The sequence below is a fragment of the Streptomyces sp. CAU 1734 genome, assembly GCF_039888735.1.
Taxonomy (GTDB): Bacteria; Actinomycetota; Actinomycetes; order Streptomycetales; family Streptomycetaceae; genus Streptomyces.
In genome coordinates this window covers 1-230,686 of the sequence record NZ_JBDQQP010000013.1, presented here as the reverse complement: position 1 = coordinate 230,686, position 230,686 = coordinate 1, and the positions used below count along the sequence as shown (strand labels likewise).

The window sequence follows — 230,686 nt, the reverse complement described above, 5'->3', positions numbered from 1 at the left end:
GCAGGGACGGATCGCCGCGGGTGACCGGGCTCGAAGTGATCTTCCGGGACGGCGGGCTCTGGTTCGGCATGATGCCGGGCTCCCTCAAGGCGCTCGACCTGCGGCGGGATCCGCGCTTCGCGCTCCACGCCAATCCGGGGGAGGGCACCACGATGGACGGCGGCGACGTCAAGATCTCCGGCCGGGCGGTGGAGCTGACCGACCCGGCCGAGCTCACCCGGTTCGCGGAGGCGATCGGCCACCCGGAGCCGTTCCATGTCTTCCGGGTCGAGCCGTCCGATGTGGTGCGGACCTCGGTGGAGGGCGATGAGCTGGTCGTACGGTCCTGGCACCCGGGTACGGGGACGGTGGTCCGCCGCCGCCGCGGCTGATGCCCGGGGGCGCGGGCCGGGGTCGTCCGCCGCCGTATGTGATCTGACCCGGGTTGTGGATCCGCCCCGTATCCGGCGGCCCCGTGCCGGGAGCACGGCGCGGCGGACGGCCGGTGTCCCCGGGATGCCCGGCAGCGGCCGGGCCGGGGTGACGATCGCCGGACGGCACCGAGGGGGCTCCGTCCGGCCTCCCCCGTCCGGCAGGGCGACCGGCAGGGAGGCCGGTGGGGGAGACCGGCCGGGGATCAGCCGGCCGTGCCGTCCGGCAGCCCCATCGGATTGGGGAAGCGCAGCACCCGCGCCGCGGCCCGGGCCAGCGGGAGCAGCGCCCCGGCCAGCGGCGCCAGGTCGGTGCCGGCCCAGGGGCGGGCGGCGGCGAGCTCCGTCGCCTCCTCGATCTCCGTATGGGTGCGCAGCCCGTGCGCGGTGGCCCGGCCGTCCGCGTCCAGCAGCCCCCGGCCGGCCAGCCGCCGCCCGGCCGCCGCCCACTCCTCGTCCGACCAGCCCCGGTACGGCTGGAGTTCACCGCGCGGCAGATCGATACCGGCCCGCAGCACCAGGATCTCGCAGCCGTCGAGATCCGCGGCGACCTGAGCCGCCACATAGCCGTCGCCCCGGTGCTCCCGCAGTACCGTCGCCGCATGCCAGAGCCGCTCCAGCGGGTCCTCGGGCCAGAGCAGTGCCGCGTTGGCCGCCGCGAGGGAACGGCCCGCGCAGTCCGGGGCGCTCGCCGCCGGGGCCAGCAGCTCACCCGCCAGCGCCGCCTCGGCCTCAAGGCCGGTCAGCAGCCTGGCGAGCGCGGCCCGGGCGCCCCGGCGGCGCACATCCAGCGCCTCGGCCGGGGTGACCACCTCCCAGACGGCGGGTACGGCCTCCGCGACCATGGAGGGCGCGTACGAGCAGAACGCCCCCGTCACGGCCCCCGCGCCCACCGCGCCCAGCGGCGCGGCCCGGCCGGCGAAGTAGCCGTTCCAGAAGCCGTCCAGGCCGGCTTCCTCGAAGGCGCCGGTGGCCTCGGGGGCGAAATAGGTGACGGAGTGGAGCGGCTCGAAGAGGGTCCACAATGTACGAGGAGTGACGGTCGATGTGCCTACGGTAGTCGTCATGCCGCTCATTCTGCCGGGATCGGCACGTCCGGAACGACCGCTCCGGACGGCCCCGCGGGCCCGGCGCGGAGGTCCACTGCGGCGACGAGGCAGAAAGCGAGCGGCCGGGAAGAGTGTTCGGACTCCCCGTTGGGGTGACCCCGGGGACCGCCGTGCTGCCGTGCCGGGCCATGACGCGCGGTGCCGTGCCGGGCCGCCGCCGGCCGCTACTCCGCCGGGGCGCGGGTCGCCGCCGCCCCCTCCAGCACCGCCGCGATCTCCCCGTGCCCCGTCCCCCGCTCGGCGCCCGCGAACGGCGCACCGCCCCGCAGCAGTTCGACGGTGACGACGGCCTCCCCCTCCCGCTCGAAGCGGCGGACCGCCGGCTCCCGGGCGGCCTCCTCGCCGTACGCCCGGGTCAGCTCCGCCCGCAGCGCCTCCGCGATGTCGCGCCCCGCCCACCTCCGCGCCTCCGCCAGCGCCGCCGTCACCGAGGCCCGGTCCGCTCCCGGCAGCAGCTCCCGGACCGCGGCCGGCGAACCCCGGCGCGCCGCGAGCACCAGCGGGGCCGTGCCCCGGCCGTCGGGGAGGGCGGGATCGGCGCCGCCCGCCAGCAGGGCGCGGACCGCCGCCGTCCGGCCGCCGCTCACCGCCAGGGAGAGGGCGGTGTCGCCGAACTCCTCCCGGGCGTCCGGATCCGCGCCCGCCGCCAGCAGGGCGCGCACCACCTGCTCGTGACCCCACACCGCGGCCCCGCAGAGCGGCAGCTCATCGCCGTGCCCCGGATCGGCGCCCGCCGCCAGCAGCAGCTCCACGATGGCGGGTTCGCCGTGCGCCGAGGCCAGATGGAGTACGGTCCGCCCGTCCTCGTCGGTCCCGTCCGCCGGAGCCCCCGCCCCCAACAGCCGTGCCACCGACTCCGCGTCGCCGCCGAGCACCGCGCCGAAGAGCGCGGACGAGCCGTCCACCGGTTCCGTTCCCATACCCCGGAGGGTAGGCATTCCGGTCACCCGGCGCACCCGATATCGGCACTCACCCGGGGGAGGGGCCCGTTTGTCAGGTGTCGCACTCGATGATCGTCCGGCAGAGCCCGCACCGCGCCCGCACCCGCCCCTGTACCGGCAGCCGGACCCGCTGATGGCAGGTGGGGCACGGAAATGAGACAGCCGGGCCGTTCCGTCCGCTCTCGAAGCGGTGACCGGGCTCGGCCGAGTGCCGCTCCAGCGGCCCCGGACCGGCCGTCCGCCCCTGCCCGGCGCCGGCGGAAGCGGGCGTCCCGCTCCCGTACGCCTGCCGCCGTTCCTTGGCGTACCGGTGCCGCGCCGCCCACCCGGCCGTGGTCAGCGGCGGCTGCCGGGCGTCGCGCAGGGCCTGCGCCCGGCCCTTGGTGTACGCGGTGTACCCCTGCGGGCTGGTGAACCAGGGCGAGGGGTCCTCGTCGAAGGCCAGCGCCCGCTTGGCCAGGACGTACCCGAACTCCTCGGGAGTGAGATAGCCCAGCTTCTGGCTGGACACCCGGTCCTCCCGGAAGGCGTCGAGCAGCAGCCATCCCGCGCCCAGATAGGTGGTCGCGGTGTCGGTCAGGATCTCGTTGTCCCGGGTGCCGGGGAAGTGAAGATCCAGCCGGTGCAGCAGCACATGGGTGATCTCGTGGGCGAGTGCCGCGCCGATGTCCCTCCGGTGCCTGCGGAAGCGGTCGTTGAGCTCGATGAAATACTCCGGCCCGGCGGTCAGCTCGACGGTCGCCGCGTGTTCCATCTCCCGGAATCCCACGATCATCCGGGCGTCGGGCAGCCGCAGATGGTGCACGAGCGCGCGGGCCACCCGCTGGGCGCCCAAGTGGAGATCGTCCTCGGCGCCGAAGGAGACATCGGAGGGCAGCACGCTGGGCGCATATGCCCGGACCCCTTCGGGCGAGAGCCGCCGGTACAGCGCGGTGATCGCCGCCCGCACGGTCTCCAGATGCGGGAATCCGTGGACGACCGCATCGCTCCTCGCCACCACGCTCCGTACCCCCCTGCGCTCGCGGGCCCGCCTCAACTCTACGGGGACGGGGCGCCGCGCCCCGCTCTCCCGGCCCCGCCCCGCCGAGCGGAATGTGCGGAAGGTGTGGCGGGCCGCGCACACCGTGTCCGTACCGCCTCCGCAGGCCATCCGCACCCCGTTAACCGGGAGTTCGCACATGCCACACACGTCCGCGCGATACGTGAACACGCGGGAACTCTGGCCGAAATCAATGCCTTGTGGCGCGCTCCGCACCTCCGCATAATCCGGATCATCGCTTTGTCGGGCTCATGTCAGCCGGGGCTTTCGAAGGAGCTTCCGCTGTCCATGTCCCGATTTGCGAAAACCTTCTCAACCCCCCACGAGAGGCAGGCCGTTGAACCTTCTCCGTACGCTGAAGAGAACCGTCGCCGCCGGAGCCGTGCTGCTCGCCGCCGTCAGTCTCCAGCCCACCTCGGCCTTCGCCGCCCCGCCGCCGGTCGTCGGCGGTGTCCGCGCGGCCCAGGGTGAATTCCCCTTCATGGTCCGGCTCTCCATGGGCTGTGGCGGCTCCCTGCTCACCCAGCAGATCGTCCTCACCGCCGCCCACTGTGTGAGCGGCTCCGGCAACAACACCAGCATCACCGCCACCGCCGGAGTCGTGGACCTCCAGAGCCCCAGCGCGATACGGGTCCGCTCCACCAAGGTTCTCCAGGCCCCCGGCTACAACGGCACGGGCAAGGACTGGGCGCTGATCAAGCTCGCCCAGCCCATCAACCTCCCCACGCTGAAGATCGCCAACACGACGGCGTTCGACAGCGGCACCTTCACCGTCGCGGGCTGGGGCGCCGCGCGTGAGGGCGGTGCGCAGCAGCGCTACCTGCTCAAGGCGACCGTCCCGTTCGTCTCCGACGCCTCGTGCCGGTCCTCCTACCCGAGCCTGGTCGCCGCCGAGGAGATCTGCGCCGGCCTGCCGCAGGGCGGTGTCGACACCTGCCAGGGCGACTCCGGCGGCCCCATGTTCCGCCGTGACAACGCCGGTGCCTGGATCCAGGTCGGCATCGTGAGCTGGGGCGAGGGCTGCGCCCGCCCGAACCTGCCCGGTGTCTACACCCAGGTCTCGCACTTCGCCGCGCAGATCACCTCCGCCGCGGCCGGGCTGTAGCCACCCCGCCCGGGGCGTCCCGCGCGGTACGGGTGTGACCCCGCATCCCCGCCCGTACGGCGCGTGACACCACCCCGCGGCACGCGAAACACCCATGAGCGGCGCCCGGCCCACACCGGCCGGGCGCCGTCGCGCGCGCGGGCAACCGGGCGCCTTCTCGCGCGCCGGACCAGGGGCGCGGCACCCGCCCGCCGCGCGCCCCGGACGGTTAGTCCAACACCTCTCCCCGCTTTGTCCATGGGCGAGCACCGCCTCCCCCGCTCAGATTGACGACTACACCCACCGTCATCAATGAGGAGGACGAGCGTGCAAGCAGCAGAGCCCGGACCCAGCCGCAGAACCGTCGTGGCCGTGACCGCCCTGGCCGGCGCGACCGCCGCCATCGGCACCTCGGCGCCCGCGCTCGCCGCCGAGCGGGGCGAGACCGTACTGCGCTCGTCCGACCTCGAAGTCCGCGTCGACAGCGGCTTCCCGCGCATCGTCTCGTACACCGACCGCGACACCGGCGCGAAGCTCCACGGGCAGGAGGAGCCGGTCACCTCCGTACTGATCGACTCCGTCGCCCGCACCCCGGAGAAGGTCACCGCCAGGAGCCGCCGCGACCGGATCGCCTACACCCTCTCCTTCGGCCCCACCCGGATCGACATCGAGATCCGGGTCGACGGCCGGCGGGTGCACTGGCGGGTCACCCGCATCGCCGACACCGGCGCCCTGCGCGTCGGCACCCTCCAGATACCGGGCCTGGCACTGCTCTCGGTCCGCAGCGACCAGCCGAACGCCACCCTGCTCGCGGCCCGGATCCACATCGACAAGGCGGCCGACGGCGACACCCTCGTCAGGGTCACCGCCGACACCCCGGCCCAGGCCAATCCGGTCGGCTGCGCCTACGCCGTCGTCGCCCACGACGGCCTCGGCGGAGCCGTCGAGACCAACACCGTCTGGGACAAGCCCACCAGCGCCGCCGGAACCACCTGGGACAACGGCCGCCTCTTCCGCCAGACCGTCGCCGGGGACGGCTACGTCAAGGCCCAGCTCGTCCCCGGCCAGTGGACCCACCGCGCCGAGACCGCCGCGACCGGCCAGACCGAGCCGCTCCCGTACGCCACCGTCGTCATCACCGGCGACCGCAACGGCGACGGCGTCGTCGACTGGCAGGACGCCGCCATCGCCTTCCGCGACATCATGGTGACCCCGCTCGGCGCCGACGAACAGCATCTGCGGGTGGTCCCGCACATCCCCTTCAACTTCGCCTCGCAGGCCACCAACCCCTTCCTCGCCACCCTCGACCAGGTCAAGCGGATCTCGCTGGCCACGGACGGGCTCCGCCAGTACACCCTGCTCAAGGGGTACCAGTCGGAGGGCCACGACTCCGCCCACCCCGACTACGCGGGCAACACCAACAAGCGGGCCGGCGGCCTCACCGACCTCAACTTCCTCCTCCGCGAGGGCCGCAAGTGGAACAGCGACTTCGGCGTTCATGTCAATGCCACCGAGTCGTATCCGGTCGCCAACTCCTTCTCCGAGACCCTGGTCGACAAGAACAACAAGCAGTGGGACTGGCTCGACCAGTCGTACCGCATCGACCAGCGGCGCGACCTCGTCAGCGGCGACATCATCAAGCGCTTCGCCGATCTGCGGGCCGAGACCCACCCCGGCCTCAACATGCTCTACATCGATGTCTTCCGCGAGTCCGGCTGGACCTCGGACCGGCTCCAGCGCGCACTGCGCGAGCAGGGCTGGCAGATCACCACCGAATGGGGCCACGGCCTGGAGCGCTCCGCCCTCTGGGCCCACTGGGCCACCGAGATCGACTACGGCGGCGACACCGCGCGCGGCATCAACTCCCAGCTGATCCGCTTCATCCGCAACCACCAGAAGGACGTCTTCGCCGACAAGTGGCCCACCCTGCTCGGCATCCCGCGCACGGGGAATTTCGAGGGCTGGGTCGGCAAGACCGACTGGAACGTCTTCTACCGGCTGATCTGGACCGAATCGCTCCCCGCCAAGTACCTCCAGGCCCACCCGATCAAGACCTGGTCCGACCACGAGATCACCTTCTTCGGCCCCACCTCGGTCAGCGACGCCGACGGCACCCGCACGATCACCACCGACGGCCGCACGGTGTACGAGGGCGGGAAGTATCTCCTCCCCTGGGAGCCGCGCCGGGCGGCCAACCCGCCGAAGCTCTACCACTACAACCCGGCGGGCGGCGCCACCACCTGGGAGCTGCCGCGCGGCTGGCGCGGCGAGTCGAAGGTGGAGCTCTACCGCCTCACCGACCAGGGCCGGGTCCATGTGCGCGGTCTCGCCGTCCGCTCCGGCGGCCGGATCACGATCGACGCCGAGGCCGATCAGCCCTACGTCGTCCTCCGCAACCGGGTCCGCACCGCACCCGACCCCGAGTGGGGCGAGGGCACCCCCCTCCACGACCCCGGCTTCAACTCCGGCTCCCTGGAGGGCTGGCGGGTCAGCGGCCCCGCCTCGGTCGAGCTGAGCGCGATCGGCGACTACGAGCTCGTCATCGCGGGCGGCGCGGCGGCCTCGGCCGGCCAGCGGCTCGCCCGCCTCAAGCCGGGCACGTACGCCGCCTCCGTACAGGTGGAGATCGGCGAGCGGGCCGGCGAACGCCGCCGTGCCAGCCTGGAGGTCCGCACCTCGGACGGTGTCACCGCCGCCAACTGGACGGACATCTCCACGGCCGGCAACCATGTCGCCGCCGACCGCAAGCACGGCACCCGCTTCCAGCGGATGTTCACCTGGTTCACCGTCCCCGAGGGCGGCGGCCCGGTCACCCTCACCCTGCGCGCGGCGGCGGGCGAGGCCCGGGTCCGCTTCGACAATGTCCGGGTCGTCGCGGGCCGCGAGACCCGCAAGGCGGGCACGGTCGCGTACGAGAACTTCGAGAACGTCCCCCAGGGCTGGGGCGTCTTCGTCAAGGGCGACGCGGGCGGCGCCACCGACCCGCGCACCCATATCGCCCAGCGCCACGCCCCCTTCACCCAGCGCGGCTGGAACGGCAAGGCGATCGACGACGTCATCGACGGCACCGAGTCGCTGAAGTCGCGCGGCGAGAACGAGGGCCTGGTCTACCGCACCGTCCAGCACCTGGTCCGCTTCGAGCCGGGCAAGCGGTACCGGGTGAGCTTCCGGTACGAGAACGAGACCGCCGGCCAGTACGCCTGGATCACCGGCGTGGACGACCGCGAGACCGACCGCGCCCCGGTCCCGGTCGCGACCTCGCCGACGCTCTGGGAGTACGAGTTCACCGCCCCGGCGGAGGGCGAGGCGTGGGTGGGCCTGCGCAAGACCGCCGACGGGTGGGGGCCGGAGTTCGTCCTGGACTCCTTCGAGGTCCGCGAGGTCTGACCGCTCCGGCCCGGCTCGTGCGCGGATCCGTCCTCAGGCCCGTCCGGGGACTGAGGACGGATCCGGCCGGCCCGCCCCGGCATCGCACCCCGGGCGCCGGCCGGGCCGGCCGAGTCCGCCGAGGAACTCCGAGAGGAGCGTGTGCAGAATCCCCGGCTGCTCCAGGTGCAGATCGTGGCCGGTTCCGGGAACGCAGACGGCCGTGGTGACGGGTCCTTCACGGAGCATGGCATCGGCTTCCGCCGGTGCGATGAAGCCGTCCTGGGCCATGACCACCAGCGTCGGGCACTCGACCCGCAGCCACTCCTCCCGGAAGGAACGCGTGGCGTTCTCCGCCAGCGAGCGGACCATGACCTCCCGGTCGAACCGGGGCCACCAGCCCCCGTCCCGTTCCTCCAGTCCGCTCGCCCAGCCCTCGCCCACCGGCCCGCCGCCGAGGAACCGGACGGCGGCCTCGCGCGAGGCGAACGGCACCGGCCACGAGTCGAGCCACCGTCCGATCACGGCGGGAGCGTCCGGCTTCGCCTCGCCCGGCGACGCCTCGACGAGCACGAGCGCGCGTGTCAGGCCGGGATGCGCGGCGGCGGTGAGCATGGCCGTGTGCCCGCCCAGGGACTGGCCGACCAGCACCGGCCGCCGCAGACCCAGCCGGTCCACGACCGCGCGGACATCGGCGGTGTACGCGGCACGGGAGACATCCGGCGGTCGGCGGTCGCTCCCGCCGTGCCCGCGCTGGTCGACCGCGACCACCCGCCACCGGGGGCTCAGGAGCCGGGCGGTCGCGTCCCACTCACCCGCGTGGCCCGCCAGACCGTGCAGCAGTACGACGGGCTCGCCCGCCCCGCCCCAGTCCCGGCAGACGAGCCGGACACCGTCCCGCGTCACCACGCGCTCGGACCAGGTCATGCGGTTCAGCCCTCCAGTGCATCGGCGCCGCTCCGATCATGCCGCAGCGGGCTCCGGGCCGGGGCGGGCCGGGACGGATGCCGGCCGGGACCGGCGCTTCGGCGCGGGCCGGATCTCAGCCGGATTCGGGCGTCGGGGCGCGTTGGGTGCCGACCGGGCCGGGAGCCGGAGCCAGTTCCGCCCAGACCACCTTCCCCGGCCCCTCCCGCCCGCTCACCCCCCATACCGTCGCGAGCGCCGCCACCAGCGGAAGCCCCCACCCGCCGACCGCGTCCGGCAGGGGGTCCCGCGCCCGTGGCAGTACGTCGGAGGCGTCGTGCACCTCGATCCGCACCCCGCCACCGCCCGGGACGAGGAGATACCGGGTCTCGATCTCCCGCCCCGGCGACACCCGCGCGTGACGGACGGCGTTGGTCAGCAGCTCCGAGAGCACCAGCAGCGCCGATTCCTCGATCGAGCCGAGCCCCCAGGCCCGGAGCGCGTCCCGCAGTTCGGCCCGCGCCCGGCCGACACAGCGATGGCCGCGCCCCCACCTGGAGACCACGGCGCCGGCAATCACGTTCTCGCGCGGTTCCGGTGAATCCTGCGACGTGGTCATCCCGCCCCCTCCGTGAGAATTCTCCGCCCCGGCGGAATGAATGTTCCGGACGGAAGGGCATGTGCCATCGTCATCCGAAGTGTTTGAAGGGTTGGGAATAAGCCCCATCGACTTTTACCGATGAGGCGAGCAATAGTGTTCACCGTGTTGACGCTCCGTCGAAAGCGTTGGCCAATGCCTCGGACCGATTGCGTTGGTCGCGGGGTTTTGTTGTTTAATTCACTCCGACGATAGGGGAGTTGCTTCTACCATCGCTGAAACGGCATCCGAGGTAGCGGGGTGGCGTGTGACCAAAGCTGTTTGTGGACAAGAGAGGTGAAAGGGAGTTCGAATATGGAGCCGGGTGACGAGGAGTCGGCGAAGCCGACGCCACGCACATTGCTGGGCCGGCGGCTGCGCCGGATGCGGATGGGGGAGGGCCTGTCGTTGCGGGCGCTGGAGAGCGAGGTGAGCTACCCCCACACCTATCTGAGCAGGGTGGAACGCGGGGAGCAGTTGCCGTCCCTGGCCTTGGCGCAGGCGCTGGACGCCCACTTCCGTACGCATGAGCTGTTCGTCGAACTGCTCACGGTGGCGCAGGACTCGACGATTCCGGACTACGTTCAGGCGGTCCTGGAGAGTGAGGACAGAGCGATCCGGATCCAGGTGTTCGACAGCAGTCTGATCCCGGGCCTGCTGCAAACCGAGGACTACGCCCGGGAGCTGTTCCGTATCTCGAAGCCCAACGCGTCCCCGGCGGAGGTGGAGGAGAAGGTTGCCACTCGGATGCGACGCAAGCGTCTCTTCGAGAAGTCGGACAAGCCCCTGTACTGGGCGATCATCGATGAGGCGGCCCTCAAACGACCCCTGGGTGGAGCACACTGCATGGCGGACCAGATGAGTCAAATCATCGAAGTCGCCGGAGCCCGGCACATCTCCCTTCAGGTGCTGCCCTTCACTCATGGCGGGCATTCATTGATGGGCGGAACTCTGTCTCTGCTGACGCTCGGAGATGGCACTACCATCGGGTATGCGGAGAGCTTCATCTCTGGCGCTGTGGTGGAGACGCCGCAGCGAGTTCTTGATCTCGTGCAGAACTTCGATGTAGTCCGTTGCCAGGCGCTTTCGGAGGGCGAATCCCTGGATCTACTGCGCAACTACTTGAGAGAGTACAGAGATGACGATGATTCCTGAGGCTTCCACCTTGATCGGCTGGCGCAAGTCGAGCTACAGCAACGGCGACGGTGGTTACTGCATCGAGGTTGCGGACGGCCTCCCCGGCGTGCTCCCCGTCCGTGACAGCAAGAACCCCCAGGGCCCGGCCCTGATATTCACCCGTTCCGCGTGGTCGGCATTCATCGCCCCGCTGCGGGCCGGCCCCTCGCTCTGAGGCCCGGCACCGCCCCGCGCACCGTGCGGCCCGACAGTGGGGAGGGCACGGATCCACAAGAAGCCCGGCCCTCTGTGCCAAGGACATCCGCCGCCGTTCGGGGCAGGCTGGGGAGCACGTCGGGCCCTGCGGGCGGGCGGGCCGCATGCCGGAATCGAGAGGGGTGAACTGGTGCTTTCCAGGAGCCGGAAGCTGCTTGTCTCGGGTGTCAGGGGCGTGGTCGAAGCAGTGGCGGCTGTGCGATTCATTCTCGCTCCGCCTCGGCTTCCCCTTCCGAGAGGCTGCCCGGGAAAGCGGCGGCCGGGGCGGCCGAGTCACCGGAGGCGGCACACCGGTCCGCGCCCCGCACGGGTGGCGTCGTCGCGCCCGCCGGTGAGTTCCGGGGCGTGCGCGCGGTTCGCTGACAGGAACAGGGCCCGCGTCTGACAGGAACAGGGCGCGGGTCCGACAGGACGGACCGGTGCTCGTCCCGCGCGGCGTCGCACCGGAGTTGACGCCCTCGGCCGCGTTCCCGACGGGGACACGGCAACGGCCGACGGGAGCCGCCGGGGTGCCGTCCGGCACCCCGGCGTCGGCCGTCCTTCACTCCATGGGGCGGATTCGGGACGAGTACTCCGCGCCACCCCTCCGCTCAACCCGGGCCATCTGTACGTTCCGTCATGTGCCGCCGAAGAACGGGGACGGAGTTCCCGCCCGCCCGGGTCCCGGCATGTGAGGGGTCCGCCTGATGATTGACACCCCGGTCACCGCCGCGCCGGGTCTGATCCCCTTCTTCGCCGTGATCGCGGTGCTGCTCGCCCTGCCCACCGCCTGGGTCGCCCGGGTGCGCGGCAGGCCTGGCGGGCCGCCGGTGATGCTCGCGGTGGCGCTGGCCGGGGTGCTGGCCGTCGCCCTGCTGCCCGGCAGTGTGGGCACGGGCATGCACGGACTGTGCGACACGGGGGCGCCCGCCCGGCTGCTCACCTCCCCGAGCGCCCTGCTGAACATCGCTCTCTTCGTCCCGGTCTCCGCACTGGGCGTACGGGTCTTCCGCAGGCCCCTGACCGTGATCGCCGTCGCCGTGGTGGGCAGTGGCACCGTGGAGATCGTCCAGGCCAACGGGCCGCTGGGACGGGCCTGTAGCGTCACCGACCTGGCGGCGAACGCGGTGGGCGCCCTCGCCGGGGCCGCCGCCGGGGTGCTCTGGCTGCGGCTGCGCGGCGCGGGGGTCGACCGGGCCGTGCGCGATCTCTGCTGGAGTGCCGGGCTGGCCCTCACCGGGGCGGGACTGCTTTTTGGCTGGTCCGCGGCCTCCGTCTCCACCGTGGACGCGGTCGCGGCCCGGGAGGAGCGCGAGGCGGTGGTCCGGGCGCCGGACGGCGCGGAGGCGTGGCTGGCCTCGGCGGCCGAGGAGGTCTTCGGCGAGGGCACCCGGACCACGGGGACCACCGCCGATCGCGGCGGCGGCCGGACGCGGATCACCGCCCGGACCGACCGGGGCGAGCTGGTCGCCTGGTGGCCGGAGCGGATCCTGGTGCGCGCCTGGTCGACCGGCTACCGCGCGGAGGACGGAAGCCCGGGCGACGCGCGGGTACGCGAACGGGGCGCGGGGTTCGCCGCCCGCTGGTTCCCGGAGAGCGTCGCCGGCAGCAGGGCGTCCGTCGAACGGGTCGGCGGGGCCGGGGGCGGGATCCATGTCCTCACCTACCGCAGATACATCGGGGGAGTGATGATGCCGATGCGGCTGGACATCACCCTCACCGCCGGCGGACGGATCCTGGGCTTCGACTCCAAGCCGCTGCCCGATCCGGTACTGCCCCGGGCCGTCGTCGGCCGGGCGGAGGCCGAGCGGATCGCGGAGGCGGCGACCGGTACGGAGGCCGCCGGGGCCGTACTGCTGGCCCAGCGGCTCCCCGGCGGGTGGCGGCCGGTCTGGATGATGGGCGGCGGCCCGGAGGCGCCGGAGCTCTTCATCGACGCGGTGACCGGCCGGCGGGTGACTCCCGGACGGCTGTGACCACCCGCCGGGCCGGACCCCGGCCACCGCGCCCCGTACCGCCCTCACCCCAGCCCGAACTCCCCGCCCGCCTCCTCCAGCTCCAGCACCCACACCTCGTTCTCGCCCTCCCGCAGCACCGGGCCGGGCACGTACAGCGCCTCCTGGGAGCCGACCCACCAGTACCGGCCGAGGCAGAAGCCGTTCACCCAGACGAAGCCCCGGTTCCAGCCCGGCAGGGTCACCCAGGCGTCGCCGGGCGCGGTGACCGTGACCGTGCCCCGGTAGAGGCCGGCCGGGCCGCCGGCCGGGACGGTGCCGCCGGTCTCCGGGGTGCGGAAGGCGATGCCCGCCACCGCGTCGGGCTCGAAGGCGTCCAGCCGCAGGGCCCGGGCGCGCACCCCGTGCAGATACTGGCGCTCGTGCAGCAGACCGCCGGTGATTCCCTTCGGTTCGCCCACCCGGGGGCCGTAGTTGACCCGGCCCAGCGACTCCACCCACAGCTCGACATCGGCCGGGCCCGCCACGGGCTCGGGCAGGGTCTCGTGGTCCTCGCTGAGCACCCCGGCGCGCACCCCGTCCACGTACACCACCGCCCGGTCCCGCAGGCCCGACGCCCGCAGCGGATAGGGCCGGCGGGGGCCCGGGACGGCGACCCGGTAGCGGACCAGACCCCGGTCCACCCCCAGCTCCTCGAAGGTCGGCGGCACGGGGGAGACTGTCTCCTCGTCGCCGAGTGCCTCCAGCACCTCGCCGAGCGGCGCCCACCGGGTCAGTACGGTGTGGGCCGGTTCGGCCAGCACCGGGGGAGCGGGCGGGATCGCGGGCAGCGGGCCGTCCGCGTACTCGGCGAGGATCTCCCGGAAGCGGTGGAATTTCTCGGTCGGCCTGCCCGCCTCGTCGATCGGGGCGTCGTAGTCGTACGAGGTGACCGTCGGCTCCAGATCGCCGTCCTGGACCGGGCCCGAGCGGTTGGCGCCGGCCCAGCCGGCGAAGTTGGTCCCGCCGTGGGCCATGTAGACATTGACCGAGCCGCCGAGTTCGAGGATCTCCCGCAGCGCCTTCGCGGCGTCCTCCGGATCCCGGGACATGTGGTCGTCGCCCCAGTGATCGAACCAGCCGCACCAGAACTCCATGCACATCAGCGGACCGTCGGGCCGGTGGCGGCGGAGCGTCTCGAAGGCGTCCCGGGCGCCGGAGCCGAAATTGACGGTGGCCAGCACGCCCGGCACCGAACCGCCGGTGAGCATGTGGTCCTCGGGCCCGTCCGAGGTGAAGAGCGGCACACTCACCCCGCAGTCCTCCAGGACGCTCGCGAGATGCCGCAGATACTCCCGGTCGCTGCCCCAGCTCCCGTACTCGTTCTCCACCTGGACCATGATCACCGGCCCGCCCCGGTCGATCTGCCGCTCCACCACCTGCGGCAGCAGCCGGGTGAACCAGCGGTCCACCTCGCCCAGATACCGGGCGTCATGGGTGCGCACCCGGCGCCCGAAACGGCCGGTCAGCCAGTGCGGCAGCCCGCCGTTCTCCCACTCGGCGCAGATGTACGGGCCCGGCCGGACGATCGCCCACAGCCCGGCCTCCCGGGCCGCGTCCAGGAACCGGCCCAGCGCCTCGACATCGTGGTACCTGCCCGGCGAGGGCTCGTGAAGATTCCAGGGGACATAGGTCTCGACACAGTTGAGTCCCATGGCGCGGAGCATCGCCAGCCGGTGGTCCCACTGGGACTCGTGCACCCGGAAATAGTGCAGCGCCCCCGAGAGCAGCCGCACCGGCCGCCCGTCCAACAGAAAATCCGTACCGCCCACACTGAAGTCCGCCATCTACCTACTTTCGACCCCTGGCGGTGGGCCGGTCCATGGACAAAGATCGGCGCTGTTTGGACACAAAAACGCACCACGGCTCACAGCGGAACCTCTGACACCACAGGTGCCGGAGGTGCCCGGCGGCGGGCCCCCGGGCGCGACAGCGAGAGGCCAGAGGCGGATGTATCACACCTGGATGCGGTATTTCACCCCAGGACCGATCCACTACCGCCTCGGCCTCGTCTGTCTCGGCGTGGGACTCCAGCACGGTGTCCTGCCCGCTGTCGGGCCGCGCGTCCTGGACCACCATGTGGCCGTCGTCATCAGCGCGGGCAGCGGCTGGTTCCGGGGCGCGGACGGCACCCGGACCGCGATCACCGCGCCCGCGCTGATCTGGCTCACCCCGGGCGCGCGCCATCACTACGGCCCCGACCCCGGCGGCTGGGACGAGTGCTTCGTCGACTTCTCCGGGCCCGCGACCGTCACCTACACCGAGCTCGGCTACATCGAGCCGGACCGGCCCGTGGTGCCGCTCTCCGATCCGGCCGGGCCGCGCGCCGCCATCAGCCGGATAGCCAGGGCCGCCCGCCGGGACAATCCGCTGCTGGAGGTCGAGACCGGCGCGGCCGTCCATGAACTGCTCGTCGCGCTGCGCCGGGCCCGCGCCGACACCAATCCCGCCGGGGACCCGGTCCTCGGCGCCCTCGCCCGCGACGCCTTCCAGCCCCTCTCGGTCGCCGAGCACGCGGCCCGGCACGGCATGACCGCCACCGAACTGCGCACCGCCGTGCGCCGGGGCGCCGGATGCAGCCCCAAGGACTATCTGCTCTCGATCCGCCTCGGCCGGGCCAAGGAGCTCCTCGCCGCCACGGAGCTGCCCGTCGCGGCCGTCGCCCGCCGGGTGGGATACGAGGACCCCGCCTACTTCTCCCGGCTCTTCACCCGCCGGGTCGGGGTGCCGCCGGTCCGCTTCCGCCGCAGGCAGGGGCGGGCCGTCCCGGGCGGCTGGAGCGACCGCGTACCGGACCCTGAACACCCGCCCACCATCGCCGCCCGTCCCACGTAAGCTCGACGACCATGACCACCAGGAACATCGATGCGAGCGTCATGGCCGAACTGGACCGGCTGAGGGGAAGCATCGACAACATCGACGCCGCTGTCGTATACATGCTCGCCGAGCGGTTCAAGTGCACGCAGGAGGTCGGCGAGCTCAAGGCACGGCACCAGCTCCCGACCGCCGACCCGGCGCGTGAGGGCCGCCAGATCGAGCGGCTGCGCCAGCTCGCGGAGAGCGCGCGGCTCGACCCCGCCTTCGCGGAGAAGCTGCTGACCTTCATCATCGCCGAGGTGATCCGCCACCACGAGACCATCGCGGCCCAGACCGACGCACCCGCCGCGACGCCGGACCGGCCGCACGGCGTGTGAGCGGTACGGGCGGGGCCGGGTCGGCGCTCACCCGGAACCGTCCGGGAGCCCGCCGGCACCCATTCGGAACCGTCCGGGGGTCTGCCGGCACCCGTCCGGAATCGTGCGGGAGCCTGCCGGCATCCACCCGGAACCTGCCGGTACCCATGCGGAATCATCCGGGGGCCTTTCGGTACTTGCCCGGGATCGTCCGGGTGCCGGTGACGCCTCGGGGGAGTGTTTGCTCCCCTCCCGCCCCGTACCTCCCGGATTGACACCCGGATCACCCCGCGGATCCGGCACACCGGTGCGCACCGGCCGGACCGGAGCCCGGGACCGGCCCGGCTCGCGCGCGCCGCCCGTGCGCTCACAGCGGAACGGGATCCACGTGTGCACGGCGCCGCTCATCAGGCAGCATGGCCCCCATGTCCGTACTCACGCGCGACGAAGCGCAGAACCGTGCCCAGCTGCTCGACGTCCACCGGTACACGATCGAACTCGATCTGACACCGGGGGCCGAGGATCCACCGAAGAACGCGGCGCCCACCGCGCCCGCCGAACCCGGTGAGGAGACCTTCGGCTCCCGGGCCGTCATACACTTCACCGCCCGCGCGGACGGGGACACCTTCTTCGAGATCAAGCCGGCCGCCCTGCACTCCGTGACGCTGGACGGACAGCCGCTCGAAACCGCCGCCCTCGACGACAACCGGTTCCCGCTCACCGGGCTCAGCGCCGGCGAACACGAACTGCGGGTCGAGGCGGACATGCGCTACTCCCGCACCGGCGAGGGCATGCACCGCTTCACCGATCCCAGCGACGGTGAGACCTATGTCTACACACAGCTCTTCATGGACGACGTCCAGCGCGTCTTCTCCGCCTTCGACCAGCCGGATCTGAAGGCCGTCTTCGAAGTCACCGTGAAGGCCCCGGCCGGCTGGTCCGTCCTCGGCAACGGCATCGCCACCCACGACGGCGCCGGCACCTGGACCTGTGCCCCGACCCTGCCGCTGGCCACCTATTTCGTCGCCGTCGCGGCCGGCCCCTGGCACTCGGTCCGCACCGAGCACGCCGGGCTCCCCTTCGGCATCCACTGCCGCCGCTCGCTCGCCGAGCACCTCGACACCGACGCGGACGAACTCTTCGAGATCACCCGCCAGTGTTACGACCGGTACCACGAGAAGTTCGAGGAGCCGTACCCCTTCGACTCCTACGACCAGGCATTCGTGCCCGAGTTCAACGCGGGCGCGATGGAGAACCCCGGGCTCGTCACCTTCCGCGACGAATTCGTCTTCCGCTCCGCCGTCACCGACACCGAGCGGCAGACCCGGGCCATGGTCATCGCCCATGAGATGGCGCACATGTGGTTCGGCGACCTCGTCACCATGGTGTGGTGGGACGACCTCTGGCTCAATGAGTCCTTCGCCGAGTACATGGGCTTCCAGATCCTCACCGAGGCCACCCGCTTCAAGGACACCTGGGTCGACTTCGCCGTCAACCGCAAGGGCTGGGGATACGACGCCGACCAGCGCCCCTCCACCCACCCGGTCGCCCCCGACCCGGACGCCGTCCCCGACACCGCCTCCGCGCTGCTCAACTTCGACGGCATCTCCTACGCCAAGGGCGCCTCCGCACTGCGCCAGCTGGTCACCTGGATGGGCGAGAAGGACTTCCTCGCCGGCATCAACAACCACTTCAACCGGCACAAGTTCGGCAACGCCACCCTCGCCGACTTCATCGAATCCCTCGCCCGCGCCACCGACCGCGATGTGCACGGCTGGGCCGACGCCTGGCTGCGGACCACCGGTATCGACACCCTCGGCCAGACCGTGACCGAGGCGAACGGCTCCTGGTCCCTCGGCGTCACCAGGGACGGCTCCCGCCCGCACCGGATCGCGGTCGGCGCGTACGACATCGACCCGGTCGACCAGGAGCGGATGGTGCTCCGGGGACGTTTCGAGCTCGATGTGCCCGCCGGCGGGGCGCCCGCCGAGCCCAGGCCCGGCCGCCGCCCCTCGCTGGTCGTCCTCAACGACAACGACACCACCTACGCCAAGATCCGCCTCGACGCCGGCTCCTGGGAGACCGCCCAGCGCGTGCTCTCCCGGATCCCGGACCCGCTGACCAGAGCCGTCATCTGGAACGCGGCCCGCGACATGGTCCGGGACGGCGATCTCGCCCCCACCGCCTATCTGGAGGCGGCCCGGGTCCATCTGCCGCGCGAATCCGATCTGGCGATCGTGCAGGGCGTACTCGGCTTCGCCGCCGCGCAGATCGCGGACCGCTACCTCCCGGCCGGGGAGCGCCCGGCGGCGCTCGGGGTGATCCGGGAGATCTGCCGCGCGCTGATGCGCCGCACGGAGGACGGCAGCGACAGCGGCCTCCGTCTCATCGCGGTGCGCCACTGCATCGCCGCCGCCGCCCAGCCGGAGACCATCCAGGAGTGGCTGGCGGACGGCAGCGTCACCGGCGGTCCGGAGCTCGACCCGGAGCTGCGCTGGCGCATCCTCTACCGGCTCGCCGTCCTCGGCGCCACCGACGAGAGCGCCATCGCGGCCGAGCTGGAGCTCGATCCCAGCGCCACCGGCCGGGAGGGCGCGGCCCGCTGCCGCGCGGCGCTCCCCTCCCCGGAGGCGAAGGCCGCCGCCTGGGAGCTCCTCTTCACCTCGGACACGCTGTCGAACTACCTCTTCACGGCGACGGCCCAGGGCTTCTGGCAGCCGGAGCAGGCCGAGCTGGTGAGCCCCTATGTCACCCGCTTCTACCCGGCGGCCGTGGCCCTGGCCGCCCGCCGGGGCCCCGCCATCGCCGAGGCGGCCGGGCGGTACGCCTTCCCGGTCCACGCCGTGGACGCGGACCATCTGGCGCTGGGCGAGGAGTGCCTGGCGGACACCGGGATGACCCCGGCGATGCGCCGCAAGCTGGTGGACCAGCTCGCGGACCTGCGCCGCGCCCTGTCCGTCCGGGGCTGACCCCCCCCCCGGCGCTTTCGCCAACGCCCTCCCCCGCCGCCCGGCCGGCGCGGGAGGGCGTTCCCGTCGCCGCCCGCCCCGGCGGAACCTTCTCCGGGCCCCCGGGGCCCGGGGCGGACGCCCCCCACCCGCGACACCGCCGCCGCCCCCGGGGCCCCCGCCCCGGCGGCCCCGGCGCTCCCGTCCGGGTTCAGGGCGCGCACGTGCTTCCTCGCGCCCCCATCCGCCGCAATACCCCTCCGCACCCCGGCTCGTTGGGCAGCGGGCACACCCCTCCCACCCCGGGGGTGACCGGGACCGACCCAACGCCCCCGCCGGAGGACACATCCATGACCCCGCCCAGCCCGCCGCAGGCCCCGCAGAGCGGAGCCGGCCCCGCGGCCCTCCCCCCGCTCTCCGGCGGCACCACCGGGCCCGACGCGCTGCGGCCCCTGCTCGCCACCGTGCTCGACGCGCTCCGCGACGGCGCCGCCGACCGGCGCGGGCCGCTGCCCGCCGGCGGGCCGGGGGCCGTCGCCGCCAGAGTGCGGGCGGCGGCCGAACCCGTACTGCCGGAACACGGCACCGGCGGGGGAGAGGCGCTGCGACGGCTCGTGCACACCCTGGCGCACGGAACCGCCGACCCCGCCGACCCGCTCTGCGCGGCCCATCTCCACACCCCGCCGCTCGCCCTCGCCGTCGCCGCCGATCTCGCCGCCTCCGCGCTCAACCCCTCCCTGGACTCCTGGGACCAGGCCCCCGCCGCCTCCGAGCTGGAGGCCGCGCTCACGGCCGCGCTCGCCGCCGAGATCTACCCGTCATCCGCCGCGCCCACCGGGCCCGCCGCCGTGCTCACCACCGGCGGCACGGAGTCCAATCAGCTCGCGCTCCTGCTCGCCCGCGAGGCCCACCACCCCGGGCTGCGCACCGTCTGCTCCGCCGGAACCCACCACTCCGTACGCCGTGCCGCCTGGCTTCTCGGCCTCCCCGAGCCCGTGGTCTGCCCGGGGGAGGGCCTGGACCCCGCCGAGCTGGAGGCGGCACTCACCCTCACCCCCGGCCCGCATCTCGTCATCGCCACCGCCGGCACCACCGACACCGGCCTCATCGACCCCCTCCCGGCGATCGCCGACCGCTGCGCCCGGCACGGCGCCGAGCTCCATGTGGACGCCGCCTACGGGGGCGGCCTGCTCTTCAGCGCCCGCCACCGGGACCGGCTCGCCGGACTCGAACGAGCCGACTCCGTAACCTTCGACCTGCACAAACTCGGCTGGCAGCCGATCGCCGCCGGGCTCCTCGCGGTCGCCGACCGCACCCGCCTCGCCCCGCTCTCCCTCACCGTCGACTACCTCAACCCCGACGACGACACCGAATCCGGTCTGCCCGATCTCCTCGGCCGCTCCCTGCGCACCACCCGCCGCGCCGACGCCCTGAAGATCGCCGTCACCCTCCGGGCGCTGGGCCGCGACGGCCTCGGCGCACTGGTCGACCGGGTTCTCGCCACCGCCGGCGAACTGGCCGCGCTCATCGAGCGGAACCCCGCACTGGAACTGTGGGAGCGGCCCGCCCTCACCACCGTGCTCCTCCGGCCCGCCGGCGCCGGCGACGCGGACATCGCCCGGATCCGCCGCACCCTGCTCACCGACGGCACCGCCGTCCTCGGCCGGGCCCGCGCGGGCGGACGGCTCTGGCTCAAGGCCACCGTACTCAACCCCCACACCACCACCGCAGACCTCACCCGTCTGACCGCACTCGTGGAAGGCAGCAACCCCGGATGACCGCCCCCGCGCGCCCCGGCCCCCCACCCGAGCCCGATTCCGCTCCCGAGCCGGGGCACGACTCCGAATCCGACCGGCCGCTCGATCTCATCGGGGTCGGCGCGGGCCCGTGCAATCTCTCCCTGGCCGCGCTCGCCGACGGTGTCCCCGGCGGGCTGGCCACCGCCTTCCTGGAACAGCGCCCCCGCTTCAGCTGGCACTCCGGCACCCTGGTCGACGGCAGCACCCTCCAGGTGCCCTTCCTCGCCGATCTGGTCACCCTCGCCGACCCGGCCAGCCCCTGGAGCTTCCTCGCCTATCTCCGCTCGCGCGAACGCCTCTTCCCCTTCTACTTCGCCGAGAAGTTCCACATCCACCGCGCCGAGTACGACGCCTACTGCCGCTGGGTGAGCGACAACCTCACCACCCTCCACTTCGGCCACCGGGTCGACGCCGTCCGCTGGAACCCGGAACGCGCCCTGTTCGAGGTCGACTTCACCCGGCTCGCCGGGACCGGGACCGGAACCGGGGCCGAGGCGGGCGCGGAGGCGGGCGGCGAGGAGACCGTCGGCCGCGCCCACGCCCGTAACATCGTCCTCGGCGTCGGCAGCGAGCCGCACATCCCCGAACCCCTCCGGCCGCTGGCCGACGCGCCGGGCGTCCCCGTCATCCACTCCGCCGACTACCTCGGCCACCGGGCCGGACTCCTCGCCGCGGGGCATGTCACCGTCATCGGAGCCGGCCAGTCCGGTGCCGAGATCTTCCTCGATCTGCTCCGGGCGCGCCCCGCCGGGGCCGAGGGGCTCCACTGGCTGGCCCGGACCGAGGCATTCGCGCCCATGGAGTACTCCAAGCTGGGGATGGAGCACTTCACCCCCGACTACACCCGCTACTTCCACGCCCTGCCCGAGAAGACCCGCGACCGGATCATCCCCGGCCAGTGGCAGCTCCACCGGGGCATCGACGCCCGCACCATCGCCGAGATCCACGACGAGCTCTACCGGCGCACCCTCCACGGCGGCTGGCCCGACGCCGTACTCACCCCGGGCGTCGGCGTCCGCACCGCGGGACGGCTCGCCACCACCCGGATCGAGCTCCATCTCGAACACCTCCAGCAGGGCACCCGTTCCCGTCTCACCACCAACGCCGTGGTGCTCGCGACCGGTTACCGCGAACGCCCGGTCGGCCGGATGCTCGCCGGACTCGACCCGTACATCCGCCACGACTCCTCCGGCCGGCCCCGGATCGACTCCGAGTACCGGCTGATCCTGGACGACTCGGTCACCGGCTCGGTCCATGTGCAGAACGCCGAGACCCACACCCACGGCGTCGGCGCCCCCGATCTGGGGCTCGTGGCCTGGCGCAGCGCCACCATCCTCAACTCGCTGACGGGGAAGGAGCCGTACCCGCTGCCGCACCGCACCGCCTTCACCAGCTTCGGCCTGGAACAGCGGGAGAACACCCGGGTACCGGCCCAGGCGAACCCGCTGCTGCCGCGTCCGGTACCGCTGTCGCGGCGCGGCTGACGGACCGCGCGGGGCCGGCGCCGGTGCGGCCCGGCCCCGCGCGCCCGCTCCGGATGCGACAGTGGTCGGTGAGTACGACGGCCGAGCACACCGCACGAGGGAGCCTCCATGACCACCGGTACCGGAACACCCGTCCCCTTCGGAACCCCCGAGACCCCGCGCGTCGCGGTGCGCGGCGAGGCCCTGCTGGAGGTCGACCCGGAGATCGCCCGTATCGGGGTCGCCGTCAGCGCGCGCGGCACCGACCGGCGCGCCGCTCTCGACGACCTCACCCGCCGCAACGCCTCGGTCCTGGAACTGATCAAGTCCTACGGCGAGGCGGTGGAGAAGGTGGAGACCGGCTCCTTCTCCATCACCCCCGAACCGGCCAAGCGCGGCCGGGGCGAGCGGGTCCGGGCCTACCACGGCCGGGTCCATCTCACCGCCGCGCTGGCCGACTTCACCGCACTGGGCGAACTGGTCACCCGGCTCGGCGATCAGGAGCTCACCCGGGTCGACGGCCCGTGGTGGGCGCTGCGCCCCGACTCGCCCGCGTACGGGGAGGCCCGCCGCCGGGCGGTACGGGAGGCGGTGCAGCGGGCGCGGGAGTACGCGGCGGCGCTGGACGCCGGTCTGGTCGCCCTGGTCGAACTCGCCGATCTGGAGGCCGAGAACGCCGGCGGATACGGCAGGCCGCGCGGCATCATGCACGCGGCGGGGTTCGCGGCGGAGTCGTCCGGGCTGGACAAGGGCCTGCCCGCCCTCGATCTGGAGCCGCAGCGCCAGACGGTTCAAGCCCAGGTGAACGCCCGCTTCACGATGACCCCGCCGAAGCTGTGAACCCCGGGCGGGGGGCCGGCGGAGGCGGGCTTCGCGTGCTCCCCGTATCCGGACGAACACACCCGGAAACGCTCATCGGAGCACCCCTGCGCACACTTCAGCAGTTGTCAAGAGCCGTTCGTGCAAAGGTTGTTGGGCAGTCATGCGCAAGTCAGGTCCTACCGGTGGGTAAGACGTAGGCTCGGGCCATGCGCCGAGCGAAAATCGTTTGTACCCTGGGCCCCGCCACCGACTCGTACGACCAGATCAAAGCGCTGGTCGAGGCCGGAATGGACGTGGCCCGCTTCAATCTCAGCCACGGTTCGTACGAGGACCACGAGGAGCGGTACCACCGCGTCCGCAAGGCGTCCGACGAGACCCGCCGCAGTGTCGGAGTGCTGGCCGACCTCCAGGGCCCGAAGATCCGGCTCGGACGCTTCAGTGAGGGTCCCGTGCTCCTGGAGCGCGGCGACGATTTCACCATCACGGTCGAGGAGGCCGAGGGCGACCGCACCATCTGCGGCACCACCTACGGCGGTCTCGCCGCCGATGTCACCGTCGGCGAGCGCATTCTGGTGGACGACGGCAAGGTGACCCTGGAGGTGACCGGAGTCGACGGTCCCCGGGTCCGCACCACCGTCATCGAGGGCGGGATGGTCTCCGACCACAAGGGGCTCAATCTCCCCGGTGTCGCCGTCTCCGTGCCCGCGCTCTCCGAGAAGGACATCGAGGATCTGCGCTGGGCCCTGCGCATCGGCGTCGATGTCATCGCGCTCTCCTTCGTCCGCAGCGGCCGGGACATCGAGGATGTGCACCGGATCATGGACGAGGAGGGCCGGCGCCTCCCGGTCATCGCGAAGGTCGAGAAGCCGCAGGCCGTCGAGAACATAGACGACATCGTCGCGGCCTTCGACGGAATCATGGTGGCGCGGGGCGACCTGGGCGTCGAAATGCCGCTGGAGCAGGTGCCGATCGTCCAGAAGCGGGCGATCAAGCTGGCCAAGCGGAATGCCAAGCCGGTGATTGTCGCGACCCAGATGCTGGACTCGATGATCGAGAACTCCCGCCCCACCCGCGCCGAGGCGTCCGATGTGGCCAACGCGGTCATCGACGGCACCGACGCGGTGATGCTGTCGGGCGAGACGAGTGTGGGCAAGTACCCGGTCGAGACGGTCCGCACCATGAGCCGCATCGTCGAGGCCGCCGAGGAGGACATCCTGGCGAAGGGGCTGCCGCCGCTGACCGAGCGGAGCAAGCCCCGGACCCAGGGCGGTGCGGTGGCGCGCGCGGCGGCGGAGATGGGCGACTTCCTGGGGGCCAAGTTCCTTGTCGCCTTCACCCAGTCCGGCGACACGGTCAAGCGGCTCTCCCGCTACCGCTCGCCGATCCCGCTGCTGGCCTTCACGCCCGACCCGGCGACCCGTTCCCAGCTCAACCTCACCTGGGGGGTGGAGACCTTCCTCGGGCCGCATGTGGAGTCCACCGACGCGATGGTGGCGCAGGTGGACGAGGAGCTGCTGCGGATCGGGCGGTGCGCGCCCGGCGACATCGTGGTGATCACCGCGGGATCACCCCCCGGGGTGACCGGCTCCACCAATCTGGTCCGGGTGCACCGGATCGGCGAGGACCCCGCTCCGGTGGGCTGACGCGGGCCGGGAGCCCGGCCGTCCGGCTCGGGACAGCGCCTCGAGGCCCCTCACGAGAGGGGCCTCGGTCGTGACCTTGTAATCGCAGGTAAAGTACCCCGGGTGGGATTCGAACCCACGCTGGATGGTGTTTGAGACCACTGCCTCTACCGCTGGGCTACCGGGGTGTCCTTGGAAACAAAGGATGGCGTACACCCTTCGTGCCCCAACCATACAGGAGCTGGGTAGGCTCATGGGGAGCACCCTGCCTTGGAATGAGGAGTCCCGTGACCGCCCCCGACGCGCCCGAGCCCATCGCCGACGACGAACCGTCGCATGTACCTCCGCTGACCACCCGCGTCGTGATCGCGGAGGACGAGGCCCTCATCCGGCTCGATCTGAAAGAGATGCTGGAGGAGGAGGGCTATACGGTCGTCGGTGAGGCCGGAGACGGCCAGCGGGCCGTGGAGCTCGCCCGCGAGCACCGGCCCGACCTGGTCATTCTCGATGTGAAGATGCCTGTCCTGGACGGCATCTCGGCGGCCGAGAAGATCGCCGAGGAGTCCATCGCCCCGGTGCTGATGCTGACCGCCTTCTCCCAGCGCGATCTGGTCGAGCGGGCCCGGGACGCCGGTGCGATGGCCTATCTGGTCAAGCCCTTCAGCAAGAGCGATGTCGTGCCCGCGATCGAGATGGCCGTCTCCCGCTTCACCGAGCTGAAGGCCCTGGAGAAGGAGGTCGCCGACCTCTCCCAGCGGCTGGAGACCCGGAAGCTGGTCGACCGTGCGAAGAGCATCCTCCAGACCGAGTACGGGCTGAACGAACCGGCCGCCTTCCGCTGGATCCAGAAGACCTCGATGGACCGCCGTCTGTCGATGCAGCAGGTCGCGGAGGCCGTCATCGAGGACGCGGCGGAGAAGAAGGCGGCGAAGGAGCAGTAGCGGCCGGCGCGCACGTGCCGGGACGCACGGCCCCGGGCCGGGACGGCCCGGCCGGCGTCCCGGGCGAACCGCCCCGTACGGCGGACGCGTCGGCGCCCGCCCCGTACGGCCGGAGCCGGTCCCCCGGCCGGGGGACCGGCAGCCCGCTTCCGCTCCCGCGGAGAACACCGAGAACACCGAGAACACAAGGGCCCCGCGGGCGTACCGGTAGATGTACGCCCGCCGGGCCGGGCGCGCGCCGGGCACGGCGGTGTGTCAGTCCTCGCCCAGGTACGCCTTGCGCACCGACTCGTCGACCAGCAGATCCCGGCCCGTGCCGGTCAGCACGATCTTGCCGATCTCCATCACATGGCCGTGATCGGCGAGTGAGAGCGCGGCCTGCGCGTTCTGCTCCACGAGCAGAATCGTCGTGCCGGACTCCTTCAGCTCTTTGATCGTCGCCATGATCTTCTGCATCATGATCGGCGAGAGGCCCATCGACGGCTCGTCCAGCATCAGCAGCTTGGGCTGCGACATCAGCGCGCGGCCCATCGCGAGCATCTGCTGCTCGCCGCCGGAGAGCGTGCCGGCCGCCTGCTTCTGGCGCTCGCCCAGGATGGGGAAGAGCTCGTACGCCCGGCGGATGTCCTTCTCGATCCCCGCCTTGTCGCTCCGGAGAAACGCTCCGAGCTGGAGGTTCTCCGCGATCGACAGCCTGGGGAAGATGTGCCGTCCCTCGGGCGAGTGGGCCAGGCCCAGCGCCACGATCTTGTGCGCGGGGACCCCGGAGAGCGGCTTGCCGTCGAAGACGATCCGCCCCCCGGCCGGCTTCAGCAGCCCGGAGAGGGTGCGCAGGGTCGTGGTCTTGCCCGCGCCGTTGGTGCCGATGAGGGTCACGACCTCACCGGCCTCGACCTTGAACGAGATGCCCTTGACGGCCTCGATCTTGCCGTAGGCGACCCTGAGGTCCTCGACCTCCAGCAGTGTGCTCACGGGGCGTCCCCTTCCGGGCTGGTTGTGCCGGTGCCGCCGGCGGATTCGCCGGAGGCACCGCTCTTCTTCGCGGCCGCGGAGCTGTGCGCCTCGGCGGCCTCCACCTCGGCCAGCTCTTCCGCCCCCGGAGCACCCTCGAAGGGGGTGCCGAGGTACGCCGCGATCACCCGCTCGTCGCCCTGGACCACCTCGGCGGTCCCCTCGACCAGCTTCTCGCCCTGGACCAGACAGGCGACCCGGTCGCAGAGGTTGAAGATGAAGCGCATGTCGTGCTCGATGACGAGCACGGCGATGCCCTGGTCCCGGATGGCGAAGATCAGCTCTTCGGCCGCCCGGGTCTCCTGCGGGTTCATACCGGCCGTCGGCTCGTCCAGGAGGAGCAGACCGGGGTCGCTCGCCATCGCCCGCGCGATCTCCAGCTTGCGCTGTTCGCCGTAGGGGAGATTGCGGGCGACATGGTCGGCCTTGGCCTCCAGGCCGACGAAGGCGAGGAGCTCCATGGCGCGTTCGTGCGACGCGGCCTCGGCCTTCTTGAAGCCGGGCCCGCGCAGCAGCGCCGACCAGAGCCCCTCCTTGGTGCGGGTGTGCCGCCCGACCAGAACGTTCTCCAGCACCGTCATATTGGCGAAGAGCCGGATGTTCTGGAAGGTGCGCGCCACTCCGGCCGCGGTGACGAGATGCGGCTTGGGCGGCAGTACGGAGCCCTTGTAGCTGACCTTGCCCTCGGTCGGGACGTACAGACCGGTGAGGCAGTTGAAGAAGGTCGTCTTGCCGGCGCCGTTGGGACCGATCAGACCGACGATCTCGCCGGACCGGACCGTGAGGTCGACCGAGTTGACGGCGAGAAGCCCGCCGAAGCGCATGGTCACGCCGCTGGCGTCCAGCACGACATCGGAGAGGGTCTCGGTGGTGGTGGTCGTCATGCCGTTCACGCCCCCGCCTTGCTGATGCCGGCGCCGGAACCCGCGAGGCCGGGGTCGGGGCCGTCCGGGCCGGCTGTGTCGGTGTCGTCGTGGTACTCGAGCTGGGCCCGGCGGTTGGGGATCAGTCCCTCGGGACGGAAGCGCATCAGCAGGATGAGCGCGATACCGAAGCCGAGGAGCTGGTACTCCTGAAGGAACTGGAGCTTCTCCGGGATCATGTAGAGCAGCGCCGCGCCGATCAGCGGTCCGCTGATGGTGCCCATACCGCCGAGGATCACGGCGGCCAGCAGGAAGGCCGAGTTGGGCGGTACGGGCCCGGCGAAGACATACATCTCCGGGACCACGGTGGACTCCACATGGGCCTGTACGGTGCCGGCCAGGCCCGCCAGGGTGGCGCCGAGGGCGAAGGCGATCAGCTTGACGCGGAAGCCGTTGATGCCCATGGCGGTGGCGGCGGTCTCGTCCTCGCGGATGGCGACCCAGGCACGGCCGATACGGGAGTTGCCCGCGCGGCTGAAGACCACGATGACCAGGATCATCGCCAGCACCATCAGCAGGTAGTAGTTGGCGTAGGCGCCGAGCTCGAACCCGAGGATGGTGTGCGGCTCACCGAAGTTGTAGCCGAAGAATTCCAGATGGGGAATGTTCGGAATACCGTTCGGGCCGTTGGTGATGTGCGGGCCGGAGACTCCGTCCAGGTTGCCCATGGCGATACGGAAGATCTCTCCGAAGCCGAGGGTCACGATGGCCAGATAGTCGCCGCGCAGCCGCAGGGTCGGCGCGCCGATGAGGACGCCGAAGATCAGCGAGGCCGCCGCGCCGGTGAGCACCGATGCCCAGAAGGGGAACTGCACACCGAAGGCGGAGGCGGTGGATCCGGATACCAGCGCGGCCGTGTAGGCGCCGACGCCGAGGAAGGCCACGTATCCGAGGTCGAGCAGACCCGCCAGACCGACCACGATGTTCAGGCCCAGCGCGACGGTCGCGAAGATGAGCACGTTCACCGCGATGAGGGTGTACGTGTCGGTGCTCTGGGTGAACGGGAAGGTGATGGCCGAGGCCAGCGCGGCGATGATCGTCACCTGGCGGTGCTTGGCGGTGAGCGCCGACAGCCGGGCGATGAGCCCGGCCTTGAAGAGCGCGGAGACGCCGAAGCCGACGGTGATCAGATAGCCGGTGAAGAGCTCCGCGTCCTCGGTGTCGATGCCGTACGTGACCACGTACAGCCCGGCGGCGAAGACCGCGATGATGACCAGGATGTCGGCCCAGGAGGGGAGCTCCTTCGGCCGGCCGGCCTTGCGGGTGTCGTCGGGGAGCAGGAAGACGACGGCCACGGGGATGGCGGAGGCCACCGCCGCGACGAAGCCGCCCGGTTCGAGGTTGATCACTCCGCCGAGCTGCACGGCGATGGCGATCACGGTGAACCAGGTGGTGCCGAAGGCACCGAGCGCGGCATTGCGGAGCGCCTTGGTGGATCCGGTCGGGGTGACCCAGCCGAGTCCCTTGACGCCCAGCGAGGCGAGGGCGAAGAGGACGACGAGCGCGCCCGCCGCCAGGGTGAGGATCTGGAGACCACCGGGGTAGCCGTAGACCGTGAGGTCGCCGGGGAAGGCCGAGGTGTACGTCCAGGCGAGGAAGGTGCTCGCGATGGTGGCGAGTCCGCCGGCCGCCGCGATCCAGCGCAGGGTGCCGGCCCGGGATGCGTCGTCGGTCGCGGTGGCGCCGACCGCCTTGGTGTCCGTGGTCATCGCTCTCACGCCCGATCCGCGACGCGCTCACCGAGCAGACCCTGGGGCCTGACGAGGAGCACGACGATGAGAAGTACGAATGCCCAGACGTTGGACCAGGCGCCACCGCCGAGCTGCTGCATTCCGGGGATCTCTTCGATGTACGCGATCGACAGGGACTCCGCGAGGCCGAGCACGACTCCGCCGACCATGGCCCCGTAGATGTTGCCGATACCCCCGAGGACCGCCGCGGTGAACGCCTTCAATCCGAGGATGAAGCCCATCTCGAAGTTGATCTGGCCCTTGTCGAGCCCGTACGCGACCGCCGCGACCGCCGCGAAGGCGGCGCCGATGGCGAAGGCCATCACGATGATGCGGTCGGTGTTGATCCCCATCAGCTTCGCGGTGTCCGGGTCCTGCGCGGTGGCCTGCATGGCCCTGCCGCTGCGGCTCTTGGTCACGAAGACGCCGAGGGCGAGCATGCACAGGGGTGCGAGGACCAGGACGAAGGCGTCGGCCCGCTGGATGATCAGGTCCTCGGTGATCTTGAAGGACTCACCCTTGAACTCGGGGAAGCTCCGGGCCTTCTTGGCGTCCGGGTAGAAGCCCCAGACGAGCTGCTGAAGGGCGATGGACAGACCGATCGCCGTGATCAGCGGAGCGAGGCGTGGCGCGCCCCGGAGTGGCCGGTAGGCGAACCGTTCCGCCGCCGTGGCGACAGCGACGGCGGCTATGGCGCCACCTATGATCATGAGCGGGATCGCGACGAGCAGGGACACCCCGCTCGGGAGCCATATATAGGTGGTCAGGGCGCCGAAGCCCCCGATCATGAAGATCTCGCCGTGGGCGAAGTTGATGAGCTGGACGATGCCGTACACCATGGTGTAGCCGATGGCGATGAGACCGTACAGGGCCCCCAGGGCAAGGCCATTCGCCAGCTGTTGCGGCAGTTCGTTCACCGCGTGGCCTCCGATGAGCGTGTCGGATATGACTCCGCGCGTGGGCGCTGTTTGCGCCCTCGCGCGGTGGGTTTCAGGAATTCAGCCGAGCTGTGGCGGCTGCGGGGATCAGTCCTCGAACGTGGCGCTCTTGACGTCGGTCCACTTGCCGCCCTTGACCGAGTACACGGTGAGCTGCTTGTTCGTGGTGTCGCCGTACTCGTCGAAGGAGACCTTGCCGGTCACACCGTCGAAGGAGACCTTGGACATCGCCTCGGTGACCTTGGCGCGGGCGTCGTCCGGCAGCTTGCCGTCGTTCTCCGCCGCGACGGCCTTGACCGCCTGGATGATGGACCAGGCCGCGTCGTAGGAGTAGCCGCCGTAGGCCGCGTACGGGTCGGAGTAGCCGCCCGCCGCGTAGTCCGCGATGAACTTCTTCGCGGTCTCCAGCTTCTCGACCGGGTAGCCGACGGAGGTCGACAGGTCGCCGTCGTTGGACTCGCCGGAGGCGCTGATGAAGGCGGGGTCGTAGATGCCGTCACCGCCCATGGTCGGGACCTTGGCGCCGGCCTTCTTGATCTGGTCGGCGAGGAGGCCCGCCTCGGGGTACTGGCCGCCGAAGTAGACGGAGTCCGCCTTGGACGCCTTGACCTTGTCGGCGGTGCTGGAGAAGTCGGTCTCCTTCACCGTGACGTGGTCGGTGCCGGCGACCTTGCCGCCGAGCCGCTCGAACTCCGCGGAGAAGATCGCGGCCAGTCCGGCGCCGTAGGTCTGCTTGTCGTCAACGACGTAGACATTCTTCTTCTTGGCGTCGTTGTACAGGTACTGGGCGGCGAACTTGCCCTGGATGACATCGGTGGTGGCGGTGCGGAAGTACGTCTTGAACGGACGGCTCTTCTCGCCCTTGCCCCAGTTGTCGCCCTGGGAGAGCGCGGGGTTGGTGTTGGCCGGGGAGACCTGGGTCAGATTGGCGGCGCTGAAGACACCCTGCATCGACTGCGCGACACCGGAGTTCAGCGGGCCGACGACGCCCAGAACATCCTTGTTGCCCACGAGTTTGGTGGCATTGGCCTTGCCTGAGGCAGGAACTGCCTGGTCGTCGAGGGCTTCGACCTTGAATTCGATGCCAGGGACTTCATTGTTCTTGTTCGCGGTCTTGGCCGCGAGGTCAGCGGAGTTCTTGATTCCCTGGCCGAGTGCGGTGAGCGAACCGGTCAGAGGGGCGTCGACGCCGATGATGACGGTCGTCTTGCCGCTGCCCTCGGAACCCTTCTTGTCGTCGTCGCGCGATCCGCAAGCGGTGAGGGTGAGTGCTCCGGTGGTGACCACGGCACTGAGTATGAGCAAGGAACGGTTTCGCACGATAAGTCCTTTCCCTGGCGCGGCCCCTCCCCTGAGGTGCCGTTTGGTCGCCGGGCCGTACGGAATACATGGGCCGTGCTGGTTGCGCCCGGCGGCGCGGTGACTGGCCGTGACTCTAAGCGCCGTGGGGAGGGTGGGGGAGTACGCGAGTCAGGATGTGACGCTCTTGTTATGCCACGGCCAAGGCTGGGTGCCGGGAGTGGGGCAAATTGGACTATTCCGTAGTCAGGATGGGTGCCCGGAGTACGAGAACGCCCAGTTCCGCTAAGGCCCTTGAGGGGATCATGGTACTGACAGTGGATCACGCGGCCCGAATGTGTCCGGTTGTCGGGGAAGGCGGACGGGCTATCGGAAGTGGGTTGATTTGACATTCCCGAAATAATTACTCTCCGTGACTATTTTCGGGTTGTGGCTCGGGGGCCGCCAGTTCTCCGAACTGCCGGTGGCGCCCTTGAGGGCCTCGCATCGCGCCTTCGTCTGATCGCCGATCAGTTCCAGCGCCGCGGCGCGCCCTTGCCGCCTCTCCTCGGCGCGCGCGGCGGCGAGGACGTCCTCGTGGATCGCGTACTGCTCATTGGAGAGCCCCTTCTGCTCCCAGTCGAGCCCCGCCCATGTGCTGCCCTTGAGGGCTTCGCCGGCCCAGTGGGAGACGAGCGCCGTGCAGAGCTCGGCGGCAGAAGTCCTGCGGGGTACGGGAGTTGGCGCCTCGGCCCCTCCGTCGCGGGAGGGGCCCGCACAGCCGCCGAGCGCGAGTGCGGCCAGGGTGGCCGCGATGACGATCCGGGCCGGGGTGTGCCGCGAGGTGGTCATGGCCCGTACGGTAGGGCGTCACGTTCCGTCACTCAATGCCCACGTTCCGGCTCTTCGCGCCCGTAATCCCCCCGCGGCTTCCCCCGCCGTTCACCCCTTCCCGCGCCCCCTCGGCCCACCCGCTCCCCCCGTCCCCTCCCGCGTGCGGGCCCCGCCCCCCGCTGACAGTGAGTGCCGGTTTGTCACCCCGGACCGTTGCGCCTCAACCGCCGGCGGGGCTCATTCTGCTGCCGCTGCCCGGGGAGCGTCGCCCGATGAGCGGCCCCCGTGGTTTCAGCCCCGCCGGCGGGGCGAGGACGCCGAAACCAAGCCTCGCCGGCGATTGAGGCGCGGCAGCACCGGGTCAGGGTGACCGGAACTCAGCCCCGCCGGGGGTGCCTCCCAGGCGAAGCTCTGGGGGAGTTCGAGGCGCGGGGCCCGGGGCGGGGCCCCGGAACCCGCACTCCGCGTCGGGGCGAACCATCTCGGCCCCGCCTGCCGGGCGAGGACGCCAATCTCAGCCCCGCCGGGGCGCCTCTCAGGCGAAGCTCTGGGGGAGTTCGAGGCGCGGGGCCCGGGGCGGGGCCCCGGTTACGGGAAGGGGCGGGGTGGGGAACAGGCCCCTGCAGGGCCACCCGCCCCGTACGAGCGCCGGCCCCGCCGGCCGGAGAGGCGAACAAACCCGGGCCCCCGGAGAGGCGGGGGTCAGCGCTCCCGCAGCATGCACGTGAGCCGCGCCGTACACACCCGCCGCCCCTCCTCATCCGTGATCACCACCTCGTACGTCGCCGTCGACCGCCCCCTGTGCACCGGCGTCGCCACCCCCGTCACCACCCCTCCCCGCACCCCCCGGTGGTGCGTGCAGTTGAGGTCCACCCCCACCGCGATCTTCCCGCTGCCGCCGTGCAGCATTGAGCCGACGGATCCCAGCGTCTCCGCGAGCACCGCGGACGCGCCCCCGTGGAGCAGCCCGTACGGCTGGGTGTTGCCCTCGACCGGCATCGTGCCGACCACCCGTTCCGCGGAGGCTTCGGTGATCCGGACATTCATCCGATCGCCGAGGGTGCCCGCGGAGAAGAGCGCGGGCAGATCCACCCCGAGCGCGGCGTACTCGTCAAGGACTTCCTGGGGGAACTTCGTGGCTGGCTGCTGCTCGTCCATGGGCACGGCTCCGATCTGTGTGTGCTGCATGCTCGGTGCCACCGTATTGCCCCCGCCTGAGCGAACGCTTAGCGGGTGGGTCGCGCAGACGCCGCGGCCGGCTGTGTTCCGGGTTCGAAGCGGATCACCACGGATTTGCTCGCCGGGGTGTTGCTGACGTCCGCCGTGGAATCGAGCGGCACCAGGACATTGGTCTCCGGGTAGTACGCCGCCGCGCACCCGCGCGCGGTCGGGTAGTGCACCACCCGGAAGCCGGGGGCCCGGCGCTCCACGCCGTCGCTCCACTCGCTCACCAGGTCGGTGTGGGAACCGTCCGCCAGACCCAGCTCCCGCGCGTCCTCCGGATTCACCAGCACCACCCGGCGCCCGCCCCTGATGCCCCGGTAGCGGTCGTCGAGCCCGTAGATCGTGGTGTTGTACTGATCGTGCGAGCGGAGGGTCTGGAGCAGCAGCCGTCCCGCGGGCACGGCGGGGTACTCCACCGGCGCGGCCGTGAAATTGGCCTTCCCGGTGGCGGTCGGGAAGCGGCGTTCATCGCGCGGGGCATGCGGGAGGGTGAAACCGCCGGGGCGGGCGATCCTCGCGTTGAAGTCCTCGAAGCCGGGCACCACCCGCGAGATCCGGTCCCGGATCGCGCCGTAATCCCTCTCGAACTCCTCCCACGGCGTACGCGACCGGGGGCCGAGCACGGCCCGCGCCAGCCGGGCCACGATCGCCGGCTCGGAGAGGAGGTCGGGGCTCGCCGGGGGCAGATTGCCGCGTGAGGCATGGACCATGCCCATGGAGTCCTCCACGGTCACGACCTGCCGGCCGGATGCCTGGACGTCCTTGTCGGTGCGGCCGAGTGTGGGGAGGATCAGCGCCTGCGCGCCGGTCACCGCGTGGGAGCGGTTGAGCTTGGTCGACACATGGACGGTCAGCCGCGCCCGGCGGATCGCGGCCTCGGTGACCTCGGTGTCGGGTGTCGCGGCCACGAAATTGCCGCCCATGGCGAAGAAGACCTTCGCCTCGCCGTCGCGCAGCGCCCGGATGGAGCGCACCACATCGAGACCGTGGTGCCGGGGCGGGGCGAAGCCGAATTCCTTCTCCAGGGCGTCCAGGAACGCGGGGGCGGGACGCTCGAAGATCCCCATGGTCCGGTCGCCCTGGACATTGGAGTGTCCGCGCACCGGGCAGACCCCGGCGCCGGGGCGTCCGATGTTGCCGCGCAGCAGCAGGAAATTGACCACCTCGCGGATGGTGGCCACGGAGTGCTTGTGCTGGGTCAGGCCCATGGCCCAGCAGACGATGATCCGCTCGGACGAGACCACCATCGCCAGCGCCTCTTCGATCTCGGCACGGCCGAGCCCCGTGGCGGCCAGGCTCTCCTCCCACCCGGCGGCCGAGGCGGCGGCGCGGAACGCCTCGTACCCATGGGTGTGCTCGCGCACGAAGGCGTCGTCGACCGCGCCGTCCGTCTCCAGGATGAGCTTGTTCAGCAGGCGGAAGAGGGCTTGGTCGCCGCCGATGCGGATCTGGAGGAAGAGGTCGTTGAGCTCGGTGCCCCGCAGCATGCCGCGGGGTGTCTGCGGATTCCGGAACCGTTCCATACCGGCCTCGGGCAGGGGGTTCACCGAGATGATCCGGGCGCCGGACTTCTTCGCCCGCTCCAGCGCGGAGAGCATTCTGGGGTGGTTGGTGCCGGGATTCTGCCCGGCGACGATGATCAGATCGGCCTGGTGCAGATCCTCCAGGGAGACACTGCCCTTGCCGACGCCGATCGTCTCGGTCAGCGCGGAGCCGGACGACTCGTGGCACATGTTGGAGCAGTCGGGCAGATTGTTGGTGCCGAATTCGCGGGCGAGGAGCTGGAGCAGGAACGCGGCCTCGTTGCTGGTGCGGCCGGAGGTGTAGAAGAGCGCCTCGTCGGGGGAGGCGAGGGCGGTCAGCTCCGCCGCGATGATCTCGAAGGCGCGCTCCCAGCTCACCGGCTCGTAGTGGTCGGCGCCCTCGGCGAGATGAACCGGCCGGGTGATCCGGCCCTGCTGTCCCAGCCAGTAGCCGCTGCGCGAGGCGAGGTCGGAGACCGGGTGCGCGGCGAAGAACTCGGGGGTCACCCGGCGGAGCGTGGCCTCCTCGGCGACGGCCTTCGCGCCGTTCTCGCAGAATTCGGCCGTGTGGCGTCGGTCGCCCTCGGGCCAGGCGCAGCCGGGGCAGTCGAAGCCGTCCTTCTGATTGACCTTGAGCAGGGTCCTGGCGGTGCGTGCCACCCCCATCTGCCGCTGGGCGGCCCGGAGGGTGTGCCCGATGGCCGGGAGCCCCGCCGCGGCGTGCAGGGGCTCCGTCACCCGCGGCGCATCCTGGATCGGGTCATCCGCGGGCGGTCGGCCGGCCATGCTCTTCCCCCTTCGTCCGGGTACGCGTCTCTCCGTACACCATCCTCCTCCGATACTGCCACGCGCCTGTGACAGCGCTCCGTGCCGCCCGGTGTGGACGGCGGTGTCAGTGGTCCGTGGCAGGATCGTCCCCGTGGCTGAGACAGCATCGAAGAAGACCCCAGACGACAACCGTCCGCGCCTGCTCCTCATGGACGGGCACTCCCTGGCGTACCGGGCGTTCTTCGCGCTGCCGGCGGAGAATTTCACGACCGGGAGCGGTCAGACGACCAATGCCGTCTACGGCTTCGCGTCGATGCTGGCGAATACGCTGCGCGATGAGTCGCCCACGCATTTCGCGGTGGCGTTCGACGTGTCCCGCAAGACCTGGCGTTCCAAGGATTTCCCCGAGTACAAGGCCAATCGTTCGGCCACCCCTGATGAATTCAAGGGCCAGGTCGAGCTGATCGGCGAGCTCCTCGACACGATGAACGCCGAGCGGTTCGCGGTCGACGGCTTCGAGGCCGACGACGTCATCGCCACCCTCGCCACCCAGGCGGAGGCCGCCGGGTTCGAGGTGCTGATCGTCACCGGCGACCGCGATTCCTTCCAGCTGGTGAGCGAGCACACCACCGTGCTCTACCCGACCAAGGGTGTCTCGGAGCTGACCCGGTTCACCCCGGAGAAGGTCCAGGAGAAGTACGGACTCACCCCGACGCAGTATCCGGACTTCGCGGCGCTGCGCGGCGACCCGTCCGACAATCTCCCCGGCATCCCCGGTGTCGGTGAGAAGACCGCCGCCAAGTGGATCAATCAGTTCGGCTCCTTCGCCGAGCTGGTCGAGCGCGCCGACGAGGTCAAGGGCAAGGTCGGCCAGTCGTTCCGCGATCACCTGGAAGCGGTCAAGCTCAACCGCCATCTGACCGAGCTGGTCCGCGATGTCGAGCTGCCCAGGGCCGTCACCGAGCTGGAGCGCGCTCCTTATGACCGGGCCGCGCTGAAGGGTTTCCTGGAGGTGCTGGAGATCCGCAACCCCAGCCTCCGGGAGCGGCTGCTGGCGGTCGATCCGGGTGCGGTGGAGGAGGAGGCCCCGGCCCCCGAGGCCGCTGTGGAGCTGGACGGCGCGGTGCTCTCCGCCGGTGAGCTCGGCCCCTGGCTGGAGCGCCACGCGGGGCAGCCGCTCGGTGTGGCCACCGTGGCGAGCTGGGCCCTGGGGGTGGGCAATGTCAGCGAGATCGCCCTCGCCGGCGCCGACGGCCACGCGGCCTGGTTCGACACGACCCAGCTCGACGAATCGGACGACCGGGCCTTCGCCGCCTGGATCGCCGATCCGGCCCGCCCGAAGGTCATGCACAATGCCAAGGACGCCCTGCGGGTCTTCCCCGAGCACGGCTGGCGGATCGACGGCATCACCATGGACACCGCGCTCGCCGCCTATCTGGTGAAGCCGGGCCGCCGCTCCTTCGCGCTGGACGCCCTCTCCATCGAGTACCTCCACCGCGAGCTGGCCCCGGCCGCCGCCGACGGCCAGCTGGCGTTCGGCGCCGACGACCAGGCCGAGGCCGACGCGCTGATGGCCCAGGCGCGTGCCGTGCTCGACCTCGGGGCGGCCTTCACCGAGAGGCTGAAGGAGGTCGGCGCCACCGAGCTGCTCCACGATGTGGAGCTCCCCACCTCCCTGCTGCTGGCCCGGATGGAGCGGCACGGCATCGCGGCCGACCGCGCCCATCTGGAGACGATGGAGCAGCTCTTCGCCGGGGCCGTGCAGCAGGCGGTGAAGGAGGCCCATGCCGCGGTGGGGCACGAGTTCAATCTGGGCTCGCCCAAGCAGCTCCAGGAGGTCTTCTTCGGGGAGCTGAATCTCCCCAAGACGAAGAAGACCAAGACCGGCTACACCACCGACGCCGACGCGCTCGCCTGGCTCGCCGGCCAGACCGAGCACGAGCTGCCGGTCATCATGCTGCGCCACCGTGAGCAGGCCAGGCTGCGCTCCACCGTCGAGGGCCTGATCAAGACGATCGCCGCCGACGGCCGGATCCACACCACCTTCAGCCAGACCGTCGCCGCGACCGGACGGCTGTCGTCGACCGAACCGAACCTCCAGAATGTGCCGGTCCGCACGGATGAGGGCCGCGCCATCCGCCGGGGCTTCGTCGTCGGCGAGGGCTTCGAGTCGCTGATGACCGCCGACTACAGCCAGATCGAGCTGCGGGTGATGGCTCATCTCTCCCAGGACGAGGGCCTGATCCAGGCGTTCACCTCCGGCGAGGATCTGCACAACACGGTGGCGTCCCAGGTGTTCGGAGTGGAGACCGCGGCGGTCGACGCCGAGATGCGCCGCAAGATCAAGGCGATGTCGTACGGCCTGGCCTACGGTCTCTCCGCGTTCGGGCTCTCCCAGCAGCTGAACATCGAGGCGGGCGAGGCCCGCGCTCTGATGGACACCTATTTCGAGCGGTTCGGCGGGGTGCGCGACTACCTCCACCATGTGGTGGACGAGGCGAGGGCCACCGGCTACACGGCGACCATGCTCGGCCGCCGCCGCTATCTCCCCGACCTCAACAGCGACAACCGCCAGCGCCGCGAGGCCGCCGAGCGCATGGCGCTGAACGCACCGATCCAGGGCACCGCCGCCGACATCGTCAAGATCGCGATGCTGAAGGTGGCCGACGCCCTGGAGGAGGCCGGGCTCTCCTCCCGGCTGCTGCTCCAGGTCCACGACGAAATCGTGCTGGAGATCGTCCCGGGCGAGCGCGAGCGGGTCGAGGAGATCGTGCGCCGTGAGATGTCGGCGGCGGCGTCCCTGGACGTCCCGCTCGGGGTCTCGGTCGGCGTCGGCCCGGACTGGGAGTCGGCGGCCCACTGATCCGGACCGGCAGGTATCCGCGCCCGCCGTACCGCACCGGTACGGCGGGCGCACCCGGTCGGGGGTCCGCCACCGGAGCGTGAGCCCGGCCCCCCCCGGGGAGCCTCCTCAGACCCGCTGCGGGGTCCGGTCGCGCAGCCGCATCGCCGCGCCGTGGATCACCAGACCGGCCACCAGGCCCGCCCCGGCCCCGAAACAGAGGGTCGGGATGGCGTCCAGCGGTGATCTCGCCGGGTCCCGGCCGATCAGCCAGACCACGCATCGCACGACTGCTCCCAGCAGGACGCATCCGCCGATCAGCGCCACGGCCTTCCGGCGTTCCCGGGCATCGAGCACCGGCACGCCCGGGGGCGGCCCGGAGGCCGGCCGGCGCCGGAGCGCGGACCGGGCGAACCAGCCGAGCAGAATGAGCGCGAGTGCCGAGGACCCGTACTGCGCAAAGGTGAAGACTCCGTACCCCGCCACCTCCTCGCCGAGCACCGGCACCAGGCGGGTGCCCCAGCGGTCTTGGTGGGTGAAGGCGTCCCAGACGACATGGGTGGCCGCACCGAGCACCGCGGACACGTAGAAGCGGAGTGCGTACGCCGGACCCGGCTCCATCCGGCGGCCCCGGAGCCAGCCGTGCGCCTGTCCCTGCCGGTGCGGGGGGAGCAGGGCCACCAGCGGGTCGCGCACCATCACCCACACCGCCACCAGAGCTGTGGTGACGGCCACATCGGCGGTGAGCACCCCGACCGGTGCATGGGTGAATTGTCCGAACCGCATCGCACCCGGAACCACCGTGGCCGCGAAGTAGGCCATGTCGGGCGAGAGTGAGCCCATCACCAGGGCCGATGTGACAAGCGGACCGCGTGCGGTGCCGTCTCTCCGTATCCCCGGCAGCACCGCAGCGATATGGCTGAGCGTGAACGGCATGGAACGTGGCCTTTCTGTGACACCTATTGATCGCTGATTGAGCGATTGCCGAACGGTAGTTGATCGTTCGCTGGTCGGTGTGGGCCGTGAGCCGCTGCCGGACACTGGACGATGACGCCGTGGCGAAATGGTGAATAACGGTCATGGCCTGGTGTTCCCGGGCGCGCAGTTGACGTAGGGTCGCCTGAGTTGAACGGAATAGCACGGGGGAGCGCGGACAGCCGCCTTCGGGGAGGGAACGGACGCATGGCAGCGCAATTCGGCCGACGGCTGCGCCGGGGAGCCACCACCACTGCGGTGGCCGCGGCCGCCGTCGCGGCGCTCTCCGCCTCGCAGGCGCCGGGTATCACCCACGCCGACTTCGGGGGTGGCGACGCCACCGGCAACGGAGCTCCCGACACGGCCTCGGACTCGGAGACCTCCGCCACCGGCGATTCCCCGTACTACACCGATCTCCCGACCCTCCGCACGCCCAACGGGCCGAACGCCTCGATCAACCTGCCCGCGACGACCGGGTCGGCGGAGTCGGGCATACCGGCCACCGTCCTCACCGCCTACAAGGAGGCGGAGCGGACCATCCAGGCATCGGACCCCGCCTGCCGTGTCCCGTGGCAACTGCTGGCCGGCATCGGCAAGGTGGAGTCGGGCCAGGCGCGCGGCGGCAAGGTCGACGCCAATGGCACCACCTTCTCCCCGATTCTGGGCCCGGTCCTCAACGGTGTCGGCTTCGCCAATATCTCCGACACCGACAACGGCGAGTTCGACGGCGACACCACCCACGACCGCGCGGTCGGCCCGATGCAGTTCATCCCCTCCACCTGGGCGACCTGGGGGCAGGACGCCAACGGCGACGGGGTGAAGAACCCCAACAACATTCACGACGCCGCCCTCGCCGCCGGCCGCTACCTCTGCGCGGGCGACCGCGACCTCACCAAGAAGCACGATCTCGACCAGGCGATCCTGAGCTACAACCGCTCGCGGGAGTATCTGAACACCGTCCTCTCATGGTTCGAGTTCTACAAGCGCGGCACCCACCAAGTGCCCGACGGCGAGGGTGTGCTCCCCGACACCAGCACTCCCGACAGTCCTCCGGCCGGGCCCCAGGGCGCCACCCCGCCCAAGACGAAGCCGCCCACGAGCGCGAAGCCCAAGCCGCCGGCCAAGCCCGGGAAGCCGTCGAAGCCGACCACTCCGCCGACGAAGCCCCCGACCAAGCCGCCCGTCACCCCGCCGACCCCGCCGCCCGCCACCTCCGTCGAGGTCGAGGGCGCCGCCGAGCTGACCACCATGGCCGGGCGCGACTTCGCCCACCGGCCCGCGGTCCGGGCGGAGGACTCCAAGGGCCGCGGTGTCTCGAAGCAGGAGATCCGCTTCGAGATCATCGGTGCGACCGAGGCCCGCTTCCCCGGTGGCAAGACGAGTGCCGTCGTTCTGACCGGCGCCGACGGCAAGGCCATCGCGCCCGTGCTGAAGGCCGGCGAGAAGACCGGTTCCTTCAAGGTCCGGGCCACCGCCGTGGGTCGCGGCCTGCCTTCGGTCAACTTCGCCGCCAAGGTGACCGCACGCGCCGCCGACAACCTCGTCCGCGTCAACGACAAGCCCCTGATCGCCGCTCCCGGCACGGAGTTCGCCGACTTCGTCGAGGTCAAGGCCGCCTACCAGAACGCCGTCGCCGCCGGTGTCGAGATCACGGCCGCGCTGATCACCGACACCGCGAACCCGGTCGAGAACGACAAGGGCCCCTCCTTCGGCAAGGACGCGGACGGCAAGATCATCCGCACCCTCACGGGCCTCAAGACGGACGCCGACGGAGTGCTCAGGCTCCCGAAGCTCTTCGCCGGTGACGAGCTGGGCACCTTCCGGCTCCAGCTCACCGCCGTCGGCGGCGTGAGCATCAACATCGCGCTCACGGTGGAAGCGCCGCCCGCTCCGGAGACCCCCGCCGGCTGATCCTCACACCACCACCTCCTCCTACATTCGCCGCCCCTTCCCCGTTCATCGGCGGAGGGGCGGCGCCATTGGTCTGCCCCGGAGCGCTCTCCTCCCCGGCGGCGCACTGCTCCCCCTCACCCTGCCCCGGGGCCCCGCGACCGCCGCCGTAGCGGCCCGGGCCCGGGCCGCTACGGCCTCAGACCCGCCCCCGGCCCCGGGCGTCGGCCCTGGCCTCAGACCCGCCCCCGGCACCGGCCCCCGGCACCGGCCCCGCACTCGCCCCCGGCCTCAGACCCGCCCCCGGCCCTGGCTCCGCTCCACACTCGCACCCGGCTCCCCACTCGATCCGGTCCCGGCCCCCCGGTCCCGGCCGTCGGTCCCGGTCCGCACTCGCACCCGGCTCCCCAGCCGATCCGATCCGGCTCCCGCCTGACAGATGCTGTCGGCGGCCCCGCTCCCGCGAACCACCCCGCCGCGCGCGTTCCGCCGCTCTGTCCACTCGCTCTCCCCCTTTCTCCGGCTCGCGGGAATCGCCTGCCCCCTCTCCTGGCTGCCCCCTCTCGGCCGTGCGCGCGGTCGGGAGGGCACCACCCTGTCGCCGCTCAGCCCCGTCGGCCCGACCCGCCGCCTCCTCCGGCCCGCCCGAACCCTGAACCAGGAGCCGAACCATTTCCCGACCCCGACCCCGACCCCGACCCCGACCCCGACCTCGAACCCGGCCCGGAGCCGCCCTGCGCACCACCACCCCCGGCGCGGCCGCCGCCCCCACCGCCCAGGGCGGCCTGCCGCGCACTGGTGTGGCGGGTCGCCACCGCCGTCGCGGGATCCTCCGGCCAGGGATGTCTCGGATACCGGCCGCGCAGCTCCGCCCGCACCGACCGATAGCCCTCCCTCCAGAACGAGGCCAGATCGGCGGTGACCGCCACCGGCCTGCCCGCTGGCGAGAGCAGATGCACCAGCACGGGGACCCCGGCGACCACCGGTGTCTCCCGCAGCCCGAACACCTCCTGGAGCTTCACCGCCAGAACCGGCTGCTCACCGCCGTACCCGACACGTATCCGCGAACCACTCGGCACCTCCAGCCGCTCCGGCGCCAGCTCGTCCAGCCGCGCCGCCTCACCGCCCGCCCACGGCAGCAACCGCTGCAACGACTGCCCGGCGGAGATCCGCCCCAGATCGGCCCGCCGCCGCGCACGGGACAGCTCCGGCTCCAGCCACTCCGCAGCACGCTCCAGCAGCGCCGCGTCCGAGACATCCGGCCATGGGGCGCCCCTCACCCGATGGAGAAAGGCCAGCCGCTCCCGAAGCCCTTCGGCATCGCGCGTCCAGTGGAGCAAACCGAGCCCCTCCCGCCGCAGGCCCTCCAGCAACGCCTCTCTCACCAGCGCGGGCTCCGGGCCCCGCAGCCCGCGCGCGGTGAGCTCGATCGCCCCAAGCCGCCGTACTTCCCGGGCCACCACATCCCCGCTCTCCCAGCGCACCTCCTCGCCCGACGACAGCAGATGGGCTGCCGCCCCGCGCGCGGTCTCCTCGTCGATCACCGCGGCCAGCCGCACCCGTGCGGAGGCCGCCGACGCCGGCCGGTCAGCGACCGCGACCGCGAGCCAGGGCGCGCCCCGCAACCCGGACCCCGCGCCCACCTCGGCACCGGTCCCGGAAGCCATGAGAAACGCCCCCTCCCCACGGGCCCGCGCCACCCGTTCCGGAAAGGCGAACGCGGTGATCAGCCCGGCGACCGCGTCATCTCCCGAACCCGCCGCCTGCCGGTCGTCCCCCGTGCCCGCGGCCGCCGGCAGTGCGGAGGCGAGCCGTCGGACCTCGGACCGCCAGCGCGCCCCATAGCCGTCCCCGCCACGCCGCGCGGTGCGCCAGGCGCCCGCGAGATCGTCCCCGTACTCCCGGGGCGGCTCCTCGCTGAGCAGCGCGACCACCTCCGCCGCCCGGCGTGCGCCCACCGACGGCGCGCCGTCCACAAGGGCCCGCGCGAGACGCGGGTGCACCCCGAGCCGGGACATCCGAACGCCCCGCTCGGTCACCCGGCCGTCGGCGTCCACCGCGCCGATCGCGGTCAGCACCGCACCCGCCGCGGCCATCGCCCCGGTGGGCGGCTGGTCCAGCAGCGCCAGCCCGGCCGCCGACGGATCCCCCCAGCAGGCCACCCGCAGGGCGAAGGAGGTCAGATCCGCGATCCGGATCTCGGCCGACGGAAAGCGAGCGCGCCGTACATCGTCCGCCGCCGTCCAGCAGCGGTACACGGTGCCGAAAGCCTCCCGACCGGCCCGCCCGCGGCGCTGCTCGGCGGCCGCCGCCGAGACCGGCACGGTCGTCAGCGAACCGAGACCTCTCGCATGATCCATCCTGGGCTCCCGAGCCAGCCCGGAATCGACGACGACCCGCACACCGGGCACGGTCAGACTGGATTCGGCCACCGAGGTGGCGAGCACCACCCGGCGCCGCCCGCCATCCCCGCCCCGCAGTACCGCGTCCTGCACGGCGGCCGGTGCCCGGCCGTGCAGCTGCAGCACCTCCGCGTCCACACCCTCCAGCATTCCCGCCGTACGGGCGATCTCGCCCGTACCCGGAAGGAAGCAGAGGACATCCCCCTCGTGCCGGGCGAGTGCCGTCCGCACCGTCGCCGCGACATGCCGCAGCAGTGCCGGGTCCACCCAGGTGCCGTGCGCCGGCCGGATCCCGCTCGGCGGCGGTGCGAAGAGCGGCTCGGTGCCGTGGCCCTCACCCCTGCCGCGCACCACCGGAGCCGGGCCCGAATCGTCCAGCACGGTCAGCAGCCCGGCCCATGCCTCCGCGTCGCTCGTCGCCGAAGCCGCGATCAGCTTCAGCTCGGGGCGCAGGGTGGCCCGTACATCGACCAGGAAGGCCAGCGCGGTGTCCGCGTCCAGATGCCGCTCATGGCATTCGTCGAGCAGCACCACATCCACGCCCGCCAGCTCCGGATCGCGCTGCAGTCGCTGGAGCAGTACTCCGGTGGTGACCACCTCGACCCGGGTCGCCGGGCCCGTACGGCGCTCGCCGCGGACGGTGTAGCCGACCGCTTCCCCGACCTCCTGGCCGATCAGCCACGCCATGCGCCGGGCCGCCGCCCGGACCGCCATCCGTCTCGGCTCGGCGACGAGCACCCGCCGCCGCGGGCCCGCTCCGGTCAGACCGGCCAGCGCCAGCGGCACCAGAGTGGTCTTGCCCGTGCCCGGGGGCGCGTGCAGCACGGCGGTACCGCGCCGGTCGACCGCGGCCAGCAGCTCGGGGACGGCATCGCGGACCGGCAGGCGGTCGAGTGCGTCGGTTCGGATCATGCACTCAGTGTCATACGTCCCCGCGACCCGTGTTCCGCACTGTCCACAGGGGTGAGCCGTTCATCCGCTCGTATGACAAATCCCGACCGACCGACCGACCGACCGACCGGCCGGCCGACCGACCGACGGGCCGGCCGGCCCCGCCCGACCCCCTCCATGGAAGAACCGGCCGCACCCGACATCCAAGGAGAGAAACCGGGCCTGGCCGACCCTCACGGAAAGAACCGTCAGTCCCGGACGCAGACGAAGATCGCGGTGCCCGGGATCAGATTCCCCCGCAGCGGCGACCAGCCACCCCACTCCTGGCTGTTCCACGCCGGCCACTCCGGCTCGACCAGGTCGATCAGCCGGAAGCCGCCCGCCACCACGTCCCGGACCCGGTCGCCGATCGTCCTGTGGTGCTCGACATAGAGGGCGCGCCCCTGCTCGTCCTGCTCCACATAAGGGGTGCGGTCGAAATAGGAGGCCGCCACACTCAGCCCCTCGGGTCCCGGTTCGTCCGGGAAGGCCCAGCGCACGGGATGGGTGACCGAGAAGACCCAGCGCCCGCCGGGCCGCAGCACCCGGCGCACCTCGGTGAACACCTTCACCGAATCGGCGACGAAGGGCACCGCCCCATAGGCGGAACAGGCCAGATCGAAGGAACCGTCACCGAACGGCAGCGCCGTGGCATCCGCTTCCACCAGCGGAAGGTCCGCGCCGATCCGCAGGGCATGCTGAAGCTGGCGGTGGGAGAGATCGAGCGCCACCGGACGCGCCCCCTGCGCGGCCAGCCAGCGGGAACACTGAGCCGCCCCGGCCCCGATCTCCAGAATGTCCAGCCCCTTCAGGGACGCGGCCGGCCCCAGCAGGGCCGCATCGGCCTCGTCGAGCCCTTCGGGCCCCCAGACGAAACGATCATCCCCCAGAAAGCCGCCGTGCTCGTTCTGGTAGTCGTCGGCGTTCCCGTCCCACCACACACGGCTCGCGCGGCTGCTCTCGGTGTCCCCCGCGTGACGGCGGGTCGCCTCGGGCTCGGGTTCCATGCTGTATTGGCTCATCTTCACCGTCGTTGTAGTTTGCGTTTCGCGCGTCCAGCCGCTGCCGATCGCGGCCATGATGGCCTTCACAAACACGAGTTGTGCCGGATATGTGGCGATCCGCCCCGGGTGTGCGCCTTCGCGCATTGACCGTCCACCGCTGCCCCCGTATGCTACAAGTTGCGCTGCGGGCCTGCGTGCCTCAGACAGAGCAGGCCGCGCTCGCATCTGTATGTATGTCCCCTCGGTTCACGAGGCGCCTTCGGGCTGATGTTTTCGGGTTTCCCGGGGACATCGATCCGGGTTGGGCGCTTCCTAGGCTGTCCGGTCTTCTGCAGCTGCGATACGGGCTCACGGCGTAGCAGTACCTACGACTTCAATGTCCGTACCGGAGCCCTTTCCCACATGACGAGCAGCACCGAGACCACCGCCACTCCGCAGGTAGCGGTCAACGACATCGGTAACGAGGAAGCCTTCCTCGCCGCGATCGACGAGACGATCAAGTACTTCAACGACGGCGACATCGTCGACGGCGTCATCGTGAAGGTCGACCGGGACGAGGTCCTGCTCGACATCGGTTACAAGACCGAAGGTGTCATCCCGAGCCGCGAGCTCTCGATCAAGCACGACGTCGACCCGAACGAGGTCGTCAAGGTCGGCGACGAGATCGAGGCCCTGGTCCTTCAGAAGGAGGACAAGGAAGGCCGCCTGATCCTCTCGAAGAAGCGCGCCCAGTACGAGCGTGCCTGGGGCACCATCGAGAAGATCAAGGAAGAAGACGGAATCGTCACCGGTACCGTCATCGAGGTCGTCAAGGGCGGCCTCATCCTCGACATCGGCCTGCGCGGCTTCCTTCCCGCCTCCCTGGTCGAGATGCGTCGTGTCCGCGACCTCCAGCCCTACGTGGGCAAGGAGCTCGAGGCCAAGATCATCGAGCTGGACAAGAACCGCAACAACGTGGTCCTGTCCCGCCGTGCCTGGCTGGAGCAGACCCAGTCCGAGGTTCGCCAGACCTTCCTCACCACCCTCCAGAAGGGGCAGGTCCGCTCCGGCGTCGTGTCCTCGATCGTCAACTTCGGTGCCTTCGTGGACCTGGGTGGCGTCGACGGTCTCGTGCACGTCTCCGAGCTGTCCTGGAAGCACATCGACCACCCGTCCGAGGTTGTCGAGGTCGGCCAGGAAGTCACCGTCGAGGTTCTCGACGTCGACATGGACCGCGAGCGTGTCTCCCTGTCGCTGAAGGCGACGCAGGAAGACCCGTGGCAGCAGTTCGCCCGTACGCACCAGATCGGCCAGGTCGTTCCCGGCAAGGTCACCAAGCTGGTTCCGTTCGGTGCGTTCGTCCGCGTCGACGAGGGCATCGAGGGTCTGGTCCACATCTCCGAGCTGGCCGAGCGCCACGTGGAGATCCCGGAGCAGGTCGTCCAGGTCAACGACGAGATCTTCGTCAAGGTCATCGACATCGACCTCGAGCGTCGTCGCATCAGCCTCTCGCTGAAGCAGGCCAACGAGTCCTTCGGTGCCGACCCGGCCTCGGTCGAGTTCGACCCGACCCTGTACGGCATGGCCGCGTCCTACGACGACCAGGGCAACTACATCTACCCCGAGGGCTTCGACCCGGAGACCAACGACTGGCTGCCGGGCTTCGAGACCCAGCGCGAGGCGTGGGAGACCCAGTACGCCGAGGCGCAGACGCGCTTCGAGCAGCACCAGGCCCAGGTCATCAAGTCCCGCGAGGCCGACGAGGCCGCTGCTGCCGAGGGTGGCACCGCCGCTCCGGCCGCCGCGCCCGCCAGCGGTTCCTACTCCTCGGAGTCGGACGACAACTCCGGCGCCCTGGCGTCGGACGAGGCGCTCGCCGCCCTGCGTGAGAAGCTGGCCGGCGGCCAGAGCTGACACGCGCACCGGCTGACGGATAGCTGAAGCAAGGCCCGCTCCCTCCGGGGGGCGGGCCTTGCCGCGTCAGTGGCGGGGAATCCAGCGGGAGCGGAGACCGGAGCCGCCTCCCGCTGAGACGGCCTCGCGCGTACGAATCTCCTGGGCATTCCGGGCCCCTCCGGCCGCGCGGGCGACCCGTGAGGCGGGAATGCCCGTGCGTTACCGCGTGTTGTCACCTGTGAACACGAGGAGGAGCGGTAATCGTGCTGGATCCGCAGGGATTGTATGAATGGGAGCCGAAGGGCCTCGCGGTCGTCGACATGGCGCTCGCACAGGACTCGGCCGGTCTTGTCATGCTGTACCACTTCGACGGATACATCGACGCGGGTGAGACCGGCGACCAGATCGTCGACAACCTGCTCGAATCGCTGCCGCACCAACTGGTGGCCCGCTTCGACCACGACAGGCTCGTCGACTACCGGGCCCGCCGCCCGCTTCTGACCTTCAAGCGCGACCGCTGGGCGGCGTACGAGACCCCCGCGATCGAGGTCCGGGTGGTCCAGGACGCCACAGGCGCCCCCTTCCTGCTCCTCTCGGGCCCCGAGCCGGATGTGGAGTGGGAGCGTTTCGCCGCAGCGGTCGCCGAGATCGTGGAGCGCCTCGGAGTACGCCTTTCGGTCAACTTCCACGGCATCCCCATGGGCGTTCCGCACACCCGTCCGGTCGGTCTCACCCCGCACGGCAACCGCACCGACCTCACCCCCGGCCACCGCAGCCCGTTCGACGAGGCCCAGGTGCCGGGCAGCGCGGAGTCGCTGATCGAGTACCGCCTGATGGAAGCCGGCCACGACGTACTCGGCGTAGCCGCCCATGTGCCGCACTATGTGGCCCGTTCCGCTTACCCGGATGCCGCGCTGACCGCCCTGGAGGCGATCACAGCCGCGACCGGCCTGGTGCTCCCGAGTGTGGCCCATGCGCTGCGCACCGAGGCGCACCGTACGCAGAATGAGATCGAACGCCAGATCGGCGAGGGTGACGAGGAGCTTGTCGCGCTCGTCCAGGGCCTTGAGCATCAGTACGACGCCATGGCGGGCGCCGAGACCCGGGGAAATCTGGTCGCGGAGGCCGTGGATCTGCCGTCCGCCGATGAGATCGGCCTCGAATTCGAGCGCTTCCTCGCCGAACGAGAAGGCGACAGCTGATTCCGGTCCGGCCCTGAACGACAGCGGCGCGCGGGCGATCGGGTGGGATCCCCGGCGGCGCTGTTTCCGCCCGGGCCCGGGCATTAAGCTGCCCATCATGCTGTCCGTGGGCCTGACCGGTGGAATCGGCGCCGGCAAGAGCGAAGTGTCCCGTCTGCTCGAGTCGTACGGGGCGGTCCTCATCGACGCCGACAAGATCGCCCGAGAGGTGGTCGAGCCGGGCACTCCTGGACTCGCCGCGGTCGTCGAGGCATTCGGCACCGGGATCCTCAGGGCGGAGGGCACCCTGGACCGGCCCGCACTGGGCTCACTGGTCTTCGCCGACCCCGACAAGCTGGCGGCCCTCAACGCGATTGTGCACCCCCTGGTCCGTGCGCGCTCCGATGAGCTGGAGCGGTCGGCTGCCCCGGACGCGGTGGTGGTCCACGATGTGCCGCTGCTCGCCGAGAACGCCCTGGCAAGCCTCTACGACCTGGTCATCGTCGTCGACGCTGCCCCCGAGACCCAACTGAAGCGACTGGTCGGCCTGCGCGGAATGCAGGAGTCCGACGCACGGGCGAGAATGGCCGCGCAGGCGACCCGGGAGCAGCGCCGGGCCATCGCCGATCTGATCATCGACAATGACGGTCCGCTGGAGGATCTGGAGCCCCAGGTGCGCACAGTCTGGACGGAGTTGACGCGCCGGGCGGCACGGTAGAGATCACCGGCACCCGCTCGCGTCAGACCCGCGTCAACAGCACCCTGGTGTGGACGCGGGCGGCACTACCATCGCTCCGATGCAGATCGTATTCGCGGCCTTCACTCTGGCGGGCGGCCTGATCGCCGCCCTCGCCGGGGTGTACGGCCTGCGGCAGACCCGCCGTATCGCGAGATCCGGCCATTTCGCCATCGCGCTGGTGAAGCCGGTGCCGCCAGGGGCGGAGCGCGTGCTGCTGGCCTTCGAGACCGCTGACGGGCGGCTCATGGAGATCCCTTCCCCGGTGCCCCTGGCCGAGGGGCGGAGCATCCGGCTCGCGTACGACCCCGGCGACCCCCGCGATGTCGTCGTGGACGGACACCGCCGGACCGGTGTCGACGGGGGTTTCGTGGTGGCGGGGGCGATGCTCACGGCCATCGGAATCGCCCTGGCGCTGCCGGTCTTCTGAGACGCCTCACGGCTTCGGTACGACCGGATCACCCGTCCGCTCGGTCCCGGGTGGACCTCATGTCCGTTCGGCCCGTCCCATCCCTGTCGTTGTCCGTCTCCCGTGTCCGTGATCGCGGCTCGTGGAACAACCGTGCCGGGACCAGTGTTGGGAACACGCAGTGAGGGGAAGGATTCAGCCGTGCCCGAAAGCAGCCCGGAGACCCATGTCATCGACTACCGCGCGGCGGAGCAGTTGCTGGCCGCGCGGGACCCGCGTGGTGCCGTGAAGCTATTGGACTCCGTCATCGCGGCCCACCCCGAGAACACGGCCGCCCGATTGCTGCGAGCCCGCGCCTTCTTCGCGGCAGCGCAATTGCGCCCTGCCGAGCTGGAGTTCGAGCTCGTCCTGGAACGCGAGCCGGACAACGCGTTCGCGCACTTCGCCCTGGCCCGTACCTATGAGCGGACCGCCCGGCCCGAACAGGCGAAACGCCACTTCAGGCTGGCCGCCGCGCTGGATCCGAAACCGGAGTATCTCCAGGCCGCGCGTTTCGACGCCGAGGAATGACCGACGCCGCTCAGGGATTGTCAGACCCCCGGCGGTGCGGTGGGCGCTCGTCGTGGACGGGTTCGTACGGCGGAATGTCGCGTCCGGGCTGGTAGTGCGGTCCCTGGCGGATATGGCGGATCACCACCACCAGATCCACGATGACGATCAGCAGCAGCGCTCCGCAGAGCGCAGCCCACCCCGGGTACCCGGCCAGCGCGAATCCCGCGGTGCCCGCCGCGGTCCAGGCCAGGCCCCAGAGGCCGAGCCAGAGCCGCATCCGCAGTGCACTGCGCGCGGTCGCTGGTTCACTCCCGGTACGCATACGGTCGCCTCTCCACTTCCAGGATGCCTCTCCTGTGCATCCCGGAACGTCACCGTGGCCGATTTTCGCCGTGTGGGTGTCCATCACGCGGTGTGCGCGCGAGACACGGGAACGCGCGCCGGGACCCGGCCGTTCTTCACACCATGAGCGGACGGATGCGCGAGGGGCACCGAGGCACCGGACCAGGGGCGATCACCCCTGATGGATGTGCCGTCGAGCTGTACGATCGCCTGCCCGTGGGCAATGAGCCGGAGATCATCGAGGGCGCGGTGCCGGCCGGGGCGAGCATTCTCGAACTGGGCAGCGGGGTGGGCCGGGTGACCCATCCCCTGCTGGCACGGGGATTCACCGTCACCGCGGTGGACGAATCCCCCGAGATGCTGGCGCGGGTACACGGCGCGCGGCGCACGATATGCGCGCCGATCGAGGAGCTGGCGCTCGGCGAAACCTTCGATGTGGTTCTGCTGGCGTCCTTTCTGGTGCACACCAGTACGCCCGCGGCGCGTGACGCTCTGCTGCGGGTCTGCCGGACCCATGTCGCGGACGACGGCTGTGTGCTCATCCAGCGTGAGGGCGCGGACTGGCACACCAACCTCCCCAGGGAGCGGGTCGATCCCTCCGGCTACACGGTCCGCATCGTGTCATCGGAGCCGGTCGGCGAAGGGGCGTTCTCCGTGTACGCCGAGTACATATTTCCTGACGCCACCTGGACTCAGACCTTCCTCTCCCGCCCGCTGACGGAGGAGGAGTTCGAACGGTGTCTGGGTGAGGCGGGCCTGGTGGTGGACCGTTGTCTGACGGATGACGGCACCTGGATACGGGCCCGCCCCGTGTAGCGCGCGGGCCCATGGGGCCGCGAATCGGTCGTTGAGTGAATCCGTCGCCCCTGGCCTCACTGGGCATCACAGGCATACCGTGTTATTGGGCATTTTGTGCGGTTCGCCTGGATGGAAGCGGGTGCCCTGATGATCGAGGAACTGGTGATCGCGGGAGTGGCGGCGGTGTCCGGTGCCGCGGTCTACGCGACGGCGGCGGCCCGAGTGGTGAAGCAGTACGAGCGAGGCGTCGTCTTCCGGCTCGGGCGGCTGCACGGAGAAGTCCGGCGTCCCGGCTTCACCATGGTCGTCCCCCTGGTCGATCGCTTGCACAAGGTCAATATGCAGATCGTGACCATGCCCGTCCCCGCGCAGGAGGGCATCACCAGGGACAATGTCACCGTCCGCGTCGATGCCGTCGTCTACTTCCGGGTGATCGAGGCGGCGAACGCGATCATCGAGGTCGAGGACTACCGGTTCGCCGTCTCCCAGATGGCCCAGACATCGCTCCGCTCGATCATCGGCAAGAGCGACCTCGATGATCTGCTCTCCAACAGGGAGAAACTCAACCAGGGGCTGGAGCTGATGATCGACAGCCCGGCCATGGGGTGGGGTGTGCAGATCGACCGGGTCGAGATCAAGGATGTCTCCCTGCCCGAGGCCATGAAGCGCTCCATGGCGAGGCAGGCGGAGGCCGACCGTGAGCGCCGGGCCCGGGTGATCAACGCCGATGCGGAGCTCCAGGCGTCGAAGAAGCTCGCTCAGGCGGCGGGCGAGATGTCGAAGGAGCCCGCGGCTCTCCAGCTGAGGCTGTTGCAGACCGTGGTCGCCGTCGCCGCGGAGCGGAACTCCACACTGGTGCTGCCGTTCCCGGTCGAACTGCTCCGCTTCCTGGAACGAGCCCATCCGGAGCAGAACAGTGTGCCTCAGCTCCAGGACAGGGACCCGGACCAGGTGACGGGACGGAGCGGTACGGCCGACGCCGCGCCGGAATCGCTCACCGCCGAGCCGGAGCCGGAGCCGTACGTTGCGGATACGGATACGAATACGGGCATGGCGGCGGACACGGGCGGCGGCGAGGAGCGGGACCCCGCGGCAGGTCCTTGATCCCGTCCGCCACCCGCCACCCACCCCCGGGGCGCAGGTGCCCGCGCACCCGGTCGGATCGCCTGCGGGGGACGCGGTCGCCCGGCCCGCGATCACTGTGTGACCAAGGCCCTGAGCAGCCACAACGCGGTCGGAGAAGGGCATTGTCAGACCCCGCCCGTATGGTCGGTGTCGAGCAGTCCGGATGCCTTCGAAAAGAGAGGGGGGAGTGACACATGACGTCCCGCGCACAGGAATCACTGTCGGCGTGTGCCGCTGTCTTCCTCCCGGCCGAGCTCCCGCGCGAGGGCCGGATCGCCTTCTGGAATCCGGACGGTCCGCCGCCGCCCGGAGCCGCGGGGGAGATCACCGTCGTCCGTGACGGGCTCGCGGCCCCCGCAGCCGAGGCCGCGGACCCCGGTGCCGGCAGCGGGCACGGTACGGTGCCGGCCGTACTGCTCTCCGTTGTTGAGGCTCTGCCCCTGCTGGTCCGGGCCCGGCGGTATCCCGGCGCCCATCCGGCCGCGGCCTGCTGGGGCGCCGCCGCCCTGCATGCCCTGCACCTCGTCGCTCGCGGCAGACTGCTGCCCGGTCTGACCGGATCCGATCACGACGCGTGGCGGGCCGGCCCGCTGGACGCGGACGACATCGCGCAGCTGAGATCGATCGCCGCCGCGATGCCCCACGAGGCGTACGCCATCCCCGTACCGGGATCCCGCCCGGTCAGGCTGTCCGAGCCGGAGGCCCTGATCCGGGCCTTCTTCGACGCCGTCGCGGACACCCTGCCCCGGACTCCGGCCGCGGCGCATGCGGCGGGCCCGCCCTTCGCCGCCGCCGAGCCCCAGCGGCTGCCCGGAGCACACGAGTGGGCAGCGGAGGCGGCGGCCGGGATGGACGCCGGAGTGCGGGTCTCCCTGCGGCTCGATCTCTCCGCTTTCGAGCTCTTCGACGCCGGTGCCGGCACCGATGGCGTTCCCGGCACCGAGCCCGGCACCGGGCAGCCCGTGCGCAATGCCGCCACGGCCGTCGTGCAGGTGCACAGCCTCGCCGACCCCACCCTCGTCATCGACTCCGCCCGGCTCTGGGCCGGAGACGGCGGCACACGCTTCGGCCCCCGTGCCCGCATCGACGCCCTGCTGGCCCTGCGCCGCGCGGCCAGGGTCTGGGCACCGCTCACCGGCCTCCTGGAGCGCGACGTACCGGATGTGCTGCCCCTCACCGAGGAGGAGCTGTACGAGCTCCTCGGGCCCGGCGCCGCCCGGCTCGCCGCCGCCGGGGTCACCGTCCACTGGCCCAGGGAGCTGGCGCGCTCACTCTCCGCCGCGGCGGTGGTGCGGGCCGCACCGGGGTCCGCGACCGACGGCACCCCGTTCTTCGACAGCACGGAGCTGCTGAAGTTCAACTGGCAGCTGGCGCTCGACGGGGATCCGCTGACCGAGCACGAAATGGACACGCTCGCCGAGTCGCACCGTCCGATGGTGCGGCTGCGGGACCAGTGGGTGGTGGTCGACCCCGATCTCGTCCGCAAGGCGCGCAAGCGGGAGCTGGGGCTGTTGCAGCCCGTCGACGCGCTCGCCGTGGCCCTGACGGGTTCCGCCGAGGTGGACGGCGAGACGGTGGAGGCGGTGCCCACCGGCACCCTGGCGGTGCTGCGCGACCGGCTCATGTCCGGTACGGCTCCGGTCGCCGCTCCGGAAGGACTCACCACCACGCTGCGCGACTACCAGCTGCGCGGGCTCGGCTGGCTCGATCTGATGACCTCGCTCGGGCTCGGCGGCTGTCTCGCCGACGACATGGGCCTCGGCAAGACGGTCACCCTGATCGCCCTTCATCTGCGCCGCGCCTCCCCGGTCCCCACCCTGGTCGTCTGTCCCGCCTCGCTGCTGGGCAACTGGCAGCGGGAGATCAACCGCTTCGCCCCCTCCGTACCGGTGCGCCGTTTCCACGGCGCGGAGCGCACCCTGCCCCCGGCCGGCGAGGGCGGATTCGTCCTCACCACCTACGGCACGATGCGCTCCAGTGCGGAGCGGCTCGCCGGGGAGCGCTGGGGGATGGTCGTCGCCGACGAGGCACAGCACGTCAAGAACCCGTTCTCGGCGACCGCCAAGGCGCTGCGCACCATTCCCGCACCCGCCCGGGTGGCACTGACGGGCACCCCCGTCGAGAACAATCTCTCCGAGCTGTGGTCTCTGCTGGACTGGACGACACCCGGACTGCTCGGCCCGCTGAAGTCCTTCCGGGCACGCCACGCCCGGCCCGCCGAGCTGGGCGAGGACACCGACGCGGTCGAGCGGCTCGCCCGGCTCGTCCGCCCCTTCCTGCTCCGGCGGAGAAAGTCCGACCCCGGCATCGTGCCCGAACTCCCGCCGAAGACCGAGTCCGATCACCCGGTCGCGCTCACCCGGGAACAGGCATCCCTGTACGAGGCGGTGGTGCGCGAGGCGATGGCCCTGATCGGGAGTTCCGAGGGAATCGCCCGCCGGGGTCTGGTGATGAAGCTGCTCACCGACCTCAAGCAGATCTGCAACCACCCGGCTCAGTTCCTCAAGGAGAACGGCCGCCCGGGCAGCGGTGCCCGCGCCCCGATCGCGGCGGCGGACCCCGGTTCCGGCGGCCGGCCGGCCGCCGGACCGCGCCTCGCGGGACGTTCCGGCAAGCTCGCGCTGCTCGATGAGCTGCTGGACACCATCCTGGCCGAGGACGGCGCGGTCCTGATCTTCACCCAGTACGTCGCCATGGCCCGGCTGATCTCCGCCCACCTCACCTCCCGGGCCATTCCCTCCCAGCTTCTCCACGGGGGCACCCCGGTCGCGGAGCGCGAGCGCATGGTCGACCGGTTCCAGTCGGGCGAGACACCCGTCTTCATCCTCTCCCTCAAAGCGGCGGGCACCGGACTGAATCTGACCCGCGCGGGCCATGTCATCCACTACGACCGCTGGTGGAACCCGGCGGTCGAGGAGCAGGCGACGGACCGGGCGTACCGCATCGGCCAGACACAGCCCGTGCAGGTGCACCGGCTGATCGCCGAGGGCACGGTCGAGGACCGGATCGCCGAGATGCTCGCCGCCAAGCGCGCCCTGGCGGACGCCGTCCTGGGGTCGGGCGAGACGGCCCTGACCGAACTGACCGATCGTGAGCTGGCCGATCTCGTCTCCCTGAGGAGGCCCGCATGACTCCGCCGCCCGAGGGCACCGGGCAGGCGCCGGATCGCGGCCGCCGCTCCGGCCGCCGCCGCACCGACCGCCGTCCGCCCCGCCATGACGACCACCGGCGCACCTTTCCCGCCAGGCAGGCCCGACCGGGGGAGGTGTCCCCGGTCACCTGGTGGGGCAACGCCTGGATGGAGGCCCTGGAGGAGACGGCTCTGGACCCGGCCCGCCTCGCCCGGGGGCGTGCCTACGCGGGGCGCGGGTCCGTCGACGCGATCACCGTCTCCCCGGGCCGGGTGACCGCCTATGTGCACGGCACCCGAGCGCGCCCCTACCGTACGGAGATCCGGGTCCGCACCCTCACCAACGAGGACTGGGAGGCCCTGCTCACCGCGGCGGCGGCCCGCCCCGACCACATCGCCGCCCTGCTCGACAAGGATGTGCCCAGAAGTCTCGCCGCCACGGTCGATCTGCTGCCCGCCGCGGGTGATCTGATCCCCGACTGCTCCTGCCCGGACGACGGCTACCCCTGCAAGCATGCCGCCGCTCTCTGCTACCAGACCGCGCTTCTGCTGGACGAGGACCCCTTCGTCGTCTTCCTTCTCCGGGGCATGGGGGAGCGCGACATCCTCGCCGCCCTCGCCCACCGGAACGCCACCCGCGCCGCGGCCGAGCAGGCCGCCGCGACCGCGCCCCTGCCGACCGTCCCCGCCGATGAGGCGCTCGCCCCGCGCAGCCTGCCCGCCCTGCCGCCACCGTTTCCCGCGCCCGAGCACCCGGGCAGGCCACCGGCGTACCCCCAGGCGCCGGGCGCACCCGATCCGCTCGCACTCGATCTGCTGGCCTCGGAGGCGGCGGCGCGCGCTCACACACTGCTCACCACCGGAGTTGACCCCACCGCCGATCTCTCCGTCTGGCAGGACGCGGTCCGCCTCGCCGCCGCGCACCCCGGCTCCGGGCTGACCGCCTCCACCCGCGCGCTCTACCGGGATCTGGCCGCCGCCACCGGTCGCACCCCGACGGACCTGGCCCGCGCGGTCGCCGCCTGGCGGCAGGGCGGCCGGGCCGCGCTGGAGGTGCTGGAAGAGCCCTGGGACCCGCCGGCGGGTCCCTTCGACCGGGCCCGGCCCACCCTCCTCGCGGCGGGTCTCCCTCTCTTCCGCCCCTGGCGCAACCATCTCTCGACCACCTCGCTCCAGCTGAGATTCGGCCGTGACGGCCTCTGGTACGGCTATGAATCCGATACCGGAAGGGAGGACTGGTGGCCGCGCGGCACCCCGGACACGGATCCGGCCGGCGCACTCACCGCCCTGCTCGGCGGTTGACCGATACGCTCGGAGGCCGGAGCATCGCATCGGCCGAAGGGGGCCTGGTGGAAGCCGAGTTGGTGGCATTGGCGGCGGCGGGGGCGACCGCGCTGGTCCAGCAGATGGTCACGGAGGGCTGGCAATCGGCCAGGGCCGGCGTGGTGCGGTTCTTCGCACGCGGCGCGGCCGACCCCGACGGGGTGGCGGCGGAGCTGGAGAGCGCCCGCGCGGAGCTGGTCGAGGCGCACCGGGCGCGGGACGAAGCGGCGGCCGCCGATGTACTGGCCGAGTGGCGGGCCCGGATGCGCCGCGCGCTGGCGGCCGATCCCCGGGCCGCGGCCGAACTGCGGGCGCTCCTCGCCGAGGTGGCACCCGGCGAGGACGCCGCCCCGGCGCTCACCGTCCACACCAACAACATCACCGGCGGGACCCAGCACGGCACGGTCATTCAGACCGGCACCACCGGGAGCATTCACTTCGGCGGCCGGAACAACTGACTCCGGACCGGACCATGACGGGAATCCACCGGTTTCCGGCCGCTGTTCAGCCGAAGTCGGCCGGGGGACAAGGGGGCGCTGCCTAAGGTTGGCGCATGACCATCGAGGACCCGACACGGGAACTGCTGGCGGACCCCTATCCGGTGTACGCACGGCTCCGCGAGAGCGCCCCCGTGCAGCGGATGACCGGACCGGAAGGGCTTCCTGTCTGGTATGTCACCCGCTACGACGACATTCGCGAGGCCCTTGCCGACCCCCGCCTCTCCCTGGACAAGCGGAACGGCCTGCCCGGCGGCTACCGGGGATTCAGGCTGCCGCCCGCCCTGGACGCGAATCTGCTCAACATGGACCCGCCGGACCACACCCGGATCCGGCGGCTGGTGACCCGGGCGTTCACTCCGCGCCGTATCGAGGAGCTGCGGAAGCCGATCCGGCGCATCGCCGACGAACTCCTCGACACCATGACATCACCCGGCCGCACCGACCTGATCGCCTCCTACGCCGGACCGCTTCCCATCGTGGTCATCTGCGAACTGCTCGGTGTGCCCGTGGACTCCCGGCACGACTTCCGCACCTGGACGGACGATCTCTTCGTACCCGACCCGGCCCACCCGGAACGGGCGGGTGAGGCGGTCCGGAGCATGATCGAGTTCTTCACCTGGCTGCTCGCCCACAAGCGCTCCCATCCCGGTGAGGATCTGGTCTCCGCGCTTGTCGCCGTACGGGAGCGGACCGGGCCGGAAGGCATTGACGACCGGCTCGGCTCGGATGAGCTGATGTCCCTGGTCTTCCTCATTCTCTTCGCCGGATACGAGAACACCGTCCAGCTCATGGGGACATCGGTGCTCGCCCTCTTCAACCATCCCGACCAGATGGCCGCGCTGCGGGCCGACCTCTCCGGAATGCCCGCGGCGGTCGAGGAATTCGTCCGCCACGAGAGCCCCCTGGCCCTGGCCCTGCGGCGCTTTCCGCTGGAGGACGTGACGATCGCGGGGGTCACCATCCCGGCGGGCGAGACGGTCATCCTCTGCCTGTCCGCGGCGAACCGGGACCCGGCCCGGTTCCCCGACCCCGACCGGCTCGATCTGAGCCGGGACACCACGGGTCATCTCGCGCTCGGCCATGGCATCCACTACTGCCTCGGCGCCCCGCTGGCCCGGCTGGAGACCGAGGTCGCGCTCACCGCCCTGCTGGAGCGCTTCCCCCGGCTGGAGCTGGACACCGAGGCGGACGAGCCGAAATGGCGGCCCTCCATCAGAGCTCGCGGGCTGATCACCCTGCCGGTCCGGTACTGACTCAGCGGACGCTCGGAGCCGCCGCCCCGATGAACTCCGACAGCGTCTCCCGGGCCTGCTCCGAGCGGTGCGCCCGGTCCTCCTCGTCCGGTGCCTCATGCATGCAGTTGGTCACCTCGAACGCGGCCGCGGCGAGCTCCAGCGCCTGGCTGTCGTCACAGACCAGCTGCACCCGGATGAGGGCCTGGTGGGCGCTGGACCTCAGCCGGTAGGAGTCGAGCCGAGCCTCCTCGGCCGCGGCGCTTCCCGGCACTTGTCTGGCCCGGTACCAGCGGTCGTTCTGGCCGCGCCGGTAGTCCACGACGGCCCCGGCGAAGGCGCTGTACGCGGAGATGCGTTCCTGGCGCAGCTGCTCGGCACGGGTGAGTGCCGCGGTGCGCTCGGTGGTCCGGCGCTGGAACATATGGGTGACCACCGAGCCGAGCAGGGTGCCGATGACCGCGATGACGGCTATCTCCATGGTGCTTACTCCCCGGGGACGTTGAAGGGGCCGGAACGGTGGGAAAACGACGAGGTCCGAGGGCCGGCGGGGTTCCCGCCGGCCGCCCGGGAGCCCCGGTGAACGGCGTTGGTGGCTTGATCGTGTGATGCAGGCCAATCAGATCATCGCAGTGGAGAAGTGCGTCAAGCCCATGGCTCACCACGGCGCCGCCGTGTCGGATCGGAGGCATCCCGCCCGGATCGGCCGGGCGGGAGGCTCGCCGTGCGCCGGCCGGATCCCCGTCCGGTGAATTCCCCTCCGGAGAGGCGTGGTTGCGGTGATCCGCCGGCTCCGGGAGGCCGGGCCGGCGGGCACGGATGACGCCGGCCGGCCTGTCGATGGATGATGCATGGTTTTCGGTTATCTGTTCGGTTGGAGTTCATTGGCGCCCTGTACGAGATTCGCGGCCGGGTCCGCGAGGAGCGCGAGCCCGAAACCGGGCTTCCCGTGATCGTGGCGTTCCGGTGGAGGTCCGGAATCCTCTCGTGAAACCCGCTCCGGGCCGGGGCGGCCCAATTCCGCTTCGGCGGGACGGACTCGGACTGCCGTTCCGATTCGGCATTTGCCGCCGGTCCGGCCACCGGGTCCCGGGCGCCCCGGTCCCGGCCGGCGGTCACCGGACCGCCGTCGCCGGACTGCCGGTCCGCGCACCTGCGGGGACGGTTCCAGGGCCGTGAAATGCCGGTTTCCGTCCGGCCCGCACTCCTCCGTGGGCGGTGGTCCGGGCCGCGGGGGGTCTCTGCGGCGGCGGGAGCCGGCGGTGCGGTCCGCCCGTGTGCCGTGTGCGGCAACGGTGCGGCGTGACCATGGGCACCGGGCCGGTTACGCCCCCGGCCGCTCGCATTTACGGGCCCGGAATCGCGTCCGGGCCGTCCGCATGTTCACTTCCCGTCCATTCCCTCCCGATCCCTCATTCGATAGCGTGGGGCCGTTTCTCGCAACGGCGTGCGGGCCGGTGTTTCCACCGGAACACCGTTTACATAGCGCCGAGTTGGAGGGCATCCATGAGTTTCAGTGACAGGTCGGGGAGCAGGGGAGGACACTCTCGGGCGCGTGCGGGAACGGCTTTCGCCGGTTGTCTCACGGTGATCGCGGCAGCACCGCCCGCCGCCCCGCCCGACGGTGGGGTGTCGGCCAGCGTGCTGGCGCGCGGTGTCTCCGCCGGCACGCTGCAACTCAAGGCCAAGGGCGTCACCGATGTGATCGTCCGTACGATCACCATCGCCCCCGGCGGCTCCACCGGCTGGCACCACCACGACGGTCAGCTGCTGGTCGTGGTCAAATCCGGCACACTGACCCGGGTCCTCCAGGACTGCTCGGTGGAAGTGGCGCATGCCGGATCGGTCTTCATCGAACCGTCCGGCGCCCGGAACCGGCACATCGGGCGGAACCTCGGCACGGAGCCGGTGGTGTTGTACGCGACCTATCTGCTGCCCCAGGGGAGCCCGCTCTCCGTCGAGGCGGAAGCCCCGTCCTGCGCCGGGCACCCGGGCGAATAGTTCCCGGTACAGGGCCTTCCCACCCCGGACGGCGAGTAGTCGCCAACTCCTCGACACCCCCCTCTCGGCGATGATGAACTGATGAAGCTTGAAGCGATCACCTGGGAGCGGCTGACCGAGGCCGTCGCCGACAAGGCGGCGCGGATCGGTGCCGAGGACGGCAGTCCCTGGGTGCGCATCGCGGTGGACGGCGCTCCCGCCGCGAGGGGCGGGGAGTTCGCCGAGCGGATCGGCGAGGCGCTGCGGCTGCGCGGCCGGAGTGTTCTCGTTGTCGGCACCGGCGGGTTCCTGCGTCCCGCGTCGCTGCGGTACGAGTTCGGGCGGGAGGACCCGGACACGTATTACAGCGGCTGGTTCGACACCGGAGCCCTCTGGCGGGAGGTCTTCGCGCCGCTGGACGCGGGCGGCAGCGGGCTGGTGCTGCCCGACCTGTGGGATCCCCTGGCCGACCGGGCGACCCGCAGTCCCCGGGTGGCCCTGCCGCACGGCGGAGTGCTGCTGGTGCACGGGCCGTTTCTGCTCGGGCACTGGTTCCCCTTCGACCTCACCGTGCATCTGCGGTTGTCGGGTGCCGCCTTGCGGCGGCGGACGGAGGAACACCGGCAGTGGACACTGCCCGCGTTCGAACGATACGAGACGGAGGTGATGCCCCAGGAGACGGCCCATGTGCTGGTACGCGCGGATGATCCGGGACACCCCGCCTGGGGCGGGGTTCACTGAGCGGGCCGGGCCGTGTCCGGCCGGGGCGGCCGGCCGCCGATCAGTGAAACCGCCTCCGCTCCGGCTCGGCAGCCCTCCACCGCCGCGGCCCGGGCGCCGGCACCCGCGAGCCGCGCCGCGAGAAACGCCCCGCAGAAGGCATCGCCCGCACCGGTCGAGTCGACCGGCCGGGCGGCCGGTGCCGGCACCCGGGCGACGAGTGCGCCCGCCTCGGCGATCAGCGCGCCCTCCGGGCCCAGGGTGACCGCCACCAGCGGCACCCGGCGGCTCAGCGCCACGGCCGCCTCGGCGGCCCCGGGCAGACCGGTGAGGGAGCGGGCCTCGGCGAGGTTGGGGATCAGGACATCCACACCCTCGTACTCCGCCAGCAGCCGGTCCGCGCCCAGGGTGTCGATGAAGCCCGCCGACGCCGGATCGACGCTCACCGGGATACCCCGGGAGCGCGCCGTCCGGAGAGCGAGTCTGGCCAGCCCGAGGCTGCTCTCGCAGAAGAAGAGATATCCCGACACATGGAGGTGACCAACACCGTTCAGCAGTGCGGGCGACCAGTCGGCGGACGACATGCGCCGCACCGCCTCGCCGTCGGTCAGAAAGGTGCGTTCGCCGGCCGGATCGACCAGGACGATGACGGTGGACGTCGGAGCGGTGGTGTCGGCGGTGAGGCAGGGGCGGACCCCGTGCGCGCGCAGTTCCTCCTCGTGCCGTCCCCGCTCGTCCCGGCCGACCCGTCCCAGCAGCCGCACCTCCGCACCCCCGCGGCGGGCCGCCCAGCAGGCGGCGTTCGCCCCGGCGCCACCGGGAAGGAACCGGATCCGTGCGACGGTGTCGGTACCGGTGGCGAGGGGTGCGGTGTACTGGGCGACCACATCGGTCACCACCTCACCGACCACGAGGAGCGTGGAGCCGCCGCCCCGGGAGGCCGGCTCTCCGCCGGCGGGCGGCCCGGGGAGGCGCGCTGATGTGCGGCCGGGCACGCCGCCGTTGTCCGGGCTCCGGTTCACCATCTCCGCGTTCACCATGTCCGGGTTCACCGCGTTCCGGTTCGGCATGCGCCTCCGGCCCGGGATGGTCCGGTTCGGGATGGTCCGGTTCGGGATGTTCCTCCGGTTCGGAGGGTTCCGGCCTGTGACGCCCCGGCCGGTGATGTTCCGGTTCGCGTGGGCGGGTTCACCCGGTGGCGGTTCACAGTGCCGCCGCGATCCGGGCGGCGAGATGTGCGTTGCCGCGCACCGCGGCGATGTTCGCCTCCAGGGACGCCCCGGCGGTCCGCCGGGTCAGGAAGTCCAGCAGAAAGGGGGTGACGGCCTGGCCGGTGATGCCCCGTTCCCGGCATTCGCCGAGTGCGTCCCGGAGCACCCGGTCGTGGAGCGCCGGATCGAGTTGCTCCGGCTCGGGGACGGGGTTGGCCACGATCAGCGCCGACTCCGGGGGACCGAGTGCCTCCCGGGCCCGCACCACGTCGGCCACCTGCCCGGGGGAGTGAACCGTCCAGTCGACCGGCTCGCCTGAAGAGGAGAGGTAGAACCCCGGAAACCACTCCGTGCCATAGCCCAGGACGCCGACGCCCAGCGTCTCCAGGCGCTGAAGGGTCGCCGGGACGTCGAGTACGGACTTGACGCCCGCACACACCACGGTGATCGCGGTCTCCGCGAGGACCCGCAGATCCGCGGACTCGTCCTGATCCCGGGTCCACTCGCGGTGCACCCCGCCGAGCCCGCCGGTCGCGAAGACCCGGATCCCGGCCCGTGCCGCGAGAAAGGCGGTCGCCGACACGGTCGTCGCCCCGCTCGCACCCGCCGCCAGCGCGGGCGCGAGATCCCGGCGGCCCAGTTTGCGCACCCCGCCCTCGCGCGCGATCCGTTCCAGCTGCGGTCGCTCCAGGCCGATGCGGATCCGGCCGTCGAGTACGGCGATGGTGGCCGGCACCGCGCCGCCGGCGCGCACCAGCTCCTCCAGCTCGGCAGCGACGGCGAGATTGCGGGGGCGCGGCAGGCCATGGGCGATGATGGTCGACTCCAGGGCCACGACCGGCCGCCGGGCGGCCAGCGCTTCCCCTACCTCGTCGGTGACGTCCGTGATGTCGGTGAGCGGCATGTCCCATCATTGGCTCGCGGACAAGCCGCCCAAACCCCGTCAGGCGAGGGCTCTGCGCACCGCCAGCGCGGCCATCGGCAACAGCAGACAGGCACCGGCGAGATTCAGCCAGCCGTACCCCGCCTGCGCCACGATCAGTCCGGCGAGCACACCGCCGATACCCGCCGAGGCGTTCATCGCCAGATCGGAGAATCCCTGCGCGGCGGCGCGAGCGGCCTGCGGCACGGCATCGGTGAGCAGCGCGGAGCCCGCCACCACACCGGCCGACCAGCCGAGCCCGAGCAGAAAGAGCCCCGCGCCGATCCGGGCATGGCTCGATCCCGCCGTGCCGGCCAGCAGCGCCGCCACCGCGAGCAGCCCCACCGCGAGACCGATCACCGTGATCCGGCCCATCCGGTCCGCCAGCCACCCCATGATCGGTGAGAAGGCGTACATCCCCGCGATATGGCCGCTGATCACCAACCCGATCAGCTCGATGTCCGCACCGTGATGGCTCAGCGCCACCGGAGTCATCGACATGATCGCCACCATCGACGTGTGCGCCCCGGCGATGGTGACCACCGCGAGCCGCGCCATCGGGGAGGCGCGCACGGCCAGGACCCCGGCTCGCAGCGAGTGCCCGCGCGGTGTCTCCGCGGCCGGGTTCAGCGCACGGGCGGTGATCAGCGGATCCGGCCGCAGCAGTGCCTGGACGACCAGGGCGGCCAGCAGAAAGACCCCGGCCGCCCAGACGAAGGCACCGGCCTCGGCGGGAATCCCGAGCCCCGCGACACTGCGTCCGGCGGGCGCCGCGATGTTCGGGCCCAGCACCGCGCCGAGCGTGGTCGCCCAGACGACCAGCGAGATCGCCTGCCCCCGCCGCTCCGGCAGGGCCAGATCGGCGGCGGCGAACCGCGCCTGGAGGTTCGCCGACGCCCCCGCTCCGAACGCCGCCATCCCGAGGAGCAGCAGCGCGAAACTCTCCATGACGGCGCCCAGAACCACCAGACCCGCACCGGCCGACCCGATCAGATAGGCCGCCACCAGACCCGGCCGGCGCCCGCGAGAGGTCATCAGAGCCGCCAGCGGCACCGAGAGCACCGCCGTACCGGCCACCACCGCGGTCGGTCCCAGACCGGAGAGCGACTCCCTGCCGCTCACCCGCTCCGCGAGGACGGCGGCCAGCGCGATCCCGATCGCGACCCCGAGTCCGCCGAGGATCTGACTGACGGCCAGGACCGCGGTGGTGCGCCGCCGCAGGGAAGCCGGAGGTTCCATGGCCGGCGGCGACGCGGACCGGTCCCCTCCGGCGGCTCCCCGGGCCGTGGCGGCGGCCCCCGGTACGGCGGCATCGGATATGTCAGGCACGTCAGGACTCATGCTCACTCGCGCAGTGTGTCAGCCGGATCCCCTGTGTCCCCCGCCACCCCCGGACTTCTGCCTGGTCAGCCCGCCGCCCGCCTGCCCGCCGCCCGCCGGCCGGCCGACGGCGGTGTCGGGCGCGGCCGAGGTCAGAACAGCGGTTCCGGCAGCACCCCCTCCAGCGCCAGCAGGCGCCGCTTGGTCTCCAGCCCGCCGCCGAAGCCGCCGAGCCCTCCGCCGGTCTCCACCACCCGGTGACAGGGCACCACCACCGGCAGCGGATTGGAGCCCATCGCCGCGCCCACGGCCTGGGCGGCCCCGGGCTGCCCGGCCCTGGCCGCCAGGTCTCCGTATCCCACGACGGTGCCGTACGGCACGGAGTCGTACAGCTCGCGCAGTACGACACGGTTGAATCCGCCCGACAGAGACCAGTCGAGCGGCAGTGCGAACCGCTTGAGCTCCCCCTTGAAGTACGCGTCGAGCCGGCTCACCGGCTCGGCGAGCAGCCCGGACGCGTCCGCCACCGGGGCGGCTCCGAGCCGGCCGGAGAGCCGGTGCAGCGCCTGGTCCCGTACGGCGTCGTCGGCGTGGAACGCCACCTGGACCAGGCCCCGGCCGGTCGCGGCGAGAAAGAGCGGTCCTATGTCCGAGTCCATGACGGTCCACTCGAAGACGGTCCACTCGAAACTGTTCATGGAATCCACGGTACGGCCGGGCACTGACAACGCCGGAGCCCGCGAACCGGCGACCCCGCGAGACGGATTATCCGGGCCAAAGGTGCGAGTCGGGCGGTTCGCGGTCGCCGGTCCGCGCACGGTCGCCGTCCCGCGCCGCCAGTCCATGATCATCGAGCGGCATTCCGGCCCCGCGGCCATGGGCTCACCGCTTCGGCGGGGAGTCCGGTCCGGCACGCCCGGCCTCCCCGCCGGTGGCCGCGCGGCACCGACTTCCCCCGCTCCCGCGGGAGTTGCGCCGGAGCCCCGCGCGCCCCCGCCGGCCGGTGCGGATCCGGGCGCCGCGGCGCGGTGCCGGCCCGGGCGGGCGGAGCGGAGTCACCACAGTCGTGTACGTGATGTGAACGGACACTCGGCGCAGATCACATGATGGTTGCTGTGCGGGCCAATCTCCGGATAAAAGTTTGCATAGCGGCGTTCGGGACATACTCTCGCCCCCTGAACACACGTTCCACCTGCGGATATGGGACCACCGCCGGGTGAGCACCACTATCACAGGAGTGAAGGACGCACGGCATGGAGGGAACTCTCGATGGCTTCAGTTATGGCTTCGTCACACCGCTAGTCGCTTTTGTCATGGCCTGCCTCGGCGGCGCTCTCGGGCTCCGCTGCACCACGCGGTCGGTCCGCAATGAGAAGTCCTTCAAGGCCGGCTGGCTCGCCCTGGGGGCGCTCTCCATCGGTACCGGCATCTGGACCATGCACTTCATCGCGATGATGGGGTTCAGCATCGCCGAGACGCCCATCACCTACGACCGGCCGATCACCTACGCCAGCCTCGCCGTCGCCATCGTCATGGTCGGCATCGGCGTCTTCATCGTCGGATACCGGGGCGCCACCCCGATGGCGCTGGCCACCGCGGGCATCATCATGGGCCTCGGTGTCGCGTCCATGCACTACCTCGGCATGGCCGGAATGCGTTTCCAGGGCCAAGCCGAGTACAGCGTCCCGATCGTCGTGCTCTCCGTGGTGATCGCCGTCGTCGCCGCGACCGCCGCGCTGTGGGCCGCGGTCTCCATCCACGGGTTCCTGATCAGCCTCGGCGCCAGTCTGGTCATGGGCATCGCGGTGACCGGAATGCATTACACCGGCATGGCCTCGGTCAGCGTCCATCTGCACGGCACCCCCGGATCTGCGGCCCTCGGCGGCGGCGGTGACTCACCCGCCTCGCTGCTGGCGCCTATGCTTCTGGGCCCCGCGCTCTTCCTGCTCGTCGCCGCGGTCGTGGTGATGTTCGACCCGCTGCTCATGGTGGGCGAGGACGATGCGCCGAGGCAGGGGCTGCTGGGCAGGCCCGCCAAGCGCCCGCCCTTGGAGCCCGGCATTCCGGCGCCCAGGGCCGAGGCGCACTCCTTCCCGGAGCGGCCGGCGGACGGCGAACAGTTCGGGCAGCAGTATGTGCGGCCGCTCGGCGCCCCCTCGTACGGACAGCCGCCGGCCCCGCACGGGAACCCTCCGCACGGCGGACAGCCGCCGGCCCCGCCGGCGGGCCCCGTGTACGGACAGCCGGGCGCCGACCGGCAGTACGCCCCGCGACAGCCGGAACAGCCTCCGCAGCCGCAGCCGCAGCCGCAGCCGCAGCCGCAGCCGCGGCCCGAGCGGCCGGGCCCCGACCAGCAGTACGGCCGGCCGCCCGTGAACTCCGCGTACGGACAGCCGGCCGGACAGCCCGGAAATCCGGCGTACGGACAGCAGGAGACCGGCGCCCGGGCGCACGGACAGCAGCCCGCTCCTCAGGGATACGGGCAGCAGCCGCCGGCCCGCCGGGACCAGGGCACGTACGACCCGCACCCCGCCGCCCGCCCGGCCGACGGCCTCCCGCGCAGGGAAACGCCCCGCTCCGACGACTGGTAGCGGGCGCTGCACGGACGCCCTCCCGTCACCCCGCCGCACGGCGCGGGACACCCGCCGCGCACCGGCCGGAATCATCCTCGGACCCATCGGGACCAGGCATGATTCCGGCCGGTCCGGGTTCCGGGACCGCGGTTCGCACCCGGTTGTCAGTGGTGGGTCGTACGGTTGAACCATGCGGCCCGTTTCCAAGATCGAACGTACGATGGCGCCTTTCGAGGTCGTCAGTCCCTTCCAGCCCAGCGGCGACCAGCCCGCGGCCATCGCCGATCTGGAGCGCCGTATCCGCGCGGGTGAGAAGGATGTCGTCCTGCTCGGCGCCACCGGCACCGGAAAGTCCGCCACCACCGCCTGGATGATCGAGAAGCTCCAGCGCCCCACCCTGGTGATGGCGCCGAACAAAACCCTCGCCGCCCAGCTCGCCAATGAGTTCCGCGAGCTGCTGCCCAACAACGCGGTGGAGTACTTCGTCTCGTACTACGACTACTACCAGCCCGAGGCGTACGTCCCCCAGTCGGACACCTACATCGAGAAGGACTCCTCGATCAACGAGGAGGTGGAGCGGCTGCGTCACTCCGCGACGAATTCCCTGCTCACCCGGCGCGATGTGATCGTGGTGGCCTCCGTCTCGTGCATCTACGGCCTGGGCACGCCGCAGGAGTACGTCGACCGCATGGTGCCGCTGCGGGTGGGCGAGGAGATCGACCGCGACCAGCTCCTCCGCCGTTTCGTCGACATCCAGTACACGCGCAATGACGTGGCGTTCTCCCGCGGCACCTTCCGGGTGCGCGGCGACACCATCGAGATCTTCCCGGTCTACGAGGAGCTCGCCGTCCGCATCGAGATGTTCGGTGACGAGATCGAGGCGCTCTCCACCCTCCACCCCCTCACCGGGGAGATCATCAGCGAGGACCAGGCGCTCCATGTCTTCCCCGCCAGCCACTACGTGGCCGGCCCCGAGCGCCTGGAGAAGGCGGTCAACGGCATCGAGGCCGAGCTGGAGCAGCGCCTCGCCGAGCTGGACAGGCAGGGCAAGCTCCTGGAGTCCCAGCGGCTGCGGATGCGGACCACCTACGACATCGAGATGATGCGCCAGATCGGCTCCTGCTCCGGTATCGAGAACTACTCGATGCACTTCGACGACCGCGAGCCCGGCTCCCCGCCCAACACCCTCCTCGACTACTTCCCCGAGGACTTCCTGCTGGTCATCGACGAGTCGCATGTCACCGTCCCGCAGATCGGCGCGATGTACGAGGGCGACGCCTCCCGGAAGCGCACCCTGGTCGACCACGGCTTCCGGCTGCCGTCCGCGCTCGACAACCGGCCGCTGAAGTGGGAGGAGTTCACCCGGCGGATCGGGCAGACGGTCTATCTCTCCGCCACCCCGGGGACCTACGAGCTCTCCCGCGGCGACGGCTTCGTGGAGCAGATCATCCGCCCCACCGGCCTGATCGACCCCGAGGTGGTCATCAAGCCGACCGAGGGCCAGATCGACGATCTCGTGCACGAGATCCGGCTGCGCACCGAGAAGGACGAGCGGGTGCTGGTCACCACGCTCACCAAGAAGATGGCCGAGGACCTCACCGACTACTTCCTCGAACTGGGCATCCAGGTCCGCTATCTGCACAGCGATGTCGACACCCTGCGCCGGGTGGAGCTGCTGCGGGAGCTGCGGGCCGGCGAGTACGACGTCCTGGTCGGCATCAACCTGCTCCGCGAGGGTCTCGACCTGCCCGAGGTGTCCCTGGTGGCGATCCTCGACGCGGACAAGGAGGGCTTCCTCCGGTCCGGGACCTCGCTGATCCAGACCATCGGCCGCGCGGCGCGCAATGTCTCCGGACAGGTCCATATGTACGCGGACAAGATCACCGCGGCGATGGAGAAGGCCATCGACGAGACCAACCGGCGCCGTGAGAAGCAGATCGCCTACAACACGGAGCGGGGCATCGACCCCCAGCCGCTCCGGAAGAAGATCAATGACATCGTCGCCACGATCGCGCGCGAGGAGGTCGACACGGAGGAGCTGCTCGGCAGCGACTACCGCAAGCCCGTGGCGGCGAAGGGCAAGGGGGCCAAGGCCCCTGTCCCGGCTCTCGGCGGCAGGCGGAAGGGCACGGGCAGGGACGAGGTGCCGACCGACCGGCCCGCCGCCGAGCTGGCCGGGATCATCGAGGAGATGACCGAGCGGATGCGGGCCGCCGCCGCCGACCTCCAGTTCGAGGTGGCCGCGCGGCTGCGGGACGAGGTCGGTGAGCTCAAGAAGGAGCTGCGGCAGATGAAGGAGGCGGGCGTTGCCTGAGCCGCGCCGGGCGCGTTCACCCGCGGGCGCGCCCCCGTACCGGCGGACGCGCCCCCGCCGGGTGGTGCGTCATCGGGCCGGGGGCGCCGCCACGCGCCCGGCCGGAAGAGGAAAGGCGAGGTGGGAGCGGGTTCCGAAGAGCCCGGGCGCCCTTGCTGTGTTGCAAGAACGACACAAAATCCGGCCAATTGTGCTGCACTGTTGACGCGACTGCGTAGGGTGCTGCGCAGCCACCCGTATGAGTGGCTGCATGCCAGGGAGAAGGGGACAGCGCGTGACGGTCAATATGACCAAGGGCCAGGCCATCAGCCTGCAGAAGAGCGATGGTGCCAGCCTCACATCGGTGCGGATGGGGCTCGGCTGGCAGGCGGCTGCCCGTCGCGGTCTCTTCGGCTCGCGCACCAAGGAGATCGATCTGGATGCCTCGGCGGTGCTCTTCGCCGACAAGCAGCCGAGGGACGTGGTGTTCTTCCAGCACCTCGTCAGCGACGACGGCTCGGTGCGGCACACCGGTGACAACCTCGTCGGCGGTGCCGGATCGGGCGGTGACGACGAGTCGATCCTCGTGGACCTGTCACGGGTTCCGGTCCACATCGATCAGATCGTCTTCACGGTCAACTCGTTCACCGGACAGACGTTCCAGGAAGTGCAGAACGCCTTCTGCCGCATCGTCGACGAGACCAATGGCCAGGAGCTGGCCCGCTACACCCTCGACGGCGGCGGCCACTACACCGCGCAGATCATGGCCAAGGTCCACCGCGTCAAGGACGGCTGGCAGATGACGGCCCTCGGCAACCCGGCCAACGGCCGGACGTTCCAGGACCTGATCCCGTCGATCCTGCCGCATCTGTAGACATCACCTGATCGTGGACAGCGCCTGTGCGGTTCCCCGTCCGCTGCCGGGGAACACACAGGAACGACGACAGCTCCCGGAGGCGACCGGCCGCCGGGAGCTGTAATGCTCGGCACACCGCGCGCCGTGCCGCGCACCGGCGGCCGGCGGGCACCGGTGGGCCGCGACACAACCGCACAGCACAGCAAGGGGGCAAGGCGATGACGGCCGAGCTGGTCCGGGGGCAGAACCATCCACTGCCCGGCAGTCGCCTGGAGATCCGGGTGTCCGTCGGCCATCCGGTCGTGGCCTGCGTCACCTGCGCCGATGAACACGGTGCCGCGTCCGGTGCCGGGCCGGCCCACCCCGGCGCACCGGCCCTGCCGGGCATCGAGGTCCCGGCGAGCGCCGGCCGCACCCCCTGCTTCACCGTCGACCTGGACGCCGTGCCGCCGGCCGTGCACCAGGTGAATCTCCTGCTCGCGCTCCCCGAGGGCCCCGCCGGACCGGCGTCCTTCGGCGCCACTGCCGCGCCGTTCCTCGCCGTCGTGGGCCCGGACGGAGCGGCGGTCGCCGACTTCACCATCACCGGCCTGGACGCCGAGACGGCGCTGGTGGCCGTCGAGCTGTACCGGCGGCAGGGCGCGTGGAAGGTGCGCGCCGTGGGGCAGGGGTACGCGGGCGGGCTCGCCCAGCTCTTCGACGACCAGGGGGTTCCGCGGGCCCGGGAGCGGGCGGCGGAGATCCGCGAGGCCACGGCTCCGGCCTCCCCGCGCACCGAACCGGCCCCGGCCACGGCCCGCCCGCGCCCCGGAGCCGCCTCCGGCGGGTACTCACCTCCGGCCACCCACCGTCCGGACCCGGCCACCACCCCGGGCCCGGACGGCACCGTTCTCCCGGACGGTGTCACCGCGCCCGGCAGCGGCACCACGCCCGGCAGCGGCACCGTCTCCGGCAGCGACACCATTCCGGACGGCATCGCCGCGTCCGGCGGCACCACGGCCCCGCACGACACCGCCGCCCCGGAGAGCCCCGTACCCACCGGTGCCGCGCAGGCCGCTCCCGTACCGCCGCCCCTGCCCGAGCCGGGACCGGGGCGGAGCGGTCCGGCCCACCGGGGCGCCGGAGCGGCGGACACGCGGGAGACGCCCGTCGCCGGCACCGCGGCGGCGCCGGGCGGACCGATCAGCTACGCCCATCCGCGCCGCCGGCCGGCGCCGCAGCCGCAGGCCGGGCCCGCCCCCGCCGCTCCCGGGGAGCCTCCCCGGCCGGTCGCGGGCGATGCCACCGGCTGGAGCATGGAGGAGCGGCTCTACAACCAGATCTGGGGCATGTTCGAGGATCTGGCGCGTACGGTCGCGGCCTACCGCAGCGCCGTGGAGTTCGCCGAATCCCGGATGGAGCAGGAGCTCGACCGGGTCCTCGCCGACCCCCGGAACCGCATCGGCGGCGCCGGTGACACGGCCCGTGAGGCCGCCCGCGTCAAGTGCGAGCAGCTGACCGCGCGGGCGCGGCAGGCGCTCGACCGGGACCTCGCCCAGCTCTCCGCCGAGTCCGAGGTGGTCGAGCCCGCCCTGCCGCCCGCCCTGGCCCGCTGGGACAACCCGGTCTGGCACGCCTACCGCGTCCCCATGGAGACCCCGATGGCGGTACGCCTCGGGGATCTCCTGCTGCCCGAGGCACCCGAGCTGCGGATTCCGTTCCTGCTAAAGCTTCCGCTCGAACGCGGGCTGTGGGTGGACAGCGGACGCTCCGGTTCCGAGGCGGCGATGCTGCTGGACGAGGCCGGGCTGCGGACGCTCGCCATGGAGTGCGCGGTCGCGCACGCGGCCCGGCTGCTCGCTGTCCATCCCCCCGGTGATTTCACCGTCCATGTCATCGACCCGGCCGGTACGGCGGCGGCGTCACTCGCCCCGCTGGCCGCGTCCGGCGTCCTTGCCGCGCCGCCCGCCGCGGGAGCCCGCGGGGTGAGCGAGACGCTCGCCGGGCTCACCCGCCGGGTGGATCTGGTGACCATGGCGGTACGCGCCGGGGCCGCCGACTCGCTGCCGCCGGATCTGGACCCCGCCGAGCAGCTGCTGATCGTCAATGACTTCCCGCACGGCTTCGACGACCGGGCCGTCACCCAGTTGCGCTATCTCGCCGACGAGGGCCCCGCCGTGGGGGTGCATCTGATGATGGTCGCGGACCGCGAGGACGCCTCGGCCTACGGGCCGGTGCTCGACCCGCTCTGGCGGTCCCTGCTGCGGGTCCCGCCGGTGCCGGATGACCATCTGGCCGATCCGTGGGTACGGCACTCCTGGACGTATCAGCCGCTCTCCGTGCCGAATGGGAGCGCGGTCCTGGGGCAGGTGCTGGACCAGGTGACCGCCGCGCGCCGGTCCTGGGGACGCTGACTCGGGGCTGCCCGGCGCCCGGGAAACATCATTCAGGTGACCGGGATCACGCTGCTGAGCTGGATATTTGAATCTCTCTTTACCAACTTCTTTACCTTTACTTGGCAACTCCGGTACGATCCTATGAGCGGAGGGGAGTATTCCCGAATGCGGCGTGCCCGTCAGTACGGATCACCATTGATCCCGGGGCGCCGGCCCGTGCGGCTAGGACCGCTCAGGTGGAAGAGACCTCCGGCAGCGACGACGCTGATCAAGTAGCCGTACGACGCCGGAGGCGCAGTGGACGTTTCATTCACCCTGTGGGTGCTGACCATTCTCGGTCTGACCGCCCTGATCGCGGTCGACTTCTTCATCGGGCGCAAGCCCCATGACGTGTCGATCAAGGAAGCCGGAATCTGGACGATCGTCTGGATCGTCCTGGCCGTTCTCTTCGGTATCGGACTGCTTGTCTTCGGCAACAGCCAGGCATCCGGGGAGTTCTTCGCCGGCTTCATCACCGAGAAGTCGCTCAGTGTCGACAATCTCTTCGTCTTCGTCCTGATCATGGCGAAGTTCTCGGTGCCCTCCCACCTTCAGCAGCGGGTGCTGCTCATCGGTGTGCTGATCGCCCTGGTTCTGCGGGCCATCTTCATCGCGGCCGGTGCGGCGATCATCGCCAACTTCTCGTGGGTCTTCTACATCTTCGGCGCGTTCCTGATCTACACCGCCTGGAAGCTCGTCCAGGAGGCGCGTGCCGGTGAGGAGGAGGACGACTTCGAGGAGAACCGCCTCCTGAAGTCCATCGAGAAGAAGTTCGGCGTCGCGGACCAGTACCACGGCACCAAGCTCTTCATCAAGAACAACGGCAAGCGCATCATGACGCCGCTGATGGTCGTCATGCTCGCCATCGGCACCACGGACGTCCTGTTCGCCCTGGACTCCATCCCGGCGATCTTCGGTCTGACGCAGGACCCGTACATCGTCTTCACGGCCAACGCGTTCGCCCTGATGGGTCTGCGTCAGCTGTACTTCCTCATCGGCGGGCTGCTCAAGAAGCTGGTTCACCTCAGCTACGGCCTCTCGGTGATCCTCGGCTTCATCGGCGTCAAGCTGGTGCTGCACGCACTGCACGAGAGCGGGGTCAACGTCCCCGAGATCTCCATCCCGTTCTCGCTGTCCGTCATCTGCGGTGTTCTGATCATCACCACGATCACCAGCCTGATCGCCTCCAAGAAGCAGGCGGAGCGCGAAGCGGCCGAGGCCGCCGCGGAGGGCGGGGGCGACGAGCCCACCACCCCGAAGGACAAGGACAGCGTCGAAGCCTGACGACAGTCCAAGGCGGGGGCGTACGGCATCAGCCGTACGCCCCCGCTTCTGTTTTCCGCTCACTCGGACGCGGCCCGGTCCCGTCCCCTCACCGGGCGGCCAGGGCCTCCGTGGGGGAGAGCCGGGAGGCCCGTACGGCCGGATAGAGGCCGGCCAGCGCGCCGATCGCGAGGGTGGCGCCGACTCCGCCCGCGAACGCCCACACCGGCACGGCCACCGGCCACCCCTGAAAGGCCGCGTAACCACCGGTGACCGCCGCCCCCAGCACCGCCCCGCCGAGCCCGCCGAGCGCCGACAGCAGCAGCGACTCGGCCAGGAACTGCGTACGGATCTGGCCCCGGGTCGCCCCCAGCGAGCGGCGCAGGCCGATCTCGGCCCGCCGCTCCAGCACCGAGATGACCATGGTGTTGGCCACCCCGACACCGCCGACCAGCAGCGCCACCGCGCCCAGCCCCAGCAGCAGGCCGGTGAAGGCCCGGCTCGCCGCCCGCTCGGCCGCGAGCGCCTCCGAGGGGCGCGAGACATCCGCCTCATTGGGGGCCTCGGGATTGGCGGTGGCACCGAGCACCGCGCGGACATCCTCCACGGCCGACTTCCCGGCGCGGGTGTAGACGGTGGTGGGATGCCCGTCGAAACCGAGCTCCTCCTCCGCCACCGGCCATCCCACCAGCGCCGCCGTGTCCAGCTCGGGCGCCAGCGGCGAGGGCTCCAGAATGCCGACGACCGTGAACCACACCCCGCCGACGAGTACCCGGGTCCGGGGCCCGGCGGCGCCGATCCCCAGCCGCTCGGCGGCCCGCGGGCCGAGCACCACCGCGGGATACCGCCCCGTGGCCGCGTTCAGCCAGGTGCCGCCGCGCAGCTCGGCGGCGATGGTGGCGCGCAGATCCGTGCGTACGGCATAGGTGGCGATGCTCCCCGTCTCGGCCTCGGGGATCCGGCCGGTGCGGTAGACCTTGGCGCCCGGCACCTTCCCGATCGCCGACACGGACTCCACCGGGCCGATCCGGCCGACCATGGCCTCGGCCTCCAGCGGCAGCCGGGCGTCGCCACCGGCCATCGTCGACCCCGGGGTGACCGTCAGCAGATTGGTGCCCAGTGCGTTGAGCGTACGGTCCAGTCCGGCGCGCGAGGAGGTGGAGATGCCGACCACCGCCACCATCGCGGAGATGCCGATCGCGATGCCCAGCGCCGAGAGAAACGCCCGGAGCGGGCGGGTACGGAGACCGACCGCGCCGACCCTGACCACATCGCCCGGCCCCAGCCGCGCCGGACGCAGCCGTTCGGGCACCCCGGAGCCGGAGCCGGAGAGCGAACCGGTGTCGGGAACGGCGACGGGGGCGGGTGCCGGCGGAGCGCCCGGGGTCATCGGAGTGCCCCCGGGTGCTCCGCACCGGCGGCCGGATGGCCGGCCACTCTGCCGTCCCGCATGCTGATCCGCCGGGGGAACGAGCCCGCGATCTCCCGGTCATGGGTGATGATCACCACGGTGGTGCCGGCCCGGTTCAGCTCGCGCAGCAGCTCCATCACCTCCGTCCCCGAACGGGAATCCAGGGCACCGGTCGGCTCGTCGGCCAGCAGCAGCGACGGTTCCCCGGCCACCGCCCGGGCGATGGCCACCCGCTGGCGCTCACCGCCCGACAGCGCATGCGGCTCATGATCGAGACGGTGGCCGAGACCCACCCGTACCAGCGCCGCCGCCGCGCGCCGCCGCCGTTCGGCCGGGCGGAGGCCGCAGTACAGCAACCCGTCCGCGACGTTCTCCAGAGCCGTGGTGCCGGAGGCCAGATGGAACTGCTGGAACACAAAGCCGATCCGGCCGGCCCGCAGCGCGGAGAGCGCGCCGTCGGTGAGCGAGCCGGTGTCGTACCCGTCGATCCGCACCCGGCCCGAGCTCGGCCGGTCCAGTGTCCCGAGCACATGGAGCATGGTCGACTTCCCCGAACCGGAGGGGCCCGTGACGGCGACGAGCTCTCCCCGCGCGATCCGCAGCGACACCCCGCCCAGCGCGGTGACCCCACCCGCGTACACCTTGGTCACATCGATCAGTTCGATCACTTCGGGATCCCCACGGTCGTGCCCTCGGAGATGCCCGCCCCGGAGACCTCCACCCGGCCGTCGGCGAAGAGACCGGTGGTGACCGGGACATACGACGACCGTGACCCGCTGACGACCTCCACCCCGAAACCGCCCTCGGCGAGCGCCAGCAGCGCGGCGACCGGCACGGTCAGCACGTTCTTCCTGACGTCGGCGGTGAAGTCCACGTTCACCGACGCCAGGGCGTACGCGTCGGCCGCCCGCCGCGCCGCCTTCCCGGTGAGGCCCACCACCACCTCGATCTCGGTCCGGGCCTCCTCCTGTTCCGTCGCCGCCCGGATGACGGTGGAGACCTCCTCGATCCGGCCCGTCACCACCGAATCGTCGGGCAGGGTGATCCCGACCGCCGCCCCCTTCCCGGCCAGCCGCTGTTCATCGGCCTCCAGGGTCACGGTGACGGCCTTCGCCGTACCGGTGTACGAGAGCACCTTGGCGCCGGGGCCGACCAGATCCCCCACCGCGGCCTTCAGCCCGTCGACACGGACCGCACCCGGCGCGAACACCACCTCGCCGGGCCGCACCACCCCGGTCCGGCTCCGGCCGATGTCCTCCTGCCACTCCCGCACGGCGGCGGCGGTCGCGGCGGTGAACTCGCTGTCCACGGTGAATCCGCCGTATCCCAGGGCGTCGAGATTGCGCTCCAGCTGCTTCACGTCCCGGCCCTTCATGCCCGACCGCAGCTCCCGGAAGGCGGGCAGCACGCCGTGGAGCAGCGTCACCGGGCGGTTGTCCACCTCGTAGAGGGGCTTGCCCCGGGTCACTCTGTCCCCGGTGGCGGGCAGATCGGTGATTGTGCCGCTCAGCCGTCCGGTCACGGTCGTCGCCGGGCCGTGGGCCAGCTCGCCCGAGGCCCGGACCACATCCTTCAGAGACTGCCGCGTCACCTCGGTGGTGTTCGGCGGCAGGGTGCCCGTGCTCTCGCCACCGGACGGATCCGGATCGCCGCCCAGACCGAGTGTCGCCGCCGCGACGGCTCCGCCGGCCGCCAGAACGGCGAGTGCCACAACGGTGTTCCGGCCACGCCGGCGCCGGTGACGCGGACCGGCCGCCCTTCCCTCAGGGCCGCTGTCCTGTGCCGCAACCGCCGTCGCCGCTGTTGCCGTTGGGGCGGAAGTCACGGATGGCGCGCCGGCCTCGTCCGTACGCGCGTATCGCGCCTGTCCCATGGCCGGATCCTGTGGGCCGCCGTCCCCGCCGTGCGCGTCCCCGGCCGGTGTCCGCCGGCCGGCCGGACCACGGTCCCCCGGCTGTTCCGCGGTGGTTCCCGCCCTCACGGCCGCTTCCCTTCCGTCCGGGCGCCGCCGAGCAGGCCGTGGCACTTCTCCTCGGCCTTCTCGAAGTCGGGATCCCCCGTCGGCGGTTTCTCCGCGCGGACGGCGCCGCTGCCCGGATCCGGGTCGGGAAACTCCGCGACTCCGTTCTCCCGCATGCACACGGCGAACTTCCGCATCGCCGAGTCGTCGCCGCCCTCGCGCGGACCGGACCTCGAACCTCCCCGGGGCTGAAACTCACGGCAGGCCTTCATCGCCTTGTCCAGTACGGCGGTGTCCTCGCCCTGCTTCCGGCTGACCATGACGCGGCCGTCCACCGGGTCCTCCATCGGGACACCGTTCTTCCGCATGCACCGCGCGAACTTCAGCCCCTGTTCCTCCGGGCTCAGCTCGGCGCCCGCCTCGCCGCCCTTCCCCGCCGAGCCGCCACCGGCTCCCGCGGTGGCCGCGGAAGCCACCTCGTTCCTGTCCCCGCCGTCCGATCCGCAACCGGACAGTGTCACCGCCAGTACCAGCGCCACCGGCAGTGCCGCCATGGCGGTACGGGTGCGTACGCGCATCGCTCGTCTCCTCCAGCCGCGGCCGGAGGCTTCCGGCCGCACGGAAGCGATGGAACGCCCCGCGCCGTTTCCCCCCGGTTTCCGGTGTCCGGCGGCTGTCGTACTAACGGCGAGGAAACACCGCCGGCCCCACCATGGGCGGTGACCGAGGGGCACCAGCGCACCGAGCGGCGGGCGGTGGTGCCGGAAGCGAGCGGGGGAGCGACAGGTGCGTGTACTGGTGGTCGAGGACGAGCCGATGCTCGCCGACGCCGTCGCGGAGTGGCTGCGCGGTGAGGCACACGCCGTCGACATCGTCCACGACGGCGCGGCGGCACTGGAGCGCGCCGCGGTCAACGACTACGACGTGATCGTCCTGGACCGGGATCTGCCGGCCGTCCACGGCGACGAGGTGTGCGCGCGGCTCTCCGCCTCCGGCGCGCTGGTCCGGATCCTGATGCTCACCGCCGCCGCCGAGGTCGCCGACCGGGTCGGCGGACTCGGCCTCGGCGCCGACGACTACCTCACCAAACCGTTCGCCTTCCCCGAACTCGCCGCCCGGGTCCAGGCACTCGGGCGGCGCTCCCGGCCCGCGGTGCCGCCGGTGCTGCGCCGGGCGGGCATCACCCTGGACCCGGCCCGCCGCGAGGTCTTCCGCGACGGCCGCTATGTCCCGCTGTCCCGGAAGGAGTTCGCCGTCCTGACCGAACTGCTCCGCGCCGACGGAGCCGCCGTCTCCGCCGAACAGTTACTGGAGAAGGCGTGGGACGAACACGCCGACCCCTTCACCGGAGCGGTCCGGCTCGCCGTGCTCAAGCTCCGGCGCAAGCTCGGCGGTCCGCCCGTGGTCGAGACCGTCACGGGAGCGGGGTACCGGATCTCATGACCGCCACCCGGCCGGGGCCCCGGCGGCTCGTACCGCGCGCCGTGCCCCTGCGCACCCGGCTCACCCTCATCTACGGCGGGCTCTTCATGGCGGCCGGGGTGGTGCTGCTCGGAGTGACCTACGCCCTCTTCAACAAGGAGCTCAGCGGAGGTGATCTGAAGGTCGTCGGACAGACCGCGGCCATCGTCGAACCGGTGCCCCGGGGATCCGCCGATCCCTCCGTCCGTCTGCCGCCAGGGCCCTCGGCCCGGCCCGAGGCACCGCCGCCGGGCGTCTCCCCGGGCACCGCGCAGCTGTTGAAACAGCAGCGCGGGGAGCTGCGCGAGGCGGCCACCACCTCGATGCTCGCCCAGGGCAGTCTGGTGCTGCTGGTGGTCGGCAGCGCCGCCGCGGGGTTCGGCTGGCTGGTCGCGGGGCGGGTGCTGGCCCCGCTGCACCGGGTGACCGAGACCGCCCGGCGGATCGCCGCCGCCCCGGCGGCGGGGCGGGGGCTCCATGAACGGATCGCGCTGAGCGGGCCCGATGACGAGGTCAAGGTGCTGGCCGACACCTTCGACACCATGATCGAACGGCTGGACCGTTCCTTCGACGGACAGCGGCGCTTCGTCGCCAACGCCTCGCACGAGCTGCGCACTCCGCTGACCCTCGGCCGTGCGCTGGTGGAGGTGGCCATGCACCGGACGTCGGCCTCGGAGGACGTCAGACAGCTCGGCGAGAATCTGCTGGAGATCAACACCCGGCACGAGCGGCTGATCACCGGACTGCTGCTGCTCGCCGATTCCGAGAACGAGATCACCGAACGGCTCCCGGTCGATCTGGCCGATGTGGTCGACCATGTGGCGGCCCGGACCGGGCCGGAGGCGGAACGGCTGGGCATCACCCTCCACCCTGAACCGGCCGAGGCCTGCACCTCGGGCGACGCCCTGCTGCTGGAGCGCCTGGTGCACAACCTGATCGAGAACGGGGTCCGGCACAACACCGGCCGGGGCGGCTCGCTGTGGGCCGTCAGCCGTACCCGCGCGGACGGCTGGGCCGAGGTGGAGGTGAGCAACACCGGTCCCGTGGTGCCGCCCTACGACATTCCGGCGCTCTTCGAGCCCTTCCGGCGGCTGGGCGCGGACCGGCTGGTCAGCGCCAAGGGCGCGGGGCTCGGGCTGTCCATCGTGCGCGCGGTGGCCCGGGCACACGGCGGTACGGTCACCGCGCGCCCGCGCCCGGGCGGCGGCCTGGTGGTGACGGCGACCCTGCCGCCTCCCGGCTGACCGGCTCCCTCCCGGGCCGGGCTCTTCCGGACCGGGGCGGCGCGCGACGGGGTCCGGTCCGGGGCACGGAGGGCGCGGCGGTCATGGGGAGTGCGGCGCGGTCACCGGAGGCTGCGGCGCGGCCGTCACCAGCCCCGCTCCCGCCACTCCGGCAGCTTCGGCCGCTCGGTGCCCAGAGTGGTGTCCTTCCCGTGCCCCGGATAGATCCAGCTCTCGTCCGGCAGGGCGTCGAAGAGCTTGGTCTCGACATCCCGGAGCAGCGAGGCGAACGCCTCCGGATCCTTGCGGGTGTTGCCGATCCCGCCCGGGAAGAGGCAGTCCCCGGTGAACACATGGGGATGGCCGTGCGGATCGTCGAAGACCAGCACGATCGACCCCGGGGTGTGGCCCACGAGGCGGCGCGCGGTCAGCTCGACCCGGCCGACCCGGATGGTGTCGCCGTCCTCGACCGGGACCTCGGTGGGCACGGGGATGCCCTCCGCGTCATGGGCCCCGGCATGGGTGCGCGCGCCGGTGGCGGCGACCACCTCGGCGAGTGCCTGCCAGTGATCCGCGTGGCGGTGGGTGGTGACCACGGAGGCGATGGAATCGTCCCCGATCAGGCTGAGCAGGGTCGGCGCGTCATGGGCGGCGTCGATCAGCAGCTGCTCACCGGTGGCCCGGCAGCGCAGCAGATAGCTGTTGTTGTCCATCGGCCCGACCGAGACCTTGGAGATCATCAGATCCGCCAGCTCGTGCACATCGGCGGGACCGCCCCGCTCCACGACTCCGGTGTACGTCATGTGCCGACCCTAGCGCCGCGCACTGACAACAGGGGTCGCCCCGGGCCGGACACCATGGCTCACAGGGGCGGCAGTGCGGGCAGAGCGCCCCCCACGACCGTCAGCGCGGAACCGTCGCGGCGGCCGGCCAGCCAGCCCATCAGCTCGGGCGCGGCGCCCTCGGCCGACACCGTGGCGCCGCCCGCGCCGCCGCCGGTGTTCCAGATGTGCCCGTCGGCCGTCCGCAGCCCGACCGGCACCACCGCCGGGTGCCCGGCGAACCGGTCCACCAGGAAGTCGATCTCCCGCAGCACGAACTCCTCCGGCAGATCCTCCAGCTCCCGGCCGATGTCCAGATCCACATGGTGGATCTCCACCTCGACGAGTCTGCGGAAGGGCACCCGGGCCGCCTTGTCCACCACGCCGTTGCGGAGCTCCACGGTGCGTGACCAGTCGGCGGGGAGCGACGCCACCGCGTGGAAGCTCTCGGCGCTCTCGCGCAGATCGGCGAGGTGCGCATCGAGCGGCCGGTGCGCGTCCCGCTCGATGTCGGCCTCGCGCGCCGTCGCGCTCTCGTACATCGGGAGTCCCCGGAGAACATTCACGATCGCGTCGGCGTTACGGGAGAGGTGGGCCAGCACATGCCCCCGGGTCCAGCCCGGGAGCCGTGACGGCCCGGCGAGGCCCGCCGCGTCCAGTGCGGCGGCGGCGCTGAGCAGCCGGTCGGTGGCTTTGCGTACGGATTCCAGGTCATCCAGGGGATCGATCATGGGGCCGACGATAGCCCCGCCACTCGTTCGGGTGAAGGAGGTGGATGCCGACCGTAAATCGAATGTACGTGCTATAGCCTGAAGCGAGGCATCCTTGGATGCCGGGCACCCATCGCCGTACGGCACTCTCCGAATGCCGGCGTCACCGATCCGGTGGCCCCCGTAGGCTGGAACGGTCTGGGAAAAGGGGGCCGAGCCCCCGCTTCTCTCTCCAGACCTCTCAAGAAAGGTGCGGACCCGGCGTGGCCGACCGTCTCATCGTCCGTGGCGCTCGCGAGCACAATCTCAAGAACGTCTCGCTCGACCTCCCCCGTGACTCCCTCATCGTCTTCACGGGGCTCTCCGGGTCGGGCAAGTCCTCGCTCGCCTTCGACACGATCTTCGCCGAGGGCCAGCGCCGTTACGTCGAATCGCTGTCGTCCTACGCCCGCCAGTTCCTGGGGCAGATGGACAAGCCGGATGTCGACTTCATCGAGGGCCTCTCCCCGGCCGTCTCGATCGACCAGAAGTCCACCTCCCGCAACCCCCGCTCCACGGTCGGCACGATCACCGAGGTGTACGACTACCTCCGGCTCCTCTTCGCCCGGATCGGCAAGCCGCACTGCCCCGAGTGCAGCCGCCCGATCTCCCGGCAGTCGCCGCAGGCCATCGTCGACAGGGTTCTGGAGCTGCCCGAGGGGAGCCGCTTCCAGGTGCTCTCACCCCTGGTGCGGGAGCGCAAGGGAGAGTTCGTCGACCTCTTCGCCGACCTCCAGACCAAGGGATACAGCCGGGCCCGGGTCGACGGGCAGACGATCCAGCTCGCCGAGCCGCCGGCGCTCAAGAAGCAGGAGAAGCACACCATCGAGGTGGTCATCGACCGCCTCACCGTCAAGGACAGCGCCAAGCGGCGGCTGACCGACTCCGTCGAGACGGCCCTCGGTCTCTCCGGCGGCATGGTCGTGCTCGACTTCGTGGATCTCCCCGAGGACGATCCCGAGCGCGAGCGGATGTACTCCGAGCATCTGTACTGCCCGTACGACGATCTCTCCTTCGAGGAGCTGGAGCCCCGCTCCTTCTCCTTCAACTCCCCCTTCGGCGCCTGCCCCGACTGCACCGGCATCGGCACCCGGATGGAGGTGGACCCCGAGCTGATCGTCCCCGACGAGGAGAAGTCGCTCGACGAGGGCGCCATCCACCCGTGGTCCCACGGCCACACCAAGGAGTACTTCGGCAGGCTGATCGGGGGCCTCTCCCAGGCGCTCGGCTTCTCCACCGACATGCCCTGGGCCGGGCTGCCCCAGCGCGCCCGCAAGGCCCTGCTGCACGGCCACAAGACCCAGGTCGAGGTCCGCTACCGCAACCGCTACGGCAGGGAGCGGGCCTACACCACTCCCGCGTTCGAGGGCGCCGTGCAGTTCGTGAAGCGGCGGCACCAGGAGGCCGAGAGCGACTCCAGCAGGGAGCGCTTCGAGGGCTATATGCGCGAGGTGCCGTGTCCCACCTGCCGGGGCACCCGGCTGAAGCCGATCGTCCTCGCGGTCACGGTCATGGAGAAGTCCATCGCCGAGGTCGCCGCGATGTCGATCAGCGACTGCGCGGACTTCCTCGGCCGGCTGAAGCTGAACGCCCGCGACAAGAAGATCGCCGAGCGGGTGCTCAAGGAGGTCAATGAGCGGCTGCGGTTCCTGGTCGACGTCGGCCTGGACTATCTCTCCCTCAACCGCGCGGCCGGCACCCTCTCCGGCGGTGAGGCCCAGCGCATCCGCCTCGCCACCCAGATCGGCTCCGGCCTGGTCGGAGTGCTCTATGTGCTGGACGAGCCGTCCATCGGGCTGCACCAGCGCGACAACCACCGGCTGATCGAGACCCTCGTCCGCCTCCGTGACATGGGCAACACCCTGATCGTGGTCGAGCACGACGAGGACACCATCAAGGTCGCCGACTGGGTGGTCGACATCGGCCCCGGCGCCGGGGAGCACGGCGGCAAGGTCGTCCACTCCGGCCCCCTGAAGGAACTGCTCGCCAACAAGGAGTCGATGACCGGCCAGTATCTCGCCGGAAAACGGTCCATCCCGACCCCGGACATCCGGCGCCCCGCCGACCCCGGGCGGAGGCTCACCGTCCACGGCGCCCGGGAGAACAACCTGCGGGACATCGACGTCTCCTTCCCGCTCGGTGTTCTCACCGCCGTCACCGGTGTCTCCGGTTCCGGCAAGTCGACGCTGGTCAACGACATCCTCTACACCCACCTCGCCCGTGAGCTGAACGGCGCGAAGTCGGTGCCCGGCCGGCACACCCGGGTCGACGGCGACGATCTGGTCGACAAGGTCGTCCATGTCGACCAGTCGCCGATCGGGCGCACGCCCCGATCGAATCCGGCCACCTACACCGGTGTCTTCGACCATGTCCGCAGGCTCTTCGCGGAGACGATGGAGGCGAAGGTCCGCGGCTATCTGCCCGGCCGCTTCTCCTTCAACGTCAAGGGCGGACGGTGCGAGAACTGCTCCGGTGACGGCACCATCAAGATCGAGATGAACTTCCTGCCGGACGTCTACGTCCCGTGCGAGGTCTGCCACGGCGCCCGCTACAACCGGGAGACCCTGGAGGTCCACTACAAGGGCAAGTCCATCGCCGAGGTGCTGGACATGCCGATCGAGGAGGCCCTGGACTTCTTCGAGGCCGTTCCGACGATCGCCCGTCACCTCAGGACGCTGAACGAGGTCGGTCTCGGCTATGTGCGCCTCGGCCAGTCGGCACCCACCCTCTCCGGCGGTGAGGCCCAGCGGGTGAAGCTCGCCAGCGAGCTCCAGAAGCGATCGACCGGCCGCACGGTCTATGTGCTGGACGAGCCGACCACGGGTCTGCACTTCGAGGACATCAGCAAGCTGATCAAGGTGCTCTCCGGACTGGTCGACAAGGGCAACACGGTCATCGTCATCGAGCACAACCTCGATGTGATCAAGACCGCCGACTGGGTCGTCGACATGGGTCCGGAAGGCGGCAGCGGCGGCGGTCTGGTGATCGCGGAGGGCACCCCGGAGCAGGTCGCCGGGGAGTCCGCCAGCCATACCGGAAAGTTCCTGCGGGACATTCTGGACTCCGAGCGGATCAGCGACGCCGCGGCGCCCGCGCGGGGCCGGACGGCCGCGCGCAAGACCGCGGCGAGGAAAACCGCGGCGAAGAAGACCGCGGCGGTGAACAACACGCCGGCACCCGCGGCGAAGAAGGCGGCGGCGAAGAAGACCGGCGCGAGGACCACCGCGGCGGCGCCGGCCGAGAAGACCGCCGCCAAGAAGGCCGCGGTGAAGAAGACCGCGGCCCGGAAGACGGTGGCGGCGAAGAGCACCACCCGGAAGACGGCCACCGCACGCGTCCGCGGAGCCTGACACCACCGGCACCCACCGGGCCCGGCCCATCGGGCACGGCTTCAGGGGCGCCCCGGGACACACCGTCCCGGGGCGCCCCTCGCCGCTATCACCGCGCGTTCACCCGCCCGCCTCACGCCGCCGGACGGTCACCACCCCGGCCCCCGGCCCGGGCCGCCGCCCGGTTGCTCCACCGGTCGGGCTGTCGTCCGGCAGGGCAGCCGGTCGCCGGTCACCGGGCGAGACCGCCCGCGCCGCATGCCGCCGGACGGTCACCGGGCAGAGCCGCCCGCCCCGGCCGAGCGCTCGTTCGGCCGTGCAGTCCGGTCCTCCCGGTCCTCCGCGCGTCCTGCGGTCCAGGCCGCCCCCGCCGCCCCGCGCCGCCCGCGCCGTCCTGCCGGCCTTCGGTCCGGTCCTCCACGTCGGCCGTCCGCCCCCGCCGTCCGTCCCCGCCGTCCGTCAGGCCAGCTCGGCGGCGAAGGGGGGCTCCGCGCCCCGACGGGAGCAGGTGATCGCGGCGGCCCGGGCGGCGAAGCCCAGAATCTCGCGCCAGGACCGCTCGTCCAGCCCGTCCAGGGCCTCCGCCGACAGCGCGTCCCGGGCGGCCAGCGCATGCAGCAGCGCCGCGTTCACCGTGTCGCCCGCGCCGATCGTGTCCGCCACCGTCACCGGGACCGCCGGTACGGAGACCTCCGCGCCGCCCCGGGTCCGTACCGTCAGCCCCGCCCCGCCGCGCGTCAGCACCACGGCCGCCGGTCCCGCGCCGCCGGCCCCGGGAACACCCCCCAGCCACCGCGCGTCCTCCTCCGAGAGCTTCAGCAGCGACACATCCGGCAGCCAGCCGCCGAACCGCTCCCGGTGGGCGTCCGCGTCCGGGATCACCCCCGGCCTGATGTTGGGGTCGAGCAGGATGAACCGCCCCAGCCCGGCCTCCCGGCGCAGCAGCGCCTCATACGCGCTCGCCCCCGGCTCCAGCACCAGCGAACAGGTGCCGAACGCCACCGCCCGCACCCCGTCCGGCAGGGCCGGCGGCAGCTCGAACAGCCGGTCGGCGGTGCCCCGCGCGTAGAAGCCGTACCCGGCCGAACCGTCGCCGCCGATCGCGGCCACCGCCAGCGTCGTCGGCTCCGGACCGCGCGCCACCAGCGAGATGTCCACCCCGGCCGCGCGCAGCCCGGCCAGCAGCGCCGTCCCGAAACCGTCCGTCGACACCCGGGAGCAGAAGGCGGCCGGCGAACCGAGCCGCCCCAGCGCGAGGGCGGTGTTGTACGGGCCCCCGCCGGGCCGGGGCAGCAGCGCCGGCAGCGGCTCCCCCTCTCCCGGGGGCTTTCCCTCTCCCAGCGGAACCAGGTCGATCAACGACTCTCCGGCGGCGACGATCACCGGCCGAACGTAACCCATCGGCGCCGCGCGCGGGAGGGAGCCCGGCCGCCGCGCGAACGGCACCCGTCGGTATTGTCGGCTCTGTCGCCAACCCGGCTCTGTTGCCAACCGGCCCTGTCGCCGCATCCGGCTCCGGCGGCAGCGGCCCGGCCCCGGTCACGATCCGGAATCCGGCCCGCACACCCAGTGCACCCGTACACCGCGCGCGGCCGACCACCGCGCACCGACCAGTGGAGTCTCCATGCCCGGCCCCTCCTCAGCCGCCCGCCGCACCGTGCTGAAAGGCGCAGCCCTCGCCGGGGCCGCCGGGCTCGGGACCGCCGCCTGCTCCACCGAGTCCAAGCTGGGGCGCGCCGAGCAGCCGACCCCGACCGCACCGGTCCACCTCGGCGCGGCCGACGCCGTACCGGTCGGCGGCGCGAAGCTCTACCGCGAGCAGCGCCTCATCGTGAGCTGCCCGGAAGAGGGTACGTACAAGGCGTTCAGCGCCCAGTGCACCCACGCCGGCTGCCTTCTCGACAAGATCGAGAACAATGAGGGCAACTGTCCCTGCCACGGCAGCCGGTTCGATGTCACCAGCGGCAAGGCGCTGGTGGGCCCGGCCACCGTGCCCCTGCCCGAGGTCCGGATCAAGGTCGAGGGCGGCAAGCTGGTCGCGGGCCCGGACGCCTGACCCCCCGGCGCGCGGCAGGCCCCCGGTCAGTCCCAGTCCCAGTCGATGCCGAGTATCCCGGGCCGTACGCCCTGCTCCACCAGATGGACCGTGCGGTGCCGGCCGCTCAGCGTCAGATCGGTCCGGGCACCGCGCGGCGCCCCCGTCGTCGCCTGCGCGAACCGCCGGCAGCGCACCGGCAGCGCGCCGTCGTCGAAGCGCACCTGAAGGACGTACTGCCCGCCCGCGTAGGTGAACCCCCGGATGTACTCGGTACTGGCACCGCCCGTCCCGTCCTCGAAGCCGTAGCCGAAGACATGGGTGTCACCCGCCCGCAGCCGGGCGTCGAACAGGAGCTCGGCGGCCACCACCCCGGTCTCCCGGTGCCACCGCACCCGGCCCGTCCGGCAGTTCTCCAGCGCGCTGACCCTCACCCGGGCCGGGTCGCACCCCGTCTCCCCGTGGTGGATGGCGAGATAGCGGTCGACCCCGTCCCGGTGGGCGCGCACCACATGCCGGGAGTCGCGGCCCAGCAGCTCCCGGCCCGCCCCGATGCGCACCCGCTCGTGGTGGCCGACCGTGTGCAGCCCGCCGTCCGCCGGTGCCTCCATCTCCGCCAGCAGCCGCTCCACCGCACCGGACACCTCCACCACGGACCGGTAGGAGCGCGCGGCGGGGCGCTCGACATCGACCCGCGCGCCCTCACCGATGCCCAGCAGGCGCAGCAGTGAGTTCGCCGGGAGTTCGAGTACGTCCTCCAGGGCGCGCACGGCCCGCAGTGACTCGGGCCGCTGCGGGCGGCGCGCCCCCTGCTGCCAGTAACTCAGGCTGGTGACACCGACCTTGACCCCGCGATGGGCCAGCCGGTGCTGGACCCGCTGCAACGGGAGCCCGCGTACCGCCAGCGCCGCGCGGAGTGCCAGATGGAACGGCCCGGTGTGCAGCATCTGCGCCAGATCGGCCTCCGAGGCCGCCATATCCCCGATGTCCACCCCTGCGCCCTCCGGCTGCTCCGTGCGGTACCGCGCTTGACCTGCACTGGTCGCAGTGAACGTTCACGACAGGGACGGGCCCGGCGGGCGTTTGACGGCGCTTTTCCTGGTGGGACAGGGCATCCGTATTCACATTCCGCCCGTGACATTCACAGCTCCACGTCCACCGCATTGAAGCGTGTTGACCCGTTCCCGACAAGGATCGATGCTCAACCAGCAGCGTCCGGACGCGCTCCTCCACCCCTCACCCCCCTCAGGGAGGAACGCGATGCGCAATACCACCAGACGGCTCGCCGCCGTCGGGGCGGTGCTCGCCGCTCTGCTCACCACACCCCTGTCATCGGCGACCGCCGCACCCGCCGACGGCCCCGCCACCAGCCGGGTCACCGGCTCGGCCGCCCCTGCCGACGCCCGCGGCGCACTGGCCTGGAAGCGGCTCAACATCACCATGCAGGCCCAGGAGAAGACCAACTGGTGCTGGGCCGCCGCCGGCAACACCGTGGCTTCCTTCTATGGCCGGAATTACAGCCAGAACCAGTTCTGCAACGCGGCGTTCAACCGTCAGCAGAACACCCAGTGCCCCAACAACCAGGCAACCCTCGCAAATGTGCAGACCGGTCTGCGCTGGACCGGCGTCAGCCCCGGCTCGTACATATCGAACTGGCTGACCTACCCGGCCGTACAGACCGAGATCAATGCGAACCGGCCCATCGAGACCCGGATCCAGTGGTCCAGCGGCGGTGGCCACATGCACATCATCTACGGCTTCGACACCGCCAACAGCTGGGTCTACTGGGGTGATCCCTGGCAGACCAGCTCCCGCTACAACTGGGCCTCGCACGCCTGGTACGTGAACAACAACTCCTTCTCCTGGACCCACTCGCTGTACCGGATCGGGGCGTGAACGCGATGAAGCGGACCTCAGGAACGCAGGCCGCCGCCCGGATCCCCGCCGCCGCTCTGATGGCCGTGCTCGCGGTCGGAGTGCTGGGTACGGGTACGGCCTCGGCGGACACCGGCGGAGCCCTCGCGGGCGGTCACTCCGCGGCCGATGTCAGCGCGGCGCGGAAGGCGGCGACCACGCCGGCGACCATGTCGACGCTCTCCCGGTTCTTCTCCCGCGACGGCACGGTCGCCCGGTCGGCGGTCGCACCCCGTGCGGAGGGGATCACGGTCCCGGTGCTCACCCTCGCGCCGGAGTTCGTGGCCGGGAAGAAGGGCGCACCCATCGCCCGTACCGAATTCCTCGCCACCAAGGCGGTCTCCTCGGACGGCCGGACGGCGTCGGTGTGGGCCGCGAAGGTGGGCGGGGACTGGCAGGTGGTGAACATCGCCACCGGTGACGACGAGTTCCGGTACACCCGGACCGGCGAACGCAAGCTGCCCGGCGGCACGGTCTTCCGGGAGCCGCAGATCGACGCGTGGTTCGTCAGCAAGGGAACGAAGGTGCTCCCGCTCGACAAGAACGCCGCACGGGCGGTGGGCGTGACGGGCACCACCCTCACCGCCTACCGGGACCGGGTGCGGACGTCCTACGCCGACAAGCTGCCCGGCTCGGCCTACGCCAAGAAGGGCGTGGCGGGCGGTTACGGCCCGGCCGCCGAGGCGGTGGCCGACGAACTCGCCGGGACGGAGGCCCTCGCCGCCGGCACGGCCACGGCGGCCGAGCACGCGGTGGTGCCGGACGACAGCGCGATGGTCACGGCGTCGGTCGCCGCGGGCGCGGGCGGAGTGATCGCGGTCGCCCTGGCCCTGCGGCTGCGCCGCCGGGCCTGACGGTCCGCACCCGCGGGGGCCGGGAGACCCGACCGGGGTCTCCCGGCCCCTGTGCCCTGTGCCCTGTGCCCTGTGCCCTGTGCCCTGTGCCCTGTGCCCTGTGCCCTGTGCCCTGTGCCCTGTGCCCTGTGCCCCGCCCGGCCCGGGAGGCCCGCTCCTCCCGCCGCCGGGCGACCGGGCTGTCAGTCCCCGCCAGTAGGGTGGACGGCATGGCAGACCCCTCCAGCTACCGTCCCAGGCCGGGAGAGATCCCCGACTCCCCGGGGGTCTACAAATTCCGTGACGACCACCGCCGGGTGATCTACGTCGGGAAGGCCAAGAGCCTGCGCCAGCGGCTCGCGAGCTACTTCCAGGACGTCGCCAATCTCCACCCGCGCACCGCCACCATGGTCACCACCGCGGCCTCGGTGGAGTGGACGGTCGTCTCCACCGAGGTGGAGGCGCTTCAGCTGGAGTACTCCTGGATCAAGGAGTACGACCCCCGGTTCAACGTCAAATACCGCGACGACAAGAGCTATCCCTATCTCGCGGTCACCATGAACGAGGAATTCCCGCGCGTCCAGGTGATGCGCGGAGCCAAGCGGAAGGGCGTGCGCTACTTCGGCCCGTACGGCCACGCGTGGGCCATCCGCGAGACCGTCGATCTGATGCTCCGTGTCTTCCCCGTCCGCACCTGCTCCGCCGGGGTCCTGCGGAACCATCAGCAGAAGGGCCGCCCCTGCCTCCTCGGCTACATCGGCAAGTGCTCCGCGCCCTGCGTCGGCCGGGTCACCCCCGAGGAGCACCGCGAACTGGCCGAGGAGTTCTGCGACTTCATGGCCGGCCGCACCGGCACCTACATCCGCCGGCTGGAGCAGCGGATGACCGAGGCGGCCGAGGAGATGGAGTACGAGCGGGCGGCCAGGCTCCGCGACGACATAGGGGCCCTGCGCCGCGCCCTGGAGAAGAACGCGGTCGTGCTGACCGACGCCACCGACGCCGATCTGATCGCCGTCGCCGAGGACGAGCTGGAAGCCGCCGTGCAGATCTTCCACGTCCGGGGCGGGCGGGTGCGCGGACAGCGCGGCTGGGTCACCGACAAGGTCGAGGCCGTCGACACGGCCGGCCTGGTCGAGCATGCGCTCCAGCAGCTCTACGGGGAGGAGCGCGGCGAATCGGTCCCCAAGGAGGTGCTGGTCCCGGCCCTGCCCGAGGAGCCGGAGACCGTCGGGCAGTGGCTCGGCGAGCGCCGCGGCTCACAGGTCTCGCTGCGGGTGCCCCGGCGCGGCGACAAGAAGGACCTGATGGAGACGGTCCAGCGCAACGCGGTGCAGGCGCTCGGCCTGCACAAGACCAAGCGGGCGAGCGATCTCACCACCCGCTCCCGGGCGCTGGAGGAGATCGCCGAGGCCCTGGGGCTGGATTCGGCACCGCTGCGGATCGAGTGCTTCGACATCTCCCACCTCCAGGGTGAGGACGTCGTGGCGTCGATGGTGGTCTTCGAGGACGGACTGCCGCGCAAGAGCGAGTACCGGCGCTTCCAGATCAAGGGCTTCGAGGGGCAGGACGACGTCCGCTCCATGCACGAGGTGATCGGCCGCCGCTTCCGCCGCTATCTCGCGGAGAAGGACCGGACCGGCGAGTGGATCGGCGCCGACCCGCCCGCGCCGGACGCCCCCGGTGCGTCCGCCGCGCCGGGGCACACGGCGGAGACGACGCCGCCCGAGGCGGACGACGGCCGTCCCCGGCGCTTCGCCTACCCGCCCCAGCTCGTGGTGGTCGACGGCGGCCGGCCGCAGGTGGCCGCCGCCCGGCGGGCCCTGGACGAGCTCGGCATCGACGATGTCGCGGTCTGCGGGCTGGCCAAGCGGCTGGAGGAGGTCTGGCTGCCCGACGAGGACGACCCGGTGATCCTGCCCCGCTCCAGCGAGGGCCTGTATCTCCTCCAGAGGGTCCGGGACACCGCGCACGACTTCGCCATCCGCTATCAGCGGTCCAAGCGGACCAAACGCATCCGCATCGGCCCGCTCGACGCGGTGCCCGGTCTCGGCGAGACCCGCAAGCAGGCGCTGATCAAGCATTTCGGCTCGGTCAAACGACTGCGGCAGGCCACAATCGAACAAATCTGCGAGGTGCCGGGCATGGGCCGAAAGACCGCGGAAGCCCTGGTCACGGCCCTCGCCCAGGCGGCTCCGGCCGCCCCTGCCGTGAATACGGCAACAGGAGAGATCATTGAAGAGAACGACGGGGGCAGCACAGCATGAATGAGCACGATGGAGACGGAGCAGCAGACGTGAGTACGGGCACCACGACCGAGCCCGGCGGGGCCGCGGAGCCGGCCATCCCCGAGCTGGTCATCATCTCCGGAATGTCCGGCGCCGGGCGCAGCACGGCCGCCAAATGTCTCGAGGACCTCGGCTGGTTCGTCGTGGACAATCTGCCACCCGCACTGATCCCCACCATGGTGGAGCTGGGCGCCCGCTCGCAGGGCAATGTGGCCCGCATCGCCGTGGTCGTGGACGTCCGGGGCCGCCGGTTCTTCGACAATCTGCGCGAGTCCCTCGCCGACCTGGACTCCAAGCAGGTCACCCGCCGGATCGTCTTCCTGGAGTCCTCGGACGACGCCCTGGTCCGGCGGTTCGAGTCCGTCCGCAGGCCGCACCCCCTCCAGGGCGACGGCCGCATCGTGGACGGCATCGCCGCCGAGCGCGATCTCCTGCGCGAGCTGCGCGGGGACGCCGACCTGGTCATCGACACCTCCAGCCTCAATGTCCACGAGCTGCGGGCCAAGATGGACGCGCAGTTCGCCGGCGACGAGGAGCCCGAGCTCCGGGCGACCGTGATGTCCTTCGGCTTCAAGTACGGACTCCCGGTCGACGCCGATCTCGTGGTCGACATGCGCTTCCTCCCCAACCCGCACTGGGTCCCCGAGCTGCGCCCCTTCAGCGGTCTCAACGAGGAGGTGTCGAACTACGTCTTCAACCAGCCCGGCGCCAAGGAGTTCCTCGACCGCTACACCGAGCTGCTCCAGATGATCGCCGCCGGATACCGCCGTGAGGGCAAGCGGTACGTCACCATCGCGGTCGGCTGCACCGGCGGCAAGCACCGCTCCGTCGCCACCTCCGAGAAGCTGGCCGCCAGGCTCTCCGCCGCCGGTGTCGAGACCGTCGTCGTCCACCGGGACATGGGGCGCGAGTGACCTCTCGTTCGATCCGGCTGCGCAGACTGCGCAGATCCGGCCATGCACCGCTCAGCCGCCGGCGCGGCGCCCAGCCCAAGGTCGTCGCCCTCGGCGGCGGCCACGGGCTCTCCGCCTCGCTGGCGGCGCTCCGCCGGATCACCGGCGATCTCACCGCCGTCGTCACCGTCGCCGACGACGGCGGCTCCAGCGGCCGGCTCCGGGAGGAGCTGGGCGTGCTGCCCCCCGGCGACCTCCGCAAGGCCCTCGCGGCCCTCTGCGGTGACGACGACTGGGGCCAGACCTGGGCCAGGGTGATCCAGCACCGCTTCCAGTCCGAGGGCGATCTCCACGAACACGCGGTCGGCAATCTGCTGATCGTGGCCCTCTGGGAACAGCTCGGCGACCCGGTCCAGGCCCTCGACCTGGTCGGGCGGCTGCTGGGCGCGCACGGCCGGGTGCTCCCCATGTCCGCGGTGCCCCTGGAGCTCCAGGCGCTGGTCCGCGGCCACGATCCGACACGCCCGGACGAGATCGGAACCGTACGGGGTCAGGCGACCGTCGCGCTGACCCCCGGCGATGTCCAGTCCGTCCACCTCGTACCCAACGATCCGCCCGCCGTTCCGGAGGCCGTCGCCGCCGTTCTTGACGCCGACTGGGTGGTTCTGGGCCCGGGATCCTGGTTCTCCTCGGTCATCCCGCACCTGCTGGTGCCCGAGCTGCTCGACGCGCTGGTGGAGACCAAGGCCCGGCGGGTCCTCTCGCTCAATCTGGCCCCTCAGCCGGGTGAGACAGAAGGTTTCTCCCCGCAGCGTCATTTGGAGGTTTTGGGACGACACGCGCCTAAACTCGCCCTGGACGTGGTGCTCGCCGACGAGGCGGCCGTGCCCGATCGCACCTTGCTCGCCGAAGCCGCGAAACGCCTCGGTGCCGCGGTCGAGCTGGCCCCCGTGGCCTCGCTCGGCGGAGGCCCGAAGCACGACCCGGAGCTGTTGGCCGCCGCGTACGACCGTATTTTTCGGATGCATGGAAGGATCGGCCCATGGCGATGACGGCAGCGGTGAAAGACGAGATCTCCCGGCTCCCCGTCACCCGGACCTGCTGCAGAAAGGCGGAGGTCTCGGCGATCCTGCGCTTCGCGGGCGGGCTGCATCTGGTGAGCGGCCGGATCGTGATCGAGGCGGAGCTGGACACCGGCATCGCCGCGCGGCGGCTGAAGCGGGACATCCTGGAGATCTTCGGCCACAGCTCCGAGCTGATGGTGATGGCCCCCGGCGGGCTCCGCCGGGGCTCACGCTATGTCGTCCGGGTGGTGGCGGGCGGTGACCAGCTCGCCCGGCAGACCGGCCTGGTCGACGGCCGGGGCCGCCCGATCCGCGGGCTCCCGCCGCAGGTCGTCTCCGGCGCCACCTGCGACGCCGAGGCCGCCTGGCGGGGCGCCTTCCTGGCGCACGGCTCACTGACCGAGCCCGGCCGCTCCTCCTCGCTGGAGGTCACCTGCCCGGGCCCGGAGGCCGCCCTCGCCCTGGTCGGCGCGGCGCGGCGGCTCTCCATCGCCGCCAAGGCGCGGGAGGTCCGGGGCGTGGACCGGGTCGTCGTCCGCGACGGCGACGCGATCGGGGCGCTGCTGACGAGACTGGGCGCCCATGAGTCGGTACTGGCCTGGGAGGAGCGGCGGATGCGCCGCGAGGTCCGCGCCACCGCCAACCGCCTGGCCAATTTCGACGACGCCAACCTCCGCCGCTCGGCCCGCGCGGCGGTCGCCGCGGGCGCCCGGGTGCAGCGCGCCCTGGAAATTCTCGCCGAGGAGGTGCCGGAGCACCTCGCGGCCGCGGGGCGGCTGCGGATGGAGCACAAGCAGGCTTCCCTGGAGGAGCTGGGCGCGCTCGCCGACCCGCCGCTCACCAAGGACGCGGTGGCGGGCCGTATCCGCCGCCTCCTGGCGATGGCGGACAAGCGCGCGCAGGATCTGGGCATCCCCGGCACCGAGTCCAACCTCACCGAGGAAATGGCCGACGGCTTCGCCGGCTGAGAACGGGCCTCCCGGGGCGGGCTCTCCCCGCCCGGACGGCCGCTCCGCAGGGCCTCCCGGCGGAGTTCCGGGGGCCCGCTGATTTGCGTTCCGGTGGTTTGCGGCCGGGCGGGCCGCCCTCCCGCGCCCGGCTCCCCGGAGCCTGTCCCGCGCCGGTGCGGGACGCACTCCGGGGCGGCCGGACCGGAGCCGCACCTGCGGAGGGATCGAAAACGCGCCAGTTCCAGTGCTTTCGGACAGGGTGTGCCCCGGGACGCCCCCCGGCGCGCCCGCCCCGCGCGGCCCTTTCCGGTCGCACCGCCCCGGCCCGGCGCCCGTTCGCCGGCCACGGCACCGGCCCCGGAACCGCTCCCGCGCCGTGAGGCGGGCCGCCCCGCGAGCCCTGGGCACCCCCTTCGCGAGCCCTCTCCGCGAGCCCCGGCCGGGCCCCGCACGCTCCCCGGGAAGCCCCCGCGCCGAGCGCGAACCGGACCCGCGATCGAACACCGGGAGCCTCGTGTCGAACGCGTGGCGCACCCGTGCCGAACGCGGACGGGACCCGTACCGAACACGTGACGGACCCGTGCCGGGCGGATCGCCCTGCCCCCGCCGTTCACTTCGAAACCCGATGTCCCCATAAGGATTACCCGCGCACGCGGGTTGACATGGGCAAGCCCCCCTCAAGAGTCTTGCGTCTGTTCGCTTTCCTGGCAGAAATCTGCACGGCAGAAATGGCAAGGGGGGTTTGATGAGACGCAGAGCGAGAGCATTGCTCGCCGCGGCTTCCATGCTGACCGTCACACTGACGGCCGCTCCATTCGCACAAGCGGAATCCGGAGGGGGAGACACCGGAGACGGCAATGGGCTGTCCGTCTGGCATGCGAAGGTCACCAAGGCACAGGTCCCGCTGATCCTTGAGACCGGCGTCGACGGGCACGAGCTGAGTTCCCAGGTTCCCGAGAAGGGCACCGGAACCATTGAGCTGTATCTGACCGACCGACAGGCCGCCGACCTGCGCGAGCAGGGCGTCGGCATCACCGAGCACCAACTCTCCGCCGCCGCGAGCAAGCGCGTGGCCGCCGCCGGGGACGGGGTCTACCGTCCCTACAGCGGCGAGGGCGGCCTCCAGCAGGAGATCCTGGAGACGGCACAGGCGAATCCGGCCATCAGCAAGGCCGTCAGCATCGGCAAGTCCGTGAACGGCCAGGACATCCTCGCCCTCAAGGTCAGCAAGGGCGCCGCGACCGTCCGGGACGGCAGCAAGCCCGCCACCCTGTATCTGTCGAACCAGCATGCCCGGGAGTGGATCACCCCGGAGATGACCCGCCGGCTGATGCACCACTACCTGACCAATTACGGCAAGGACCCCCGGATCACCAAGATCATCGACACCACCGAGCTGTGGTTCGTGATCTCGGCCAACCCCGACGGCTACGACTACACCTTCAAGGGGACCACCGAGCGCCAGTGGCGCAAGAACCTGCGCGACAACAACGGCGACGGCCGGATCGCCGCCGGTGACGGCGTCGACCTCAACCGCAACTTCGCCTACAAGTGGGGTTACGACAACGAGGGTTCGTCCCCCGACGTCTTCGACGAGACCTACCGCGGCGCCTCACCCGGCTCCGAGCCCGAGACCAAGGCGGTCGACGCCTTCCAGAAGCGGATCGGCTTCGAGTACGGCATCAACTACCACTCCGCCGCCGAACTGATCCTCTACGGAGTCGGCTGGCAGGTCGCCACCGCCTCTCCCGACGACGTCGCGTACCAGGCCATCGCCGGTACGCCGGCCAAGCCCGGGGTCCCGGGCTACCGGCCCCAGGTCTCCTCCGAGCTGTACATCACCAACGGCGAGGCGAACGGCCACGCGGCCAACGTCAACGGCGCGACGATGTTCACCCCGGAGATGTCGACCTGCACCACCGTCTCCCGGATCGACCCGAACGACGCCTGGAACCCGGCGGACTGCGCCTCGGTCTTCACCTTCCCGGACGACGAGAAGCTGATCCAGCAGGAGTTCGCCAAGAACATCCCGTTCGCCCTCGCGGTCGCGGAGTCCTCCGCCACCCCCGACCGGCCGGTCTCCGCGGTCGGCACGCCGGCCCCCGACTTCACCCCCGACCCCTTCACGGTGTCCTACGCGCGCGGCGGTGACCAGGAGGTCTCCGTCGTCGCCCGCAAGACGCTGCGGAACAAGGAGCTGAAGTACCGGGTCGACGGCGGCCCGGTCCGCACCGAACGCCTCAAGCCCTGGAAGGGCGGCGAGACCTTCGGCGGCGCGGACAACCACCGCTTCGACGAGTACCGCGCCGAGGTGAAGAAGGCCCCCGTCGGTTCCACGGTGGAGGTCTGGTTCACCGCGAGTGTGACGGACGGCTGGCCGGTCACGCCCAGCAAGCCGTTCACGTACACCGTCGCGGACCGCACACGCGGTGACACGCTGGTGATCGCCGAGGAGGGCGGGACCACCCCGGCGAAGCACACCGCCGCGTACACCCAGGCGCTCGCCGACAACAAGGAGCGCAGCGCGGTCTGGGACGTCGCCGTCCAGGGCCGTCCGCACCCGCTCGGTGTGCTGAGCCACTTCGACGCCGCCGTCTGGTACACCGGCGGTGCGGTGCCTTCCTGGTCCACCAGCCACGCCGTGCGCGCCTACCTCAACGAGGGCGGCAAGCTGGTCACCGCCGGTGAGCGGGCCGGCAGCTTCGCCAACCTCGGCCGGGCCGTCAGCGACGACTTCGCGCAGTACTGGCTCGGTTCCTCCGGCCGGGCGTCCCTCGCGGGCACCTCGGCCTTCCGGGGCACCGGGAAGCTCGCCGGCGCCGCCGGCTCGCTCGGCGGCGTCCCCGACAACCCGCTGAACCAGGCGGGTGCCTACACCGTCACCTCCGACACGCTGCCGCCCGCGGAGTTCCCGCAGTTCCGCAGCGAGGCGGCGGGCGACTACCCGGGTGTGCGGATGCCGTTCTCGCCGTACGAGGGCGAGTGGTACGCCGCGGCCACCCACCGCAACAGTTCCTGGAACCGCCTCGCCCGCACCGTCGACCTGACGGGCACGGCCGCGGCCGACGCGCCCAAGCTGACCATGCAGCTCAGCTACAACACCGAGCCCGGGTACGACAACGCCGTGGTCGAGGTCCACACCGTGGGCCAGGACGACTGGACCACCCTCCCGGACATCAACGGCAACACCCGCACCACCGTGCCCGCCGAGTGCGGCGCGGCCTTCTACATCAACCAGCACCCCTTCCTGAAGCGCTATCTCACCCTCGGCGCGGGAGGCTGCACACCGACCGGCACCACCGGAAGCTGGAACTCCTTCACCGGTGCCTCCGACGGCTGGAAGTCGGTCGGCTTCGACCTCAGCGCCTACGCGGGCAAGAAGATCGAGGTCTCCGTCTCCTACATCACCGACCCCAGCGACGGCGGGCGCGGTCTCTTCGTCGACGACGCCAAGCTGGTGACGGCGGGCGGGACGAGCGGCGCGGAGGGCTTCGAGACCTCCTTCGGCGACTGGAGCCTGCCCGGTCCGCCGGCCGGCAGTCCGGCCCCGCGCGGGGACTGGATCCGCGGCCAGGACCTGTACCCGTCGGCGGGTGCCGTCGCCACCCGGGACACCTTCCTCCTCGGCTTCGGCCTGGAGCACGTGACCGGTGCCATCGAGCGCCGTCAGCTCATCGGCACGGCGCTGCGCGCGCTGAAGAGCTGATCGCGGGGTTGTCAAATCGGCCGGGCCGCCCGAGGGGGCGGTCCGGCCCCCGGGACCACCCGAGGTGACCGCCGGAGGCCATCCGGTGACCACTTCGGGCCCTGGGTGCACACCCGTGCCCGACCCCGCTCGAATGAGGGGATACGGATCGGGGCGCACCCCCGCTGAGCTGGGAAGATGTAATCAACGCCGGTCGGCCGGGACTCCTCCCCGGCCGGCCGGTCACGGCGGCCGACACCTCCCGGCGGGGGGTATCGGCCGCCGTGGCCACGTACGGGCCCTCCGATGTCACTCAGGCGCTTCCATGGAGGTAGGGTCGTAGACGGTCGGGGACATCCCATACAACTCGCCGGGCGTCGAAACCCGGCGCACCTAACGAGGAGATCGGTTCGTGACGATCCGCGTAGGCATCAACGGCTTTGGCCGCATCGGTCGTAACTACTTCCGCGCGCTGCTGGAGCAGGGTGCAGACATCGAGATCGTGGCTGTCAACGACCTGGGTGACACTGCGACCACGGCCCACCTGCTGAAGTACGACACCATCCTGGGCCGCCTCAAGGCCGAGGTGTCCCACACCGCCGACACGATCACGGTCGACGGCCACACCATCAAGGTGCTCTCCGAGCGCAACCCCGCGGACATTCCCTGGGGCGAGCTGGGCGTCGACATCGTCATCGAGTCGACCGGCATCTTCACCAAGAAGGCCGACGCCGCGAAGCACCTCGCCGGCGGCGCCAAGAAGGTCCTCATCTCGGCTCCGGCCAGCGACGAGGACATCACCGTGGTGATGGGCGTCAACCAGGACAAGTACGACCCGGCGAACCACCACGTCATCTCCAACGCCTCCTGCACCACCAACTGTGTGGCGCCGATGGCCAAGGTGCTCGACGAGAACTTCGGCATCGTCCGCGGTCTGATGACCACGGTCCACGCGTACACCAACGACCAGCGCATCCTGGACTTCCCGCACAAGGACCTGCGCCGCGCCCGCGCCGCCGCGGAGAACATCATCCCGACCACGACGGGTGCCGCCAAGGCCACCGCCCTGGTCCTTCCGCAGCTCAAGGGCAAGCTGGACGGCATCGCCATGCGCGTCCCGGTCCCGACCGGCTCCGCCACCGACCTGGTGGTCGAGCTCGACCGCGAGGTCACCAAGGACGAGGTCAACGCCGCGTTCAAGAAGGCGTCCGAGGGCGAGCTCGCCGGCATCCTGACGTACACCGAGGACCAGATCGTCTCCTCGGACATCGTCAGCGACCCGGCGTCCTGCACCTTCGACTCCTCCCTGACCATGGTTCAGGGCGGCAACTCGGTGAAGATCCTCGGCTGGTACGACAACGAGTGGGGCTACTCCAACCGTCTCGTCGACCTCACGCTCTTCGTCGGCAACCAGCTCTGACCGCTGGGAACACGGTTTCAGACAGCTCAGTGATGTGAGCGGCAGGGCTCGGGCGGCGCGACGCGGCGCGGTCCGGGCCCTGTCGCACGTCCCAGCCTCCGAGGAGTTCCGTCCATGAAGACGATCGAACAGCTCATCGCCGCCGGCGTCGCGGGCAAGCGGGTGTTCGTCCGCGCCGACCTCAATGTGCCGCTCGACGGCACCACCATCACCGACGACGGCCGCATCCGGGCCGTTCTCCCCACGATCGCGGAGCTCGCCGAGGCGGGCGCGCGCGTCATCGTCGCCTCCCATCTCGGCCGTCCCAAGGGCGCCCCGGACCCGGCGTTCTCGCTGGCCCCGGCCGCCGCCCGGCTCGGTGAGCTGCTCGGCCGCGAGGTGGCCTTCGCCACCGACACCGTCGGCGAGTCCGCCGCGGCCACCGTCGCGGCGCTCGCCGACGGCGAGGTCGCGGTGATCGAGAATCTGCGCTTCAACCCGGGCGAGACCAGCAAGGACGACGCCGAGCGCGGCGCCTTCGCCGACCGCCTCGCCGGCCTCGCCGATCTCTATGTCGGCGACGGCTTCGGGGCCGTGCACCGCAAGCACGCCTCCGTCTACGACCTCCCGGCCCGCCTCCCGCACGCCGCGGGCCGGCTCATCGCCACCGAGGTCGGGGTGTTGCGCAAGCTCACCGACGACGTGCGGCGGCCCTACGCCGTCGTCCTCGGCGGCGCCAAGGTCTCCGACAAGCTCGCGGTCATCGACCACCTGCTGGAGCGCGCCGACCGCATCCTCATCGGCGGCGGCATGGCCTTCACCTTCCTCAAGGCCCAAGGCCACGACGTGGGCGGATCGCTGCTCCAGGAGGACCAGATCCCGGCCGTCCAGGAGTATCTGGCCCGGGCCGAGGCCAAGGGTGTGGAGTTCGTGCTCCCCGTCGACGTACGGGTCGCCGCCGCCTTCCCCGACCTCAGGACCAAGGCCCCCTCCGGCTCGGAGGTCGTCGCCGCCGACGCCATCCCGGCGGGCCTGATGGGGCTCGACATCGGCCCCGAGAGCGGAAAGCTCTTCGCCTCGAAGCTCGCCGACGCGGCCACCGTTTTCTGGAACGGCCCGATGGGCGTCTTCGAGCACCCCGATTACGCCGGCGGCACCCGAGCGGTCGCCCAGGCACTGATCGACTCCCCGGGCTTCACCGTGGTCGGCGGCGGAGACTCCGCCGCGGCGGTGCGGATCCTGGGCTTCGACGAGAATGCATTCGGCCATATTTCGACCGGCGGCGGCGCGAGCCTCGAATACCTCGAGGGCAAGACGCTCCCCGGCCTCGCCGCACTGGAGGACTGACACTTTCATGACTACCCGCACCCCGCTCATGGCGGGCAACTGGAAGATGAACCTCAACCACCTTGAGGCCATCGCCCACGTCCAGAAGCTGGCCTTCGCCCTGGCGGACAAGGACTACGACGCGGTCGAGGTCGCCGTCCTGGCGCCCTTCACCGACCTGCGCTCCGTGCAGACCCTGATCGACGGCGACAAGCTGAAGATCAAGTACGGCGCCCAGGACATCTCCGCCCACGAGTCCGGCGCCTACACCGGCGAGATCTCCGGCGCGATGCTGGCCAAGCTGCGGTGCGGCTATGTCGCGGTCGGTCACTCCGAGCGACGCCAGTACCACGCGGAGACGGACGAGATCTGCAACGCGAAGGTGAAGGCCGCCTTCCGGCACGGCATCACCCCGATCCTCTGTGTGGGCGAGGGCCTGGACATCCGCAAGGCGGGGAAGCAGGTTCCGTACACCCTGGCGCAGCTCGACGGCGGACTGAAGGACGTTCCGGCCGAGCAGGCCGAGACGATCGTGATCGCGTACGAGCCCGTCTGGGCCATCGGCACCGGCGAGGTCGCCACCCCCGAGGACGCCCAGGAGGTCTGCGGGGCGATCCGCGCCCGCCTCGCCGAGCTGTACTCGCAGGAGCTGGCCGACAAGGTCCGCATTCAGTACGGCGGCTCGGTGAAGTCCGGAAACGTCGCCGCGATCATGGCCCAGCCCGATGTGGACGGAGCCCTGGTGGGCGGTGCCGCACTGGACACCGACGAATTCGTGAAGATCGTCCGCTTCCGCGACCAGTGAGCCGGGCTCCGCGAAGAGCGGGCCCCCTCCCGCGACCGGCGAGTATGCCGTAGCGCGGATCCGTCGTACCCTTGCGGGGGCCTGAGGCATTTCATGGAGCCCGTTCATGAAGCCCGGGCCCCCGTTCGTCCACAGATGTTTCTCGGAATTGCCAGGAAGTAGGGTTCAGCCGTGGTTATGGGGTTCTCGATCGCCCTGATCGTCTTCAGCCTGCTGCTGATGCTGCTGGTGCTGATGCACAAGGGAAAGGGCGGCGGCCTCTCCGACATGTTCGGCGGCGGCATGCAGTCCTCCGTCGGCGGCTCCTCCGTCGCCGAGCGCAACCTGGACCGGATCACCGTGGTGGTCGGTCTGATCTGGTTCGCATGCATTGTGGTGCTCGGTCTGCTGATGAAGCTGGACCGCTGACACCGGCTTCTCCGTCCCGGGCTGGTATGTAACTCCAATCCCTGGACGCGCGTTGGGCCTTACGTAGACTGGGGCACCGCGGCGCAGCCGCCGTGAGACGCTGTACCAGCACCATCACGCAGGGAGTTACGACCGTGGCAAGTGGCAACGCGATCCGGGGAAGCCGGGTCGGAGCGGGGCCGATGGGCGAGGCCGAGCGCGGCGAGTCCGCGCCACGCCTGCGCATCTCCTTCTGGTGCTCCAACGGGCACGAGACGCAGCCGAGCTTCGCCAGCGACGCACAGGTCCCTGACACCTGGGACTGCCCGCGCTGCGGCTTCCCGGCCGGCCAGGACCAGGACAATCCACCGGACCCGCCGCGCACCGAGCCGTACAAGACCCACCTCGCCTATGTGCGGGAGCGGCGCAGTGACGCGGACGGAGAGGCCATCCTCGCCGAGGCGCTCGCCAAACTGCGCGGCGAGATCTCGGGCTTGTGGTCCGGCCGGGACACCCAGGGGGGGCCCCGGCCGGACTTTTCTGTCTCCACGGCCCCGTCCGGAGCGCCGCTGGAGTCCCGCGGGGGTGGATTTCTCGCCATTCAGCCGCGCTTTTCCGAGGAGAACCGGCCGCGCCGCCCGCCGGACTCCCGCGCCCCCGCCGACGCTGCTCCGGCCTTCACCGCGCCTGTCGGTCTGATCAATTAGGTTGGGAGGCGCGCGACAACAGGCAGGGACGAGAAGAAGCGAGCTGATGTCCGAGTGAACTCAAGTGGCCGTACCCGGCTCAATCAGATGCCCGAGTGGACCGCCCTCGGCAAGCACCGGGAACAGTTCGGACAGACCGGTCTGCGGGAGCTCTTCGCCGCCGACCCGGACCGCGGCTCCGCGTACACCCTGCGCGTCGGCGATCTCTGTATCGACTACTCCAAGCACCTGGTCACCGAGGAGACCCTGACCCTGCTGCGCGAACTCGCGGCGGCGGCCGGAGTGGCCGGGCTGCGGGACGCCATGTTCCGCGGCGAGCGGATCAACACCACCGAGGACCGCGCCGTACTCCACACCGCCCTGCGCGCTCCCCGCGACGCCGTCATCGAGACCGGCGGCGAGAATGTGGTGCCCGGCGTCCATGCCGTGCTCGACCGGATGGCCGCCTTCAGCGACCGGATCCGGGCCGGCGAGTGGAAGGGCCACACCGGCAGGCCCATCCGGAACATCGTCAACATCGGCATCGGCGGCTCCGACCTCGGCCCCGCGATGGCGTACGAGGCACTCCGCCCCTGGACCGCCCGCGAGCTGACCTTCCGCTTCGTCTCCAATGTCGACGGCGCCGATCTGTACGAGGCCATCCGCGATCTCGACGCCGCCGAGACACTCTTCATCGTCGCCTCCAAGACCTTCACCACCATCGAGACCATCACCAACGCCGGCTCCGCCCGGCAGTGGCTCCTCGGTGAGCTCGGCGCCGGCGACGAGGCGGTGGCCCGGCACTTCGTGGCGCTGTCGACCAACGAGGAGAAGGTCTCCGCCTTCGGCATCGACCCGGCCAACATGTTCGAGTTCTGGGACTGGGTCGGCGGACGGTACTCCTACGACTCCGCCATCGGCCTCTCCCTGATGATCGCCATCGGCCCGGACCGGTTCCGCGAGATGCTCGACGGATTCCACCTGGTGGACGAGCACTTCCGGACCGCCCCCGCGGAGTCCAACGCACCGCTGCTGCTCGGTCTGCTCGGTGTCTGGTACGGCGCCTTCTTCGACGCCCAGTCCCACGCGGTGCTGCCGTACTCCCACTATCTGGGCAAGTTCACCGCCTATCTCCAGCAGCTCGACATGGAGTCCAACGGAAAGTCCGTGGACCGCGACGGCAACCGGGTGGAGTGGCAGACCGGGCCGGTCGTCTGGGGCACCCCCGGCACCAATGGGCAGCATGCGTACTACCAGTTGATCCACCAGGGCACCAAGGTCATCCCCGCCGACTTCATCGGCTTCGCCGAGCCGGTCGGCGCGCTGCCCGGCTGGGCGGCGGCCCAGCACGATCTGCTGATGGCCAACTTCTTCGCCCAGACCCAGGCGCTGGCCTTCGGCAGGACGGCGGAGGAGGTGCGCGCGGAGGGGGTCCCGGAGCCGCTGGTGCCGCACAAGACCTTCCCCGGTGATCACCCGACCACGACCGTCCTCGCCGACCGGCTCAGCCCCTCCGTGCTGGGCCAGCTCATCGCGCTCTATGAGCAGAAGGTGTTCGTGCAGGGCGCGATCTGGAATATCGACTCCTTCGACCAGTGGGGTGTGGAGCTGGGCAAGGTGCTGGCCAAGCGGATCGAGCCGGTGCTGACCGAGGGCACCGGCGGCGACGGCCTGGACAGCTCCACGGCCGCGCTCACCGCCGCCTACCGCACGGTGCGGGGCCGCTGAGCCGATGACGACCACGGGGGAGGGCGGGATCCGGCTGCGCCCGCCGAACCATCCGCTCAATGAGCGGGTGGTCGGCTGGTGGCGGACGCGATCCCTGATCGTCACCGTCCTGACCGCGGCGGTCCCGGCGGTACTGGGCTGGCTCATCGAGCCCGCCAGGGGCTGGCTGTACGCCGCGGCCGCGGCACTGGCGGTACTGGGCTCGATCGAGGCCGCCGCCGTCCCGCCGTGGCGGTACCGGGTGCACCGCTGGGAGGTCACGGACGAGGCGGTGTACGTCCGCACCGGCGCCTTCCTCCAGCAGTGGCGGATCGCGCCGATGTCCCGGATCCAGACCGTGGACACGGTGCGCGGCCCGCTGGAGCGCGGATTCCGGCTGGCCACCCTGACCGTCACCACCGCCTCGTCCAAGGGCGAGATCAAGATCGAGGGGCTCGATCACGAGGTGGCGGCGGAGCTGGCCGAGCGGCTCACCCTGCTCACCCGGGCGACCCCCGGTGACGCCACATGACCCCGACCGGCCGCCCCGAGCCGCCGGCCCCGGAGCGGGACGACCCCGGCGGCGCACCCTGGCAGCGGCTCGACCGGCGGGCCCCGCTCGTGGTCGCCGCCGTCCTCGGCTCCATCTCCGCCGGTGTCTGTCTCCCGGTGCTGCTCGGGCTCTCCAGCGGGATCTGGTTCGGCGCCGACGTCCGGCACGGCACCGGGCTGCTCCTTCTGCTCGGCGGCGCCGCCCTGCTCATACTCGGCGGGGCCGCCGCGGAGTATGTGACCTGGCGCAGAACCCACTACCGCATCGGCCCCGAGCGGGTCGAACTCCACAGCGGACTCCTGCTGGTCAAGCGCCGCTCCCTCGCCCGGGAGCGCATCCGCAGCGTCGATCTCACCGCCAATCCGCTGCTGCGCGTCCTCGGTCTGGTGAAGGCCCGCATCGGCACCGGTGAGCGGGGCGCCGGCGGTGAGTCCACGCTGGAGCTGGACCCGGTCTCCCGGGCGGAGGGCGAACGGCTCCGCCGGGAACTCCTCGACCGCCCCGCCGGGAACACCGGCGCCGACCCGCGCCGGGACGGCGACCTCGCCTCCCTGGACCCCCGCTGGATCCGGTACGCCCCGCTCTCCTTCGTCCCCTGGCTGCTCGGCGGCGCGGCGGCCGGGGCCGTGATGCAGGTCAGCGACTGGTTCGGGGTCCAGCACGATGTCATCAGCGCGGTGGGGGACTTCTTCCTGGAGACGACCGTCACCGTGATGGTCCTCAGCCTCGTCCTCGCCGCGCTGGCCGCCGGCGCGGTCGGCTCACTCGGCCTCTGGGTCGAGATGTGGTGGAACTACCGGCTGGAGCGCGAGCCCGGCGGCACCCTGCGGGTGCGCCGCGGACTGCTCACCGTCCGCTCCGTCTCCGTGGAGGAGCGCCGGCTGCGCGGCATCGAGCTGGTCGAACCGCTCGGGATACGGCTGGCGGGCGCCGCCCGGGTCGACGCCGTCGCCACCGGCATATCCAGGAGCGATCAGGACAAGAACATCGACCTCAATGTGCTGCTGCCGCCCGCCCCCCGGGCGTACGCCGACGAGGTCGCCGCGGTGATCCTGCGCGAGCCGGCCGCTCCCACCGGCACACCGCTGACCGCGCACCCCCGGGCGGCCCGCACCCGGCGGCTGCGCTGGGCGCTGTGGGCCGCGCTGACCCCGCCGGTGATCCTCGCCGCGCTGGGCCTGTGGCTCACCCCGGTGCTGCTGTACATCGCGGCGGGGTTCACCGCGTTCGCCGTCCCGGCCGCGGTCCTGCTCGCCCTGGACGCATATCGCAGCCTGGGACATGCCGTCAGCGGCGGCTATCTGATCGCCCGGTCCGGCACCCTCCGGCGCTCCACGGTGGCGCTCCGGCGCGACGGTGTCATCGGCTGGGTGGTGACCCGCTCCGTCTTCCAGCGCCGGGCCGGGGTGCTGACGCTCACCGCCACCACGGCCGCCGGGGCGGGGGCGTACTCGGTCCGCGACGCCGGCGAGGAGGAGGGGCTGCGCTTCGCCGACGAGGCCGTCCCCGGGCTGCTCGCGCCCTTCCTGGAGCGGGATTCCGGGCCCGCCGAGGGCTGAGCCCGGCCGCCCGGGAGACAGGAAGTGCCCGGTACGCCGATGGCGTACCGGGCACCGTGTGTTCCGCTACGCGGACGCCGGCGGATAGAGCTCGCGCGGCAGCTCGGAGGCGGCCGCCGAGTCCAGCAGCCAGAGGGTCCGGGCCCGGCCGTACGCGCCCGCCGCCGGGGCCTGGATCTCCCCGGCACCCGAGAGCGCGATGGCCGCGGCCTTCGCCTTGTCCTCGCCGGCCGCCAGCAGCCACACCTCGCGGGCCGACCGGATCGCCGGGAGGGTGAGCGAGATCCGGGTCGCCGGGGGCTTGGGCGCGCCGTGCACCCCGACCACCGTGCGCTCGGTCTCCCGCACCCCCGGAAGCTCCGGGAAGAGCGAGGCGACATGGGTGTCGGGACCGACGCCCAGCATCAGCACATCGAAGGCCGGAACCTGTCCGTGGTCCTCCGGCGCCGCCGCGGCGGCGAGCTCGGCGGCGTACGCGGCGGCCGCGGCCTCCACATCGCCGCCGTACGCGCCGTCGGACGGGGCCATCGGATGCACCCGGGAGGGATCCACCGGAACGCTGTCCAGCAGGGCCGCGCGGGCCTGCGTCACATTGCGCTCCGGGTCGCCCTCCGGGAGGAACCGCTCATCGCCCCACCACAGATCCAGCCGGCGCCAGTCGATCGCGTCCCGCGCGGGCGAGGCGCCGAGCGCGGCGAGCAGAGCGTTGCCGTTCCGCCCGCCGGTCAGCACCACGGACGCCGAGCCGCGCGCGGCCTGCGCGTCCACGATGCGGGTGATCAGCCGGGCCGCCGCGGCCTGCGCCATCAGCTCCTTGTCCCGGTGGACCACCAGCTGGGGTGTGCTCACTTGGCCGCCGCCTTCTTGGCCGGTGCCTTCTTCGCGGCGGCGGGAGCGGCAGCGGCGGCGGGAGCCGCCGCTGCCTTCTTCTCCGCCTGCTTCCCGGCCGCGGCCTCGTCGGCCGCGAAGCCGGTCTCCAGCAGCCGGTCGACACCGAACCGCAGCGCCGACGCGTAGGTGTCGTCCGGGTCCAGCCGGCGCAGCTCCTCCGCGATCAGCTCGGCGGTCTCCCGCCGCTTCAGCGCCACCGCCCGGTCCGGCTGCCCCTGGATGGAGAGGTTCGCCAGCGAACCGTCCGCCCGGTCCAGCACGATCCGGCCGCAGGTCGACTCCATCCGCACCGCGGTGAGACCCGGTCCGGAGGAGAGGGCCCGCTTCACCGGCACCGAGAGCCGGTCCGCGAGCCACATCGCCAGCAGTTCCACGCTCGGGTTGAACTCCTCGCCCTCCACCTCGACCGCGGTGACCTTGCAGGCCACCTGGTCCAGCGCGGCGGCGAGCATGGAGCGCCAGGGGGTGATCCGGGTCCACGACAGATCCGTGTCGCCGGGGGTGTACGTCTCCGCGCGGGCCGTCAGCTCCTGGATCGGCTGCTCGCCCGCGTAGGTGTCGGTCACCCGGCGCTGGGCCAGCGCGCCCAGCGGGTCGCTCGCCGGGTCCAGCGGCGCGTTCACCGGCCACCAGACCACCACCGGGGCGTCGGGGAGCAGCAGCGGCAGCACCACCGACTGGGCGTGGTCGGTGACCTCGCCGTACAGCCGCAGCACCACCGTCTCCCCGGTGCCGGCCTCGGCGCCCACCCGCACCTCGGCGTCCAGACGCGCCTGCGCCCGGGCCCGCGGGGTGCGCGAGACGCGCTTGATGACCACCAGCGTGCGCGAGGGGTGCTCGCGCGACGCCTCGTTGGCGGCCCTCAGCGCGTCATAGGCGTTCTCCTCGTCGGTGACGATGACCAGGGTGAGGACCATGCCGACGGCCGGGGTGCCGATCGCCCGGCGGCCCTGCACCAGCGCCTTGTTGATCTTGCTGGATGTCGTGTCCGTGAGGTCGATCTTCATGGCCGGCGCCAGCTCCGTCCGTCTCGTGCGAGCATTTCGTCCGCCTCGACCGGACCCCAGGTACCCGAGGGGTACTGGGCGGGCTTGCCGTTGCTCTCCCAGTGCTGCTCGATCGGGTCGAGGATCTTCCAGGACAGCTCGACCTCCTCCACCCTCGGGAAGAGGTTGGAGTCGCCGAGGAGGACATCGAGGATGAGCCGTTCGTACGCCTCGGGGCTGGACTCGGTGAAGGACTCGCCATAGGCGAAGTCCATCGACACATCCCGCACCTCCATGGAGGTGCCCGGGACCTTCGAGCCGAAGCGCATGGTCACACCCTCGTCCGGCTGCACCCGGATGACCAGGGCGTTCTGCCCCAGCTCCTCGGTGGCCGTGTGGTCGAAGGGGGAGTGCGGGGCGCGCTGGAAGACCACCGCGATCTCGGTGACCCGCCGGCCCAGCCGCTTGCCGGTGCGCAGATAGAACGGCACACCCGCCCAGCGGCGGTTGTCGATCTCCAGCCGGACGGCCGCGTAGGTGTCGGTCTTCGACTCGGGGTCGATCCCGTCCTCCTGGAGATAGCCGACGGCCTTCTCGCCGCCCTGCCATCCCGCCGCGTACTGGCCGCGCACGGTGGTCTCGCTCAGATCACCCGGCTCCTTCACGGCACCCAGGACCTTGACCTTCTCGGCCGCGAGCGCGTCGGCGTCGAAGGAGGCGGGCTCCTCCATCGCGGTGAGCGCCAGCAGCTGGAGGAGGTGGTTCTGGATGACGTCACGGGCGGCGCCGATGCCGTCGTAGTACCCGGCCCGGCCGCCGATGCCGATGTCCTCGGCCATGGTGATCTGGACATGGTCGACATACGACCGGTTCCAGATCGGCTCGAAGAGGGTGTTGGCGAACCGCAGCGCCAGGATGTTCTGGACGGTCTCCTTGCCCAGATAGTGGTCGATGCGGAAGACCTCGTTGGGCGGGAAGACCTCGTGCACCACCTTGTTGAGCTCCACCGCGGAGGCCAGGTCGTGCCCGAAGGGCTTCTCGATGACCGCGCGCCGCCAGGAGCCGTCGGTCTGGTCGGCCAGACCGTGCTTCTTGAGCTGCTGGACCACCTTGGGGAAGAACTTCGGCGGCACCGACAGATAGAAGGCGAAGTTGCCCCCCGTGCCCTGGGCCTCGTCCAGCTCGGCGACCGTCTTCTTCAGGGTCTCGAACGCCTCGTCGTCGTCGAAGTCGCCCTGGACGAACCGCATCCCCTGGTTGAGCTGCTGCCACACCTCCTCACGGAAGGGAGTGCGGGCATGCGCCTTGACCGCCTCGTAGACCTCCTGCGCGAAGTCCTCGTCCTGCCACTCCCGGCGGGCGAACCCGACCAGCGAGAAACCCGGCGGCAGCAGTCCGCGGTTGGCCAGGTCGTAGATGGCGGGCATCAGCTTCTTACGGGAGAGATCGCCCGTGACACCGAAGATCACCAGGCCCGACGGCCCCGCGATGCGCGGGAGCCGCCGGTCGGCGGTGTCACGAAGCGGATTCGCTTCGCCAATACCGGACACGGTGGTCAGTCCTCCGAGGGAGCGAGGCGCTTCAGCTCGGCCTCGGTCGAGGCCAGCAGGTCATTCCAGGCCGCCGCGAACTTCTCGACGCCCTCGTCCTCCAGGAGCTGGACGACCTCGTCGTAGGAGATGCCCAGCGCCTCCACGGCCGCGAGCTCGGCACGCGACTGGTCGTAGGTGCCGCGCACCGCGTCACCGATGATCCGCCCGTGGTCGGCGGTGGCCTCCAGGGTGGCCTCCGGCATGGTGTTCACCGTGCCCGGCGCGACCAGGTCGTCGACGTACAGCGTGTCCTTGTACGCGGGGTCCTTCACTCCGGTGGAGGCCCACAGCGGACGCTGCCTGTTGGCGCGCGCCCGGTCCAGCACCGCCCAGCGGTCGGAGCCGAAGACCTCTTCGTACGCCTCGTAGGCGAGCCGGGCGTTGGCCAGGCCGGCCCTGCCGCGCGCCGCCTTCGCCTCGGGGGTGCCGAGGGCGTCGATCCGCTTGTCGATCTCGGTGTCGACCCGGGAGACGAAGAAGGAGGCCACCGAGTGGATCTTCGACAGATCGAGGCCGCGCTCCTTGGCCTTCTCCAGGCCGGCGAGGTAGGCGTCCATCACCGCGCGGTAGCGCTCCAGCGAGAAGATCAGCGTCACATTGACGCTGATGCCGAGACCGATCGTCTCGGTGATCGCCGGCAGGCCCGCCTTGGTCGCGGGAATCTTGATCAGGGTATTGGGGCGGTCCACCAGCCAGGCCAGCTGCTTGGCCTCGGCCACCGTCGCCGCCGTGTGGTGCGCCAGCCGCGGGTCGACCTCGATGGAGACCCGGCCGTCCTGGCCGCCGGTGGCGTCGAAGACCGGGCGCAGGATGTCGGCGGCGTCCCGGACATCGGCCGTGGTGATCATCCGGATGGCCTCGTCGACCGTCACCTTCCGGGTGGCCAGCTCGGTGAGCTGCTGCTCGTAGCCGTCCCCGCTGCTGATGGCCTTCTGGAAGATCGACGGGTTGGTGGTCACACCCACCACATGCTGCTGGTCGATCAGCTCGGCGAGGTTGCCCGAGGTGATCCGCTTGCGCGACAGGTCATCGAGCCAGATCGCGACGCCTTCGTCGGAGAGGCGCTTGAGTGCGTCTGTCATGAGGGTTGCATCTCCTGCGTAGTCAGTCGAAATGAACCGGGTCCCGGGTGCCGGCCCGGGATCCGGACTCCGAGTCAAGCGGAGTCCGGATCCCGTCGTCGGCGGTGTCCGTATACCGGCGTCAGCGTGCGGCGGCCTCAAGAGATTCCCGCGCGGCGGCGGTGACGGCCTCGGCGGTGAAACCGAACTCGCGGAACAGCACCTTGGCGTCGGCCGAGGCACCGAAGTGCTCCAGCGAGACGATCCGGCCCGCGTCGCCCACGTAACGGTGCCAGGTCAGACCGATGCCGGCCTCGACCGCGACCCGCGCCCTGACGGCGGGCGGCAGCACCGAGTCCCGGTACTCCTGGTCCTGCTCCTCGAACCACTCCACCGAGGGCATCGACACGACTCGCGCCGGCACCCCGTCGGCCTGGAGCCGCTCCCGCGCCTCAACCGCCAGCTGCACCTCCGAACCGGTACCGATCAGCACGACCTCGGGGTCGCCGCCCTCGGCCTCGAAGAGCACATAGCCGCCGCGGGCGGCGTTCTCATTGCGCTCGTAGGTGGGCACACCCTGACGGGTCAGCGCCAGACCGTGCGGGGCACCCACACCGAACTTCTTGGTGTACCGCTTCAGGATCTCGCGCCAGGCGATCGCGGTCTCGTTGGCATCCGCCGGACGGACGATGTTCAGACCGGGGATCGCGCGCAGCGACGCCAGGTGCTCCACCGGCTGGTGGGTCGGGCCGTCCTCGCCCAGACCGATCGAGTCGTGCGTCCAGACATAGGTCACCGGCAGGTGCATCAGCGCGGAGAGCCGGACCGCGTTGCGCATGTAGTCGGAGAAGACCAGGAAGGTGCCGCCGTAGACGCGGGTGTTGCCGTGGAGCGCGATGCCGTTCATCTCCGCGGCCATCGAGTGCTCGCGGATGCCGAAGTGCACGGTGCGGCCGTACGGGTCGGCCTCCGGCAGCGGGTTGCCCGCCGGCAGGAAGGACGACGTCTTGTCGATGGTGGTGTTGTTCGAGCCGGCGAGGTCGGCGGAGCCGCCCCACAGCTCGGGCAGGACCGCGCCCAGCGCCTGGAGGACCTTGCCGGAGGCGGCACGGGTGGCGACACCCTTGCCCGTCTCGAACTCCGGCAGCCGCTCCTCCCAGCCCTCGGGCAGCTCGCCCGCGCTGATCCGGTCGAACTCCGCGGCGCGCTCCGGGTTGGCGGTGCGCCAGGCGGCGAACGTCTTCTCCCACTCGCCGCGGACCTCGCGGCCCCGGTCCAGCGCGCCCCGGGTGTGCGCGATGACCTCGTCGGCGACCTCGAAGGACTGCTCGGGGTCGAAGCCGAGCACCCGCTTGGTGGCCGCGACCTCCTCGTCGCCGAGTGCCGAGCCGTGCGCGGCCTCGGTGTTCTGGGCGTGCGGGGCGGGCCAGGCGATGATCGAGCGGGCCGCGATGAAGGAGGGGCGCTCGGTCTCGGCCTGCGCCGCCCGCAGCGCGCGGTACAGCGCCGCCGGGTCGAGGTCGCCGTTCTCCCGCTGCTCCACCCGCTGGACGTGCCAGCCGTAGGACTCGTAGCGCTTGAGGGTGTCCTCGGAGACCGCGGTCTCGGTGTCGCCCTCGATGGAGATGTGGTTGTCGTCCCACAGCAGCACCAGGTTGCCGAGCTTCTGGTGCCCGGCGAGCGAGGACGCCTCGGCGGAGATGCCCTCCTGGAGGCAGCCGTCACCGGCGATGGCGAAAATGGTGTGGTCGAAGGGCGAGGTGCCGGGGGCCGCGTCCGGGTCGAAGAGACCGCGCTCGTACCGGGCCGCCATCGCCATGCCCACCGCGTTGGCGACACCCTGGCCGAGCGGCCCGGTCGTCGTCTCGACACCGGTGGTGTGTCCGTACTCCGGGTGACCGGGGGTCTTGGAGCCCCAGGTGCGGAACGCCTTCAGATCGTCCAGCTCCAGGCCGAAGCCGGCCAGGTAGAGCTGGGTGTACAGAGTCAGCGAGGAGTGTCCGGCGGAGAGCACGAACCGGTCGCGGCCGGTCCACTCCGCGTCGGCCGGGTCGTGCCGCATGACCTTCTGGAACAGGACGTACGCGGCGGGGGCCAGGCTCATGGCCGTACCGGGGTGGCCGTTGCCGACCTTCTGTACGGAGTCCATGGCCAGGACCCGGGCGGTGTCCACGGCCCGCTGGTCCAGATCGGTCCACTCAAGGTCGGTAATGGTCGGCTTGGTGCTCACCCTGGGTCAGGGCTCCTCTCCACATGTTCCATGTCGTAACCCGGTGACGACGGAAGTACCGGGCGCAGTCGAGCCTACCCGCGACGTGGCGGACGACCGGTACACACAGTCGTACACATGGGCGGTGGAGGACCGCTCAACACGACCCCACCCCCGTGCGGGGCGACGCATGGGCAGCCTCTACAGTGGCGTCGTACGCGCAAGTGTTTACCGGGCTCTCATGTATCTCCACATGCGCCCGGAGCTTGCTGGAGTCTCTGTCAGGGGTGTGCGTGACGGCCGTCGAATCCCGTCCAGCGGGGGTGCTGGGGACCAGCCCCGGCGCCCGGCCGTTCGGGGCCAGGGTCAAGGCATTCGTGGCGCTGACGAAGCCGCGGATCATCGAACTGCTGCTGATCACCACTGTGCCGGTGATGTTTCTCGCCGCGCAAGGTGTACCGGATCTGTGGCTGGTGCTCGTGACATGCGTCGGCGGGTATCTCTCCGCCGGCGGCGCCAACGCGCTCAACATGTACATCGACCGGGACATCGACGCCCTGATGGACCGGACGTCGCAGCGCCCGCTGGTCACCGGAATGGTCTCACCGCGTGAGGGGCTGGTCTTCGGCCTCACCCTCGCGGTGGTCTCCACGCTCTGGTTCGGCCTGCTGGTGAACTGGCTCTCGGCGTGGCTGTCACTCGGCGCACTGCTGTTCTACGTGGTCGTCTACACGATGCTGCTCAAGCGGCGGACCTCGCAGAACATCGTCTGGGGCGGTATCGCGGGCTGTATGCCGGTGCTCATCGGCTGGTCGGCGGTCACCAATTCGATGTCCTGGGCCGCCGTCATCCTCTTCCTGGTCATCTTCTTCTGGACGCCGCCGCACTACTGGCCGCTGTCGATGAAGGTGAAGGAGGACTACGCGCGTGTCGGTGTGCCGATGCTGCCGGTGGTCGCCTCCAACAGGGTGGTGGCCCGCCAGATCGTCCTCTACAGCTGGGTGATGGTCGGCGTCTCGCTGCTGCTCACCCCGCTGGGCTACACCGGCTGGTTCTACACCTCGGTGGCGCTGGCCACCGGCGGCTGGTGGCTCTGGGAGGCGCACTCCCTCCAGAACCGCGCCAAGTCCGGGGTGACCGGCGGCAAGCTCAAGGAGATGCGGCTCTTCCACTGGTCGATCACCTATGTCTCGCTGCTCTTCGTGGCGGTGGCGGTCGATCCGTTCGTCCGCTGAGACACCCTCAATCCCACGGAAAGGGCGGGCCCGCACCGGGCCCGCCCTTTCCCGTACCTCCGCCACGGCTCTCGCCCGTGGCCGATCTCATCCGGTACGGCCATGGTCCACTCGCCCTACCCGCGAGTAGCATCGGCCCATGGCAGACGACACCAAGGACGACACCAAGCGGGCCGGGCGCGCCCGCCGGGAGCACCGGCGCGCCGAGCGCAGGGCGGCCCGGCTGGCCCGGGAGATCTCCGCCTTCGCCGGCGGGCACGGCGGCGCCGAGGGACAGCTCGCGTACACCGGCCGGGCGGGCACCCGGATCGTCCTGGTGGGGCGGGACGGTGCCTGGGGGGATCTGGTCGCCCCCGACCACGCCGTCGCGGCGGCGGCGGCCGAGAAGGCCGGTCTCACCCTCCACGACACCTTCGACGGCGAGTTCGCCGCCCGGGTCCGCACCGGGCCCTACGAATGGACCCGGATGGCCGGTATCCAGCTCGGAGGTCCCCCGAACGGCCCCGCCGCCGACTCGGACGGCTGAACGGCCCGGGGGAATTTCCGGGGGACCCGGGCACACGAAAGGGACCCGGGGCAGATGCCCCGGGTCCCTCTCACATGTTCCGGCGGGCCGTCAGACCCGGGAGAGCGCGGGGCCCGGCTCCGCGGGCACGGCGGCGGCCGGCGGACGCTCCCGCATGGCCAGCGCGAGCCGCACCACCGCGATCCACATCAGCCCGGAGCCGAGCATGTGCGCGCCCACCAGGATCTCGGGCACACCGGTGAAGTACTGGAGATAGCCGATACCGCCCTGTGCCACCAGCACGACCAGCAGATCGCGGGCCCGGGCCCGGATGTCGGCGGGGGCGTCCACCACCCGCAGCACCAGGAACATCGCCAGCGCCAGCGCGCAGAGCACCCAGGCGGCGGCGGCATGCAGATGGGCCGCGTTCGACCAGTCCCACGGCATGCGCGGAACATCGCTGCTGTCACCCGCGTGCTTGCCGGAGCCGGTGACCCCGGTACCGAGGACGATGAGCGCCACGGAGGTGGCGACGATCGCCGCGGAGAGCTTGCGGACCGGCCGCGGCACCCTCGGCCGCGGGGCGCCGTCGCCCTCGCCCGTCCGGTGCCAGGTGATCACCGCGACGGTGAGCAGCGCGTTCGCGGCGAGGAAGTGGCCCGCGACCGTCCAGGGGTTGAGCCCCGCCCAGACGGTGATCCCGCCGAGTACGGCATTGCTCAGCACGATCCAGAACTGCGCCCAGCCGAGCCGGGTCAGGCTCCGGCGCCTCGGCTCGGCGGAGCGGGCCGCGATGATGGCCCAGCCGACAGCCGCCGACAGCACATAGGTCAGCAGCCGGTTGCCGAACTCGATGAAGGCATGCGGCCCCATCTCCGCGGTGGCGAAGAGGCTGTCCTCCGTGCACTTGGGCCAGGTGTCGCAGCCGAGACCGGATCCGGTCAGCCGGACCGCGCCACCGGTGACGATGATGAGCACGGTCATCACGACGGCGGAGAGCGCGGCGCGCCGGACCGTGGCGGGTTCCGGGGTCCAGCGCTGGGCGATTTTGGCGAGGGGGGTTTGCACGGCAACCATCGTAGGCGGGCCCTTGTGCAAACTTTCACTAGGGGGTGCGGTCCGTGTCCCGGGCCGCGGCCGGCGCGCCCGGCGGGTTCCCGGCCGGACGGGACGGGACGGGCACGGCCGGCGCCGGGGTGTGGCTCAGCCGGAACCGCGAGCCGTCGAGATGCTCCTCGTCCTCCCACCACACCGCGACCCGCCAGTGCGGCGAACCGCCCGGCCTGCCCGGCCCGTTCAGAAACGCCTCGGTCAGCTCGGCCGCGAACGCCGCCGCGCTGCGGTCGGTGACCGCGTCCATCCCGCGCCAGGGATGGGCCATCGGAGTCCACGGAGCGCCCTCCCCGTCCCGGGTGTCGAACCGCCACACCGCCCGCCAGGAACACGCCCGCAGCATCCGCCGCACCTCCGCACCGGTCAGCCGCAGCCCCTCGGCGATGCCGTCCGGCTCCACCCCCTCGATCCGCGCGGCCACCACCGCCAGCGGCAGCAGCCGCTCCGGGACCAGATCGCCGGCCCGCAGCCGGGTCAGCCCGCCGGCGAAGGGGCACCGCCGCAGCCTGCGCCGCAGCTGCTCGTCGAGATGCTCCAGCGAGCCGGCCGCCGGGCCGCCGCGGCTCCGGGACCGGGACCACAGCTCCTGGAACTCCCGCTCGGCGCGCACCGCCCAGATCACCGCCTCCACCGGCTCCCCGAGCTCCTCGAACCGGTCCCCGAGATGGGCCCGGGACTGGGCGAGCCCGGCGCGGTTGCGCGGATCGGCCTGGTCCAGCCCCTCCCAGACCGACATCGCCCGCCGGGTCACCGCCAGCGCCGCCAGCCCGTCCGCACGGGCGGCCGGCGGCGGCCGGTCACCGATCGGCTGGAAGGCCCAGCGGGGCAGTCCCAGTTCATCGCTGAGCGGTTCGGCGAGATAGAGGGCCTGGCTGGTCAGGGTCTTGGCGTACCAGCGGGCATGCTCCGCGTCGTGCCCGGCCGGTCCGGCACAGCGCCGCACCGCCTCGCGGACGGCGATCAGCGCCTCCGCGCGGCGGCCCGTGTCGAAGTGGTGCCGGGCGAGATCGGCGTACCGCAGACCGAGCCGCGCGGCGAGCGGCAGATCATTCTCGGCCAGTGGGGTGAGCGCGGATATCAGATCCCGGAGCATCCGCTCCCGCGCGCCGGGGGACACACAGGCCCGGCCCGATCTGACCCTGCTCCACTCCTCGTCCAGTCGCAGTGCGGCACTCCGCCCCATCGAGACCTCCCCACGCGCGGACCGGGAGCCCGATCTTGCGCAGGCTCATAGTGGCGCGAGCCCGGGCACGAGCGGAAGACACCGGTCGGCACCTCCCGGCGCCGCGGCCTCCGGGAACGGGGCCCGGTGGCGCTCACTCCCAGCGGAAGAAGCGCGCGGCGGCACCCAGTCCGAGCACCGCCCAGACGGTGAGGATCCCCAGCTCGGACCAGGGCAGCGCGGCCCCGTCCCGCAGTACGTCGCGCAGTCCCCCGGAGAGCGCGGAGATCGGCAGCAGCGCCAGGACCGACTCGGCGCCGGCCGGGAACCGGTCCAGCGGCACGATCACCCCGCCGCCCACCAGCAGCAGCAGGAAGACCAGATTCGCGGCGGCCAGGGTGGCCTCCGCCCGCAGGGTTCCGGCCATCAGCAGCCCGAGCCCGCTGAAGGCCGCCGTGCCCAGCGCGAGCAGCAGCAGTACGGAGAGGGGGTTCCCCTCCGGCGACCAGCCCAGCGCGAACGCGATCAGGGCCAGCAGGGTGATCTGGAGAATCTCGGTCACCAGGACCGAGAGCGTCTTGGCGCACATCAGGCCCCAGCGGGGGAGCGGTGAGGCGCCGAGCCGTTTGAGGACCCCGTACCGCCGCTCGAAACCGGTGGCGATGGCCTGGCCGGTGAAGGCGGTGGACATCACGGCCAGCGCGAGCACGCCGGGCGCGAGGAAGTCGACCGGATCGCCCGCCCCGGTGTCGATGATGTCGACGGTGGAGAAGAGCACGAGCAGCAGCGACGGGATCACGATGGTCAGCAGCAGCTGCTCACCGTTGCGCAGCAGCATCCGGGTCTCGAAGGCGGCCTGCGCCCCGATCATCCGGGCCAGGGGCGCGGCCCCCGGGGACGGCGTGAACGTACCGGCGCTCATCCGCGCAGCTCCTTTCCGGTCAGCTCCAGGAAGACGTCCTCCAGCGTGTGCCGCTCCACGGCGATGCCCTCCGGCATCACCCCGTGCTGCGCGCACCAGGAGGTGACCGTGGCCAGCAGCTGGGGATCGACGCGGCCCGCTATCCGGTACGCGCCCGGGGTCGGCTCGGCCGCCTCCGTGCCGTCGGGGAGGGCCTTGAGCAGGGCGCCGACGTCCAGCCCCGGGCGGCCGGTGAAGCGCAGGGTGTTCTCGGCGCCGCCCCGGCACAGCCGCTCGGGGGTGCCCCGGGCGATGACCCGGCCCGCGTCGATGATGGCGACGTCGTCCGCCAGCTCCTCGGCCTCGTCCATGAAGTGGGTGGTCAGCACAGTGGAGACACCGTCCGAGCGCAGCTCGCGGACCAGCTCCCAGGTGGCGCGGCGGGCCTGGGGGTCCAGACCGGCCGTCGGCTCGTCCAGGAAGACCAGCTCGGGGCGGCCGACGACCGCCATCGCGAGGGAGAGCCGCTGCTGCTGGCCGCCGGAGAGCCGCCGGTAGGCGGTCCGGCCGCAGGAGCCGAGGCCCAGCCGTTCGATCAGGGCGTCCACGTCCAGCGGGCGGGCGTGGAGCTTCGCCATGTGGCGCAGCATCTCGTCGGCGCGCGCCCCGGAGGGGATCCCGCCCGACTGGAGCATCACCCCGACCCGGGGCCGCAGCGCGGTGGCGTCGGCGACGGGGTCGAGCCCGAGGACGCGCACGGTGCCCGCGTCGGGGCGGCGGTAGCCCTCGCAGGTCTCGATGGTGGTGGTCTTGCCGGCTCCGTTGGGGCCGAGGACCGCGGTCACCAGACCGGGGGCGACATCGAGATCGAGGCCGTCCACCGCGGTTTTGGAGCCGTACCGCTTGACCAGGCCACGGATGTGGACGACGGGCTCGTTGGGCATGCCGGGAATTCTAGGCGGGCGCCCGGTGCCGCCGGTGCGCGCCCCCGGTGGGGCGATGGCGGATCGCGGGAGTTCCCCGGCTGCCGGGACCCCCTGCGGAGCGGCCCCCGAGGACCCCGGATTCGGGGAGGAAACCGCTGGCCGGAGGGGGTGCGAGGGCCCTCGGTCGACGGCTTGCTTAGGTAACCCTAAGTGACGAAGCGCACCGCGCCCGGGTACCGGTGACGGTTGTCACCCCCCGCCGAATTACGCAACAATGGTGTTGTGAAATACGTCGGCGCGGTTCCTCAGGAGGATCTCGCGACCGGGTCGCGCGCCGATCATCCGACGCGCAATCGGGTCGCGCGCTCCGTGCTGGATCACGGCCCGTCCACCGTGGCCGACCTCGCGGCGCGGCTGGGTCTCACCCAGGCCGCCGTCCGCCGGCATCTCGACACCCTGGTCGCCGAGAACATCGTCGAGCCCCGTGAACAGCGAGTTTACGGAGCCCGCACCCGAGGCAGGCCCGCCAAGGTATTCGTGCTGACCGCCTGCGGCCGGGACGCCTTCGACCAGTCGTACGACTCGCTGGCCGTGGACGCCCTCCGCTGGATCGAGCGGCACGCCGGCGGGGAGGGCGCGGTCGCCGCGTTCGCCCGCGACCGGGCCGAGGCGATGGCCGAGCCGTACCGGGAGGCCATCGAGGCGGCCGCGCCCGGCAAGCGCACCGAAGCCCTCGCCGAGGCCCTGACCGCCGACGGGTACGCTGCTACGGCGCGCAGCGCTCCCACCCCCCAGCAGGGCGAACAGCTCTGCCAGCACCACTGCCCGGTCGCCCACGTAGCCGAGCGGTACCCGCAGCTGTGCGAGGCGGAGACGGAGATCTTCTCCCGCCTGCTCGGCACACATGTGCAGCGTCTGGCCACCATCGCCCACGGTGACGGTGTGTGCACGACGTTCATTCCGCGCGGCGAGACCGCGCACACCATCACCCCATCAGCATCTGCAAGCACGGCCGGGAGGAACCCCGCATGACTCTCCCCACGGAGACTGCCCACCCCGAACTCGAGGGGCTGGGCACGTACGAATTCGGCTGGGCCGACTCCGACGCGGCGGGTGCCGCGGCCAAGCGCGGCCTCTCCGAGGACGTTGTCCGCGACATCTCGGGGAAGAAGAACGAGCCGGAGTGGATGCTGAAGCTGCGGCTGAAGGGTCTGCGGCTCTTCGACCGCAAGCCCATGCCCAGCTGGGGCTCCGACCTGTCGGGCATCGACTTCGACAACATCAAGTACTTCGTCCGCTCCACGGAGAAGCAGGCGGCCTCCTGGGAGGACCTGCCCGAGGACATCAAGAACACCTACGACCGGCTCGGCATCCCGGAGGCGGAGAAGCAGCGCCTGGTCGCCGGTGTCGCCGCCCAGTACGAGTCCGAGGTCGTCTACCACCAGATCCGCGAGGACCTGGAGGAGCAGGGCGTCATCTTCCTGGACACCGACACCGCGCTCAAGGAGCACCCGGAGCTCTTCCAGGAGTACTTCGGCACCGTCATCCCGGTCGGCGACAACAAGTTCGCCTCGCTGAACACCGCGGTCTGGTCCGGCGGCTCCTTCATCTACGTGCCCAAGGGTGTCCACGTCGACATCCCGCTCCAGGCCTACTTCCGTATCAACACGGAGAACATGGGCCAGTTCGAGCGGACGCTGATCATCGTCGACGAGGACGCCTACGTCCACTACGTCGAGGGCTGCACCGCCCCGATCTACTCCTCGGACTCCCTGCACAGCGCCGTGGTCGAGATCATCGTGAAGAAGGGCGGCCGCTGCCGCTACACGACGATCCAGAACTGGTCGAACAACGTCTACAACCTGGTCACCAAGCGCGCCGTCGCCTACGAGGGCGCCACCATGGAGTGGGTCGACGGCAACATCGGCTCCAAGGTGACCATGAAGTACCCGGCCGTCTACCTGATGGGCGAGCACGCCAGGGGCGAGACCCTCTCCATCGCCTTCGCGGGCGAGGGCCAGCACCAGGACGCCGGCGCCAAGATGGTCCACATGGCCCCCAACACCTCCTCCAACATCGTCTCCAAGTCGGTGGCGCGGGGCGGCGGCCGGACCTCCTACCGCGGTCTCATCGAGATCGGCGAGGGCGCGCCCGGCTCGAAGTCCAATGTGCTCTGTGACGCCCTGCTGGTCGACACCATCTCCCGCTCGGACACCTACCCCTATGTCGACGTCCGCGAGGACGACGTCTCCATGGGTCACGAGGCGACCGTCTCCAAGGTCTCCGAGGACCAGCTCTTCTATCTGATGAGCCGGGGCATGACCGAGTTCGAGGCCATGGCGATGATCGTGCGCGGCTTTGTCGAGCCGATCGCCAAGGAACTGCCGATGGAGTACGCGCTGGAGCTGAACCGGCTGATCGAGCTCCAGATGGAGGGCTCGGTCGGCTAGCGCCACCCGACCCGGCGGGCGGGCGGCCGAGCGCCGTCCGTCCCGCCGGCGACAGAATTCTTGACCCAGAAGGCAGAGAGAGAGCACGACGACAGCCATGGCTGAGGCTCAGAACATTCCGGCGGGATCCACCACCGCCGGCGCGATCGCGGTGGCCGCCGAATCGACCGTCGCCACCCGTATGAGTGCGCCCCCGTCCTTCGACGTGGCCGACTTCCCGGTGCCGCACGGCCGCGAGGAGGAGTGGCGCTTCACTCCGCTGGAGCGGCTCGCCGGACTCCACGACGGCACCGCCGTCGCCGGCGACGGCGCGGTGAAGACCGTGGTCGACGCCCCCGAGGGAGTCACCGTCGAGACCGTCGGCCGCGACGACGCGCGGCTCGGCCGGGCCGGCACCCCCGTGGACCGGATCGCCGCCCAGGCGTACTCCTCCTTCGAGCAGGCCACGGTCATCACCGTGCCCCGGGAGGCCGTGCTCACCGAGCCGGTCCGGATCACCGTCCGCGGCGAGGGCGGGGTGGCCTTCGGCCACCAGGTCATCGAGCTGGGCGCGTTCGCCGAGGCGGTCGTGGTCATCGACCACACCGGTGACGCCGTGCTCGCCGCCAATGTCGAGTACGTCATCGGCGACGGCGCCAAGCTGACAGTCGTCTCCGTCCAGGACTGGGACGACAAGGCCGTGCACGTGGCCCAGCAGGACGCGCTGATCGGCCGCGACGCGACCTTCAAGTCCGTGATCGTCACCTTCGGCGGCGACCTCGTGCGCCTCCACCCGCGGGTCTCCTACGCGGCCACCGGCGGTGAGGCCGAGCTCTTCGGCCTGTACTTCACCGACAAGGGCCAGCACCAGGAGCACCGTCTCCTGGTCGACCACAACAACCCGCACAACAAGTCGAACGCCGTCTACAAGGGCGCGCTCCAGGGCGAGGGCGCCCACGCCGTCTGGATCGGCGATGTGCTGATCCGGGTCATGGCCGAGGGCACCGACACCTACGAGATGAACCGCAACCTCGTCCTCACGGACGGCGCGCGGGTCGACTCCGTGCCCAACCTGGAGATCGAGACCGGCGAGATCGTCGGCGCCGGCCACGCCTCCGCCACCGGCCGCTTCGACGACGAGCAGCTCTTCTATCTGATGGCCCGCGGCATCCCGGAGCAGGAAGCCCGCCGGCTGGTCGTCCGCGGCTTCTTCGCCGAGCTGGTCCAGCAGATCGGTCTGCCGGATGTGGAGGAGCGCCTCCTGTCGAAGATCGAGGAAGAGCTGGAGGCGTCCGTCTGATGAGCAGTGGTTTCGTCCGCGCCTGCGGGCTGAGCGAGCTGGAGGACGACACCCCCAAGCGGGTGGAGCTCGACGGCGTGCCGGTCTCGGTGGTGCGCACCGAGGGCGAAGTCTTCGCGATCCACGACATCTGCTCCCACGCGAATGTCTCCCTCTCGGAGGGCGAGGTGGAGGACTGCCAGATCGAGTGCTGGCTGCACGGTTCCGCCTTCGACCTCCGCACCGGCAAGCCGTCCGGACTGCCCGCGACGCGCCCCGTCCCCGTATACCCCGTACAGATCCAAGGGGACGATGTGCTCGTCTCCATCACCCAGGAGTCCTGAGTCACCCATGGCTACGCTTGAAATCCGCGACCTGCACGTCTCCGTCGAAGCCGAGAACGGTTCCCGGGAGATCCTCAAGGGCGTCGACCTGACCGTGAAGCAGGGCGAGACCCACGCCATCATGGGCCCCAACGGCTCCGGCAAGTCCACCCTGGCGTACTCGCTCGCGGGTCACCCCAAGTACACGATCACCAGCGGTTCGGTGACCCTGGACGGCGAGGACGTCCTGGAGATGAGCGTGGACGAGCGCGCCCGTGCCGGTCTCTTCCTCGCCATGCAGTACCCGGTCGAGATCCCGGGTGTCTCCGTCTCCAACTTCCTGCGCACCTCCGCCACCGCGATCCGCGGCGAGGCGCCCAAGCTGCGCACCTGGGTGAAGGAGGTCCGGGAGACCATGGAGCGCCTCAACATGGACCCGGCCTTCGCCGAGCGCAATGTGAACGAGGGCTTCTCCGGCGGTGAGAAGAAGCGTCACGAGATCCTTCAGCTCGAACTGCTCAAGCCGAAGGTCGCGATCCTGGACGAGACCGACTCCGGCCTCGACGTGGACGCGCTTCGCATCGTCTCCGAGGGCGTCAACCGGGTCCGCGAGTCCGGTGAGGTCGGCACCCTGCTGATCACGCACTACACGCGCATTCTCCGGTACATCAAGCCCGACCACGTCCATGTCTTCGCGGCCGGCCGGATCGCCGAGTCCGGTGGCCCCGAGCTCGCGGACAAGCTGGAGGCGGAGGGCTACGAGTCCTACGTGAAGGGTGGCGCTCACTCGTGACTGGTGCCCGACAGGGGCTCACCGGCCTCCCCGGCCTGCTGCCGGGTCTCCTCGACACCGAGGCGATCCGCAAGGACTTCCCGATCCTGGACCGGGTCGTCCACGGCGACAAGAAGCTCGTCTATCTGGACAGCGCGGCCACCTCCCAGAAGCCGCGCCAGGTGATCGACGCGCTCAGCGGCTACTACGAGCGGCACCACGCCAATGTCCATCGCGGCGTGCATGTCCTCGCGGAGGAGGCGACGGCCCTCTACGAGGGCGCCCGTGACAAGGTCGCGGCCTTCATCAACGCCCCCAGCCGCGATGAGGTGATCTTCACCAAGAACGCCTCGGAGTCGCTGAACCTGGTGGCGAACATGCTCGGCTGGGCCGATGAGCCCTATCGGGTGGACCGTGACACCGAGATCGTCATCACCGAGATGGAGCACCACTCCAACATTGTTCCGTGGCAGCTGCTCGCGCAGCGCACCGGCGCGAAGCTGAAGTGGTTCGGTCTCACCGACGACGGCCGGCTCGACCTCTCCAACATCGAGGAGGTCATCACCGAGAAGACGAAGATCGTCTCCTTTGTGCTGGTCTCCAACATCCTGGGCACGGTCAACCCGGTCGAGGCGATCGTCCGCCGCGCGCAGGAGGTCGGCGCGCTGGTGCTGATCGACGCCTCGCAGGCGGCCCCGCACGCCCCGATGGACGTCCAGGCGCTCCAGGCGGACTTCGTGGCCTTCACCGGCCACAAGATGTGCGGTCCGACCGGCATCGGGGTGCTCTGGGGCCGGCAGGAGCTGCTGGAGGACCTTCCGCCGTTCCTCGGCGGCGGCGAGATGATCGAAACCGTCTCGATGCACTCCTCCACCTACGCTCCCGCGCCGCACAAGTTCGAGGCCGGTACGCCCCCGATCGCCCAGGCGATCGGGCTCGGCGCGGCCGTGGACTACCTCAACTCCATCGGTATGGAGAAGATCGAGGCGCATGAGCACGCGATCACCGAGTACGCGGTGAAGCGCCTGCTGGAGGTCCCGGACCTGCGGATCATCGGCCCGGTCTCGGCCGAGGACCGGGGTGCGGCGATCTCCTTCACGCTCGGCGACATCCACCCCCACGATGTGGGTCAGGTGCTCGACGAGCAGGGCATCGCGGTCCGCGTGGGACACCACTGCGCGCGGCCGGTCTGCCTGCGCTACGGAATTCCCGCGACCACCCGAGCGTCGTTCTATCTGTACTCCACGCCCGGAGAGGTCGACGCACTGGTCGACGGGCTGGAGCACGTCCGTAACTTCTTCGGGTAGAGCGGAGCCCTTGTGAAGCTTGATTCGATGTACCAGGAAGTCATCCTCGACCATTACAAGCACCCGCACGGGCGCGGTCTGCGGGACGGCGATGCCGAGGTGCACCACGTCAATCCGACGTGTGGCGACGAGATCACCCTGCGTGTCAGATATGACGGCGAGCGGGTCGCCGATGTGTCGTACGAGGGCCAGGGCTGTTCGATCAGCCAGGCCAGCGCATCGGTTCTCAATGAGCTGCTGGTCGGCAAGGAGCTGGCCGAGGCGCAGAAGATCCAGGAGACCTTCCTGGAGCTGATGCAGTCCAAGGGCAGGATCGAACCGGACGAGGCGATGGAGGAGGTGCTGGAGGACGCGATCGCGTTCGCCGGTGTCTCCAAGTACCCGGCCCGGGTGAAGTGCGCGCTGCTGAGCTGGATGGCGTGGAAGGACGCGACCGCCCAGGCACTGGGCGAGAGCCCCGAGAGGAAAACGGCATGACGGAAGAAGCGGCTGCGGCGGGGCTGAAGCCCGCCACGGAGGACGAGGTCCGCGAGGCGCTGTACGACGTGGTCGACCCCGAGCTGGGGATCGACGTGGTCAACCTCGGGCTGATCTACGGCATCCACATCGACGACGCCAATATCGCGACGCTGGACATGACCCTGACGTCGGCGGCCTGCCCGCTGACCGATGTGATCGAGGACCAGGCGAAGTCGGCGGTCGACGGCATCGTCAATGAGCTGAAGATCAACTGGGTCTGGATGCCGCCGTGGGGCCCGGACAAGATCACGGACGACGGGCGCGAGCAGCTGCGCGCGCTGGGCTTCAACGTCTGAGACGTCTTCGGCCGGGGTGCGCGGGACGCCCCGCGCGTTCGGGTCCGGGACATCGGAACCGGCCCGCCGGGGTGACCCGGGATCGGAAGTGCGAGACGGCCATGCCGCCGGGAGACCGGCGGCATGGCCGTTTTCGCTGTCCTGGTTCCGGGTCACCCCGGGCCGTGTCCCCGATGCGCCGTCCTTCCGGCGGGACGGCCGGCCCCGCACCGGCCCCGGCCCGTCTACCCCTCCGGTGCCGGTGGCGCCGTGTCGCGGGGTGGCGGGGCCAGAGGCGGAAGGCCGGCCGGCGGGGACCAGGCGGGCGGCGCCGAGGCCTGTACGAGGGCCGGTGCCAGGTCCTCGTCGCGGATGCGGCGGTCGACATAGAGCAGACCGGCCGTGAGCGCCGGGAGGACCGTGAGGATCAGCTGGCTGAGCAGCTGGCCCACCACATAGACGGCGATCGCGACGCCCAGCACCGCCAGCATCTCCGGAAGGGCGGGATCCGGGCCCAGGTCACCGGCCATCACCAGAACCGGCATGAAGGCCAGGAGGGCGAAGGGCACCTGGACGGCGTAGCTCGCGACCCAGGCGATCACGGAGACCAGCAGCGAGATGCCGAAGACCCGCCACCACGCGTCCCTCACCAGCCGCCAGGAGCGGCGCAGCGACTCAACCGGGCCCTGGCCCTCGAAGACGGTGATCGTCGGGGCGAGGCTGAGCCGTACCCAGAGGAACACCAGGACCGGCACCGTCAGCAGGGTCACGAGCAGGACCCCCGGCAAACCGGATCCGCCGGAGTCCGCCGAGAGGGCGAGGGCGAGCAGCAGGCCGCCGGGGATCGCGAAGATCAGCACCATCAGGAGCAGGGTCCCGACCATGGCCGGGAACCGGCGCATGCTTCTGCGCCGGATGTCGCCGATCCTGGACTTCCTGCCCAGGACGGCGTCCTGGAGGATCACCGGGCAGATGGTGTACACCATGGCGGTGGCCAGCAGCAGGATCACCACCACGAAGACCGTCGCCGAGGCCAGAAGGGCGCCGCCGGGGTCGTGGCCGCCCCTGGGGAGCACCACCGGGACGAACACGGCCGCGCTCAGGAACCCGGCCGCGATGTACACGGCGACGACCGGTCCGAAGAGCTGCTTCCAGTAGCGGCCCATGGTGCGGAAGGCGCCACCGAGGATGTCCCCGAGGCCGAGCGGGCGCAGGGGTATCACCCCCGGCTCCGGCACCGGTGACCAGCCCGCCGGACCGCCCGACGGGATGGGTGTATATGTCATGGATCAATCCCCCGAAGGTGTCGCTCAGTTGTTCGCGTGTGAAGTGGCACGTTATCCCCTGCGCCCCGGGGAGGGTGCCCCTCCTCCGGTCGCCCGATGGCCGCGTACACCCGTACCCCGGCGATGTGTACGCTCGTACGCATGGGATACGGACTGCTGGCCGGGGCGATAGCGGCGGAGGTGGCCGCGACGACGGCCATGAAGTACAGCGAGGGCTTCACCCGGCTGTGGCCGTCGCTCGTCACGGTCGTCGGCTACCTCATAGCCTTCTCCCTGCTGGCGCAGACACTGAAGACCCTCTCCATCGGCACCGCCTACGCGATCTGGGCGGGCGTCGGCACGGCGGCGGTCGCCGCGATCGGCATGATCTTCCTCGGCGAGTCGGCCGGACCGGTCAAGATCGCGGGAATCGCGCTGGTGATCGCCGGAGTCGTGGTCCTGAACATGGGCGGTGCGCACTGATGGGCGGTGCGCGGCGGGTCCGGCGGGCGGGTGCGCGCCGGCGGCTCGCGGGGCCGGCGGGAGCGCGGACGCCGGTGCGGATCCGGCGGCGGACGGTGCCGAGGGTGCCGGGCGGGGTGCGCTGATGGCCCGCCGGTACGACCCCGGGCGCCGTGAGCGCATCATCGACGCCGCGCTGCGGGTCATCGGGCGCGACGGCATCGGCGGGCTCAGCCACCGCACCGTCGCCGCCGAGGCCGATGTGCCGCTCGGCTCGACCACGTACCACTTCGCCTCGCTCGACGAGCTGCTGACCGCCGCACTGCGCCGGACCAACGCGAACTTCGTCTCGGCGGTGCGGGAGGCCACCGGGCTCACCGCCCCGGGCGCCGATCTCGCGGCGGGAGTGGCCCGGCTGATGGGCGACTGGATGGCCGCCGGCCGGGCGGGCGCGGAGCTGGAGTACGAGCTGTATCTCGCCGCCCTGCGCAGACCCGTGCTCCGGCCGGTCGTGGCCGAGTGGACCCGGGACGTGGTGGAGATGCTGACCCGGCACACCGACCCGGTCACCGCACGGGCCCTGGTCGCCGTGATGGACGGCATCAGCCTCCAGGTTCTGCTCAACGGCACCGAGTACGACGAGGAGTACGCCCGGGAGATGCTGGCCCGGATCCTCGCCGGATCACCGGCCGGCGCGGGCCGGGGCGCGGGTGCTTCCCCGGCCCCGGGGCCGGGGTGTGAGACCGGTTCGCTCCCGGACCGGGGCCCGCGTTAGGTTCTTCCCATGACCGATACCACCGCTCCCCGCACCACCGGCGCCGTCGCCGCCGGGCTCGCCACCCTCGCCGCCGACGGCTCCGTTCTCGACACCTGGTTCCCCGCCCCCGAGCTCGTCGCCGAGGCCGGCCCCGCCGGCACCGAGCGGCTCACCGCCGAGCGGGCCGCCGAACTCCTCGGCGCGGGAGCCGCCCGGGCGATCGGCCCGGACGCCCGCCGGGGCGTCGAGGTCGTCGCCGTCCGTACGGTCATCGCCTCGCTGGACGAGAAGCCCATCGACGCGCACGACGCCTATCTGCGGCTGCACCTGCTCTCGCACCGGCTGGTCAAGCCGCACGGCCAGAGCCTGGACGGTGTCTTCGGCCTGCTCACCAATGTCGCCTGGACCTCGCTCGGCCCGGTCGCCGTCGACACCATCGAGACGGTCCGGCTCAACGCCCGCGCCGAGGGCCTGAACCTCCAGGTGACCAGTGTCGACAAGTTCCCCCGGATGACGGATTACGTCGTGCCGAAGGGTGTCCGGATCGCCGACGCCGACCGGGTCCGCCTCGGCGCGCACCTCGCCGAGGGCACCACGGTGATGCACGAGGGCTTCGTCAACTTCAACGCCGGCACGCTGGGCACCTCCATGGTCGAGGGCCGCATCTCCGCCGGGGTCGTCGTCGGCGACGGCTCGGACATCGGCGGCGGCGCGTCCACCATGGGCACGCTCTCCGGCGGCGGCAATGTCATCATCTCGATCGGCGAGCGCTGCCTGATCGGCGCCGAGGCGGGCGTCGGCATCCCGCTCGGCGACGAGTGCGTGGTGGAGGCGGGGCTCTATGTCACCGCCGGCACCCGGGTCACCCTGCCGGACGGGGCGGTGGTGAAGGCGCGCGAGCTCTCGGGCGCGAGCAATATCCTCTTCCGCCGCAATTCGGTGAGCGGCGCGGTGGAGGCCCGGCCGAACAACGCGGTGTGGGGCGGTCTGAACGACGTGCTCCACAGCCACAACTAGAGTCCCGGCGCGGGATCGGCGCGGCGTGCGGGCCCCGAGCCCGGGGACCCGCGTGCCGCCCGGCGTGTACGGCGGAGGCCGTCAGCCCGGCTCGCCGGACGGCGCGGCCGGAAGGGACGGATCCGCCGCCGCACCCGGTGCGGGCCATCCCGGCCGGCCCGCGCGTACCGCCTCGTGGGCCCCGCGCAGCCCGTCGCCGGCCTCCCGGCCGGCGGGCCGCAGCGGTTCCCGGACACCCCCCGCCCGCAGCAGCGCCTTCGCGGTGACCGTCCCCGGCAGGCCGGACGCCATCATCAGCTCGGCCAGGGGCAGTATCAGCCGGTTCAGCCGGGCGGCCAGGGCCGTGTCCCCGGCGTCGAAGGCGTCCAGTACCGCCCGCACCTCGCGCGGGATGACATTGGCGACCGTACTGACGAAGCCCGCGCCGCCCACCGCGTACAGCGGCAGATTCAGTTCCTCGCAGCCCGAGTAGTACGCCAGCGGGGTGCGGGCGATCACCTTCGACGAGCCGAGCAGATCGCCGGCGCAGTCCTTCACCGCCACGATCCGGGGATGCTCGGCCAGCCGCAGCAGGGTCTCCACCTCGATCCGGGTGCCGGTGCGGGCGGGGATGTCGTACAGCATCACCGGGATCCCGACCGAGTCCGCGACCCGCCGGAAGTGCGCCGCCACGGCGGACTGCGGCGGCCGGCTGTAGTAGGGGGTGACCACCAGGAGGCCGTCGGCGCCCGCCCGTTCCGCCGCGCGGGCGAGTTCGACCGTGTGCCGGGTGTCGGCGCTGCCCACGCCCGCCACCAGCGGCACCCCCGGGCCGACCGCCTCGCGCACCGCCCGTACCAGCGCGGTCTTCTCCGCGTCGGATGTGGTGGGGGACTCGCCCGTGGTGCCGTTCAGCATCAGGCCGTCACAGCCCTCGGAGATCAGCCGGCCGGCATGGTCCGCGGCTGCCGCCAGGTCCACCGCACCCGTCTCGTCCGGCCGGCCGTCCGGACCCGGCCCCGCGGTGAAGGGGGTGATCATGGCGCAGAGCGCCCTGCCGAAGGGCTGAGGTGTGGTCATGGAGGCAGTCTCCGCCGGAAGAACGGTGAAGGTCCACTTAGTTCTTCTCCGGTGACCGTCAAGCGATGCTGAACAGTCGGCGGCCGGATCCGCGCATTGACCTCAACCATGCTTGATGTTTCACGCTGGTGATCCACGGCGCGCCGGCCGGGCGCACCGCGCTGAGAGGAGATCACCATGAGCGTGTCCACGACCGTGCCCGTGCCCGCGGCGGTCGCGCCGCATGCCCGCCCCGACATCGGCCGCCCGGGCGTGGGTGTCGTCAAGGTCTCGACCTGGGACGTCGGCACCCCCGAACGCCAGCGGGCCGCGCTGGCGGCCATCGCCCGCGCCTGGCGGAGCCGGGAGTGGCCCGATGCCGGCCTGCTCTCGTACACCATCCACGCCGGTGAGGACGGCCGGACCCTGCTGCACTACTCCCAGTGGACGGGCGAGGAGGCCTACAGGGACTTCGTCCGCACCCACCGGGACGAGCGGAACGCCGAGATCGATGCCGCCGTCCCCGGTGTGGCCAGGCTCGACCTCCACTCCTACGAGCTGTACCCGGACGGCGTCCGGGGTGCCGGCGACCCGAGGATCCCCGGCGCCGTGGTCGTGGTGGAGGCGGAGCTCGACGGCTCCGGCGGTGAGCGGCGGCGCGCGGGGGTGGACGGCGTCCTCGCCGCCCCGGCGGGCGACGCCCCGGACGAGGCCGGGGCCGGGGCCGGGAAGATCTCCGGCTGGCTCCATCTCGGCACCGACGGCACCCGGATTCTCCACTACGCCGAATGGGAGACCGCCGACGCCCATCGCGCCGCCCGGGACGACCCGGGGGAGGGGGCCGGCGGCGCGTGGCAGCGGCTGCGCTCCCTCCCCGGGGTGCGCGTCCGCCGGGTCCATCGCTGTGTCCCCGGACTGAGCCTGCGCCCGGGGGTCTGAGCCCTTTCTGGTAGGGTTCCCGGCGCGGCGGGTGCGCCGCGCCGGGAACCGCCCGCCCGCTACGGCCGGAAGCGCAGCACCTGCGGGTCGTGGTCGCTGTTCTGCTCCGCGAACTCCGCGTTGATGTGGACGCTGTCGTAACTGAAGCGGTCGATCGACGGGCTGGTCAGAATCTGGTCCAGCACCTGGCTGTTGCCCTGGTGAACATAGGAGTAGCGGTCCTTGCGCGGCAGGGACTTCACCGCCGCGTACAGCGCTCCGCCGTCCGTGAGCGCCTTGGTCGTCGCCGAGAACTCGAAGTCGTTGATATCGCCCACCACCAGCACATCCGCCCGGCGGTCGACTTCGAGGACCTGCTTGACGAAGGCGTTCACCGACTGCGCCTGCTGGAGCCGGCGCACCTCGGAGGAACGGTTCGGCGGCTGGCGGTGCGAGGTCAGCGCCTCGTCCCCGCCCTTCGAGCCGAAGTGGTTGGCGATCACGATGACCGGCTTCCCCCGGAAGGAGAACTGCCCCGCCAGCGGCTTGCGGCTCGACTCCCAGGCGCTGTTGGCCGGGTCGATCCGCCCCGGGGAGAGCGTCAGCGCCGCCCGCCGATCCTCCCGTACGACCCCGGTCGGAGTGGTCGCGTCACCGCCCGCGCGGTCGGTGAACGACACCCGCTCGGGGTTGAAGAGGAACACCTGGCGGATGTTGCCGCCCGGCTCGCCGCCGTCCTTGTTGTTCTCCGGGGAGATGCCGCGCCAGTGGTACGCCGGGCCGCCGGCCGCCGTGATCGCCGCGATGAACTTCTCCACGGTCCGGTCCGCCGCCACCGTGCCGTCGTTCCGCGCACCGCTGTTGTCCTGGATCTCCTCCAGGGCCAGGATGTCCGGCGAGGCGAGGTTCCCGACCACGGCCCGGCCCAGCGCGTCGAACTTCTCCTGCGGGTCGGAGGGGTCCAGGTTCTCCACGTTGTACGTGGCCACCGCGAGCTCGTTCCGGCGCTGCGGCTCGGTCCGCTCGCGCTCCAGCTCACCGCGGGTCAGGGTGCCCAGCGTCCGAGCCGTCAGCGTGTAGCCGCCGAACTGGTTGAAATCGAGCGGCCCCTCGGTCGGACCCGTCAGCACATCGCCGACATCCGCCTTCGGGAACGGCTGCTCGGCGGCCGGGGTGAGCGACTGGATCTGGAGCCGGCCGGTGTTCTGCGAGGTGTACGAGCCGTACACCGTGCCCCCGCGCCCGCTGCGGTTCTCACGCGGCTTCAGCGTCACCCACAGCTCGTGGAAGGGATCGGTCGCGCCGACCACCCTGGATGTGCCGATGCGGACATTGCTGCCCTCCAGCGACTCGTAGTGGTCCAGGGCGTACGCGTCCGGCCGCAGCGGCAGCGCGTTGACGCTGCCGCCCGCCGCCGGGTCGCCGGCCGGGGCGTACGCCTCCGGCACCGAGTGCTCCGAGAGCACGGCCGGCGCCGGCAGCTCGTTCCCCGAGGAGACCACGGTGACCGAGGGCCGGGTGAGCTGCGTCAGCGACTGATTGCCGCTCGCCGCCCCGCCGGGGACGAACTCGGCCACGGTGCCCGAGACCCGCACCTCGTCGCCGGCCTTCACCGGCGGGGTGGAACCGGAGCCGGTGAAGACGAAGACACCCTCACTGGTGGCCGGGTTCCCGTCACCGGTCGTGTCCTGGAACCAGAAACCGCGCGAGGAGCCGTAGGCCCGCACCCCGGTGACGATCCCCGGCACCTCGGCGACCGTCTGCCCGGCCAGCGGGGAGATCCGGGTCCCGCCCTGGATGTCATGGATCCGTACGCCGGCGGCGGAAGCGGCTGTGGCGGCACCGGCCGCCGGGTCGGCCGACGCGGCGGCGCCGGTCAGCAGGCCGGCCGCGAGTGCGGAGGCGACGAGGGCCGCGACGGCGGCCGTTCTCGGTACGACGGAGGAAGGCATCGAGATCTCCGGGATCGAGTGGTGAGGGTCGGTGCGCGGGGTGCCCGCACCGGGGCGGTGAGGCTCTACGCGCGTCAATCTCTTGTCTGGAGCGTGTACTTGTCAAGGGTGCGCGGGTGTACGGGGGCGGGCCGCCGGGTGAACCGCTCCCTCCGGGGACGCCCGGACCGTACCCGCCGAGCTCCGGAGCGTGCCGCGGGGCGCCCCCGCGATCCGGCCCTGCTCGGCGAAACCCGGTGAAATACGTCTACGCTGGAGGGCGCCCCGGGGCCACGCCCGGACCCCGTACGCCCCGAGGAGACGCAGCGCGATGCCCCACGACGGTCCCACCCTCCCCCCGGTACAGCTGCACTCGGACGCGGAGCTGGCGCGGGCCGCGCTCGCCGCGCCCCTGCTGACCCGGGCCGTGCGGCTCGCCCGCTGGGCCGGGCCGGAGACCCGGGTGGGTGCGGGCGGCGAGCTGATCGACGAGCAACTGCCCGCCGCCGCGCGGGAGCTGGGGCTGGACACCGACGGCGACGGGCCCGCCCACGCCAGTGAGGCATGGCGCCTCGCGGTCGACACCGGCCTGGTGGAGGTCACCGACCCGGAGACGGACGGCGAGAGCGCCGGCGGCGGCCACGGCACCGCCGCGCCGGGCGCCCATCTCGACCTGGTCACCTCGGGCGGCCCCCAGGACATCCTCGCCATCTGGCAGGACGCGCTGGAGGCGGTGCACACCGACGCCATCGCGCCCGTGATGGACGATCTCGCCGACGCGATCGGCCCCGACGGCGAGATCGACTACGGGCTCCTCGACTGGGACCCGGAGGCGGAGTCCGAATTCCTCGACGGCGTCCTCGGGAACCTCTATCTGCTGACCGTCACCGACGGCGGCGCCGGCGACGAGCCGGTACCGCTCCCGGCACTCGCCGCGTCGATGATCGTCCCCGACGACATGGGCGAGCCCACCGACGACATCCTGGAGCAGGTGTCGGTGGCCATGATGCGGCTGGACGACCAGTTCCGGCTGCTGGAGCCGATCGGGCTGGTCGAGTACCAGCCCGTGGACGAGTCCCTGATGGTCGACGCCGACGATCCCGGTGAGCCCGCTCCGTACGGGGACGACGAGGACGTCTCCCGCTACGGCCTGGTCAAGCTCACCCCGCTCGGCCTCCACGGTGTCCGCGCCCGGATGCTGGAGGCCGGGGTGCGGGCGCCCGCCGTGGGCGAGCTCTCCGACAAGGGCGCGGATGTGCTGCTCGACGGCATCGCCCACTATCCGGAGGCCGCCGCCCGCGCCGAGACCGAGCAGTGGATCGGCCGCCGCGACTCCGCGGCGGCCGCCCATGAGCTGCTCTCCGCGGCGCGCGGCGGCGACGAGGGCGGTCCGCTGCGGCGGCTCCGCTGCCAGCAGGCGCTGTCCCTGGTCGGCTCCCGCGCCGAGCACGAGGTGCGCGCGGTCCTGGACGATCTGGAGCTCGGCGGCCTCGCCCGGGTCTGGCTGGCGGAGCGCGGGGCGGCGGATGTGCCCGCGCCGCCGGAGTCGATGATCTTCTGGCTCTCCATCGACACGATCGCCGCGCAGCTCGACGCGGAGGGCGAGTCGGAGGAACTCCGCGCGCTGGTGCAGGGTCTGACGGGACAGCACTCCGGATTCTTCGACGCCGCCTGGCGGGTGGGCCACCCGGCGACCGCGGACGTCCTGGAGGCCATCGGCCGCATCCACCCGGACCGCAAGTCGGCGAAGGAGGCCCGCAAGGCGGCCTTCAAGGCGAGGTCCCGCGCGTAGGCAGGCTTGAGCCGGAGGGTGCGGGTGCGGGTGTCCGCGGGCTGCGCCTGTGCGGGTGTCCGGGCCCGGGCCGGCACCGGCGCCGGCCCGGGAGCCGCCGCGCCGCGCTGCTCCGGCCGCAGCGGTTCGGCGGCCCGGCGGCCGGCCGCCGGCCCGGCCTCGCGGATTGCCCGGGTGGCCCGGCCCGGCCGGAGTGCCACGGCGGATCAGCCGGCCGGAGTGGCTCGGCGGCCCGGTGCACTGCGCGGCGGCGCCCCGGCGAGCGCCTTCTCGTGGATGCGCCCTCCCGCTTGTGCGGCGATTCCTCCCGCCCTCGCGGGGGACCGGCCGGTCCGGCGGTGTGCTGAGCCGGTCCGGCGTCTGAGGACGGACGTTGCTCCGTGGTGCGGTGCGGATTCCCGGCCGGTTCGGTGTGAGGTCCGGAGGCCACTCGGCCGGTCCGGCGTCTGAGGACGGACGCCGCCCCGCCGCGCGGCACGGATACGCGACCCGCCCGCCGTGAGGCGGCCCGGCGCCCGGGTCGCGCACCGCGGACATCAGCCGCTCCGGCGCCCGAGGACGTACACACACCCCGAAGACCACCGTCCCGCACCCCCACCGGACGGAATGAGTCCGGAATCCATGGGTACAGAACTGGCCGATAACCCACCACTTCTTCGCTCGGGCGTTCAAATACCGCTCGTACGAGGGAGGAATGGTGTGCCCACCATCCGTCAGTACACCGGCACAGACCAGCGCGTCCGCGGACCCACCCGTCCGCACGTCCGCAGTCCAGGAACCCAGGACCCCTCCGGCCCTCAGGAGAACTCCGATGCCGCTCACCCGACGAGACTTCACCCGGCGGTCCGCGCTCTCCGGCGCGGGCATCGCCCTCACCGGTGCCGTCGGTTCACTCGCCACCGCCCCCGGCGCGCTCGCCGCCGGGGAGCCGGCGGACCCCGTCCGATCCGGGCCCGGGAACGGCTCTGACGAAACCGGCTCCGGCCATGACGAACCCGGCTACGGGCCGCTCCTCCCCGACCCGCGGGGAGTGCTCGCCCTGCCCGCGGGCTTCTCCTACCGCGTCATCACCCACAGCGGTGTCACCCGGCTCGAAACCGGCGAGTACACCCCCTCCCACCACGACGGTGCCGCCGCCTTCCCCGGCCCGCGCGGCGCCACCCTGCTCGTCGCCAACCATGAGCTCCGCGGCACCCGTGAGCGCTGGCCGCACCCCGTGCCGCTCGCCGAGGGACTCGTCTACGACCCGGCCGCCGCCGGCGGCTGCTCCGTCGTGGAGGTCCGCCCGCAGGGCGAGGTCACCCAATGGGTCGGCATAGCCGGGACCTCCACCAACTGCGCCGGGGGCAGCACTCCCTGGGGCACCTGGCTCACCTGTGAGGAGACCGAGGAGCTCGCGGGCGAGAACGGCATGACCCGCGACCACGGCTATGTCTTCGAGGTCGACCCCGCCGACCGCCGCGCCAACCGCGACCCGCGGCCAGTCAGAGCCTTCGGCCGGTACGCCCACGAGGCCGTCGTCATCGATCCGCAGCGCGGCCACGCCTATCTCACCGAGGACGCCGACGGACCCAACGGCCTGCTCTACCGCTGGGTTCCCCCGGCCGGCTTCCGGCACGGCAGGGGCCGGCTGCGCACCCTCGCGGACGACGCCGGAACCCTCCAGGCGGCCCGCTGTTTCGACTCCGTGGGACGGCTGGTCGACGATCTCTCCCGGGCCACCCGGATCGGCACCGTCTACGGCGTCGACTGGGCCGACGTACCCGACCGCGACGCCCGCACCACCCCCGTGCGCCGCCAGTTCGCCGACGGCGCGATCACCCGGGGCCGCAAACTGGAGGGCATGTGGTGGGGTGACGGCGGTGCCTGGATCGTCTCGTCCTACGCCCGCGCGGAGAGCCCCGCAGCCCATGACGGGCAGGTCTGGTTCTACCACCCCAAGCGCCGGACCCTCACCCTCAAGGTCCTCCTCGGAGCCGGCGGGGACCCGGAGCGGGCCGGCTTCGACGGTCCCGACAACATCACCGTCTCCCCGCACGGCGGGCTGATCATCGCCGAGGACGGCGCCGGCGGACAGCACCTCTTCGGCGCCACCGAGCGGGGCCGCACCTACCCCATCGCCCGCAACGAACGGAACCTCGGCACCGAGGAGCACCCCGTGTACAGCGAATTCGCCGGGGTCGTCTTCAGCCCGGACGGCCGCACGCTCTACGCGAGCATGCAGGACCCGGGCATCATGTTCGCGATCACCGGTCCGTGGAAGCGGAACTCCCACCGCCACTGACCGGCGCGCGGTTGTACGCCCGTACCGTCCGTCCCCCGGAGGTACGGGCGTACCAGCCCCGTTCATCGGCGGCCAGCTCCAGCAGCCCGGGTTCCCTCCACCGCCGGGCCTCGGCGCCGCCCGCGAGGCCCAGCTGTACGCAGACCTCGCCCGCCGCCGCGTACACCCGGCCCCCCGCGCTCACCGGGGGGAGCCGGGCGATCCCCGGCAGCCTCCGCTCCCAGCGCCGCCCGCCCCCGGGAAGACCGACGGCCTCCAGGACCGTCGCCGACGACCAGTGCAGCAGCCCTCGCGGGGTCAGCACCGGCCCGCGTACGCCCCCGCCGCCCACCGGCCAGTTGGACTCCAGGCCGGAGGTCGGCCGTTCCCAGCGCGGCCGTCCGTCCCGGACACCGAAGCCGTGCAGTACGCCACCGGTGATCAGCAGCCCGATTCCGGTCCCGGCGCCGTCCGCCAGCGCGGTGGTGCCCACACCCGGGCCGGGTACGCGGCGGCTCCGCACCGCCGGGGAGCCGTCCCTGATGTCGAGCAGCCGGAGCGCTCCGTCCTCGCCGAGCACCGCGAACCGGCCGGCGGAGGGCAGCGCCGCCATCGCCACCACCCGTCCCGGCTCCCGCTGCCGCCAGCGCACCTCGCCCGTCGCCGCGTCCACACAGACGACCCCGTCGTCGAACCGCCCCGCCAGGAGAAGCGCGGTGCCGAGGACGGCGGGCGGGCGCTCACCCGGCAGTTCGAGCCCCCAGGAGGCCGCACCCGCCCGCAGGCCGAGGCCGCGCAGGGAGCGCGCCCCGCCGCCCGGCGGATACGACAGGACCAGGGTGTCGCCCGCGATCACCGACCACAGGGCCCCGGGGGTCACCTCCGCCGCCCCGGTGGCGGGGGCGCCCGAGGAGAGCCGGACGGCCGGCACACCCACCCCGGCCGCCGTCAGGACGCCCCCGGCCCGCTGCCAGCCGGCCGGGGCGCCGCCGCGCGCCTCCCGTTCCCAGCGGGCCGCTCCGCTGTCCGCGCGCCGCAGGTGCAGCCGCCCGTCGAGCGCTCCGGTCGCGGAGTGCACCAGCACCCCGTCCTCCGTCCGCTTCCCGGCCGGTGCCGCCGGGACCGGCAGCAGTCCGCCGAAAGCGCCCTCGCCGGTGGTGAGACTCCACCGCAGCGCGCCGGGCGCGGCGGAGCCCGCGCGGTGGGCCGGGGCCGTACCGGAGCCGTCCGCGCCGGCGGATCCGCCGCCGCTCCGGGCGACCGCGACACCGAACAGCCCCGCCAGACCACCGCCGGCGGCGATCAGCAGCCCCCGGCGGACCCACGTCCGCCGCACCGGTCGCACCGCCCCCTCCGTCCCTTCCGCCCGGGGCAGGAGCGCGGTGGGCGGTACGGAGGTACCGGCGCTCGCCACCAGCGTGGCCGGGGGCACCGCCTCCGCCGCCCCCGGTCCGCTCTCCGCCGTCAGGGTCCGCAGCGGCTCCGTCCGCCACCACAGCGGTGCCGCCGGATCGGCCAGCCGGCCGAGCAGGGCCGCGGGCGACGGCCGCGCCCCCGGCTCCTTGCGCAGACACTCGGCGATCACGTCCCGCACCTCCGCGGGGATCGCGGCGAGCCCCGGCTCCTCGTGCACGGCCCGGTAGAGCAGAATCGCCGCCGTACCGTCCCCGAACGGATTCCGCCCGGTCGCCGCGAACCCCAGCACCGATCCCAGCGCGAACACATCCGCCGCGGCCGTCACCGGCGCCGCGCCCGTGATCTGCTCCGGCGCGATGAAACCGGGGGTGCCGACGATGTCCCCGGCCCCCGTCAGCCCCAGCTCACCGACGGCCCGGGCGATCCCGAAGTCGATCACCCGCGGGCCGTCCGCCGTGACCAGCACATTCGACGGTTTCAGATCCCGGTGGACCAGGCCCGCGCCATGGATCGCGGTCAGCGCCTCCGCGAGCGCCGCGCCCAGCGCCCGTACGGCCGCGGCCGGCAGCGGTCCCGCCGCCGCCACCGCCCGCCGCAGTGTCACCCCGGCGAGAAACGCGGTGGCCAGCCACGGCACCGGCGAATCCGGATCGGCGTCCAGCACCGCCGCCGTGTGCGCCCCGGTCACCGCACGGGCCGCCGCCGCCTCCCGGCGGAACCGCGCCCGGAACCGGGGGTCGTCGGCGAGATGCTGATGGACCGTCTTCACCGCGACCAGCCGGCCACCGGGCGTACGGCCCAGATACACCTGGCCCATACCGCCCGCGCCGAGCCTGCCGAGCAGCCGGAGCGGTCCCAGCCGGACCGGATCACCGGGAAGCAGCGGATCCGTCACGATCCCTCCGGCCGGGGGGTCGCACGCCGGGACTCCGGCAGCCGGAAGGTGTGCAGGACCCCGCCCGCCGCGACATGGACCAGCCCGTCCCCGCCGACCGCCGACGCCCTGTCCACGACATTCAGCGGGGCCGCCCAGACCAGCCCGCCGGTACGGATGTCCAGGGCATGCACGCCCCAGGGCCTCACCCGGTGGGCCGGCTCCGCGCTGCCCGGCTCCGGTCCGGCCGCGAACACCAGGGAACCGCTCACCGGCGGCGGCACCCCGGCGGCGAGACCAGTCACATCGGTACGGCTCCACCTGGTCCGCCCGGTGCGCGCGTCCAGCGCGCTGAACTCCGCCCAGGTCGACACGATGACCAGGCCGCCGGCCGCCACCGGGGTGACGGCCGCGTCTGCCTCGTCCAGCCGGCGGCGCCACAGGGTCCTCCCGGTCGCCAGATTCACCGCGCTCGCCTCCTTCTCCGCGGTGTAGTGGCGGACGCCCGCCGAGCCCCGGTGCGCCTCCGGCCGGGCGCCGCCGTCCGGGATCTCCTGCTCGACGGTTCCGTCCCGGGCGCGCAGCACCACCAGCGGCCAGCGCCCCGCTCCGCCCGCCGTGCCGGGTGCGTCCTCCGGACCGCCCGGAGGCCCCGGCCGCGCCACCGTCGCCACCGCGATCCGCCCGCCCGCCTGATGGATCGCGTCGACACCGGCCTCGCCTCCCTCCCGGAACCACAGCGCCCCGCCCGTACGGGCGTCGAAGCCGTACGCCCGCCAGCGGATTCCGGCGCCGGCCCGCCGCTCCCAGAGCGAGCCGTACCGGGCGCAGGTGACCAGGCAGGCGACCCCGTCGCGTACGGAGAGGAATGCCGAGTCGCCCTCCGGGGCTCCCGGGTCCCGGCCGGCGATCCGCCGCAGGAGCGGGGTCTGCCAGCGCTCTCGGCCGGAAGCGGCGTCGAGGGCGGTGACGCCCTGGTTCAGGATTCCGGTGCGCAGCAGCAGCACCAGGCCGCCGGCGAACTCCACCCCGGCCGTCTCCTCACCCCTGTGGGACCACCGGACGGCACCGTCGTCCGGATCGCGCCGGGTGATCTCGGCGGCGCCGCGCAGATAGAGCGCGCCGCCGTGGCGCAGCGGTTCGGCGGCTCCGATGGTCTGCGTCCAGAGGGCACGACCGCGCTGATGGGGCACCGCGCTCGGGCCGGGCGCGGCCGGCCCGTCGTCCCCGTTCTCCCCGCTCAGCGCGATGGCTCCCCGGATCAGGCCGCCGCCCACGGCGAGGGCGCCGCCCCAGCGCAGCATCCGGCGCCGGGAGAGGGCCGAGAGACGCCCGGGGCCCGCCCCGGTCCTCCGCTTCCCCGCCGCCGCCCCGGACTCCGGCCCGTCCCCGGTACGGGATCCCGGGCCGGGCGGCGTCCTCGTGCCGTTCCGCTGCTCCGCCCCGGCCGGCGTGCCGAGGTGCGGGACGGCATCCCCGTCACCCGTCCCCCCGCCCGGTGAGCGACCGGCCGCGCCGGCCTCTCGCACCAGCGCCGCGGTCGCCTCCTCCCGGCGGGCGATCAGCCGGGCCACCGCCGCCCCTTCCCACCAGGGCCCGGCCGCCGCGCGGTGCGCGCACCAGTCGAGTACGCCGTCCACGCCCGGCCGGTCCGCGGGCTCGCGTGCCAGCAGCCGGCCGAGGAAGCCCCGCCACTCCGGGTCGGCCACCGCGTCCAGGCCGGGGGGCTGCCGCAGGGTCCGGTAGAGCACCTGATGCGCGGGACCGGTGCCGTACGGGGGACGGCCGGTCGCCGCGTACGCCAGCAGCGCACCCAGCGAGAACACATCGGCCGCCGGACCGGCCGGGGCGGTGCCCTCCAGCAGTTCCGGTGCGATGAATCCGGGGGAGCCGATGATGTCGCCGCTGCCCGTCAGGGTCTCCTCGGCCGCGGACCGGGCGATGCCGAAGTCGACGACGGCCGGTCCGTCCCCGGTCACGATGACATTCGACGGCTTGAGGTCCCGGTGGACCAGCCCGGCCCGGTGCACGGCCGCCAGCGCCTCCGCGAGCGCGGCCCCGAGCCCGGCCAGCTCACCCGGGGCGAGCGGGCCGTGCGCGGCGACCGCCTCGGTGAGGGTGGGGCCGGGGCAGTACACGGTGGCCAGCCAGGGGCGCGACGCCTCCGGATCCGCGTCCAGGACGGCGGCGGTGAACGGGCCCCGCACCGCCCGCGCCGCCCGCAGCTCCCGCCGGAACCGCTCCCGGAAGGCGGGCTCGGCCGCCAGGTGCGGATGCACGGTCTTGACCGCGACCAGCCGCCCGGAACGGGACCGCGCCAGCTCCACCCGGCCCATTCCCCCCTCGCCGAGCAGGGCGATCAGCCGATAGCCGGGTATCGCCTCCGCCCCGCCCGCTCCGTTCGCCCCGCCCGTTCCGTCCGTCTCAGCCGTGCTGTCCGTCCCGTCCGCACGGTCCGGCCCGCGCGCCGCGTTCGCCCCGTCCCCACCGCCCTCGCCCGCCATGCCCGGAGTCCTTCCCGCCTCGGCCCGCACCGACTCCGCCGCGCGGCGGGATCGGTGCCGCTGTGCCCCGCCCGCGTCTCCCCGGCTGCGACGCGCGGAAGGTCACCGGCGGTTGCGGCGGCTCCCGGAGGGACCGCCCGCGCCCGGGGCGGGAGTGGCCGCCGGACTCCGTTCCGGCCGTCGCCGGGTGGCGCGCCGACGGAGAGAAACCTCACGCGGACATCGCCGTACGGCGGCGCGCCCGGCCACCCCCCTGAACGGTTGTTCAGTTTCGGAGGGGATCCGTTTGGGCGTGCGGCATCGTCCGACGTCGGCCCGGTACCCGGCTTTGGCCAGGGTTTTCGGGCTCAGGTCCGGGCTGGTCCGGGTGGTGCGCCCTCTTCCGCTGGGGCGCCTGGGGCGATACCGTGCCGTGCGTCCCGAAACCGATTCCGGTTGCGATCTGACCACGTTCCGATGTGACGGCTGTACCCATGGGTACCCGAGGGACCATACTCCGGTAATGACGAAGTCAGCCGGATCCCGGCGTCATCTACCGTCCAGTCCCTTCAACCGCAATGCCCCGGCGGATCCGCCGATCGAGCAGTACACGGTGGGAGACAGGGTCTCGCACGATCAGTTCGGCCTGGGAAGGGTCATCGCGGTGGAGAACGGCAACTCCGCCGTACTCGTCGATTTCTCCGGTCGCAAGGGCAGAATCCTGAGCCCTTTCGCCAAGCTGGCCAAGCTCTGAGAGATCTGCTCTCACCGTCGGGGATCGCCGTCACGCTCATGACGGCGATCCCCGACGGCCTTTTCCGCGGGAACCGGCTCACCGGGTCCGATGCGGAGAGGGCGGCTCAGAGGGCTTGAGCGGCGGGCTTGACCATGCCCCGGACGGTGCGCGACTTCACGAAGTCGCCCATGGCGGTCATCTCCCACTCACCCGAGAACTGCTTGATCAACTTGGCCATCATCACCCCGGTCTGCGGCTCGGCCCCGGTGAGGTCGAAGCGGACCAGCTCCTCACCCGACGCCGCGTCGATCAGCCGGCAGTACGCCTTGGCGACCTCGGTGAACTTCTGCCCCGAGAACGAATTGACCGTGAAGACCAGGCCGGTGGCATCGGCGGGGAGCCTGCCGAGATCCACGGTGATCGACTCGTCGTCACCGCCGCCCTCGCCGGTCAGATTGTCGCCGGAGTGCTTGACCGCGCCATTGAGGATCGTCAGCTTGCCGAAGTAGCAGCTGTCGAGGTGGTTGCGCTGCGGGCCGTAGGCGATCACGGAGGCGTCGAGGTCGATGTCCTTGCCCCGGTACGCGGGCTCCCAGCCGAGGCCCATCCGGACCTGGGAGAGCAGCGGACGGCCGCCCTTGACCAGGGACACCGTCTGGTTCTTCTGGAGATTGACGCGGCCCTTGTCCAGGTTGATCTTCCCGCTGCCGGGGGCCGGCGCCGCCGGAGCGGCCGGGGGCGCGGGCGGCGCGGCGACCGTCCTCGGGTCATAGGACGGGGTCGGCGCGGAGGGGGCCGCGGGGGCGGGCGCCGGGGCGGCGGCGACCGGAGGGGCGACCGGCGCGGAGGGGGCCGCGGCGGGCTCGTCCTCCACCGAGACACCGAAGTCGGTGGCGATGCCCGCCAGTCCGTTCGCATACCCCTGGCCCACCGCACGGGCCTTCCAGGCGCCGTTGCGCAGATAGATCTCCACGACGACCAGCGCGGTCTCGGAGCCGAGCTGCGGCGGGGTGAAGGTGGCGAGCGCGCCGCCGCTGTCGGCGTCGCGGATGGTGGCGGTCGGCTCGATGCCCTGGAAGGTCTGCCCGGCCGCGTCGGGGCTGGCGGTGACGACGATCTTCTCGATGCCGGGCGGGACGGCCGCGGTGTCCACCACGATCGCGTCCGGCGCGGCGCCGCCGCCGGAGCGGTAGCTGACACCGGGCCCCGTCGGCTGGTTGTAGAAGATGAAGTCGTCGTCGGAGCGCACCTTGCCGTCGGCGGTGAGCAGCAGGCCCGATACGTCGAGCCGCACGGGAGCGGCGACGTCCACCGCCACCCGGGTGGCGGAGAGAGGGATGTTCGAGCCGGGGGTCATAGCTGTCATGCATCGGTAACGAGCGAGGACGCTTCGCCGTTCCCTCACCGAATTCACCGGCGGTGAATTCTCACCGCATCGGCGGTACGGGAGGGCCGCACGGGCCGCCGCGGCCCTCCCGATCCCGCGCCGGGGTCTCCGGGGGCCGGGCTCAGGACGGCGGGAGCCGATGCCGCGGAGGGTGTGTGACAAAGGGGCCGCCGAGGCGGGAGTGCTCCGGATTCCGCGGATCCGGCTCGCCCTGTTCGGCGATGAGCCCGGGCGCGTACTGCTCCGAATCGTCCCGGGGTTCGTAGCCGATCGCGCGTGCCGTGGTGAGGTCCCACCAGATCCGGGTGTTGGCCGATGAGCCGTACACCACCGTGTGGCCGATGTCCTCGGCGGTCAGCGCCGCGTGGAAGAGCCGGGCGCCGTCGCCGGGGCTCAGCCACACCGAGAGCATCCGGACCGATGTCGGCTCCATGAAGCAGGCGCCGATGCGGACCGAGACCGTCTCCACCCCGTGCCGGTCCCAGTAGAGCTGCGCCAGGTCCTCGGCGAAGCACTTGGAGAGCCCGTAGTAGGTGTCGGGACGCCGGGGGGTGTCGATGGGTATCAGCTCCCCGGGGGCCAGCGGGAACTCGCCGCGCGGGCTCGGTGTCCAGCCGATCACATGGTTGCTGGAGGCGAGGACGACCCGCCGCACCCCCTCCGCCCGCGCCGCCTCGTAGAGATGGTGGGTCCCCTCGATGTTCGAGCGGAGGATCTCCCCGAACGGCGCCTCCGCGGAGATGCCCGCCAGATGGAGGATCGCGTCGCTGCCGCGGACCGCCGCGCGCAGCGCCCGGGTGTCGGCGAGCTCCGCGGTGACGGCCTCCGGGGCGCCCTCGATGGGGGCCGCGTCGAAGAGCCGGAGCTGATGGCCGTACGCGGGCAGCAGCCCCCGCATCAGGGTGCCGAGCCCGCCGGCTGCGCCGGTGACCAGAACGGTGCGGGGAGCGGGCATGGGCGACTCTCCTTGAAATGCTCGGGTTCACAACCGGCATTCACCTGTAGGGGCATGCTGGGCGGCTGCCCCGGCACCGTCAAGTGTGGCCCGGAGCAGCCGGATCCGCCGCCGGGGCGCGGTCGCCGGAGGCGGACGGACCCCGCTCGGGGGCTCACTTCAGCGCGGCGGCCATCATCTTCTGCGCCACCGGGGCCGCCAGGCCATTGCCGCTGACCTCGGAGCGCGGTCCGCCCGCGTCCTCGATCAGCACCGCGACCGCGACCGACTCCCCGCTCTCGGTGTCCTCGGCGAACGAGGTGAACCAGGCGTAGGGAATCTCGCTGTTGTTCGCCCCGCGCTGCGCCGTGCCCGTCTTGCCGCCGACCTCGGCGCCGGGTATTCGGGCATTGGTGCCGGTGCCGTCCTCCACCACGGTGACCATCGCACTGCTCAGCTGTTCGGCGGTCTCGGCGGAGACGATCCGCCGGGCGGAGCCGTTCCCGTACGAGTCGAGGGTGTCGCCGCCGGAATCGACCACCTCGGAGACCATGTGCGGTGACTCCAGCTCCCCGCCATTGGCGATCACCGCGGAGACCAGCGCCATCTGGAGCGGGGTCGCGGTCACATCGAACTGCCCGATGCCCGTCAGCGCGGTCTGCGCCTTGTCCAGCCCGGTCGGATAGACACTCGGATACGCCCGCACCGGTATGTCCAGCTCCTTCTCATTGAAGCCGAACTTCTCCGCCATGGCCCGGACCTTCTCCTGCCCGAGGTCGACGGCGAGCTTGCCGAAGACGCTGTTGCAGGAGTACTGGAGCGCGGTGCGCAGCGAGGCGTCCTCACACGGGGCGCCCGCGATGTCGTTGGTCAGCGCCTTGGTGGAGCCGGGGAGCATGTACGGCAGGGGGCTGTCGGTGGGCTCGTCGACCGATGCGTACAGCCCCTCCTCCAGCGCCGCCGCCGCGACGACGAGCTTGAAGGTCGAGCCGGGCGCCAGCGGCTGTCGCAGCGCGCGGTTGACCAGCGGTTTGTCCTTGTCCGCGAGGAGCTGCCGCCAGGCGGCCGACGACGACTCCGTCTGCCCGGCGATCCTCGACGGATCATAGGACGGGGTGCTCACCATGCCGAGGATCCGCCCGGTGGCCGGATCGACGGCCACCGCGGCGCCCTTGATGTCACCGAGCGCCTCGAACCCCGCCTTCTGGACGGCGGGATCGATGGTGGTCAGCACATCGCCGGGAGCCTGCCGCTTGCCGGTGAGGGCGTCCACCGGATCCTTCAGCCTGCTGTCCGTGCCGTCCAGCACCTCGCTGTGGATCCCCTCCAGCTGGGTGGCGCCGAACGCCTGTGAGCTGTACCCGGTCACCGCGGCGTAGAGCTCGCCGTCGGTGTAGGTGCGCTGGTACGCGAGATCCGCGCCGCCGGTGGCCGCCGAACCGGTCACCGGTGAGCCGGCCACCACGATGTCACCCAGTGGCTGGGCGTACCGGGCGATCGTCCGGCGGTCGTTCCTGTCATGGTCCTGGAGCGCCTGTGCCTCATAACCCTGGAGCCAGGTGGTCCGCACCAGCAGGGCGAGCACCAGCAGCAGGCTGAAGACGGCGGCATGCCTGATCGTTCTGTTCATCCCTTCGTCAGACGTACGGGCGATCGGCTGTCGTTCCCCGGCCGCCCGATTCTCAGCTGTTCCTCATAAAAGGGCGCATACCGCCCCGGTGCAGGCCCGTACGCCGGCCGGCCGGTGCTATCGCGGCGCGATGAACCCCGATTCATACGCCGCGATCACCGCCTGGGTGCGGTCCCTGGCGCCGGTCTTCGCCAGCACCGCCGCCACATGCGATTTGACCGTGGACGATCCCACCCCCATCCGCTCCGCCATCTCCGCGTTGGTCAGCCCGGTGGCCATCAGCCGCAGAACATCTCCCTCCCGCTCGGTCAGCCGCGCCGCCCACGCCGGGGGAGCGGGCCGCGCCCGCGCCCCGTACTCCGCGGCCAGGGTGCGCACCGCCGCGGGGAAGAGCAGCGACTCGCTGTGCGCGACCAGCCGCACCGCCTGGATGAGCTCCTCCGGCGCGGCCCGCTTGAGAAGGAACCCCGCCGCGCCCGCGCGCAGCGCCTCGTACACATACGAGTCGTTCTCGAAGGTGGTCACGACCACGATCCGCGGTGGCTCCGCGAGCGCGGCCAGGATCAGCTCCGTGGCCCGGATGCCGTCGGTCTCCGGCATCCGTACATCCATCAGCACGACATCCGGCAGCAGCTCCCGGACCACCGAGACCGCCTCGGTGCCCGTCGCCGCCTCGCCCACCACGGTGAGATCGGGCTCCGCGTCGAGAATGACCCGCAGGGCGGTACGGACCATGCGCTCGTCGTCGGCCACCACGATGCGCACCGCCGCGCGCTCCGGGCTCATCGGCTGCTCTCCAATGTGCCACTCCGCGGCCGCCTCAGGGGCAATCTGGCGTACAGTCGCCAAACCTGCCCGGCGCCCTGCGCAGCCCCGGCCCCCTCCGCCGCTCCGGCGGCCCCCGGATCCGCCCGCAGCCCCGCCCGGGCCTCCCCGCCCAGCAGCGCGGCCCGTTCGGCGACACCGCGCAGACCGCGCCCGCCTCCCGGCCGCACCACCGGCCCCCGTCCCGCCCCGTCCGGCTCCGCCGGATTCTCCATCGTCAGCTCCAACTCCCCGCCCCGCAGGGCGATCAACAGGGACACCGGGGCACCCCCGGCATGACGGAGGGCATTGCTCAGCCCCTCCTGCACCATGCGGTACGCCTCCCGCGACACCGGCTCCGGCACCGACGCCGGATCGCCCTCCACCCGCAGCACCACCCGTACCCCGCTCCGCGAGATCAGCCCCTCCACCGCCGCCAGCGTCGGCCCGCCGGTCATCGGGGCCTCCTCGCGCAGAAGGCCGAGCACCGAGTCGAGCTCGCCCACGGTGCGCCGGGTGGTCTCCTCGATCGCCGCCAGCGCCTCCCGTACGAACTCCGGATCCGTGTCCAGCACCCGGCGCGCGGCGCCCGCCTGGAGGGTGACCGCGCTCAGCGCGTGGCCGACCGAGTCGTGCAGCTCGCGCGCGAGCCGGTTCCGCTCGGCCAGCTCGACGGCGCGGCGTTCGGCCTCGGCCAGCCGGTCGGCGGGGGTCGGCCCGAGCAGTACGGGAGCCTGCCGGGCCAGCAGCCATCCGGCCCCGGCCGCACAGGCGGCGAGCGCGCAGAGCATCGCGATCCCGGCGGCCGGCATCAGCGCCAGCTGCCAGGCCGCGAAATCGGGCATCATCAGCCACTCCCGCAGCGGCGGGACGAACGGCACCACCATCATGGAGACCGCGAACGGCGGCAGGGCGAGTGTCATCCCGCTGATCAGCGCGCCGACTCCGACATGCAGGGTGAACCAGGAGGAGCTCCTCAGCCGTGCCGCCCGGGAGCGGGCCGGGCCGTCCGCCAGCAGTCCGGCCGGGATCCCGCACAGGGCACGCGCCGCCGACACCGACAGCGGCCGGGCCGTGGCGGCGAGCGCGCTCACCGCCGCCAGCGGCAGCCCCGCGGCGTACGGACCGAACTGGCCGGTCAGCGAACCGGAGAAGAGCGTGCGACTGCCGATGACGGGACCGGCGATCACACTGCCGACGAGCCAGTACGGCATCATCAGCGCCCCGCCCAGGATCAGATGGAGCCAGCGCAGCCTCGCCCGCGACCCGAACAGCGCGCCGGCACACGCCCGCGCCCGCCTCACGCGGCCCGCCCCGGCGGCGGGCCCGGCGAGCCGATGGGGAGCGGTCTGATGATCATCTCTTCAGCGTAGGCGAGGTCCGGCGGGCCGGGCCGCCGGCCGGCTCCCGCTTGAAAGGGGGGTGGCGGACCGCCCCGCCCGGGCGGGCGCGGGAGGAGCGTCACGGGTGTCCCGCGCACGGGAGCCGGGCGGCCGGGAGCCGGGCGTCCGGCGAACGGCGCGGGCGAGGGGAAGAGGGCGGGGGCGGGGGAGGGGGAGGCCATGCGCCCCACCCTCCCCGGCCCGCACCCCGCGCGGCATCCCGCCCGGTGACGATCTCCCTCCGCCGCGCGGCGGAGTGAGCGTCCGCCGAGGGGTGACCCACAGTCGCCGGGTCGTCGGCGCCGGCCGGTCCCGCGCGGCGAAGAGCGCGTCCTTGGTCAGCTGTTACTTGTTCATCAGCGGGAACGCGGTTCACCGTAGTGAACAACTCCCCGTGGGAGGACGTGTGCCGGGCGATCGGGAAGACGGCCGTGCCGGCGCCGGCACCACGGGACGGCGCACCCGGACCCGCCCCGGGCCGACCGGATGAACGCCCCCGCCGAACTCCCCGAAGCCCCCACCCGCCGGGTGCACCGGAGGGTCACGTCCCGCTGATCGCCCGGGTCGCCGCCAGTCTTCGACGCCCGAGCGCTCCCTCCGCGCGCCGGCCGGCCGGAGGGACCGTGCGACGGATCCTGAACCGGACCGGATCCTGAACGGGACAATGACCGGACCGGGCACGGACCGGACCGGACCGGGCACGGACAGAGCCGGGCCCGGCCCTGACGGGGCGAACCGCCGATTGCCGGAGGAATCAGGCGGGCCCCCCGCGCGTTGACTCCACCGCGGGGCCCGCCCGCGGATTCGTACGGACCCTGGAGAGACTGAACCATGCGTGTCGAGATCTGGAGCGATATCGCCTGCCCCTGGTGCTACATCGGGAAGGCCCGCTTCGAGAAGGGGCTCGCGGCATTCGCCCACCGCGACCGGGTCGAGGTGGTCCACCGCTCCTTCGAGCTCGACCCCGGCCGGGCCAGGGACGACGTCGGAGCCGTTGTCGACATGCTCGCGAAGAAGTACGGCCGCACCCCGGAGGAGGCCCGGGCCATGGAGGAGCACGTGGCCGGCAACGCCCGCTCCGAGGGGCTGGAGTACCGCACCGAGGGCCGGGACCACGGAAACACCTTCGACATCCACCGGCTGCTCCACCTCGCCCGCGACCGGGGCCGCCAGAATGAGCTGCTCGATCTCGCCTACCGGGCGAATTTCGCCGAGGACCGCTCGGTCTACGACCCCGAGGTGCTGATCGGGCTCGCCGTCGAGGCGGGTCTCGACGGCGCCGAGGCGCGTGCCGTGCTCGCCGACGAGAGCGCCTACGCGGAGGCGGTGCGCGCCGACGAGCGCGAGGCGGCCGAGCTCGGCGCGAGCGGTGTCCCCTTCTTCGTCTTCGACCGGCGGTACGGACTCTCCGGCGGCCAGCCGGCCGAGCTCTTCACCCAGGCCCTGGACCAGGCGTGGCGGGACCGCGCGCCCGCTCCCCTCACCCCTGCGGGCGATACCGCTCCGGCCGGCGATACCGCTCCGGCCGGCGGCGCCACCCCTGCGGGCGCCGCCGCTCCCGTCTGTGACACCGACGGCTCGTGCGAGGTCCCGGGGCGCTGAACCGCACCCGCTCCGGCGCGCGGGTCGAGCGGCGCTGAGGGGTTCCCTTCACCGATGCGCGATTGACCATCCGGCGGAGCGGCACCAGGGTTGATCCATGGAGACCCTGGGTGGCAGTGAGTTCGCGCCGGACACGACGTATCTGAACACGGCCATGTGCGGGCTGCTGCCCGCCCGCGCCGTCACCGTGATGAACACCCTGCTCGCCGAGCTCGCCGCCGGGCGGCCCGGCGGCTCGGGCGAGTTCACCGTCCTGGAGGCGGTGCGCGAGTCCTTCGCGCGGATCGCCGGAGTGGGCCCGGAGCGGGTCGCCGTCGGCGGCTCGGTCTCCGTCCATGCCGGACTGATCGCGAACTCCCTGCCGCCGGGCGCCGAGGTGCTCTTCCCGGAGGGTGAGTACTCCTCGGTCGTCACCCCCTTCGCCGTCCGGGGCGATCTGCGGCTCCGGTACGCGCCGCTGGAGGATCTGGCCGGCGCGATCCGCCCGGGCACCGCGCTGGTCGCCTTCTCGATGGTGCAGTCGGCCGACGGCAGGATCGCCGACCGGGCCGCGATCCGGGCCGCCGCGGCGGCGCACGGCACCCGTACGCTCGTCGACGCCAGCCAGTCGGCGGGATGGCTGCCGCTGGACGCGGGGGAGTGGGACTTCACCGTGACCGCCGGATTCAAGTTTCTGCTCTGCGCGCGCGGCGTCTCCTTCCTCACGGTCGGCGAGGAGGCCGGGGAGACGGTGACCCCGATCCATGCCGGGCCCTTCGCCGCCGCGGATCTGTGGGGGCAGCCCTACGGCCCGGTGCCGGAACTCGCCGGTACCGCCCGCCGCTTCGACGAGGCCCCGGCGTTTCTCGTGTACCACGGGGCACAGGCGTCGCTGGCGCTGCTGGAGGAGATCGGTATCGGCGCGGTGCACGCCCATGCCACCGCACTCGCCCGCGATCTGCGGGACGGCGTGGAGGCACTCGGACACCGCGCGGTCCCCGGTGAGTCCGCGATCGTCGCCCTGCCGGGGCTGGGCGGGCGGGCCGCCGCGCTGTCCGGAGCGGGAATCGTCGTGTCGGAGCGCGGCGGGAATCTGCGGCTGGCCTTCCACCTCCACAACTCGGCGGCGGATGTCGCCAGGGTGCTGGAGGTACTGAGCGTCTGAGCGTGCGACCGCCTCCGGCCCGCCGGGTCAGCAGACCACCGGGCCGGAGTCCTCGCCCCCGGAGCACGACCACTGCTGCTGCGCGCAGAGGTTCGCCTCCATCACACCCAGCAGCCGGGTCAGCTCCCTGCGCTCGCCCTCGTCCAGCCCCGCCAGGGTCCGCTGCTCCAGCGCCGACCAGGCGTCCTCCACCGCCGAGAGCAGTGCCCGGCTCTCCTCCGTGGCCTCGACCAGCACCGCGCGGCGGTCCGCCGGGTCCGGACAGCGGCGCACATGCCCGGCCTGCTCCAGCCGCTGGAGCATCTTCGTCACCGTGGACGGGTCCAGCTCCAGCGCCCTGATCAGCTCGGACTGGCGTACCGGCCCCGCCTCCCACAGATGTGTCATCAGGAATTCCTGCCCCGGGTAGAGACCCAGCCCCTTGAGCACCCTGGCCGCCGACATCCGGTGCATCCGGGCCACCCGGGAGACGGCATGGCCGACCGGTCCGCTCAGCGAGCAGCTGGGGAGCGGCTCCTCGGTACAGGCCGGGTCGGCGGCGGTGGCCTCGGATGTCATGGGGGTCTCCTTGCTGGGGGACTGTCCGTGACCAGTCTCCCCGAACCGCGGTCACTCTCCAAAGATTTTACCTTGGCCGACCAAGTAATGCATTAGAGTTGCCCCCGGCAGAGATACTTGGCCGACCATATAATTTCTTTGGAGCCCCTGTGACCAGTGCTTTCGACCCCATCGAGCTGTCCGCCGGGCAGCGGCTCGCCAACCGGGTCGCCATGGCCCCGATGACCCGCAGCCGCGCCTTCGGCCCCGGTCTCACCCCCACGGAATCGGTGGTGGAGTACTACGCGCAGCGTGCCGGCGCGGGCCTGATCATCACCGAGGGGATCCAGCCCTCCGTCACCGGCCAGGGCTACCCCGACACCCCCGGTCTGCACAGCGAGGAACAGGTCGCCGCCTGGCGCGCGGTCACCGACGCCGTCCACGCGGCGGGCGGAAAGATCTTCGCCCAGCTGATGCACTCCGGCCGCATCGGCCACCCCGTGCTCTTCCCGGACGGCCGCTCCAGCGTCGCCCCCTCGGCCGTGGCCGCCGCCGGACAGCTCTTCACCCATGAGGGCCCGAAGGACTTCCCGGTTCCGCGCGAGCTGACCGCCGAGGAGATCCCGGGCGTCGTCGAGGAGTTCGCGCACAGCGCCCGCAACGCCGTGGCCGCCGGATTCGACGGCGTCGAGGTGCACGGCGCCAACGGCTATCTCGTGCAGCAGTTCCTGGCCTCCAACACCAATCTCCGCACCGACGAGTGGGGCGGCTCCGTCGCGGGCCGCGTCCGCTTCGCCGTCGAGGTGGTGAAGGCGGTCGCCGCGGCGATCGGACCGGACCGCACCGGAATCCGGATCTCGCCCGCCAACACCTACAACGACATCGCCGAGACCGACCCGCACGAGGTCTACCCGGCGCTGGTCGCGGAGCTGGAGCCGCTGGGCATCGCCTATCTGCACATCTCCGAGAACCACCCCGACAGCCGTGAGGTGACCATCGCCCTGCGCGAGCGGTTCAGCGGTACGGTCATCCTCAACCCGCTGAGCGAGACGCCGACCGACCACACCGCACTGCCGCTGATCGAGGACGGCATCGCGGACATCCTCTCCTTCGGCGGGCTCTTCCTCGCCAACCCCGACCTTCCGGAGCGGCTGCGGACGGCCGGCCCGTACAACACCCCCGACCCGGCCTCCTTCTTCGGCGGCGGGGACAAGGGATACACGGACTATCCGGCGCTCAGCCCGGCCGGCGCCGTCTCCTGACACCCGGCCGCCCCGCGCGCTCACCGGGACCGGTGCACCCGTACCCCCGGAAAGCGCTGTACCGGCCCGGCGGCCCTGGAACGGCCGGGCCGGTACAGCGCGACGCCGGAGCCGGAGCCCGCGCGGTGGCGCTGGTCAGCGCACCGGGGTGAAGTCCCGCGCGCCGATGAACTCCGGCCGCCGCACCGGCGCCGCGAACGGCTCCACCGCCGCGTTCTCCACACTGTTGAAGACGATGAAGACATTGCTGCGCGCGTACGGGGTGATGTTGTCGCCCGAGCCGTGCATGCAGTTGCAGTCGAACCAGGTCGCCGACCCCGCCCGGCCGGTGAAGAGCCGGATGCCGTGCTCATCGGCGAAGGTGCTCAGCGCCGCGTTCGACGGGGTGCCCGCGTCCTGCATCTGCAAGGACTTCTTGTAGTTGTCCGCCGGGGTCTCGCCCGCGCACCCCAGGAACGACCGGTGCGAACCCGGCATGATCATCAGACCGCCGTTGGTCTCCCGGTTCTCCGTCAGGGCGATGGAGACCGAGACGGTCCGCATGTTCGGCAGCCCGTCCTCCGCATGCCAGGTCTCGAAGTCGGAGTGCCAGTAGAAGCCCGAGGCGCCGAAGCCCGGCTTCACATTGATACGGGACTGGTGGACATAGACATCCGAGCCGAGGATCTGCCGGGCCCGGCCCACCAGCCGCTCATCGCGCACCAGCGCCGCGAAGACCGGGCTCAGCCGGTGCACCTCGAAGACCGAACGCACCTCCCCCGAGGCGGGTTCCACGATCGACCGCTCATCGGCGCGCACCCGGGGGTCGGCGATCAGCCGCTCCATCTCCGCCCGGTGGAGCGCGACCTCGTCATCCGTGATCATCTCCTCCACGGTCGCGAAGCCGTCCCGCTCGAAACCGAGCAGATCGGTCCGGGTGAACGGGCCCGGCGCACCCGGCGCCGACCAGACGACCGGATCCCGGCGCGGCGTCACCACCTCCTCCGCGCCGCGCGTCGGATAGAGATCGGTGTTCCTGCGTGCGGTGGTGGTGGTCATGATTCAGCCCTCCTCGGTGAGCAGCGGATAGACACCGTTCTCGTCGTGGTCCTCCCGCCCGGTGACCGGCGGATTGAAGACACAGACACAGCGGAAGTCCGTCTTGGGGCGGAGCGTGTGCCGTTCGTGGCCGTCCAGCAGATACGTCGTGCCCGGTGTGATCCAGTGCGTCTCACCGGTCTCGTCATTGGTGAGTTCGGCCTCGCCCTCCACGCAGAGGACGGCCTCGACATGGTTCGCGTACCACATCGACGTCTCCGTGCCCGCGTAGAGCACGGTCTCGTGAAGCGAGAAACCGGCCTTCTCCCTGGCGAGCACGATGCGCTTGCTCTCCCAGGTGCCGGAGGCGGACCTCACATGGCGCTCGGTGTTCTCGATGTCCTTCAAGGAACGGACGATCACGGTGAATTGCTCCCTTTCTCTCTTCTCCGAGCCGGTTCGGCCTTGACGCGCGGGGGTGTACGGGGCCGTCCGCCCGCGCCGCGCACCGCCCGGCGGCGTGGCGTGCCCTCTCAGGCGGACGCGCCCGTCTCCCGTACCGCGCGGGCGAGGACACTCAGCCCCTCGTCCAGCTCCTCGGGGGTGACGGTGAGCGCCGGCAGCAGCTTGACCACCTCGCTCTGCGGCCCCGAGGTCTCCAGCAGCAGCCCCAGCTCGAACGCCCGCGCGCAGATCCGGGACGCCCGGGAGGTGTCGGTGAACTCCAGCCCCCACACCAGTCCGCGCCCCCGGAAGTCCACCCCGGGGTCCCCGCTCTCGGCCGCGATGGCCGCCAGGGCCCGCTCCACCTGTTCACCGCGGGCGAGGGTCTGCTTCTCCATCTGGCCGTCGGCCCAGTAGGTGTCCAGCGCCGCCGCCGCGGTCACGAACGCGGGGTTGTTGCCGCGGAAGGTTCCGTTGTGCTCGCCCGGCTCCCAGATGTCCAGCTCCGGCTTGAACAGGCAGAGCGACATCGGCAGTCCGTAGCCGCTGATCGACTTCGACAGGGTGACGATGTCCGGCGTGATGCCCGCCTCCTCGAAGGAGAAGAAGCCGCCGGTACGGCCGCAGCCCATCTGGATGTCGTCGACGATCAGCAGCATGTCCTGGCGCTCGCAGAGCGCCTGGAGGGCGCGCAGCCACTCGGCGCGCGCGACATTGATCCCGCCCTCGCCCTGCACGGTCTCCACGATGACCGCGGCGGGCTTGTTCAGACCGGACCCCTGGTCCTCCAGCAGCCGCTCGAACCAGATGAAGTCGGGGACCGTGCCGTCGAAGTAGTTGTCGAACGGCATCGGGGTCCCGTGCACCAGCGGGATGCCCGCCCCGGCGCGCTTGAAGGCGTTGCCGGTGACGGCGAGCGACCCCAGCGACATACCGTGGAAGGCGTTGGTGAAGGAGACCACCGACTCGCGGCCCTTCACCTTGCGGGCCAGCTTCAGCGCCGACTCGACGGCGTTGGTGCCCGTCGGGCCCGGGAACATCACCTTGTACGGGAGATCCCTCGGCCGCAGCACGATGTTCTGGAACGACTCCAGGAACGCCCGTTTCGCCGCCGTGGCCATGTCGAGGCCGTGGGTGATGCCGTCGCGCTCGATGTAGTCGATCAGCGCCCGTTTCAGCACCGGGTTGTTGTGGCCGTAGTTGAGTGAGCCGGCGCCGGCGAAGAAGTCCAGATAGCCGTGGCCGTCCTCGTCGTACAGCCGGCTGCCCTGGGCCCGGTCGAAGACCGCGGGCCAGCCGCGGCAGTAGCTGCGCACCTCGGATTCCAGGGTCTCGAAGACGCTCAGGGCGGGAGGGGCGATGGTCATGGTGATCTCCTGACGGGGGAGGAAGTCCGGGGTGGGGGTGCGGGCGGGAGGTGCCCGTGTGTGCCGGGGCGGCGCCTACGCGACGGCGGCGGGGAGGGGCGAGAGCGGGCCGATCCGGTAGAGGATCTCGGGCTGGTGCGGCTCCGCCGCCTCTCCTCCGGCGGCCGGGGCGGTCCGCGAGCCGACGCCGGTCTCCGGGCCGGTGCCCGTGGCCGTGTCCACGCCGGTCTCCCCGTTCTCGGCGGGGGCTGTCTCCACGGCGGGGTCCGTCTCCGGGGGGAAGAGCCCCGCGTCGAAGAGCACCTCGCGTTCCAGCCGGGCGCCGTGCCGCCGCGCGTAGGCGGTGAAGAGCCGGTCGGACGCGGTGTTGTCCGGCGTGACGGTCGTCTCCACCTCGCGCACCGCGAGACCGTGGGTGACCCGTGCGGTCAGCGCGTCGAGAAGAACCCCCGCGAGCCCCTGTCCGCGGTGGGCGGCGTCCACCGCGATCTGCCAGACGACCAGAGTGCCGGGCCGGCCGGGCCGGGTGTAGCCGGTGACGAAGGCGATCGGCGCGCCCTCCGGGTCACGTGCGACCAGTGAGGTGGCGGCGAAGTCGCGGCACCACAGCAGATAGCTGTACGAGGAGTTGAGGTCCAGGACCCCGGAGTCGCGGGCAATGCGCCAGATCGCGGCCCCGTCCTCCACTCGCGGGCTGTCGACGGTGATGAATTCGCTTGGGCGGTTGGCTCGTACAAGGTCTTCTTGTGCGGCGGTCATGCAGAAGTAATTTACCGAGCAAATCCCGAAAATGCATGGTCGGCAGGGGTTGGGTGAATGACGCTTCCGTGTTATCGCGCGGGCGTGAGTGCGGCCATGAGGGCCAAGTGATTTGCACACCTTTGTGCCGTATATATGCGACTAAACGGGCGCGATGTGGAGTCGATCACATAGTCGTGAACCGGTCCGGACTCTTATCGGATCCTTGGCGTTTAGGGCGCCGGAACCGGGGCAGAAGAAATGCGGGAAGCGACTGGAAATAAGCCCGCTTCCCGCATTCTTGAATATATTCCGCGTCAATTGCGGTTCATAGGTGAAAGCGCTGCCTATGCCCACACATCGCTGATCGCACGGCCCGCCGCCTCCAGATCGACCCGGGCGCCCGTCTCCGTCAGCGCCGAGCCCAGCGCGGCCAGCGAGGAGCGCACCGCGCCGCGCGTGGCGTCCACGCCGTAGTGATTGACCCGGATCATCTCCTGGGAGAGCGCCCCGCCGCCCGCGATCAGCGGCAGCGAGGGATCCGCCGCGAGCGCCCGCGCGACCAGCCCGGAGGCGTCCACACCGGCCGGGGTGCGGAGGGTGGTCGCCACCGGAGCCGCGTCCCGGGCGTCGAGCACATACGGCCGGAGACCGCCGCCGAGCGCCACCGCGCCCGCACGCGTCGCGGCGGCGGCCGAGGCGTGGCGGCCCGTCACCGCGTCCAGGCCCTCGGACTCGATCCGCTCCACACACGCCTGGAGCGCCAGCATCTCCAGCTGCGCGGGCGCGTGGAGCAGCGCCTTGCGCCCGCCGTCGATCCAGCGCTCCTTCCAGTCCAGCAGGGAGAGGTACGAGCGGCGCGGCGCGGCCGGGTTCGCCGCGAACCGCTCCCAGGCGCGCGCGCTCACCGAGACGGCCGACACACCCGCGGGCCCGCCCATCGCCTTCTGCGCCCCGATCACACAGAGATCGACCCCCCAGGCGTCCGGCAGCAGCGGCTCGGCCGCGACCGAGGCCACCGCGTCCAGCATGAAGAGCGCCCCGTGCCGGCGCACGACCTCGCCGATCTCCGCGACCGGGTTGGTGTTGCCGGTCGCCGCCTCCGCGTGCACCAGCGAGACGAAGTCGATCTCCGGGTGCGCGGCCAGCGCCCGCTCCACCTGCTCCGCGGTCACCGCCGTGTGGAACGGCACCTCCAGGTCGACGACCGAGGCGCCGCAGTCGCGCAGCCAGTTGCCGAAGGTCTGCCCGTACGGACCGGTCACCACATTCAGCGCGGTCGATCCGGGCCGGGCCCCGGCCCGGATGCAGCCCTCCAGCGGGAGCAGCGCCTCGCCTTGGGTGATCACCACGTCCTGCTCGGTGTCGAGCAGCGCGGCGACCCGCCGTTCGATGTCCGCGAAGTGCGCGGCGGTCAGCGGGGGCAGGTCCAGAAGGGGATGTGTCACTGCGGTGCCTTCTTCGGAATGGGTGTCCCGACCGGGCTTGTCCGGTCTCTCGGTCGAGGGTACCCAGGCACCCGCGGAGCCCTCCTCGCGCGGTCCGGCGCGGTACGGTGCCGCCGCACGCCACCCCGTACGCACGGGCCGGGGCCGCGCCCGCCGGGCCCGCCCGCCCCTTTTCGTACAGTGCCGCCATGACGAATCATGTGGTGCTGCATGTGAAAGGGCGGGTGCTCGCCGGCCCGGAGGACGTGCGGGACGAACTCTGGGCCGTCGGCGGCCGGATCACCTATCGGCGGCCCCCCGGCTCCCCGGAGACGGTCACGGTGTCCGGGTGGGCGCTGCCCGGACTGGTCGACGCCCACTGTCATGTGGGGCTCGACCGCCACGGCCCGGTGGACGCCGCGACCAGCGAGGAGCAGGCGCTCACCGACCGGGCGGCCGGGGCCCTGCTGCTCAGGGACGCCGGGTCGCCATCCGACACCCGGTGGATCGACGACCGCGAGGATCTGCCGAAGATCATCCGGGCGGGCCGGCACATCGCCCGCACCCGCCGCTACATCCGCAACTACGCCCATGAGATCGAGCCGGACGATCTGGTCGCGTATGTCGCCCGGGAGGCCCGCCGGGGGGACGGCTGGGTCAAGCTCGTCGGCGACTGGATCGACCGCGAGGCCGGGGATCTCGCCGCCTGCTGGCCCCGGGGCGCGGTGGAGGCGGCGATCGCCGAGGCGCACCGGCTGGGGGCCCGGGTGACCGCGCACTGTTTCGCCGAGGATTCGCTCCGGGATCTGGCCGAGGCCGGCATCGACTGTGTCGAACACGCCACCGGACTCACCGAGGAGACCATCCCGCTCTTCGCGGAGCGCGGTATCGCCATTGTCCCGACCCTGGTCAACATCGCCGGCTTCCCCTCGATGGCGGCCGGCGGCGAGGCCAAGTTCCCCGCCTGGTCGGCCCATATGCGGCGGCTGCACGAGCGCCGATACGACACCATCGGTGCCGCGTACGATGCGGGCATCCCGGTCTTCGTCGGCACCGACGCGGGCGGATCGCTGGCCCATGGCCTGGTCGCTGCGGAGGTCGCCGAGCTGGTCAAGGCCGGGATCCCGCCGCTGGAGGCGCTGTCGGCGACCTCCTGGGGAGCGCGTGCCTGGCTGGGCCGCCCCGCCCTGGACGAGGGGGCGCCGGCGGATCTGGTGGTGTACGACGCCGACCCCCGGGCCGATGTCCGGGTGCTGGCCGCCCCGCGCCGGGTGATCCTCAACGGGCGGGTGGTGCGCTGACCTTCGGGCCGGCACCCTCACACACCGGCGGCCTCGTCCGGGTGCAGGGCCCCGAGGATGAGGCCGAGGCCGAAGGCGAACTCGTCGCCGTAGTCGTAACCGGGCTTCAGCGCGTGCTCGGTGGCGAGTTCGGTGAGGTGGGGGTAGGTGTCGGCGGGCATCTCCCGCACGATGGCGCCCGCGACCTCGGCCAGATCCTCCGAGCCGCTGAACGGCAGGCTCACCTCCTGGATCACGAAGCCGTACAGATAGCTGTCGATCAGCGAGAAGGCGTGCGCGGTCATCGCGACCGAGAACCCTCCGGCGCGCAGTGCCCCGATGACGGCGTCGTGGTGGCGCAGGGTCGCCGGGCCGGGTCGGGTGCGGGAGTCCATCAGCCCGACGGCCCACGGATGGCGCCGCAGCACGGCGCGGGCGGAGACCGCCCGCCGGCGCATGGCGCTCCGCCAGTCCGTGCCGGGCGGCGGCAGCTCGATCTCGCCGAACACCGCGTCCACCATGCCGTCGAGGATGTCCTCCCGGCTCGCGACGTGGTGGTAGAGCGACATCGCCTGGACGCCCAGCGGTTCGGCGATGGCGCGCATGGTGAGCGCGGCCGTGCCCTTCTCGTCCGCCACCGCCATCGCGGTGCGGATCACGCCCTCACGGCTGAGCGGTGCGCGCGCCGATGCCCCGCGCCGGTTCCTGTTCCCCTCCGGCATCCGGTCCTCCTCCGCACCCCTGTTGACTGCCTTACGGCATAAGGTTACCTTGCCTTACAGCATAAGGTGACATTCCGGCGAAGGGGCCGCGCCATGGGTACGGAACGCATCAAGAGGGTCTGTGTCGTCGGGGCCTCGGGGAAGCTCGGGCAGTACATGGTCCGGCACGCGCTGGAGCGCGGCTATGAGGTGGTCGGTGTGTGCCGGGAGCGCAGTGTGCCGAAGCTGGCCGGTTTCGACGGCCGGATCACCGTCGTCCCGGGACCCACCGACGACCCGGAGGTGATCCGGCGCGCGGTGGAGGGATGCGACGGGGTGCTCACGGTGCTCGCGCCCTGGGGTGTGCGGCAGTACTCCTCCGGTACGGCGCAGGCGGTGCTCGACCACGCGCGGCCGGGTGCGCGCCTGGTCTTCTCCTGCGGCTGGCACATCACCCGCGACGGCGCGGACCGGTACTCGCGGATGTTCAGGGCGGGCGTCCGGATCGCGGCCGTGCTCGGCAGGCTCGTCCGCGCCGTGGAGATCGACGACCAGGTGGAGGCATGCCGGCGGGTGTTCGCCAGTGACACCCGGTGGACCGTGGTGCGCGGCAGCAGCCTGGAGGAGGGCGAGAGCGAGGGCCTGCCCGTGTGGAGCCGGCATGTGGGGGATCCGGTGCTGGCGAGCGATCTGACCCGCCGGGTCGACTTCGCGCTCTTCATGGTGGAGGCGCTGACCGACGACGCGCTCGTCCGGGAGGCGCCCGCGATCGTGGGCTGCCGCACCCCGAGCGCGCTCGCCCACGCCGATGGTGCGCGGGCCCCTCGTTGACCGGCCGTTACCTCGCGCCCGGGTCCTCGTTGAACTGATCCTTCCGCTGCCCGGACGGCGCGTTTCCCGGGCGGTCCGGGAACACGCGTACCCCGGGAATCGAATGCGGTCGCGAAAACCCCCCGTTGGAGTGAACTGACGCCAGGTGTCCGCCGGTTCACTCTCAGTGCGTAAAGATTCCGGTGTCCCGGTCGCCACCGCCCACGGTCCCTGTGGAGCGGGGTGGCGACGCCATGCCTCTTGTGGGGGTTCCACCACCGTGAACAGCAACACCTTCCGTATGCCCGCCCGCCGCTGTGCCGCCGTCACGGCCGCGGTCGCCCTGGCCGCGACGCCCGTCGCGCTGGCCGGACCGGCGCAGGCCGGCCCCGGCGGTGCCCAGGGCGGGGCGAGCGCGGTCGTGCTCCGCACGGGACTCGATGTCTCCCTGCTCGACAAGACCCTCCGGGTCCCGCTCGCCGCCTCCCTCAACGAGGTCCGGGCGCCCGCGAGCGCGTCGCGGACCGCGCTGAGCGTGCGGCTCGACGGAGTCGGCGGGGGCAGGCCGGTACAGATTCTGCGGGCGGACGCCGCCACCTCGAGGGCGACCGCGGACAAGAAGCGGGCCGAGGGCTTCGCCCGGCTCGTACGCGCCCGGGTCCATGTGCCGGGGCTGCCGCTGCTCTCGCTGATCGAGGTCGAGCAGGTCACCTCCAGGGCGAGCTGCCCGGCGGGCCGCAAGCCCGCGGCCGAATCGAATCTGCTCGGCCATGTGAAGGTCCTCGGCAAGACGGTCACGCTCTCCGCCGGCGGGCCGAGCCGGGTCACCGTCCCCGGTGTCGGCGAGGTCTCGCTCGATCTGTCCCGCACCCGCACCACGAGCAGGACGGCCGCGGCGACGGCCCTGGAGCTGAAGGTGTCGGTGAACCCGCTCGCTCTCAATGTCGCTGATGTGAAGGGCACGGTCACCCTGGTCCGGGCGGCCTGCGAGTCGCCCGCGGCGGCGGTGAAGCCGCCGGCCGAGCAGGAACAGGAGCAGAAGCCGCCGGTGAAGCATGAGCCGAAGGGCGAGTCCGTGAACCTCGCGGAGACCGGCGGCAGCTCCACGACGCCTTATGTGGCCGGGGGCGCGGCGGTGCTTCTCGCGGCGGGTGCGGGGGCGCTGCTGCTGACCCGCCGGCGGCGGGGGGCGCGGGGGCGCGGCTGAGCGGGGCGGGTGCGGCGGGAGGCCCGGCGGGGGTCCCGGTGTGCGGGTGTTGCCCCGGGTGCGCGAGCCGTGGGCGGGGCGCCGCCCCGGACCCCGCTCCTCAATCGCCGGAGGGGCTGGACCGGCCCGTCCCGGGGTCCGGTGGTCCGGGCCCGGGACGGTCCGCGCCGGGCTACTCGCCCACCATCGTCAGGGCCTGATCCATCGCCTGGAGGAAACGATTGGTCGTCGCCCTGTCGCGTACCGCGATCCGCAGCCAGCCGGGGCCCAGGCCCGGGAAGGTGTCGCCGCGCCGGACGGCGAAACCGAGTGAGCGCAGCCGCTCCCGGACCTCGGCGCCCCGGCGCACATGGACGAGGACGAAACACGCCTCGGCCGCCGCCACGACCCGTACCTCGTCGAACTCCGCCAGTCCGGCGAGCAGATGGGCCCGTTCCGCCGCGATCGACTGGGCCGCCTGCGCGGCCTCCTTCAGCGCGGCCGGATCGACGCACACCTCGGCCGCGGCGAGCGCGGGCGAGGAGACCGGCCACAGCGGCTGGGCCCGTTCGAGCAGCGCGATCGTCTCGGGGGCGGCCAGGACGTAGCCGATCCGCAGTCCCGCGAGGCCCCAGGTCTTGGTGAGGCTCCGCAGCACCACCAGGCCGGGCACATCCGTCCGGCCGGCCAGGGTCTCCGTCTCGTCCGGGACGCCGTCCATGAACGCCTCGTCCACCACCAGCACCCGGCCGGGGCGGGCCAGAGAGGCGATGTCCGCCGCGGGATGGAGCACCGACGTCGGGTTGGTCGGATTGCCGATCATCACCAGGTCGGCACTCTCGGGCACGGCGGCCGGATCGAGCCGGAAGCCGTTCTCCTCGCGCAGCAGCAGCCGGTGCACCGTGTGGCCGGCGTCCCGCAGGGCCGACTCCGGCTCGGTGAACTGCGGGTGCACGACCAGCGGATGCCGGACCGGCAGCGCGCGGGCCAGCAGGACGAACGCCTCCGCCGCACCCGCGGTCAGCAGCACCCGCCCCAGCGGAAGCCCGTGCCGGGCCGCGACCGCAGCCCGCGCCGACCGCCCGTCCGGGTACGCCGCCAGCGACCCCAGCGAACCGGCGATGTGCTCGCGCAGCCACTCCGGGGGAGTGCCCGCACGGACATTGACCGCCAGATCGGTCAGATTCCCGGGAGCGTCACGCATCTCCGCGTCACCGTGGTGCCGCAGATCATGGGTGTCCCGCGGATCGCGCGGGTCGGACGACTCGTCAGTACGCGTGTACATGGCTGCCGTGGCGGTGGTGGTGGCCGTGTGCCCGGATCCGTCCGTGGAGACCGTCCGGGCCGTCCGGGCGGCGGCGCGCGCACCCGGTCGCCGGCGGCCCCGGGGGGCGATGCCCCGGTTCCCGTACGGAATCGCGGGACGCGGGGGTTCCCGCATCGGCACGGGCGCCCTGGCCGGTGACCGGCGGGGCGGCGGGCTGGGGGGTCACGCGTTCTCCTTGAGGTGGGGTGCTGCGGGCGGGCCGGCGCCGCGACGGCGGGGACATCCGGCGCTGAGGGGGCGCCGGCGGTGGACGGCCGCTCTCGGGACGGACCGCCGCGAGCGCACCGGACCCGGTGAACCCGTCGGTACCGGTACCGGCACGGGGATCCCGGCCGTCGGCGCCGGCTTCCCGGTAGCCGTTCCGGCCGTCGCGGTCTCCGCCGGAAGGGGCGGGGCCGGCGGGTTCCCCCGCCACCGCCCCCCGGTTCCCGGGGCGTTCGCCCCACGGACCCCACGGACCCGCCGGACCCGTGGCGGCACCGCCGGTACCGATGGCGGACCCGCCGTCGACGGTGACGGCGGCCACGACGGCGGATGAGACCACCGACGGCCGAATTATGGCCGAAACTGAACTACGAGAGCGACCCGGCGGCTGCTGCGGCGGCAGCCGGGACGACGGCATCGGGACATGAACGGCCCGGTGGGCGAAGCCGGGTGCGGGCAGGCGCACGCCGGCCCCGCATCCACCCGTATGGGCCCGGCCCGCTTCCGAGGCGTGCTGATTCACGCCCGCCACCGCCTGCCGCGAGGGATCCCCACGTGGCCCGCGCTGGTGCGGGTGGCCGTGCTGCCGACCATCACGACGGTCATCATGTCCACCGCCGCCGGATCCACTCCGGCCATTCCGGGCGGACGGCTTGAACCGTCCGCGCGCGAGCCGGCCCGTACCGGCCCCGCCGCCGCCCCGGCCTCCCGGTCGTCCAGCCCGGTCCCGGGACCCACCGGTACGAGCCATTCCGGGGGAGCCCGGCGCACCACCGCGCAGGTCGCCATCGCCGGCCGGCCCACGGGGCGCGACTTGCGCTTCGGCACCAGCAGTTCACCACCGCCCGCGAGCGCCGCCGCCTCCGCCACCGATGGCGTACCCACCGCGGCCAGCGGCGCGGCGGACGGATGCGGTACGGGGACGGCGGCCAGCCGCTCCGGCGGATGGGTCACCAGGGGCACCCCCAGCCGCCGCGCCGCCGCCACGATCCCCGGCTCCGCCGCCTTCGCGTCGGCGGTCGCCAGCGCGGCGACGCACAGCGGCGAGAGCCCGCCCTCCCGGAGCGCCTCCGCGATCAGCCCCAGCACCTCCTCCGCCGGCACTCCGCGCGACGCGCCCACCCCGATGACGAGCGACGGCGGTCGCAGCACCACCCCGGGCCCGCCCGGTGCGACGACCCGGTCGGTGACCCGCAGCACCGGCCCGCCCTCGGCGGCACAGGGCTCGCGCTCGGCCATGAACAAGTGTCCTCTCGGGGCATTCGGGTGATCGGAGCGGGTTTCGAGGGGAGGAACGACGGCTCAGTCGGCTACCAAGGGCGCATGGCGGTCTTCGTCGCGCTCGGCGCGTTCCTCATGACGCTGTTCGGCGGCTGGACGGCGCAGCGCGTCACCGACCGCCGTCACCTGGTGCTCGGCCTCGCGGGCGGGCTGATGCTCGGCGTGGTCGGCCTCGATCTGCTGCCCGAAGCACTCGCGGCGGCGGGCGACGAGGTGTTCGGCGTACCGCAGGCGCTGCTGCTCTTCGTCGGCGGCTTTCTCACCGCGCACATGGTGGAACGCCTGCTCGCCGCCCGCCTGGCCGCCCACGGCGCGCGCGACACCGCCCCGTCCCGCGGCACGGGCACCTCCGCACCGTCCCGCGGCGCGCGCGACACCGCCCCGTCCCGCGCGGAGCACCCGGATCCGCCGGATCCGCCGGACCAGGCCGGCCGCGCCGGGCCGGCCGCGCCCGGCCGGCCCCTCGGTGTCGACGGGAGAACACCCCAGGTCGGCCTCACCGCCGCGGCGGCGATGGTCGGCCACAGCCTGCTGGACGGCATCGCCATCGGCGCCGCCTTCCAGGTCGGAGAGGCCATGGGCCTGACGGTGGCCCTCGCGGTGATCGCCCATGACTTCGCGGACGGCTTCAACACCTACACCCTCACCAGCGTCTACGGGAACACCCGCCGCAAGGCGATCGCGATGCTCGTCGCCGACGCCTTCGCCCCCGTCGTCGGCGCCGCCTCGACGCTGCTCTTCACCATCCCGCTGGAACTCCTCGGCAGCTACCTCGGCTTCTTCGGCGGCGCGCTGCTCTACCTCGCCGCCGCCGAGATCCTGCCCGAGGCCCACCACACCCACCCCGCCCGCTCCACCCTGCTCTGCACCGCCGCCGGAGTGGGCTTCATCTGGCTGGCCGTCGGCATCGCCGGGTGACCCCCGGCGCCCGCACCCCCACGCGCCGCGCATCCGCGCTCACCGCCGGCACTCCGCCACGAACCGCCGCGCGACCGAGGGCTCCGCCGCCCAGTGCGTGTGCAGATAGCTCGCATGCACACCCCCCTGGACGAATCCCTCGACCCGCCGCACCGGCCTGGACACCCCCCAGGCGGGAGACGGCCCGGCGCCCGGCTCCGTGACGGTCCGGTGGAACTCGTGCCCGCGCAGCCGGGTCCCGGCCACGGCGAGACAGCTGTCCGCGAGGGCCACGGCGTCGCGGTAGCCGAGAGTCAGCCGCTCACCCATCCGCGCGTCGGTGTCCAGGACCCCGCACATGGGCCGCCCGTCCAGCGAACGCGCGAGATAGAGCAGCCCCGCGCACTCCGCCGCGACCGGCGCGCCCGCGCGGGCGAGTTCGGCCACCGTCTTGCGCAGCGACTCGTTGGCGGAGAGCTCCGGTGCGTACATCTCCGGGAATCCGCCGCCTATGACCAGCCCCCGGGTCCCCTCGGGCAGCGCCTCGTCCCGCAGCGGGTCGAAGGCGACGACCTCGGCACCGGCCGCGGCGAGGAGCTCGGCGTGCTCCGCGTAGGAGAAGGTGAACGCGGGCCCGCCGGCGACCGCGACCACCGGCCGCTCCACAACGCCCGCCGGGGGAGCGTCCACGGCACCCACGGCACCCGCGGCGTCCCACGCGGCCGCCCCGATCGCCGGCGCCGAGCGGGCCAGCGCCAGCAGCCCGGCCAGATCACACCCCTGCCGCACCAGCTCCGCCATCGCCCCGACGGACTCCACCGCGTCCGGCCGCCGCTCGGCGACCGGTACGAGCCCCAGATGCCGGGAGGGCGTGGCGACCGAGGCACCGCGCCGCAGCACCCCCAGCACCGGCACCCCCACACTCTCCAGCGCCTCCCGCAGCAGCTCCTCGTGCCACTCGGAGCCCACCTTGTTGAGGATCACGCCCCCGATCCGCACCTCCGGATCCCAGGAGACGAAGCCGTGCACCAGCGCCGCCACCGACCGCGACTGCGAGGAGGCGTCCACCACCAGCACCACCGGCGCCCGCAGCAGCTTGGCGACATGCGCGGTGGAGGCCAGCTCGCCCTGGCGGGCGGCCCCGTCGTAGAGCCCCATCACCCCCTCCACCACGGCCACGTCGCACCCCGCCGCACCATGCGCGAACAGCGGGGCCATCAGCTCCGGACCACAGAGATAGGCGTCCAGATTCCGGCCGGGCCGGCCGGCCGCGAGCGCGTGATAGCCGGGATCGATGTAGTCGGGGCCCACCTTGTGCGGGGAGACGGCGAGACCCGACGCGGCGAAGGCGGCCATCAGGCCCGTCGCCACGGTGGTCTTGCCGCTCCCCGACGACGGTGCGGCGATGACGAGACGTGCTACCACTCGATGCCCCGCTGGCCCTTCTGACCCGTGTCCATCGGGTGCTTGACCTTGGTCATCTCGGTCACCAGATCGGCGAAGTCGAGCAGCTCGGCGGGGGCGTTGCGCCCGGTGATCGCCACATGCTGATTGCCCGGACGGTCCCGCAGCACCGAGATCACCTCGGCGGTGTCCACCCAGCCCCAGTGCAGCGCGTAGGTGAACTCGTCGAGGACATAGAGGCGGTACGCCTCCGCGGCCAGATCCCGCTTGACCTGCTCCCAGCCCTCCCGGGCCGCCTCCTCGTTGCTGAACTGCCGGTCGCGCTGGACCCAGGACCAGCCCTCGCCCATCTTGTGCCACTCCACCCGGCCGCCCTCGCCGGACGCCCCCAGCACCTTCAGCGCGTTCTCCTCGCCGACCTTCCACTTCGCCGACTTCACGAACTGGAACACCCCGACGGGCCAGCCCTGATTCCAGGCCCGCAGCGCCAGCCCGAACGCGGCCGTCGACTTCCCCTTGCCGGTGCCCGTGTGGACGAAGACCAGCGGACGGTTCCGCCGCTGGCGCGTCGTGAGTCCGTCGTCCGGTACGACGGACGGCTGTCCCTGTGGCATTACGCGGCCCTCCTGACCGATTGGGTGGACTGAACGCCCCGTACCAGCCCGGCGATCGCGTCGGACCGCAGCTCGTCGAGGGTGACCGCGGTGCCCCGCAGCTCGGCCGCGAGCGCGCCCGCGAGCCCCAGCCGTACGAGGCCGGACTCGCAGTCCACGACCACCGACGCGGTGCCGTCGGCCGCATGCAGCCGGGCGGCGCGGGACGCCAGCGCGGTGGGCTCGGGCCCGCCCGTCGCCCGGCCGTCGGTCACCACGACCAGCAGCGGACGGCGCGCGGGATCGCGCATGCGCTCCACCCGCAGGACGTCATGGGCCTTGAGCAGCCCGGCCGCCAGCGGGGTGCGCCCGCCGGTGGGCAGCAGATCGAGCCGGGCGGCGGCCGTGTCGACCGAGGAGGTCGGCGGCAGCGCGACCTCCGCCTCCTTGCCGCGGAAGGTCACCAGACCGACCTTGTCCCGGCGCTGATAGGCGTCGAGCAGCAGCGAGAGCACCGCGCCCTTGACCGCCGTCATCCGCTGCCGGGCCGCCATCGACCCCGAGGCGTCCACCACGAAGAGCACCAGATTGGACTCCCGGCCCTCCCGGACCGCCTGCCGCAGATCATCGCGCCGCACCACCAGACCGCGCCCGCCGCGCCCCCGCGCCCGCTGATGGGGGGCGGCGGCATGCACCGTCGCCGCCAGATGGAGCTTGGTGAGAGCCCCCCGGGGACGGCGCGAACCGGTGGTGCGCCCGTGCTCGGCCCGGGCGGGGGACCGGCGGCCCGCCGCGCCCTCCCCGAAGCCGGGGACGCTCAGCATCTTCGTGCGGAACGGCTCGCCCGCCCGGACCGCCCGCTGCTCACCGCCGCCGGCACCGCCCGGCTCGCCGCCCGTGCCGGGCTCCGCCCCGGCGCCGGCACCGTCGTCCCGCGCCCGGCTCTCCCCGGGGCCGTCCTCGGCCGGCTGCCCGCCACCGCCACCGCCGCCGTCACCCGGACCGTCCGGCCCCGCACCGGGGTCCGGGTCCGGATCCGGGTCGTCCTCCCCGAACTCCCGCAGGGTGTCGTCCAGCTTGTCCTCGTCCAGGCCGGGCGCGTCGAAGGGATTGCGCCGCCTCCGGTGCGGCAGGGCCAGCAGCGCCGCCCGCCGCACATCCTCGGGCAGCACCTCCGCCCGCCCCGCCCAGGCGGCCAGCGCCGTCGCCGTGCGCGCCATCACGATGTCGGCACGCATGCCGTCCACCTCGAACGCCGAGCAGGTCGCCGCGATCTGCCGCAGCGCGCCGTCACCGAGCACCACCGAGGGCAGCAGCGCCCGCGCGGCCACGATCCGCGCCCGCAGCGCGTCCTCCTCACCGGCCCAGCGCGCCGCGAAGCCGGCCGGGTCGTCGTCGTACGCCAGCCTCCGCCGGACCACCTCCACCCGCAGCTCGGGATCGCGCGACGCGGCGACCTCCACCGTCAGCCCGAACCGGTCGAGGAGCTGCGGACGGAGCTCGCCCTCCTCCGGATTCATCGTCCCGACCAGCAGGAAACGCGCGGCATGCCGGACCGAGACACCCTCGCGCTCCACATAGGAGGCGCCCATGGCGGCGGCGTCCAGCAGCACGTCCACCAGATGGTCGTGGAGGAGATTCACCTCGTCGACATAGAGGATTCCGCGATGGGCGTCGGCGAGCAGCCCCGGCTCGAACGCCTTCACGCCCTCGGCCAGCGCCCGCTCGATGTCGAGCGCCCCCACCAGCCGGTCCTCGGAGGCTCCGACGGGCAGCTCCACCATCCGCGCGGGCCGCGCGCCCGCGCCCCCCGCCCCGGAGGGTCCGGCCGGCAGCACCTCGTGCGGACCGTCGGGGCAGCCCGGATCGGGAGCCGACGGATCACAGGAGAACCGGCAGCCGGAGACCACCGGCACCTCCGGTATCAGCGCCGCCAGCGCCCGTACGGCGGTCGACTTCGCGGTCCCCTTCTCACCGCGCACCAGGACTCCGCCGACCCGCGGCGAGACCGCGTTCAGCAGCAGCGCCAGCCGCAGATCGTCCTGGCCGACAAGGGCCGTGAACGGATAGGGCGTGCTCATGGATGGATCACTCCTCCGAGAAAGGTGCCCGGAACCAGGGGCAGGACAGGGCCGGAGACGGCCGGGCGGCCCGCCCGGCCGCGCGAACGGCCCGCGGCCGGCGGCGCGGTCGCGGTGCTCACGCGGGTGCTCCGTGTTCCGTGTGCGCTCCGTGCTTGTCGTGCTCGTCGCGCTCGTCGTGCGCTCCGCGCCCGCCGCACTCGCTGTGTTCGCTGTGTTCGTCGTTCGCGCGGAACCCGCCGGATTCCGGTGCTCCGGACACTCCGACGGCTTTTGCCGGAATCCCCGCGGGCACACCGGCATCCCCCGCCGTACGAGGATCCGGGGGCGCGCCCGGAGCGATGAAGGGAAGCCCCGCGGGCGCCCCGCCCTCGATCAGCCGCCAGAGCGCGTCCGTGTCCGCGTGCTCCTCCACGAGATCGCCGAGCCGGTCCAGCTGCTCCTCGCGCAGCGCCGCGAAGGAGGTGTCGGGAGCGGGCGTGAAACGCCGCCCCGCGGCGCTCGCCACCCGCCGCAGAAACGCCCGCCGGAAGCCGTCGCTCTCCAGCGAACCGTGCCAGTGGGTGCCCCACACCTCCCCGACCCGGCAGCCGTCCAGAAACGCCTCCCCGCCCAGAACCTCCGCGACGCCATGGTGGATCTCATACCCCTCCACCCGCTCGCCCAGCGCCGTGCCCACCGGCCTCGCGAGTGTCTTGCCCGCCGCGAACCGCACCCGCACGGGCAGCAGCCCGAGCCCCGCCACGGAGCCCGCCCGCGACTCGACCTCGTCCTCGATGTGTTCACCCAGCATCTGGAACCCACCGCAAATCCCCAGCACCGGCCGCCCCTCGGCCCCCCTGCGCGCCAACTCCCGCGCCAGCCCCCGCTCCCTCAGCCACTCCAACGCCCGTACCGTGCCCCGGGTTCCCGGCACGATCACCAGATCCGCGTCCGCCAGCTCCTCCGGTCGGTCCACGAAGCGCACGATCACCCCCGGCTCGGCCGCCAACGCGTCCACATCCGTGAAGTTGGACATCAGCGGCACCGCGCACACCGCGACCCGCAGTACGTCCTCACCGACCGGAGCCGTCACGGCGGACTCCCGCACGGCACCCCGCAGCGAGACCCGCAGCCCGTCCTCCTCGTCGATGCCGAGCCCGCCCGCGTACGGCAGCACCCCGTAGGTCCGCCGCCCGGTGAGCCCTTCGAGCATGTCCAGGCCGGGCTCCAGCAGCGAGACATCGCCCCGGAATTTATTGACCAGATACCCCGCCACCAGGCTCTGGTCCTCGGCGCTCAGCAGCGCCGTGGTGCCGAAGAAGGAGGCGAAGACACCGCCCCGGTCGATGTCGCCGACCACCAGCACCGGGAGCCGCGCGGCCCGTGCGACACCCATGTTCACGATGTCGGTCCGCCGCAGATTGATCTCGGCCGGACTGCCCGCGCCCTCGCAGATCACGGCGTCATGGGTGCTCAGCAGCTCCTCCAGACACCCCACCACCGTGGAGAGCAGGGCCTCCTGGCGTCCGCCGTGGTAGCCGCGCGCACTCAGCTCACCCACCGGCTTGCCCATGAGGACCACCTGGCTGCTGCGGTCACCGCCGGGCTTCAGCAGCACCGGATTCATCAGCGCGCTCGGCTCGGCCCGGGCGGCCTGCGCCTGCATCGCCTGCGCCCGGCCGATCTCCGCGCCCTCCCGGGTCACAAAGGAATTGAGGGACATGTTCTGCCCCTTGAAGGGGGCCACCTTCACCCCGCGCCGCACCAGCCAGCGGCAGATCCCGGCGGTGACCACGCTCTTGCCCGCATCGGATGTCGTACCGGCGACCAGCAGCCCGCCGCCCCGTCCGCGCCCGTTCACCGGGTCACTTCCCTTCCCTGTCGGTCCGCACCACACGCCGCCACAGCAGCCGTCCCGCGAGACCGGCGCCCAGCGCCAGCACACTCACCCGCCGCGACAGCCGGACCGCCCGTTCGATGTCGGCGGCCTCCACCGGCCGCCCCTCCCCGTGGAGCACCGGCCGGTGCTCGACCCGGCCGCCGTACGCGAGAGTGCCGCCCAGCCGTACGCCCAGGGCGCCCGCGAAGGCCGCCTCCACCGGTCCGGCGTTGGGGCTCGGATGGCGGTGCGCGTCGGCCCGCCAGGCCCGTACGGCCCGCACCGGGTCCCCGCCCGCGAGCACCGCGAGCCCGGCCGTCAGCCGGGCACCGGGCCATCCCACGACATCGTCCAGCCGCGCCGAGGCCCAGCCGAATCGCCGGTACCGGGGGGATTTGTGCCCCACCATCGCGTCCAGGGTGTTCACCGCCCGGAAACCGGCCAGTCCGGGCACACCGGCGAGGGTCCCCCACACCAGGGCGCCCACGACGGCGTCGGAGGTGTTCTCGGCGACGGACTCGACCACGGCGCGCGCGATCCCCCGCTCGTCCAGCGACTGCGGGTCGCGCCCGCACAGATGCGGCAGCCGCGCCCGGGCGGCCGTCACATCACCGGCGGTGAGAGCGGCCCCGATGGTGCGGGCCTCGCGGGCCAGCGACGTACCGCCGAGGACGGTCCAGGTGGTGCCGGCGGTCAGCGCCGCGGAGAGCGCGGGACTCCGGCGCACCCCGCGCGCGAGCAGCGCGGCGGCGGCGACGGTACCGCCCGCGCAGACGGCGGTGTGCAGTGCGCCCCAGCCCCGGTGGTCCCGCCACAGAGCCTGTTCGACGGCGCCGGCGGCCCGGCCGAACGCGGCGACCGGATGCCCCCGGCGGGGGTCGCCGAGCAGCAGATCGCCGATGAGACCGGCGGTGGCGCCGTACGCGAATACCCGGTCGGCACGCATCCGCTCAGACCGCGGTTCCGGTCCGGGCGGCCCGTGATGCCGGGGGTGTCACTGGGGCAGGGGCTGAACCGCGGCCGGGCATGGCTTCGTGTCCTCACTCAGGGTGTCCGCGCCCTGGTTCGACTGATCGGCGGCGAGAGTTCCTGGCTTCCGGGATCTCTCCCGGTGACAGTGGCGGGACCGCGCCGGATTTGCACCGGCTTCCTCTGCTGCCGCCGTAATGGCCCGGGCAGTCCACCACGCGGCGAGAACACCCGTCAACCTGCCGTTGACCTGCGGCGGGACAGTGTGCTGCGGCCCACACCCCACCGGCGGAAATGACAAACGGGCCGGTCACCCCCGCAGAAGGTGACCGGCCCGCCGGCCGGGACGGACGGCGGCCGCGGTGTGACACGCACACGCTCAGCCGCCGGATCGCCGTATCAGGTGACGATCAGGTAGATCCCGTAGCTCACCGCGGCCAGGCAGGCCGCGAAGCAGGCGTACGCGCCGGTCCGGGCCAGGGCCACGGAGGAACCGCCTTGGCCGTCGGCCGGGGCCTGCTTGCTCAGTCCGATGATGCCCATGACGAAGAGGCCCACCAGAGCGACGGTGGCGACGAGGCTCACGCCGAAGACGGAGCCGAGGGCTGCCCAGTCGATTTTCATACGGATCTGTCCTTACACCGCGGCCGGGCTGGCCGGGCCGTTCTCGGAGGCGTTGGCCGTGGGGGAGGGGATGGTGGTCTTGAAGTCGTCGTGGACGGCGACCTGGCCGGCCGGGGGCGGGGTGACGGCCGCGATGGCGGTGGTCACGACGCCGGGCTGCTCGCCCGTCTCGTCGACCTCGTTGACGTTGGTGTGGTCGACCACCTGGCGGCGGGAGTAGATCCAGATCGCGGCGGACGACAGGACCAGGAAGGCGGCGACGACGGCGACGCCCCAGTCGCCCTGCTTGGTCACGTACTCGGAGCCCGCGGCCACCAGACCGGCGGCCGGGAGGGTCAGACCCCAGGCGACGAACATCCGGGTGGCGGTGGACCAGCGGACCACACCGCCCTTGCGGCCCAGACCGGCACCCATCACCGCGCCGGAGCAGGAGTGCGTGGTTGAGAGCGAGAAGCCGAGGTTGGAGGAGGCGAGGATGACGCTGGCCGCGCTGGTCTGGGCGGCGAAGCCCTGCTGCGGCTGGAGGTCGGTCAGGCCCTTGCCCATGGTGCGGATGATGCGCCAGCCGCCGAGGTAGGTGCCGAGCGCGATGGCGACACCGGCGGAGACGATGACCCACATCGGGGGGTTCGAGCCGGGGGCGAGCACATTGCCGGCGACCAGGGCCAGCGTGATGATGCCCATCGTCTTCTGCGCGTCATTGGTGCCGTGCGCCAGCGAGACCAGACCGGCCGAGGCAATCTGACCGGCGCGGTAGCCCTTCGCGGTGGCCTTCTCATCGGTCTTCTGACCGAGCTTGTAGGTCAGCCGGGAGGCGAGGTACGCGCCGATGCCGGCGACCAGGGGGGCGGCGATCGCGGGGATCAGCACCTTGGTGACGACGGTGCCGCCGTTGACTCCGCTGACGCCGACCGAGGCGATCGTGGCGCCGATCAGGCCGCCCATGAGGGCGTGCGAGGAGCTGGACGGCAGGCCGACCAGCCAGGTCAGAAGATTCCAGAGGATGGCGCCGACGAGCGCCGCGAAGATCACTTCTGGTGTTATGCCTGACTCGTTGACGATTCCGCTGGAGATCGTCTTGGCGACCTCCACCGAGAGAAACGCGCCGACGAGGTTGAGCACGGCGGACATGGCCACCGCGGACTTGGGCTTCATCGCGCCGGTCGAGATGGTCGTCGCCATCGCGTTGGCGGTGTCGTGGAAACCGTTCGTGAAATCGAACACGAGAGCCGTCACGATCACAATCGCGAGCAGCAGCGTGATGTGTTCCATTTACCCAGGCAATCTTTGGACGTCAGTGGCCCGGCGAACGTAAGTAACCTGGGTGAACGGAAGGTGAACTGGGGTCGGATTCGGGGTGTCCCCATGCGGGGTTTTTCCTTCCGCTTCCGTCCGGAGGGGCTGTGCGGACGGGCTCGGCGGAGCTGAGCCGACAGAAAGTGGCTTCCATCACCTTTTAGGGATATCTGCCTGTTGTGGCCCACGGTCGCACCCTGTGCGCGCAGGGCGACGCCTGACAGGATTCCAGTATGACCGAACAGATGTCTGACCCCACTGGAGAAGCGATCGAACAAGCCTGGCGCGAGGTCGTCGCCACGGCTCGCAGAACCGCCGCGGAGGGCCTGGTGGTCGGCACCTCCGGCAACGTCTCCGTCCGGCTCGGCCCGGTCGTCCTGGTCACCCCGAGCGGGGTGCCCTACGACCGCCTCACCGACGCGGACACGGTCGCGGTCGGCCTCGACGGCCGCCGGCTCATCGGCACACTCGGCCCCACCAGCGAACTCCCCCTCCACCTGGAGGTCTACCGCAACACCGGCGCCCGGGCCGTCGTCCACACCCACGCGGTGCACGCCACCGCCGTCTCCACCCTGGTCTCCGAGCTCCCGCCCGTGCACTACATGACCGCGGCGCTGGGCGGGCCGGTGCGCGTGGCCCCCTACGCCCTCTACGGCACCCGGACTTTGGCCGAGAACATGCTCATCGCGCTGGAGGAGCGGACGGCGTGCCTCCTGCGGAACCACGGGACCATCGCGTACGGGGACAGCCTGGAGCAGGCGTACGACCGCACGGCGCAGCTGGAGTGGATGTGCCGGGTCTGGCTGACGGCGTCCTCGGTGCCGGGGCTCGCGCCGAGCCTGCTGACGGGTGCGGACCTGGACGAGGCGGCCGAGCGCCTCCGCGCCTATGGCCAGCCGACCTGACCCTTCCGGGGCTCGGCCCTGGGCCCGGCGCGTCTGCCTCCGGCGGGGCTTGTGTGTGCGGGTTGCCTGTTTCCCCGGGTGGGGTGCTTGTGTGTGCGGGTTGGGTGCCGCTCCGGTTCGGTACTGGGGCTGCATGATTTACGGCGCGCGCACCCGGTCTTGTTTCGATCACTCGGGTTTGCGCCACAAATCACGCTTGACGCCCCAGTACCGCTCCTGCGCGTCCCCCCTTCCGCGAGTGACCCCAGTGCGTGATGACGGTGACGAGGGTGCCCGTGCGTTCCGAGTCGGTTTCACAAGGCGGGGAACCCGGGTCCGGAACGTCACCCAGGGGGTGGGTGGGTGATGGGCGTCAGAGTGGGCGGGTGCATCTGGGCGGGCGCTCCCGCACCGGAAACAAGCGGCTTGGGGCAGGGTGCCGCTTATCGGGCGACGCCCGTGGAGGGGGTGTGCAGGGTCGTCCCCGGAAGAGCCGGCGGCAATACCCGGACAACCCGAACAACACAGGGCACCACGCGCACAAGAAGAGCCCCGCACCCCGGGCGACCCGAACACCACGGGCGAGGACGCGACACCGCCCACGCACTCGCCCGCACCAGCGAACGAGGGCGAGCAAATTCAGCCCCGCCGGCGTTTGAGGCGCCGGGTCCGGGGCGGAGCCCCGGGAAGGGACCCGCACTCCGGGACCCCGAACAACGCGGGCGAGGACGCGACACCGCCCCCACACCCGACCGCACCCGCGAACAAGAGCAAGCAAATTCAGCCCCGCCGGCGTTTGAGGCGCCGGGCCCGGGGCGGAGCCCCCGGGAAAGAACCCGCACCCTGGGCGACCCGAACGACGCGGGCGAGGACGCGACACCGCCCCCACACCCGACCGCACCCGCGAACAAGAGCAAGCAAAATCCAGCCTCGCTGGGGGTACCTCCCAGGCGAAGCTCTGGGGGAGTTTGAGGCGCCGGGTCCGGGGCGGAGCCCCGGAAAGGGGCCCGCACCACGGGGCGAGGGCGCACCACACCCCGCCCCGCCGGAGGCAGCCGCGTACACCCCCGGCCCCCGCCCGATGGCACGACCCCGCACCCGTGCCGACACTGGAACCGTGCGCCCGGCAACAGCGACGGCAGCGGCCGTCACCACCCTGATCGGTATCGGCGCGGCCGGCCTCGCCGCCGGCCGCTTCGCGAGCGACGCGGCGCTCAAGGTGCCGCCCGACCGGCCCATCCCCGGCGATCACCGGCTCACCGTGCACTCCGCGTCGCCGGGCCGGGTGACGCTCACCCGCAGCCTGGCCTCCCTGCGCCCGGGCACGTACGGCATCGACGGGCCCGGGGTCCATGCCGTGATCGGCCCGGTCCTCGACGACGAGCCGCACCCGGCCGACACCGTGGTGCGCCGGCTGGAGCGGGTCGGTCCGGGGAGCCTGGAGCCCGGCACGCGGGTGCGGCTCAGCCCCCGGCTGTACACCGGTGACCCCCTGTCGGCGCTGGGCATCCGGCACACCGATGTCACCATTCCCGGCGAGCTCGGCCCGCTCCCCGCCTGGTACGTCCCGGCGCCCCGCGACACCTGGGTGATCGCGGTGCACGGCCTGGGGGCCACCCGGGAGCACCCCATGAACCTGCTGCCCTTCCTGCACGGCCGCCGGCTCCCCGTCCTCGGTCTCGGCTACCGCGGTGATCCCGATGGCCCCAGGCCGCCCGATGGCCTCGGGCACCTCGGGGATTCCGAGTGGCGGGATCTGGACGCCGCCCTCCGCTTCGCCGTCCGTGAGGGCGCGGGCGGCATCGTCATCCACGGCTGGTCCACCGGCGCCACGATGGCGCTGCACGCCGCCGCGGGCTCCGCGCTGCGCGACCGGATCAAGGGGCTGGTGCTCGATTCGCCGGTGCTCGACAAGGAGGCCACCGTACGGGCGCTGGCCGCCGCCCGGCACACCCCGGCCCCGCTCGTCCCCCTCGCCGTCCGGGCGGCCCGCAGCCGGGCCGGACTCTATGACGACGGGCCGCTCGCACTGACGGATCCGCAGGTCCTCCGGGTGCCGACGCTGATCATTCACGGGCCGGACGACACCGTCGCCCCCTGGCAGCCGTCCCGGGAGCTCGCCGCGAGCCGCCCCGAGCTCGTCAGTCTCCACACCGTCCGCAACGCTCCCCACGGAGCCATGTGGAACGCCGACCCGGCCCGCTGCGAAGAGGCGCTGCGCCGCTTCCTGACCCCTCTGATGTGAGCCGCCGGACCCCTTCCGGCGGCTCCCCGCGGCGCGTCGCCGGGGCTCGGTCCGGGCACCTCGTCCGGGTTCCGTTTGGGCTTTCGGGCCATCAGCGGGAACACTGCTCCTTGTGACGTCCCGAAAGCCTGATGAGCAATTGGCGCGCAACTCCAGACTCCGTCTTGTCCGCCCGCGACCTCTGGCCACCGCCCGACGGGCTGTGACGACCCGGCGTACCCGGCCGGCCCCGAGGCCCCCCGAGGGCACTCCTCCTCCCGCAGAACTGGCCCGTCAGGCGAGGGAAGTCCTCGCCGACGCCGTGCGGATCGCCCGCTGGGCGGCCGTCGAGCGGGACCAGAGCAGCGCCCCCCTCGCCACCCCGGCCCGGGAACGGGCCGCCGCCGCGCTCGGGCTGACCCCGCTTCAGGTGCGGGCCGGCTGGGACCGGGCCCGCCTGGCCGGTCTCGTGGAGCTCCACGGCGGCACCGCGCGTCCCGGCTGGCGGCTGCGCGCCTGGGACCGCGACGACATGGCCGTGCTGCGCGGCTGGGTCGCTCTCTTCGACGCCTGGTCGCTGGTGCACCCGGCCCCCGGCGATGTCGCCCCCGCGGCCGTCGCGGAGGTCGTCGAGGCCGTTCCCCAGGTGCTCTCGCTCCTCCAGCTCTCGGCCGGTCCCGTTCTGGTTCCGGTCCTGCTCGATCTGCTGGAGCAGCGCGTCGCGGAGCTCCGCGAGGAGCGCTGCGAGGTCCCCTACGGGCCGCAGGCCGAGCCGCTGCCGGTGCCGGAGGCCGGCCCGGCGGAAGCGGTCCCGGCCGCCCAGCCGCCCGGCCCGGAGACCGTCGCCACCCTGCTCGACTGGGCCCTGGAGGGTCTCTCCGCGGTCGGCGCCCTCACCCTCGACAAGGGCCGCTCGGCGACCCTCACCCCGCTGGGGAACTGGGCGGTCTGGGTCAAGCTGGAGCAGATCTGTGTCGCGGCCCAGAGCCCGGCCGGGAACATCGAGCAGTCCGCCGACGACATGCTGCGCGGCTGCGCCCGGCTCACCCCCGGGCCCGCCCGGGCCGAGTACCGCGCCTGGCTCGCCGCCCGCACCGTCTCCAGCGCGGTGACGGAGCTCCTCGGCGTCGCCAGGGGCGAGGACGCCCTGCTGCGGGGTCTCGCCTTCGAGGCCCTGCGGGTGGTCGGCGGCCCTGCCGAGGCCGAGGTGCGCGCCGCCGCCGAGGAGCCCTCGCTCCGTCCGTACGCGCTGCTGTGGCTGGCGGAGTACGAGGGCGCGGACGCCGAGGACGCCCAGGACGTGCTCACCCGCGAGGAGGCCACCTGGCTCTGGGTGGACACCGCCGCCGCCGTGGCCGACCACGGCGAGCCCCAGCTGCTGCTGCGCCATCTCGACTCCGCCGTGCAGGGCACCGTCCCGGCGCTGCTGGAGGAGGTCCGGGCGGGCGGACATCCCCGTACCGTCCAGGTCCTGGTGGCGCTGGCCGCCGCCCACCCCGATCCGGCGCTCGCCAAGGCGGTGCGCCGGGCCGCCTTCCAGGTCCACACCGGCGGCGCGTAGCCCCGGCGCGGGGCGGCGGGGGCCCGGAGACCGGGCCCCCGCCGGCGCGCCCGCTCAGGCGAAGGTGTTGCAGCGGGCCATGTCGCCGGTGCGGTGGCCGATGCCGAACCACCGCTGCCGCTGGGCCGCCGAGCCGTGCGTCCAGGTCTCCGGGGTCACCCGGCCCTGGAACCGCTCCTGGATCCGGTCGTCGCCCACGGCCGCCGCCGCGTCGAGTCCGTCCCGGATGTCCGCGTCCGTCAGGCTGGTCAGCAGCGGACGGCCGGTGGTCTCGTCGGGCGTGGTGGTCGCGTGATGCGCCCAGACGCCCGCGTAGCAGTCGGCCTGGAGCTCCACCCGTACGGAGTTGCTCCCGGCGCCCCGCCCGCCGTCCCCGGCCCGCTGGAGCGTCCCCATCAGGTTCTGCACATGGTGTCCGTACTCGTGTGCCACGACATACGCCTGTGCGAACGGTCCGCCGCCGGATCCGAAGGAGTCCCGCAGCTCGCCGAAGAACCCGAGATCGAGGTACACCTGCCGGTCGCCGGGGCAGTAGAACGGGCCGACCGCCGAGGTCGCCGCACCGCAGGCGGTGTTCACCCGGCCGGTGAAGAGCACCGTCCGGGCGTCCGCGTACCGTCCCTGGCGGCGCGGGAACTCCGCCCGCCAGAAGTCCTGCACGCTGTTGACCACCGCGACGATCCGGCAGTCCTCCCGGGTGTTCGCGTCGGAGCCGCGCCGGCAGGCCCGGTCCACCTCCGCCTGCGAGGAGGAGGTCGCCACCGGATCGGGGGCGCCGGAGGACAGCCCGAGCTGTTCGGGGCCGATCCCGAAGAGCAGCCCGAGGATCAGGGCGACGACCCCGGCGATCCCGCCGCCGACGGTGGCCTTCCCGCCGGGGATCCGGCCGCCGCGCACATCCTTGACCTCGGACGTGTCCAGATCGGCGTCGTCGTCGAACCGCATGGGCCACCACTCCCGGCTTCCGTCCCGCCGGCGGCCGCCGGCCCTGTGTCGGACACCGGCCCCGCCCGGATCCGGCACGGCGCCGGCCCGCCGCCCCGCGCCGAGTATCGGACACCCGCCAGCGGAATGCCCCTTTTGTCGTCATCCGGGCCTGTCGGCCGGCGGAGGGCCCCGCTCCGCTGCCCGTACCGCCGCGAATCCGTCCCCGGGGAGCGAAAAGCACTTGCAGCCCCCCGTTAGACTGGCCCGTATGGCCATCCTCCTTGCGCATTAGCCGGCGTCGAAGCCCCCGCGCCCCGTCCTTCCGCCGTCCATACCGCCCTGGAGACTGTCCGTGATCACCGCTTCCGGTGTTGAGCTGCGTGCCGGCGCCCGCATCCTCATCGAATCCGCTTCCTTCCGCATCGCCCGGGGCGACCGCATCGGCCTCGTCGGCCGCAATGGAGCGGGCAAGACCACCCTCACCAAGTGCCTCGCGGGCGAGGGCCAGCCCGCCGCCGGCACCATCGCCCGCTCCGGCGAGGTCGGCTACCTCCCGCAGGACCCGCGCACCGGCGATCTCGACATCCTCGCCCGTGACCGCATCCTCTCCGCCCGCGATCTCGACTCCGTCCTCCGCAAGATGCGCGAGAACGAGGACCGGATGGCCAACGGCAAGGGCGCCACCCGCGAGAAGGCCATGAAGAAGTACGAGCGCCTGGAGACGGAGTTCCTGACCAAGGGCGGGTACGCGGCCGAGGCCGAGGCGTCCACCATCGCCGCCGCCCTCGGGCTCCCCGACCGGGTCCTCGGCCAGCCGCTGCACACGCTCTCCGGCGGTCAGCGCCGCCGCGTCGAGCTGGCCCGGATCCTCTTCTCCGACGCCGACACCCTGCTCCTCGACGAGCCCACCAACCACCTCGACGCCGACTCGATCGTCTGGCTGCGCGACTACCTCAAGACCTACCGCGGCGGCTTCATCGTGATCTCCCACGATGTCGATCTGGTCGAGACGGTCGTCAACAAGGTCTTCTATCTGGACGCCAACCGCTCCACGATCGACGTCTACAACATGGGCTGGAAGCTCTACCAGCAGCAGCGCGAGGCGGACGAGAAGCGCCGCAAGCGCGAGCGCCAGAACGCGGAGAAGAAGGCCGCCGCCCTCAACTCCCAGGCCGACAAGATGCGCGCCAAGGCCACCAAGACGGTCGCGGCGCAGAACATGGCCAAGCGCGCCGAGCGCCTGCTCGCGGGTCTTGAGGAGGTGCGCGCCTCCGACAAGGTCGCCAAGCTGCGCTTCCCCGAGCCCGCGCCCTGCGGCAAGACCCCGCTCACCGCCGAGGGCCTCTCCAAGTCGTACGGCTCGCTGGAGATCTTCACCGATGTCGATCTGGCGATCGACAAGGGCTCCCGGGTGGTCATCCTCGGCCTCAACGGCGCCGGCAAGACCACCCTGCTGCGGCTGCTCGCCGGGGTGGAGAAGCCCGACACCGGCCAGGTCACCCCGGGCCACGGCCTCAAGCTGGGCTACTACGCCCAGGAGCACGAGACCCTGGACCCCGAGCGCACCGTCCTGGAGAACATGCGCTCCTCGGCGCCCGATCTCGATCTGGTCGAGGTGCGCAAGACCCTGGGCTCGTTCCTCTTCTCCGGCGACGACGTCGACAAGCCGGCCGGTGTGCTCTCCGGCGGTGAGAAGACCCGGCTGGCGCTGGCGACCCTCGTGGTCTCCTCCGCGAATGTGCTGCTGCTCGACGAGCCCACCAACAACCTCGACCCGGCCAGCCGCCAGGAGATCCTCGGAGCCCTGCGCACCTACAAGGGCGCGGTCATCCTGGTCACCCACGACGAGGGTGCCGTCGAGGCGCTGGAGCCCGAGCGGATCATCCTGCTGCCCGACGGAGTCGAGGATCTCTGGGGAGCCGACTACCGCGATCTGGTCGCGCTCGCCTGATTCCGCCCAGCGGCCGGTCAGAACACTGATCCACTGCCTATGGATCATTCGGCTCACAGGTGATCCATCATCTGAGTGAGTGTGTCTCGTACCCCGGAGTGACGCCGAGTGAGGGGCCGAGTTCCGGAGACGGAGCGCGGCCCCTTCCGTCGTACCGACTCTGACCAGGCAATTCCCCGGACAGCGCGCGCGGGCGGCGATTTTCGGAGCCTCGGAATGAACCCTTCCGGAGCCGCTCGCCGTATATCGCACAACAAAGGTCCTCGCATGGACCTTGCCGAATGGGTGGCCAGGAAGCGCGCAAGGGGTGATCATGAGAAGTCCAGAGCGCACTTCCCATGAGGAGGCACGGGTGGCCGAGACTCTGAAGAAGGGCAGCCGGGTGACCGGCGCCGCGCGCGACAAGCTCGCGGCAGACCTGAAGAAGAAATACGACTCCGGTGCGAGCATCCGGGCGCTGGCCGAAGAGACCGGCCGGTCTTATGGATTCGTCCATCGGATGCTGAGCGAGTCCGGAGTCACATTGCGGGGACGCGGCGGAGCGACACGAGGCAAGAAGGCCGCTTCGGCCCAGGTCTGACGACCAGGGCTTCCCACCGGTTCTTGAGGTGGTCATCCGGCCGGTCACACGGCCGGCCGGATGATCGTCTCCCGTGAAGGGTCACTGAGGAGTGGCCGGCCACGGGTGGTTACTGTGCAGTCGCTTAGTTACGCTGCACGGAGACTGCACCCGAACCGGAGGCGCCCCATGACTTCGCTCGACTCCGCGCGTGACCTCGTACTGGACAAGGACGGTGTACAGCTCGCCGTCGAGGACGCGGTCGCCACGGTAACGCTGACCAATCCGGCGAAGCGCAACGCTCAGTCTCCCGCTCTGTGGCGGGCGTTGGCACAGGCCGGACGGTCACTGCCGGGCACCGTGCGGGTCGTTGTGCTGCGCGCGGAAGGCGTGTCCTTCTCCGCCGGTCTCGACCGGCAGGCGTTCACGCCCGAGGGCTTCGACGGTGAGCCGTCCTTCCTTGACCTGGCACGCGCTTCCGATGCCGAGCTGGATTCGGCCATCGCCGAGTACCAGGAGGCTTTCACCTGGTGGCGGCGGAGTGATCTGATCACCGTCGCGGCGGTCCAGGGACATGCCATCGGTGCCGGATTCCAGCTCGCACTCGCCTGCGACCTGCGCATCGTCGCCGACGATGTCCAGTTCGCCATGCGCGAGACCAGCCTCGGGCTGGTCCCCGATCTCACCGGTACCCATCCGCTGGTGGCACTCGTCGGCTACGCCCGCGCGCTGGAGATCTGCGCCACCGGCCGCTCCGTCCGCGCCGAGGAGGCCGAGCGCACCGGGCTCGCCAATCTGGTGGTCCCCGCCGGGGAGCTCGACGGCGCGGTACGGGATCTGGCGACGGCGCTGCTCGCCGCACCGCGTGATGCGGTCATCGAGACCAAGGCGCTGCTCCGGGGCGCCGCCGGCCGCTCCCTGGAGGAACAGCGGACGGCCGAGCGGGCGGCCCAGGCGCGCCGCCTCCGGGATCTCGCGGGCATCGGCGACTGACCCGGCCGCCGCCCACCCCCTTCGCCGGGGTCTTCCTTCCGGATCCCGCCAGAGCGCGCCCCAGCGGGATCCGAGCCGAAGACCCTAGGCGTTCACGGCTGTGACCAGCACGGTCACGGGCAGACCGGTCCCGAGCGCCGCGGACACCGCGACCCGTACCGCCCGTGCCACGGTGAGCGGGTGGTGCCCCCGGGCGATGGCCGCCTCCACCCGGACATGATCCGGAGCGGTGTGCACCGCCGGGCCCAGCACCGCTGTCAGATGGGCGACCCCCTCGACCGAGGCAGCCGCGGAGCCGGCCGGACCCTCCGCTTCCGCCGGCCGCGGTCCGGGTGGCGGAGCCGCGCTCTCCGGTGCGGCCTCCTCCGAGGGGTCGAGGAGCGCCGTCACCCGGAGATCGGCCTCGCGCACCTCCAGCCCCAGCCCGGCCGACGCGGCGGCCAGCAGCGCCTCCCGCAGGGCCGCGGCGAGGACGGGCAGCGGTTCGCCGGCCCCGGCCGCGAAGTCCGCCTCGATGCGCAGCACCCCCGGCGGCAACCCGCCCGGCGGAATCGGCGGCACCGGAACCGCCGACCGCTCCGGGCCGCCGGCCGGACCCAGCCGTACCCTGCCCGGCCGTACGCCGGGAATCCCGGCCGCCGTCTCGCCGAGCGCCGCCGCGGCGGCCCGCTCGGTCAGCCAGATTCCGTCCGCGGCCCCGCCCAGCGGGAGCAGTCTGCCCGGGCCGAGCCATCTCCGTACCGCATCAGCAGTGGTCATTGCCCCAGCCTGCCGTATGCACCGCGCCGGAACGGGCAAGCGCCCTCATCCGGGCAAAGGAGTGTCCTTCGGGACGATCCGGCAGTTGAGCATGGTCCGGGAGCCCGCCGCGGCTCCTCCGTGAACCGGCGGGATCGGTGAGAACCGGCAAGACTGGTGGGTGTGTGTCACGACAAGTGGTGCGAAAACCGGATAGCCAGCGAGAAATGCCGATGAGCGAGGCTCTGGGCATCACAGAGATCTGTACGGCCCCGGAAAGGATCCAGGACGATGAGCGACACCACCGGCAGTGAGCCGACCGGCGCGGGCGGCGAGCAGCGCGATTCCCGGAGGACATCGACCGCCAAGCGCGGCGGCGGCGATCCCGCCTCCCGCGGGCGCACCACGATCGCCGACGGCGTGGTCGAGAAGATCGCAGGGCTGGCGGCCCGCGATGTGGTGGGTGTCCACGCGATGGGCAGCGGCCTCTCCCGGACCTTCGGCGCGGTCCGCGACCGCGTCCCCGGCGGCGGGAAGTCCAGTGTCACCCGAGGAGTGAAGGCCGAGGTCGGCGAGGTGCAGACGGCGCTCGACCTGGAGATCGTGGTCGAGTACGGATTCTCCATCGCCGAGGTCGCCCGCGCGGTCCGGGAGAACGTGATCTCGGCCGTGGAGCGCATGACCGGTCTGGAGGTCGTCGAGGTCAACATCGCGGTGAGCGATGTGAAGCTGCCCGACGAGGAAGAGGACGAGCCCGAGCAGCCCCGACTCCACTGAGGCACCGGAGACCGGGCGGTTCGGCGGGTCGGCAGTTGTTCCAGTGGTTCCAATGGAGGAGCTAACGATGAACATGGCTGTGGTCGGCATGGTGGCTGGCATGGCACTCGGCTTCGCCGGGTACTTCGGCGGCTTCGGCGCGTTTCTGCTGGTCGCGGCACTTGGCGCGGTCGGGTTCGTGGCCGGGCGCTTTGTGGACGGCGATATCGAGCCCGGTGACTTCTTCCGGGGTCGCGAGCGCGGCGACCGGCGGCGGTGAGGCGGGGTGGCCGCGGAACACTCCACAGCGGATGAGCGGGACGGCGGCCTTCCGGCCGCCGGTGACCGCGGCGCGACCGTCATCGCCGACCGGGTGGTCGCGAAGATCGCCGCTCAGGCGGCACGCGAGGCGATCGGCGGCGTCCCCGAGGGGGGCGGCGCTCCCCATGCCACGGTGACCGTGCGCCATGACGCCGCCCGGGTGCGGATCAGTCTCGAACTCGACTACCCCTCCGACATCGGCGCACAGTGCGGCGCGGTCCGCCGCCGGGTCGAGAACCGGGTGGGGACACTGGCCGGTATGGCGGTCCCCGAGGTGTCGGTGCTGGTGGAGCGGCTGCACTCGGCGCATTCGCGCGGAGTGGCCGAGGGGAGGACCACATGACCGCCGCACCCGCCGGACCGGACTCCGACACCGGCACGCCCCCCGCCGCCGGTCCTTCGGAGCCGGCCCCCGCCGCCCCGGCCGGGGCGAGAGCCGGACGGTTCTGGTCCGTGCGCCGGATCCCGGCCGCGCTGCTCGCCCTGGTGGTCCTCGGCGGCGCCGGCATTCTGCTGTACGACATCGTCGCGGTGCGCGCCGGCCGGCCGGCCATGCAGTGGCGGCGCACCACCGCCGAACATCTGGCGCGCTGGCGGCTGGACGACACCGGCGTACTGATCGCCGCCGCGGTCGCCGCCGTGCTCGGGATCTGGCTGATCCTCCTCGCCCTCACCCCGGGACTCCGCAAGCTCCTCCCGATGCGCCGCGACGATCCGTCCGTACGCGCCTGTCTGGACCGGGACGCGGCGGCGCAGGTCCTCCGCGACCGGGCGATGGAGGTCCCCGGGGTGCAGTCCGCCAAGGTGCGGGTGCGCCGCTCCAAGGTCTCCGTGCGCGCCCGCTCCCACTTCCGCGAACTGGAAGAGGTGCGGACGGATCTGGAGGGCGCCCTCGGCACCGCGATCGCCGAACTCGGCATCGCCAAGCCCCCCGCGCGGGCCGTCCGGGTCTCGCGGCCACCGGCGAAGAAGGGGTGACACGGATGCTCCGGGTCGTCAATCGCGTACTGCTCGGCCTCGCGGGCCTGGTGCTGGTGGCCGTCGGCGGGGCGGTGCTCGCGACCGGGACGGGGCTCTCGGTTCCCGCCTGGTTCCCCTGGGACGGCAGCCGCGATGTGCTGCTGAGCACCGCCGACCGGGAGCGGTGGCGGGACGAGGGCTGGTGGTGGCCGGCGGTCATCGCGGGCTTGGCGGTACTGGTGCTCGGCGCTCTCTGGCTCCTCCTCGCCCAGCTCCGCCGGGGCCGGCTCACCGACATCGTGGTCGACAGCGGGGACGGCGAGGCCGCGCGGCTGCGCGGGCAGGCGCTGGAGAACGCCGTGGCGGGGGAGGCGGAGTCGCTGGAGGGCGTCTCCGGGGCGCGGGTCCGGCTGACCGGGCGCCGCAGGGAGCCCGGGGCGCGGGTCCGGCTCCAGCTCGAACCGCACGCCTCCCCGGCGGCCACCCTGACCCGGCTGACCTCGGAGGCGCTGGGACATGCCCGTGCCGCGGCGGGTCTGCCCGTACTGCCCGCCGAGGTCCGGATCCGTGCCGCCAAGCACCGCGCCCGCCGGGTGAGCTGACCCGGGCGGGGCTTCGGCGGGGCCGTGTCACATTTCCCCGGGCCGGCCGGTCACTCCTGTGAGAACCGGCCCACCGAGGAGAAGGACCGCCATGCCGCGTATCCCGCTCACCCCGCCCCGTACCCTGCTGATGCGCATCGGCTCCTGGTACTCGCGCCGCACCTACGGCAAAGTGCTCGACCCGGGCTCGGCGTACGGGCACAATTCCCGGGTGTTGTACACCTATCTGAGCCTGGAGCGGCGGGCGGCGAAGTGGAACCGGCTCGACCCCGGTCTCAAGCACCTCGCGGTGATGGCCGCGGCGGCGCGCGTCAACTGCTCCTGGTGCCTTGATTTCGGCCACTGGGAGGGGCGCCGGCAGGGGATGCCCGCCGAGAAGATCGCCCATGTGCCGCGGTGGCGGGAGAACCGGAGGTTCTTCACCCGGCCGGAACAGCTGGTCATGGAGTACGCCGAGGCCGTCACCGCGACCGAGCCGGAGGTCACCGACGAGCTGGCCGCGGAGCTGCTCACCCTGCTGGGCGAGGCGGCCCTGGTGGAGCTCACGGCGATCGTCGCGCTGGAGAACTGGCGCTCCCGGGTGAACAGCGCGTTCGGGCTGACCAGCCAGGGGTTCTCCGACTCCTGTGACCTCCCGGCCGCCTCGTGAGCGGTACCGCGCCGGCGGGGAACCCCGCCTCCCCGGATGTCTTCGAGGAGCACCGCCGGACCCTCTTCGGCGTCGCCTACCGCATGCTGGGCAGCGTCGCCGACGCCGAGGACATGGTCCAGGACGCCTGGCTGCGCTGGAGCCGTACCACCGTGCAGGTGGACAATCCGGGCGGTTTTCTGGTCCGCACCGTCACCAATCTCTCGCTCAACCGGCTGAGTTCGGCCGCCGTCCGCCGCGAGTCGTATGTCGGCCCGTGGCTGCCCGAGCCCCTGGTGACGGCACCCGACGACGCCGCGGCCGGCGCGGAGCTGGCCGAATCGGTCTCGCTGGCCCTGCTCGTGGTGCTGGAGACCCTGTCGCCGCTGGAACGGGCCGTCTTCGTGCTCAAGGAGGTCTTCGGTTTCCCGTACGCGGAGATCGCCGCCACCCTGGAGCGGAGCGAGGCGTCGGTGCGCCAGGTCGGGCACCGCGCCAGATCCCATGTCCGGGCCCGCCGGCCGCGCCACGAGGCGCCGGCGGAGGTGCGCCGCCGGGTGACCGGGGAATTCCTGAGTGCCTGTATGGGCGGCGACCTCAACCGGATGATGGAACTCCTCGCGCCGGAGGTCACCGCCTGGACCGACGGCGGCGGCCGGATCAGGGCCGCGCTGCGGCCGATCACCGGCTCCGGCAAGGTGGCCCGTTTTCTGCTCGCGGTGGTCTCGGATGTGGCGGTCGAGGGGCTCGCGGTGGTGCCGGTCGATGTCAATGGACACCCGGGGCTGCTGGTCTCCGTGGGCGGACAGGCCGACACGGTGGCCGTCTGCGAGGTCGAGGACGGCCGGATCACCGAGCTGCGCATCGTTCGCAACCCGGACAAACTCGGCCATGTGGAGCTCGCCGCCCCCTGAGAGCGGGAACCGGCCGCCCGCCCGCAACCCGGGGGCGGCCGCCCGCCCGCAACCCGGGACCGGCCGCCCGCACCGGGGCGGCCGGCCGCCGGACTAGAACCCGTGCCGGGCGCCGCCGTCCACCGGCACCATCACCCCGGTCAGGTAGGACGCGGCGGGCGACAGCAGAAAGGCCGCCACCCTCCCGAACTCCTCCGCCGTGCCGTACCTCCGCAGCGGCAGCCGGGACTCGTGCCCGGCCCGCGCGGCCTCCGCGTCGCCGCTGAGGGCGTCGAGCTCGCGGACCCTGTCCGTGTCGATGCGCCCCGGGAGGAGCCCCACGACCCGGATGCCCTGCGGGCCGACCTCATTGGCGAGCGACTTGGCGAACCCCGCCAGCCCAGGCCGCAGGCCGTTGGAGATCGTCAGGCCGGGGATCGGCTCATTGACCGAGCCGGAGAGCACGAATCCGATCACCCCGCCCTCGTCCAGCGCCGCCGCGGCCGTCCGGGCGAGCCGGACCGCGCCGAGGAAGACGGAGTCGAAGGCGGCCCGCCACTGCTCGTCCGTATTGTCCGCGGCGAAGCCGGGGGCGGGCCCGCCCACACTGATCAGCACCCCGTCGAACCGCCCGTAGTGCGCCCGGGCCGCCCCGATCAGGCGCTCCGCGCCGGTGGGCTCGGCATTGTCCACCGCCATGCCCACCGCGTTCGGGCCGAGTCCGGCCGCGGCCTCCACGACCGTCTGCTCATCGCGCCCGCTGATGACGACCTTCGCGCCATCGGCGATCAGGGCTCGCGCGGAGGCGTTGCCCAGCCCGCGCGAGGCACCGGTCACCACATAGACACGGTCCTTCAGTCCAAGATCCATGGAGCTATCCTGCCCGTTCCTCCCCGCCGGCGGGGAGGGAATCCTCCCGGCCGAGGGCGAGGGCCGTCGTCACCAGGGCGATATGGCTGAACGCCTGCGGGAAATTCCCGAGCTGGCGCCGGGCGACCGGGTCGTACTCCTCGGCGAGCAGGCCCACATCATTGCGGAGCGCGAGCAGCCGCTCGAAGAGCTCCCGGGCCTCCGCCGTCCGGCCCGTCATCCGCAGGGCGTCCGCCAGCCAGAACGAGCAGGCCAGAAAGGCACCCTCGGAGCCGGGCAGTCCGTCCACCGCGGCCCCCTCGGTGCTGTACCGGCGCACCAGACCGCCCGCGGTGCCCAGTTCGGCCCGGACCGCGTCGACCGTGCCGATCACCCGCGGATCCTCCGGCGGCAGAAAACCCACCCGGGGGATGAGCAGGGTCGCCGCGTCCAGTTCGGCGGATCCGTAGTACTGGGTGAAGGTGTTGCGCACCGGGTCGTAGCCCTTCTCGCACACCTCCCGGTGGACCTCGTCGCGCATCGTCCGCCAGCGGCCGACATCCCCGCGCAGTCCGGGCTCCGACTCCAGTGTCCGCACCGCGCGGTCGGCGGCGACCCAGGCCATCACCTTGGAGTGGACGAAGTGCCGGCGCGGCCCGCGCACCTCCCACAGGCCCTCGTCCGGCTCGCGCCACTTCGACTCCAGGAAACCCAGCAGACTGAGCTGGATGTACCAGGCGTGGAGGTACGAGGGCAGGCCCGCCTCCCTGGCCAGGAAGAGGGAGTCCATGACCTCGCCGTACACATCGAGCTGAAGCTGTTCCACGGCGGCGTTCCCGGTGCGCACGGGCGCGGAGCCGGCGTACCCCGCCAGCCACGGCAGCCGGGTCTCGGGCAGCCGCCGCTCCCCGGAGATCCCGTACATGATCTGGAGATCGGCCGGGTCGCCCGCCACCGCCCGGAGCAGCCAGTCCCGCCACGCCCTGGCCTCCTCCTGGTAACCGGCGTCCAGCAGCGCGTCCAGGGTGAGGGTGGCGTCCCGCAGCCAGCAGAAGCGGTAGTCCCAATTCCGTACCCCGCCCAGCTCCTCGGGGAGGGAGGTGGTGGGCGCGGCGACGATACCGCCGGTCGGCCGGTAGGTCAGCGCCTTCAGGGTGATGAGGGAGCGGACCACGGCATCCCGGTAGGGGCCCTCGGTACGGCACCGGTCCGCCCACTCGGTCCAGTCCCGCCGGCTGGTCTCCAGCGCCTCGAAGGGATCGCAGAGCTCGGGGCAGGACTCGTGCGAGGGATGCCAGGTGAGGACGAACGCCACCCGTTCGCCGGCGCCCACCGTGAACGCGGACACGGTGCTGAACTGCTGGCCCCAGGTCCGTACCGCCGGCACACTGCGCAGCCAGACCGAGTCCGGCCCGGCGACCGCCACCCGGTGCCCCGCCGCGCGCCGCATCCAGGGCACGACCGAGCCGTAGTCGAAGCGGAGCCGGAGGGTGGCCTCCATGTCGACCGAGCCGCTGACCCCCTCCACGATCCGGATCAGATCGGGGTTGGTGTCGCGCTGCGGCATGAAATCGATGACCTTGACCGTCCCGGTGCGGGTCTCCCACACGGATTCGAGGACGAGGGTGTCGGCCGTGTACGCCCGCCGGGTGCAGCGCTCGGCCCCCTTGGGCGCGATCCGCCAGTGGCCGTTGTCCTTGTCCCCGAGGATCGCGGCGAAGCAGGCCGCCGAGTCGAAGCGCGGCAGACAGAGCCAGTCGACCGAGCCGTCCATGCCGACCAGTGCCGCCGTCTGGAGATCACCGATGAGGGCGTAGTCCTCGATGCGTAGTGTCACGCTCTGGCGTGTTCCCGCCCGGTGGTCCCACTAAGCAGGAACCACACACGTGTCAGGCGTTCACCGGCGTCACTCGCGGTTCGCCGGCGCTGCCGGACTCCTCCCCGGAGCGGGCGGCGGCGGCTCGCCGGTCGCGCACTTCGCGGCGGACGAGAACGACCCATCCGACGGGCACCCCGGTGGTGAAAAGCCACCACTGGATCGCGTACGCCATATGGGCGCCGATCGAGTCGTGGTCGGGCTCGGGGATCCGCTCGGGGGAATCGCCGGGCGGTTTCGGCGCGGTCAGCTCCAGATAGCCGCCGAGGACCGGGACGCCGAGCGCCTCCGACTGCTGACCGCTGCTGATGAGCATGATCTGGCGGGGCGGCAGACCGGCGAGATCCTTGATGCCGCTGGCCCTGGTCGTCTCGTCCGCCTTGAGCCGTCCGGTGACGGTCACCGTGCCCCCGGGCGCCGGCGGGACCTCCGGGTAGGCGGTCTGATTCGGGGCGGCCGGGATCCAGCCCCGGTTGACCAGCACGGCCCGGCCGTCGGCGAGGATCAGCGGGGTCAGCACATGGAAGCCGTTGCGCTCGTCGGCGTTGACCCGGCGGCGGACGACGACCTCGCCCTCGCTGTCGAACACCCCGGTCGCGGTGATCTGCCGCCAGTAGTCGGACCGCGGGACACGGTGCCCGGGGGAGGTCAGCTCGGTGACCGGTACCGGCTTCGCGTCGAGGTTCCGGGCGATCAGGGCGTTCTGCTCGACCCGGCGCTCATGGCGGTGGTACTGCCAGAAGCCCAGCTCGATCATCGTGGGGATGAGAACGAGCGAGATCAGGGTGAGGATCACCCACTGCCGGGACAACAGGAAGCGGTACACGGCTTCGACGGTACCCCCTGGGCCGCCGGGCCCCGCCGCTGGGTCCGGCTTCCCGGCACCCCGCGCCGGCCGGGCCCCCGGGCCCGCCGCCGGCTGCGAGCGCCGCCCGCCCGGGAGCGCCGCCCCGCCACGGACCGCCGTCGGCTGCGAGCGCCGCCGGCCGTCACACCCGGTCGACGATCCCCGCCTTGCCCGCGGCGCGAGCGCAGTGCGCGCCGCAGTACCACTGCCCCTGGGCCTCCACGCCCTGGCCGATGATCTGCACCCGGCAGTGCTCGCAGAGGGGAGCCATCCGGTGGATCGCGCAGGAGAAGCAGTCGAAGACATGCACCGCGCCCTGTGCGTGCACCTCGAACGACATGCCGTATTCGTTTCCGCAGACCTCGCAACGTGCCATGGCCCACAGGGTGCGGTGTGCCCGGCGCGGATCGGTGGAGGGCACGCTGGCCCATCACCCGTCTGCCGGGTCGCGGCGGCCGGCTCAGCTCCCGCCCGCCGCCGTGCCCTTCCGCCCGGACGGGCTCTGGGCCGGTGCCACATCGCGCAGCAGCTGGGTGAAAGCGGCCTCGTCGATCACCGGAGTGCCGAAGGTCCTGGCCTTGACGGTCTTGGAGGTCGCCGAATCCGGGTCGTTGGTCACCAGCAGACTGGTCAGCCGGGAGACGCTGGTGGCGATGTGCAGCCCCGCCTCGACCGCCCGGTCCTCCAGCAGCTCCCGGTCGATGGAGGTGTCACCCGAGAAGGCGACCCGCATCCCCTGCCGGAGCGGCTTGTCCGCCGTGTATCTGCCCGGATTGGGAAAGGGGCACGCGGGCCGCTTCCGCGACGGCCGCCAGCCGCCCGCCCCGTACCGGCCGAAGGAGGGGGCACCCGGCCCGCCGTGCGATGCCTGGTGGCCGACGCGCGGCACCGCCGGCGAATCGGACCACTCGGTGAGCGCGCGGCACTCCAGCAGCGGCAGCCGCACGCCCTCCCGGGCCGCCCGGTGCAGACTCGGCCGGAACGCCTCCGCCAGCACCCGCGCGTCGTCCAGCGCGTGGTGCGCCCGCTGCTGCACGACCCCGAAATGCGCGGCCAGCGACTCCAGCTTGTGGTTGGGCAGCGGCAGCGCCAGCTCCTTGGCGAGGGCGATGGTGCACAGCCGCTGCCGGGTCGGAGCGGTGTGCCCGGCCCTGGCGTACTCCCTGGCGATCATGGACCAGTCGAAGATGGCGTTGTGCGCGACGAGCACCCGCCCGTCGAGCCGGGCGGAGAACTCCGCGGAGATCTCCCCGAAGAGCGGAGCGCCCTCCAGCACCTCGCTCGTCAGCCCGTGGATCCACACCGGGCCGGGATCCCGCTCCGGGTTGACCAGGGTGTACCAGTGGTCCTCGACATTCCCCAGGGAGTCGAGCCGGTACACGGCAGCGGAGACTATCCGGTCGTCACGGGCGAGTCCGGTGGTCTCCACGTCGACGACCGCGTACCCCTGTGGATACGCGGTCGGCCACGCCGGTGCTGCGGTCGTGCTGTCGTCGAGCATGGTCACAGAGAATACGGGCCCCCACTGACAGCGACGGATCCGACTGGCCCGTAAGGCCCTTGCGCCCCGGCGCGCCCCGCCCCGCGCTCCCCGGAGCACCGCTCCGGACCCGCGCCGCGGCCTCCGGCGGGCCCGCACCGGCGTCCGTACCGAGGCCGGAAACAGCCGCCGGCGGGCCCCGCCTCCGCCAAGACGCGGGAGGCGGGGACGAGTCGGCGCACCCCCCGAGCCCGTACGCCGCCCTCACTTCCGCGTGTCCGCGTCCCCACCCGCCGCCGGCCGCGGCGCGACTGTGGTGAAGCTCGCACCGGGGGCGGCACTTGAGGACCCGGCCGGGGCGCCCATGAGCCGGACGGGTGAGCCGCGCGACGGCCCCGCCGCCCCGCCGCTCGGGCCGGCGCATTGGAGGAAGTCACCAAAGCAAGCTGACATTCTGTCTCACATACTTGTCGGTAACACCATCTGTTCCCGCCCCGGCCTCCGCGTCTACCGTGCAGAGATGCCGAACCCGCCCGATGTCGTGCTGTGGTCGATACCCGCCTTCGTGCTGCTCACCGTCGTGGAAATGGTGAGCTGCCGGCTCCGCCCCGACTCCGCCGCCGCCGGGTACGAGACCCGGGACACCGCCACCAGCATCGCCATGGGGCTCGGCAGTCTCGTCCTCGACCTGATCTGGAAAGTGCCGATCGTGGCCGTGTACACGGCCGTGTACGAACTCACCCCGGCCCGGGTCCCGGTCCTGTGGTGGACCGTTCCGCTGATCCTGCTCGGACAGGACTTCCTCTACTACTGGTCCCACCGGGGACACCATGTCGTGCGGATCCTGTGGGCCTGCCATGTGGTCCACCACTCCAGCCGCAGATTCAACCTCACCACCGCAGTGCGCCAGCCCTGGACCAGCCTCACCGTCTGGCCCTTCCATCTGCCGCTGATCGCCTGCGGGGTGCATCCGGCGATGCTCGCCCTCGCCTCCTCCCTCAACCTCGTCTACCAGTTCTGGGTGCACACCGAGCGGATCGGCCGGCTGCCGCGCCCCTTCGAGTACCTCCTCAACACCCCCTCCCACCACCGGGTGCACCACGGCTCCCAGGGCGGCTACCTCGACCGCAACTTCGGCGGCGTCCTGATCGTCTGGGACCGGCTCTTCGGGTCCTTCGCCCCCGAGACGGAGAGACCCGTCTTCGGGCTCACCAAGAACATCGACACCCACAATCCGCTCCGGGTCGCCACCCATGAGTACGCGGCCATCGCCCGCGACCTCCGGGCCGCCCCCACCTGGCGGATCCGCGCCGGCGTGGTCTTCCGCGGTCCCGGCCGGCAGCCGGCCCTCACGCTCCCCGCCACCACACCCACTCCAGGACAGACCCCATGACCGTCCCCGCCCCCGCCCTCCGCGCGCGGACCCCCGAAGCCCTCGGGCCGATCCTGCTCGCCGCGCTCGGCCTGGCCGTCGCCGCCGATCTCGGCTCGCTGCTCGCCGGCGCCGAACTCGGCCACCGCGTCGCCAAGCCGCTGCTGATGCCGCTGCTCGCCGCCTACGCCGCGGTACGGGGCGGTCCGCGCCCGCTCGTCATCGCCCTGCTCTTCGGCTGGTGCGGTGATGTGCTCCTGCTCGCCGACGCGGAGTGGGCCTTCCTCCTCGGCATGGGGTCCTTCGCCGCCGGACACCTCTGCTATCTCGTCCTCTTCGGCCGGGGCCGTGCCCCCGCCCCCCTCACGGCGCTCTACGCCCTTCTGCTCCCGGTCACCGTCGTCCTGCTCTGGCCCGACCTCCCGGCCGGGCTGCGCGTGCCGGTCGCCGGGTACGCGCTGCTGCTCACCGTCATGGCCTGGCGGGCGAGTGTCCCGGGCCCGGTCACCGCCGCGGGCGGTGCGCTCTTCCTGGTCTCGGACCTGCTCATCGCCGTCGAGGTGGCCGGCTGGCGGCAGCCGCCCGTCCCCGATTTCTGGATCATGTTCCTGTACAGCGCGGGGCAACTGCTGCTCACCCTCGGGCTGCTCGCGGCGCACCGGACCGCGGGCGCGCGGGAGCCGGACGCGCGCCCGGTGTGACCCGGGCAGAGGGGCCGGACGCGGCATCCGCGTCCGGCCCCCGCGCTCATCCGTTCACGGGTGACTAACGGCGAACCGCGTCCAGCGCGTCCGCGACACCCGTTCCGTAGAACGAGTTCTTCGCCCTGGTGCCCTTGCACAGCGCGTCGATGACACCGTCACGGTCGATGTCGTACGGGTTGGTGCACACCCGGTCGTCCGCCTGGCCGTACAGCTTGGCCTTCAGCGTCGCGACGGACGCCTTCGGGTACTTGGACTTGATCAGCGCGACCACGCCCGCGACATGCGGCGAGGCCATCGAGGTGCCGGCCGCCCAGCCGTACTCGTTGCCCGGCAGTGTGGAGAGGATCAGACCGCTGGTGCCCGGGGCGTCGGGGGCCTGGTACTCGGTCGCGTCACCGCCCGGGGCGGAGATGTCGACCACGTCGTAGCCGTAGTTGGAGAACGACGACTTCAGGTTCTTCGCGCCCAGCGCGGAGGTGGTGACCACACCCGGCAGCTGGGTCGGGATGTCCAGGCACTTGCTCGGGTCGATGACCCGGTTCACCGGAGCGTTGTTGTCATTGGGGCTGGAGTCGTCCACCAGCTTCTTGGACGCCAGGTCCATCGCGGAGTTGCCCGCCGCCGCGACATTGACCACGCCCTTGCCCTCGGCGTACCTGGTCGCCCGGGTGACCGCCTCGACCAGTGCCTTCTGGTCCGCGTTGGTCTTGCAGTTGAACAGCCACGGGTCCACGTAGTAGCTGTTGTTGGTGACCTCGACGCCCTTGTCGGCCGCCCAGAGGAAGCCGCAGACCACGGCCTCGGTGTAGAAGAGGTCCTGCGCGTTCGAGACCTTGATGCCGGCGACCTTCACACCCGGCGCGACACCGGTGCCGCCGACATTGTTCTTCGCGGCGGCGATGGTGCCCGCGACATGGGTGCCGTGCCCGCTCTCGCGCGGACCCGAGCGCCAGGCGCCGGCCTTGGTGTTCGGCTTGCCGGTCACACAGTTCACCGACGCGGCCCGGTCGAAGTTGGGCTTCAGATCGGGGTGGGTGTCGTCGACCCCGGTGTCGATCACGGCGACCGTGACCTTCTTGCTGCCGATCGAGGTCTCGTGCGCCTTGTCCGCCTTGATGGCGGGCAGTCCCCACTGCAACGGCTCCAGCGGGTCCTGGCCGGCCTTCGCGCGGGCCGCGGCGGCACGGGCCTCCTTCGCGCTCAGCGGGCGCTCGGTCCCCACCGAGGTGTCGCCCGCGGCGCCGATCGGCGCCGTACGGGTGGATCCGGCCGAGTGCACACCACTGGTCTTGCGAATCGTCTTGGCGAAGTTGGCATTCTTCGAGTGAACGACAATGACGCCTATTCGGTCATACGAGATCACTATGGACCCGCCGGCCTTGGTGACCGCCTTCTTCACCGCCTTCGCGGTGTTCTTTCCGACCTTGAAGTTCACGACATACGACAGCTTGGGGCCGGCCGCCGCCGTCGCCACAGCCGAGGTGCTGTCGACGGCGGTGGCGGCGGTGGCCGTTCCCGCCGGAAGGAAACCGAGCGAGGCCGTGAGCGCCAGACCTGCGGGGAGCGCAATCGCGCGACGCCGTCCGGATCTCAGGTGAGCCATGGGTTCTCCACATCATTCGGTCAAGTCCGCCCGGACACCGGGTGCGTTGGGCGGGTACATGACCAGCGAAGCTACCAACCCGGCTTGATCAGCATCAATCCATACAGGCGTAAAAGTGCCGGCGATTCGAAGATCTCGAAGAAAAAAGGCCGATGTTGAACCGCTCCGGCGCGCTCTCCGTGCCGTTGTCAGGGGGTGGAGCAACATCAAACCGCCCCCTGACACCGCTTGATCGAGGTCGCTTTGTCCATCCCCACCGCTCCCGCGTCACGAGGAGATTCCGTGGCAACCGACGCACCCCCGCCGCCGCCCGGTGACACCGGCACCGGCCCCGCACAGCCCACGACGGAGCAGTTCATCGCGGTGCAGCGGAGCGCGGAGTTCGGCGAACTCCGCCGGACCTACCGTTCCTTCGCCTTCCCGCTGACCGTCGCCTTCATCGCCTGGTATCTGCTGTACGTCCTGCTCTCCAGCTACGCCGGCGGATTCATGGGCACCAAGGTCTTCGGCAACATCAATGTGGCCCTCGTTCTCGGCCTCGCCCAGTTCGCCACCACCTTCCTCATCGCGTGGTTCTACTCCCGCCACGCGGCGGCCGAGCTCGACCCCAGGGCCGACGCCATCAAGAACCGGATGGAGGCCGACCTGTGAGCCGTACGCTCCACTTCGCCGAACGGGCCATGACGGCACCGGACACCGTGCTCGCCGGCCCGCTGGCCGCGCAGAGCGCCACCACCGAGCACCGGCCGCTGATCATCACCCTCTTCGCCGCCTTCGTCGTGGCGACCCTCGTCATCACCGTCTGGGCGGGCCGCCAGACCAAGAGCGCCGCCGACTTCTACGCGGGCGGACGCCAGTTCACCGGCTTCCAGAACGGCCTGGCGATCTCCGGCGACTACATGTCCGCCGCCTCGTTCCTCGGCATCGCGGGCGCCATCGCCCTCTTCGGCTACGACGGCTTCCTCTACTCCATCGGCTTCCTGGTCGCCTGGCTGGTCGCCCTGCTCCTGGTCGCGGAGCCGCTGCGCAATTCCGGCCGCTTCACCATGGGCGACGTACTCGCCTACCGGATGCGCCAGCGCCCCGTCCGCACCGCGGCCGGCACCTCCACCATCGTGGTCTCCATCTTCTATCTGCTCGCCCAGATGGCCGGAGCCGGCGTCCTGGTCTCGCTCCTCCTCGGCATCACCAACGACGGCGGCAAGATCCTCATCGTCGCCCTCGTCGGCATTCTGATGATCCTCTACGTCACCATCGGCGGCATGAAGGGCACCACCTGGGTGCAGATGGTCAAGGCCGTCCTCCTCATCGCCGGCACGCTTCTCATCACGTTCCTGGTGCTGCTGAAGTTCAACTTCAACATCTCCGATCTCCTCGGCACCGCCGCGGAGAAGAGCGGCAAGGGGACCGCCTTCCTGGAGCCCGGCCTCAAGTACGGCGCGACCGAGATCTCCAAACTGGACTTCATCTCGCTCGGCATCGCCCTCGTCCTCGGCACCGCGGGACTGCCGCACATCCTCATCCGCTTCTACACCGTCCCCACGGCGAAGGCCGCCCGGAAGTCGGTGAACTGGGCGATCGGCATCATCGGCGCCTTCTACCTGATGACCATCGCCCTCGGCTTCGGCGCCGCGGCGATCGTCGGACCCGCCGAGATCAGTGAATCCAACAAGGCCGGGAACACGGCGGCACCGCTGCTCGCCCTCCATATCGGCGGAACCGACTCCGCGGGCGGCGCGATCCTGCTGGCGGTGATCTCCGCGGTCGCCTTCGCCACCATTCTCGCGGTGGTCGCGGGGCTGACCCTCGCCTCCTCCTCGTCCTTCGCCCACGACATCTACGCCAATGTCATCCGCCGGGGCCAGGCCACCGAGAAGGAGGAGGTCAGGGCCGCCCGCTGGGCCACCGTCGCCATCGGCGTCGTCTCGATCGCCCTCGGCGCGCTCGCCCGCGATCTCAATGTCGCCGGACTGGTGGCGCTCGCCTTCGCGGTCGCCGCCTCGGCGAATCTCCCGACGATCCTCTACAGCCTCTTCTGGAAGCGCTTCACCACCCAGGGGGCGCTCTGGTCGATCTACGGCGGCCTCGCCTCCTCCGTCCTCCTGGTGCTCTTCTCGCCGGTTGTCTCGGGGAAGCCCACCTCGATGTTCAAGAACGCGGACTTCTACTGGTTCCCGCTGGAGAACCCCGGGCTGGTCTCCATCCCGCTGGGCTTCCTGCTCGGCTGGCTCGGCTCGGTGCTCTCCAAGGAGAAGCCGGACGCGGGCAAATACGCGGAGCTGGAGGTCAAGTCGCTCACCGGGACCGGGGCGCACTGACCCCGTTCACCGCCGGCCGGTCGTCCCGGCCCGCCCGCCCGCCGCTCCCGGCCCGGCGCCCCCGGACACCTCCGGAGCGCCGGGCCGGCGCCGGTGCCGGTCCCGCGGGCTCGGTGCCGCCGGGCCCCTGGCGTAGGCTCGAAGAGAAGATCCGCGTCGGCGGATACCGAGCCTCGCTGGGGAGGAGGGCCGCGATGCTGCTCGACACCCACGGCCGGGTGGCCACTGACCTGCGCGTCTCACTGACCGACCGGTGCAATCTGCGCTGCACCTACTGCATGCCCGAGGAAGGGCTTCAGTGGCTCGCCAAGCCCGAGCTGCTCACCGACGACGAGATCGTCCGGCTGATCGGGACGGCCGTCACCCTCCTCGGGGTCACCGAGGTCCGCTTCACCGGCGGGGAGCCGCTGCTGCGGCGCGGCCTCGCCTCCATCGTGGAGCGCTGTGCCGCGCTCGCGCCGCGCCCCCGGATGTCGCTCACCACCAACGGCATCGGCCTGCGGCGCACCGCCGCCGCGCTGCGGGACGCCGGCCTGGACCGGGTCAACGTCTCCCTGGACACCCTGCGGCCCGAGGTCTTCAAGACCCTGACCCGCCGGGACCGCCACCAGGACGTCCTGGACGGCCTCCTGGCCGCCCGGGAGGCCGGCCTGACCCCGGTCAAGGTCAACACGGTCCTGATGCCCGGACTCAATGACGACGAGGCCCCCGACCTGCTGGCCTGGGCCGTCGAGCACTCCTATGAGCTGCGTTTCATCGAGCAGATGCCGCTCGACGCCCAGCACGGCTGGAAGCGGGAGGGCATGATCACCGCGGGTGACATCCTGGAGTCGCTGCGCACCCGCTTCACCCTCACCCCCGAGCAGGACGAGCGGCGCGGCTCGGCCCCCGCCGAGCGGTGGATCGTGGACGGCGGCCCGCACCGGGTCGGAGTGATCGGCTCCGTCACCCGCCCCTTCTGCCACGCCTGCGACCGGACCCGGCTCACCGCGGACGGACAGGTGCGCAACTGCCTCTTCGCCCGCGAGGAGACCGATCTCCGCGGCGCCCTGCGCTCGGGCGCGTCCGATGAGGAGCTGGCCGCGATCTGGCGGCAGGCGATGTGGGGGAAGAAGGCGGGCTCGGGGCTGGACGATCCGTCGTTCCTCCAGCCGGACCGCCCGATGTCCGCGATCGGCGGCTGAGCACCCCGCCCCCCGAGGGGCGCCGCGGGCCGCCGGAACAGCCGGGTCCCGGCGGTCCGCGGAAAGACCATGAAAAAAGGCCGAGTTGAGGGGAACTCCGGAGGCGTCCCGGACGTCCTCATTGGTGTCGGCCTCCACCAGAGGTCATCCCTCCCGTCCGGCGTCCCACTCCTCCAGCCTCACCACATCCTTGAGGAAACCGCGCACACTCAGGAACTGAGACAGATGCTCGCGGTGCTCCTCGCAGGCAAGCCAGGTCTTGCGCCGCTCCGGCGTGTGCAGTTTCGGATTGTTCCAGGCCAGTACCCACACCGCCGGCGCGCGGCAGCCCTTGGCGGAACAGATCGGGGTGTCTTCACTCATCCGGTCATTGTCCACGCAGGTCGCTGCCCACACACAACGACGTCGGGCAGCCACGGGGGGAGCTGCCCGACGTCGGTCTGTCGCTCCGACGGGGGATGCGGAGCGCGTACGAAGTATGTCACGGGTAACGGGGTGCGGTGCACCGGAACTTCATGATTCAGTCGGAGCTTTTGCCGAGGTTTGAAGGCTGGGGGGCTCGGGCAATCAGCCCGGTTTCCGCTCGCCCCCCTCGTCGCCGAAAGCCGCGCTGTACGCGGGGTTTTAGCCCGCTTCCCCGGTCCGGCCGCTCCACTCGCCATACCCGGTGCGTTCCGTGTCGGATTCCGCCTGCGCCGATCGCGGCGCCCCCTCCGCGGCCTCCCGCTCGTCCGGTCCGGCGGTGAGCCTGGGCCGCCCCGGTGAGGGAACGAAGGTCGAGGGGAGCGAGGGAATGTTCTCCCGGCCGGCGTTGGCGATCACCACGGCGACGTAGGGGAGGAAGGTGCCGAGAATCAGCGCCACAATCGCCACATAGCGCTCCACATTCCACAGCAGCGCGGCGAGGACCACCGACAGCGTCCGCACCGACATGGAGATCACATAGCGCCGCTGCCGGCCGCGCACATCGTCGCCGAGCCCCTGCCGGGCCCCGGTGATCCGGAAAACCTCCCCGTTCGCCTGCTTCCGCATCACATTCCACCGCCTGATTCGCCGCCGGACGCTCCCCGGCCCGGGCCGATTCCACGGTACGCCGCCCTTCCCCCGCCCACGAGAGCGGGGGCGGGCGCCGGATGCGTACCCGGAGTGCGCCGTAGCGCGTATGGGCGCCCCCGACATGCGCCGTATGGCGTATGGCCCGAGACTGACGGCGTAACTGCTCACTCTGAGCCGTACGAGGAGGCAGCCATGGGCTGGTTGTGGGCGATCATCGTGGGATTCGTTCTGGGCTTGATCGCCAAGGCGATTCTGCCGGGAAAGCAGCATCTCCCTTTGTGGCTCGCCACGATCTGCGGTATCGGTGGCGCGGTACTGGGCAACTGGGCCGCCGGCGGAATGGGCATCGAGGAGACCCCCGGCTTCGACTGGGGCCGCCACGCGCTCCAGCTGGTCTTCGCGGTCCTGCTGGTGTTCATCGGTGACCGCGCGTGGGTCGCCCTGCGCGGCAACAGACAGCGCACCTGACCTGCCCGGGCTCCGGTGCGCATCCGGGGACCGACGGAGAGCGGCGGCGGTACGGGATGACTCCCGCACCGCCGCCGCTTCCCGTCACACGCCCGCCGGCTCAGCCGATCTCGACCGCCGCCAGGTTCTTCTTGCCCCGGCGCAGCACCAGCCACCGCCCGTGCAGCAGCTCCTCCCGCGCCGGGACCGCGTCCTCGGCCGTGACCTTGACGTTGTTCACGTAGGCCCCGCCCTCCTTCACGGTCCGGCGGGCCGCCGACTTGCTGGCCACCAGGCCGACCTCGGCGAAGAGATCGACCACCGGCGCGAGCTCGGCGACCTTCGCCCGCGGCAGCTCGGAGAGGGCCGCCCGCAGGGTCGCCTCGTCCAGCTCCCCCAGCTCACCCTGGCCGAAGAGCGCCTTCGACGCGTACACCGCGGCCGCGCACTCGCCGGCCCCGTGCACCAGCGTCGTCAGCTCCTCCGCCAGCGCCCGCTGAGCCGCCCGCGCCTGCGGACGCTCCTCGGTCAGCCGCTCCAGCTCCTCGATCTCCTCGCGGGACCGGAAGCTGAAGATCCGCAGGAACTTGGAAACGTCCCGGTCGTCCGCGTTCAGCCAGAACTGGTAGAAGGCGTACGGGCTGGTCCGGTCCGCGTCCAGCCAGATCGTGCCGGACTCCGTCTTGCCGAACTTGGTGCCGTCGGACTTGGTGATCAGCGGGGTGGCCAGGGCATGCACCGCCGCCTCCGGCTCGACCCGGTGGATCAGATCCGTACCGGCGGTGAGATTGCCCCACTGGTCACTGCCACCGGTCTGGAGCGTGCAGCCGTACCGCTTGTACAGCTCCAGGTAGTCCATCCCCTGAAGGATCTGGTAGCTGAATTCGGTGTAGCTGATGCCCGCGTCCGAGTTCAGCCGCCGCGCGACCGCCTCCTTCGCGATCATCTTGTTGACCCGGAAGTACTTGCCGACGTCCCGCAGGAATTCGATCGCCGAGAGGCCCTGCGTCCAGTCCAGGTTGTTGACCATCCGGGCCGCGTACGGACCCTCGAAATCGAGGAACCGCTCGATCTGCCCGCGCAGCCGGCCCACCCAGTCGGCGACGACCTCGGGAGCGTTCAGTGTCCGCTCCGCATTCGGCTTGGGGTCACCGATGAGGCCCGTGGCCCCGCCGACCAGGCCCAGCGGCCGGTTCCCGGCGAGCTGGATCCGGCGCAGGGTGAGGATCTGCACCAGATTTCCCAGATGGAGACTGGACGCGGTCGGGTCGAAGCCGCAATAGAACGTGACGGGCCCGTCCGCGAACGCCTTCCTCAATGCGTCCTCGTCAGTGGACAGGGCGATCAGCCCGCGCCACTGCAACTCGTCGACGATGTCCGTCACAGCTCTCGTGTCTCCTCGGTGCATGGATGATTCGGTGCGTGGATGCTTCGGTACCGGGGTGATCCGGTACCGGGGTGATCCGGTACGGATCACGAGGGCGGCCCGTGCGGCCCGGCCCCCTCCGAGGTTATACGCCCTGGCTCACCGAACTCATATTGAAATCCGGGACCCGGAGCGTGGGCATCGCGGCCCGGGTGAACCAGTCGCCCCATTCGCGCGGCAGCGTCTTCTCGGTGCGGCCCGCCTCGGTGGCCCGGGAGAGCAGATCCACCGGCGACTCATTGAAGCGGAAGTTGTTCACCGCCCCGGTGACCTCGCCGTTCTCCACCAGATAGACACCGTCCCTGGTCAGCCCCGTCAACAGCAGAGTCGCCGGGTCCACCTCACGGATGTACCAGAGGCAGGTCAGCAGCAGTCCGCGCTCCGTCGCCGCCACCATCTCCGCCGTCGACCGCGCGCCCCCGCCGTCCAGGATCAGATTCCCGGCCCCGGGCGCCACCGGCAGCCCGGTCAGCCCCGCGCTGTGCCGGGTGGTGACCAGATGCTCCAGCCTCCCCTCCCGCACCCACTCCGTCGCGGTGAGCGGCAGCCCGTTGTCGAAGACGGAGGCGTCGTCCCCCGACGAGTGCGCGATCACGAAGGGCGACGACTGAAGGCCCGGCTCCGCCGGATCGCTGCGCAGCGTGAGCGGCAGCGGCGAGAGCGTCTCACCGACCCGCGTACCGCCGCCCGGCTTGGAGAAGACCGTCCGGCCCTCGGCCGCGTCCCGGGCCGTCGACGACCAGAACTGGTAGATCAGCAGATCGGCGACGGCGGTCGGCGGCAGCAGCGTCTCGTACCGCCCGGCCGGCAGCTCCACCCGCCGCTCCGCCCAGCGCAGCCGCTGCTCCAGCTCCGCGTCGAGCACCCCCGGATCCACATCCGTGAAGTCCTGGGTGGACCGCCCGGCCCACGCCGACCGGGAGCCGTCCGGCGATTTCGCGTTCAGCTCCAGCGTCCCGTTGGGCTGGTCGTGGCGGAGCCGCACCCCCGTCGACGTCCCCAGATAGGTGGAGGTCATCTCGTGGTTGGCGAAGCCGTACAGCTCCCGCCCGCCCTCGCGCGCCCGCGCGAACGCCTCCCCGAGCGCCGGCGCGAAGTCGGTGAAGACGGCGGACGACGTCTCGGCGGGCGCCTCGGTGAAGCCGGGCGCCGTCGCGCCCCCGGCCACCAGTGGCTGCGCGTCCTCGGCCGGCTCCGACTTCCGGGCCGCGTCCTCGGCGGCCCGGACCAGCGGCTCCAGATCGGCGGCGGTCACCGCGGACCGGGAGACCACCCCGGAGGCGGTGCCCCGCGCCCCGTCGACGGTGGCGACGATGGTGACGGTCCGCCCCCGGGTCACACCGTTGGTGGTGAGCGCGTTCCGGGCCCAGCGCAGATTGGCCGACGACTGCTCGTCGGCGATGACGACACAGCCGTCCGCCGTGGAGAGCTCGAGGGCCCGCTCGACGATCTCGGACGGCTTGCTGGTGCGGCGGCTCATCGTCCGGCCTCCTGCGTGGTGTTGAGGATGTTCACGCCCCGGAAGAGGGCGGACGGGCAGCCGTGCGACACGGCCGCGACCTGCCCCGGCTGCGCCTTGCCGCAGTTGAAGGCACCGCCGAGAACATAGGTCTGCGGGCCGCCCGCCTGCTCCATGGAGCCCCAGAACTCGGTCGTCGTGGCCTGGTACGCCACATCCCGCAGCTGTCCCGCGAGCCGCCCGTTCTCGATCCGGAAGAACCGCTGCCCGGTGAACTGGAAGTTGTACCGCTGCATGTCGATGGACCAGGACCGGTCGCCGACCACATAGATGCCGCGCTCGACCCCGCCGATCAGATCCTCCGTCGACAGACCGCCCGGCGCGGGCTTCAGCGACACATTCGCCATCCGCTGCACCGGCACATGGCCGGGGGAGTCGGCGTAGGCGCAGCCATTGGACCGCCCCAGCCCGGTGAGCTTCGCGATCCGCCGGTCCAGCTGGTACCCGACCAGGGTCCCGTCCTTGATCAGATCCCAGGACTGGGCCCGCACCCCCTCGTCGTCGTAACCGATCGTCGCCAGCCCGTGCTCGGCGGTCCGGTCACCGGTCACATTCATCACCGACGAGCCGTACTCCAGCTTCCCCAGCTTGTCGAAGGTGGCGAAGGAGGTACCGGCGTACGCCGCCTCGTAGCCGAGCGCCCGGTCCAGCTCGGTCGCATGCCCGATGGACTCGTGGATGGTGAGCCAGAGATTGGACGGGTCGACCACCAGGTCGTACCGCCCGGCCTCCACACTCGGGGCGCGCATCTTCTCCGCGAGCAGCCCGGGGATCTCCTCCAGCTCCGTGTCCCAGTCCCAGCCGGTGCCGGTCAGATACTCCCAGCCCCGGCCCACCGGGGGAGCGATGGTCCGCATCGAGTCGAACTCACCGGTGGTCTCGTCCACCGCGACGGCGGTGACCTGCGGATGGAGCCGGACCCGCTGCTGCGTGGTGACGGTGCCCGCCGTGTCCGCGTAGAACTTGTTCTCCTGCACGGTCAGCAGCGAGGCGTCCGCGTGCGCGACACCGTTCGCCCCGAGCAGCCGCCCGCTCCACTCGGCGAGCAGCGCGGTCTTCTCCTCGGCGGCGACGTCGAAGGGGTTGATCTCGTACGCCGAGATCCAGGTCTTCTCCGAGTGGACCGGCTCATCGGCCAGCTCCACCCGCTCCCGCGACCCGGCGGCGGCGATCACCTTGGCGGAGAGCTTCGCCATGGCGACGGCCTGGCTCGCGACCTTCGCGGCGGCGTCCATGGTCATGTCGACCCCGGAGGCGAACCCCCAGGCCCCGCCGTGGACGACCCGTACCGCATAGCCGAGATCGGTGGTGTCGGACGAAGCGGCGGGCTTGGCGTCGCGCAGCCGCCAGGACGCGCTGCGCACCCGCTCGAACCGGAAATCCGCGTGGTCGGCGCCGAGCGCCCTGGCCCGCGCGAGCGCCGCGTCGGCGAGGGAGCGCAGCGGCAGCGCCAGAAAGGTCTGATCGATCTCGTGGGGCACAGGTGCCCTCCTCTTCTCGGCCGGGTCACGGCCGGCACGACTACAGATCCGCAGTGAATCATGTGGAGCGGGCGGTGCGGCCGCCGCCGGCTCCACCGGGCGACCGGCGCCCGGGCCGGGCCGCCGCCGCGGCGGAGCGGAAGCCGCCGGCCGGTGAGCGGGCGGAGTATGACCGGAGAGCCGCTGGAGTATTTCTGTAGAGACCCGACAGTGAGCCGGTGACGTCGCTGTCAGTGATCGATTCCCCGTCGGGGCGGCCGGACCGATAGTTTCGGAGATACCACGACCACTATGGAAAGGGTGATCCGTTGAGCCGCTCGGTTCTCGTCACCGGAGGAAACCGGGGCATCGGCCTCGCCATCGCCCGCGCATTCGCCGACGCAGGTGACAAAGTCGCGATCACTTACCGTTCCGGTGAGCCCCCGGAGGGCTTCCTCGCGGTGAAGTGCGACATCACCGAGGCCGAGCAGGTCGAGCAGGCGTACAAGGAGATCGAGGAGCACCACGGCCCGGTGGAGGTGCTGGTCGCCAATGCCGGCGTCACCCGGGACCAGCTCCTGATGCGCATGTCCGAGGAGGACTTCACCTCCGTCCTCGACACCAACCTCACCGGCACCTTCCGCGTGGTCAAGCGCGCCAACCGCGGCATGCTGCGCGCCAAGAAGGGCCGCGTTGTGCTGATCTCCTCGGTCGTGGGGCTGCTCGGCTCGGCGGGGCAGGCCAATTACGCCGCCTCCAAGGCCGGGCTGGTCGGATTCGCCCGCTCCCTGGCCCGCGAGCTCGGCTCGCGGAACATCACTTTCAATGTCGTCGCGCCCGGATTCGTCGACACCGACATGACCAAGGTCCTCACCGAGGACCAGCGCGCGGGCATCGTCGCGCAGGTGCCGCTCGGCCGGTACGCGCAGCCGGAGGAAATCGCCGCCACCGTGCGCTTCCTGGCCTCCGACGACGCCTCGTACATCACTGGAGCCGTCATTCCCGTTGACGGCGGATTGGGAATGGGTCACTGACCGATATGAGCGGAATTCTCGCCGGAAAGCGCATTCTCGTCACGGGTGTTCTCACCGAGTCATCCATCGCCTTCCACGCCGCCAAGGTGGCGCAGAACGAGGGCGCGGAGGTCATCCTCACCGGCTTCGGGCGGCTCTCCCTGGTGGAGCGCATCGCCAAGCGGCTGCCCAAGCCCGTGCCCGTGATCGAGCTGGATGTCACCAACCAGGAGCACCTGGACGGCCTCGCGGACCGGATCCGGGAGCACTCCTCGGACGATTCCGGACTCGACGGCATCGTGCACTCGATCGCCTTCGGCCCCCAGGGCGCCTTCAACTTCCTGGAGGGGAGCTGGGAGGACGTCTCCACCGCCGTCCAGGTCTCGGCGTACTCCTACAAGTCGCTCACGATGGCCTGTCTGCCGCTGATGGAGCGCGGCGGCTCGGTCGTCGGCCTCACCTTCGACGCGCAGGTCGCCTGGCCGAAGTACGACTGGATGGGTGTCGCCAAGGCGGCCCTGGAGTCCACCAACCGCTACCTCGCCCGTGACCTGGGCGCGCGGAACATCCGCTGCAATCTGATCTCGGCCGGCCCGATCAAGTCGATGGCCGCCAAGTCGATCCCCGGTTTCGAGGAGCTGGCGGACGTCTGGAACCACCGCGCCCCGATCGGCTGGGACCTGTCCGACCCGGAGCCCGCCGGCCGGGGTGTCGTCGGACTCCTCTCCGACTTCTTCCCCAGCACCACCGGCGAGATCGTGCATGTGGACGGCGGCGTCCACATGATGGGCGCGTAGCCCTGCCGCGTACGCCCCGGCGCCCCGTTCCCCCGCCCGTCGCGCGGGGGAGCGGGGCGTCGCCCGTTCGGCCCCCAGGGCGCGCGGTGCGCCGCCGTTGCGGCCAGGCTGAAGAGGCAATCCCCCTTGTGGTGCAGCCGCGGCGATCGGGCCGCAGTACGGCCGAGGAGGTTCCTGCTTCATGCACACGATCCGGCGCTCGGCGCCCGTACTGGCCGCGGTGACGCTTCTGCTCTGGGCGACCCCCGTCGCCTTCTCCCAGCAGCGCGGCCACGCTCCACCGGAACCGGAACGGCCGCGGTACGAGGCCGACTGCCGTACCGAGACCGAGGGGTCGTACGCCACGGCCTACTGCCAGAACCCGTTTCCGGCGGTGGACCGGGTACGGCTGCACATCGAGTGCGAGCGCTGGTGGGACATCGACGTGGACAGCGCGTCCGCCGATGTCTACCCGGCGGGGTACGTGGTCCTCACCGACCGCTGCTGGAAGGAGATCCGCGCGGTCTGGGTCAGCCATCAGCCCCTGCCGTCCGGCTGACCGCGCTCGCGGTCGCGGCCCGGCGCTCCGGCGCCGGGAACCGCGAGCCGGGGACCCGCTGACCGGAGCCGGGGCCGGGATGCGAGACTGAACCCATGCCAGTGCTCGATCCGCATCCCCAGAACGGCCAGAAGAAGCTTCTCCAGATCTTCGCGCTGATCATCGGCCTCTTCGTGGTCATCGGAATCATCGCGACCATCGCCTCACCCTGATAGGGCCGTTGGCCACCGGGTCCGCCCGGCCCTCGTCCGCGCGGTCCGCCGCGGTGCCGCTCGCCCCGGCCGCACCGCCGTACGTCCACCCGTCCCGTGTCGTCGTGCGTCCGCCCGTCCCGTGCCGGAATGCGGCGCGATCCGGCGTTCGGTGCCGTACGCCGGAGGCGGCTCCGGACGGTGCCCGGGTGGCCGACGGGGGCCCGCACCAGCATCCCTTAGGGGGTGAGCCTCAGGGTGAAGTGGGTGGGTCTCCGGATATGGCCGCGCTTCCGCGGTCCGTAGCGTTGAACCATCAACCGCGGACGCATGGATGTCCGGACCCACGGAGGCGATCATGGCGGCCCACCGGCCCACCACCACCCAGGCCAGGGACGGCGTCGGTGTGCGTCTGCCGTGGTGGGCGCTGGCGCTGCCGGTGCTCGCCTTCGTCGCGCTGTTCGGCCTGATGACGGACCCCGCGCAGGCCCGGTCCCACACCGCCGGCGACGCCGAGGCCGGCTTCCGGGCCCTCCTCGTCTCCGTACATCAACTGCTCACCCGCTGACCGAGCCGCCCCGCCCCATGGTCTGTCCTGTCCGCCGGCCATCGCCGCGCCTGCCCGTACGCCTCCGCGACCCGCCCCGCACGCCCGCAGGTCCCCGTGCCCCGTACGCCTCCGCGCCCCGGTCCGCCCGCCACCGTGCCCCGCCGCACCGCTGTCCCCGCGAGCCGCCGGTGCGCCCGGTGCGCGGACCGCGCGCGGACCCGCCCGCCGTGCCCCGGGGAAGACGCCGGCGGCGCCGGTGAGCCCGCCAACACCCCGCGCCCGCTGGCGCATTTCATGCGAAGCTGGGATGCATGAGCGTCGCCACATCGTCCGGAGGGACACCCCCCGGACCTTCCGTACCCCGCAGGATCGTTCTCCTCCGACATGCCAAGGCCGAGTGGTCGGACTCCTCCGACCACGACCGTCCGCTCGCCGACCGGGGCCGGATGGACGCCCCCGTCGCCGGCCGCAGGCTCGCCGAATCGGGAATCGCCTTCGATCTCGCCCTCTGCTCGACCGCCGCGAGAACCCGCGAGACCTGGAAGCTCGCCGTCCATGAGCTGCCCCAGCGCCCCAGGACGGTGTACGAGGACCGAGTGTACGAAGCCTCCCTCGGCGAGCTGATCGCGCTGCTCAATGAGACCCCGGACGACGTCGGTGACCTCCTCGTCATCGGTCACAACCCCGGGATGCACGCCCTCGCCGACGCGCTCAGCGGCGAGGCGGAGGGCGACCTGCTGCCCCGGATGAACCGCAGCGGCTTTCCGACCTCGGCCTTCGCCACCGTCGAGTTCACCGGTTCCTGGAAGTCCCTGGAGCACGGAGTCGGAAGGCTGACCGGCTTCTGGACCCCGCACGACTGAGCGGCCCGCGCGGCGCCGGCCGGCCCCGTACCCCGGATCCACTCCGCGCCGGCGGATCCCGCACCCGTATCCGTCCGCGTCCATCCGCACCCGCCCATGAACACGGCCCCGGCGCGCAGCTGCGCGCCGGGGCCTCGTCGGGGCCGGGGGTGGGCCGTGATCCGCCGCCTCAGTGGGCGGTGGCCTCGCCGTCCTCGCTGTCCGCGAGTTCGACCTCCTCGCGGGTGATGCCCAGCAGATAGAGCACCGTGTCCAGGAAGGGCACATTCACCGCCGTGTGCGCGGCCTCACGGACCAGCGGCTTCGCGTTGAACGCCACCCCGAGACCGGCCGCGTTGAGCATGTCCAGATCATTGGCACCGTCGCCGATGGCCACGGTCTGGGAGAGCGGCACCCCGGCCTCGGCCGCGAACCGGCGCAGCAGCCGGGCCTTGCCCGCGCGGTCGACGATCTCCCCGGTCACCCGGCCGGTCAGCTTCCCGTCCACTATCTCCAGCGTGTTCGCCGAGGCGAAGTCCAGCCCCAGCCGCTCCTGAAGATCGTCGGTGACCTGGGTGAAACCGCCCGAGACGACCCCGACTTGGAAACCGAGCCGCTTGAGCGTACGGATCAGGGTCCGGGCGCCGGGGGTCATCCGCACCTCGGACCGCACCTTGTCCACCACCGAGGCGTCGAGCCCCGCCAGCAGCGCCACCCGCGCGTGCAGCGACTGCTCGAAGTCCAGCTCCCCGCGCATCGCGGCGGCCGTGACCTCCGCGACCTTCTCCTCGCACCCCGCGTGGGCCGCGAACAGCTCGATGACCTCGTCCTGGATCAGGGTCGAGTCCACATCCATCACCACCAGCCGCTGCGCCCGCCGGTGCAGACCCGAGGAGACCACGGCCACATCGACCCCGATCTCGGATGAGCGGGTCGCCAGCGCGGTGCGCAGCGCCTCCGTCTCGGCCCCGGAGACCGCGAATTCCACCGCGGTGACGGGGTACTTGGCGAGCCGGAAGATACGGTCGATGTTTCCGCCGGTCGAGCTGATCGTGGCGGTTATGGCCGCGGTCGCCTCGGCGGTCAGCGGATGTCCCAGCACGGTCACATGGGACCGGCCGCTGCCGCGCGGCCGGTTGTCGCCGGTGCCGGAGATGATCTCGGCCTGGAGCTTGAGGGATTCGGCCCAGCTGTGGACGGTGGCCCGGAGCTCCCCCTCGTCGGTGCCGGCCGCGGTGGGCGCGGTGACCAGGGCACAGAGGACGAGCCGGCCGCGGGAGACGACCTGTTCGATGTCGACGACATCGACGGAGTAGGCGGCGAGTGTGTCGAAGAGTCCGGCGGTGATCCCGGGACGGTCCTTCCCGAAGATCTTGACCAGAAGGGTGGGGACGTCGGAGTTCTGCGAAGCGCTCATGGTTCCTACACCGTAACCGGCGCGGGTGAGGTGCAGCCGCTCCGTCCCGAAAGACGGACAGCGAACAGCGCGTGAGGATCGGATGGCCGGCGGATGGCCCGGAGGCGATGTACGCACGGTGACCGTACGGCACCTCAGAGCTGCCGTACGGGGCCGGCGGGCACCCCCGCCGCCGTACCGGATCCGGTACGCCCGCTTCCGGCGCCAGCCCTTCCCGTACCGCCGCGACTACCCCGGCCGGCGAGGCCCGGGAGGCCCGGGAGGCCCGGGAGGCGGTCCCGGCGGCGCGGGCGGCCCCGGCGGCGGCGGATTCCCCCGCGGACGCGGCGGCGCCTGGCCGCCCGGAGAGCCCGGTGTCCCGGGAGCCCCCGGCGGCGGCGGGATCTCCCCGCCCTTGTGCCCCGGCGGCCGGGGTCCCCGGCGCGGCGGGACCGGAGGCGGTGCCGGGGACGTCGCGGTCCGGTCGCGGTGGAAGCCGCGCGGAATCCGCAGATAGGGGTTGGTCTCCGGGTTCGGCGCCCGGTGCGGTGGCGCCGGCCGGTACGGCCCCGGCGGTACGGGATCCTCCTCGCCCGCCTCGTCCGTGACCCCGGCCGCGGCCGGGCGCACCCTCCGCACCAGCAGAGCTCCGGCGCCCCCCGCCGCCGTGCCCCAGAGCGCCCCCGCCAACAGCGCCGCCCCCGTGCTCCCGCGCAGCTCGATCCCCGCACCGAAGGCGTCGAAGCCCAGCACCGAGAGCGAGGCGTCCGCCGACACCTCCGTCAGCCACACCAGCAGCGGCAGCACCACCGCCGATGCCGCCCCCAGCGCCGAGGCGCACCGCAGTGCGAAGGCTCCGGTACCCCGGCCGTCCACAGGAGTACGAGCCGCGGCCAGTACCCCCGCGTACAGCATCAGCACTCCCGCCGCGACCGCCAGCAGCCACACCTGCGGATCCAGCTCCGCCAGCGCGCCCACCGTCGCCGGGCGGTCCGCCGACAGCCGGAGGAATTCGTCCAGCGGATCCGGCAGCAGCCGGGCGAACTCTCCCCGCGCCTCCCCCTCCCACGGCACCCCGAGCCCCAGCGGCACCCCCAGCCACACACCGTTCGGCGCGCCGAGCAGCGCGGCGCCCCCGATCCTGCCGGGGTGTTCGTCGCCGAGCGCCGCGTACCCGGCGGCCGCGTACCCTGCGACCACCGCCACCAGCAGGGCGGACACCAGCGCGGAGAAGGCCGGCCCCACCGTCCCGCGCACCCGGTGCAGCGCCCGGGGCAGGGCCGCCCGCCGCCCGCAGAGCAGCGCGACCAGCAGCACACCGACCACCCACACCAGCGCGCCGGCCAGCGAATCCGCCGTGTTCACGGTGAAGCCGACCGATGCCTCGGCCTCCGCCGGATCCCCCAGCCGCCCCGGCAGCAGCCCGCCGAGACGGTCCCCGAGATCACCGTCCCCGAGATCACCGAGCCCGGGTAATCCGAGCCCGCCGTCCCCCGCGCCGCCGAGGCCCAGCCGCTTCCCGTCCAGGGTGATCACATCGTGTCCGGCCCACGCCATCCCGCCGGCCGTCGCCGTGAACACCGCCACCACCGCCCCCGCCCGTACGGCGAGTTCGCGGCCCGGCAGGATCGGCCCGGCCCGCCGCAGCGAGCGCAGAAAGAAGGCCGCGAGGATCAGCGCACCGATCAGACCGACGCCCAATGGCGCGATATCGATGGCGGTACGCGCCTCCGCGCCGTCCAGCCCGAAGGCCGTCACATCCCCGGAGGGAGTGACCGAACCATTCACCGCGAGCACCACCACGGCCGCCGTCATCGCGCCGCCCGCCCCCGCCGCGTCGGCCCCCAGCAGCCTCAGCCCGAGCGCGGCGGCGCCCCCCATCCCCACCACCGCCCAGCTCACGGCGGCGACCGCGGTCAGCAGCGCGTCCAGCCAGGGCACCCCGGCACGGTCATCGGTCACGGCTGTACTCATGAGCCCCCCGATCCCCGCGGGCCCGCCCCGTACCAGTCGGCGCCGGGCGCTCCGGCGGACGAGCGCAAGCGGCCGGACGGTCCCCGCGCACCAGTGGTCGCCTACCACTTAACGGATGCGCTCCCCGGCCGTCAACGGCCTCTCCGTCCCGGTCTTGCGACGGGCCGCGTACCAGGTGCGTAACCGGGCCTGAAATAGTTCCTCCCGATGTTCGCCATCCCTAGACTCCCTGTGACGGGGGTATTTCGGGGGACAAGCAAGTGGGGCATGGAGTGCGGGAACTCGTACTGGAATTGAACGGCAGGACCTGGACGCTCGATTCGTCCCGGTCCTACACCCTGGGACGCGATCCGCAGGGTGACATGGTGCTGGAGGACGCCCGGGTCTCGTGGCGGCACGCCACCGTCGGCTGGGACGGCCAGAGCTGGGTGATCGAGGATCACGGCAGCACCAACGGCACCTATGCGGAGGGCAACCGGGTCCAGCGGTGGCAGGTCGGGCCGGGCTCCGCCGTGCATCTGGGCAACGCCAACGACGGCCCCCGGCTGAATTTCGCCGGTGCCGCCGCCGGTCTGTCCGCGGGGGCACCGGCCGGAGCACCCGCCGGCCACGCGGGCGCCCCGCTCGGGCACCCGGCCGGCGCCCCCGGCCATCCGCCGGCCCAGGGGTGGCCGGACCCCCAGCAGTACGGCGGGCAGCCGGAACCGCACTCCGGCCACAGCGCTCCGCCGGCCCACGCCCAGCAGGGACACATCCCGCACCAGCCGTCCGGCCCGCACGGCGACCGCAGCCCCACCACCTTCCACCGGCTGGCCCTCGGCAGGGTGATGCGCATCGGCCGCGCCCTGGAGAACGAACTCGTCGTCGCCGACCTCCAGGTCTCGCGCCACCACGCCGAATTCACCGCCGGCCCCGACGGCCGCTTCCTCATCCGCGACCTCGGCTCCCACAACGGCACCTTCGTCAACGGCCAGCCGGTCGCGAGCTCCGGCACCGTCGCCATCGGCCCGCAGGACATCGTCGGTGTCGGCCACTCCACCTTCCGCATCGTGGGGGACCGGCTGGAGGAGTTCGTCGACACCGGCGAGGTCTCCTTCTCCGCCCGCCATCTCACGGTCACCGTGGAGGGCGGCAAGCAGATCCTGCGCGATGTCTCCTTCGGCGTCCCCGAGAAGTCGCTCATCGGCGTCATCGGCCCGTCCGGCTCCGGCAAGTCCACCCTGCTCAAGGCGCTCACCGGCTACCGCCCCGCCAACCAGGGCGATGTCCTGTACGACAACCGCAGCCTCTACCGGCAGTTCGCCGAGCTGCGCCGGCGCATCGGACTGGTCCCGCAGGACGACATCCTGCACAAGGAGCTGACCGTCCGGAAGGCGCTGCGGTACGCGGCCAAGCTCCGCTTCCCGGGCGACACCGCCGAGGCGGAGCGCGAGGCGCGCATCGACGAGGTGCTGGGCGAGCTCAAGCTCGACATCCACAAGGACAAGAAGGTCACCTCGCTCTCCGGTGGCCAGCGCAAGCGCGTCTCGGTCGCGCTGGAACTCCTCACCAAGCCCTCGCTGATCTTTCTGGACGAACCCACGTCCGGACTCGACCCGGGCATGGACCGCGATGTGATGCAGCTGCTCCGGGGCCTCGCCGACGACGGCCGCACCGTCCTCGTCGTCACCCACTCCGTGGCCGAGCTCCAGCTCTGCGACAAACTCCTGGTCATGGCCCCCGGCGGCTCGGTCGCCTACTTCGGCCCCCCGGAGGAGGCGCTCAACTTCTTCGGCTACACCACCTGGGCCGATGTCTTCTCGGCCTTCGAGAACTACCGCGACTACGACTGGGCGGGCCGCTGGCGCGGCTCACAGCACTTCCAGATGTACGCGGCCGACTTCGACGCCGCCGCGGCCCAGCCGGTGACCCTGCCCCCGCCGCAGCAGATGCGCCCGCCGAAGCCGCAGAGCTGGGGCTCCCAGCTGTGGACCCTGATGCGGCGCTATGTCTCCGTCATCGCCTCCGACCGGGGCTTCATGGGGCTGATGCTGATCCTGCCCGCCGTGCTCGGCCTGGTCAGCGTGGTCATCCCGGCGGAGTTCGGCCTCACCGCGCCCGGCCCGGGCAGCTCGAAGCAGTTCAACAGCGACGCGGGCACCATCATGCTGATCATCGCGGTCGGCATGTGCTTCTCCGGCGCGGCCAACTCCGTACGAGAGCTGATCAAGGAACGCGTCATCTACGAACGGGAGCGCGCCACCGGCCTCTCCCGCTCGGCCTATCTGATGTCCAAGGTGATCGTCCTCGGAGCGATCACGGCGCTTCAGGGCATCATCCTCTGCGGTATCGGGTTCGCTCCCCGGGAGCTCCCGGCCGAGGGCCTGATCCTGCCGGCCGCCGCCGAGCTCTGCCTGGTCGTGATCGCCCTCGGCTTCACCTCGATGATGTTCGGCCTGGTCATCTCCTCGCTGGTGAGGACCGCCGAGAAGACGATGCCGCTGCTGGTCATGTTCGCGATCGTCCAGGTCGTCTTCACCGGCATCCTCTTCAAGATCTACGGCTCGCCCGGCCTGGAGCAGTTCGCCTGGCTGATGCCGTCCCGCTGGGCGATAGGCGGGGCCGGGGCCACTCTCGACCTCGGCCGGCTGATGCCGCCGTGGGACCCGAAGAATCCTCAGGACCTGGATCCGCTCTGGGAGCACTCGGCGGCCCAGTGGGGGATCAATGTGACCGTGCTGCTGGCCATCGGTGTCGTCTGCGGTGTGGCGGTCGCCCGGCTGCTGCGCCGCCATGAGCCCGAGGTCATGCGCAAGTAGCGCCGCGCCGCGTCCGGCGGCGGGCGGAGACGCCGCGAAGGGCGGCACCCCGGTGGGGTGCCGCCCTTCGCGATGTCCGTCTGTCCGCTCGTGTCTCCGCGGCGTCCGGAAGATCCGTCTCCGTCCGCAGCGCCGGGCCGGGGACGATCCGTCCGGTCCGGTCAGTAGGCGCCGAAGACGTTGTCGATCGAGCCGTAGCGGTCGGCGGCGTAGTTGGCCGCAGCGACGATGTTGGCGACCGGGTGGTACAGGTCGTGCGGCGTGCCGGCCACGTGGTACGCGTTGAAGGTCGGCTGGATGACCTGGAGCAGGCCCTTCGACGGGGTGCCGTTGACCGCGTTGATGTCCCAGTTGTTGATGGCCAGCGGGTTGCCGCTGGACTCCCGCATGATGTTGCGGTGCAGACCGTCGTAGGAGCCGGGGATGCCGTGCTTCTGCATGATCGACAGGGACTCGCGGATCCAGCCGTCCAGGTTGTTCGGGTACACGGCGGTGCGCAGCGAGACCGACCGCGTGGTCGGGGTCTTCTCCGCGGCGCGCTCCTTGGCGGCGCGCTCGGCGGCGGCCTTCTTCGCGGCGGCGTCGAGCTTGGCCTTCGCGGCGGCGTCGGCCTTGGCGGCGGCGTCGGCCTTGATCTGGACGGCGGCCTTGGCGGCGGCCTCGACCTTGGTCTCGATGGCCGACTTCTGGCTGTCGATGTGGAGCGACGCGGGCTTCGAGTCCGCGGCCGCCTGCCATGCCACCGGGGCGGTGGGGGAGGCGACCGTCGTGGCGGAGGAGCCGGCGGGGACGAGGGAAAGAGAGATGGCTGCGGCACCGGCGGCGGCGATACCGGCGATCGAGGCCTTGTGGACCTTGGTCATACGGATGCGGGTCGCGGACATCAGACGTACCTCTTCGGAATCGGGAATGTCGCATCAGGCCGGGAGGCGGCGCTGCGCTCCTGCGGCGGCGACTGGGCAATTCTTAGCGGTCGCAAAATGCCCTGGCAATCGTGTGACGTACGAATGGAGATAGTGGATCAGGGCGCCGCGACAACGCCCTCTCGGTAGCTCCACACACGCTCACACGGCCTTTATCCCTCGACTAAAGAGCCTAGTAAGTGATCTGGGTCCTATGCGCGGCGTCACATGGCCGCACCCTCGCTTTCACCAAGCGTTGCGACAGCAATGCAATGGGTGAGGGTTGTCATCCGGAAGTATGAGGCGGACGCCGCCGAACTCGTGCCGGAGGCGGGCAGGGCCCTGCCCGGCCTTGTGCGCACGGTACGGAGCGGGCGCCGCCGCGATCGGCCCCGCGGTACGGAGCGGGCGCCGCGGGAATCGCCGGATGCGGCGCCCACGGCTCGCGCGCGGCCCGCCCGGCGGCCCGGGCCCGTAACGGACACCCGTACCGCCCACCCCCGCACCTGCCCCCCGTACCGCGGGCTCCCGGAGGCGTACGGCCGGATCAGACGGAGTCCAGCAGCGCCGGGGCCGTGTACCGCCCGCTCGGCGGCCGCTCGTCCAGCAGCCGCAGGAAGCCCGGAACCACCGACTCGGGAGCCGGCCGCCCATGACCGTCCTCCGGCACGGCCGCCGCGTACAGATCCGTGTCCATGTCACCCGGATCCACCGCCCACACCCGCAGCCCCGGCTCCTCCACCGCCAGCACCGCCGCGAGATGGTCGAGCGCCGCCTTGGAGGCCCCGTACCCGCCCCAGGTCTCGAAGGGCTCGGCCGCCGCCTCCGAGCTGATCGCGACCACCGTCCCGGCCGCCGACCCCCGCAGCAGCGGCAGCGCCTCCTGGACGAGTCCGAGTGCGGCCACCACATTGACCTCCAGCGCCTCCCGCAGCCCCGCCAGCGGCTGCGCGTCCAGCCGCACCAGCGGTTCCGCCCCCAGCACACTGGCATTGCTCACCAGAAGATCCAGCCCGCCCAGCTCCCCGGCGGCGGCCACCAGCGCCGCGCGGTGCGCCGGATCCGCCACGTCGCCCGGCACCGCCACCACCCGGGTCCCGTGACCGGCCGCGTACTCCGCGCTGCGCCGCAGCACATCGGCGGTCCTGGCCCCCATCACCAGATCCCAGCCCCGCCCGGCCAGCGCCGCCGCCAGCGCCCGTCCCAGTCCCTTCGAAGCCCCCGTGATCACCGCTACCGGCATGACACCCGTCCCTCATCACTCGTCACTGTTCCCGCGCCGCACCGCGGCCGCCCGGCCGGACAGCCGCACCACCGTGCCGGCGAGCCCCACCGTAGAAAGGGGACGAGCCCCCCGTCCTCGGCCGCCGGACCCCACCCGGCAAGGAACTTCGACCTAGTCCCACAGCCCTACCCCCGCGCGGTCCCCGGCCCGATACGCACCGTCACACCCCGCGGGTACGGTGAGGCCATGAGTCACACCCCCAGCTCGGGCCTGGCAGCCGTGAGCAGCGCACTCCTCGCGATGAGCAGACATCTCGAGGTCCGCGACGTCCTGAAGACGATCGTCGCCTCGGCCCGCGAACTGCTCGACGCGGAGTACGCGGCCCTGGGCGTCCCGGACGATCACGGCGGCTTCGCCCAGTTCGTGGTCGACGGCGTGACCGACGCCCAGTGGAAGGAGATCGGCCCGCTGCCCCGGCAGCACGGCATCCTCGCCGCGATGCTCCGCGACGCCCGCACCGAACGGCTCGCGGACGTCCGCCAGGATCCTCGGTTCGAGGGCTGGCCGGACGCCCACCCCGACATGTCCGACTTCCTCGGTCTGCCGGTCAAGGACGGCGAGGAGACCATCGGCGCGCTCTTCCTCGCCAACAAGCGGTGCCCGAAGCCCGAGGGCGGCTGCGGCTTCACCGAGGCGGACGAGGAACTCCTCAAGATCCTCGCCCAGCACGCCGCCATCGCCCTCACCAATGCCCGCCTCTACGAGCGCAGCCGCGAGCTGACCATCGCCGAGGAGCGCTCCCGCCTCGCCCACGAACTGCACGACGCGGTCAGCCAGAAACTCTTCTCCCTCCGCCTCACCGCCCAGGCCGCCGCCGCCCTCGTCGACCGCGACCCCGCCCGGGCCAAGGGCGAACTGCACCAGGTCGCCGCCCTCGCCGCCGAGGCCGCCGACGAGCTCCGCGCCGCCGTGGTGGAGCTGCGCCCCGCCGCACTGGACGAGGACGGGCTGATCAACACCCTGCGCACCCATGTGCAGGTGCTCGACCGCGCCCACAGCGCCAGGGTCACCTTCGACACGGCGGGCACCCGGGCACTCCCCGCGGCCCAGGAGGAAGCGGTCCTCCGGGTCGCGCAGGAGGCCCTGCACAATGCCCTGCGCCACTCCGGTGCCGAGCGCGTCGATGTGGTCCTCGCCCGGCGCGGCCAGGGCGCCGTCCTCAGCGTCACCGACAACGGCGGGGGATTCGAACCGCGCAAGGTCCGCCGGGCCGGGCGCCATCTGGGGCTGGTCTCCATGCGCGACCGCGCCGGCGGCGTCGGCGGCCGGCTGACCGTGCACTCCGCGCCCGGACAGGGCACCACGATCGAGATGGAGGTCCCCGGTGGGTGACAAGAGAATCCGTGTCCTGCTGGTCGACGACCACCAGGTGGTGCGCCGCGGGCTGCGCACCTTCCTGGAGATCCAGGACGACATAGAGGTGGTGGGGGAGGCGGCCGACGGCGCCGAGGGCGTCGCCCGCACCGAGGAGCTGAAGCCGGATGTCGTCCTGATGGACGTGAAGATGCCCGGCACCGACGGCATCGAGGCGCTCCGCAAGCTCCGCGAGCTCGCCAACCCGGCGAAGGTGCTGATCGTCACCAGCTTCACCGAACAGCGCACCGTCGTCCCCGCCCTGCGCGCCGGCGCCTCCGGCTATGTGTACAAGGACGTCGACCCCGAGGCGCTGGCCGGCGCCATCCGCTCCGTCCACGCCGGCCATGTGCTGCTCCAGCCCGAGGTCGCGGTGGCCCTCCTCTCCCAGGAGGAGCAGAGCGGCGGCACCGGGCGCGGCACCTCCCTCACCGAGCGGGAGCGGGAGGTCCTCGGCCTGATCGCCGACGGCCGCTCCAACCGCGAGATCGCCCGCGCCCTCGTCCTCTCCGAGAAGACGGTGAAGACCCATGTGTCGAACATCCTGATGAAGCTCGACCTCGCCGACCGCACCCAGGCCGCGCTCTGGGCCGTCCGCAACGGCCTCACCAACTGAGCCGGCGGCCCCGCCGGCCGATCGGGGGACGCGCCGTCACGGAGTTCCCGATTCATCGGAGATTCATACTGTCGGGTGTATGTCCTCCCGACGGCGCATCCCGGCCGCCGCACCGGCGTTCTCCATGGCGTGCCGCGGCGGCTCGCCGCGGCGAATGCCCAGGAGGATCTCGAAGTGAAGAACCTGAAGAAGGCCGCCGCCCTCACCATGATCACCGGCAGCATCATCGCCGCGGGTGCGGGAGTCGCGTCCGCCACCACGGGAGCGCACGCCGACGGCGCCGCCATCGGCTCCCCGGGCGTCGGCTCCGGCAATCTGATCCAGGTCCCGGTCCACGTCCCGGTGAATGCCGTGGGCAACACCGTCACCGTCATCGGCCTGCTGAACCCGGCCTTCGCGAACGGCGGCGTCAACGCCTGACCCGGCCGGGGGCGCCCCGCGGCCTCCCCTTGCCCCAGGGCCTCCCCGGCCCGAAGCACGCCGGCCGCCCCCTCCCGACCGCCGGCGGGCCCGCGCACCCGGGCCCGCCGGCGGTTTCCCATGCGCCCCGGCGCGCCGGCCCCGGGATCACGCCCCCCGCTCGCGCTCCTCCACATAGGCGTTGTACGCCGCCACCTGCGCCCGCCGCGCCACCCGCTCCACCGGCCGCAGCGCCGCGCCCCGCGCCGCGATCTCCGACGCGCTCACCGCACCGCCGTGCCCGTTCTCGTACGCCACCGACACCAGCAGCGCCACCCGCTGTGCCAGCTCCAGCACCCGGACCGCGCGCGGCGGATATCCCGGGGCCAGCGCCTCCCGCCCCGCCTCCGCCCGTGCCCGGTATGCGTCGACCGCGGCCTCCGCCACCGGCCCGGAGCCCGCCACATCGAGCCGTGACAGCACCTCCGTGGCCTCCCGCAGCGCCTCCGCCAGTTCCCGCTCCGCCTCCCCGAGGGACGGCACATCGGCCGGCGGAGCCTCCCGTACCGGCAGACAGCGCCAGACCACCTCCACATGGAGATCACCGGGCCCGGGACCGGCCTCGCGCACCTCGGGCACCAGCCCGTACCCGGCCCCGTACCCGACGACGGCCTCCTCCGCCTCCAGCGCCAGCGCGTTGAACTCCGGCGGCCCGCTGAGGCCCAGCGGATGCCCGGGCGCGGGCAGCGCGACCCGCCACCCGGTCACCCCCAGACCCCGCAGCCGGCCCAGCGCCAGCGTGAGGCCGACCGGCGCCGCCTCGCCGGGCAGCCCCTCGACCCGGTGCCGCGCGTCGTCACCGACGATCGCGTCCGCCGCGTCGTCGGGTGACACAACTCCTGCCAGCAGGGCGTTCCCCCATGCGGCCAACCGTCCTGAACGTGGTTCCGAGAACATGGACCAAGCCTAAGGATCGGGCCGGGGGAAGGTGCCGCCCCGCCGGTGGCGTAGGTTTTCCCTGACGGTTGTGTCGGCCGGCATACGTCCGCGTCAACACCCGTCACACACCTTCCACAGACGTCACGACGATTGCATGGGGAGACAACGCGCTCATGAGCGATGTACTGGAGCTGGTCGACGTATCAGTGGTCCGCGACGGACGCGCTCTGGTGGACGACGTCTCCTGGTCGGTCAAGGAGGGGGAGCGCTGGGTCATCCTCGGCCCCAACGGCGCCGGCAAGACGACCCTCCTCAACCTCGCGTCCAGCTATCTCTTCCCCACCACCGGCACGGTGGGGATCCTCGGCGAGCGCCTCGGCCGGGTGGACGTCTTCGACCTCCGCCCCCGGATCGGCATGGCCGGCATGGCGATGGCGGACAAGCTGCCCAAGCGCCAGACCGTGCTCCAGACGGTCCTCACCGCCGCGTACGGCATGACCGCCACCTGGCACGAGAACTACGACCCGGTGGACGAGGAGCGCGCCCGCGCCTTCCTCGACCGGCTCGGCATGACCGAGTACCTGGACCGCCGCTTCGGCACCCTCTCCGAGGGCGAGCGCAAGCGCACCCTGATCGCCCGCGCCATGATGACCGACCCCGAGCTGCTGCTCCTGGACGAGCCCGCCGCCGGACTCGACCTCGGCGGCCGGGAGGACCTGGTGCGCCGGCTGGGCCGTCTCGCCCGTGACCCGTACGCCCCCTCCATGATCATGGTCACGCACCATGTCGAGGAGATCGCCCCCGGGTTCACCCACGTGCTGATGATCCGGCAGGGCAAGGTGCTGGCCGCCGGCCCCATGGAGATGGAGCTGACCTCCCGCAATCTCTCCCGCTGCTTCGGTCTCCCGCTGGTGGTGGAGCACCGCGGCGACCGCTGGACGGCCCACGGGCTCCCGCTCGGCTGACCGGCACGGCTCCGGGCGTCACCAGGCCGGTACGGAAACGCCCGAGTGGCCGAAATCCATAAGGGCGTTGGCCGGAAACCGGCGAATGCCGCAACCGAACCATTCCGGCCCCCTGTCCTGACCCGACCCGCGCGCCTACCATGACCATGTGGAAATCGACGCGTGGGTGTGGTGGCTGATCGGGGCGGTCGGACTGGGCATTCCGCTGGTCCTCACAGCGATGCCCGAATTCGGAATGTTCTCGGCCGGCGCGATCTCCGGAGCCGTCGTCGCCGCCCTCGGCGGCGGAATCGTCGCCCAGGTACTGGTCTTCGCCGTCGTATCCGTCGCCCTGGTGGCCGTGGTGCGCCCGATCGCCAAGCGCCACCGCGACAACAGCAGGCAGTACGCCAGCGGCATCGACGCCCTGAAGGGCCGTCAGGCCATCGTGGTGGAGCGCGTCGACTCCCACGGCGGCCGGATCAAACTCGCCGGCGAGATCTGGTCCGCCCGCACACTCGACGCCGAGATGGTCTTCGAGCCCGGCCAGCAGGTCGATGTGGCCGAGATCGACGGTGCCACCGCCGTCGTCATGTGACCCGTCAGGTGAAGCGAACGGGACAACCCGTCGGAACCGCCCCCGCACACGCCCCCGGTCTGGGAAACTCGATCATCGGATTCGTCCGCCCATCACACACATCCACCACCGAAGGGCTCAGGGAAAAGCGATGGCACCGATCATCATCGTCCTGATCATTCTGGTGGTGCTGGTCTTCATCGCCCTGATCAAGACGATCCAGGTCATCCCGCAGGCCAGCGCCGCCATCGTCGAACGCTTCGGACGCTACACCCGCACCCTCAACGCGGGCCTCAACATCGTCGTCCCGTTCATCGACTCCATCCGCAACCGCATCGACCTCCGCGAGCAGGTCGTACCGTTCCCGCCCCAGCCAGTGATCACCCAGGACAACCTGGTGGTCAACATCGACACCGTCATCTACTACCAGGTGACCGACGCCAGGGCCGCCACCTATGAGGTCGCCAGCTACATCCAGGCGATCGAGCAGCTCACCGTCACCACACTGCGCAACATCATCGGCGGCATGGACCTGGAGCGCACCCTCACCTCCCGCGAGGAGATCAACGCCGCCCTCCGCGGAGTCCTCGACGAGGCCACCGGCAAATGGGGCATCCGCGTCAACCGCGTCGAGCTGAAGGCCATCGAGCCGCCCACCTCCATCCAGGACTCGATGGAGAAGCAGATGCGCGCCGACCGCGACAAGCGCGCGGCGATCCTCACCGCCGAGGGCATCCGCCAGTCCCAGATCCTCACCGCCGAGGGCGAGAAGCAGTCCGCCATCCTCCGGGCCGAGGGCGAGGCCAAGGCCGCCGCCCTGCGCGCGGAGGGCGAGGCCCAGGCCATCCGCACGGTCTTCGAATCCATCCACGCCGGCGACCCGGACCAGAAGCTGCTCTCCTACCAGTACCTCCAGATGCTCCCGAAGATCGCCGAGGGAGACGCCAACAAGCTCTGGATCGTCCCCAGCGAGATCGGCGACGCCCTCAAGGGCCTCTCCGGCGCCTTCGGCAATCTCGGCGGCGGCATGCCCGGCTTCAACACCGGCCCGACCGAGCGCCGCGAGGAACCCCCGGTCAAGTAGGAGCAAGATCCGTGGTGCATGATTTCGGTGCAGCCGGCACCGAAATCATGCGAGGGGCAGCACCGTGACCATCTGGGAGATGCTCGCCGTCTTCGCCGCGGGCATCAGCGCGGGCACCATCAACACCATCGTCGGCTCCGGCACCCTGATCACCTTCCCGGTACTGCTCCTCACCGGACTCCCCCCGGTCACCGCCACCGTCTCCAACGCCCTGGGCCTCGTCCCCGGCTCCATCAGCGGCGCCATCGGCTACCGCGCCGAACTGAAGGGCCAGCGCCGCCGCGTCATCCGGCTCGGCACCGTCGCCGCGATCGGCGGCATCACCGGAGCGGCACTCCTGCTGACCCTCCCGCCGACCGCGTTCGAGACGATCGTCCCGGTCCTGGTCGCTCTCGCGCTCGTCCTGGTGATTCTCCAGCCCCGCCTCGCCAAGGCCGTCCAGCGCCGCCGCGAGGCCAAGGGAACCCCCGCACACCCCGACGGCGGCCCGGTGCTCATCGGCGGACTGCTGCTCTCCAGCGTTTACGGCGGCTACTTCACCGCAGCCCAGGGCGTCCTCTACGTCTCCCTCATGGGCACCCTGCTCGACGACACCATGCAGCGGATCAACGCCGTCAAGAACGTCCTCGCCGCCGTCGTCAACACCATCGCCGCGCTCTTCTTCCTCTTCGTCGCCGAGTTCGACTGGACCGCGGTCCTGCTGATCGCCGTCGGCTCCACCATCGGCGGTCAGCTCGGCGCGAAGATCGGCCGCCGGCTCCCGCCCGCCGTCCTCCGCTGGACCATCGTCGCCGTCGGCACCGCCGCCATCGTCCAGCTCCTGCTCCGCCGCTACGGCTGACACACCGATGCCCGCCCCCGGCGACCGGGAACGGGCATCGTCACGAAGCGGCGAACGGATCAGGTCACGCGGCCGACTGCGCCGCCAGCCAGCCCGGAAGCTCCGACCGCTCCCCGGCCCGCATCCCCAGCAGCATCGCGTCGGCGGGGGACGGCACGAACGGCTGGTGCAGCAGCGGCATCCCCGCCTGTTCCGGCGTACGGTCCGCCTTGCGGTGATTGTCCTCGGCACAGGAGGCCACGGTGTTCAGCCAGCTGTCCGCACCACCGTGCGACCGGGGCACCACATGGTCCACGGTCGTGGCACGCCTGCCGCAGTAGGCGCACCGGTGCTGGTCGCGTACCAGCACACCCCGTCTCGACCACGGCGCCTGTCTTCGGAACGGCACCCGGACATATCTGCACAGCCTGATCACTCGCGGTACGGGAAGATCGACCGCCGCGGCGCGCATCCGGAGCTCGGGGTGGGACTGCTCGACGACCGCCTTGTCCTGGAGCACCAGAACCACCGCACGGTTGAGTGTCACTGTCGACAACGGTTCGAAGCTCGCGTTCAGTACCAGGGTCTCGCGCACTCCGCCCACCTCCGCATTTCCGGCCCGCCGGCCTGGCTGGCTCGGATCAACTCTGGCCGGGCGCGCCGGGATGGACAACGCAATATCCGCGTCTTCCTGCGGTGTCGGCGGAGCTCGCGAAGAAAAAAGTGCCCTGCTCTGATCTCTCCAAGACCAGAGCAGGGCAAACAACGAACGCATGGCCGAAGCCCGGGTCAGCCCTCCCGGGGACCCTCGTACTCACCGATCAACTGCGCGCGTCCCAGAGTGTGGAAGCGCAGATTGAACCCGACCACGGCGGGCGAGGCATCGGCGTCCGGGCCGAGCTTCTCGCTGTCCACCGCGTACACGGTGAACACATAGCGGTGCTTCTCCCCGGCGGGCGGGGCCGCACCGCCGAAATCCCTCGACCCGTAGTCATTGCGCGCGTGGACGGCACCCTCGGGCAGCCCGGTGAAGTCTCCGCCGCCCGCACCGGCCGGAAGTTCGGTGACGGTCGCCGGGACATCGAAGAGCACCCAGTGCCAGAACCCACTCCCGGTCGGCGCGTCCGGATCGAAGCAGGTCACCGCGAAGCTCTTGGTCCCGGCCGGGAACCCCTCCCACCGCAGTTGCGGCGAGGTGTTGCCCGCGGCCTGGACCTGAGCGTCCCTCAGCACGGATCCCGGCGTGATGTCATCGCTCACCACGGTGAACGACGGCACCTCGGGATGAAAGTCATGCGGAAGGGGAGCCCTCTTCAGCTCGGTCACGTCTGAACCTCCGGTCGGCTGTGATGTTCTGCCGCCCCGACCTTAGAACGGGGCCGCCGCGCACCGAAGCGGAGCTACAGCCAGTTGCGCCGGCCGCCGACATCCGCGAGCCACTGGTTGAGGTACGCCGACCAGTCCGTGGACTGGAAGTCGTGGTGTCCGACCTTGAACGCCTTGTACGAGTCGCTGCTCTCGCTGAAGAGTCCCGGCTTCTTGTCCATCTCCAGAATGACGTCCATCTCGCGCTCGTCGGCGACGAAGGTCAGCTCCACCTGGTTCAGGCCCCGGTACTGCTGCGGAGGCAGGAATTCGATCTCCTGGTAGAACGGCAGCTTCTGCCGGCTGCCCCGGATGTGCCCGCGCTCCATGTCGGCGCTCTTGAAGCGGAAGCCGAGCTGAAGGAAGGCGTCGAGCAGCGCCTGCTGCGCGGGGAGCGGGTGCACATTGATCGGGTCCAGGTCACCGGAGTCCACCGCCCGCGCGATCTCCAGCTCGGTGTTCACCCCGATGTCCATCCCGCGCAGCCGCTGCCCGGCGATGCTGGTGACCGGCGTCTCCCACGGAATCTCCAGCCCGAACGGCACCACGTGCACCGCCCCGGCCTTCACCTCGAACGCGCCGCCCAGCCGCTGCTTGACGAATTCGATGTCCTGCTTGACCTCCTGGTCGCCGCTCTCCACCTCCACCCGCGCCTGGAGGCCCACCGAGAGCGCCTCGATCCGCTGGTCCACCGAGCCGCCCTGAACGCGCACCTCGCCCTGGACCACCCCGCCCGGCACGACGTTCTCCTCGGTGAGCACCGTCTCCACGGAGGCGCCGCCGGCCCCCAGGCTCGCGAGCAGCTTCTTGAAGCCCATACCTACTCCTCTTGGTCCTTCTGGTCCTGCTGGTGGATCGGGGATGTGCCCCTTACACACGCACCGCGAAGGCCACCGGTTCCCCAGTACCCTCGGGCGCCATGACCGAGCCCTCCGACCGTACGCCGTTGCCGCGCTCCTTCTTCGACCGCCCCGTTCTGGAGGTCGCCCCCGACCTGCTCGGCCGCACCCTGATACGCCGTACGGCCGAGGGCCCGATCGCGGTGCGGATCACCGAGGTGGAGGCGTACGCCGGCGAGGTCGACCCCGGCTCCCACGCCTTCCGCGGCCGCACCGCGCGCAACGAGGTCATGTTCGGCCCGCCCGGCCATGCCTACGTCTACTTCACCTACGGGATGTGGCACTGCTTGAACGCGGTCTGCGGCCCCGAGGGCCGGGCGAGCGGGGTCCTGCTGCGCGCCGGCGAGGTGCTGATGGGCACGGAGCTGGCCCGCAAACGTCGACTCTCGGCCCGATATGACAGAGAACTGGCCAAAGGACCGGCGAGGCTGGCCACCGCGACCGATGTCGACCGAACCCTGAACGGCACTGACCTCTGCGCCGGCGCCCCGTCCCCTCTCTCCCTGCTCCCCGGTGACGCCCCCCACCCTGACCAGGTGCGGAATGGACCTCGTACGGGAGTGGGCGGCGACGGCGCCCACCACCCCTGGCGCTTCTGGATCGACGGAGACCCCACGGTCAGCCCGTACCGCGCCCATGCGCCACGCCGCCGGGCAACTTGACTCGCCCCTCGCGGACGCCTAACGTAGCCCGAGCCGCTTGAAACGGGCCCTGCTGTTCAGCACCCCGAAGCGGCCATCCACTACTTGACGACGAACCCCAATCGGGTGCGATTTCGCGTTGCCGAAATTCAGTCCCGATGGCCCCGATTATGAGTCGCCCGGGGAATTCGCTAGAGTTCTGGACGTCGGAACGGCCCAACAGCCGGAAAGACAACCCGATTTCGACCGGGAATCAGGCCCGAAAGGATCTGATAAAGTCGGAGCAGCCGAAAGGCGAAAGGCCGGTCCAAC

The 230,686-nt window shown here is 71.9% G+C and carries 194 protein-coding genes, 1 tRNA gene, 4 pseudogenes and 1 riboswitch (1 of these 200 cut by a window edge); of the genes and pseudogenes, 111 read left to right on the top strand and 88 right to left on the bottom strand.

What is annotated here, in order from left to right:
* A protein-coding gene (locus AAFN69_RS25425; protein WP_347731059.1) for a pyridoxamine 5'-phosphate oxidase family protein crosses the window boundary here: on the top strand, positions 1-371 show its 3' portion. The gene continues 112 nt to the left of window position 1, outside the view; 371 of the gene's 483 nt are visible here — the last part of the coding sequence; its start codon lies off the left edge, out of view; its stop codon occupies positions 369-371.
* 245 nt (positions 372-616) lie between these two features.
* Here AAFN69_RS25425 and AAFN69_RS25420 read toward each other — a convergent pair whose 3' ends face one another.
* The 3 genes from AAFN69_RS25420 to AAFN69_RS25410 all read right to left on the bottom strand — a co-directional run bounded on the left by AAFN69_RS25420 (position 617) and on the right by AAFN69_RS25410 (position 3,457).
* The gene (locus AAFN69_RS25420) at positions 617-1,477 is read right to left on the bottom strand and encodes a hypothetical protein (RefSeq protein ID WP_347731057.1); all 861 of its coding nucleotides are present in this window, start codon (positions 1,475-1,477) and stop codon (positions 617-619) included.
* Positions 1,478-1,683: 206 nt separating this feature from the next.
* Positions 1,684-2,439, bottom strand: a complete 756-nt coding sequence (locus tag AAFN69_RS25415; RefSeq protein WP_347731056.1) for an ankyrin repeat domain-containing protein — start codon at positions 2,437-2,439, stop codon at positions 1,684-1,686.
* 73 nt (positions 2,440-2,512) lie between these two features.
* Entirely contained in the window at positions 2,513-3,457 is a 945-nt protein-coding gene (locus AAFN69_RS25410) for a hypothetical protein (protein ID WP_347731055.1), read from the bottom strand.
* A gap of 379 nt (positions 3,458-3,836) precedes the next feature.
* Here AAFN69_RS25410 and AAFN69_RS25405 point away from each other — a divergent pair, with 379 nt between their 5' ends.
* Positions 3,837-4,604, top strand: coding sequence for a serine protease (locus tag AAFN69_RS25405; protein ID WP_347731054.1), 768 nt, complete (start codon positions 3,837-3,839; stop codon positions 4,602-4,604).
* A 291-nt stretch (positions 4,605-4,895) separates the two neighbouring features.
* Positions 4,896-7,970, top strand: a complete 3,075-nt coding sequence (locus AAFN69_RS25400; RefSeq protein ID WP_347731053.1) for an endo-alpha-N-acetylgalactosaminidase family protein — start codon at positions 4,896-4,898, stop codon at positions 7,968-7,970.
* A 33-nt stretch (positions 7,971-8,003) separates the two neighbouring features.
* Here AAFN69_RS25400 and AAFN69_RS25395 read toward each other — a convergent pair whose 3' ends face one another.
* Together AAFN69_RS25395 and AAFN69_RS25390 are read right to left on the bottom strand one after the other, a co-directional pair.
* Positions 8,004-8,876, bottom strand: coding sequence for an alpha/beta hydrolase (locus tag AAFN69_RS25395; protein WP_347731052.1), 873 nt, complete (start codon positions 8,874-8,876; stop codon positions 8,004-8,006).
* 115 nt (positions 8,877-8,991) lie between these two features.
* On the bottom strand, positions 8,992-9,474 hold the full coding sequence (locus AAFN69_RS25390; protein ID WP_347731051.1) for an ATP-binding protein: 483 nt from the start codon (positions 9,472-9,474) through the stop codon (positions 8,992-8,994).
* A gap of 333 nt (positions 9,475-9,807) precedes the next feature.
* Between AAFN69_RS25390 and AAFN69_RS25385 the strand changes: the two genes are divergently transcribed.
* From AAFN69_RS25385 to AAFN69_RS25375, 3 genes are all read left to right on the top strand, one after another.
* Positions 9,808-10,647, top strand: coding sequence for a helix-turn-helix transcriptional regulator (locus AAFN69_RS25385; RefSeq protein WP_347731050.1), 840 nt, complete (start codon positions 9,808-9,810; stop codon positions 10,645-10,647).
* The gene (locus AAFN69_RS25380; RefSeq protein WP_347731049.1) at positions 10,631-10,843 is read left to right on the top strand and encodes a DUF397 domain-containing protein; all 213 of its coding nucleotides are present in this window, start codon (positions 10,631-10,633) and stop codon (positions 10,841-10,843) included. The genes AAFN69_RS25385 and AAFN69_RS25380 overlap by 17 nt, the downstream gene beginning before the upstream one ends.
* 727 nt (positions 10,844-11,570) lie before the next feature.
* Positions 11,571-12,839 (top strand): VanZ family protein, encoded by a 1,269-nt coding sequence (locus AAFN69_RS25375; RefSeq protein WP_347731048.1) that lies wholly within the window; start codon positions 11,571-11,573, stop codon positions 12,837-12,839.
* Positions 12,840-12,883: 44 nt separating this feature from the next.
* Here AAFN69_RS25375 and AAFN69_RS25370 read toward each other — a convergent pair whose 3' ends face one another.
* Positions 12,884-14,644, bottom strand: coding sequence for a beta-galactosidase family protein (locus AAFN69_RS25370; RefSeq protein WP_347731047.1), 1,761 nt, complete (start codon positions 14,642-14,644; stop codon positions 12,884-12,886).
* Positions 14,645-14,807: 163 nt separating this feature from the next.
* Here AAFN69_RS25370 and AAFN69_RS25365 point away from each other — a divergent pair, with 163 nt between their 5' ends.
* The 7 genes from AAFN69_RS25365 (at position 14,808) to pyk (ending at position 24,705) form a co-directional block, all read left to right on the top strand.
* Positions 14,808-15,692, top strand: coding sequence for an AraC family transcriptional regulator (locus AAFN69_RS25365; RefSeq protein WP_347731046.1), 885 nt, complete (start codon positions 14,808-14,810; stop codon positions 15,690-15,692).
* 11 nt (positions 15,693-15,703) lie between these two features.
* Entirely contained in the window at positions 15,704-16,051 is a 348-nt protein-coding gene (locus AAFN69_RS25360) for a chorismate mutase (protein ID WP_347731045.1), read from the top strand.
* A gap of 404 nt (positions 16,052-16,455) precedes the next feature.
* A complete protein-coding gene (pepN, locus tag AAFN69_RS25355) occupies positions 16,456-18,999 on the top strand; it encodes an aminopeptidase N (protein WP_347731043.1) in 2,544 nt (847 codons plus the stop codon).
* Between the two features lie 329 nt (positions 19,000-19,328).
* On the top strand, positions 19,329-20,756 hold the full coding sequence (locus AAFN69_RS25350; RefSeq protein WP_347731042.1) for an aminotransferase class V-fold PLP-dependent enzyme: 1,428 nt from the start codon (positions 19,329-19,331) through the stop codon (positions 20,754-20,756).
* Positions 20,753-22,261 carry a SidA/IucD/PvdA family monooxygenase gene (locus AAFN69_RS25345; protein ID WP_347731041.1) on the top strand — a complete coding sequence of 503 codons (1,509 nt, stop codon included), beginning with the start codon at positions 20,753-20,755 and terminating at the stop codon, positions 22,259-22,261. The genes AAFN69_RS25350 and AAFN69_RS25345 overlap by 4 nt, the downstream gene beginning before the upstream one ends.
* Positions 22,262-22,369: 108 nt before the next feature.
* On the top strand, positions 22,370-23,080 hold the full coding sequence (locus tag AAFN69_RS25340) for an SIMPL domain-containing protein (protein ID WP_347731040.1): 711 nt from the start codon (positions 22,370-22,372) through the stop codon (positions 23,078-23,080).
* Between the two features lie 188 nt (positions 23,081-23,268).
* Positions 23,269-24,705 carry a pyruvate kinase gene (gene pyk / locus AAFN69_RS25335; protein ID WP_347731039.1) on the top strand — a complete coding sequence of 479 codons (1,437 nt, stop codon included), beginning with the start codon at positions 23,269-23,271 and terminating at the stop codon, positions 24,703-24,705.
* 94 nt (positions 24,706-24,799) lie between these two features.
* On the opposite strand, the gene AAFN69_RS25330 is transcribed toward pyk, so the two are convergent.
* A tRNA-Leu gene (locus AAFN69_RS25330) sits at positions 24,800-24,872 on the bottom strand.
* 99 nt (positions 24,873-24,971) lie between these two features.
* Here AAFN69_RS25330 and AAFN69_RS25325 point away from each other — a divergent pair.
* Entirely contained in the window at positions 24,972-25,625 is a 654-nt protein-coding gene (locus tag AAFN69_RS25325; RefSeq protein ID WP_347731038.1) for a response regulator, read from the top strand.
* A gap of 255 nt (positions 25,626-25,880) precedes the next feature.
* On the opposite strand, the gene AAFN69_RS25320 is transcribed toward AAFN69_RS25325, so the two are convergent.
* The 8 genes from AAFN69_RS25320 to AAFN69_RS25285 form a co-directional block, all read right to left on the bottom strand.
* Positions 25,881-26,597, bottom strand: a complete 717-nt coding sequence (locus tag AAFN69_RS25320) for an ABC transporter ATP-binding protein (RefSeq protein ID WP_347731037.1) — start codon at positions 26,595-26,597, stop codon at positions 25,881-25,883.
* Positions 26,594-27,520, bottom strand: coding sequence for an ABC transporter ATP-binding protein (locus tag AAFN69_RS25315; protein ID WP_347731036.1), 927 nt, complete (start codon positions 27,518-27,520; stop codon positions 26,594-26,596). Before AAFN69_RS25315 ends, AAFN69_RS25320 begins: the two co-directional genes overlap by 4 nt.
* Before the next feature lie 5 nt (positions 27,521-27,525).
* Entirely contained in the window at positions 27,526-29,268 is a 1,743-nt protein-coding gene (locus tag AAFN69_RS25310) for a branched-chain amino acid ABC transporter permease (RefSeq protein ID WP_347731086.1), read from the bottom strand.
* 5 nt (positions 29,269-29,273) lie between these two features.
* A complete protein-coding gene (locus AAFN69_RS25305; protein WP_347731035.1) occupies positions 29,274-30,206 on the bottom strand; it encodes a branched-chain amino acid ABC transporter permease in 933 nt (310 codons plus the stop codon).
* 108 nt (positions 30,207-30,314) lie between these two features.
* Entirely contained in the window at positions 30,315-31,547 is a 1,233-nt protein-coding gene (locus tag AAFN69_RS25300; RefSeq protein WP_347731034.1) for a branched-chain amino acid ABC transporter substrate-binding protein, read from the bottom strand.
* Positions 31,548-31,892: 345 nt separating this feature from the next.
* Positions 31,893-32,357 (bottom strand): hypothetical protein, encoded by a 465-nt coding sequence (locus AAFN69_RS25295; RefSeq protein ID WP_347731033.1) that lies wholly within the window; start codon positions 32,355-32,357, stop codon positions 31,893-31,895.
* Between the two features lie 684 nt (positions 32,358-33,041).
* Entirely contained in the window at positions 33,042-33,497 is a 456-nt protein-coding gene (locus AAFN69_RS25290; protein WP_347731084.1) for a hotdog fold thioesterase, read from the bottom strand.
* Between the two features lie 68 nt (positions 33,498-33,565).
* Complete coding sequence (locus AAFN69_RS25285) at positions 33,566-35,872, bottom strand: FdhF/YdeP family oxidoreductase (RefSeq protein ID WP_347731032.1); 2,307 nt, start codon at positions 35,870-35,872, stop codon at positions 33,566-33,568.
* Positions 35,873-36,062: 190 nt separating this feature from the next.
* Between AAFN69_RS25285 and polA the strand changes: the two genes are divergently transcribed.
* Entirely contained in the window at positions 36,063-38,717 is a 2,655-nt protein-coding gene (polA, locus tag AAFN69_RS25280) for a DNA polymerase I (protein WP_347731083.1), read from the top strand.
* A gap of 108 nt (positions 38,718-38,825) precedes the next feature.
* Here the strand turns inward: polA and AAFN69_RS25275 are convergent, their stop codons facing one another.
* Entirely contained in the window at positions 38,826-39,632 is an 807-nt protein-coding gene (locus tag AAFN69_RS25275; protein ID WP_347731031.1) for a DUF4184 family protein, read from the bottom strand.
* A gap of 246 nt (positions 39,633-39,878) precedes the next feature.
* Here AAFN69_RS25275 and AAFN69_RS25270 point away from each other — a divergent pair, with 246 nt between their 5' ends.
* Positions 39,879-41,582, top strand: a complete 1,704-nt coding sequence (locus AAFN69_RS25270; RefSeq protein ID WP_347731030.1) for a lytic transglycosylase domain-containing protein — start codon at positions 39,879-39,881, stop codon at positions 41,580-41,582.
* A 584-nt stretch (positions 41,583-42,166) separates the two neighbouring features.
* Here AAFN69_RS25270 and hrpB read toward each other — a convergent pair.
* Both hrpB and AAFN69_RS25260 read right to left on the bottom strand, forming a co-directional pair.
* Positions 42,167-44,875 carry an ATP-dependent helicase HrpB gene (gene hrpB / locus AAFN69_RS25265; RefSeq protein WP_347731028.1) on the bottom strand — a complete coding sequence of 903 codons (2,709 nt, stop codon included), beginning with the start codon at positions 44,873-44,875 and terminating at the stop codon, positions 42,167-42,169.
* 227 nt (positions 44,876-45,102) lie between these two features.
* Positions 45,103-45,900, bottom strand: a complete 798-nt coding sequence (locus AAFN69_RS25260) for a class I SAM-dependent methyltransferase (protein WP_347731027.1) — start codon at positions 45,898-45,900, stop codon at positions 45,103-45,105.
* A 399-nt stretch (positions 45,901-46,299) separates the two neighbouring features.
* On the opposite strand from AAFN69_RS25260, the gene rpsA reads away from it, so the two are divergent.
* The 5 genes from rpsA (at position 46,300) to AAFN69_RS25235 (ending at position 50,668) form a co-directional block, all read left to right on the top strand.
* Complete coding sequence (gene rpsA / locus AAFN69_RS25255) at positions 46,300-47,790, top strand: 30S ribosomal protein S1 (protein ID WP_347731026.1); 1,491 nt, start codon at positions 46,300-46,302, stop codon at positions 47,788-47,790.
* Positions 47,791-48,035: 245 nt separating this feature from the next.
* A complete protein-coding gene (locus AAFN69_RS25250) occupies positions 48,036-48,974 on the top strand; it encodes a PAC2 family protein (RefSeq protein ID WP_347731025.1) in 939 nt (312 codons plus the stop codon).
* Positions 48,975-49,071: 97 nt separating this feature from the next.
* A complete protein-coding gene (gene coaE / locus AAFN69_RS25245) occupies positions 49,072-49,671 on the top strand; it encodes a dephospho-CoA kinase (protein ID WP_347731024.1) in 600 nt (199 codons plus the stop codon).
* A 79-nt stretch (positions 49,672-49,750) separates the two neighbouring features.
* Entirely contained in the window at positions 49,751-50,119 is a 369-nt protein-coding gene (locus AAFN69_RS25240) for a DUF3592 domain-containing protein (RefSeq protein ID WP_347731023.1), read from the top strand.
* Between the two features lie 180 nt (positions 50,120-50,299).
* The gene (locus AAFN69_RS25235) at positions 50,300-50,668 is read left to right on the top strand and encodes a tetratricopeptide repeat protein (RefSeq protein WP_347731022.1); all 369 of its coding nucleotides are present in this window, start codon (positions 50,300-50,302) and stop codon (positions 50,666-50,668) included.
* 10 nt (positions 50,669-50,678) lie between these two features.
* On the opposite strand, the gene AAFN69_RS25230 is transcribed toward AAFN69_RS25235, so the two are convergent.
* Positions 50,679-50,972 (bottom strand): DUF6343 family protein, encoded by a 294-nt coding sequence (locus AAFN69_RS25230; RefSeq protein WP_347731021.1) that lies wholly within the window; start codon positions 50,970-50,972, stop codon positions 50,679-50,681.
* Between the two features lie 143 nt (positions 50,973-51,115).
* On the opposite strand from AAFN69_RS25230, the gene AAFN69_RS25225 reads away from it, so the two are divergent.
* The 6 genes from AAFN69_RS25225 (at position 51,116) to AAFN69_RS25200 (ending at position 59,121) form a co-directional block, all read left to right on the top strand.
* Positions 51,116-51,808: a class I SAM-dependent methyltransferase gene (locus tag AAFN69_RS25225; RefSeq protein WP_347731020.1), complete on the top strand. Its 693-nt coding sequence runs from the start codon at positions 51,116-51,118 to the stop codon at positions 51,806-51,808.
* Between the two features lie 129 nt (positions 51,809-51,937).
* Positions 51,938-52,894, top strand: coding sequence for a slipin family protein (locus tag AAFN69_RS25220; protein ID WP_347731082.1), 957 nt, complete (start codon positions 51,938-51,940; stop codon positions 52,892-52,894).
* 215 nt (positions 52,895-53,109) lie between these two features.
* On the top strand, positions 53,110-56,046 hold the full coding sequence (locus tag AAFN69_RS25215; protein WP_347731019.1) for a DEAD/DEAH box helicase: 2,937 nt from the start codon (positions 53,110-53,112) through the stop codon (positions 56,044-56,046).
* On the top strand, positions 56,043-57,347 hold the full coding sequence (locus AAFN69_RS25210) for an SWIM zinc finger family protein (protein WP_347731018.1): 1,305 nt from the start codon (positions 56,043-56,045) through the stop codon (positions 57,345-57,347). The genes AAFN69_RS25215 and AAFN69_RS25210 overlap by 4 nt, the downstream gene beginning before the upstream one ends.
* Before the next feature lie 47 nt (positions 57,348-57,394).
* Positions 57,395-57,826 carry a hypothetical protein gene (locus AAFN69_RS25205; protein ID WP_347731017.1) on the top strand — a complete coding sequence of 144 codons (432 nt, stop codon included), beginning with the start codon at positions 57,395-57,397 and terminating at the stop codon, positions 57,824-57,826.
* 95 nt (positions 57,827-57,921) lie between these two features.
* The gene (locus AAFN69_RS25200; RefSeq protein ID WP_347731016.1) at positions 57,922-59,121 is read left to right on the top strand and encodes a cytochrome P450; all 1,200 of its coding nucleotides are present in this window, start codon (positions 57,922-57,924) and stop codon (positions 59,119-59,121) included.
* 1 nt (position 59,122) lies between these two features.
* On the opposite strand, the gene AAFN69_RS25195 is transcribed toward AAFN69_RS25200, so the two are convergent.
* Positions 59,123-59,581 carry a hypothetical protein gene (locus AAFN69_RS25195; protein ID WP_347731015.1) on the bottom strand — a complete coding sequence of 153 codons (459 nt, stop codon included), beginning with the start codon at positions 59,579-59,581 and terminating at the stop codon, positions 59,123-59,125.
* Positions 59,582-60,687: 1,106 nt separating this feature from the next.
* Here AAFN69_RS25195 and AAFN69_RS25190 point away from each other — a divergent pair.
* Together AAFN69_RS25190 and AAFN69_RS25185 are read left to right on the top strand one after the other, a co-directional pair.
* Positions 60,688-61,101: a cupin domain-containing protein gene (locus AAFN69_RS25190; RefSeq protein ID WP_347731014.1), complete on the top strand. Its 414-nt coding sequence runs from the start codon at positions 60,688-60,690 to the stop codon at positions 61,099-61,101.
* Positions 61,102-61,182: 81 nt separating this feature from the next.
* Positions 61,183-61,821, top strand: coding sequence for a uridine kinase (locus AAFN69_RS25185; RefSeq protein ID WP_347731013.1), 639 nt, complete (start codon positions 61,183-61,185; stop codon positions 61,819-61,821).
* On the opposite strand, the gene AAFN69_RS25180 is transcribed toward AAFN69_RS25185, so the two are convergent.
* From AAFN69_RS25180 to AAFN69_RS25165, 4 genes are all read right to left on the bottom strand, one after another.
* A complete protein-coding gene (locus AAFN69_RS25180; protein WP_347731012.1) occupies positions 61,815-62,870 on the bottom strand; it encodes a carbohydrate kinase family protein in 1,056 nt (351 codons plus the stop codon). The two genes, AAFN69_RS25185 and AAFN69_RS25180, sit on opposite strands and share 7 nt — an antisense overlap.
* Before the next feature lie 133 nt (positions 62,871-63,003).
* A complete protein-coding gene (locus AAFN69_RS25175; protein WP_347731011.1) occupies positions 63,004-63,915 on the bottom strand; it encodes a pseudouridine-5'-phosphate glycosidase in 912 nt (303 codons plus the stop codon).
* Positions 63,916-63,954: 39 nt separating this feature from the next.
* The gene (locus AAFN69_RS25170) at positions 63,955-65,172 is read right to left on the bottom strand and encodes an MFS transporter (RefSeq protein ID WP_347731081.1); all 1,218 of its coding nucleotides are present in this window, start codon (positions 65,170-65,172) and stop codon (positions 63,955-63,957) included.
* Between the two features lie 233 nt (positions 65,173-65,405).
* Entirely contained in the window at positions 65,406-65,951 is a 546-nt protein-coding gene (locus tag AAFN69_RS25165; RefSeq protein ID WP_347731010.1) for a methylated-DNA--[protein]-cysteine S-methyltransferase, read from the bottom strand.
* Between the two features lie 555 nt (positions 65,952-66,506).
* Between AAFN69_RS25165 and AAFN69_RS25160 the strand changes: the two are divergent.
* The 5 genes and pseudogenes from AAFN69_RS25160 to AAFN69_RS25140 all read left to right on the top strand — a co-directional run.
* A pseudogene (locus AAFN69_RS25160) lies at positions 66,507-67,256 on the top strand (MHYT domain-containing protein); the annotation flags it as partial.
* Positions 67,257-68,016: 760 nt separating this feature from the next.
* The gene (uvrB, locus tag AAFN69_RS25155; protein WP_347731009.1) at positions 68,017-70,140 is read left to right on the top strand and encodes an excinuclease ABC subunit UvrB; all 2,124 of its coding nucleotides are present in this window, start codon (positions 68,017-68,019) and stop codon (positions 70,138-70,140) included.
* A 274-nt stretch (positions 70,141-70,414) separates the two neighbouring features.
* Positions 70,415-70,993: a TerD family protein gene (locus AAFN69_RS25150; protein ID WP_347731008.1), complete on the top strand. Its 579-nt coding sequence runs from the start codon at positions 70,415-70,417 to the stop codon at positions 70,991-70,993.
* A gap of 200 nt (positions 70,994-71,193) precedes the next feature.
* Entirely contained in the window at positions 71,194-73,368 is a 2,175-nt protein-coding gene (locus AAFN69_RS25145; protein ID WP_347731007.1) for a TerD family protein, read from the top strand.
* Positions 73,369-73,647: 279 nt separating this feature from the next.
* The gene (locus AAFN69_RS25140; RefSeq protein ID WP_347731006.1) at positions 73,648-74,673 is read left to right on the top strand and encodes a TerC family protein; all 1,026 of its coding nucleotides are present in this window, start codon (positions 73,648-73,650) and stop codon (positions 74,671-74,673) included.
* 88 nt (positions 74,674-74,761) lie between these two features.
* Here AAFN69_RS25140 and AAFN69_RS25135 read toward each other — a convergent pair whose 3' ends face one another.
* The 4 genes from AAFN69_RS25135 to AAFN69_RS25120 form a co-directional block, all read right to left on the bottom strand.
* Positions 74,762-76,042: an ABC transporter permease gene (locus AAFN69_RS25135; protein WP_347731005.1), complete on the bottom strand. Its 1,281-nt coding sequence runs from the start codon at positions 76,040-76,042 to the stop codon at positions 74,762-74,764.
* Positions 76,039-76,731, bottom strand: coding sequence for an ABC transporter ATP-binding protein (locus tag AAFN69_RS25130; RefSeq protein WP_347731004.1), 693 nt, complete (start codon positions 76,729-76,731; stop codon positions 76,039-76,041). Before AAFN69_RS25130 ends, AAFN69_RS25135 begins: the two co-directional genes overlap by 4 nt.
* Positions 76,728-77,774 (bottom strand): efflux RND transporter periplasmic adaptor subunit, encoded by a 1,047-nt coding sequence (locus tag AAFN69_RS25125; RefSeq protein ID WP_347731003.1) that lies wholly within the window; start codon positions 77,772-77,774, stop codon positions 76,728-76,730. The genes AAFN69_RS25130 and AAFN69_RS25125 overlap by 4 nt, the downstream gene beginning before the upstream one ends.
* Positions 77,775-78,040: 266 nt before the next feature.
* Positions 78,041-78,601 (bottom strand): hypothetical protein, encoded by a 561-nt coding sequence (locus AAFN69_RS25120; protein WP_347731002.1) that lies wholly within the window; start codon positions 78,599-78,601, stop codon positions 78,041-78,043.
* 208 nt (positions 78,602-78,809) lie between these two features.
* Between AAFN69_RS25120 and AAFN69_RS25115 the strand changes: the two genes are divergently transcribed.
* Together AAFN69_RS25115 and AAFN69_RS25110 are read left to right on the top strand one after the other, a co-directional pair.
* A complete protein-coding gene (locus AAFN69_RS25115) occupies positions 78,810-79,466 on the top strand; it encodes a response regulator transcription factor (RefSeq protein WP_347731001.1) in 657 nt (218 codons plus the stop codon).
* Positions 79,463-80,728 (top strand): HAMP domain-containing sensor histidine kinase, encoded by a 1,266-nt coding sequence (locus AAFN69_RS25110; protein WP_347731000.1) that lies wholly within the window; start codon positions 79,463-79,465, stop codon positions 80,726-80,728. Before AAFN69_RS25115 ends, AAFN69_RS25110 begins: the two co-directional genes overlap by 4 nt.
* Positions 80,729-80,853: 125 nt before the next feature.
* Here AAFN69_RS25110 and AAFN69_RS25105 read toward each other — a convergent pair whose 3' ends face one another.
* Both AAFN69_RS25105 and AAFN69_RS25100 read right to left on the bottom strand, forming a co-directional pair.
* Entirely contained in the window at positions 80,854-81,510 is a 657-nt protein-coding gene (locus AAFN69_RS25105) for an MBL fold metallo-hydrolase (RefSeq protein ID WP_347730999.1), read from the bottom strand.
* Positions 81,511-81,569: 59 nt separating this feature from the next.
* Positions 81,570-82,259, bottom strand: coding sequence for a maleylpyruvate isomerase family mycothiol-dependent enzyme (locus tag AAFN69_RS25100; RefSeq protein WP_347730998.1), 690 nt, complete (start codon positions 82,257-82,259; stop codon positions 81,570-81,572).
* A gap of 242 nt (positions 82,260-82,501) precedes the next feature.
* Between AAFN69_RS25100 and uvrA the strand changes: the two genes are divergently transcribed.
* Entirely contained in the window at positions 82,502-85,627 is a 3,126-nt protein-coding gene (gene uvrA, locus AAFN69_RS25095) for an excinuclease ABC subunit UvrA (RefSeq protein WP_347730997.1), read from the top strand.
* Positions 85,628-86,065: 438 nt separating this feature from the next.
* On the opposite strand, the gene AAFN69_RS25090 is transcribed toward uvrA, so the two are convergent.
* Positions 86,066-86,989, bottom strand: coding sequence for a carbohydrate kinase (locus tag AAFN69_RS25090; RefSeq protein WP_347730995.1), 924 nt, complete (start codon positions 86,987-86,989; stop codon positions 86,066-86,068).
* A gap of 241 nt (positions 86,990-87,230) precedes the next feature.
* Between AAFN69_RS25090 and AAFN69_RS25085 the strand changes: the two genes are divergently transcribed.
* Positions 87,231-87,662: a Rieske (2Fe-2S) protein gene (locus AAFN69_RS25085; RefSeq protein ID WP_347730994.1), complete on the top strand. Its 432-nt coding sequence runs from the start codon at positions 87,231-87,233 to the stop codon at positions 87,660-87,662.
* A gap of 26 nt (positions 87,663-87,688) precedes the next feature.
* Here AAFN69_RS25085 and AAFN69_RS25080 read toward each other — a convergent pair whose 3' ends face one another.
* On the bottom strand, positions 87,689-88,618 hold the full coding sequence (locus AAFN69_RS25080) for a hypothetical protein (RefSeq protein WP_347731080.1): 930 nt from the start codon (positions 88,616-88,618) through the stop codon (positions 87,689-87,691).
* Between the two features lie 283 nt (positions 88,619-88,901).
* Here AAFN69_RS25080 and AAFN69_RS25075 point away from each other — a divergent pair, with 283 nt between their 5' ends.
* From AAFN69_RS25075 to AAFN69_RS25005, 15 genes and pseudogenes are all read left to right on the top strand, one after another.
* Complete coding sequence (locus tag AAFN69_RS25075; RefSeq protein WP_347730993.1) at positions 88,902-89,537, top strand: papain-like cysteine protease family protein; 636 nt, start codon at positions 88,902-88,904, stop codon at positions 89,535-89,537.
* 5 nt (positions 89,538-89,542) lie between these two features.
* Positions 89,543-90,409 carry a hypothetical protein gene (locus AAFN69_RS25070; protein ID WP_347731079.1) on the top strand — a complete coding sequence of 289 codons (867 nt, stop codon included), beginning with the start codon at positions 89,543-89,545 and terminating at the stop codon, positions 90,407-90,409.
* Between the two features lie 209 nt (positions 90,410-90,618).
* Positions 90,619-92,652 (top strand): excinuclease ABC subunit UvrC, encoded by a 2,034-nt coding sequence (uvrC, locus tag AAFN69_RS25065; RefSeq protein WP_347730992.1) that lies wholly within the window; start codon positions 90,619-90,621, stop codon positions 92,650-92,652.
* Positions 92,649-93,587, top strand: coding sequence for an RNase adapter RapZ (gene rapZ / locus AAFN69_RS25060; RefSeq protein ID WP_347730991.1), 939 nt, complete (start codon positions 92,649-92,651; stop codon positions 93,585-93,587). Before uvrC ends, rapZ begins: the two co-directional genes overlap by 4 nt.
* Entirely contained in the window at positions 93,584-94,618 is a 1,035-nt protein-coding gene (yvcK, locus tag AAFN69_RS25055) for a uridine diphosphate-N-acetylglucosamine-binding protein YvcK (protein WP_347730990.1), read from the top strand. The genes rapZ and yvcK overlap by 4 nt, the downstream gene beginning before the upstream one ends.
* Entirely contained in the window at positions 94,609-95,598 is a 990-nt protein-coding gene (whiA, locus tag AAFN69_RS25050; protein ID WP_347730989.1) for a DNA-binding protein WhiA, read from the top strand. The genes yvcK and whiA overlap by 10 nt, the downstream gene beginning before the upstream one ends.
* Before the next feature lie 727 nt (positions 95,599-96,325).
* A complete protein-coding gene (locus tag AAFN69_RS25045; protein ID WP_347730988.1) occupies positions 96,326-99,286 on the top strand; it encodes a M14 family zinc carboxypeptidase in 2,961 nt (986 codons plus the stop codon).
* 391 nt (positions 99,287-99,677) lie between these two features.
* The gene (gap, locus tag AAFN69_RS25040; RefSeq protein WP_347730987.1) at positions 99,678-100,685 is read left to right on the top strand and encodes a type I glyceraldehyde-3-phosphate dehydrogenase; all 1,008 of its coding nucleotides are present in this window, start codon (positions 99,678-99,680) and stop codon (positions 100,683-100,685) included.
* Between the two features lie 114 nt (positions 100,686-100,799).
* A complete protein-coding gene (locus AAFN69_RS25035; protein ID WP_347730986.1) occupies positions 100,800-102,011 on the top strand; it encodes a phosphoglycerate kinase in 1,212 nt (403 codons plus the stop codon).
* A 7-nt stretch (positions 102,012-102,018) separates the two neighbouring features.
* Positions 102,019-102,795, top strand: a complete 777-nt coding sequence (tpiA, locus tag AAFN69_RS25030) for a triose-phosphate isomerase (RefSeq protein ID WP_347730985.1) — start codon at positions 102,019-102,021, stop codon at positions 102,793-102,795.
* Between the two features lie 177 nt (positions 102,796-102,972).
* Complete coding sequence (gene secG / locus AAFN69_RS25025) at positions 102,973-103,203, top strand: preprotein translocase subunit SecG (RefSeq protein ID WP_347731078.1); 231 nt, start codon at positions 102,973-102,975, stop codon at positions 103,201-103,203.
* A gap of 182 nt (positions 103,204-103,385) precedes the next feature.
* A pseudogene (locus AAFN69_RS25020) lies at positions 103,386-103,670 on the top strand (RNA polymerase-binding protein RbpA); the annotation flags it as partial.
* A 273-nt stretch (positions 103,671-103,943) separates the two neighbouring features.
* Positions 103,944-105,596, top strand: coding sequence for a glucose-6-phosphate isomerase (gene pgi / locus AAFN69_RS25015; protein ID WP_347730984.1), 1,653 nt, complete (start codon positions 103,944-103,946; stop codon positions 105,594-105,596).
* Between the two features lie 4 nt (positions 105,597-105,600).
* Positions 105,601-106,107, top strand: a complete 507-nt coding sequence (locus AAFN69_RS25010; RefSeq protein ID WP_347730983.1) for a PH domain-containing protein — start codon at positions 105,601-105,603, stop codon at positions 106,105-106,107.
* Complete coding sequence (locus AAFN69_RS25005) at positions 106,104-107,687, top strand: PH domain-containing protein (protein ID WP_347730982.1); 1,584 nt, start codon at positions 106,104-106,106, stop codon at positions 107,685-107,687. The genes AAFN69_RS25010 and AAFN69_RS25005 overlap by 4 nt, the downstream gene beginning before the upstream one ends.
* A gap of 66 nt (positions 107,688-107,753) precedes the next feature.
* Here the strand turns inward: AAFN69_RS25005 and pgl are convergent, their stop codons facing one another.
* The 5 genes from pgl to tkt all read right to left on the bottom strand — a co-directional run bounded on the left by pgl (position 107,754) and on the right by tkt (position 114,447).
* A complete protein-coding gene (pgl, locus tag AAFN69_RS25000) occupies positions 107,754-108,536 on the bottom strand; it encodes a 6-phosphogluconolactonase (RefSeq protein ID WP_347730981.1) in 783 nt (260 codons plus the stop codon).
* The gene (gene opcA / locus AAFN69_RS24995; protein WP_347730980.1) at positions 108,533-109,585 is read right to left on the bottom strand and encodes a glucose-6-phosphate dehydrogenase assembly protein OpcA; all 1,053 of its coding nucleotides are present in this window, start codon (positions 109,583-109,585) and stop codon (positions 108,533-108,535) included. Before opcA ends, pgl begins: the two co-directional genes overlap by 4 nt.
* Positions 109,582-111,105 carry a glucose-6-phosphate dehydrogenase gene (gene zwf, locus AAFN69_RS24990; RefSeq protein ID WP_347731077.1) on the bottom strand — a complete coding sequence of 508 codons (1,524 nt, stop codon included), beginning with the start codon at positions 111,103-111,105 and terminating at the stop codon, positions 109,582-109,584. Before zwf ends, opcA begins: the two co-directional genes overlap by 4 nt.
* Before the next feature lie 14 nt (positions 111,106-111,119).
* Positions 111,120-112,238: a transaldolase gene (gene tal / locus AAFN69_RS24985; RefSeq protein ID WP_347730979.1), complete on the bottom strand. Its 1,119-nt coding sequence runs from the start codon at positions 112,236-112,238 to the stop codon at positions 111,120-111,122.
* 121 nt (positions 112,239-112,359) lie between these two features.
* Positions 112,360-114,447: a transketolase gene (gene tkt / locus AAFN69_RS24980; RefSeq protein WP_347730978.1), complete on the bottom strand. Its 2,088-nt coding sequence runs from the start codon at positions 114,445-114,447 to the stop codon at positions 112,360-112,362.
* A gap of 272 nt (positions 114,448-114,719) precedes the next feature.
* Here tkt and AAFN69_RS24975 point away from each other — a divergent pair, with 272 nt between their 5' ends.
* Both AAFN69_RS24975 and AAFN69_RS24970 read left to right on the top strand, forming a co-directional pair.
* Positions 114,720-115,661 carry a heme o synthase gene (locus tag AAFN69_RS24975; RefSeq protein WP_347730977.1) on the top strand — a complete coding sequence of 314 codons (942 nt, stop codon included), beginning with the start codon at positions 114,720-114,722 and terminating at the stop codon, positions 115,659-115,661.
* Positions 115,662-115,800: 139 nt separating this feature from the next.
* Positions 115,801-116,187: a hypothetical protein gene (locus AAFN69_RS24970; RefSeq protein WP_347730976.1), complete on the top strand. Its 387-nt coding sequence runs from the start codon at positions 115,801-115,803 to the stop codon at positions 116,185-116,187.
* A gap of 90 nt (positions 116,188-116,277) precedes the next feature.
* Here the strand turns inward: AAFN69_RS24970 and AAFN69_RS24965 are convergent, their stop codons facing one another.
* The 4 genes from AAFN69_RS24965 to AAFN69_RS24950 all read right to left on the bottom strand — a co-directional run bounded on the left by AAFN69_RS24965 (position 116,278) and on the right by AAFN69_RS24950 (position 120,286).
* Positions 116,278-117,243, bottom strand: a complete 966-nt coding sequence (locus AAFN69_RS24965; RefSeq protein WP_347730974.1) for a COX15/CtaA family protein — start codon at positions 117,241-117,243, stop codon at positions 116,278-116,280.
* Positions 117,244-117,271: 28 nt separating this feature from the next.
* Positions 117,272-118,462 carry a hypothetical protein gene (locus AAFN69_RS24960; RefSeq protein WP_347730973.1) on the bottom strand — a complete coding sequence of 397 codons (1,191 nt, stop codon included), beginning with the start codon at positions 118,460-118,462 and terminating at the stop codon, positions 117,272-117,274.
* 133 nt (positions 118,463-118,595) lie between these two features.
* Entirely contained in the window at positions 118,596-119,363 is a 768-nt protein-coding gene (locus tag AAFN69_RS24955) for an ABC transporter permease (RefSeq protein WP_347730972.1), read from the bottom strand.
* A complete protein-coding gene (locus AAFN69_RS24950) occupies positions 119,360-120,286 on the bottom strand; it encodes an ABC transporter ATP-binding protein (RefSeq protein WP_347730971.1) in 927 nt (308 codons plus the stop codon). The genes AAFN69_RS24955 and AAFN69_RS24950 overlap by 4 nt, the downstream gene beginning before the upstream one ends.
* Before the next feature lie 264 nt (positions 120,287-120,550).
* Here AAFN69_RS24950 and AAFN69_RS24945 point away from each other — a divergent pair, with 264 nt between their 5' ends.
* The 8 genes from AAFN69_RS24945 to AAFN69_RS24910 all read left to right on the top strand — a co-directional run bounded on the left by AAFN69_RS24945 (position 120,551) and on the right by AAFN69_RS24910 (position 127,193).
* The gene (locus AAFN69_RS24945; RefSeq protein WP_347730970.1) at positions 120,551-121,300 is read left to right on the top strand and encodes a metalloregulator ArsR/SmtB family transcription factor; all 750 of its coding nucleotides are present in this window, start codon (positions 120,551-120,553) and stop codon (positions 121,298-121,300) included.
* Positions 121,297-122,718 carry a Fe-S cluster assembly protein SufB gene (gene sufB / locus AAFN69_RS24940; RefSeq protein ID WP_347730969.1) on the top strand — a complete coding sequence of 474 codons (1,422 nt, stop codon included), beginning with the start codon at positions 121,297-121,299 and terminating at the stop codon, positions 122,716-122,718. The genes AAFN69_RS24945 and sufB overlap by 4 nt, the downstream gene beginning before the upstream one ends.
* Positions 122,719-122,815: 97 nt before the next feature.
* Entirely contained in the window at positions 122,816-123,997 is a 1,182-nt protein-coding gene (gene sufD / locus AAFN69_RS24935) for a Fe-S cluster assembly protein SufD (protein ID WP_347730968.1), read from the top strand.
* Positions 123,997-124,320 (top strand): non-heme iron oxygenase ferredoxin subunit, encoded by a 324-nt coding sequence (locus tag AAFN69_RS24930; RefSeq protein ID WP_347730967.1) that lies wholly within the window; start codon positions 123,997-123,999, stop codon positions 124,318-124,320. The genes sufD and AAFN69_RS24930 overlap by 1 nt, the downstream gene beginning before the upstream one ends.
* A gap of 7 nt (positions 124,321-124,327) precedes the next feature.
* Positions 124,328-125,092 carry a Fe-S cluster assembly ATPase SufC gene (gene sufC, locus AAFN69_RS24925; RefSeq protein ID WP_347730966.1) on the top strand — a complete coding sequence of 255 codons (765 nt, stop codon included), beginning with the start codon at positions 124,328-124,330 and terminating at the stop codon, positions 125,090-125,092.
* Positions 125,089-126,378: a cysteine desulfurase gene (locus tag AAFN69_RS24920; RefSeq protein ID WP_347730965.1), complete on the top strand. Its 1,290-nt coding sequence runs from the start codon at positions 125,089-125,091 to the stop codon at positions 126,376-126,378. The genes sufC and AAFN69_RS24920 overlap by 4 nt, the downstream gene beginning before the upstream one ends.
* A gap of 12 nt (positions 126,379-126,390) precedes the next feature.
* Positions 126,391-126,855: a Fe-S cluster assembly sulfur transfer protein SufU gene (sufU, locus tag AAFN69_RS24915; RefSeq protein ID WP_347730963.1), complete on the top strand. Its 465-nt coding sequence runs from the start codon at positions 126,391-126,393 to the stop codon at positions 126,853-126,855.
* Complete coding sequence (locus AAFN69_RS24910) at positions 126,852-127,193, top strand: metal-sulfur cluster assembly factor (protein ID WP_347730962.1); 342 nt, start codon at positions 126,852-126,854, stop codon at positions 127,191-127,193. Before sufU ends, AAFN69_RS24910 begins: the two co-directional genes overlap by 4 nt.
* Before the next feature lie 224 nt (positions 127,194-127,417).
* Here AAFN69_RS24910 and AAFN69_RS24905 read toward each other — a convergent pair whose 3' ends face one another.
* Complete coding sequence (locus AAFN69_RS24905; protein ID WP_347730961.1) at positions 127,418-128,458, bottom strand: hypothetical protein; 1,041 nt, start codon at positions 128,456-128,458, stop codon at positions 127,418-127,420.
* Between the two features lie 141 nt (positions 128,459-128,599).
* Between AAFN69_RS24905 and AAFN69_RS24900 the strand changes: the two genes are divergently transcribed.
* The 3 genes from AAFN69_RS24900 to dapD all read left to right on the top strand — a co-directional run bounded on the left by AAFN69_RS24900 (position 128,600) and on the right by dapD (position 130,673).
* Positions 128,600-128,920: a multidrug efflux SMR transporter gene (locus tag AAFN69_RS24900; protein ID WP_347730960.1), complete on the top strand. Its 321-nt coding sequence runs from the start codon at positions 128,600-128,602 to the stop codon at positions 128,918-128,920.
* A 124-nt stretch (positions 128,921-129,044) separates the two neighbouring features.
* Positions 129,045-129,674 carry a TetR family transcriptional regulator gene (locus AAFN69_RS24895; protein WP_347730959.1) on the top strand — a complete coding sequence of 210 codons (630 nt, stop codon included), beginning with the start codon at positions 129,045-129,047 and terminating at the stop codon, positions 129,672-129,674.
* A 9-nt stretch (positions 129,675-129,683) separates the two neighbouring features.
* The gene (dapD, locus tag AAFN69_RS24890) at positions 129,684-130,673 is read left to right on the top strand and encodes a 2,3,4,5-tetrahydropyridine-2,6-dicarboxylate N-succinyltransferase (RefSeq protein WP_347730958.1); all 990 of its coding nucleotides are present in this window, start codon (positions 129,684-129,686) and stop codon (positions 130,671-130,673) included.
* An 81-nt stretch (positions 130,674-130,754) separates the two neighbouring features.
* Here dapD and dapA read toward each other — a convergent pair whose 3' ends face one another.
* Complete coding sequence (gene dapA, locus AAFN69_RS24885; protein ID WP_347730957.1) at positions 130,755-131,732, bottom strand: 4-hydroxy-tetrahydrodipicolinate synthase; 978 nt, start codon at positions 131,730-131,732, stop codon at positions 130,755-130,757.
* 177 nt (positions 131,733-131,909) lie between these two features.
* Here dapA and AAFN69_RS24880 point away from each other — a divergent pair, with 177 nt between their 5' ends.
* Complete coding sequence (locus AAFN69_RS24880) at positions 131,910-132,650, top strand: antibiotic biosynthesis monooxygenase (RefSeq protein ID WP_347730956.1); 741 nt, start codon at positions 131,910-131,912, stop codon at positions 132,648-132,650.
* A 59-nt stretch (positions 132,651-132,709) separates the two neighbouring features.
* On the opposite strand, the gene AAFN69_RS24875 is transcribed toward AAFN69_RS24880, so the two are convergent.
* Positions 132,710-134,581: an endonuclease/exonuclease/phosphatase family protein gene (locus tag AAFN69_RS24875; RefSeq protein ID WP_347730955.1), complete on the bottom strand. Its 1,872-nt coding sequence runs from the start codon at positions 134,579-134,581 to the stop codon at positions 132,710-132,712.
* Positions 134,582-134,891: 310 nt separating this feature from the next.
* Here AAFN69_RS24875 and AAFN69_RS24870 point away from each other — a divergent pair, with 310 nt between their 5' ends.
* Both AAFN69_RS24870 and AAFN69_RS24865 read left to right on the top strand, forming a co-directional pair.
* Complete coding sequence (locus AAFN69_RS24870) at positions 134,892-136,352, top strand: hypothetical protein (protein WP_347730954.1); 1,461 nt, start codon at positions 134,892-134,894, stop codon at positions 136,350-136,352.
* Between the two features lie 811 nt (positions 136,353-137,163).
* The gene (locus AAFN69_RS24865; protein ID WP_347730953.1) at positions 137,164-138,636 is read left to right on the top strand and encodes an alkaline phosphatase PhoX; all 1,473 of its coding nucleotides are present in this window, start codon (positions 137,164-137,166) and stop codon (positions 138,634-138,636) included.
* Here the strand turns inward: AAFN69_RS24865 and AAFN69_RS24860 are convergent.
* Positions 138,599-140,926, bottom strand: a complete 2,328-nt coding sequence (locus AAFN69_RS24860; RefSeq protein ID WP_347730952.1) for a protein kinase — start codon at positions 140,924-140,926, stop codon at positions 138,599-138,601. The genes AAFN69_RS24865 and AAFN69_RS24860 overlap by 38 nt on opposite strands.
* Positions 140,923-143,409 (bottom strand): PQQ-binding-like beta-propeller repeat protein, encoded by a 2,487-nt coding sequence (locus AAFN69_RS24855; RefSeq protein WP_347730951.1) that lies wholly within the window; start codon positions 143,407-143,409, stop codon positions 140,923-140,925. The genes AAFN69_RS24860 and AAFN69_RS24855 overlap by 4 nt, the downstream gene beginning before the upstream one ends.
* 502 nt (positions 143,410-143,911) lie before the next feature.
* Here AAFN69_RS24855 and AAFN69_RS24850 point away from each other — a divergent pair.
* Complete coding sequence (locus AAFN69_RS24850; RefSeq protein WP_347730950.1) at positions 143,912-144,142, top strand: hypothetical protein; 231 nt, start codon at positions 143,912-143,914, stop codon at positions 144,140-144,142.
* Positions 144,143-144,248: 106 nt separating this feature from the next.
* Here AAFN69_RS24850 and AAFN69_RS24845 read toward each other — a convergent pair whose 3' ends face one another.
* From AAFN69_RS24845 to AAFN69_RS24825, 5 genes are all read right to left on the bottom strand, one after another.
* Entirely contained in the window at positions 144,249-145,490 is a 1,242-nt protein-coding gene (locus AAFN69_RS24845; protein WP_347730949.1) for a TerD family protein, read from the bottom strand.
* A 142-nt stretch (positions 145,491-145,632) separates the two neighbouring features.
* Entirely contained in the window at positions 145,633-146,466 is an 834-nt protein-coding gene (locus AAFN69_RS24840) for an NAD(P)-dependent oxidoreductase (RefSeq protein WP_347730948.1), read from the bottom strand.
* A 154-nt stretch (positions 146,467-146,620) separates the two neighbouring features.
* On the bottom strand, positions 146,621-148,075 hold the full coding sequence (locus AAFN69_RS24835; protein WP_347730947.1) for a penicillin-binding transpeptidase domain-containing protein: 1,455 nt from the start codon (positions 148,073-148,075) through the stop codon (positions 146,621-146,623).
* Positions 148,076-148,192: 117 nt separating this feature from the next.
* Positions 148,193-148,861, bottom strand: coding sequence for a response regulator transcription factor (locus AAFN69_RS24830; RefSeq protein ID WP_347730946.1), 669 nt, complete (start codon positions 148,859-148,861; stop codon positions 148,193-148,195).
* Complete coding sequence (locus AAFN69_RS24825) at positions 148,858-150,183, bottom strand: histidine kinase (RefSeq protein ID WP_347730945.1); 1,326 nt, start codon at positions 150,181-150,183, stop codon at positions 148,858-148,860. The genes AAFN69_RS24830 and AAFN69_RS24825 overlap by 4 nt, the downstream gene beginning before the upstream one ends.
* A gap of 909 nt (positions 150,184-151,092) precedes the next feature.
* Here AAFN69_RS24825 and AAFN69_RS24820 point away from each other — a divergent pair.
* Both AAFN69_RS24820 and AAFN69_RS24815 read left to right on the top strand, forming a co-directional pair.
* Positions 151,093-151,863: a DsbA family oxidoreductase gene (locus AAFN69_RS24820; protein WP_347730944.1), complete on the top strand. Its 771-nt coding sequence runs from the start codon at positions 151,093-151,095 to the stop codon at positions 151,861-151,863.
* 97 nt (positions 151,864-151,960) lie between these two features.
* Positions 151,961-153,007, top strand: coding sequence for an aminotransferase class V-fold PLP-dependent enzyme (locus tag AAFN69_RS24815; RefSeq protein ID WP_347730943.1), 1,047 nt, complete (start codon positions 151,961-151,963; stop codon positions 153,005-153,007).
* A gap of 27 nt (positions 153,008-153,034) precedes the next feature.
* Here AAFN69_RS24815 and AAFN69_RS24810 read toward each other — a convergent pair whose 3' ends face one another.
* The gene (locus AAFN69_RS24810; RefSeq protein ID WP_347730942.1) at positions 153,035-153,565 is read right to left on the bottom strand and encodes a MarR family winged helix-turn-helix transcriptional regulator; all 531 of its coding nucleotides are present in this window, start codon (positions 153,563-153,565) and stop codon (positions 153,035-153,037) included.
* A 149-nt stretch (positions 153,566-153,714) separates the two neighbouring features.
* On the opposite strand from AAFN69_RS24810, the gene AAFN69_RS24805 reads away from it, so the two are divergent.
* Positions 153,715-154,806 carry an alkene reductase gene (locus tag AAFN69_RS24805; RefSeq protein ID WP_347730941.1) on the top strand — a complete coding sequence of 364 codons (1,092 nt, stop codon included), beginning with the start codon at positions 153,715-153,717 and terminating at the stop codon, positions 154,804-154,806.
* A gap of 135 nt (positions 154,807-154,941) precedes the next feature.
* On the opposite strand, the gene thpD is transcribed toward AAFN69_RS24805, so the two are convergent.
* The 5 genes and pseudogenes from thpD to AAFN69_RS24780 all read right to left on the bottom strand — a co-directional run bounded on the left by thpD (position 154,942) and on the right by AAFN69_RS24780 (position 159,820).
* Positions 154,942-155,844, bottom strand: a complete 903-nt coding sequence (gene thpD, locus AAFN69_RS24800; RefSeq protein WP_347730940.1) for an ectoine hydroxylase — start codon at positions 155,842-155,844, stop codon at positions 154,942-154,944.
* Positions 155,845-155,847: 3 nt separating this feature from the next.
* Positions 155,848-156,246, bottom strand: coding sequence for an ectoine synthase (locus tag AAFN69_RS24795; protein ID WP_347730939.1), 399 nt, complete (start codon positions 156,244-156,246; stop codon positions 155,848-155,850).
* A 110-nt stretch (positions 156,247-156,356) separates the two neighbouring features.
* A complete protein-coding gene (gene ectB / locus AAFN69_RS24790; protein WP_347730938.1) occupies positions 156,357-157,634 on the bottom strand; it encodes a diaminobutyrate--2-oxoglutarate transaminase in 1,278 nt (425 codons plus the stop codon).
* 267 nt (positions 157,635-157,901) lie between these two features.
* Positions 157,902-158,393 (bottom strand): annotated as a pseudogene (ectA, locus tag AAFN69_RS24785) (diaminobutyrate acetyltransferase); the annotation flags it as partial.
* A gap of 326 nt (positions 158,394-158,719) precedes the next feature.
* Entirely contained in the window at positions 158,720-159,820 is a 1,101-nt protein-coding gene (locus tag AAFN69_RS24780) for an aminotransferase class V-fold PLP-dependent enzyme (RefSeq protein WP_347730937.1), read from the bottom strand.
* Between the two features lie 188 nt (positions 159,821-160,008).
* Between AAFN69_RS24780 and AAFN69_RS24775 the strand changes: the two genes are divergently transcribed.
* Positions 160,009-161,100 (top strand): amidohydrolase family protein, encoded by a 1,092-nt coding sequence (locus tag AAFN69_RS24775; protein WP_347730936.1) that lies wholly within the window; start codon positions 160,009-160,011, stop codon positions 161,098-161,100.
* 17 nt (positions 161,101-161,117) lie between these two features.
* On the opposite strand, the gene AAFN69_RS24770 is transcribed toward AAFN69_RS24775, so the two are convergent.
* Entirely contained in the window at positions 161,118-161,801 is a 684-nt protein-coding gene (locus AAFN69_RS24770) for a TetR/AcrR family transcriptional regulator (RefSeq protein ID WP_347730935.1), read from the bottom strand.
* Between the two features lie 93 nt (positions 161,802-161,894).
* Between AAFN69_RS24770 and AAFN69_RS24765 the strand changes: the two genes are divergently transcribed.
* Positions 161,895-162,611, top strand: coding sequence for an NAD(P)H-binding protein (locus AAFN69_RS24765; RefSeq protein WP_347730934.1), 717 nt, complete (start codon positions 161,895-161,897; stop codon positions 162,609-162,611).
* A 259-nt stretch (positions 162,612-162,870) separates the two neighbouring features.
* Positions 162,871-163,797, top strand: coding sequence for an SCO1860 family LAETG-anchored protein (locus tag AAFN69_RS24760; RefSeq protein ID WP_347730933.1), 927 nt, complete (start codon positions 162,871-162,873; stop codon positions 163,795-163,797).
* A 172-nt stretch (positions 163,798-163,969) separates the two neighbouring features.
* Here AAFN69_RS24760 and cobC read toward each other — a convergent pair whose 3' ends face one another.
* Both cobC and AAFN69_RS24750 read right to left on the bottom strand, forming a co-directional pair.
* Positions 163,970-165,061, bottom strand: a complete 1,092-nt coding sequence (cobC, locus tag AAFN69_RS24755) for an Rv2231c family pyridoxal phosphate-dependent protein CobC (protein ID WP_347730932.1) — start codon at positions 165,059-165,061, stop codon at positions 163,970-163,972.
* 1,008 nt (positions 165,062-166,069) lie between these two features.
* Positions 166,070-166,504: pseudogene (locus tag AAFN69_RS24750) on the bottom strand (cobalamin biosynthesis protein); the annotation flags it as partial.
* A 126-nt stretch (positions 166,505-166,630) separates the two neighbouring features.
* Here AAFN69_RS24750 and AAFN69_RS24745 point away from each other — a divergent pair.
* The gene (locus AAFN69_RS24745) at positions 166,631-167,506 is read left to right on the top strand and encodes a ZIP family metal transporter (RefSeq protein WP_347730931.1); all 876 of its coding nucleotides are present in this window, start codon (positions 166,631-166,633) and stop codon (positions 167,504-167,506) included.
* Positions 167,507-167,545: 39 nt separating this feature from the next.
* Here AAFN69_RS24745 and AAFN69_RS24740 read toward each other — a convergent pair whose 3' ends face one another.
* The 7 genes from AAFN69_RS24740 to AAFN69_RS24710 all read right to left on the bottom strand — a co-directional run bounded on the left by AAFN69_RS24740 (position 167,546) and on the right by AAFN69_RS24710 (position 176,289).
* Positions 167,546-168,910, bottom strand: coding sequence for a cobyrinate a,c-diamide synthase (locus tag AAFN69_RS24740; RefSeq protein WP_347730930.1), 1,365 nt, complete (start codon positions 168,908-168,910; stop codon positions 167,546-167,548).
* Positions 168,904-169,503 (bottom strand): cob(I)yrinic acid a,c-diamide adenosyltransferase, encoded by a 600-nt coding sequence (gene cobO, locus AAFN69_RS24735; protein ID WP_347730929.1) that lies wholly within the window; start codon positions 169,501-169,503, stop codon positions 168,904-168,906. Before cobO ends, AAFN69_RS24740 begins: the two co-directional genes overlap by 7 nt.
* Positions 169,503-171,563 (bottom strand): putative cobaltochelatase, encoded by a 2,061-nt coding sequence (locus tag AAFN69_RS24730; RefSeq protein WP_347730928.1) that lies wholly within the window; start codon positions 171,561-171,563, stop codon positions 169,503-169,505. Before AAFN69_RS24730 ends, cobO begins: the two co-directional genes overlap by 1 nt.
* A gap of 118 nt (positions 171,564-171,681) precedes the next feature.
* Positions 171,682-173,406 (bottom strand): cobyric acid synthase, encoded by a 1,725-nt coding sequence (locus tag AAFN69_RS24725; protein WP_347730927.1) that lies wholly within the window; start codon positions 173,404-173,406, stop codon positions 171,682-171,684.
* Positions 173,407-173,410: 4 nt separating this feature from the next.
* A complete protein-coding gene (locus AAFN69_RS24720) occupies positions 173,411-174,370 on the bottom strand; it encodes a cobalamin biosynthesis protein (protein WP_347730926.1) in 960 nt (319 codons plus the stop codon).
* 116 nt (positions 174,371-174,486) lie between these two features.
* A riboswitch (cobalamin riboswitch) is annotated at positions 174,487-174,625 on the bottom strand.
* A 167-nt stretch (positions 174,626-174,792) separates the two neighbouring features.
* The gene (locus AAFN69_RS24715) at positions 174,793-175,017 is read right to left on the bottom strand and encodes a hypothetical protein (protein WP_347730925.1); all 225 of its coding nucleotides are present in this window, start codon (positions 175,015-175,017) and stop codon (positions 174,793-174,795) included.
* A 12-nt stretch (positions 175,018-175,029) separates the two neighbouring features.
* Positions 175,030-176,289, bottom strand: coding sequence for an inorganic phosphate transporter (locus AAFN69_RS24710; RefSeq protein WP_347730924.1), 1,260 nt, complete (start codon positions 176,287-176,289; stop codon positions 175,030-175,032).
* A gap of 269 nt (positions 176,290-176,558) precedes the next feature.
* On the opposite strand from AAFN69_RS24710, the gene AAFN69_RS24705 reads away from it, so the two are divergent.
* The 3 genes from AAFN69_RS24705 to AAFN69_RS24695 all read left to right on the top strand — a co-directional run bounded on the left by AAFN69_RS24705 (position 176,559) and on the right by AAFN69_RS24695 (position 180,982).
* The gene (locus AAFN69_RS24705) at positions 176,559-177,218 is read left to right on the top strand and encodes a class II aldolase/adducin family protein (RefSeq protein ID WP_347730923.1); all 660 of its coding nucleotides are present in this window, start codon (positions 176,559-176,561) and stop codon (positions 177,216-177,218) included.
* A gap of 1,096 nt (positions 177,219-178,314) precedes the next feature.
* Entirely contained in the window at positions 178,315-179,442 is a 1,128-nt protein-coding gene (locus AAFN69_RS24700) for a hypothetical protein (protein ID WP_347730922.1), read from the top strand.
* A 202-nt stretch (positions 179,443-179,644) separates the two neighbouring features.
* On the top strand, positions 179,645-180,982 hold the full coding sequence (locus AAFN69_RS24695) for a hypothetical protein (protein ID WP_347730921.1): 1,338 nt from the start codon (positions 179,645-179,647) through the stop codon (positions 180,980-180,982).
* 54 nt (positions 180,983-181,036) lie between these two features.
* Here AAFN69_RS24695 and AAFN69_RS24690 read toward each other — a convergent pair whose 3' ends face one another.
* The gene (locus AAFN69_RS24690; RefSeq protein ID WP_347730920.1) at positions 181,037-181,927 is read right to left on the bottom strand and encodes a neutral zinc metallopeptidase; all 891 of its coding nucleotides are present in this window, start codon (positions 181,925-181,927) and stop codon (positions 181,037-181,039) included.
* 334 nt (positions 181,928-182,261) lie between these two features.
* On the opposite strand from AAFN69_RS24690, the gene AAFN69_RS24685 reads away from it, so the two are divergent.
* The 3 genes from AAFN69_RS24685 to AAFN69_RS24675 all read left to right on the top strand — a co-directional run bounded on the left by AAFN69_RS24685 (position 182,262) and on the right by AAFN69_RS24675 (position 185,412).
* Positions 182,262-183,860 (top strand): ABC-F family ATP-binding cassette domain-containing protein, encoded by a 1,599-nt coding sequence (locus AAFN69_RS24685; protein WP_347730919.1) that lies wholly within the window; start codon positions 182,262-182,264, stop codon positions 183,858-183,860.
* 352 nt (positions 183,861-184,212) lie between these two features.
* On the top strand, positions 184,213-184,440 hold the full coding sequence (locus AAFN69_RS24680) for a helix-turn-helix domain-containing protein (protein WP_347730918.1): 228 nt from the start codon (positions 184,213-184,215) through the stop codon (positions 184,438-184,440).
* Between the two features lie 168 nt (positions 184,441-184,608).
* Positions 184,609-185,412 carry an enoyl-CoA hydratase/isomerase family protein gene (locus tag AAFN69_RS24675; protein WP_347730917.1) on the top strand — a complete coding sequence of 268 codons (804 nt, stop codon included), beginning with the start codon at positions 184,609-184,611 and terminating at the stop codon, positions 185,410-185,412.
* A gap of 84 nt (positions 185,413-185,496) precedes the next feature.
* On the opposite strand, the gene AAFN69_RS24670 is transcribed toward AAFN69_RS24675, so the two are convergent.
* Entirely contained in the window at positions 185,497-186,171 is a 675-nt protein-coding gene (locus AAFN69_RS24670; RefSeq protein ID WP_347730916.1) for a hypothetical protein, read from the bottom strand.
* A gap of 270 nt (positions 186,172-186,441) precedes the next feature.
* Between AAFN69_RS24670 and AAFN69_RS24665 the strand changes: the two genes are divergently transcribed.
* The 7 genes from AAFN69_RS24665 (at position 186,442) to AAFN69_RS24635 (ending at position 190,331) form a co-directional block, all read left to right on the top strand.
* The gene (locus AAFN69_RS24665; protein ID WP_347730915.1) at positions 186,442-186,927 is read left to right on the top strand and encodes an Asp23/Gls24 family envelope stress response protein; all 486 of its coding nucleotides are present in this window, start codon (positions 186,442-186,444) and stop codon (positions 186,925-186,927) included.
* A gap of 67 nt (positions 186,928-186,994) precedes the next feature.
* Positions 186,995-187,186, top strand: a complete 192-nt coding sequence (locus AAFN69_RS24660) for a hypothetical protein (RefSeq protein WP_347730914.1) — start codon at positions 186,995-186,997, stop codon at positions 187,184-187,186.
* 6 nt (positions 187,187-187,192) lie between these two features.
* Positions 187,193-187,570, top strand: coding sequence for a hypothetical protein (locus tag AAFN69_RS24655; RefSeq protein ID WP_347730913.1), 378 nt, complete (start codon positions 187,193-187,195; stop codon positions 187,568-187,570).
* Entirely contained in the window at positions 187,567-188,205 is a 639-nt protein-coding gene (locus tag AAFN69_RS24650; protein ID WP_347730912.1) for a DUF6286 domain-containing protein, read from the top strand. The genes AAFN69_RS24655 and AAFN69_RS24650 overlap by 4 nt, the downstream gene beginning before the upstream one ends.
* 5 nt (positions 188,206-188,210) lie before the next feature.
* Positions 188,211-188,789 carry an alkaline shock response membrane anchor protein AmaP gene (gene amaP, locus AAFN69_RS24645; RefSeq protein ID WP_347731076.1) on the top strand — a complete coding sequence of 193 codons (579 nt, stop codon included), beginning with the start codon at positions 188,211-188,213 and terminating at the stop codon, positions 188,787-188,789.
* 91 nt (positions 188,790-188,880) lie between these two features.
* A complete protein-coding gene (locus tag AAFN69_RS24640) occupies positions 188,881-189,438 on the top strand; it encodes a carboxymuconolactone decarboxylase family protein (RefSeq protein WP_347730910.1) in 558 nt (185 codons plus the stop codon).
* Positions 189,435-190,331: an RNA polymerase sigma-70 factor gene (locus AAFN69_RS24635; protein WP_347730909.1), complete on the top strand. Its 897-nt coding sequence runs from the start codon at positions 189,435-189,437 to the stop codon at positions 190,329-190,331. Before AAFN69_RS24640 ends, AAFN69_RS24635 begins: the two co-directional genes overlap by 4 nt.
* Positions 190,332-190,424: 93 nt before the next feature.
* Here the strand turns inward: AAFN69_RS24635 and AAFN69_RS24630 are convergent, their stop codons facing one another.
* From AAFN69_RS24630 to AAFN69_RS24610, 5 genes are all read right to left on the bottom strand, one after another.
* Positions 190,425-191,180 carry an SDR family oxidoreductase gene (locus AAFN69_RS24630; protein WP_347730907.1) on the bottom strand — a complete coding sequence of 252 codons (756 nt, stop codon included), beginning with the start codon at positions 191,178-191,180 and terminating at the stop codon, positions 190,425-190,427.
* Positions 191,181-191,184: 4 nt separating this feature from the next.
* Positions 191,185-192,996 carry a glycoside hydrolase family 15 protein gene (locus AAFN69_RS24625; protein WP_347730906.1) on the bottom strand — a complete coding sequence of 604 codons (1,812 nt, stop codon included), beginning with the start codon at positions 192,994-192,996 and terminating at the stop codon, positions 191,185-191,187.
* 52 nt (positions 192,997-193,048) lie between these two features.
* Entirely contained in the window at positions 193,049-193,861 is an 813-nt protein-coding gene (locus tag AAFN69_RS24620; protein ID WP_347730905.1) for an SURF1 family protein, read from the bottom strand.
* A gap of 163 nt (positions 193,862-194,024) precedes the next feature.
* Positions 194,025-194,258 carry a hypothetical protein gene (locus AAFN69_RS24615; RefSeq protein WP_347730904.1) on the bottom strand — a complete coding sequence of 78 codons (234 nt, stop codon included), beginning with the start codon at positions 194,256-194,258 and terminating at the stop codon, positions 194,025-194,027.
* An 84-nt stretch (positions 194,259-194,342) separates the two neighbouring features.
* On the bottom strand, positions 194,343-195,383 hold the full coding sequence (locus AAFN69_RS24610) for a DEDDh family exonuclease (RefSeq protein ID WP_347730903.1): 1,041 nt from the start codon (positions 195,381-195,383) through the stop codon (positions 194,343-194,345).
* A gap of 499 nt (positions 195,384-195,882) precedes the next feature.
* On the opposite strand from AAFN69_RS24610, the gene AAFN69_RS24605 reads away from it, so the two are divergent.
* Together AAFN69_RS24605 and AAFN69_RS24600 are read left to right on the top strand one after the other, a co-directional pair.
* Positions 195,883-196,755 carry a sterol desaturase family protein gene (locus AAFN69_RS24605; protein ID WP_347730902.1) on the top strand — a complete coding sequence of 291 codons (873 nt, stop codon included), beginning with the start codon at positions 195,883-195,885 and terminating at the stop codon, positions 196,753-196,755.
* On the top strand, positions 196,752-197,435 hold the full coding sequence (locus AAFN69_RS24600) for a lysoplasmalogenase (RefSeq protein WP_347730901.1): 684 nt from the start codon (positions 196,752-196,754) through the stop codon (positions 197,433-197,435). The genes AAFN69_RS24605 and AAFN69_RS24600 overlap by 4 nt, the downstream gene beginning before the upstream one ends.
* 64 nt (positions 197,436-197,499) lie before the next feature.
* Here the strand turns inward: AAFN69_RS24600 and AAFN69_RS24595 are convergent, their stop codons facing one another.
* Positions 197,500-199,041 (bottom strand): S8 family serine peptidase, encoded by a 1,542-nt coding sequence (locus AAFN69_RS24595; RefSeq protein WP_347730900.1) that lies wholly within the window; start codon positions 199,039-199,041, stop codon positions 197,500-197,502.
* Between the two features lie 282 nt (positions 199,042-199,323).
* Between AAFN69_RS24595 and AAFN69_RS24590 the strand changes: the two genes are divergently transcribed.
* From AAFN69_RS24590 to moaA, 3 genes are all read left to right on the top strand, one after another.
* The gene (locus tag AAFN69_RS24590; protein ID WP_347730899.1) at positions 199,324-199,692 is read left to right on the top strand and encodes a DUF485 domain-containing protein; all 369 of its coding nucleotides are present in this window, start codon (positions 199,324-199,326) and stop codon (positions 199,690-199,692) included.
* A gap of 29 nt (positions 199,693-199,721) precedes the next feature.
* Positions 199,722-201,359 carry a cation acetate symporter gene (locus AAFN69_RS24585; protein WP_347731075.1) on the top strand — a complete coding sequence of 546 codons (1,638 nt, stop codon included), beginning with the start codon at positions 199,722-199,724 and terminating at the stop codon, positions 201,357-201,359.
* 194 nt (positions 201,360-201,553) lie between these two features.
* Positions 201,554-202,543 (top strand): GTP 3',8-cyclase MoaA, encoded by a 990-nt coding sequence (gene moaA, locus AAFN69_RS24580; RefSeq protein WP_347730898.1) that lies wholly within the window; start codon positions 201,554-201,556, stop codon positions 202,541-202,543.
* A 144-nt stretch (positions 202,544-202,687) separates the two neighbouring features.
* On the opposite strand, the gene AAFN69_RS24575 is transcribed toward moaA, so the two are convergent.
* Complete coding sequence (locus AAFN69_RS24575) at positions 202,688-202,906, bottom strand: hypothetical protein (protein ID WP_347730897.1); 219 nt, start codon at positions 202,904-202,906, stop codon at positions 202,688-202,690.
* Between the two features lie 261 nt (positions 202,907-203,167).
* Positions 203,168-203,575 carry a DUF3099 domain-containing protein gene (locus AAFN69_RS24570; RefSeq protein WP_347730895.1) on the bottom strand — a complete coding sequence of 136 codons (408 nt, stop codon included), beginning with the start codon at positions 203,573-203,575 and terminating at the stop codon, positions 203,168-203,170.
* Between the two features lie 216 nt (positions 203,576-203,791).
* Here AAFN69_RS24570 and AAFN69_RS24565 point away from each other — a divergent pair, with 216 nt between their 5' ends.
* On the top strand, positions 203,792-204,067 hold the full coding sequence (locus AAFN69_RS24565; RefSeq protein WP_347730894.1) for a GlsB/YeaQ/YmgE family stress response membrane protein: 276 nt from the start codon (positions 203,792-203,794) through the stop codon (positions 204,065-204,067).
* A 100-nt stretch (positions 204,068-204,167) separates the two neighbouring features.
* Here the strand turns inward: AAFN69_RS24565 and tyrS are convergent, their stop codons facing one another.
* From tyrS to AAFN69_RS24550, 3 genes are all read right to left on the bottom strand, one after another.
* Entirely contained in the window at positions 204,168-205,430 is a 1,263-nt protein-coding gene (tyrS, locus tag AAFN69_RS24560) for a tyrosine--tRNA ligase (protein WP_347730893.1), read from the bottom strand.
* Positions 205,431-205,557: 127 nt separating this feature from the next.
* Positions 205,558-206,952, bottom strand: a complete 1,395-nt coding sequence (locus AAFN69_RS24555; protein WP_347730892.1) for a TldD/PmbA family protein — start codon at positions 206,950-206,952, stop codon at positions 205,558-205,560.
* Positions 206,949-208,472 (bottom strand): TldD/PmbA family protein, encoded by a 1,524-nt coding sequence (locus AAFN69_RS24550; RefSeq protein WP_347730891.1) that lies wholly within the window; start codon positions 208,470-208,472, stop codon positions 206,949-206,951. Before AAFN69_RS24550 ends, AAFN69_RS24555 begins: the two co-directional genes overlap by 4 nt.
* Positions 208,473-208,780: 308 nt before the next feature.
* On the opposite strand from AAFN69_RS24550, the gene fabG reads away from it, so the two are divergent.
* The 6 genes from fabG (at position 208,781) to AAFN69_RS24520 (ending at position 212,403) form a co-directional block, all read left to right on the top strand.
* Positions 208,781-209,485: a 3-oxoacyl-[acyl-carrier-protein] reductase gene (fabG, locus tag AAFN69_RS24545; protein ID WP_347730889.1), complete on the top strand. Its 705-nt coding sequence runs from the start codon at positions 208,781-208,783 to the stop codon at positions 209,483-209,485.
* A gap of 5 nt (positions 209,486-209,490) precedes the next feature.
* The gene (gene fabI, locus AAFN69_RS24540) at positions 209,491-210,261 is read left to right on the top strand and encodes an enoyl-ACP reductase FabI (protein ID WP_347730888.1); all 771 of its coding nucleotides are present in this window, start codon (positions 209,491-209,493) and stop codon (positions 210,259-210,261) included.
* A gap of 181 nt (positions 210,262-210,442) precedes the next feature.
* The gene (locus AAFN69_RS24535) at positions 210,443-210,799 is read left to right on the top strand and encodes a hypothetical protein (protein WP_347730887.1); all 357 of its coding nucleotides are present in this window, start codon (positions 210,443-210,445) and stop codon (positions 210,797-210,799) included.
* A 95-nt stretch (positions 210,800-210,894) separates the two neighbouring features.
* Positions 210,895-211,011: an SGM_5486 family transporter-associated protein gene (locus AAFN69_RS24530; protein WP_347730886.1), complete on the top strand. Its 117-nt coding sequence runs from the start codon at positions 210,895-210,897 to the stop codon at positions 211,009-211,011.
* A 337-nt stretch (positions 211,012-211,348) separates the two neighbouring features.
* The gene (locus AAFN69_RS24525; protein WP_347731074.1) at positions 211,349-211,558 is read left to right on the top strand and encodes a hypothetical protein; all 210 of its coding nucleotides are present in this window, start codon (positions 211,349-211,351) and stop codon (positions 211,556-211,558) included.
* A gap of 293 nt (positions 211,559-211,851) precedes the next feature.
* Positions 211,852-212,403: a histidine phosphatase family protein gene (locus AAFN69_RS24520; RefSeq protein ID WP_347730885.1), complete on the top strand. Its 552-nt coding sequence runs from the start codon at positions 211,852-211,854 to the stop codon at positions 212,401-212,403.
* Positions 212,404-212,572: 169 nt separating this feature from the next.
* Here the strand turns inward: AAFN69_RS24520 and serB are convergent, their stop codons facing one another.
* Both serB and AAFN69_RS24510 read right to left on the bottom strand, forming a co-directional pair.
* Entirely contained in the window at positions 212,573-213,799 is a 1,227-nt protein-coding gene (gene serB, locus AAFN69_RS24515) for a phosphoserine phosphatase SerB (protein ID WP_347730884.1), read from the bottom strand.
* A 228-nt stretch (positions 213,800-214,027) separates the two neighbouring features.
* A complete protein-coding gene (locus AAFN69_RS24510) occupies positions 214,028-215,752 on the bottom strand; it encodes a streptophobe family protein (protein ID WP_347730883.1) in 1,725 nt (574 codons plus the stop codon).
* Between the two features lie 260 nt (positions 215,753-216,012).
* Between AAFN69_RS24510 and AAFN69_RS24505 the strand changes: the two genes are divergently transcribed.
* Entirely contained in the window at positions 216,013-218,550 is a 2,538-nt protein-coding gene (locus AAFN69_RS24505; RefSeq protein ID WP_347730882.1) for an FHA domain-containing protein, read from the top strand.
* A gap of 161 nt (positions 218,551-218,711) precedes the next feature.
* Here the strand turns inward: AAFN69_RS24505 and AAFN69_RS24500 are convergent, their stop codons facing one another.
* Both AAFN69_RS24500 and AAFN69_RS24495 read right to left on the bottom strand, forming a co-directional pair.
* A complete protein-coding gene (locus AAFN69_RS24500) occupies positions 218,712-219,434 on the bottom strand; it encodes a transglycosylase SLT domain-containing protein (protein WP_347730881.1) in 723 nt (240 codons plus the stop codon).
* 565 nt (positions 219,435-219,999) lie between these two features.
* A complete protein-coding gene (locus AAFN69_RS24495) occupies positions 220,000-220,695 on the bottom strand; it encodes an SDR family NAD(P)-dependent oxidoreductase (protein ID WP_347730880.1) in 696 nt (231 codons plus the stop codon).
* Positions 220,696-220,923: 228 nt separating this feature from the next.
* On the opposite strand from AAFN69_RS24495, the gene AAFN69_RS24490 reads away from it, so the two are divergent.
* The 3 genes from AAFN69_RS24490 to AAFN69_RS24480 all read left to right on the top strand — a co-directional run bounded on the left by AAFN69_RS24490 (position 220,924) and on the right by AAFN69_RS24480 (position 223,126).
* Complete coding sequence (locus AAFN69_RS24490; protein WP_347730879.1) at positions 220,924-222,069, top strand: GAF domain-containing sensor histidine kinase; 1,146 nt, start codon at positions 220,924-220,926, stop codon at positions 222,067-222,069.
* Positions 222,062-222,706 (top strand): response regulator transcription factor, encoded by a 645-nt coding sequence (locus AAFN69_RS24485; protein ID WP_347730878.1) that lies wholly within the window; start codon positions 222,062-222,064, stop codon positions 222,704-222,706. Before AAFN69_RS24490 ends, AAFN69_RS24485 begins: the two co-directional genes overlap by 8 nt.
* A 174-nt stretch (positions 222,707-222,880) precedes the next feature.
* Positions 222,881-223,126: a chaplin gene (locus tag AAFN69_RS24480; protein WP_347730877.1), complete on the top strand. Its 246-nt coding sequence runs from the start codon at positions 222,881-222,883 to the stop codon at positions 223,124-223,126.
* Positions 223,127-223,273: 147 nt separating this feature from the next.
* Here the strand turns inward: AAFN69_RS24480 and AAFN69_RS24475 are convergent, their stop codons facing one another.
* The gene (locus AAFN69_RS24475; RefSeq protein WP_347730876.1) at positions 223,274-224,062 is read right to left on the bottom strand and encodes a hypothetical protein; all 789 of its coding nucleotides are present in this window, start codon (positions 224,060-224,062) and stop codon (positions 223,274-223,276) included.
* Between the two features lie 155 nt (positions 224,063-224,217).
* Between AAFN69_RS24475 and AAFN69_RS24470 the strand changes: the two genes are divergently transcribed.
* The 4 genes from AAFN69_RS24470 to AAFN69_RS24455 all read left to right on the top strand — a co-directional run bounded on the left by AAFN69_RS24470 (position 224,218) and on the right by AAFN69_RS24455 (position 227,490).
* Complete coding sequence (locus AAFN69_RS24470) at positions 224,218-225,009, top strand: ABC transporter ATP-binding protein (protein ID WP_347730875.1); 792 nt, start codon at positions 224,218-224,220, stop codon at positions 225,007-225,009.
* Positions 225,010-225,157: 148 nt separating this feature from the next.
* A complete protein-coding gene (locus tag AAFN69_RS24465; protein ID WP_347730874.1) occupies positions 225,158-225,586 on the top strand; it encodes an NfeD family protein in 429 nt (142 codons plus the stop codon).
* Between the two features lie 130 nt (positions 225,587-225,716).
* Positions 225,717-226,649: an SPFH domain-containing protein gene (locus tag AAFN69_RS24460; protein ID WP_347730873.1), complete on the top strand. Its 933-nt coding sequence runs from the start codon at positions 225,717-225,719 to the stop codon at positions 226,647-226,649.
* Positions 226,650-226,713: 64 nt separating this feature from the next.
* On the top strand, positions 226,714-227,490 hold the full coding sequence (locus AAFN69_RS24455; protein ID WP_347730872.1) for a sulfite exporter TauE/SafE family protein: 777 nt from the start codon (positions 226,714-226,716) through the stop codon (positions 227,488-227,490).
* A gap of 64 nt (positions 227,491-227,554) precedes the next feature.
* On the opposite strand, the gene AAFN69_RS24450 is transcribed toward AAFN69_RS24455, so the two are convergent.
* The 3 genes from AAFN69_RS24450 to AAFN69_RS24440 form a co-directional block, all read right to left on the bottom strand.
* On the bottom strand, positions 227,555-228,064 hold the full coding sequence (locus AAFN69_RS24450; RefSeq protein ID WP_347730871.1) for an HNH endonuclease: 510 nt from the start codon (positions 228,062-228,064) through the stop codon (positions 227,555-227,557).
* Between the two features lie 194 nt (positions 228,065-228,258).
* Positions 228,259-228,795: a YbhB/YbcL family Raf kinase inhibitor-like protein gene (locus tag AAFN69_RS24445; RefSeq protein WP_347730869.1), complete on the bottom strand. Its 537-nt coding sequence runs from the start codon at positions 228,793-228,795 to the stop codon at positions 228,259-228,261.
* Between the two features lie 74 nt (positions 228,796-228,869).
* The gene (locus AAFN69_RS24440) at positions 228,870-229,652 is read right to left on the bottom strand and encodes a sporulation protein (RefSeq protein WP_347730868.1); all 783 of its coding nucleotides are present in this window, start codon (positions 229,650-229,652) and stop codon (positions 228,870-228,872) included.
* A 101-nt stretch (positions 229,653-229,753) separates the two neighbouring features.
* Between AAFN69_RS24440 and AAFN69_RS24435 the strand changes: the two genes are divergently transcribed.
* A complete protein-coding gene (locus tag AAFN69_RS24435) occupies positions 229,754-230,395 on the top strand; it encodes a DNA-3-methyladenine glycosylase (protein ID WP_347730867.1) in 642 nt (213 codons plus the stop codon).
* The last annotated feature ends 291 nt before the right edge of the window (positions 230,396-230,686 follow it).

Coding starts and splice junctions, on each gene's coding strand:
- AAFN69_RS25420 (WP_347731057.1), bottom strand. CDS start 1,477: ATGACGACTACCGTAGGCACATCGACCGTCACTCCTCGTACATTGTGG.
- AAFN69_RS25415 (WP_347731056.1), bottom strand. CDS start 2,439: ATGGGAACGGAACCGGTGGACGGCTCGTCCGCGCTCTTCGGCGCGGTG.
- AAFN69_RS25400 (WP_347731053.1), top strand. CDS start 4,896: ATGAGGAGGACGAGCGTGCAAGCAGCAGAGCCCGGACCCAGCCGCAGA.
- AAFN69_RS25395 (WP_347731052.1), bottom strand. CDS start 8,876: ATGACCTGGTCCGAGCGCGTGGTGACGCGGGACGGTGTCCGGCTCGTC.
- AAFN69_RS25390 (WP_347731051.1), bottom strand. CDS start 9,474: ATGACCACGTCGCAGGATTCACCGGAACCGCGCGAGAACGTGATTGCC.
- AAFN69_RS25385 (WP_347731050.1), top strand. CDS start 9,808: ATGGAGCCGGGTGACGAGGAGTCGGCGAAGCCGACGCCACGCACATTG.
- AAFN69_RS25380 (WP_347731049.1), top strand. CDS start 10,631: ATGACGATGATTCCTGAGGCTTCCACCTTGATCGGCTGGCGCAAGTCG.
- AAFN69_RS25375 (WP_347731048.1), top strand. CDS start 11,571: ATGATTGACACCCCGGTCACCGCCGCGCCGGGTCTGATCCCCTTCTTC.
- AAFN69_RS25370 (WP_347731047.1), bottom strand. CDS start 14,644: ATGGCGGACTTCAGTGTGGGCGGTACGGATTTTCTGTTGGACGGGCGG.
- AAFN69_RS25365 (WP_347731046.1), top strand. CDS start 14,808: ATGTATCACACCTGGATGCGGTATTTCACCCCAGGACCGATCCACTAC.
- AAFN69_RS25360 (WP_347731045.1), top strand. CDS start 15,704: ATGACCACCAGGAACATCGATGCGAGCGTCATGGCCGAACTGGACCGG.
- pepN (WP_347731043.1), top strand. CDS start 16,456: ATGTCCGTACTCACGCGCGACGAAGCGCAGAACCGTGCCCAGCTGCTC.
- AAFN69_RS25350 (WP_347731042.1), top strand. CDS start 19,329: ATGACCCCGCCCAGCCCGCCGCAGGCCCCGCAGAGCGGAGCCGGCCCC.
- AAFN69_RS25345 (WP_347731041.1), top strand. CDS start 20,753: ATGACCGCCCCCGCGCGCCCCGGCCCCCCACCCGAGCCCGATTCCGCT.
- AAFN69_RS25340 (WP_347731040.1), top strand. CDS start 22,370: ATGACCACCGGTACCGGAACACCCGTCCCCTTCGGAACCCCCGAGACC.
- pyk (WP_347731039.1), top strand. CDS start 23,269: ATGCGCCGAGCGAAAATCGTTTGTACCCTGGGCCCCGCCACCGACTCG.
- AAFN69_RS25315 (WP_347731036.1), bottom strand. CDS start 27,520: ATGACGACCACCACCACCGAGACCCTCTCCGATGTCGTGCTGGACGCC.
- AAFN69_RS25310 (WP_347731086.1), bottom strand. CDS start 29,268: ATGACCACGGACACCAAGGCGGTCGGCGCCACCGCGACCGACGACGCA.
- AAFN69_RS25295 (WP_347731033.1), bottom strand. CDS start 32,357: ATGACCACCTCGCGGCACACCCCGGCCCGGATCGTCATCGCGGCCACC.
- AAFN69_RS25290 (WP_347731084.1), bottom strand. CDS start 33,497: ATGGACGAGCAGCAGCCAGCCACGAAGTTCCCCCAGGAAGTCCTTGAC.
- AAFN69_RS25285 (WP_347731032.1), bottom strand. CDS start 35,872: ATGGCCGGCCGACCGCCCGCGGATGACCCGATCCAGGATGCGCCGCGG.
- polA (WP_347731083.1), top strand. CDS start 36,063: ATGGACGGGCACTCCCTGGCGTACCGGGCGTTCTTCGCGCTGCCGGCG.
- AAFN69_RS25275 (WP_347731031.1), bottom strand. CDS start 39,632: ATGCCGTTCACGCTCAGCCATATCGCTGCGGTGCTGCCGGGGATACGG.
- AAFN69_RS25270 (WP_347731030.1), top strand. CDS start 39,879: ATGGCAGCGCAATTCGGCCGACGGCTGCGCCGGGGAGCCACCACCACT.
- hrpB (WP_347731028.1), bottom strand. CDS start 44,875: ATGATCCGAACCGACGCACTCGACCGCCTGCCGGTCCGCGATGCCGTC.
- AAFN69_RS25260 (WP_347731027.1), bottom strand. CDS start 45,900: ATGGAACCCGAGCCCGAGGCGACCCGCCGTCACGCGGGGGACACCGAG.
- rpsA (WP_347731026.1), top strand. CDS start 46,300: ATGACGAGCAGCACCGAGACCACCGCCACTCCGCAGGTAGCGGTCAAC.
- coaE (WP_347731024.1), top strand. CDS start 49,072: ATGCTGTCCGTGGGCCTGACCGGTGGAATCGGCGCCGGCAAGAGCGAA.
- AAFN69_RS25240 (WP_347731023.1), top strand. CDS start 49,751: ATGCAGATCGTATTCGCGGCCTTCACTCTGGCGGGCGGCCTGATCGCC.
- AAFN69_RS25230 (WP_347731021.1), bottom strand. CDS start 50,972: ATGCGTACCGGGAGTGAACCAGCGACCGCGCGCAGTGCACTGCGGATG.
- AAFN69_RS25225 (WP_347731020.1), top strand. CDS start 51,116: ATGAGCGGACGGATGCGCGAGGGGCACCGAGGCACCGGACCAGGGGCG.
- AAFN69_RS25220 (WP_347731082.1), top strand. CDS start 51,938: ATGATCGAGGAACTGGTGATCGCGGGAGTGGCGGCGGTGTCCGGTGCC.
- AAFN69_RS25215 (WP_347731019.1), top strand. CDS start 53,110: ATGACGTCCCGCGCACAGGAATCACTGTCGGCGTGTGCCGCTGTCTTC.
- AAFN69_RS25210 (WP_347731018.1), top strand. CDS start 56,043: ATGACTCCGCCGCCCGAGGGCACCGGGCAGGCGCCGGATCGCGGCCGC.
- AAFN69_RS25200 (WP_347731016.1), top strand. CDS start 57,922: ATGACCATCGAGGACCCGACACGGGAACTGCTGGCGGACCCCTATCCG.
- AAFN69_RS25195 (WP_347731015.1), bottom strand. CDS start 59,581: ATGGAGATAGCCGTCATCGCGGTCATCGGCACCCTGCTCGGCTCGGTG.
- AAFN69_RS25185 (WP_347731013.1), top strand. CDS start 61,183: ATGAAGCTTGAAGCGATCACCTGGGAGCGGCTGACCGAGGCCGTCGCC.
- AAFN69_RS25180 (WP_347731012.1), bottom strand. CDS start 62,870: ATGCCGAACCGGAACGCGGTGAACCCGGACATGGTGAACGCGGAGATG.
- AAFN69_RS25175 (WP_347731011.1), bottom strand. CDS start 63,915: ATGCCGCTCACCGACATCACGGACGTCACCGACGAGGTAGGGGAAGCG.
- AAFN69_RS25170 (WP_347731081.1), bottom strand. CDS start 65,172: ATGGAACCTCCGGCTTCCCTGCGGCGGCGCACCACCGCGGTCCTGGCC.
- AAFN69_RS25165 (WP_347731010.1), bottom strand. CDS start 65,951: ATGAACAGTTTCGAGTGGACCGTCTTCGAGTGGACCGTCATGGACTCG.
- uvrB (WP_347731009.1), top strand. CDS start 68,017: ATGCGGCCCGTTTCCAAGATCGAACGTACGATGGCGCCTTTCGAGGTC.
- AAFN69_RS25145 (WP_347731007.1), top strand. CDS start 71,194: ATGACGGCCGAGCTGGTCCGGGGGCAGAACCATCCACTGCCCGGCAGT.
- AAFN69_RS25135 (WP_347731005.1), bottom strand. CDS start 76,042: ATGACCCCGGGCGCTCCGCCGGCACCCGCCCCCGTCGCCGTTCCCGAC.
- AAFN69_RS25120 (WP_347731002.1), bottom strand. CDS start 78,601: ATGCGCGTACGCACCCGTACCGCCATGGCGGCACTGCCGGTGGCGCTG.
- AAFN69_RS25110 (WP_347731000.1), top strand. CDS start 79,463: ATGACCGCCACCCGGCCGGGGCCCCGGCGGCTCGTACCGCGCGCCGTG.
- AAFN69_RS25105 (WP_347730999.1), bottom strand. CDS start 81,510: ATGACGTACACCGGAGTCGTGGAGCGGGGCGGTCCCGCCGATGTGCAC.
- AAFN69_RS25100 (WP_347730998.1), bottom strand. CDS start 82,259: ATGATCGATCCCCTGGATGACCTGGAATCCGTACGCAAAGCCACCGAC.
- AAFN69_RS25085 (WP_347730994.1), top strand. CDS start 87,231: ATGCCCGGCCCCTCCTCAGCCGCCCGCCGCACCGTGCTGAAAGGCGCA.
- AAFN69_RS25080 (WP_347731080.1), bottom strand. CDS start 88,618: ATGGCGGCCTCGGAGGCCGATCTGGCGCAGATGCTGCACACCGGGCCG.
- AAFN69_RS25075 (WP_347730993.1), top strand. CDS start 88,902: ATGCGCAATACCACCAGACGGCTCGCCGCCGTCGGGGCGGTGCTCGCC.
- AAFN69_RS25070 (WP_347731079.1), top strand. CDS start 89,543: ATGAAGCGGACCTCAGGAACGCAGGCCGCCGCCCGGATCCCCGCCGCC.
- uvrC (WP_347730992.1), top strand. CDS start 90,619: ATGGCAGACCCCTCCAGCTACCGTCCCAGGCCGGGAGAGATCCCCGAC.
- rapZ (WP_347730991.1), top strand. CDS start 92,649: ATGAATGAGCACGATGGAGACGGAGCAGCAGACGTGAGTACGGGCACC.
- whiA (WP_347730989.1), top strand. CDS start 94,609: ATGGCGATGACGGCAGCGGTGAAAGACGAGATCTCCCGGCTCCCCGTC.
- AAFN69_RS25045 (WP_347730988.1), top strand. CDS start 96,326: ATGAGACGCAGAGCGAGAGCATTGCTCGCCGCGGCTTCCATGCTGACC.
- AAFN69_RS25035 (WP_347730986.1), top strand. CDS start 100,800: ATGAAGACGATCGAACAGCTCATCGCCGCCGGCGTCGCGGGCAAGCGG.
- tpiA (WP_347730985.1), top strand. CDS start 102,019: ATGACTACCCGCACCCCGCTCATGGCGGGCAACTGGAAGATGAACCTC.
- secG (WP_347731078.1), top strand. CDS start 102,973: ATGGGGTTCTCGATCGCCCTGATCGTCTTCAGCCTGCTGCTGATGCTG.
- AAFN69_RS25010 (WP_347730983.1), top strand. CDS start 105,601: ATGACGACCACGGGGGAGGGCGGGATCCGGCTGCGCCCGCCGAACCAT.
- AAFN69_RS25005 (WP_347730982.1), top strand. CDS start 106,104: ATGACCCCGACCGGCCGCCCCGAGCCGCCGGCCCCGGAGCGGGACGAC.
- opcA (WP_347730980.1), bottom strand. CDS start 109,585: ATGAAGATCGACCTCACGGACACGACATCCAGCAAGATCAACAAGGCG.
- tal (WP_347730979.1), bottom strand. CDS start 112,238: ATGACAGACGCACTCAAGCGCCTCTCCGACGAAGGCGTCGCGATCTGG.
- AAFN69_RS24970 (WP_347730976.1), top strand. CDS start 115,801: ATGGCAGACGACACCAAGGACGACACCAAGCGGGCCGGGCGCGCCCGC.
- AAFN69_RS24965 (WP_347730974.1), bottom strand. CDS start 117,243: ATGGTTGCCGTGCAAACCCCCCTCGCCAAAATCGCCCAGCGCTGGACC.
- AAFN69_RS24960 (WP_347730973.1), bottom strand. CDS start 118,462: ATGGGGCGGAGTGCCGCACTGCGACTGGACGAGGAGTGGAGCAGGGTC.
- AAFN69_RS24955 (WP_347730972.1), bottom strand. CDS start 119,363: ATGAGCGCCGGTACGTTCACGCCGTCCCCGGGGGCCGCGCCCCTGGCC.
- AAFN69_RS24950 (WP_347730971.1), bottom strand. CDS start 120,286: ATGCCCAACGAGCCCGTCGTCCACATCCGTGGCCTGGTCAAGCGGTAC.
- sufB (WP_347730969.1), top strand. CDS start 121,297: ATGACTCTCCCCACGGAGACTGCCCACCCCGAACTCGAGGGGCTGGGC.
- sufD (WP_347730968.1), top strand. CDS start 122,816: ATGGCTGAGGCTCAGAACATTCCGGCGGGATCCACCACCGCCGGCGCG.
- AAFN69_RS24930 (WP_347730967.1), top strand. CDS start 123,997: ATGAGCAGTGGTTTCGTCCGCGCCTGCGGGCTGAGCGAGCTGGAGGAC.
- sufC (WP_347730966.1), top strand. CDS start 124,328: ATGGCTACGCTTGAAATCCGCGACCTGCACGTCTCCGTCGAAGCCGAG.
- AAFN69_RS24910 (WP_347730962.1), top strand. CDS start 126,852: ATGACGGAAGAAGCGGCTGCGGCGGGGCTGAAGCCCGCCACGGAGGAC.
- AAFN69_RS24905 (WP_347730961.1), bottom strand. CDS start 128,458: ATGACATATACACCCATCCCGTCGGGCGGTCCGGCGGGCTGGTCACCG.
- AAFN69_RS24900 (WP_347730960.1), top strand. CDS start 128,600: ATGGGATACGGACTGCTGGCCGGGGCGATAGCGGCGGAGGTGGCCGCG.
- AAFN69_RS24895 (WP_347730959.1), top strand. CDS start 129,045: ATGGCCCGCCGGTACGACCCCGGGCGCCGTGAGCGCATCATCGACGCC.
- dapD (WP_347730958.1), top strand. CDS start 129,684: ATGACCGATACCACCGCTCCCCGCACCACCGGCGCCGTCGCCGCCGGG.
- dapA (WP_347730957.1), bottom strand. CDS start 131,732: ATGACCACACCTCAGCCCTTCGGCAGGGCGCTCTGCGCCATGATCACC.
- AAFN69_RS24880 (WP_347730956.1), top strand. CDS start 131,910: ATGAGCGTGTCCACGACCGTGCCCGTGCCCGCGGCGGTCGCGCCGCAT.
- AAFN69_RS24875 (WP_347730955.1), bottom strand. CDS start 134,581: ATGCCTTCCTCCGTCGTACCGAGAACGGCCGCCGTCGCGGCCCTCGTC.
- AAFN69_RS24870 (WP_347730954.1), top strand. CDS start 134,892: ATGCCCCACGACGGTCCCACCCTCCCCCCGGTACAGCTGCACTCGGAC.
- AAFN69_RS24865 (WP_347730953.1), top strand. CDS start 137,164: ATGCCGCTCACCCGACGAGACTTCACCCGGCGGTCCGCGCTCTCCGGC.
- AAFN69_RS24855 (WP_347730951.1), bottom strand. CDS start 143,409: ATGGCGGGCGAGGGCGGTGGGGACGGGGCGAACGCGGCGCGCGGGCCG.
- AAFN69_RS24850 (WP_347730950.1), top strand. CDS start 143,912: ATGACGAAGTCAGCCGGATCCCGGCGTCATCTACCGTCCAGTCCCTTC.
- AAFN69_RS24845 (WP_347730949.1), bottom strand. CDS start 145,490: ATGACAGCTATGACCCCCGGCTCGAACATCCCTCTCTCCGCCACCCGG.
- AAFN69_RS24840 (WP_347730948.1), bottom strand. CDS start 146,466: ATGCCCGCTCCCCGCACCGTTCTGGTCACCGGCGCAGCCGGCGGGCTC.
- AAFN69_RS24835 (WP_347730947.1), bottom strand. CDS start 148,075: ATGAACAGAACGATCAGGCATGCCGCCGTCTTCAGCCTGCTGCTGGTG.
- AAFN69_RS24830 (WP_347730946.1), bottom strand. CDS start 148,861: ATGAGCCCGGAGCGCGCGGCGGTGCGCATCGTGGTGGCCGACGACGAG.
- AAFN69_RS24820 (WP_347730944.1), top strand. CDS start 151,093: ATGCGTGTCGAGATCTGGAGCGATATCGCCTGCCCCTGGTGCTACATC.
- AAFN69_RS24815 (WP_347730943.1), top strand. CDS start 151,961: ATGGAGACCCTGGGTGGCAGTGAGTTCGCGCCGGACACGACGTATCTG.
- AAFN69_RS24810 (WP_347730942.1), bottom strand. CDS start 153,565: ATGACATCCGAGGCCACCGCCGCCGACCCGGCCTGTACCGAGGAGCCG.
- thpD (WP_347730940.1), bottom strand. CDS start 155,844: ATGACCACCACCACCGCACGCAGGAACACCGATCTCTATCCGACGCGC.
- ectB (WP_347730938.1), bottom strand. CDS start 157,634: ATGACCATCGCCCCTCCCGCCCTGAGCGTCTTCGAGACCCTGGAATCC.
- AAFN69_RS24775 (WP_347730936.1), top strand. CDS start 160,009: ATGACGAATCATGTGGTGCTGCATGTGAAAGGGCGGGTGCTCGCCGGC.
- AAFN69_RS24770 (WP_347730935.1), bottom strand. CDS start 161,801: ATGCCGGAGGGGAACAGGAACCGGCGCGGGGCATCGGCGCGCGCACCG.
- AAFN69_RS24765 (WP_347730934.1), top strand. CDS start 161,895: ATGGGTACGGAACGCATCAAGAGGGTCTGTGTCGTCGGGGCCTCGGGG.
- cobC (WP_347730932.1), bottom strand. CDS start 165,061: ATGTACACGCGTACTGACGAGTCGTCCGACCCGCGCGATCCGCGGGAC.
- AAFN69_RS24745 (WP_347730931.1), top strand. CDS start 166,631: ATGGCGGTCTTCGTCGCGCTCGGCGCGTTCCTCATGACGCTGTTCGGC.
- cobO (WP_347730929.1), bottom strand. CDS start 169,503: ATGCCACAGGGACAGCCGTCCGTCGTACCGGACGACGGACTCACGACG.
- AAFN69_RS24730 (WP_347730928.1), bottom strand. CDS start 171,563: ATGAGCACGCCCTATCCGTTCACGGCCCTTGTCGGCCAGGACGATCTG.
- AAFN69_RS24720 (WP_347730926.1), bottom strand. CDS start 174,370: ATGCGTGCCGACCGGGTATTCGCGTACGGCGCCACCGCCGGTCTCATC.
- AAFN69_RS24715 (WP_347730925.1), bottom strand. CDS start 175,017: ATGAAAATCGACTGGGCAGCCCTCGGCTCCGTCTTCGGCGTGAGCCTC.
- AAFN69_RS24710 (WP_347730924.1), bottom strand. CDS start 176,289: ATGGAACACATCACGCTGCTGCTCGCGATTGTGATCGTGACGGCTCTC.
- AAFN69_RS24705 (WP_347730923.1), top strand. CDS start 176,559: ATGTCTGACCCCACTGGAGAAGCGATCGAACAAGCCTGGCGCGAGGTC.
- AAFN69_RS24690 (WP_347730920.1), bottom strand. CDS start 181,927: ATGCGGTTCGACGACGACGCCGATCTGGACACGTCCGAGGTCAAGGAT.
- AAFN69_RS24675 (WP_347730917.1), top strand. CDS start 184,609: ATGACTTCGCTCGACTCCGCGCGTGACCTCGTACTGGACAAGGACGGT.
- AAFN69_RS24670 (WP_347730916.1), bottom strand. CDS start 186,171: ATGACCACTGCTGATGCGGTACGGAGATGGCTCGGCCCGGGCAGACTG.
- AAFN69_RS24665 (WP_347730915.1), top strand. CDS start 186,442: ATGAGCGACACCACCGGCAGTGAGCCGACCGGCGCGGGCGGCGAGCAG.
- AAFN69_RS24660 (WP_347730914.1), top strand. CDS start 186,995: ATGAACATGGCTGTGGTCGGCATGGTGGCTGGCATGGCACTCGGCTTC.
- AAFN69_RS24650 (WP_347730912.1), top strand. CDS start 187,567: ATGACCGCCGCACCCGCCGGACCGGACTCCGACACCGGCACGCCCCCC.
- amaP (WP_347731076.1), top strand. CDS start 188,211: ATGCTCCGGGTCGTCAATCGCGTACTGCTCGGCCTCGCGGGCCTGGTG.
- AAFN69_RS24640 (WP_347730910.1), top strand. CDS start 188,881: ATGCCGCGTATCCCGCTCACCCCGCCCCGTACCCTGCTGATGCGCATC.
- AAFN69_RS24630 (WP_347730907.1), bottom strand. CDS start 191,180: ATGGATCTTGGACTGAAGGACCGTGTCTATGTGGTGACCGGTGCCTCG.
- AAFN69_RS24615 (WP_347730904.1), bottom strand. CDS start 194,258: ATGGCACGTTGCGAGGTCTGCGGAAACGAATACGGCATGTCGTTCGAG.
- AAFN69_RS24610 (WP_347730903.1), bottom strand. CDS start 195,383: ATGCTCGACGACAGCACGACCGCAGCACCGGCGTGGCCGACCGCGTAT.
- AAFN69_RS24605 (WP_347730902.1), top strand. CDS start 195,883: ATGCCGAACCCGCCCGATGTCGTGCTGTGGTCGATACCCGCCTTCGTG.
- AAFN69_RS24600 (WP_347730901.1), top strand. CDS start 196,752: ATGACCGTCCCCGCCCCCGCCCTCCGCGCGCGGACCCCCGAAGCCCTC.
- AAFN69_RS24595 (WP_347730900.1), bottom strand. CDS start 199,041: ATGGCTCACCTGAGATCCGGACGGCGTCGCGCGATTGCGCTCCCCGCA.
- AAFN69_RS24585 (WP_347731075.1), top strand. CDS start 199,722: ATGACGGCACCGGACACCGTGCTCGCCGGCCCGCTGGCCGCGCAGAGC.
- moaA (WP_347730898.1), top strand. CDS start 201,554: ATGCTGCTCGACACCCACGGCCGGGTGGCCACTGACCTGCGCGTCTCA.
- AAFN69_RS24575 (WP_347730897.1), bottom strand. CDS start 202,906: ATGAGTGAAGACACCCCGATCTGTTCCGCCAAGGGCTGCCGCGCGCCG.
- AAFN69_RS24570 (WP_347730895.1), bottom strand. CDS start 203,575: ATGCGGAAGCAGGCGAACGGGGAGGTTTTCCGGATCACCGGGGCCCGG.
- AAFN69_RS24565 (WP_347730894.1), top strand. CDS start 203,792: ATGGGCTGGTTGTGGGCGATCATCGTGGGATTCGTTCTGGGCTTGATC.
- AAFN69_RS24555 (WP_347730892.1), bottom strand. CDS start 206,952: ATGAGCCGCCGCACCAGCAAGCCGTCCGAGATCGTCGAGCGGGCCCTC.
- fabI (WP_347730888.1), top strand. CDS start 209,491: ATGAGCGGAATTCTCGCCGGAAAGCGCATTCTCGTCACGGGTGTTCTC.
- AAFN69_RS24535 (WP_347730887.1), top strand. CDS start 210,443: ATGCACACGATCCGGCGCTCGGCGCCCGTACTGGCCGCGGTGACGCTT.
- AAFN69_RS24530 (WP_347730886.1), top strand. CDS start 210,895: ATGCCAGTGCTCGATCCGCATCCCCAGAACGGCCAGAAGAAGCTTCTC.
- AAFN69_RS24525 (WP_347731074.1), top strand. CDS start 211,349: ATGGCGGCCCACCGGCCCACCACCACCCAGGCCAGGGACGGCGTCGGT.
- AAFN69_RS24520 (WP_347730885.1), top strand. CDS start 211,852: ATGAGCGTCGCCACATCGTCCGGAGGGACACCCCCCGGACCTTCCGTA.
- serB (WP_347730884.1), bottom strand. CDS start 213,799: ATGAGCGCTTCGCAGAACTCCGACGTCCCCACCCTTCTGGTCAAGATC.
- AAFN69_RS24510 (WP_347730883.1), bottom strand. CDS start 215,752: ATGAGTACAGCCGTGACCGATGACCGTGCCGGGGTGCCCTGGCTGGAC.
- AAFN69_RS24500 (WP_347730881.1), bottom strand. CDS start 219,434: ATGTCCGCGACCCGCATCCGTATGACCAAGGTCCACAAGGCCTCGATC.
- AAFN69_RS24495 (WP_347730880.1), bottom strand. CDS start 220,695: ATGCCGGTAGCGGTGATCACGGGGGCTTCGAAGGGACTGGGACGGGCG.
- AAFN69_RS24490 (WP_347730879.1), top strand. CDS start 220,924: ATGAGTCACACCCCCAGCTCGGGCCTGGCAGCCGTGAGCAGCGCACTC.
- AAFN69_RS24475 (WP_347730876.1), bottom strand. CDS start 224,062: ATGTTCTCGGAACCACGTTCAGGACGGTTGGCCGCATGGGGGAACGCC.
- AAFN69_RS24470 (WP_347730875.1), top strand. CDS start 224,218: ATGAGCGATGTACTGGAGCTGGTCGACGTATCAGTGGTCCGCGACGGA.
- AAFN69_RS24460 (WP_347730873.1), top strand. CDS start 225,717: ATGGCACCGATCATCATCGTCCTGATCATTCTGGTGGTGCTGGTCTTC.
- AAFN69_RS24440 (WP_347730868.1), bottom strand. CDS start 229,652: ATGGGCTTCAAGAAGCTGCTCGCGAGCCTGGGGGCCGGCGGCGCCTCC.
- AAFN69_RS24435 (WP_347730867.1), top strand. CDS start 229,754: ATGACCGAGCCCTCCGACCGTACGCCGTTGCCGCGCTCCTTCTTCGAC.